Here is a 227,335-nt window from a genome sequence, read left to right as displayed (position 1 = left end):
CAGTCCCGGCCGCCCAGCCGCACCCCGAGCACCACGATCCCCAGCAGCGCCGTGACCACCAGGTTGGCGCTGATGATGGTCTGCGACAGGAACAGCGGGATCAGCCGGGCGGACACGAGGCTGGCCAGGAAGCCCAGACCGTCGAGCACCATGCCGGCGAGGAAGGCCGGGGTGATCGCCGCGCTCACCGTCGAGTGCAGGGTCGGCCCGCCGGTGTGGGCGGGGTCGCGGGAACTCCGCGCCCCATAGGCCTGCAGCACGGATGCGGTTCCGTAGCTGAAGCAGGCGGCCAACGCGGCCAGCAGGCCGATCAGCGGTGGCGAATCGCGTTGGCGGCGAGGTATCCGACGTAGCCCAGCGCGCCGAACTTCGCCAGCTTGCGGGTCTTCGGGATCAGCAGGCCGATACCGAGGGCGGTCTCGATGCTGCCGTTGACCTTGATGTGACGGTCGGTGTCACGCGGGAACGCCGGCTTGGTCATCGGCTCGAACACCTGCGGCGCGACGAAGTGCGTGACACCGGCTCCCGCGAGTGCCAGTCCGGTGAGGACAACGGCCGGGGACTTCTTCTTCTCGGACACGGGACCGACGGTACCGCAGTCAGTTCTTGAGCGATCCGGGTCTCGGACTGTTCGTCGTCGCGATACACGTGACGGCGCGGTCACCGCGCTTCCAGGAGGCCTCGGTCGGGTAGAGCACGAACATACCCACCTCGGGATCCGTCATCGCCTTCGACGAGTAGGTCTGCAGCGCGGGCTGGCACTTGTCCTGATAACCGGAGATCTTGGCCTGGCCCGGGAAGTCGTTGCCCGGCACGGTGATCACGGCGAACACCTCGCCCTTGTGCGGTTCGGTGCAGTCGACCGTCTTCACCGACGCCACCAGGCTGGCATCCGAGGGGATCTCGGTGAGGCAGTCGCCGAGGCCGACGTCGGCGGCGTCGACCACGTCCGAGTTCTTCACCAGCAACACGATTCCGATGACGCCGACGACGGCGAACAGCACGAACGCGACCGCGATCAACCCGATGATCAGGCCCCACCGGGTCTTGCGCGGTGGCGGGAGTGGTGCCTGATACGGATAGCCGTACGAATACGGCTGCGGCGGCGGCGGTGGTGCCCCGTGCGGTGGCGGATATCCCCCGTCGCCTCGCTCGCCCCAGGGCGGCCCGTATGGCGGCTGTGTCATGCAATGACGATAGCCGCGGCCGACACCGCGAGCGCGGGAACGTCCAGGGTCTTCGACCCGAGATCGTGGCGGGCGCCGGTGATCTCGACGACGGTCGCCGGACCCGTCACCAGGTCCGCCGCGGCCCGGATCTCCTCGATGCCGCCGAACGGGTCGGCGGTGCCGTGGGTGAACACCGTCGGGACCGTGATCTGCGGGAGATGCTCGGTGCGGGCGCGTTCCGGTTTACCCGGCGGATGCAGGGGATAGGAGAACAGCGTCAGCACGTCGGGGCCGTCCTGCGAGGCCGTCACCATGGACGTCATCCGCCCGCCGTACGAGTGCCCGCCGGCCACCACCGGCCCGTGACCCAGGCCGCGCGCCCAGGCGATGGCCTCGGCGATGCCGTCCTGATCGATCTTCGCCGAACCCGACGGCGGGCCCTTGGGGCGCCTGCGCCGGTAGGGCAGGTTGTACCGGACCGCGAGGAATCCGCGGCGCGCCCACTCATCACAGAGGCGGATCAGCAGCGGGGAGTCCCGGTTGCCGCCGGCGCCGTGAGTGAGCAGCACCACGCCCTTGGGGCCCGTCGGGCCCACCTCGGGTTCGTGGGCCACCCCGGCCAGGTCCTCAAGACCCATACTGCAACCTGAACAGTGCGTTCACCGGCCCGTGTCCATGACCCAAAGGGTATGCGGCGCGCAGACATTCGGTCACCCAGCGCTTGGCGAAGGCCACCGCGTCGGGCACCGGGTAGCCGTGTGCCAGGGCGCAGGTGGTGGCAGCGGCCAGGGTGTCACCGGCGCCGTGGTCATGGCCGGTGTCGATGCGCTCGGCGTCGAATTCGTAGAAGTCGGTGCCGTCGTAGAGCAGATCGGGGCTGTGCGTCGAGGAGCGCAGGTGCCCACCCTTGACCAGTGCCCAGCGCGGACCCAGCGCATGCAGCGCCTTCGCCGCGTCGCGCTGGGTTGCCGCGTCCACCACCTCGATCCCGGTGATCAGTCGCACCTCGTCGAGATTCGGTGTCACCAGGGTGGCGATCGGGAACAGCTGGTGACGCACCGAATCCAGTGCGGAGGGATGCAGCAGCGGGTCGCCGTGCATGGAGGCGCACACCGGGTCGACCACCAGTGGGGCGTCGGTGTTCAGTCCGCGCCAGGTCTCGGCCACCACGCCGATGATGTCCGCCGAGGCCAGCATCCCGGTCTTGGCGGCCTGGATCCCGATGTCACCGGCGACCACCTCGATCTGGCCCGCGATGACGTCCAGTGGGATCTCGTGAAAACCCTTGACGCCCAGAGAGTTCTGCACCGTCACCGCAGCGACCGCCACGCATCCGTGCAGCCCGAGCATCGCGAAGGTGCGCAGGTCGGCCTGGATGCCGGCACCGCCGCCGGAATCGCTGCCGGCGATCGTCATCACCCGGTGCGGTGTCTGCCCGGGTGGGGTCAGCGGCAGAAAGCTCATGAACTCAAGGGTAGATACACCCGGTTGCCCTGCTCGGCGAACTCCAGGGATTTCTCGTCCATGGCGTCGCGGATGTCCTGCGTGATCCTCATGGAGCAGAACTTCGGTCCGCACATCGAGCAGAAGTGGGCGGTCTTGGCCGGTTCGGCGGGCAGGGTCTGGTCGTGGAATTCGCGGGCGGTGTCGGGGTCCAGGGACAGGGCGAACTGGTCGTGCCAGCGGAATTCGAAGCGTGCCTTGGACAGGGCGTCGTCGCGTTCCTGGGCGCGTGGGTGACCTTTGGCCAGATCCGCGGCGTGCGCGGCGATCTTGTAGGCGATCACCCCGTCCTTGACGTCTTTGCGGTCCGGCAGGCCCAGGTGCTCCTTGGGGGTGACGTAGCAGAGCATCGCCGTGCCGGCCTGGGCGATGATCGCCGCTCCGATCGCGCTGGTGATGTGGTCATAGCCGGGGGCTATATCGGTGGCCAGCGGGCCCAGCGTGTAGAACGGGGCCTCCTCGCAGAGTTCCTCCTCCAGGCGCACGTTCTCCACGATCTTGTGCATGGGGACGTGGCCGGGGCCTTCGATCATCACCTGCACGCCATGGGCTTTGGCGATCTTGGTGAGTTCGCCGAGGGTTTCCAGTTCGGCGAACTGCGCGGCGTCGTTGGCGTCGGCGATCGATCCGGGACGCAACCCGTCACCCAGGGAGAAGGTGACGTCATAGCGGGCCAGGATGTCGCACAGGTCGCCGAAGCGTTCGTAGAGGAAGGATTCCTGGTGGTGTGCCAGCATCCAGGCCGCCATGATCGAGCCGCCGCGCGACACGATGCCGGTGACCCGCTTGACGGTCAGCGGGATGTAGCGCAGCAGCACCCCCGCGTGCACCGTCATGTAGTCGACACCTTGTTCGCACTGCTCGATCACGGTGTCGCGGTAGATCTCCCAGGTGAGTTTGGTCGGGTCGCCGTTGACCTTCTCCAGGGCCTGGTAGATCGGCACGGTGCCGACCGGTACGGGGGAGTTGCGCAGGATCCACTCGCGGGTGGTGTGGATATCGGCACCGGTGGACAGGTCCATGATGGTGTCCGCGCCCCACCGGGTCGCCCACACCATCTTGTCGACCTCTTCGGCGATCGATGAGGTCACCGCCGAGTTGCCGATATTGGCGTTGATCTTCACCGCGAACGCCTTGCCGATGATCATCGGTTCGCATTCGGGGTGGTTGTGGTTGGCCGGGATGACCGCGCGGCCGCGGGCGACCTCGTCGCGCACCAGTTCGGCGGGCATCCCCTCGCGTTCGGCGATGAACGCCATCTCGGCGGTGATCTCCCCGGCGCGGGCGCGCTGCAGCTGGGTGCCCTTGTCGCGCACCACACCGGCCCGCGGGGACAGGCCTTTCTCCAGGTCGATGGTGGCGTTGTCGTCGGTGTAAGGCCCCGACGTGTCGTACAGGTCGAAATGCTCACCGGTGGTCAGATGCACGCGGCGCAACGGCACGCCACGTTCGGTGTACACCTTGGAGCTGCCAGAAATAGAGCCAACGGAAACAGTCATCAACAGATCTCCCTACGCCGGCATTACCCGGTCAGGTTCATACGGTCGACGGCCCGGTCCTTCGCGGTGCGAAGAATTTGGTCTAGCCGTCCTCTCAGCGCACTTGGGTGCACTCCCGTGTTGGACGAGTTCCAAGCTAGCTCACGTCACCGGGAATGTGAATTGCCGGGTGATCGTTTGGATAGCTAATATATGTTTTTCCGATACGCAGAGCTGAAGGCTGATGACGACCGAGATTGAGCTGACCGCCGAGGCCGAAACCGCCCGCCGTCGCACGCGGATGGACCACGATCACCCCTTCTACAAGTGGGTGGTGCTGTCCAACACGACGTTGGGCATCCTGCTGGCGGCCATCAATGCCTCCATCGTGCTGATCTCGCTGCCCGCCATCTTCCGGGGGATCGGGCTGAACCCGCTGGCCCCGGGCAATGTCAGCTACCTGCTGTGGATGCTGATGGGCTACCTCGTGGTGACGGCGGTCCTGGTGGTTCCGTTCGGCAGGCTCGGCGACATGTACGGCCGCGTGAAGATCTACAACCTCGGGTTCGTGGTGTTCACGGTGGCGGCGATCGCGCTGTCCTTCGACCCGTTCCATCTCGGCGGCGGCGCCGTGTGGCTGATCGCCTGGCGGGTGATCCAAGGCATCGGCGGCGCCATGCTGATGGCGTCCTCGTCGGCGATCCTCACCGACGCGTTCCCGGCCAACCAGCGCGGCATGGCGCTCGGCACCAACATGGTGGCTGCCGTCGCCGGATCCTTCCTCGGTCTGCTGATCGGCGGATTCCTCTCCGAATGGCACTGGAAGGCCGTGTTCTGGGTCGGGGTGCCCATCGGGGTGCTCGGCACGATCTGGAGCTACCGCTCATTGCGCGAACTCGGCAGCCGCACATCCGGCCGGCTGGACTGGGCCGGAACCGTGACGTTCGGGCTCGGTCTGACCGTGCTGTTGATCGGTATCACCTACGGCATCCAGCCCTACGGGGACTCCACCACCGGGTGGACCAGCCCGTGGGTGCTCGGCTCGATCGCGGCGGGTCTGGCGCTGCTGGTGGGGTTCTGCTTCATCGAGTTGCACGTCGATTCCCCGATGGTCGACATCCGGCTGTTCAAATCCGCGGCGTTCGGTATGGGCAATCTGGCCGGGCTGATGTCGTCGATGGGCCGCGGTGGGCTGCAGTTCATGCTCATCATCTGGTTACAGGGCATCTGGTTGCCGCTGCACGGCTACACCTTCGAGTCCACCCCGCTGTGGGCCGGTATCTACCTGCTTCCGGTGACGGTCGGATTCCTGGTGGCCGCGCCGATTGCCGGGTGGCTCTCCGATCGTTTCGGCGCGCGCCCACTGACCGTCGGCGGCATGTTGCTGATGGCCGCGACATTTGTGGCCCTGCTGCTCATTCCGGTCAATTTCGACTACTGGATGTTCGCGATCCTGGTGTTCCTCAACGGGCTCGGCGGCGGTATCTTCACCGCTCCCAACACGGCGGCCATCATGTCCAGCGTGCCGGCCGATCAGCGTGGTGCCGCCTCCGGTGTGCGGTCGACGTTCTTCAACGGCGGCAACTCGTTGTCGATCGGCATCTTCTTCTCGCTCATGATCATCGGTCTGGCCAACACTCTGCCTGCCGCGATGTCGAGCGGTCTTGCCGCTCAGGGTGTTTCGCCACAGGTGGCCCACGAGGTGGCGAACCTGCCGCCGGTGGGCAGCCTGTTCGCCGCGTTCCTGGGCTACAACCCGATGGCCGAGCTGCTGGCCCCCTCGGGCGCGCTGCATCAGCCCGGCGTGAACGCCGACGTGCTGACCGGGCAGACCTTCTTCCCGCAGTTGATCACCGCGCCGTTCCACTCCGGTCTGGTGGTGGTGTTCAGCGCCGCCGCGGTGATGATGGTCATCGGTGCGATCGCCTCGTTGTTCAGCGCGGGCCGCTACGGCACGGCGCCGGGCGCGGACAACGCGGCCTGAGATCCGGGTACGGCTTCCTCAGGCGATCAGGAGCCAGGCCAGCAACACCATCAGGGCCATACCCACCAGCACGGCACCGACGATCCACACGATCAAGAAACTGGGCGCATCGTCGGCCAGCGAAGCGCATTCGCATTCGTCGGGATCCTGGCAGTCGCACGTGTATGCAGATCGTCTCATGGCAGCCCCCTGCCTGCGAGAATAGCAAAGATCTAGCGGTGCTCCGGTAGCGGGCAAACCACCTATTTCCTGGGCATCATCTGACTATTCGCGGTACGGCGGAGATCCGAGTGGCAACGGATCGTGCTCGGATAGTCCCTTAGGTCCAGCTCTTTGGATCTAGTCGGTGAGCAGACAGTTCGACCGATTGCCCTCCATGGTCGGGCGCGAGATTCTGCAGAACCGACCTTTGGATTGCGTCATGGCAACCTCAACCGGCTATCGGCTCCTGCGAATCGCGGTTGCCGCTTTCGGCACCGTCGTGATCCTGCTCTACCCGCTCGCGGTGGTTTGGCCGTCGGGAATATGTTCGCGCTAATCCGGGTGCACCTCGGGATAGGCTGCCGTGGCGCGAATTTCGACGAGGAGCCCAGGGCTCGCGAGTGCGCTGACGCCGATGAGTGTCCAGGTCGGATACGGAGGGCGGATCAAGGATGCCTTGGCCTCGATGAAACCGGGCAGGTGCTCGTGGATGTCGACGTGGTAGCTCGTGACGTCGACGAGCGCCGACAGATCGAGGTCTTCGAGCCGGAGGACTTCTTCGATTTTCCGGATGGCGATCTCGGTCTGTTCCGCGATGTCGTTCGGGATGGTGCCGTCGGCGCGTCGACCGATGGTGCCTGCGATGAAGAGATGTCCGTGTGAGCGGACCGCTGCGGAGTAGCCGAAGCTGGCGAAGGCGCCCACGGTTTTTCCGAAGATCTCGGAGTCTTTGGGAACCTCGACGGTATGGATGGGCATGGTGCGGATTCCTTTTCGTGGTCGCCTGAACGCGTTGACTCTCGGCCGTGCGATGGGCCGCTGTGCCGGGGGCCTGCCCTCAAGGATTCTCAAGAGAGCGCCAGACGGGCGATAGGCAGAACCGACGAAGTTCGACAGGATTCTGTCTGCCGCACGCTGTCATCCGGGCCTTCGACTCCACCGACGACCAGGCTGGCCGAATCCTGACGATGTGAGGCAGAACAGCCACTGGTCGTGCCGGTACGGGATAGGCCACCATCACATTCGATGGATACACACCGCATCGCAGTCGTGGCCCTCGACGGCGTCACGGCCCTGGACCTCGCGATCCCGCTGGACGTCTTCACCGTGGAACCCGGCCTTCCGTACGAGGTCAGGATCTGCGGGTTGGCAGAGCGCGTGACGGCCTCGTCCGGCCTGACCATGGCGATCGACCACGGGCTCGACACGATGGATGAGGCCGATACCGTGATCGTGGCTGGGTATCAGCCGGTCCAGCGCCCCGTCCCGGCCGCCGTGTTGGACGGACTGGTAGCCAGCCTGGGGCGCGGCGCCAGAGTGGCGTCGATCTGCACCGGTGCATTCGCGCTGGCAGCTGCCGGCCTTCTCGACGGCCGCCGCGCCACCACACATTGGCAGCACCTCGGGGACCTCGAAGCACAGTTTCCCCTCGTGCAGATCGACCGGGATGTCCTCTATGTCGACAACGGCAGCGTTCTCACCTCGGCCGGCATGTGCTGTGGCATCGATATGTGCTTGCACCTGCTGATGCGCGATCTCGGCGCCGCGACAGCGAATCGGGTAGCTCGCGCGTTGGTCGCCCCACCGCACCGCGAGGGCGGCCAAGCACAGTACGTGCCGGCGGCGGTCGCGATGGTCGGGGAGGCTTCGTTGGCCGCCACCCGGGCATGGGCCTTGAACCGTCTCTCCGAACCGGTCACCGTGCCGGAAATGGCCAAGCACGCGCGGATGTCCGTGCGAACCTTCATGCGACGCTTCGCCGACGAGACGGGCACGACCCCGTTGCAGTGGCTGGTCAACGCGCGCATCACTGCTGCCCGGGAACTGCTTGAAACCACCGACTACTCAATCGACCGGGTTGCCCAGAAGTCAGGGCTGGGATCGGCTGCGAATCTTCGGCTTCACTTCCGTCGCAGCCTGGCCACGACGCCCACCGCGTACCGTCAAACCTTCGCCTGCCACTACGGCACGGCGGCAGCGGTCTGAGGAGTCGGACAAAGACGGCGGTTCCCCCGACACGTGAACGTATCGGCGGAGCCGCCGCCCGAGCTTCTGCTAGTCGCTACCGGATCCGATGATGGCCTCGACTTCGACCTCGATGTTCATCTCAGGTAGCCCAAGCGCTTTCACGCCGATCGCAGTCCACAGCGGCAGGTGCCTTCCGGCCCGCTTTCGGAACTGACCGACGACCGCTGCCAGATGGTCCTCGCCGATCGAGTCGCCCCGGGTGGGGACGTGGTAGGTGCGCACATTGACGACGTCGTGCCATGTCGCCCCCGCTGCGGCCAGGGTTCGTTCCACGTTGTCAAAGGCCTTGTCAATCTCGGCTTCCAGGGAGTCGACCGTGACGGTCTGGTCATCGTCCCAGCCACCCTGGCCGGAGATGTTGACGCGATTCCCGATACGCAGTGCCTGACTGTAGCTGTAGTTTGCGCGCACGAGGTCGCCGTAGCCGGGGGTGTCGAAGAATTCGGGTTTGGACATGCAAGTGCTTCCTTTCATCGTTACTTCCAGTGATCTGAGATGTGGCATCCCACATCGGTCAGCCGACCGACCCGGACCAAATCCGCGTTGACGGAACAGGCCCGCGGCATTCAATTGCCCCAGCGCGAACGGCCTTCGGCGATGAGTTTCTCGGCCGAGGTGGAGCCGAATTCTGCACGCTCACGCAGGATCTCGCCCGGAGGGGTATAGCGCGGCGCATTGTCGGGGCCGCTGGCAGCGTGTTCTGCGACCGCGTCGATGACTGACGTGGCCATGTCGAAACGTGGGTAGGCATCATGAATCACCGCGCCTATCGGTGCGGTGACCGCGGCCAGGTGCGACGCGGGTAAACCGAGAGCTCCACCGAAGTCGATGGCGACACCCTGGTAGGTCAGCGAGGTCAGCGCACCCATGCGCTCGGGAATGACCGCGGTGTTGTGCAGCGCGATCGCTTCCCACACGGCGTCGACCTTCTGGGCTTCCAGTCCTTGACCGCTGAGGAATTCGGCAGCGCGGTCCGCGCCGTCGACCTCGAAACGGGTGTTTCTCTTCGCGAGCGGCGACAGCCCGACATCATGCAGGACGCACGCAAGGTACAGCAGCTCTTCATCGAAGTCTTCACCAGCCACGAGACCGATGTGCGGGGCCAGTAACCGGGCGAAGAGGAAGCTCCGCACGCTGTGATTGGCGATGGCCGGCGACTCGGCAGTCTGCACAAGATCGAGCGCTGCTGCCGACAGCGGCGTGCTCGGCAAAGTCAGGAGCCCAGCGTCGGCGACGAGCGTTTCATATTGGGGTGGAACAAGATTCGGTGATGTCATGTGACGAGTGTGCAGTGATCTCACGGGTGCGGCCAGAGGCGGAATTGCCGGTTGTCAAGAGGTTTCTGCCAGATCTGTCGAACCGGTACCGCCGGCATGTCGGATGGGACGAGCCGACCACCCGTGTATCCCGACAACGGAATGAAACGCCGCTACCAACTGTGCCATTGACAAATGACACAGTTGGTGATGATCTAGTCGGCGTGACGGACACCGAGGTACCGACCCGTGCCACGCCGCGCGCACTGCTGTCCGCCGCGGCCACCCGTGCGACGCTGGGATCGTTGACCAGTGCCATCCCGATGAACCGGGCGGGCGTCGGGTTCGGGCGCACACTGATCGCCGCCATCATGGCGGTGGGCGGGTCCATGCCTGCCGGCAGCACGATCATCCCGGACGAGGGGGGTGAGTGGGTGCTGGGCCCGGGCGTCGAATTCGGCAGGCGGGCAGGCTATTACGTGCACGGCAGCGCCTACGTCATCTGCTCGGCCAAAACCCACCGCAAGCTGGTCGCCCGGCTGTCGGAGGCCACCGGTCTGCCCATGTTCGTGGTGGACTACCGGCTCGCACCCGAGCACCGGTTCCCGGCCGCGGCCCAGGACGTCGAAGCCGGCTATCGCCGACTGCTGGCGCAGGGCTACGCGGCGTCCGACATCGTGATCGGGGCGGATTCCGCGGGCGGGCACCTGACCTGCGACATGCTGCTCGCCCACGCCGGTGACGCGGCCTTCCAGCCTGCCGGTGTGGTGCTGTTCTCACCGCTGATCGACCTCACCCTGGGGCTCGCCGAACGGCAGGAGGCGGTACGCCGCGATCCCGCCATGTCCGCGGGTGCGGCGCGCAGGATGGTGGGCCTCTACACGCGGGGACAGGATCCGGACCATCCACGGCTCAAGCTCGATTTCAGCGCGGCACGGGCACTGCCACCCATGCTGATCCAGGTCGGCGGGTGCGAGATGCTCGCCGCCGATGCCAGATACCTGGACGCCCAACTGCGGGAAGCCGGTGGCGTCAGCACTCTGGAGATCTGGCCCGGCATGGTGCATGTCTTTCAGGCGCTGCCGAAGCTGGCTCCCGAGGCGACGGTCGCGCTGCGCCGGGCGGCGAACTTCATCGCCGACCGGTTCTCCGACGAACTGCAGGAGATCTGCTGATGTTCACTCTGTTCGGACTTTTCGGTGGGCCCGCCCGCACCGCCGACGCGAAGGCCGTGGTGACCGGTGCGGGCAGCGGTATCGGAAGGTCGTTCGCCCTCGAGCTCGCCCGGCGGGGTGGCGAGGTGATCTGCGCGGATATCGATGCCGCCCGAGCGGCCGACACCGTCGAGCTGATCGACCAGCTGCCGACCGGCAAGGGCCACGCCGTGCAGTGCGACGTGTCCGATCGCGGCGCGATCGAACTACTGGCCAAGCAGGCACAGGAGATCTTCGCCGGTGCACCCACGCTGGTGATCAACAACGCCGGCGTCGGTATCGGCGGAAAACCGGTCGGGGACATCGGGTTCGACGACTGGGACTGGGCACTGGGCATCAACCTGTGGGGCGTGGTGTACGGATGCGAGGTGTTCACTCCCATCCTGCGCGAGGCGGGCCGGGGCGGCATCATCAACGTGGCCTCCGCGGCCGGTTTCGCCGCGGCTCCGTCGATGGCCGCCTACAACGTGTCCAAGGCCGGGGTGATGTCACTGTCGGAGACCCTGGCCGCGGAACTGAACGGCACCGATATCGCCGTCACCGTGCTGTGTCCGACGTTCGTGAAAACCAACGTCTTCACCGATGGCCGCATCACCCCGGCATCGATGAACCTGAGCCAGCAGCTGGCGCGCTGGACCGGCCTGTCCGCCGACAATGTCGCCGCGCGCACCCTCGACGCCCACGACGGTGGCCGGCTCTACGTCGTCCCGCAGTTGGACGCGACCGTCATCTGGCATCTCAAGCGGCACTTCCCAGCCCTCTACGTCCGCGGCGCCGGGCTGCTCGGCCGCCTCCTCCCCGACAACTGAAAGGACCGGCAATCATGGCGATGAACCTCGACGACATGCTGCAGAAGATCAAGGACAAGCAGTGGGCCCTGGTCGATATCGACTGGGACGCACCGGGAGCCGAACTGATCGACCCCGAGCTGTGGGCCAAGCTCAAGCCGTTCATGACCGATCTGATGTGGATCGAGAACGTCGGCGCCCGGGGCTTCGCGGCCCTGGCCAAGAAGGCCGCGACCCCGACGCTGAAGAGCATCTACGAGCACTTCCACGCCGAGGAGCAGAAGCACGCCAACGCCGAGCTCGCGCTGATGCGGCGCTGGGGCATGCTGGAGAATGACGAGATCCCGCCGCCGAGCGTCAACGTGCAACTGGTGATCACCTGGCTGGACAAGTTCTCCGACGGCATGTCCCTGTCCATCCTGGGCACCGTCATCCCGATGCTGGAGGTCGCACTCGATGGTGCGTTGATCAAGTTCATCACCGACGAGGTGAAAGATCCGGTGGCGCAAGAGGTGTTCAAGCGGATCAACTCCGACGAATCCCGGCACCTGGCGGTGGACTTCGAGGTCATAGACATCCTGGGCCACGCCGGAATGCGCAAGTTGGCGGTCGAATTCGTCGGCAGCTGGATGAATCCCGCGCTGGTGATCGGCACGCTCAGTTACTTCCCGCTGCTGAACAAGATGCGCGACAACATCGTGGCCATGGGCGTCAACGAGGAACGGCTGTACCAGGCCATGCGCCGCTTCCGGAGTGTCGGTGAGCGAAGTGAATTCGTGCACCGGGTACCGATGTACCGGTTCATCTCGTGGCACAGCAAGAAGGTCATCGACCGTAGCTCCAAGTATCACTGGCTGGCCGATTCGCTGGTGAAGGTCACCGGCGCCATCCCGATCTCGATGGTGCGCAACACCCCGACCTGGTCGCAGGAACTGACCTACGAGCCCGTGGCGTAAAGGAACCAGACCGTGACCATCTCTGTAGCCATCATCGGCGCCGGCTTCGCCGGTATCGGCGCGGCCATCCGGCTCAAAGACCAGGGCATCACCGATTTCGTGATCTACGAACGTGACAGCCGGGTCGGGGGCACCTGGCGCGACAACACCTATCCCGGTGCGGCCTGCGACATCCCGTCGCGGCTGTACTCCTACAGTTTCGCGCTCAACCCGGACTGGTCACACACCTACTCCGGCAGTGCCGAGATCCTGCAGTACATCGACGGCATGGTCGAATCCTCTGGCATCGCACCGCAGATCCGCTTCGGGCACAACGTCACCGGTGTGGTCTACGACCAGGCCGCGGGGGAGTGGACGGTGAAGTTCAGGGGCCGTAAACCGGTGCGCGCCCGTGCCGTGATCGTCGCCTCCGGCCCGCTGGCGAACGCGAGCCTGCCGGACCTACCGGGCATCGACTCCTACGAGGGTAAGAAGATCCACAGCGCCCGTTGGGATCACGACTACGATTTCGCGGGCAAGAAGGTCGCCGTCGTCGGCACCGGCGCCAGCGGGGTGCAGATCGTCCCGGAACTGGTGAAGGTCGCCGAGTCGGTGAAGGTCTTCCAGCGCACGGCCGGCTGGGTGCTGCCGCGCGTCAACACTCCCACCGCGGACTGGGCCAAGAGGATCTACCAGAAGGCACCGCTGGCCGAGAAGCTCATGCGCGCCGCATGGTTCTGGGGCCACGAGTCGGTGGCGCTCGGCGTGGTGTGGGACACCCCGTTCACCCGCCTGGTGGAGGCCGTCAGCCTCGCGAATCTCCGTATTCAGGTGAAAGATTCGTGGCTACGCCGGCAGTTGAAGCCGGACTTCTCCGCAGGCTGCAAGCGGCTGCTGATGACCAGCGAGTACTACCCTGCGCTGCAGGCAGATAACTGCAAGCTGGTGACGTGGCCGATCGCGCGGTTGTCCCCGAAGGGAATTCGCACCGTGGAGGGTATCGAGCACCAGTTCGACGCCATCGTCTTCGCGACCGGTTTCGACGTGTCCAAGGCGGGCACGCCGTTTCCGGTCACCGGTATCGACGGGCGGGATCTGGCCTCGGAATGGAGCAACGGCGCCTACGCCTACCGCAGCGTCGCGGTATCGGGTTACCCCAACCTGTACTTCACCTTCGGGCCGAACTCCGGGCCCGGCCACAGCTCGGCTCTGGTGTACATGGAAGCGCAGATCGACTACATCACCGGAGCGATCGCCAAGCTGCTGCAGTTCGGCTGGAAGGCGCTCGACGTCCGGCCGGAGGTGCAGGCCCGCTACAACGAGGACATCCAGCGCAGGCTGGCTTCCACCACCTGGAACTCGGGCTGCCAGAGCTGGTACCTGACCGAGGACGGCTTCAACGCGACCATGTTCCCCGGGTTCGCCACCCAGTACGTCAACCAGCTGAAGACGGTGGACCTGGCCGACTACCGGATCACCGTGGCGGATACCAGCAGTGCCCCCGTGCTGACCGCATAGAATTCGCTGGTGACCGAGTACCGGATCGACGACCTCGCACGCGTTGCGGGGACGACCACCCGGAACGTGCGCGTCTACCAGGAGAGCGGCCTGCTGCCCCGCCCCCAGCGTCGGGGCCGGGTCGCCATCTACACCGACAGGCATCTCAGTCAGCTGCAGGCGATCATCCGGTTGCTCAGCGAAGGGTTCACGGTCAAGCACATCCTGAAATTCCTCACCGGGCTGCAGCGCGGGGAGGGGCTGGTCGAGGTGCTCGATCTGGCGGACCTGGGCGAGCTGGTGACCGAACCGTGGTCACACCCCGTGCCCGAGACGATGACGCGCGAACAACTGGAAGCCCAGCTCGGCCCGCTCAACGCCGCGACCCTGCGGCGGCTGACCGCCAACGGGATCATCGAGGTGGGCGGACCGACGGGTTCGGCCGCGGAGTCCACCGAGTCCGCCGAGGATGCCGATACGTACCTGGTGCGGGACCGCCGGGTCATCGACGACTTCGGGAAGCTGATCTCCCGCGGGATGCCGTTGTCGGCGATCCTCAAGACGACCGCGGCGGTGGACAAGAAGCTCGACGAGGCGGCGCAGGCACTGTCCGGCGCCGGGCACAGCGAGGTGGTCCGCCAACGTGGCACCGGCTGGTATCCCGGAAACGACGCGGAACTCGCCTGGGCCGCGGATCTCATCGATGTCATGCGCCGGGTGGCACGGCGTTCGGCGCACGCCAGCCTGGACCGCGCGCTGGACGCGGCCGTGCGCGCCGAGTTGCGGCGCTACCAGCAGGGAGAGCGGAAGTCATGAGAAGGCCGGGAATCCTCAGAAGAATCAAGGTCCTCGAGGACATCGCCGAGCTGCGGCGGTCGGCACAGTTCATCGCCGAGAACATCGCCGCGCTGAGTGAGAGCGCGGCGGGTATCAACCGGCACGCGGAGATGATCGCCAAGGAGATCACGACGTTGACCGAAGCGGCGGCCGGGATCGACGCCTCGGCGGAGAAGATCGCCGAGGGGGCCCATGCGATCGCCGCGACGCTGCCCCGGATCCAGCGGCTGGCCGAAGTGGTGGACCCGTTGGAGAGCACCGTGGCCCGGTTGGGCTGGGTGGTGGACCGGATTCCCGGCGGAAAGCGTAATCAGTCATGACGACCACCCCGCGCAGAGGCTTCAACGACGCCGTCACCCGGTTCTGGAGTTTCGCCGCCCCGGTGTACAACCAGCAGTGCCTGCAGCGCTGGGTGTACCAGCCCGCCCAGGATGAGGTGATCGCCCAGCTGCGGCAGCACGGGTCCCACCAGATCGCCGATATCGCCTGCGGGACGGGCATTCTCGCCGACCGCATCCAGCGCGAACTGCAGCCCGACGAGGTGTACGGGATCGACATGTCCGACGGGATGCTCGCCCAGGCCCGCAAACGGTCCGACCGGGTGCGTTGGATGTCGGCGCCCGCCGAGGAACTGCCCTTCGAGGACGGTTTCCTGGACGCCGTGGTGACGACGTCGGCGTTTCACTTCTTCGATCAACCGGCGGCGCTGCGGGAGTTCCACCGGGTGCTGGCGCCGGGCGGCCTGGTGGCGGTGACGACCATCAGCCCACGCCAGGCGCTGCCGCTACATGCGCTCTCGGCGGCCCTGTGGAATCCCGCGCACAACCCCAGCGAGCAGGAGATGCGGGCACTGTTCCAGGCCGCCGGTTTCACGATCGCCGATCAGCACCGGGTGCGCCGGCCCATCTGGACGCCCATCTCGGACCTCATCACAGTCGGTGTGAAGCCGCCGCAGACGTAGCCACGGCGGCCAACAGCAGCGTGGCCAGCCCCAGCGCCCAGGCGTGATACCCGTGCACCACCAGCGCGGCCCCGGCCAGCGCACCGAGGAACATGGCCAGCACCGGCACCAGCCTGCGGCCCGCCTTGCTGCCATGCCCCGACGCGGCGTCCGCGGCGATCCCGGTGAGGGTCAGGGTGAGCACCGTGGTGGTCAGGTCGGGCACCGCCAGCGCCCGCGCCGTCGCGTTCTGCAGACCCATGCCGATGCCCAGTAAGACGATCAGCGTACTCAGAATCCAGCTTCGGTACGGTGCCGGCGCGGCGATGACCACGGCCAGAGCGGCTGCGACGCAGATCAATTCGATGACCGTCGAGGTCAGCAGGTGCTTTCGCCGGTCCTCGCCCAGGCGTTTGCGCAGCGACCCGCCGAACGCGGCGCCGATCAGAAAGGTGACGACGGCGAGCAGCAGGGCCCACCACACGAAACCCGGCGCCCCCGCCAGCGCGAACCCGCTGAACACCACGTTGCCGGTCATATTGGCCACCAGGACGTGCCCGAGGGCCAGGTAGCTGAACGCGTCCACCACGCCGGTGACGACCGTCAGGAGCAGCAGCAGCCTGGGAAGCGGGGCGCTCAGTCCCTCGGTCATGTGAGTTCGACCAGCACGGGCGCGTGATCGCTGGGCTGCTTGCCTTTGCGCTCCTCGCGGACGATCTCGGCGTGCGTGACGCGGGAGGCGAACTCCGGCGAGCCCAGGATGAAGTCGATCCGCATGCCCTGCTTCTTCGGGAAGCGCAGCTGCGTGTAGTCCCAGTAGGTGTACACGCCGGGGCCCGGGGTGTACGGCCGCACCACGTCGGCGAACCCGGCGTCGTTGAACGCGCGGAACGCGGCCCGCTCCGGCTCGGAGACATGGGTGGCGCCTTCGAAGAACGCAGGATCCCAGACGTCCTCGTCGGTGGGTGCGATGTTCCAGTCGCCCATCAGCGCCACCGGGCCCGGCCACATGGCAGAAGAAACACGCAGCGCCTCAAGCCATTCCAGCTTGTAGGTGTAGTGCTTGTCGGCCAGCGTGCGGCCGTTGGGGATGTACAGACTCCACAACCGCACCCCGCCGCAGGTCGCCCCGATGGCCCGCGCCTCGGCCAGGCCATCCCACAGCGGCTGGCCCGGGAAGCCGATCTCGATGTCGTCGAGCCCGATCCGAGAGGCGATGGCCACACCGTTCCACTGGTTCAGCCCGATATGGGCCACCTCATAACCCAACGCCGCGAAGGGCATCGACGGGAACTGCGCGTCGGTGCACTTGGTCTCCTGCATGGCCAGCACATCGACATCGGCACGCGCGAGCCAGTCGGTGACGCGGTCGACACGGGTGCGGATGGAGTTGACGTTCCAGGTGGCTACACGCATGCGAGATCCTTACGCAGGGCGGTGAAATCGGTGATGGTCTTGGTGGCGACGGAGGCCACGGGGCGGGCGTTGCGCCCGGTCGCCTCGGTCTTGGACACCATGACCACACCGTCGATATAGGGCTGGATGGTGGTGGCGTTCTGCACGGTGGCCACGATGACCAGCTGGAAACCGAACTTGCGGAACGCCTCCAGAGCCTGCGAGGCGAACTGCGGGTCGGACTTGGAGAACGCCTCGTCCAGCATCAACTGGGCGAAAACCGGTGTGTTGTCCCCACTCTCGGGGTTGGCCAGGTTGAAGCTCAGCGCCCCGGCCAGGCAGAACGCCATCAACTTCTCCTGCTCGCCGCCGGAGTTGTCGCCGGCATTGCTGTGGGTGCGGATCAGCTCATCGCTGCGCACATCCCATTCGGCGCAGTCGAAGGTGAACCGGTTACGCACATCCAGCGCGTCGCGGGTCCAGGTGCGATCCTCGGGTGCGGTGCTGGCCAAGCGGTTACGCAGCCGCAGAATATCCGCGTACTGGTCCAGGATGGCCTTCTTGTCACCCATGCTCACCTCGGTGACACGGCGGGAGATGGCCTTCACGATCTCGGTGAGCTCGGAGACCGCGGCCAGGCTGCGCGGGGTGGCCCGCAGTGTCAGCCGGGTGCCGCGGTTGAACTCCACCGCACTCAGTCCGCCGTTGACCCGGTCGATCTGCTCGCTGATGCGCCGGGTCTCCTGTTCGGCCACCCGGTGCAGGGTCAGGATGGCATCCGGGGCCTGCTCGGTGATCAGTCGCATCATCCGCTCGTAGGCGTCCGGGAGTTCGCGTTCGTCGATGTGCCGGCACACCGCCACGTAGTCGTGCACGCGTTCGTCGAGGTCGTCGGAGTCGTTGGGGATGGCATCCGGGAAGGACGTGTCGAACGTGGCGATGATGCGGGACAGTTCTTCGTAAGAGCGCCTTCGGCTTTCGGTCAGCTGATCGCGTTCCCGGCGGATCGCGGCGAACAGCGCGTCACGATGCGGCTCGGGGTTGAGCAGTTCCAGGGTGACGGGTACCTCGGCCGCGTACCGGCGCAACAGATCGGTGGCGGGCTCGGACACCGCCGCCGGGGAGAGCCGATCGGCCAGGTCCATCAGCCGGGTGCGGCGGCCGTCCAGATCGTCGCGACGGGTCTGGATCGCCCCGCGTTTGGTCATCAGTGCCTGGATATCGGCCCAGCACTCCTCGGCGCGGGCGCTCAAAGCCTCGATGTCCGGGTGGTCGGCCAGCAGCAGTTCGTACTGGTCGCGCAGCCGGTCGGCGTGCCCGTCCGCGGTGTCGATGTCGATCTGGCTCCACTGCGGGAACTGTTCGTAGATGGCCTTGCAGGCGCCGGCCCGGTCCCGCCACTGCTGACGCTGCGCGGCGATGTCGTCGGCGGCCTTGCGGGCCCGCGTGAAGGTCTCCTCCGCCTCGGCCAGTTCGGTGTGCAACGCCTCCAGCTTGGCGCTGATATCGCCCTGGTAGATGAACTCGGACGGTTTGAGCGGGCGCCGGTCATCCTTGATCGACAGCCGATCGGAGTCCTTGTACAGACCCGCGTCGGTGACCGCGCGGCGGAACCGGGCGAACACGTCCGGGGTGTCGACGCAGATGTGGTCACCGGCGGCCGCGATGACGTCGAGCGCCTCGGCCGCGCACACGTGGTCCGGATTGACCAGGAAGAGCTTGCCCGCCAAGGTGTTCGGCTCGGGCTGGGTTCCGGTTGCGCTGGTGCGCACATGATGCAGGGCCAGCCGGCCACGCATATTGGTCTCGTTGACGAACCGCAGCACCTTGGCGTGGTGGCGGTCGGGCACCAGCAACCGCAGACCGACACCCCGCAGCACCTTCTCCACCGCGACGCGCCAGCGCTGCTGGTCGGGCCGCAAGTCGAAAAGCTCTGCCACATACGGTAGCTCGCCGGGGTCGACGCCGATCGCGGTGCAGATGTGATCGCGCATCGTGACGGCGAACTCGGGGAGTGCCGAGCCCACCTGCTCCACCCGTTTGAGTTCCTTGGCGGCATTGTCGCGCAGGATGCGGGCCGACTTCTGGGCGTACTCGGCATCGGTGGACGCTTCGCGGCCCCACTCCAGCTTGCCGAGCATCTCGGTGGCCTGTCGGGTCAGGTCCTCCCGCAGATTCCAGAATTCGTCGGCGCTGTCCGGGATCTCGATGCCCTGGGCGGTGACGAGTTCCTCGAAGGCGGCGCGCCGGCGGGACACCTCCTCGGCCTGGGACTCGGCGGCGGCCACCTGAGCCTGCAGCGGGCCGACGTTGGCGCTGGCGCCGCTGATCTGTGCGTTGAGCGAATCACCTTCGGCTTTCGCGAGATTGAGCTGACGGGTCAGGTCGGCGTACTCGTTGTCCAGCTGGGTGATGGTGGTATCCAGTGCGGCCACCTGGGCCGGACACTCCCGCAGCCGCACGTGGTCGGTGTAGGCCCGCACCATCGGCAGGTCGACCAGATCGATGATGCCCAGATCACTGGACTCCGACGCATAACGCACCTGGATGGCCTCGATATCGCCGAGGATCTTGCGTTTGCGCTGCGCGACCGCCAGCAGCTCGCGGGCCTCCACCAGCGGGTCGATCTGCTTGAGTGCCTCGGGCAGCCGGGCCAGGCTGTCCGGTTCGTCGAGCATGAAGTCCCGGACGAACTGCTCCAGTCCGCCCACGCTTTTCAGCGACTTTGCCTTGCCGAGCAGCTGTTGGGCGGCGTCGGAGGCGCGGATGCCGATGGACGAATAGAGCTGGGCCAGATACTGGGACTCGACCTTGGTGGAGAACCTCCATCCTCCATATTCCCCGTCGCTTCGCTCGCCCCGGGTGTCCTTGAACACGCTCGCATCGAAACGTCCCGCCGCCCAACGGTTACAGACATCCTCGATATCGAGGTCGCCGTCGCCGAGCACGTAGCGGCTGGAGGAATCCGACCGCGATTCACCGGTGAGCCATTTGAGCACCAGGCCGGTGATGGTGCGCCCGGTGTTACTGGCATAGGTGACCGCGATCGCCGACCAGGTGGTGCCGTCGCCGCGCAGGTACATCACCTGGCTGCTGCCGGCATCGCTGCGCTGGCCCCACGCCCCGCGCACATACTTGTCCACGGTGCGCCGGCCCGCGCTGGACCCGGCGGCGGTGTTGTCGCCGGAGGCGTTGAAGTTGCGCCGGTTGAACGGCAGGAAGCCCAACGAGATCGCGTCCAGCAGTGAGGATTTGCCGCTCCCGGAGGCGCCGGCGATGAGCGCCCCGCCGGGGCCGAACCCGATGCTGTGGTAACCGTCGAACACGCCCCAGTTGATGACCTGGAGCCGGGACAGATGGAATTGTTCACTCATCGGTGCTGCCTCCCTTGCGCAGCTCTTCGAACTGCTGCTGCAGCTCGGTGATCACCGAGGCCGTCATGATGGCGCTGATCACCGGGCTCACGGTGTAACTGTCCTCGTCGTCGCGCGTCTTGCGCAGGATCTCCAGCCCGGCCAGCCGGGCGACGGCGGCGTCGACGCGCGCGGTGAAGGTGACGGCATCGCGGTCGGTGTCGTTGAGCACCCCGGAGAACAGGCCGTGGATCTCGTCGCGGCTGATGACGAAGCTCGCGTCACCGCCGGCACGCATCATCTGGGCCAGATGCAGCGCCAGGATGGAGTCGTAGGTGCCCAGCGGTTCGCGACGCAGAAGTTTGACACCCCGCGCCGATTCGTACCGGGCCTGTTCGATGAACGCGATCTCGACACCCTCGGCGATCTGCAGTTGCAGGTCGAGTTCGGACAACCGCACCGCCAGGTCCGCGCGATACTCCTTGATCCAGCTGTAGATGTCGGCATCGGACTCGTTGCTGACGAAGCGGCGCGTCAGCAGGTGCTGCAGCGCCCAGCACGCCCGGTCGGGCAGCGCACTGACATCCCCGTCGAACCGGGGCCGGCGTTGCTGCGGCTGTGTCGGGCGACCGGTGCGGTCGACCTCGGGCAAGGAGGCGAAATCAACTGGTGTATCTGTCATGACGCCACTCCAACAATCGGTTCGGTGAACATCAGCCGCGGAACCTCCATCTCACGGTCGCGGCCGTCGAGCGAATGGAACCGGATGCGTACCGGTTCGGTGTCGGTCTGGCCCGGCTGCTTGAGCGCCCACGACCACAGCACGATGACATGCCCGAGATACGCGGTGTCCAACATCGACACCGCGTCCGGCAGCGACAGCGGTGCGTCGCGCAGTGCGGTGTTGATCATCGCCGACATCGCCGGTGCGTCGACCTGGGTGGTCAGCGCGGCGAAGGTGGACAGATCGACATCGCCGTCGGCGACGGCCGCCGGCTTGGGAGCGGACAAGTCGTTGATCCGGAAACTCAGGGCGCCGATGGAACTGATGGTGTGCCGGGCCAGCGGCACGTCGAGGTCCAGCCGCGAATCCGTCAGCGACACCTTCAACAACGCGCGGGCCGCGCCGATCGCCTCGTTCAACTGCCGGGCGACCCCGCGGCTCTGCTCCAGCGTGCCGAACGCGGTGAACCGCTTGACCCGCTGCGCGCAGCGCTGCTGGATGCGTTCCACCTCGTCGATCTGATGGCCGACCAGTTCGAAGAACCCGGCCATCACCTTGCGCAGCGCCGGGTCCAGCTCGGGCAGGGCCCCGGCGACGGCGGCGATATCGCCCTCGAACGCGGTGCGCTGGTCCGGGTCGTTGATCATCCGCAGGAACGCCCGGTGCGAATCGCGGCCCGCCGACTCCCACGCCTGTTGATAGTCGGCGTACATCTGGCGCTGCCGGTCGCGGTACTCGGTGTTGGTGTCGATCGGATCATCGAGCGCCTGGGTGGCCTGTTCGATCATGGTGCCGTACAACCCGATATCGGTGATCAGCCGTTCCATCTGCAGGGCGATCGCGCGAGCCTCGTCGTACATCGAGGTGACGTCGGGCTCGGGGCGCAACCCGGCGTCCAGCTCGTCGAGCTCACGGTGCAGCTCGGCGATCTCGGCCTCGATGCCGGCCCGGATGCGGGCCGGGTCGTTGTCGACGCGCACCGCGACCTGTTTGAGCCGGGACGCGATGCCGTTGATCGAACCGCCGGTGGCGATGGTGTCGTTGCGGCGCATCCCGCGCACGAAGTCCAGGGCCCGGCGGGCGTCCTGGGTCAGGTAGCAGACGTTGCGTTCACTCCCGGATCGGACGTCGAGCACGCGGTGCAACCAGCCCTGGCTGGCCCATGTCTTGATCAGCGCCAGGCCGGACTGCTCGATCTCGTCGAGGGTTTCGAGGTCGCGGTCCAGGCGCACCACCAGATCGGTCTCGGCCACCACCCCGTCGAGCAGATGACGCTCCATCAGCGTGGCGTAGATCCCCAGGTTCTGGGTGGCGAGCAGCCGGACCGCACGCGAGGACTGCACATCGCGGTTGAGTTGGAGTAACTCATGCATGGGGTAGAAGGCTTTCTGCGCGCAGGTACCGCAGCGTGTGGTGCAGGCGGAAACCCATCGAGTGGTACAGCGTGGCGGCGGGGGAGTTGTCGGCGAGCACCTGCACGTAGGCGCGGGTGGCGCCGCGGGTGGCCGCCCAGCCGAGCAGTGCCGAACATACCGCGCGGGCGTGACCTCGGCGCCGGGAATCCTCGGTGACCCGCACCGCCGACAGCCCGGCCCAACGGGTGCCCCCGGGTGCGGTCGTCACCGCGGCGCGGCCGACGGCGGCGCCCGCGACGGTGGCGAACGTCACCTCGCCGGCCTCCTCCCCGGTGCCGACGGCGGTCAGCACCTCGACGGGGACGGCGCGTTCGTAGATGCGCAGCCACTCGGCGTCCGGGGTGGGGCGCAAGGTGCCGTCGCCCGGGACATCCTCGGGGGTGATGTCGGGAGTGATATCGCGCACCAGGACGCGGGTCGGTTTGGTGCCCGGCGTCTTGACGGGCAGCAGCCGCTCGGGCAGCGCCAGCCACGCGGGCAGACCGCGGCGGGCATACCAGTCCACGATCGTCGGCAGCGCGTGCAGGTTCGCCTCGAACAACAGGGGCACCGCCGAATTGGCGCGGCTGGTATGGCCCTCCCCGATCCCCGGGCCGGCGCGCAGCAGCCAGCCGTCGCACCAGTGTTGCTCGGTGCCGGGCCAGGCCAGCGCCGCGGCGTGCTCAAGCTCACGGATCTCCGAATTGCGCACGGTGACGTGGGAGAGTTCGCGCATCGAAACCACATCGGCGGGCGCGATGTGGACCATCTCGCCGGATTTGGTCCGCACCGAGATCAGCGGGCTCAGGGCTGCCAGCTCACCGACGACATCGGTCAGGCCGTCGGGCAGCCGGTAACGCAGCGACACCCGGTCACCGACGCTCGTCATCTAGCGGGCACTAGTGGCCGAACGGGTCGGGATCCTCGCCGGGCATCCAGCTCAACCCCGGCACACCCCACTTGTTGGACTTGACCATGCGCTTGGCCGCGCGGGCGTGCCGGCCGATCAACCCGTCCAGATAGGTGAAACCGTCGAGGTGGCCGGTCTCGTGCTGGAGCATCCGCGCGAACAGCCCGGTGCCCTCCAGGGTGATCGCGGTGCCGTCGGCGTCCAGGCCGGTGACGCGGGCCCACTCGGCCCGGCCCCGCGGGAACGACTCGCCCGGCACCGACAGGCAACCTTCGTCGTCGTTGTCCGGGTCGGGCATGGTCTCGGGCAGCTCGGAGGTCTCCAACACGGGGTTCACCACCACGCCGCGACGGCGCGCGGTCTTGCCGCGCTCGTCGGCGCAGTCGTAGACGAAGACCCGCGCGGTCATGCCAATCTGGTTGGCGGCCAGGCCAACCCCGTTGGCAGCGTCCATGGTGTCGTACATGTCGGCGATCAGATCCGCGAGATCGGCAGGAAGCGAACCGTCGGCTCCCACGGGAACCGGGGTGGTCGGGGTGTGCAGGACGGGATCGCCCACGATACGAATAGGTACAACAGCCACGGTTGGCAAGCTTAAGTCAGCCGACTCGCGGGTAACGATCACGCCCGCACTACCGCAGCCGTGATTGAATGAGCGCCGAACAACAGTCGTGTAATTCTCAGATCTGTCGGAAGGGCCCAAGGAGCGATATGGACGGCGCTATCGCGCGGACTGAGCGATCCGGGGATGATTCCGAGCCCGCCGACGGCCTGAGTCGGCGCGAACACGACATCCTGGCCTTCGAACGCCAGTGGTGGAAGTACGCGGGGTCCAAAGAGGAAGCCATCAAGGAACTGTTCGGGTTGTCGCCGTCGCGGTACTACCAGGTGCTCAACGCACTGGTGGAGCGACCGGAAGCACTCGCCGCCGACCCGATGCTGGTCAAGCGGCTGCGCCGGGTACGCGCCAGCCGACAGAAAGCCAAGGCCGCGCGGCGGCTGGGCTTCGAGGTCACCTAGACCGCTAGTCTGGGCTCCGATGAATCAGCGAGACTCTTCCGGGCTGCCCCTGCGCGCCATGGTCATGGTGCTGTTGTTCCTCGGTGTGGTGTTCCTGCTGATCGCATTCCAGTACCTGGGACCCAACGACGACAGCGACAGCAGCGCCTCGACCTCGGCGACCGCGGCCACCAGCTCCACCGTCACCAAGACATCGGCCGCACCCGCGCCGGCCAAGGTCGATGTGCGGGTGTTCAACATCTCCGAGGTGGCCGGCGCCGCCGAGAACACCGCGACCAAACTGCGCGACGCGCAGTGGAACGTCACCGAGACCGGGAACCTCACGCTGGAGGGTGTCACCGCCACGACGGTGTACTTCGGGGAGGCTCCCGGCGAGAAGGAAGCCGCCGATGAGGTGGGCAAACTGCTCGCCGCACCGGTCGAACCACGGGTGCCCGCACTGGCAGACCAACCGCCGGGCGTCATCGTGGCGGTCACCGGCTAGGCTCTCGGATATGCCGATCTCAGCCTCGCTTCGTCTGCTCGCCGCGGCCGCGGTCATCGCGCCGATCGCCAGCGCCTGCTCGCCCTATGAGCCGGTCGCTACCCAGCCCGGAACCACGCCCGCCATCTGGACCGGTTCGCCCGCCCCGTCGGCCGAAGCCGGACACGGATCACCGCAGGCGCCCGCCGCGGCCGGCGAGAAGCTGAACGCGGTCCTGAAGCTGGCCGACGGCACCGCCGTGGCCACCGCCGATTTCGAGTTCGCCGACGGCGTCGCCACCGTCACCGTCGAGACCACCGCCCCGGGCAAGTTGGCGCCGGGCTTCCACGGGCTGCACATCCATTCGGTGGGTAAGTGCGAGGGCGACTTCACCAGCGCCGGTGCACATCTGCAGGTGCCCGGACATACCGCACACCCGGCCAGCGGTGACCTGAGCTCGCTGCAGGTACGCAGTGACGGCTCCGGCAAGGTGGTGACGACGACGGACGCGTTCACCGCCGAGCAGCTGCTCGCCGGGACCCAGACGGCGATCATCATTCACGAGAAGGCCGACAACTTCGCCAACATCCCCGCCGAGCGCTACCAGCAGGTCAACGGCACCCCGGGTCCGGACGAGACCACCATGGCGACCGGCGATGCCGGCAAGCGGGTAGCTTGCGGTGTCATCGGCGCCGAATAGAACCCGGATCGATTTCGCCGGGTCTCCCCGGCCGACCCTCGGTGTCGAATGGGAGTTCGCTCTCATCGATCCGGTGACCCGCGATCTGGCCAACGAGGCCGCCGCGGTGATCGCCGAACTCGGCGAAACCCCGCACGTGCACAAGGAATTGCTGCGCAACACCGTCGAGGTGGTCACCGGGATCTGTGACACCGTCCCGCAGGCCATGGACGATCTGCACGAGACGCTGGTCACCGTGCAGCGCATTGTGCGCACCCGCGGAATGGAGCTGTTCTGCGCCGGCACCCACCCGTTCGCGCAGTGGGAGATGCAGGAGCTGACCGAGGGGCCGCGGTACGCCGAACTGATCAAGCGCACCCAGTGGTGGGGCCGGCAGATGCTGATCTGGGGTGTGCACGTGCACGTCGGCATCTCGTCGGCGCACAAGGTGATGCCGATCATCACCTCACTGTTGAATCAGTACCCGCATCTGCTGGCGCTGTCCGCATCCTCGCCGTACTGGGACGGTGAGGACACCGGGTACGCGAGCAACCGGGCGATGATGTTCCAGCAGCTGCCGACCGCCGGGCTGCCGTTCCAGTTCCAGAAGTGGTCGGAATTCGAGGAGTTCGTCGCCGATCAGAAGAAGACCGGCATCATCGACCACATGAACGAGATCCGTTGGGACATCCGCCCATCGGCGCACCTGGGCACCATCGAGGTGCGGATCTTCGACGGTGTCTCCAATCTCGCCGAGCTGGGTGCGCTGGTCGCGCTGACCCACAGCCTGATCGTCGACCTGGATCGTCGCCTCGACGCCGGCGAGCAGCTGCCCACCATGCCGCCGTGGCATGTGCAGGAGAACAAATGGCGCGCGGCCCGGTACGGGCTGGATGCCGAGATCATCCTGGACGCCGACAGCAATGAGCGACTGGTCACCGACGACCTCGACGATCTGCTGACGCGGCTGGAACCGGTGGCGGCCTCGCTGGGATGCGCGCCGGAGCTGGCCCGGGTCGAGTCGATCTACCGGCTGGGCGGGTCCTATCAGCGGCAGCGCCGGGTGGCCGAGGAGCATGACGGTGATCTGCGGGCCGTCGTCGACGGACTCATCGGGGAGTTGGTGTTGTGAAGGTTCTCGCCGTGGGATTGCTGGTGGTCGCGTTGGGGTTGGCGGGCTGTAGCAAGGAGATCGTGGGCACGCCGGTGGCCGATCCCGCGGCGACCGCGATCCAGACCCCGCAGACCCGCGCTCCCAGAACGATTCAGATCCCGATCCCGTCTTTTCCCAATCTGCCGATCCCGAGCCTGCCCAACCTTCCGGGTCCGGGTCCGTCAGGCCCGCCGCCGACCGGGCTGGCCGCCACCACCTGTGGTGACTACCAGACCATGGACAAGACCCAGCAGCGGCAAGTCATCGATGCCATCGGCAAGGACAATGAGCTGGTCCAGATGAATCCGGAACTGTGGCTCGGGTTGGCCGGCGCCATGTGTGCGTTCACCCCGAAAACCACCCTCGTCAAAGATGCGGTGGCGGGCCAGGGTTTTCGGTGACACCGACACCGATGTTCCCGCTCGAGGTGGCGATGCTGCCCGGCGAGCAGCTGCCGTTGCGGATCTTCGAACCACGCTATTCGGCAATGATCTCCGACTGCCTGGCCGGGGACCGGGAATTCGGGGTGGTCTTGATCGCGGCGGGCCGTGAGGTGGGCGGCGGTGACATGCGCAGTGACGTCGGCGCGATGGCCCGGATTGTCGAGCACGCATCGCAAGGCGGTGGCCGGTACCGGCTGCGCTGCGAACTGGGGGACCGGTTCCGGGTGACACAGTGGCTCGACGACGCCCCGTATCCACGCGCCGAGGTGCGGGCGTGGCCCGATGAGCCCGGCACTCCGGTGACCGGTTCCGATATCGCCGACGTGGAAGACGCTGTGCTGAGCGTGTTCTCGCTCGTGGCATCGGCGCGCGACGAGGAATTGCCTTCTCGGGAAGAACTTCTCGGCAGTGCCGAGCCCGGGCAGCAGGCCGGTGAGCGGTTGTACGCGCTGGCCGCCCGCATCCCGATCGGCCAGGCCGACCGCTACGCGGTGCTGGCCGCGCCGTCGGCGTCAGCACGGCTGGCGGTGCTTCAGGAGGCGGTCGAGACGCTGCGGGCGATGGTGGAGTTCCAGCTGTCGGAGTAGTCAGTCCGACAGTTCGCCCAGCTCATCGGTGGCCAGCTGGTCCTTCACATTCTGCTCGCGGTACGCCAGCTGACCGACCCGGTTGGCTACCACGGGCGCGGTGATCAGGGTGAACAGCCCGGCCAGGATGACCATGCCGACATCGGCATTGCCGCGCAACCGGATCGCCGCGCCGGCCAGCACCAGCAGCAGCCCCAGCACCTGTGGCTTGGATGCCGCGTGCATGCGCGACAAGGTGTCCGGGAAGCGCACCACGCCGATGGCGGCGGTCAACGCCAGCGCCGAGCCACCCAGCACCAGCACGGCGGCGAGCACGTCGAGGATCATGAGCGGTTCCCCGCATCGTGTGCGGCGTCGGACGGCACATCGTCTCGGACCCGGAACCGGGCCACACTCACCGATCCGACGAAACTGATCAGCGCCAGTGCGGTCAGGCTGTAGGTGACCGTGGTGTCCAGGCTGAAGGCCGCCCAGGTGCCGATCGCGCACATCGACACGGCCACAAAGGTATCCAGTGCCACCAGCCGGTCCAGGGTGCTGGGGCCGGCCAGCAGCCGGAACATCGTGATCATCGCCGCGGCAGTCAGCATCACCGCGGCGACCACCCATACCCAGATCATGCGCGATCCCGCTTCGCTTCTCGCTGGACGATCATGCGCGATCCCGCTTCGCTTCTCGCTGGACGATCATGCGCGCACCCCCTGCCAATCGGCGTCGCGCTCGAACGCCGCCACCATCAACCGTTCCACCGTGGCGGTCTGGCGGTAGAACCGGTCCACGGCGCGCTGTGAGCCGACGTCGATCACGTGCACATAGATCAGCCGGCGGGTCTGGTCGATCTCCAGCACGATCGACCCCGGGATCAGGTTGATCACGTTGACCGCCAGGGCGAGCACGAGATCGGACTTGATGTTCAGATGCGCCCGCAGCACCGCGGTCGGCGGAAGTGGGCCCGGTTTGACCGCGAGCCACGCCACCTGTGTGGAGGACACCACCAGCGACCAGCTTACGTAGGCCGCCAACACCACGAACGACCACGGGCGCAGCCGCCCCTCGACGGGCACCGCGGGCAGGGGCAGCAGCACGGTGATCAGCAAGGCGATCGCCAGACCGCTGAGGATGTTGGCCACGGACACCGTGCCCCACAACAGAATCCACACCAACGCCAGCCAGAGCAGCGTCCAGCCGCGAAGAGTCCACCTTCTCACGTCAGCACCGCCCTCACTTCAGCACCGCGGCGATGTACTGGCTGCGGTCGAGCACCTGCGCCGCCGCCCGCTCGCTGTAGGCGAAGATCGGCCCGGCCGCGACCGTGAGCACCAGGCCGACGACGATCAGCGCACCGGTGGGAATCAACATCCCCACCGGCATCCGGCCGACATCGTCACGGTCGGCGAAGTCGATATCGTCGGCATCGTCGATCAGGGCGACCGGTACCGCCGCGGCCAGGTAGCCCTCGGGGGCGTCGGCGCGCGCCCGCCAGAACGCCTTGGTCCACACCCGCGCCACGGCGTACAGCGTCAGCAGGCTGGTGACCACGCTGCCGGCGACCAGCACCCAGGCCAGAACGGAACCCGCAGCTCCGCCGGCCTCCAGCAGCGCCACCTTGCCGATGAAGCCGGAAAAGGGCGGGATACCGCCGAGATTCAGCGCCGGGATGACGAAGACGAAGGCCAGCACCGGGCTCGCCGCGGCCAGGCCGCCGAGGCGCTGCAGGGTCGACGCCCCGGCTTGGCGCTCGATCAGTCCGACCACCAGGAACAGCGTGGTCTGCACGACGATGTGGTGCGCCACGTAGTAGATGGCGCCGGACATCCCGAGTTGGTTGGACAGCGCGATCCCGAACACCATGTAGCCGATATGGCTGACCAGGGTGAAGGACAGCAGTCGTTTGATGTCGTTCTGGGCCAGCGCGCCGAGGATGCCGACCACCATGGTCAGCAGCGCAGCCACCAGCAGCACATTGTCCAGAGCGCCACCGGGGAAGAGCAGTGAATGCGCCCGGATGATGGCGTACACACCGACTTTGGTGAGCAGGCCGGCGAACACCGCAGTCACCGGGGCCGGCGCGGTCGGATAGGACTCGGGCAGCCACGCCGACAGCGGGAACACCGCCGCCTTGATCCCGAAGGCCACCAGCAGCACCGCGAACAACGCGGTGCGGGTACCGGCCGGCACATGCTCCAGCCGGACCGCGAGCTCGGCCATGTTCAGGGTGCCGGCCGCGGCGTACACCATGGCCAGGCCGATCAGGAACACCAGCGACGACACCATCGACACCATCACGTAGGCGATGCCGGCGCGCACCCGATCGGCACTGCCGCCGATGGTCAGCAGCACGAAGCTCGCCGACAGCAGCACCTCGAACCCGACGAACAGGTTGAACAGGTCGCCGGCCAGGAATGCCGTGCACACACCGGCCGACAGGATCAGATAGGTGGGCAAGAAGATCGACACCGGCTGACGGTCGTTGCCGTCGCGGATACCCTGCCCGATGGCGTAGAAGACGACCGCCAGCAACACGATCGACGAAACCACCAGCATCAGCGTCGACAACCGGTCGGCCACCAAGGTGATGCCCAGTGGACCCATCCCCGGTTGGCTCTGGCCCCAGCCGCCGACCTGCACGGCGGTGGTGCCGTCGCGGTCCACGAGGTACAGCAGCGTCGCACATACCGTGACCACGGAGGTCAGCGACGCCAGGGCCACCAACTGCTGCAGCCGCGGGGTGCGGCCGGCGAACAGCGTCACCGCCGCGGCGATCGTGGGAATCAAGACCGGCAGTGGGGTCAGGACCTGGGAGAGGGTCATCGTGACCCCTCCGCACCCGGCAGGGCGTCGAGCTCGTCGGCCGCGTCGGTGTCGCGGGACGGCACCACATCGGGGATGTCGTCGGCATCCATCTCGGTACCCTCGGCGACCCGTGCGGTTTCGGGATCGGTCTCCACATCTTCGGCGGTGGTCAACTGATACGACCGATACGCCAGCGCCAGGACGAACGCCGCGATGCCCATGCTGATGACGATGGCGGTCAGGATCATGCCCTGGGCCAAGGGATCTGCGGTGGTGGTGTGCCCGTCGCTGGTGCGTCCGCGGATCGGCGGGTTACCGGCGTCGCCGCCGACGGTGAGGATGAGCAGATTGACCGCGTTGCCGATCAGCAGCAGCCCCAACAGCATTCGGGTCAGGTTGCGTTCGAGCAGCAGATAGACACCGGCGCTGGTGAGTCCGCCGATCATGACAAGGGGGGCGACGTGCACGACGAGGGGATTCATGTCCGGGCCATCTCCACGTCGACGCGGGCACCCAGGCTGCGCAGGATATCGAGCACAAGGCCCACCACGATCAGGTAGACCCCCAGGTCGAAGAACAGTGCCGTCACCAGCTTGACCGGGCCCAGCACCGGGATGTCGAGATGGACCACCGCCGAGGACAGCACGGGTGCGCCGAGGAACAGGGAGGTGACCGCGGTGCCCGCCGAGAGCGCGAGGCCGGTACCCAGAATCTTGCCGGCGTCCAGGGGCAGGGTCTCACCGAGTTCGTAGCGGCCCCCGGCCAGATAGCGCAGTACCAGCGCCAGCCCGGCGGTCAACCCGCCGGCGAAACCGCCGCCGGGGGTGTTGTGCCCGGCGAAGAAGAAGTACGCCGACAGCACCATGATGAGCGGGAAGATGAGGCGGGTGGCCACCTCGAGCACCAGCGAGCGGTGCTTGGGATCGCGCAGATCGCTGCCGCGCAACCAGGTGATATCGCCGACGGCGGGACTGTAGGCGGTGACCGGGCCGATATCGGGCTGGCCGGCCGCGCTCCCGCCGGCCTGCGGCACCCGCGGCGCGGCCCCGAAACGCCGGTGCCGGAACACCAGTGATGCCACACCCGTCGCGGCGACCAGCAGCACCGAGATCTCGCCCATGGTGTCCCAGGCCCGGATGTCGACGAGGAGGACGTTGACGGTGTTGGCGCCGTGCCCGCGGTAGTACGCGGCGTCGGGCAGCAGGGTGGCGATCGGCGTGGTGCGCCGGGCCGCCATCGCGAACACCGCGAGCCCCGTGACGGACGCGCCGACCGTCAGCGCCAGGGCGGCGCGCGGAAGCCGGTTGCGCTTGATGTTGGAGCTGTTCGCCTCGGCGGGCAAGGTGCGTAACACGAGCACGAAGATCACCAGCACCAGCGTTTCCACCAGGAACTGCGTCAGCGCCAGGTCGGGTGCGCCGTGGAAGGCGAAGATCACGCCGCAGCCGTACCCCGTCACCCCGACCAGCAGGACGGCCGCCAGCCGATTGCGCATGACGGTCGCGCCGACGGCCGCCGCCAGCATCAGCAGACCCACCACCACCTGCAGCGGGGAATCCCACAACCGCAGTTCGGGCCGGTCCCTGGCACCGGACAGCAGGGCGCCGACGGGAAGCACGACCAGCGTGCACAGGATGACGGCCTGGGTGGCCGGGATGGAACCGCGCTGGGTCTGGCCGGTCAACCGGACGGCCACGATGTCGAGTCCGCGCATCACCGCGTCGTAGATCCGGTCGGCATTACCGAGTGGCAGGTAGGCGCCCCGGGCGCGGGGCAGCCGGTTGCGCCCGAAGAACAGCGCGGCGCCGGCGGCCAGGACCAGGGCCGACAACAGCAGCGGCAGGCCCAGACCGTGCCACAGCGCCAGGTAGTAGTCGGATTCGCCGGGAATCGTCTCGGAGTAGTCGTCGAGTTTGTCGTCGAGGGTGCCCGGGAACAGGCCGAACACCAGGCCCGCCGCGGCCAGGATGGCGGGGGAGGCCAGGAAGCTCGGTGACGGCCGGTGCATCTCGGCGACCCGCACACTGGGGGTGACCGCACCCTTTCCCGAACCCTTGGCCGCGAACGCGCCCCACAGGAACCGCAGGCTGTAGACGGTGGTGAACACCGACCCGATCACGATGCCGGCCAACACGAACGGCGCGGCCGAGCCCAGCGAGGCGCTGTGCAAGACGGTCTCCAGGTCCGCCTCCTTGGCGACGAAACCGAAGAACGGCGGCAGCGCGGCCATGCTCGCGGTGGCCCCCACGGCGATGACGAACAGCGGTGGGTACTTCCGGCCGAGCCCCGCCAACTTGCGGATGTCGCGGGTACCGGTGGCGTGGTCGATGACGCCGACCACCATGAACAGCGCGGCCTTGAACATGGCGTGCGCACACAACATGGCCAGTCCGGCCAGCATCATGTCCGGCCCGCCCGCCCCGACCATGACCGTGATGAGGCCCAACTGGCTGACGGTGCCGAAGGCCAGAATCAGCTTGAGGTCGTATTCGCGGACCGCGCGCCAGCCGGCCATCAGCATGGTCAGCAGGCCGAGGCCGACCACCATGGGCCGCCACAGCGGGTTGTCGGCGAAACCCGGGGTCAGCCGCGCCACCAGATAGACACCCGCCTTGACCATCGCCGCGGCGTGCAGATAGGCGCTGACGGGTGTGGGCGCGGCCATGGCGCCGGGCAGCCAGAAGTGCAGGGGCACGATTGCGGACTTGGACAGCGCGCCGACGAGGATCAGCACGATGGCGATCGAGGCCGCGGTCCCGGTGGGCGGCGCCGCGATCAGCTCGGAGAGCAGATAGGTACCGGCCAGCTGGCCGAGCACGATGATGCCCACCAGCATCGCCAGCCCGCCCAGGGTCGTCACCAGCAGCGCCTGGGTGGCGGCGCGGCGGCTGGTGGCGCGCTCCGCGTAGTGGCCGACCAGCAGGAAGGACAGCACGGTGGTGGTTTCCCAGAAGATGTAGAGCACCAGCATGTTGTCGCTGGCGACCAGCCCGAACATGGCGCCGGAGAAGGCCACGAGTTCGGCGGCGAAACTGGGCAGCCGCTTCTCGGTGTGCCCGTCGTGATGCTGGAAGTATCCGGCGCAGTAGAACAGCACGAGCGCGCCGATACCCAGGACGAGGACGCTCATGATCGCGGCCAGCGAATCGAAGCGCAGCGTGATGTCCATCGAGAGTTCGGGAACCCACGGGATGTCCAGGGTGGGCACCCGGTCGGCGCTCGGCCAGTTCTGTGCCACCCAGATCAGCGAGCCGAGCGGGACGAGTGCCAGTGCATAGAACGCCGCTCGGCCCCACCTGGCCACCAGAAGTGGCGCCAGCGCGGTCGCGACCGCGTGGGCGAGCAGGACGGTGAGCATGGCACTCCGATCGGGTTGGGGTCGGGGTGTCCCTCTATGACTTTGTCTTAACACGCATTCTACGTGGGTCGCGATGGCTAACATCGGCCCGAGCAGCGAAGGAGCGAAAGTCCTTGGCAAGTAACGGGGTTGTGGTGGTCGGCGCTGGCCCGACCGGCTTGATGCTGGCCTGCGAGCTGGCGCTGGGCGGGGTACCCGTGCAACTCGTGGAGGAACGCACCTCGACGCCGAACGTCACCCGCGCCTTCGCCGTGCACGCCCGCACCCTCGAACTGCTCGACGCGCGCGGCCTCGCCGACCGGCTGCTGCCCGAGGGTTTGCCGGTGTACGAGCTGACCCCGCCGGGCGGGGCGACCCTGGATCTGCGGGACCTGCCCACCCGGTTCGGGATGGTGCTGATCGTGCCGCAGAGCGGGACCGAGCACCTGCTGGAGACCCGTGCCGGCGAACTCGGCGTCACGGTGCGCCGCGGGGCCGAGGTGGTGGGCCTGGCGCAACACCCGGGTGAGGTGACGGTCGAGTTGGCGGGCGGCGAGACCGTCGCGGCCGACTACGTGGTGGGCTGCGACGGGGCGCACAGCACGGTACGCCGGCTGGCCGGTATCGACTTCGTCGGCAAGCAGTACCAGACGCATATCCTGCTGGCCGATGTCCGGCTCGCGGCGCCGCCGGGCGAGACGCTGTTCGCCGCCACCGGCCCCCAGGGTGTGGAGCTGTTCGTCCCGTTCGGTGACGGCTGGTTCCGGGCCATCGTCTGGGACCGGCTGCGGGAGCAGGCGCCGTTGTCCGAACCGGTGACCCTGCAGGAGATGCGCGGCGCCTTCGACCGGATCGCCGGTCATGACTTCGGGATGGGTGAGATGCGCTGGAGCTCGCGGTTCCTCAGCGAGCGCCGCCAGGCGCGGCAGTACCGGTCCGGCCGGGTATTTCTCGCCGGGGATGCCGCTCACGTGCATTCCCCGCTGGGCGGTCAGGGGATGAACACCGGCCTCGGTGACGCGGTCAACCTGGGCTGGAAGCTGGCCGCCGCGGTCCGCGGGCAGGCGCCGGCATGGTTACTCGACAGCTACGAGAAGGAACGTCATCCGGTCGGCGCTCAGGTGCTCCAACTCACCGATGCGTTCAACCAGCTGGTGCTCGGCTCGTGGGCGACGCGGCGGATCCGGGCGCTGGCCGTCGCGACGGCGATCCGGATTCCGCGCAGCCGGCGGTTCCTGACCGGGCGGCTCAGCGGTATCGGTATCGCGTATCCACGGGAGCGTTCGGATCATCAGCTGGTGGGCCGGCGCGTGCCCGATGTGGACTTACGGGACGGCGGGTTCGCGGTGGTCGAGGACCGTCCCGGGCTACCCGCGGCGGTGCTGGTCCGTCCCGACGGCTACGCCGCGTGGGCGGGTGAGAGGTCAGAGCTGGCGGGGGCGGTCGAGCACTGGCATGCCTGGATCGATCGCTGACGTCGAGAAGGCCGGCGAATTCGACGCGCGGACCGTGACGGGCACGATGTGCGAGGCGACGCCGATGCCCCAGCCGAGGATCGGCCACACCGGCCAGAAGTACCACTGGTCCGCGGTCAGCCCGACGATCAGCCACGTCGCGAGCATGAGGACGGACCCGGCGAGGTAGGCGCCGAGGTGGATCTGCACACCCAGCCGGGCGGCCCGCCGCTGGGCGGCCCGGCGGCGCGGATCGTGGCGGCGTAACCGGGACGTCGGCAGGTCGGCGGTCAGTGCGCACAACTCGTCGGTGGTGTGGGCGGCGAAGGCCCGGTTCAGCCGTTCCTCGTATTCGGTGAGCTGCAGGTAGCCCTGCGTCAACGCCAGACCCAGGTCGCCGGCGGTGCGTTCCCGTTCCCGATCTCCTACCAAGGTGGCCATGGCGCCCCTCCCGAATCTAGTCAGTGACTAGTTCACTATCGCACCCCGAACTTGGCACCGTCAAGATGTGGGTGCGGCGACCATCCGTAAGCTCTTCGGCGTGAGCACCATTGTCTCGGTCAGCCGGACCATCGACGCCCCCGCCGACACGATTTTCGAGTTGATCGCCGACCCCGCTCAGCAGCCGCGCTGGGATGGCAACGACAACCTCGCCGAAGCTCCCGCCGGTCAGCGGGTGCATGCCGTCGGCGACGTGTTCCGTATGCGCCTCATCCAGGGTCCGGTCCGGGAGAACCACGTCGTGGAGTTCGCCGAGGGCCGACTCATCGCCTGGCAGCCCGCTCCGGAAGGCGAGCCCGCGCCCGGGCACCTGTGGCGCTGGGAGCTCGAGCCGGTCGACGAGCGGACGACCCGCGTCACACACACCTACGACTGGACCCGCCTGACCGACGAGAAACGGATGGCGCGGGCGCAGGCCACCACGGCCGACAAACTCATGGCGTCGATCGACCGATTGGCCGCGCTCAGCGAAAGCTGAATTCAGGTAGTCCACTACGCGTTCCTCATCGGCGCTTGTCGAGCAGTCTGTACTGCAATCAAAACGAGGGGAACGACGACGGTAGTCATTCGGTGAAATCGAATTGGTTCTCCAAGATTTCGCCAAGTCTGATCGTGTTCGCTCTGTTCGCGATTGACTTGTTGTGCCGACCGATTCCCCTACCGTCTCACGAGGGCTCCGATGACATTTCTCATCACCGACCAGGCGCCGCGCGGTGATCTGCGCGCACGGGTGGGCGGCAAGGCGCACAACCTCTTTGAGCTCACCAATGCCGGCTTTCCCGTCCCGCGCTGGGCCGTGTTGGGAACCGAAGCGTTCGATATCGCCCTGGCCGCCGCCGATGTACAGGTGAGTGATACCCAGATGACGTTATCGGAGCGACTGGCCGAGGCCGCATACGCCGAGGCGGCGCTCCAAGAATTGCTGATTCCGCAGCAGGTCAGGGAGGCGATTTCGGCCGCCCTGGAATATGTGGGCGACGGCAATGTCGCGATCCGGTCCTCGGCAAAACATGAGGACGGCGCCGCGAATTCCTTTGCTGGATTATTGGACACATTTCTCAACATTGCGGGAATCGAGGCGGTCGAGGACGCGGTACGCCGTTGCTGGGCATCGACGTTCTCGCCGCGCGCCACGCGGTACCGGCAGATACGCGGGCTGGATTTCGGCGACGTCGCCGTCGCCGTCATCGTGCAGCAGCTGATTCAACCGGTGAGCAGCGGCGTGATGTTCACGGCCGACCCGGTCACCGGTGCACGGGACAGGATCGTCATCAACGCCGTGCTCGGGCTCGGTGAGGGACTGGTATCGGGTGCCGTCGATGCGGACTCCGTCGTTGTGGCCAAACACGGCGGGGCCGTCATCGAAGAGACGGTCGGCGCCAAAGGGCAGATGATCGTCGCCGGGGACCAGGGCGGTGTCCGCACCGCCGAGGTGCCCGGACCCCGACAGCAGGTGTGCAGTATCGGCGCCGACCTGCGCTCGGGCCTCGCAGAGCTGGGCGCGCGGCTGGAGCGGCACTTCGGGGCGCCGCAGGACATCGAGTGGGCGTACACCGACGACGCGCAGATCTGGCTACTGCAGACGCGCCCCATCACCACCCTGGAAGACGAATCGGGTTTCGAGGCAGAACATTTCGGTGAAGCCGTGGCGCCCGACGCGCTGCGCATCTGGGACAACTCGAACATCATCGAGAGTTTCGCCGGCGTGACCTCGCCACTGACCTTCACCACGGCCCGTGCCCTGTACACCGACGTCTACCGAGAGTATGCGCGCAGCCTGAAAGTGGCTCCCGCACAACTGGACCAGATGGAAGCGTGGCTGCCGGTCATGCTCGGTCAGTTCAACGGCCATGTCTACTACAACCTGCTGCACTGGTACCGCATGGTCGGCATCGCCCCCGGCTATCCGCTCAACCGCCGGGTGCTCGAAGTCGCGCTCGGTGTCGGCGAACCCCTGGACAACACGACGGCGCGACAACTCAAGCCGTTCACCTACGCCGGCCCCGTGCTGAAGGCGTTTCACCGGTCCCGCAGCACCCTGACCTACGCGCGCCGGTTCCGCGGCATCGATGCGCTGGTGCAGGATTTCGACGCCGCGTTCGAGGAGTTCGTCGAACGCCACGGCCTGTCCGACGTCTCCACGCTGGACGGCCCGCAGGCGTACCGGAAGTTCCGCCAGATCCACGCCGAGGTGGCCCGGATCTGGGGGCCGATGATGGTGCTCGACGCCGTCCTGCTGACCTCGGTGGGCGTGCTCGCCGCGATGACGAAGGCCTTCCTGCCGCACGCACCCGAATGGTTCGGCTTCGCGATAGTCAACCCCGGCTCCGGGGCGGTGTCCCTCGAGCCCGCGCGGGCCCTGACCGATATCGCCGCATTCGCGCGCAGCAGCCCGGAGCTGTGGGCCTTCATCGACTCGGCGGATCCGGCGACCGCGTACCCGCAACTGGTGGAGTACGCCGAGGACGGCGGCCGCAGCTGGCAGGAACTGCGCCGCAAGGTCGACGACTATATCGACCGGTTCGGCTACCGCTGCCTCGACGAACTCAAGCTCGAGGCGCCCGATCTGCGGCAGGACCCGTCGGGCATCTTCCACATGCTGCGGATGGCCGCACCGGAGGACGCCGCTCGCCCGAACGACTCCGCGCAGGCCTATCTCGACGCGCACCTGCACGGCTTACGCCGGACGATCTACGATGCGTTACGCGCCAAGATCCAGCGCGCGGCAACCCACCGCGAGCACCTCCGATTCGCCCGCACGCAGGGTTTCGGGATCTTGAAATCCCTTGTCGCGGTGATGGCGCGGGATCTGCAGCGGCGCGAGCTCATCGATGACGCGGCCGAGATGTACCTGCTCACCCGTGATGAACTGTTCGGCCTCTACGACGGGTCGACAGGCCGCGCCGAGGCCCGTGCTGCCGTCACCCGCCGCCGGACCCTGCAACGGTACTACCACGAGTTGAAGGCGCCCCCACGGTTCACCACCATCGGATCCTCCTATACCGCAACGGAATTGACCGCAGCCGGCTGGAGTCGTGCCGGCGCCGCAGCCGAGGCGCCCGCCGGGACGGTGCTGACCGGAACGCCGTCCTGCCCCGGAGCGGTCACCGGACGTGCCGTGGTGGTGCAACGGCCGGAGGACTTCTCCAGCGGCATCCTGGTGGCCTACCGCACCGATCCGGGCTGGGTGGCCGCTCTGCCGTTCGCCTCGGCCCTGCTCATCGAACGTGCCTCCCCGCTGACCCACGTGGCGATCATCGCCCGCGAACTCGGCGTGCCCACCGTCGTGCAGATCGGCGGCCTGACCGACGCCGTGCGGACCGGCATGACGATCCATGTCGACGGCGGGACGGGTACCGTCACCCTTCTCGAGGAACAACCCGATGCGTGACGTCGAAAGCATCCGCGGCTGGCTGAGTGCACCCGCCGCCGACACCGGGATCCATCTGGCCGGCGACGACGGCGGCTGGGATTTCGTGCCGTATGTGGCGCTGGCCGACCAGGTGCTGCGGATCGCCCGGCTGCTCACCGACCGGGGTATCGGGGCGGGCGACGCGGTGGGTGTCCTGATGCCGACCTCGCATCTGTGCCTGGCGGCGATGTTCGCGGTACCGGCGGCCGGCGCGACCCTGACACCGATCGCCCCGCCGCTGTTCCACGACCCCGAGCAGTACCTGCGCCACCTCGGGGGTGTGCTCGACGGCGCACAGGCCCGCGTCGTGATCACCACGTCCGCCTTGGCCGGGCTGGTCACCGCCGCGGGTGGCCGGGCACAGCTGGTGCTCGACGAGGTGCCGGCCGCAGAACCGCTACACGATCTGGGCGAACCCGGGCCGGATGTGCTGCTGCAGATGACATCCGGGTCGACCGGCCGTCCGCGTGGGGCCCGGATCAGCTGGCGCAACCTGGCGGTCAACCTGGACGCCATCGATGCGGCCTGCCACCTGACCCCGGCGGATGCCACCGCGTCCTGGCTGCCGCTCTATCACGACATGGGCTTGATCGGCGCCGTCTTCCAGACCGTCACCCGGCAGCGCGGGCTGTACCTGATGCGCCCCGATCAGTTCGTCCGCGATCCGGCCCGCTGGCTGCGCGCCGCCGCCGACACCCGGCACACCGTCGCCCCGCCGTTCGGGCTGGCCTACACCGCGCGGCGGTTGACACCGGCTGATATCGAGGGCATCGACCTGTCCCGGCTGCGCACCATCGTGGTCGGCGCCGAGCCGATCAACCCCGACCACCTTCGGGCGTTCACCGAACTGACCGCCCGGCAGGGCTTCTCACCGACCGCATTCCTGCCGTCCTACGGGCTGGCCGAGGCCACCCTGATCGCCACCGCACATCCGATGGGTGACCCCCTGCAGGTGGTCGGCATCGACAAGGCCGCACTGCGCCACGGCCGACCGGTGACCTTCGTGCCGGGCGCGGCGACGGGGGTCGTATCGGTGGGTGTGCCGATGCCCGGGCATCAGGTGCGTATCGACGGTGCGGCGGCCGACGGCGTGCTCGGCGAGATCGTGGTGTCCGGGGACTCGGTGTTCGGCGGCTACCGCGGTGACCCGGACGGTGCGACCCGCCTGGCCGGCGGTGCACTGCACACCGGTGACGCCGGATTCCTGCTCGACGGGCGACTTTATGTCCTCGGCCGGATGGGGACGAGCCTGAAGGTCAACGGCCGCACCGTCTTCGCCGAGGACCTCGACGTCGCCGCGAAGGTGATGGCGGTGGCGGTCAACGAAGGCAACCGGCCGGGCGTCGCGCTGTTCATCGAACAGCCCTGCAAGACACCGCTGTCCGAACTGCGCACCGCGCTGGTCGCCCACGTCGGCGAGGACAATCCGCTGTGGTTCATCGGGGTGCCCCGCGGTGGGCTGGCCCGCACCTCCAGCGGCAAGCCACGCCGCGCGCACATGTGGGAGCAGTGGCGTTCGGGGCGTCTTGTCGGGGCCGAGCTGTTGTCGGTCCCCAGTTCGGGCCTGCTGGACACGGTGCGCGCACTGTTCGCCGAAGCACGCCGGCTCGCGGTGATTCCCGAGGACGCCACCGTGCATTTCGAGGGCTCGCTGGCCGAAGGCTTCGGCAACGACGGGTCCGATATCGACCTGCTGCTGCTGGTGCCCGGGGCCGGAGCCGAGGCCGTCATGCCGACGGTGCTGTTCATCGATGGGCACCGCGTCGAGATCCGCACCCAGTCACACGCGCAGGTGCGCACCCGCCTGCAACGGGTGCGCGACGCGGTGGACCGGGGGAGCAGTGCGGTCACCGAGGACACCCTCAACCGGGTGCAACGGTTCCTGCGGGGCACCGTGCTGCGCATCGGACCGGGCTACGGTGAGCTGCGCGATATCGTGTCCTACCCGGAACTCACCGGCCTGCTGGCGCGGTGGTGGCAGCGGCGGGCCGACCAGTGCCTGCGCCAGTCCGCCGCACTGGCCCTGCTGGGGCAGGAGCCCGAGGCCGTCAGCTGGGCCCGGGAAGGGCTGACCCAGACCATGAAGGCGTTCCTGGCCGCGCACGGCGAAGGCTACGTCGAGGTGAAATGGCTACCGCTGCAGATGGATCGGCTACACCGGTCCGGTGTGGCCACCGAACTGCTGGAGGAGTACCGCAGGCTGGACAGTGCCCCGACCGTCGCGGGCGTACTGGCGCTCGCCACCCGGCTGGGCGCGCCCACCCTCACCCTGGACCCGCGCAACGTGACCCTGAAGAGGGTCCCCGGCGTGACCACCTGGCCGATCCGATCCACCACCCACGTGGTCCGCGGCAAGTCCGACCTGTTCGTGCTGTCACCCGAATGCGCCGAATCCTGGCGGCACGTGGTGTTCGAGCAGACGCTCGCACAGACCCGAGCCGAGGCCGCGCACCTGCGGTTGTTCGCCCGGTACGGGCTGATCGCGCTGGCCTGGCGAGGCGCGGGAATCATCAAACCCGTTGCCACGATGTGTGATCCGGTGCGTCCGCTGACACCGCCACCATCGCGCGCACGGCCCGTACTCACCATCGAGGGCGCGCCCTCCGACGGGGCGATCGCGCGGTCACCGCTGCCGGCAAAGGCTTTCGCCGAAGCGGCGAGCGCGCTGATCCTGGCCAACATGGTGGTGGAGAACGCCCGCGAGGATTTCGACGGCTCGGTCAAGGACGGACAGTGGCAGGTGAGCACCCTGTGCGGGCGCCGCATCGCCACCATGGCCGTGCGGATCCTGGCCAGCGCATGGGGGGTCACGCCGCTGCCCGGTGACCAGGTGCTGCTCCACGATCTGGACACGCTGGTCCCGGAGTACCCCGAGTTGGCCCGCCAGGCACGCCGGCTCGCCGGGCTGACCATCGGCGACCACGACGAGGCGTTACGCGTTCAAGCCGATCTGGACCGGTTCGTCGCGGACGTCCAGACGGTGACCGGCGGCCAGATGTTCCCGTCGTCGTTCGCCTCACGCGAGCAGTGGCAGGAGACCCTCAGATACGGCTACCAATGGCTGCGGATGGGCGGATACCTGGACGCGTACGTGGAACTGGACGAGGCCAGGGACCTGCTGTCCACCGGCGGTGCCCAACCCTCGGTGCGGGGGCAGGCATGACCACCCTCACGCGTGAGGTGCTCACCCTGGTCGCGGCCATGGCGCCGGACGGCACCGCCCGACCCCACCTGGACAGCGCCCTGGTCGCCGATCTCGGGTACAGCTCGCTGCGACTGCTCGAACTGTCCATCGCGGTGGAGCGGGCCTTCGCCCTGGCGCCGCTGAGCCAGGACAAGCTGGCCGGGATCACGACGGTCGGCGATCTGGTGGAACTCGTACGCGATCAACGGGATCCGTCATGAACGTGCTGTTCACCGGCGCGGCCGGACACGTGGGTGCCGATGCGGTGGCCCGGCTGGTCGGTCGGGGTGCCCACGTGATCGCGCTGGTGCACTCCCGATCCGAGATCATCGCGAACAACGGCCGGCGGGTGCGTCCCGCCGAGGTGGTGCACGGTGACGTCCGGGCCGCCGGTCTGGGCTTGGACACCGACACCGTGCGTCGCCTCGCCGGTCAGGTCGACCTGATCGTGCACTGCGCCGCGGTCACCGACTTCGGCCTGCCCGAACACCGGTACACCGAATTGAACGTCGGCGGCACCGCCCACGCCCTGGCCCTGGCCCGCACATGGGGCTGCGGTTTCCTGTACGTGAGCACCGCGTACGTGTGCGGCGAGTATGACGGCACCTTCGCCGAGGACCAGCTCGACATCGGCCAGCGCTTCGGTAACGACTACGAGCGCAGCAAGTTCCGGGCCGAACACCTGGTGCGCGACTCCGGACTGCGCTGGGCGATCGTTCGCCCCGGCATCGTCTCCGGCGAATACCGCACCGGTCACAGCCGCGAACACAAGCACATCTACCAGGTGCTCAAACTCATCGTCGAGGGCAAACTGCGCACCCTGCCAGGGCACTACGGTGCCACCCTGGGGCTGTCACCGATCGGCCATGTCGCCGACACCATCGCCGCGGCGGCCTCGCGGTTCGCCGACCACGTCGGTCAAACCTTCCACGCCGTCGGCGCGACCCCGCTGTCCTTGCGGGCGATATCGGACGTCCTGGCCGAGTATCCGTCGTTCCGGGTGGCGGATTTCGTGCCACCGAGCACGTTTCGCCCCGACGATCTCGACGATATCGAGCGGAGCTACTACCAGAAGGTCGGGCGCCTGTACGCGAGCTACCTGTCCCGGCGCCTGGACTTCGACTGCACCAACACCCGGGACCGGCTCGGCCTCCCGGCGCCGGCGACCGGCGCGGGCTATCTGCGGCGGATCCTCGATTCCTGTGTGCGCACAGGCTATCTGGGCCGCCCCGAACCCTCGGTCGCCGAGGTGCTGGCCGCATTGCAGCGAGAGGGGAGTCGCATATGACCGATGTCGTCACCAGTAGGTACGAGACCGACACCTACTTCGTGCAGACCCGGGACGCCCTGGCCCGGCTCAGGATCGATGCGGACGAATTCTCCTTCCACCGGGCGGTGTTGCTGCTCAAACCCGATGCCGCCGTCACCGGGGGAATGAGTCGGGCGGTGGCCTGGCTGAGGGAGCACCGGTACGGCATCGTCGGGGCCCACCCGGTGGCGCTGACCCCGCTGCACCTGCGCGCCCTGTGGTATTTCAACTGGCACCGGGCCACCGCGGAACGCCGCATGCTCGCCGATCAGCTGGCGCAGCTGTCCCCGTCCCTGGTCCTCATCGTCACCCATCCCGACCGGGATCGACCGGTGTCGGTGCGGCTGACGGCGGACAAGGGGCCCGCGGATCCGGACCAGCGGGTGCCCGGGCAGCTCCGGCACGCCCTGTCGTCGGGCACCTATCTGCTCAACCAGGTGCACTCCCCGGATGACCCGGATGACGTGCTGCGTGAGCTGAGCATCTACTTCTCCGAAGCCGTTCTCGGCGATGTCATCTCGGCAGCAGCGCTGGGAGACGACGCGTCGGCGGACGCGCTGCGGATCGCCGCCGAGATCGAATCCGGGGTACCGCGGCGCAGCGGTGACCTGGCCGCCGCGCACGCGGACACCTGGAACCGCCTCCAGGGATCGGGCGCCGTGCCGCAGCCGGAGACCGGCCGGCACTGGATCGCGGCCATCGAGGCCGCGGACCGCCACCGTATACCGCTCGACACGTGGTATCGCATCGTCCTTCAGTCGGCCTATCTGCCCATGCACAGGGCACAACCGGAACGGTGAATCATGAACTCCTGCACCTTTTCTCAGACCATCGCCAGGGAGCTGGTACACAAGCGTGCGGTATCGGAGGTGCTGGTCACCTCTCTCGCTGGAGCCGCCGAGTCGACTGATCCGTGGCTGTGCCACGCGCAGCTGCCGCGCAGGCACAGCTTCCACACGGACCTGACCGGTGAACAGGGCGGCTACCATGACGCGCTGTTGGTCATGGAGGCCTTCCGGCAGGCCTGCATCGCGGCCAGCCACCTGTTCTACGACGTACCGTTGGATGCCCGGCACACGGTGCGCTATTACGAGTTGACCGTCGTGGATCCTGCCGCGCTCAGACAGGGCCCGGGCCCGATGGATCTGGAGTTCGCCATCGCGGTGCGCAAGGAGTTCCGGCGCGGTGACGGGGGTCCGGTGCAGGGGCTCGACGTCGCGGCGGTGGCCACCCACGACGGCACCAAGCTGATGGAGCTCTCGGGCGCCTTCGGCTGGATGTCCGCCGCCACCTGGACGGCCTTCCGGGCCGGCGCGAGCTGGGACCCGGGACCGCAGCCGGCACCGGTGGATCCGGCCCGGGTCGGCCGCGGCCGCCGGGAGAACGTGGTGATCGGGCATCCGGTGCCGTTGGCCGACGGCGCGAGCGCGCCGGTACTGGTGGACATCGCCCACCCGATCATCTTCGATCACCCACTGGATCACCTGCCGGGCGGTCTGATCATCGAGGCGGGCCGCCAGCTCGCGTGGGCGCTGCTCGGCCCCCGCGCCGCAACGGTCACCGGCCCGGCCCGGGTGCGGTGTGACTTCCGGTCCTTCACCGAACTGGACGCGCCGAGCACCGTCACCATGGCCCCCGACGGCGACGATGCGCTGACCTTCCGCGGCGCGGTGACCCAGTCCGGGCAGACCAGGGCGACCGTCGAACTGGCCTTCGCCTCCGATGACCGTATCTAGGTATCTGGCCGAACGATATCTGCCGGTCTACCCGGTCTATCTGACCCTGTGGGTGGTGGCCGTCGAGTCCATGGCCCATGTGCTGGGCGGTGCCGGACCGTGGCGCCCGACGTGGGACACCGCGCTGAAGGCGTTGGCGCTGATCGCCGCCGGGGCGTTCCTTCGGATGGTGGACGATCAGAAGGACCTCGACTACGACCGGCGCTACAACCCGTCGCGCCCGCTGGTGCAGGGCCGGATCACCACGCGGGAGCTGCAGGTGGCGATGGCGCCTGCCGCCACGGTGGCGCTGCTACTGGCGGCGGCGGTGTCGCTGCCGTCGGCCGCGATGCTGGCCGCAGCGCTGGGATACGGCCTGGCACTGTGGTGGGCCGAACCCCGGGTGGCCCGGATCCGCGACGATCCACTGGTCAACCTCGCGGTGGTGTGCCCGGCCCAGTTCCTGGTGACGGGATTCATCATGGTCGGCCAGCCAGGTCTCGGTGTGTCCGCGCTGGCGGCTCCGCTGGTGTTCACCGCCGCGTTCCTGCACCTGGAGTTCGCCCGGAAGACGTCGCGGATCTCCGATCCTGATGACCCGCACTGCTATTCGCGTGTTCTCGGTGCCACCGGGAGCGCACTGGCGTCATGGGCGTTCGGGGTGTCGGCGGTGCTCCTGGAGGTCGGGGTGACCGGGAATCCGCTGCCGCTGCCGATGGTGCTGCTGCCCTGCGTGTCGGCCTGGATCTTCCTCGCCCGCAAGGCCGATGAGCATCCCCGAAGCTGGCCGACGGCCTTCGTGATCGCGTTCTACCTCTGCATCGTCGTCCAGGGCCTGGCCCACACCTAGAAAGGTCCCTCGTGCATATCCTCATCCCTCTCGTCGGCAGCCGCGGCGATGTCCAACCCGGTATCGCGCTGGGTCTGGAACTGCAGCGCCGCGGACATACCGTGGTCGTCGGTGCGCCCCCCAACTTCGTCGATTTCGTCGGGAAGACGGGACTGACGGCCCGCCCGTTCGGGCCGGATGTGCACGCCCTGTATTCGTCACCCGAGGGTCAGCGTGCGCTGGCGGCGGGAAATTCGTTCAAGCTCATGAAGATGGTCAGCGGCCAGATGGCCGACTACGCCGACCGGATGGACGACGAGCTCATCGACATCTCCCGCGACGCCGAGATGATCGTGTGCACCACGTTCAGCGAGGACAGATCGGTGATCCTGGCGCAGGCCCGCGATATCCCGGTGGTCACCCTGCACACCTATCCCAGCCGCAAGAACAGCACCTACGCCCCGCCGGGCGCGCTCCCGCACCAGTGGCCGATCCCCGGTGTGGTGAACCGCGGCGCGTGGTCGGCGGTGGAGCGCCTGCGCACCGTGGTCTTCGGCAAGTACCTCGACAACCTGCGCAGGAAACTGGATCTGCCGCCGTCGCGGGCCAGTACCGAATCGTTGCTCGCCGCGCGCCAGGTGCCCGAGTTGCAGATGTATGACTCGGCGCTGGTGCCCGGGCTGGCCGAGGAGTGGGGCGACACCAAGCCGTTCGTCGGGTTCCTGTGGCTGCCGCGGTCGGCCCGGGAGGCCATCGGTGAGCTGGCCGAACAGCACACCGAGGTGGTGGACTGGGCCGATGCCGGGACCCCGCCCATCTTCTTCGGTTTCGGCAGCCTGCCGATCCAGGACTTCACCTCGGTGATCGGGCTCATCCAGCAGATCTGCGACCGCACCGGTCAACGGGCCCTGATCAGTGTCGGCGGTGCGGATCTGAGTGGGGCCGTGTCCACCGGGGCGAACGTGAAGATCGTGGATGCGCTGGCGCACGACCTGATCTTCCCGCACTGCGCTGCGGCGGTGCACCACGGCGGCATCGGCACCCTGTTCGAGAGCCTGCGTGCGGGTCTGCCGACCTTGGTGTGCTCGGTGTCCTTCGATCAACCGCTGTGGGGTAGTCAGGTGCACCGCCTCGGTGTCGGGGCGCACGTGCCGTTCACCAAACTGGGCGCCGATACCCTCAGTCGGGCGATCGGCACCCTGATGGACGACGGAACACGTTCCCGGGCAGCCGCTTTGGGCTCGCGTCTGCGGGACACCGGGGACGGCGTGCCGCGTGTGTGCGATATCGCGGAGAAGGTGGCAGCGGGCTAGCGGGGCACGAGTGTCACGGGTAGGGCGGCCGGTGACAGCACGAAATCCTTGCCCTGCGCCTTGACCTCGAAATCGGCGGGAAGCGTCACGCGCCAGCGCGAGAACAGCGCGACGGCCTGCACGGTGAGGGACAGCAGCGCGAACTGACTTCCGGGGCAGTGCCGTTGCCCCACGCCGAACGGCATCATCGCCTGGCGGTCGCCGCCGTCCCCGTCCCACCGGTCCGGGTCGAACACCGCCGCGTCCGGGAAGTAGGTGTCCCGGTGATGGATCAGATACGGGCTGAACAGGATATTGGTCCCGTCCGGGAAGTCGACCGGGCCTATCCGTCCCGGACCGTCGGAGGTGACGAGGCTGATCCAGGGCGCCCACACCCGCAGCGTCTCGGTGAGCACATTGCGCAGGAACGGCCGTTGCGTGCCTGTGGCGGAATCTGATTCGGCGTACACCCGCTCGGCGATCTCGGGTGCACGGGCCACCTCGTAGATGAGCCAGGAGAAGATCGACGATTGGGAACCGATCCCGGCCGCGAGCGCCAGCAGCAGCTCGTCGGCCGTCTCGTCATCGGAGAGCGTCGCGCCGGTCTCGGCGTCCACGTGGTGCAGCAGCGCCGAGAGCATGTCGCCGCGATCGGGGTGGTCGCGACGCTGCCGGATCAGGGTCTTCATGGCAGCACGGACCTCGCGGGACTGGCCGGCGAATCGCCGGTCGGCCCGGAATCGCAACCGGCGCAGCGGTGCGGGCAACGCACCCCGGATGATGACCTCGGACAGCAACCACGGGACCCGTTCCCGGATGAAGCCGATCTCACCGCCGCCGGTATCGGACTGGAACAAGGTGGCGAACATGGTGCGGGTCACCAGGTCGTGGACCCGGATACGGAGCTCGCCGCAGGGGCCCGGGCACAAGGACGCCGACCATTCGTCGGCGATCGTCGCCACCGTCTGCGCGTATTCGGTCAGCCGGCCCTGCCGGAACACCGGGGCGATCATCCGCCGGCGCAGATCGTGCTCGTCGCCGCTGAGCACATTGGTGGCCCCGCTGACCAGATCGCTGATGGCTTCCCGCAGCGCCTCCCGGTGGAAGCTGCCCGCGCGGCCCAGGCTGACATCGCGGATCAATTCGGGTGTGGTCAGCAGATAGGACGGCTTGGGGCCGAGATACACCCGCACGATCGGTTCGTCGGCGGGCAGCTTCAGCAGGAAGGTGCGCGGGTCGCCGGTGACCAGGTGCGCATGCCCGAGCACGGGCAATCGGCCAGGGGCGGTGGGTATCTCAGGCATCTCGCATCGCCAGCAGCAGCGTCCTGATCCGGTCGGCGAAGGCACGGGCGCGCTCGGCAGTGAGAACTGCGGCCGGATAGGTGGTCTGCAGGTTCAGCCTGCCGTCGTAGCTGAACACGGCGTGGTGACGTCCGGTGGACAGCGGCAGATTCTCCGGTGGCCCGCCTGCGGCGAGCACGCCGTAGTTCGCATTGCCGCGGATCCGGAAGTCCGTGACGGGGATCGGCAGGGATCCGAAGTCACCCATGTTGGACACCGAGATCGGTTCGAGGTTGTCGCTGCTGGCCCACCTGGCGACGATCTCGGGGATGTGCAGGCAGGTCTGCTGTACCACGCCGTCGGCCAGATCGGTGTGCAGCTGGGCCAAGATCTCCTCGCCGACGGCGCGCGGGTCGTCGGTGGGGCCCACGCTCACCTGCGCGCAGGAATAGCCCAGCACGTTGGTGCCGTCCGCATCCTCGGCCGCTGGGCTCAGCCACTTGCGGATGTTCACATGCGAGATCAGCCCGATCGGCAGTGCGCCGTCGGGTTCCAGCAGCTCACGCTCGGCCGAAAGGACTGCCCCGCAGATCAACCCGTGCAAGGTCTCATGGTGGGCTTTGGCCGAGGCGCGCAGCGCGGCGGTCTCCTCGCGGCTGAACACGGTGATCAGCCGGTGCAGGGCGAACGGGTCGGTGCCCGGGGTGCGGCCGACCGGATCGCGAAACGGGTACACCACCACGCCGTCCAGGCGCTCCGCCCCGGTGCGGGTGCCCTTGACGACACCGCGGTCGGCCAGCAGTGTCTCGGTGGCGGCCGGGACGGGGACCGGGGCCGGCTCCGGAACCGTTGCACCGGAAAGTATCTGTGCGTAGTTCTGCCACAGCGTGCTGAACCAGTGGTACAGCAGGATGCCGTCGGCGACGGCGTGGTGGGTCAGCAGTGTGACCCAGTCCTCGGTGACGTCGAGCCCGGCGACCGGTTGGCCGAAGCCGATCGGGGTGGTGGTGTTGTGCACGGGATCGACCCGACCGGTGCTGACGGGTTCGGGTGCGTCGCCCGGTACGACGAGTTCCAGGCCCGCCGCACCGAATTCGATCCGGCCGGTCAGCACGGGGTGCTGCCGCACCAGCCGTTCCCACGCCGCTGTCAGCGCGGCCAGGTCGAGCGGCGCCGCCACCCGGGCGGTCATGACCGTCGTCTCGGACACCAGCGCATGAATCGACTCGAACGGGGAAAGCGGCCGTCCTTGCGGGCTCACGGGGCCAATCTAGCCCGATATCGACGCCTTGGTCGGCGGATGACGCTAGCGGTTCTCGCTGAACGCCCGCAACGACGCCACCTGCTCGGGATCCAGGGACGGGCGCACATTGTCGCGGGCCTTGGCCACATCGTCGGTGGTCACATCGGCCGCATCGATCGACCGGCGCATCGCGGTCAGGGCCGCCTCGCGCAGCAGGGCCACGCAGTCGGCGGCGCTGTAGCCGTCCAATTCGTCGGCCAGGCTGTCCAGGTCGACATCGGGTGCCAACGGGATCGACTTCCCGGCGGTCCGCAGGATGTCCCGGCGCGCCTGCGCATCCGGCGGTTCGACGAACACCAGCTTCTCCAGCCGGCCGGGCCGCAGCAAGGCCGGGTCGATCAGGTCCGGCCGGTTGGTGGCTCCGACCACCACCACGTCACGCAACGGGTCGATACCGTCCAACTCGGTCAGCAGGGCGGCCACCACCCGATCGGTGACACCGGAGTCGTGGCTCTGCCCGCGCCGCGGCGCCAACGCGTCGATCTCGTCGAGGAAGACCATCGACGGGGCGGAATCGCGTGCGCGGCGGAACAATTCACGAACCGCCTTCTCCGATGCGCCGACCCACTTGTCCATCAGCTCGGCACCCTTGACGGCGTGCACGGACAGCCGGCCCGAACTGGCCAGGGCGCGCACCACGAACGTCTTACCGCAGCCGGGCGGTCCGTAGAGCAACACCCCACGCGGGGGCTGCACCCCGAGGCGGGCGAAGGTATCCGGGTGCTGCAGCGGCCACAGCACCGCCTCGGTGAGGGCTTGTTTGGTCTCGACCATATCGCCGACGTCGTCGAGGGTGACCGAACCGACAGCCACCTCTTCGGTGGCCGAACGGGACAGCGGGCGGATCACCGACAGCGCGCCGGTGAGGTCGTCCTGGCTCAGGGTGGGCGTCTGCCCGTCGGTGCTGGCCCGTGCCGCCGCGCGCAGCGCAGCTTCCCGGACCAGGGCGGCCAAGTCGGCCACGACGAAACCCGGTGTGCGTTCGGCGATCTCGTCGAGCTGCAGATCGGCCACGGGTACTCCCCGCAGCAACACCTCGAGCAGGGCCTTGCGGGTGCCGGCGTCGGGGAGCGACAGCCCCAGTTCCCGGTCGCACAGATCGGGTGCGCGCAGCCGGGTGTCGAGGTTGTCGGGCACCGCCGAGGTGGCGACGAACGCGACGCCCCTGGTGGCGATGGCATTGCGCAGCTCGGTGAGGATCAGCGTGGCCACGGGTTCCGGCGGCGCGGGCAGCAGCGCATCGATATCGGTGATGAGCAGCACCCCGCCGTCGCGAACCTTGGCGACCGCCGCGGCCACCGCGGACAGCCGGTCCTCGGCGCGCAACGCCCCGATCTCGGGGCCGTCGAGTTCGACCAGCGTGCGCTGGGCGCACACCGCCCGCACCAGCGTCGCCTTGCCGACACCGGCCGGACCGGAGACCAGCACGCCGAGATTGGCGGTGGCGCCCAGGGACTCCAGCAGCTGTGGTTCGTCGAGTGCGAGCTTGAGCCACTCGGTGAGCTTGCCCGCCTGCAGATGGGCGCCCTTGAGATCGTCGAACGGCACCGCCGAGGGTTCCGCGGCGGTGGTCCGCACCGGCCGGGACTCGGAGATCCCGTCACCCCAGGACACCATCGAGTTGGGTTGCACGCTCACCGTTCCGGCCGGGTCGACGCCGGTGACCGTGAGCAGCTCCGAAGTCCAGGTGATGCCGACCGAGGTGGTCAGTGCGGTCGTCGCATCCGAGGTGGAGGTGCCCGGACCCAGATCGCGCGGCAGCAGCGACACGGTGTCGCCGACGGACAACACCTTGCCCAGCAAGGCCATGCGCAGGGTGGCCGGGGACACCGACTGGGTGGCCAGCCGCGACCCGGTCAACGTCACCGATTTCGCGCCGTACACCGTCACCGGCGCCACCACCACCGTGGCGTTCTCGCGCAATCCGGCGTTGGACAGCGTGACATCGTCGAGCAGTGCCGCCCCGGCGGGCGTGCCGGCCGGGGCCACGCCGACGACTGCTGCGGTCGTGCGCGACCCCAGCAGCGAGACCGCATCCCATTCCCGGATGCCGAGTGCGGCGATGGCCTCCGGGTGCAGGCGCACCACACCGCGACGTGAGTCCAGGGCGGACGTGTTGAGCCGTGCGGTCAACGACAGCGTCATTGGCGGCCGGGCGGCTTGCGCAGGCCGAGACGGGATACCGAGCGACGGTGCGGCTGGGTGCGGCGGATGGCCCGCCGGGCCGCGCGCTGCTGACGCGGTTTGTCGTTCCAGGCCTCCGGATGCGCGGCCACCCAGCGCTTGCTGCGCACCGCGAAGGGGATGTGGATGACGTAGGCGAGGATGATCAGCATGATCACCACGTAGCCGTACAGCACCGAGGCGGCCACGCCGAGGGCCAGCAGGGCCAGCAGCGGGGCGACCATGTTGGGTGGGACGGAGAAGGTGTGCACCTTGCGCATCGGGATGGCGCTGACCACCAGCAGTGAGACGCCGATCATCCAGGCGATCACCAGGAACTCGGCGGCCGGGGTGTTCCACCATTCACCGGGGAACTGCAACTTCGCGGCGATCGGGCCGATGGCTCCGATCGCGCCGGCCGGGGCCGGCATGCCCATGAAGTACTCCTTCTCGTACGCCGGCAGATCGGCGTCGAGCATGGCGTTGAACCGGGCCAGCCGCAGCACGATGCACACGGAGAAGAACAGCACCACGATCCAGCCGATCTGCGAATGCGACAGCAGCGTGGCATAGACGATGAAGGCCGGTGCCACACCGAAGTTCACGGCATCGGCCAGCGAGTCGATCTCCTCGCCCATCTTCGAGGTGGCGTTGAGCATCCGGGCGGTGCGACCGTCGAGGGCATCCAGGATCGCGGCGACGGCCAGCAGCGCCATCGCCTCGGTGGGCCTGCCGTCCAGCGCGAACTTCACCCCGGACAACGCCAGGCAGATGGCCGCCACCGTCATGGCGCTGGGCAGGAACCGCAGACTCACCGTCGGCGATTTGATCCGGGCCTTGATCATTCTTCTCCGGCGATCATCGCAACTCAGCCAACACGGTTTCGCCGCCGATCGCACGCTGACCGATCTCGACGGCCACCTTGGCCGACTCGGGCAGGTACGTGTCCAGGCGCGAGCCGAACCGGATCAGCCCGTAGGTCTCACCGAGAGCGAGTTTGTCACCGGCGCGGGCGCTGCACACGATGCGCCGCGCCAGCAGGCCGGCGATCTGGACCGCGACCACGTCGACTCCGTCCGGCGTGCGGATCAGCAGGCTGTTGCGTTCGTTGGCCTCGCTGGCGGTGTCCTTGTCCGCGGACTGGAACCGGCCGGGCCGGTGTTGCACGGCCACCACTTCACCGGCCGCGGGTGCGCGCTGCACGTGCGCGTCGAACAGCGACAGGAAGATGCTGATCCGCAGCATCGGGGTGGCGGGCAGGCCGAGTTCGGCAGGCGGCAACGCCTGGTCGATCAGCGTCACCCGGCCGTCGGCGGGCGCCACCACGACGCCGGGCCGGGTCGGGGGTACGCGGGAGGGGTGCCGGAAGAACAGCGCGGAGAGGCTCGCGGCGCTCAGCCCGGCGTTGCGCAACCAGCGGCGGTGCCGGCCGAGTGCGGCGATTCCCAGCCCACCCGCGATGAACGGCAGGCCGGCCGGATGAACCGGAGGGACGGTGGAACGGACGAGTTCGGCGAAGCGTTGCGCTTCGGACGCGTTGTCGTCGGAGGGGCGGGCAGGTCTGGCCATGGCGGCTCCCGATTCTACGTGGACTCAGCCGGTTGACAGGTCCCAGACCAGAACCGGCGATCCGGCTGCCAGATGGTCGACATCTTCGGGGATGTCGAGCAGACAGTTCGACGACGCCAGCCAGCGCAGATGGTGGGAGGCGGGCGGCCCGTAGCCGGTGACGGTGGTTCCGGCGAGCACACCGCGACGGAACTGCCGCTTACCTCGCGGCGAGGTCAGGTCTTCGGTCAGGGTTGCGGTCACCCGTGGGCGGTCGGCCGGTAGGCCCATGGCCGCGCGCAGCGGGGCGCGGACGAACACTTCGAAGGAGACCAGCGAGCTCACCGGGTTGCCGGGCAGCGTGACGACGGGCGTGCCGGTATCGGATGCCGCCGGCAGTCCGGCTCCGGAAATCCGGCCGCTGCCCTGCGGCATCCCCGGCTGCATCGCCACCTTCACGAACTCGACCTCATCGGCCAGCGCGTCCTTGACCACCTCGTAGGCGCCCGCGCTGACCCCACCGGTGGTGATGATCAGATCGGCGTCGCCGGTGTGGGTGACCAGCGCGTCCCGGAAGGCGTGCACATCGTCGCTCACCACGGGGGAGAAGAGCACCTCGCCGCCGGCGTCGCGGACGGCGGCGGCCAGCATCACGGCGTTGGATTCGTAGATCTGGCCGGGCAGCAGCGGGGTCCCCGGCGCCACCAGCTCCGAACCCGTCGACATCACCAGCACGCGCTGGCGCGGCAGCACCGTCAGCTCGCCGAAACCCAGGGCGGCGGCCAGGCCCAGCGCCGCCGGCGTGAGCACCTGGCCCCTGCGCAACACCGTCGTACCGGCGGCCACGTCCTCACCGGCGCGTCGGATGTGCTGGCCGGTCCGGGCGGCGGTGCGGATGGCCACCGTGGTCGCGGTGGTCGAGAAGTCTGCGTCGGTGGCCTCCACCGGAACGACGGCAGTCGCCCCGGCGGGGAGCGGTGCGCCGGTCATGATCCGTTGTGCGGTACCGGGTTTCAGTGCGCCGGTGTCGGTCCGTCCGGCCGGGATGTCGTCGGCGACCGGCAGCCTGACGGGATGTTCGGCGGTGGCCGCGGCGATATCGTCGGCGTACACCGCGAACCCGTCCATCGCCGAGTTGTCGAACCCCGGCAGGGGGAGCGGGGCCACCACGTCAGCGGCCAGCACCAGTCCGAGCGCATCGGTCAGCGGCACCGCGACCGGGTCGCGTGGCGCGATCAGACTCGCGACGACGCGTTGATGTTCCTCGACGGATCGCATCAGACCGGGAACGTCACGCCGGTCAGCTCTTCGGATACCGCCCACAGTCGGCGCTGCAGGTCCGCGTCGTGGGACTGCGCCGAGGAGGTGACCAGTTCGGGGTAGCCGACCAGTCCGAAAGAGGCGACCGGGAGGGACGGGCCGTAGTACTGGGCGCCACGTACGGCCGGATCGGTGGCGGCGCGCAGGGTGGCCAGCGCGCCGACTGCGGGGCTGTTGGTGACCAGACCGGACAGCGTGCTGAATCCGGGCAGGCCGTTGCCCGGGGTGTGGCGCATCAACTCGGTGTTGGAGATACCCGGATGCGCGGCCACCGCGATGGTCGGGTTGTGATGGGAGGAGAGACGCCGTTGCAGCTCATAGGTGAACAGCAGATTGGCCAGTTTGGACTGCCCGTAGGCGGCGACCCGGTTGTAGCTCCGTTCCCACTGCAGATCGTCGAAGTGGATGCCGGCCTGGATGCGGTGCGCGATGCTGGCGACCGCCACCACCCGCGAACCGGCAACCGGCAGAAGGCGATCCAGCAACAGTCCGGTCAGTGCGAAGGCACCCAGGTGGTTGGTGCCGAACTGCAACTCGAAACCGTCGGCGGTGGTCTGCTTGGGCGGGTACATCACCCCGGCGTTGTTGATCAGCAGGTCGATCTTCTCGAACCGGGTCCCCAGCTGTTCGGCGGCTTCCCGCACGGAGGCCAGCGAACCCAGGTCCAGTTTCTGGACCGTCACATCGCCGGTGATCCTGGCTGCGGCGGCCTCACCTTTGGCGGTGTCGCGGACCGCGATGACCACGCGCGCGCCGCGGCCGGCGAGCACCCGGGCCGTCTCGAAACCGAGCCCGGTGTTGGCGCCGGTGACGATCGCGATCCTGCCGGTCTGGTCCGGAACATCTCTCTCGGTCCAGCGTTCTCCAAAAAGCGCGAGTGGCCCCATGACGCGCAACACTACTGGGCGGCCCGAGTTGCGCAGAAAGGTTGGCCGTTTACTGTCGGCACATGGCGATCGGTGGCGTGCTGTTCGATATCGACGGTGTCCTGGTGACATCGTGGCAACCGATTCCGGGCGCGGCTCAGGCGTTGCGCACCCTGTCCGAACACCAGATCGCCCGCAGCTACCTGACGAACACCACCACCCGTACCCGCACCCAGATCGCCGACCTGCTGAGCACCGCGGGCATGACCGTCGCGCCGGACGAGGTCGTGACCTCGGCCCTGCTCACCGCCGAATACGTGCGCGACCGGTATCCGGGGGCGCGATGTTTCCTGGTGAACAGTGGCGATATCGCCGAGGATATGGCGGGTGTGGACATCGTCTACTCGCACGAGTTCACCGGGCCCACCGCACCGGAGACCCCGGATGTGGTGCTGCTCGGCGGGGCCGGGCCGGAGTACACCCACCTGACCCTGAGCTGGGTCTACGACTGGATGGCCCAGGGCGTGCCGGTGGTGGCGATGCACCGCAGCACCGCGTGGACCACCAGTCACGGCCTGCGGGTGGACACCGGGATGTATCTGATCGGGATGGAGGAGACGTCGGGGCGCAAGGCCACCGCCGTCGGTAAGCCCGCGCCGCAGGGTTTCCTGGCGGCCGCGAACCGGCTCGGGGTGGATCCCGAGGAGATGTACATGGTCGGTGACGACCTCAACAACGATGTGCTCGCCGCCCAGGTGGTCGGCATGACCGGGGTGCTGGTGCGCACCGGAAAGTTCCGGCAGGCCACCTTGGACCGTTGGGCCACAGACGAATTCGCGATGCAGCCGAACCACGTCATCGACTCGGTGGCCGATCTGCCGGCGCTGTTGGGGCTCTAGCCGCCGGCGACCTCGCGCTGCATCTCGCGCACCGCGTCGATGCGTTCCTGCAACTGCTCACGGGTGGCCGCGGCGACCGGCGGCCCGCCCCGGCGGCGGCGCAGCTCGTTGTGGATCCAGCCGTGCGGCCGGCCGGTGCGGTGGTGGAACGCCGACACCAGCACGTTGAGCTCGCGGCGCAGATCGCGCAGCTGGTTATGGGTGGTGGGGGGCGGCACTGCACCGGACGCCGTGCGCTTCTGCAGCTGCGCGTCCTGGCGGCGGTTCAGCAGGTCGCGCATCTGGGTGGTGTCCAGCAGGCCGGGGATACCGAGATAGTCGGCCTCCTCGTCGCTGCCCGCGGGAGTGGCGGTGCCGAAGGACGACCCCTCGAAGATCACCTGGTCCAGTTCGGCCTCGGCGCCGAGGTATTCGAAACCCCGGTCCATATCGGACTTCTCGTCCTTGCGCTTCTCGGCGTCGGCGAGCAGCTCGTCGTCGAGCCCGTCGGATTCCCGGTGCGGTTTGCCCAGCACGTGATTGCGCTGCGCCTCCATCTCCGAGGCCAGCTGCAGCAGGTTGGGCACCGAGGGCAGGAAGATGCTGGCCGTCTCGCCGGGCCGGCGGCTGCGCACGAACCGGCCGATGGCCTGGGCGAAGAACAGCGGGGTGGACGCACTAGTGGCGTACACGCCGACGGCCAGGCGGGGTACGTCGACGCCCTCGGACACCATGCGGACCGCGACCATCCAGCGGCTGCTGGAGTCGGAGAACTGCGAGATCTTGTTCGAGGCCGTCGGGTCGTCGGACAACACGACGGTCGGTTCCTCACCGGTGAGGGTGGTGAGCAGTTTCGCGTAGGCGCGGGCCGCGGTCTGGTCGGAGGCGATGACCATGGCGCCGGCGTCCGGGACGTGCTGGCGCTTCTGCTGCAGCCGGGTGTCGGCGGCCGCGAGCACCGCGGGCATCCATTCGCCCGCCGGGTTGAGTGCGGTGCGCCAGGCGCGCGCGGTCTGCTCGGCGGTGAGCGGCTCGCCCAGGCGCGCGGCGTGTTCTTCGCCGGCGCTGTCACGCCAGCGGGCCTCACCGGAGTAGGCCATGAAGATCACCGGGCGGACCACGCCGTCGGCGAGCGCATCGGCGTAGCCGTAGACGTGGTCGGCCTGCGAGCGCTGGAATCCGGCGCCGTCGGTCTCGTAGTTGACGAACGGGATGGGGCTGTCATCGCTGCGGAACGGGGTACCGGTCAGGGCCAGCCGGTGGGTGGCGTCGCCGTACGCCTCGCGGATGCCGTCACCCCAGCTCTTCGCGTCTCCGCCGTGGTGGATCTCGTCGAAGATGACGAGCGTCTTGTGGTTCTCGGTGCGCACCCGGTGCCGGGTGGGGTGGCTGGCCACCTGGGCGTAGGTGACGGCGATGCCGTGGTAGTCGCTGGAGGTGTGGCCGGCGGAGTTGCTGAATTTGGGGTCGATCGCGATGCCGAGCCGGGCCGCGGCCTGTGACCACTGGGTCTTGAGGTGTTCGGTGGGCACCACCACGACGACCTGCTCGACGGTGCGGTCGCTCAGCAACTCTCCGGCGATGCGCAGGGCGAAGGTGGTCTTGCCGGCGCCCGGGGTCGCGACAGCCAGGAAGTCCTTGGGCTTGGCAGACAGATACTTCACCAATGCCCGGCGTTGCCAGCCCCGCAAAGCCTGGGTGCTGGGTCCCCCGGCGCCGGAATTCGGCACTTCGTACGGCCGCACCCGAGACTCCTATCTGGTCGAAGGGCAGTCTAGGGCAAGGGGTTCCGGGTGCGCATACCCGCAGCACGTGTCGCGGGTGGGCGCGCCGGTCAGACGAAGAAGTTGTCGTTCTTGACGAACCATTCCGCGCATTCGGCATCGGTCATGTCGGCGAGCGCGCCCATGTTCTCGAAGTAGTGCTCGCGGGGCGCGCCGGGAGCAAAGAGCATCAGCAGCGACGCGGGCGCGTCGGCGGTGTTGCGGAAGCCGTGGATACCGCCCGGCGGTACATAGAGGAAGTCGTTGACCCCGGCGGTCGACCAGTCGGTGCCGTCGTGGATCTCCACTTGGCCGCCCAGGACGAAGAACGCCTCGCTCATCGCGCGGTGGTAATGCGGGGCGGGGCCGCCGCCGCGGGGGCTGATCTCGACCCGGTACAGGCCGTAGTCGCCGTCGGTCTGCTGTTGATTCGCCAGGTAGTGATACTTGACCAGACCGAAGGCGTCGTAGTCGGCGGGCTGGTCGCCGCGGCGCACCCAGGCGCTCACCTCGGGATCGTCCGCGGTGTAGCGGGGCGGCGGGTAGGGCGGCACGATCAGCGACATCCGGTTCACCCTACGTCGGCCGCGCCCCAGCAAACCCACAGTTGCGCGACACAGTCCGTTCAGAGTCGGTGCCTAGCCTCCGGACAGGTGATGACCAGGCGGATGTTCCTGGCGGCCGGGTCCGCCACCGTCGTGGCCTGTGTGTCGGCGCCGCGGGCGTCGGCGGCGCTGGACCCGGCGGCGGTGGTGGGGCAGAACGGCCGGCGGGTGCCCACCCAGTGGGGGATGGCGCTGCCGGGGATCGCCACGTCGTTCGAGCCGAACGGCAGGGAGCTCGCCCTGACCTTCGACGCCTGCCGGGGCGGCTGCGATGACGCACTGCTGGACACCTTGAGGCGCAACCAGGTTCCTGCCGTGCTGTTCTTCAACGCCAAATGGATCGACCAGCACCCCGACCGGGCCGCTGCGCTGGCCGCCGACCCGTTGTTCGAGATCGGCAACCACGGCACCAGACATGTGCCGCTGTCAGTGACCGGCCGTTCCGCCTACGGCATCGCAGGCACCCGCTCGGCGGCCGAGGTGGTCGACGAGGTGTGGGCCAGCCATCAGAAGATCGCCGCGCTGACCGGAAAGCCCCCGACCTGGTTCCGGCCCGGCACGGCGCATTACGACGATGTCGCGGTGGCGATCGTGTCGGAACTCGGTGAGCGGCCGCTGGGGTTCACGGTCAACGGTGACGCCGGGGCGACGCTGCCGGCGGCGAAGGTGCGTGCCACCGTGCTGGGCGCCGCCCCGGGGGCGATCGTCATCTCGCATATGAACCACCCGGAGGGCGGGACGGCCGCCGGGTATGCCGCCGCGATCCCGCAGTTACGCGCGGCCGGATGGGAGTTCGTCCCACTGCGTGACCGGGTGGTCCAGTGAATCGGGGTAGGTCACGCCGGTGAGCTCCTCGGACACCGCCCACAGCCGGCGCTGCACCTCGACGTCATAGGAGTATTCGCTGGACGTCACCACCTTGGGGTGGCCCTTCTGTTCGGCGAAGCCGTCGGGCCCGTAGTACTGACCGCCCAGCGCACCGGGATCGGTGGCGGCCCGCAGTGTCGGCAGCGCGCCCATCGCGGCTTCCTGGAACAGCGCCCGTGCGACCGGGAGGGCCAGCTGGAAGGCGCGCGGCAGGTGTCGCGCGAGTTCGGTGTCGGAGCCGCCCGGGTGCGCGGCCAGCGCTATGGTGCGCTGTCCGGACAGCCGGCGCTGGAGCTCATAGGTGAACATCAGATTGGCCAGCTTGGACTGGCCGTACGCAACGAGCCGGTTGTAGTCGCGCTCCCATTGCAGATCCTCGAACCGGATGGCGCGGGCGAAGCGGTGCCCGATACTGCTGACCGTCACCACGCGGGAACCGGGCACCGGCAACAGCCGGTCGAGCAGCAGGCCGGTAAGGGCGAAGTGGCCGAGGTGATTGGTGCCGAACTGCAGCTCGAACCCGTCGGCGGTGGTCTGCTTGGGTGGGGTCATCACCCCGGCGTTGTTGATCAACAGGTCGATGGTGTCGTACGTGCTCTTGAGTTCGTCGGCGGCCTCCCGGACCGAGGCGAGCGAGCCGAGGTCCAGTCGCTGCACCACGACATCGCCGCCGATCCGCTCGGCGGCCGCGCGGCCCTTGTCCAGATCGCGGACGGCGAGTACGACGTGTGCACCCTTGGCGGCGAGCGCCGTCGCGGTTTCGTACCCGAGGCCGGTGTTGGCGCCGGTGACGACGGCGGTGCGGCCGGTCTGATCGGGAATGTTGGCGGCGGTCCAGTTCGGCATGAGAAACTCCTTGAGAGGGTTAAGCGGAGTGTGTCCTCCGGTTGGTTCCGACTATACGGAACGCACGCCCCGCTTGTTTGTTCCCGGAGGTGGTGTTGATGCGCGCCGATGCGGCCCGTAACCGTGCGCGGGTGCTCGAGGTCGCCTACGAGACCTTCGCGTCCGACGGCCTCGGTGTGCCGATCGATGAGATCGCGCGCCGGGCCGGCGTCGGCGCAGGCACGGTCTACCGGCACTTTCCCGCCAAGGAGGACCTCTACCGGGCCGTGGTCGCCGAACGGATCCGCACCATCGTCGACGAGGCCCGAAGCCTGCTGGGCTCGGGGGATCCGGGCGCCGGGTTGTTCGACTTCCTGCGGTCGATGGTGCTGCAGTGGGGTGCCGCCGACCGGGGCCTGGTGGACGCACTGGCCGGTGTGGGCATCGACATCAACTGCGTCGTCCCGGAATCCGAAGGGGAGTTCCTGGCGATCCTGGGCGAGCTGCTGGCCGCCGCGCAACGGGCCGGGTCCGTGCGCGCGGACGTCACCGTGCCCGAGGTGAAGGCGTTGCTGGTGGGCTGCCAGGCCATCCAGGCCTACAACCCCGCGGTTGCCGAACATGCCACCGACGTGGTGCTCGACGGGCTTCGCGCTCAGTGAAGCACCTTGCACTCGCCATGGTCGAGTGCTAAGAACGTAGTTGGCACTCTCGATACGTGAGTGCTAGGTCGGGACGGTGAGGCTAGGGAGCACACCCCAGCCGTCCGTCGCGGGCACTGCGCCCGACCAACAGACGTGCAATTCCCAACCGGAGGAATCACTTCGCAATGGCCAAGACAATTGCGTATGACGAAGAGGCCCGTCGCGGCCTCGAGCGGGGCCTCAACGCCCTCGCCGACGCCGTAAAGGTGACGCTCGGCCCCAAGGGTCGCAACGTCGTCCTGGAGAAGAAGTGGGGCGCCCCCACGATCACCAACGATGGTGTGTCCATCGCCAAGGAGATCGAGCTGGAGGACCCGTACGAGAAGATCGGCGCCGAGCTGGTCAAAGAGGTCGCCAAGAAGACCGATGACGTCGCCGGCGACGGCACCACCACCGCCACCGTGCTGGCCCAGGCCCTGGTTCGCGAAGGTCTGCGCAACGTCGCAGCCGGCGCCAACCCGCTCGGCCTGAAGCGCGGTATCGAGAAGGCTGTCGAGGCTGTCACCGCTCGCCTGCTCTCGACCGCCAAAGAGGTCGAGACCAAGGAGCAGATCGCTGCCACCGCCGGCATCTCCGCCGGTGACCAGTCCATCGGTGACCTGATCGCCGAGGCTCTGGACAAGGTCGGCAACGAGGGTGTCATCACCGTCGAGGAGTCCAACACCTTCGGCCTGCAGCTGGAGCTCACCGAGGGCATGCGCTTCGACAAGGGCTACATCTCGGGTTACTTCGTGACCGACGCCGAGCGTCAGGAAGCGGTCCTCGAGGATCCCTACATCCTGCTGGTCTCCGGCAAGGTGTCGACGGTCAAGGATCTGCTCCCGCTGCTGGAGAAGGTCATCCAGTCCGGCAAGCCGCTGCTGATCATCGCCGAGGACGTCGAGGGCGAGGCCCTGTCGACCCTGGTCGTGAACAAGATCCGTGGCACCTTCAAGTCCGTCGCCGTCAAGGCCCCGGGCTTCGGTGACCGCCGCAAGGCCATGCTGCAGGACATCGCCATCCTCACCGGTGGCCAGGTCATCAGCGAAGAGGTCGGCCTCTCGCTGGAGACCGCCGATGTCGCGCTGCTGGGCACCGCCCGCAAGGTCGTCATCACCAAGGACGAGACCACCATCGTCGAGGGCTCGGGCGACTCCGACGCCATCGCCGGCCGGGTGGCCCAGATCCGCGCCGAGATCGAGAACAGCGACTCCGACTACGACCGCGAGAAGCTGCAGGAGCGCCTGGCCAAGCTGGCCGGCGGTGTTGCGGTGATCAAGGCCGGAGCTGCCACCGAGGTGGAGCTCAAGGAGCGCAAGCACCGCATCGAGGACGCCGTCCGCAACGCGAAGGCTGCCGTCGAAGAGGGCATCGTCGCCGGTGGTGGCGTGGCTCTGCTGCAGTCGGCTCCGGCGCTCGACGAGCTCAAGCTCGAGGGTGACGAGGCCACCGGCGCCAACATCGTGCGCGTCGCGCTGTCGGCTCCGCTGAAGCAGATCGCCTTCAACGGTGGTCTGGAGCCGGGCGTCGTCGCCGAGAAGGTGTCGAACCTGCCCGACGGTCACGGCCTGAACGCCGCGACCAACGTGTACGAGGACCTGCTGGCCGCCGGCGTTGCCGACCCGGTCAAGGTCACCCGCTCGGCGCTGCAGAACGCGGCGTCCATCGCGGCGCTGTTCCTCACCACCGAGGCCGTCGTCGCCGACAAGCCGGAGAAGGCCGCCGCACCTGCGGGCGACCCGACCGGTGGCATGGGCGGTATGGACTTCTAAGTCCTTTCACGAGAAAAGCCCCGGTGCGCTCTGCGCACCGGGGCTTTTTCGTTTCTGGGGGTTATCCCCGGCGAGAAAGTCGTCAATGCTCGCCTAGCGTCGGACTGTGACCGTTGCATGGACCCCCTGGCAGAAGCTCGCGTTCCGGCTGTTGTTCACCGTCGGCGGCGGGATCCTCATCCTGTCCGTGTACGGCAATCTCGGGCTGTCGGTGGTGTTTCACCCGCTGCTGCAAGCGCTCGCCAACCTCGGTAGCTTCGTCGTCCGCGGCGAAGGTGCGCACCTGGACATCGCCGGTGCGGCCGACTCGCTGGCGGCGTGGTGCTATCACCTGGGCTGGATCCTGGTGGCGCTGTTCATCACCGCGGTGTGGACCGTGCTGGATCGGCGGCGGCCCGACTATCGCGGGCTGGCCGCGCTGCTGCACGTGTTCGCCCGCTTCGGTCTGGCGATCTCGATGCTGGTGTACGGATTGGCCAAGTTCATTCCGGCGCAGATGGCCTACATGAGGCTGCCCGGCTATCAGATCCAGATGGTCGGCGATGTCAGCTCGATGAACGTGCTGTGGGGGTTCATGGGTGCCTCCGACCCATACACCATGGCGGCCGGCGCGGTCGAACTCGCTTCCGGCGCACTGCTTCTGTGGCGCAGGACGTGGCTGCTGGGTGCGCTGCTGGCAGTCTTCGCGATGGGGCAGGTCTTCCTGCTCAACCTGTGTTACGACGTTCCGGTCAAACTCGTGTCCGGACAACTGCTGATCGTCGCGATCGCCATCACCGCACCCTACTGGCGCAGCCTGGCCGGGGTGGTGCTGCGCGGCGAAACGCCCCAGCCGGTTACGGCCCGGCTGCGGCGCACCGGCACCGCGGTCAAGTTCGTCATCGCGGCAGCGGCCGTCGTACTGGCGGCGACGGGCGGGGCCATCACCTTGCGCCAGATCAATGATCGACAATCCGATGTCGACGGTGTGTGGAGCGCAACATCTTTCACCGTCGACGGCAGACCGGCAACGTTGGATCAGGTCTCGCCCGCGCCGTGGACCAACATTGCGATCACCGACCGCGACGGTGACTACACCAGCGTCGTCACCCAGGTCCCGGCCGGCTATGTCACCGTCTACGACTACGAGATGCAGGACGATCGGCTGCAGCTCAAGCAGACCGAGACGGACACGGCGATCGTGCTGAGATTCCGGCAGGACGAGCCCGATCGGCTCATCCTGACCGGCACCGTGGACGGGAAAGAGATCGAAGGTCATTACCAACGGAGATACCTGCAGCGCAGTGAATCACATTTCCGGCTGATCCAGCCGGAGGTCGAGCAGAACCCGGCGGCCCGGCTGCCGTAGCTCTATTTCTCCAGCGGTCGGCAATCGTTGCGGGCGGCCGCCTTACGGTGCAGCACGGCGTGCGCTGGACGCATCCGCACGTGATCGCCGGCGAGTTCGGCCCGGCCGTCGACGATGAGGGTGAACCCGCCCGGCTCGCGGGGCGGCCAGAGGACGGTGACGTCCGGGTGCGCCGCGACGTTACGACCGGTGGTGGTCCCCGCCGGGCCGGTATCCAGCACGCCCTCGGTGAGAACAGGTTCGACGGCGATGATGTGGGCGCAGAAGTCTTCACCGACGGTGATCAGATAGCCGGATCCGAACTCGGTCAGTGTGCCGGCGAGCTTGTCGAGATCCACGGGCACGCTCATGACGGTGACGATACGCCTGACTTGTCGTACCCCTCTGCGAGAATGGTGTCATGTCCAGTACCGCAACATCTTTGGCCGCAGGGGAGCGGCTGGAGGTGTTGTTCGACGAGATCGCCGAGTTGTGCGGGCAGCGCAATGCGATCGACGGGCGGCTGGTGCAGATCGTGGCCGAGTTGGAGCGCGAGGAGCTCGCCGGTTTGACCGGCGTGCGCTCCATGTCCGCTCTGGTGGCCTGGAAAACCGGGGTCGCCCCGCGCAACGCCGAGACCGTCGTGGCGATCGCACGGCGGCTGCAGGAGTTTCCGCGCTGCACCGAAGCCCTGCGGGAGGGCCGGTTGTCGCTGGATCAGGTCGGGGTGATCGCCGAACGCGCGGCCGAGGGCTCCGATGAGCACTACGCCGAACTCGCTGCGGTGGCCACGGTCAGCCAATTACGTACCGCGGTCAAGATGGAACCGCGACCCGATCCCGAGACACCGCCCGAATCCGGACCCGAGGTCACCACAACCTCCACCGGGGAGCGGTACACCACCTACCGGATCCGGCTACCGCGGCTCGAAGCCGCGAAATTCGATGCCGCGCTGCAGTCCCACCACGACGCACTGATCGCCGAACACCCCACCGACACCGAGGAAGCATTCCCGACGCGGATCGATGCGTTCATGAGCCTGGTCGAGGCCGGCTGGGACACCGACGTGGCCCGCCGCCCGCACGGCCAGCACACCACCGTCGTCGTACACCTCGACATCGACAAGCCGGTCGCATCACTGCACCTGGGCCCGATCCTGTCCGACGATGAACGCCGCTACCTGCTCTGCGATACCACCTGCGAGGTGTGGTTCGAACGCCACGGCCAACCGATCGGCTCCGGCCGGACCACCCGCACCATCAGCCGCCGCCTGCGCCGCGCCCTGGAGCACCGCGACCGCTGCTGCGTCGTGCCGGGCTGCGCCGCCACCCGAGGACTGCACGCCCACCACCTTGAGCATTGGGAAGACGGCGGGCACACCAACCTCGACAACCTGGTCTTGCTCTGCCCGTTCCACCACCGCATGCATCACCGCGGCGGCCTCACCCTCACCGGACCCGCAGACCGGCTGGCCATCACCGACAGCGACGGCCGAAAACTCGACCGCGGATCCTTGGCCCGCCCACCCACCACACCGGCACCCGAGGTCCCGCCCTACCCCGGACCGACCGGGGAACGCGCCCAATGGTGGTGGTACCACCCCTTCGAACCCCAGCCGCCGCCGAGCGACAACTAGATATCGGCCAACGGCGTCGGCTTGAGCGCCAGCGTGGCGGCCACACTGATCACCGCAGTGCCGGCCAGGTACGCGCACGCGATCCACGGTGCACCGCCCGCGGCACCGATCAGCGCGGTGAGGATCAGCGGGGTCAGGCCCGACGCGTACACCCCGGACAGCTGATACACCGTCGACAATCCGGTGTAGCGGATCCGGGCCGGGAACAAGGACGCGTACAGCGTTCCCTGCGCCCCGTAGAACAGGGCGTGGATGACCCCGAACACCACCAGCATGGCCACCGCGTACAGCGCGATGTCCTTGGTACCGAACAAGGCGAACACCGGGAACACGGCCACCCCATAGGCCGCGATGCCGGTGGCGTAGACGCGTTTGGCGCCGTACCTGTCGGTCAGTAGCCCCGAGACCGGAAGCAACGCGGCCATCAACAGTGCGGCCACCGTGACCGACACCAGCACCGGCACCTTCTCCAGCTTCAGCGTGCCGGTGGCGTAGGAGATGGCGAAGACGCCCCAGGTGTTGAAGGCCGCACCCTCGCCCCAACGCGACAGCATGCCCAGCACCGTCGAGCGCAGCACCGGCGGCTTGAACACCTCGCGCAGCGGCACGGCGGCGCGCTCGTCGCTGTCGCGCACCTTCTCGAAAGCCGGTGTCTCACTGGCGCGTAGCCGCACCACGACACCGAACACCACCAACGCGATGCTGAGCAGGAACGCGATGCGCCAACCGTAGGCCAGGAACGCCGCATCCGAGAGCGTGGCCTGCAGAACGGCGAACACCCCGGTTCCCAGCGCCAACCCGAGGGCCAGCCCGATCTGAGGGACGCTGCCGAACAGGCCCCGCTTCTGGGTGGGACTGTGCTCGACGGCCAGCAGCACCGCGCCGGCCCATTCACCGCCGAGTGCGAAACCCTGCACGATGCGCAACAACAGCAGCAGGATCGGCGCCGCGATACCGATCTGCGCCGCCGTGGGCAGCAGACCCATCAGCGCGGTGGCCCCGCCCATCAGGAACATCGTCAGCGCGAGTGTCTTCTTGCGGCCGATGCGGTCCCCGACGTGGCCGAACACGAACCCGCCGATGGGGCGCACCACGAAGCCGACCGCGAACGTCGCGAACGACAGCAGCGTGCCGACGAACGTCGTCTGGTCCGGGAAGAACGCATGGCTGAACACCAGGCTTGCCGCGGTGGCGTAGAGGAAGAAGTCGTACCACTCGATGGTGGTGCCGACCAGGCTCGCCCACAGCGCGGTGCGCGCCTGAGGAGAGAGGGTCCGGCCCTGGTCGCCGGGGGCCGGTGCGGTCACAGTCACGGAGATCAATCAACCCACATGGCTGCGTCGGGTGACCAGATTTGGACACAGCGTGATTCGAAATGGCGCCGCGGCTCACGAGGCGGCGCGCAGCCATATCTCCGTGCAGGTCTTGCGTGCCTGTGTCAGGCGGGCGGGCGACACCCGGGAGGCTTGATAGAAATTGCGTTCGATCATCCAGCACAGTGCCTCGGCGATCGCCGACGACTGGTCGGGCCCCTTGCCGGCGGGCACGCCCATGTGCTCGAGGATGGCGGTGATCGCCGCGATGAAGATATCGGCGGTCGCCTTCCACAGCTCGTCGAGTTGCGGGATGGTGGTGGCAAGGTCGATCGCGGTACGCATGACGACACCGTGCTCGCGCCACAGATCCTCGGTCCGCCTCATGGCGGTGTCGATCGCCTGCGCCCCGCTGGCGGCGTCTTCGGTTGCGGCGCGCGACTTCTCGTGCAGTACCGCGACGGTGCGAGCGAACAGGGCGGTGATGACCTCTTGTTTCGATCCGAAATAGAAGTAGAGCGCGCCTCGGGTGATGCCGGCACCTTCGGCGACGTCGGCGATCGTCATCGCGTCGTACCCGATGGTGCTCAGCAACTGTTCGGCCGCGTCCAGGATCGCGGCCTCGCGGAGGTCGCCCTTGCGTGGTTCGCCGGATCGCCGCCTGGTCAACTGGCCACGATCTGGTGTCCGTCGGCGAAATCGGTGCTGCGCGACAACGAGTCCCAGGCCGCGATATCGGCGTCGACGGCATCCCGTCCGGCACGCACCAGTCGCAGCGCGTCGGATCCAAGCACGAGATGGCGGGGCGGCTCGGCGGCATCGACGATGGTCAGCATGGCCGCGGCCGCCTTTGCCGGATCGCCGAGCTGATTGCCGCTGGCTTGTTGCCGCGCGCGGCGGATCGGCTCGAACACCGCGTCGTAGTCGTCGATGGCGCGCTCGGCGCGGACCATCGACCGACCCGCCCAATCCGTCCGGAACGATCCGGGTTCGATTGCGGTCACGTGGATCCCGAACCCCGCGACCTCCTTGCCGATGCTCTCCAGCAGGCCTTCGAGTGCGTACTTGCTGGCGCAGTATGCCGAAAGTCCCGGCACCGTCATCAGTCCACCCATCGAGGTGACGGCCATGATGTGCCCGGCCCGGCGCTTGCGCATGTACGGCAGGACCGCCTGCACGGTGGCGGCGGCACCGAAGACGTTGGTCTCGAACTGCGCGCGCAGCTCCGACAGTGGCGTCTCCTCGAAGACGCCCTCCAATCCGTAACCCGCGTTGGCGATCACGACATCGATCGGGCCGATCGACGCCTCTGCCTCCGCGACGGTGTCGACGACCGCCCCGTGGTCGGTGACATCGACGATCTGGCCATGCGCGCCGGGGTGCAGGCTCTCGAAAGCGGCCAGGTCGGCGGATTTGCGCACCGTGCCGATCACGGTATGTCCGGCGTCCAGCGCCCCTTGCGCAAACGCGCGGCCGAGCCCGGTGCTGACTCCGGTGATGAAGAACGTCTTGGTCATGACACCACGGTACGCGCTAATCGACACTGTGTCGATTATTGTATTCGTTGTGCAGATCAGGCGGGTGCGGGTTGCCGCCCGCGGATGAGCTTGCCCGGCAACGCATCGGTGGGCACCCCCCGCTCGGCGATGATCTCTCCGGACACGATCGTGGCGACGTAGCCTTCCGCGGTCTGGTCGAGGCGGCGCCCGCCGGCAGGCAGGTCGTAGGCCACCGTCGGCTTGTGCAACCGCAGTGCGCCGTGGTCGATGACGTTGAGGTCGGCCTTGTAGCCCACGGCGATGCGGCCGCGGTCGGCCAGCCCGGCCACCCGGGCCGGCACGGTGGTCAGCTCCCGCACCGCGTCGGCGACACCGAGTCGGCCGGCGGCCCGGTCCCGCGCCCAGTGCGTCAGCATGTAGGTGGGAAAGCTTGCATCGCAGATCATTCCGTAATGCGCTCCGCCGTCGCCGAGGCCCAGCACCACATCGTCGCGGCGCACCAGCTCCGCGACGGTGTCCAGCGAACCGTCGCGGAAGTTGGCCAGCGTGATCAGCAGCATGGCGTGGCCGTCATCGTCGAGCAGCCGGTCGTATGCCTCCTCGGCGGGAGTGACCCCGCGGGCGGCGGCGCGCGCGGCGATACTGTCCGACCGGCTCGGTTCGTAGTTCGGCGGGTCGCCCAGCGGGAAGATCCAGTCGAACGCCTGCACGGCGAACATCAACGGATGGCCGTCGCTGGCCGGGGAGTCGTTCAGGATGCGTTCCCGCACTTCGGGTTTGCGCATCTCGGCGACACGTTCGGCCAATGGCAGATGGGCGATCTCGCGGTAACTCGGATACGTGATGAACGGATTGCCGGACAACTCGAGCCCGATCACCAGGCCGATGGGTCGCGGGAAGATCTGCGCGGTGATCTCACCGCCGTTCGCATTCGCCTTCTCCACCATGCGTAGCGCATCCAGATGCAGTGCGGGTCCGGCATTGCCGATCGCCAGCGTGAACGTGACGGGCAGGCCGACATCGGCCGCCACGTCGAACACCGATTGCAGCGCCTGTTCGTAGTCGGCGGCCAACAGGTCGGGCACGAACTGGATCAGTCCGCCACCGGCGTCGTCCACACCCCGCGCGATGGCCTCGATCTCGGCCTGGGCCGCGTCATAACTCGGAATCGGCTGCCCGCTCTCGGTTTTGTGGATGGTCAGCCGCGACGAGGCGAAACCGAGGGCGCCGACGTGCACCGCCTCGGCCGCGAGCTTGCGCATCTGGGACAGGTCTTCCGCGGTGGCGGGTTCACGGTCGACGCCGCGCTGACCCATCACGTACACCCGCAGCGGGGAGTGCGGCAGGAACGCGGCGACGTCGATGTCGCGTTGTCGCGACGCCACCGCGTCGAGGAATTCCGGGAAGGTCTCCCAGGTCCACGGCAGGCCGTCGACCATCACCACGCCGGGGATGTCCTCGACACCGGCCATCACGTCCACCAGCGTCTCGTGGTCCGCGGGCCGGCAGGGCGCGAAACCGACCCCGCAGTTGCCCATGACGGCCGTGGTGACGCCGTGCGAAGAGGACGGGGTCATCCGGTCCGACCAGATGGCCTGCCCGTCGTAGTGGGTGTGCAGGTCGACGAATCCTGGGGTGACCAGCAGGCCGGTGGCGTCGATCTCCCGGGTGCCGCGGCCGGTGACGGATCCCACCGCGGTGATCACACCGGCGGTGACGGCGACATCACCGGCGTACGGCTGCCCGCCCGATCCGTCGACGATGGTGCCGTTGCGGATCACGAGGTCGTGCAGATCCTCGTCGCTTCGCTTTGTCATACGTCGAACCTACGATGCCAGGATGATCGATCACCTGGGAATCAACTGTGCCGACTTCGCCAAGTCGCGGGAGTTCTACGACACCGTCCTCGGTGTCCTCGGCGTCACCCGGCAGATGGACGTCGAGGTGGCCATCGGCTACGGCCGCAACGGCAAACCCGATTTCTGGATCGCCGATATCAACGCCGGCGACGCCACCGGGCCCAACCGTGAGGTGCACGTGGCCTTCCAGGCCGCCGACGCCGAGGCCGTGCAGAAGTTCTACGACGCGGCCGTCGGCCTGGGCGCCGAATCGCTGCACGCGCCCCGGCTGTGGCCGGAGTACCACCCGGGTTACTTCGGTGCGTTCGTGCGCGACCCCGATGGCAACAATGTGGAAGCCGTGTTCCACGGGGCCTGACGGGAATCATTCCGCCGGGCGGCCGTTGGTACCGGGTATGAGCACACCGACCGTTGAAGCGCGCCTCACGACACCCTTCGGCTTCGACTCCACCGCGGCCGACGTGATCGCCGGGGCCGATCTGTCCGGTAAGACCGCGATCGTCACCGGCGCCTCGTCCGGCATCGGTGTGGAGACGGCGCGCGCCCTGGCCGGTGCCGGGGCCGCCGTCACCCTGGCGGTACGGGACGCGGACGCCACCGAGTCCATCGCCGAGGAGATCCGCCACAGCACGGGCAACGACGCGGTCTCGGTCTCGACGCTCGATCTGAGCCGGCCGGACAGTGTCGTGGCCTTCGCGACCGCCTGGACCGGGCCGTTGCACATCCTGGTCAACAACGCCGGGGTGATGGCCGTCCAGCATCTGACCCGCACCGAAGGTGGCCACGAGCTTCAGTTCGCGACCAACCACCTCGGGCATTTCGCCCTCGCGATCGGCCTGTACGACGCGCTGCGGCAGGCGGGCGGGGCGCGCATCGTCTCGGTGAGTTCGGCGGGGCATCTGCGTTCGCCGGTGGTGTTCGACGATATCGACTACGCGTTTCGCGAGTACGACCCGTTCGGCGCGTACGGGCAGAGCAAGACCGCGAACGTGCTGTTCGCCGTCGAAGCGAGCCGGCGCTGGGCCGGGGACGGGATCACCGCCAACGCGCTGATGCCCGGCGGGATCGCCACCGCACTGCAGCGGCACCTCCCACTCGGCTACAACGACGCGGCCCGGGAGCAGTTCCGCCAGGCGGGCTCCCGGTTCAAGAGCGTCGAACAGGGCGCGGCCACCTCGGTGCTGCTGGCCGCCTCGCCGTTGCTCGACGGTGTCGGTGGCCGGTACTTCGAAGACTGCAATGAGGCCGTCGTCGTCGAGTCTCGCGACGGGGGGATCGGCGGAGTGGCGCCCTACGCGCTGGATCCGGAGAACGCCGAGCGGCTGTGGGACGTGTCGTTGGCGATGTTGTGATCGGGAGCCGTGATCGGGTGCCGTGATCGGGGTGGTCGTCGGTGGGCGCGGGTAGCGTCGGGACCGTGGTCGAATCCGATATCACCGCCGCCCGTGAACTGCTGAGAGACTCCTTCACCCGACTCATCGAGCATGTCGATGAGCTGACCGGTGACCTCACCGAGGAGCTGTCCTCGTGGCGCCCGACGCCCGAGGCCAACAGCATCGCCTGGCTCATCTGGCACAGTGCGCGCTGCCAGGATCTGCAGCTGTGCGATATCGCCGGTGCCGAGCAGGTGTGGACACGCGACGGATGGCGTGAGCGGTTCGCGCTCGACCTGCCGGCCAACGACATCGGTTACGGGCATACGCCCGACGAGGTCGGGAAGGTGCGGGCGCCCACCGCACTGCTGGCGGGCTACTACCACGCGGTGCACAAGGTCACCCTGGAGTACATCGCCTCGGTCACCGATTCGGAGCTGGCCCGCATCGTCGACCAGCGCTGGACCCCGCCGGTCACCGCGAGCGCGCGGTTGGTCAGCATCATCGACGACTGCGCCCAGCACCTCGGGCAGGCGGCATATGTGCGAGGTATCGCGCCTCGAAGTTGACAGGTGTCAACCCCGGTGCGAGCTACGTCACACGTGCGGTTTAGCATGGCTCTATGACTGCCACTGCAGACCGTTCTGATATCGCGACCATCGTCAGTCCCGCCACCGGTGCCGTGGCCGGCGAGGTGCGCTGGACCGCTCCCGCTGATGTCCCGCGGATCGCTGCCGGGCTCCGCGAGGCGCAGCGCGAATGGGAGGCCCGGGGCGCGAAAGGCCGCGCCAAGGTGCTGGCCCGCTATGCCGTCTGGCTGGGCGACCACCGTGACGAGATCGAGAAGCTGCTGATCGCCGAGACCGGCAAGTCGGCAACGGACGCCGCTCAGGAGGTGCCGCTGCTGATCATGATCCTGTCGTACTACATCAAGGCGGTGGAGAAGGCGATGGCGCCGGAGACCCGGCCGGCCCCGCTGCCCTTCCTGTCGATCAAGAAGATCGAGGTGCACTACCGGCCCCGGGCGGTCGTCGGCATCATCGCCCCGTGGAACTACCCGGTGGCCAACGCCTTGATGGACGCCATCGGCGCGCTCGCCGCCGGCTGCTCGGTACTGCTCAAACCGTCCGAGCGCACCCCGCTGACCGCCGAGGTGCTGCTGCGCGGCTGGTTGGATTGCGGGGCTCCGGAAGTGTTGGCCCTGGCCCAGGGTGCGCGTGAGGTGTCCGAGGCCGTCATCGACAACTCCGACTACATCCAGTTCACCGGTTCCAGCGCCACCGGCGTCAAGGTCATGGAGCGGGCCGCGCGCCGGCTCACCCCGGTCAGCCTGGAACTCGGCGGCAAAGACCCGATGCTGGTACTCGAGGACGCCGATATCGAGTTGGCGGCCAACGCCGCGGTCTGGGGCGCGATGTTCAACGCCGGCCAGACCTGTGTGTCGGTCGAGCGGGTGTACGTCCTGGAGCCGGCCTACGACCAGTTCGTCGCGGCCGTGGTGAAGGCGGTCGAGAACCTGAAGATGGGTGCGGGTGAGGGCTATGACTTCGGCGCGCTGATCGACGAGGCACAGGTCGCGGTGACCGCGCGGCACGTCGATGACGCCTTGGCCAAGGGCGCGAAGGCACTGACCGGTGGCAAGCGCACTGAAGGTGCGGGCAGCTTCTACCCGCCGACCGTGCTGGTCGACGTCGACCACTCGATGGCGTGTATGACCGAGGAGACCTTCGGCCCGACGCTGCCCATCATGAAGGTGTCCTCGGTGGGTGAGGCGGTCCGACTGGCCAACGACAGCCCCTACGGGCTGAGCGCGGCGGTGTTCTCCAAGGATGTGGACCGAGCCAAGGATGTTGCGCTGCAACTGGATTGCGGTGCCGTCAACATCAACGACGTCATCTCCAACCTCATGTGCACGACGGCCCCGATGGGCGGCTGGAAGACCTCGGGGATCGGTGCGCGGTTCGGCGGTGTCGACGGGGTGCGCAAGTTCTGCCGGCAGGAGACGGTGGTGGCGCCGCGGCTGAGCGTGGGTGCCGGCGGCAACTACTACAACAACTCGCTCAAGGCGCTGGCCCGGATGAACAAGATGATGACCAAGCTGGCGCTGGCGCGTCCGAAGCGCGAGGCCAAGTAGCTCACCTTCTGTTCACCTGGGCGACACCGGCTGGTACGTCCGGCTCGATAACTTCGTCCGGTGACTGTGGACCTGTCCTGCTACGCCGTCCGTGACGATGACGACGACGATCCCGAATTGTTGCTGATGCCCGGTGGCGATGTCGTCGACACCTGGCGTGAGGGCTACCCGTACGACGAGCGGATGAAGCGCAGCGAGTACGAGGAGCAGAAGCGGCTGCTGCAGATCGAACTGCTCAAGCTGCAGAAGTGGAGCCAGGCCAACGGCCTTCGGCACGTCATCGTGTTCGAGGGCCGCGACGCCGCAGGCAAGGGTGGCACCATCAAGCGGTTCATGGAGCACCTCAACCCCCGCGGCGCCCGGGTGGTGGCACTGGAGAAGCCGACCGAGAAGGAACGCACCCAGTGGTATTTCCAGCGCTACGTCAACCACCTGCCCGCAGCCGGTGAGATCGTGCTGTTCGACCGGTCCTGGTACAACCGGGCCGGGGTCGAACGGGTGATGGGCTACTGCACGCCCAAGCAGCACGCCGAGTTCATCCGGCAGGCCCCGCTGTTCGAGCAGATGCTGGCCAATGACGGCATCAGCCTGACCAAACTGTGGTTCTCGGTGACCCAGAACGAACAGCGCACCAGGTTCACCATCCGTCAGGTCGATCCGGTCCGCCAGTGGAAACTCTCGCCCACCGACTTGGCATCGCTGGACAAATGGGACGGCTACACGGCGGCCAAGGAAGACATGTTCGCCTGGACCGACACCGAGATCGCGCCGTGGACCGTCGTGAAAAGCAACGACAAGAAACGCGCCAGGATCAACGCGATGCGCTACGTCCTGGGTAAGTTCAACTACGACAACAAGGACCATGAGGTGGTCGGCCAGGCCGACCCGTTGATCGTGGGGCGCGCACTCAGCGACTAGCGCTGATGAGGCGTCCCTCGTGAGGAGGACGCCGTGCGGTTTCTGCTGGCGGCCTTGCTGTGGCTGATCACCACGGCGCTGCTGGTGGTGACGGTGCCGGCGTTGTGGGCGCAGCACACGATCGTGGACCGGGACGGGTACACGGCGTTTGCCGCGGCGGCGGCCAAGGATCCGGCGTTGCAACAGGCAATGGCGTCGGAACTGGGCAGCCAGCTCAAGAATCTGGCCAGCGGTACCGGCTACGACGTGGGAACCGACGTGCTCAGTCGCGGTGCCGGCATCTACACCGCAAGCTCGGCGTTCCCCGGCCAGTTCGCCCAGGTCAACGGCCTCGCGCACGACTGGTTGTTCACCGACCGGGTTTCGCGTTCGGATGCGACGGGCCGGTGGGTGGTCGACATATCGCCGATGTTGGCGGACAGCTCCTTCCGCGAGACGCTGACCTCGTTCGGTATCGCGCCGCCCTCGAAGCTGGAGGTGCCGCTCACCGAACAGGTGTCGGAGCATCTGCGGCCCGGGCAGTTGCGGCTGGTCGCGGTCTGGGGCCCGTGGGCGAGTGTCGGGGCGGCGGTGCTGACCGGCGTATTCGCCCTGTTGACGCTGGCGGCGGCCCGCGCGCGTGGCAAAGCCTTTGCTGCACTGGGGATTTCGGCCCTGTTGGTGGGTGCTGCGGGGTGGGTGGGTATCGAGATCGGCCGGCGCTACGTCGATGACGCGCTGAACCGCGCCTCCGGGGATGTGCACGCGATCGCCGATGTGATGGTCGACCACGCGGTGGGCAGTATGCACATGTGGCTCAACCTCACGCTGACCGTGGGCGGCGGCCTGGTGATCATCGGGGTGATCGTGGCGCTGCTGAGCGGATTGGGTTCACGGCGTGATGAGGTGTGACCGGTCCGAGCGCCGTTTCTGCGCCAATCGTTCTTGATTGACCCAGTTCTGGGTGAGCCCCAGCGCGATGAGAACGTCTGCGGCGGTGATGAACAGGCCGATGAAGTACATCCACTTCATGCCGGGATCCCGCGGGACGGTGAAGAAGATGACCAGAAAGATCGGCCCGACGATGCCGAAGACGAACGTCATGCCCTGAAACACCAGATAGCGGCGGAGCACGGTGAGCGGTGTCATCGGCGTCAGCATAACCGGGCGACGCGCCGGGTGTCCGGACAGCCGAGTGGCTCCGGCGGACTGAGGCAAAGCGCCGCCTGGCGGTACGCACGGCTCTTTGCTGGGCTGCATCTGCAGTTCGGTTCCCCGTAGCCGGCGAATCCGGAATCAACCGAACGGCAGAGCAAATCCGGGAGATGGCTTAGAGTCCGCTGTTAATTGACGTCGATGTCAGGGGGCTCCGTGGGCGCTGGGCGGTTTGTCGGTCGGGTTGGCGGTTTGGCTGTGGCGCTGGGGGTGGGTGCCGCGGTGTCACTCGGCGCGGGGATCGCCTGGGCTGAAGATGGAAGCGGCAGCAGGGCCGAATCCGGAGGGGCTACCTCAGCCGGCGACACTTCCGGCGGCAGCGGCTCGCCGTCGGGTACGCCGTCGCCGTCCACCTCAACCGGCACCCCGAACCCGGCGGGTGGTTCCGGCGCCGAGCCCGGTACGCACGCCGACGGCGACGACGAGGGGGTTTCACCGGGGGCCTCATCCGAACACGAGGTGAAGCCGACCGGCGGCTCGGGTTCGTCACGCAAGCGCAAGTCACCTTCGTCTTCGGCGAGCAAGCGTGAGACGCGTGAGACATCGGGGGCGCCGAAGTCCTCGGTGACATCGCGGCCCGCCCGCCACGAGGAGAACGACGAGGCGCCTCGTGCGGTGACAGCGGCTCCGGTCGCGGTGGCGACGTCGGTGACCGCGGCGACCGTGCCGGCGGCCGAGGTGCGACCGGCTGCTCCGGTGGTGACGCAGGCCAGGGGTGTGGCCTCCGGCGCCGTTGCCGAGTCGTCATTGCTGGGCGGCGTGCCCAGTAGCCCGTTGGTGAACTCGCCGCTGCTGTGGGTGGCGGCGGCGGCCTCGCGGCGTGAGTTCGGTGGGGGCAGTGGCGATTCCGGGGAAGGCGCGAGCCTGGCCGCCGCGGCGACGGCGAACGCCGCGGGAGCCGGCGCGGTGCCGAACTCCGCTCCGACGGCGACGGTGACGGTGGGCAAGCCGAACACCACCAGTGGGGTCGTGACGGGAACGGTCAAGGGCAGTGATGTCGACAAGGACCCGTTGACCTATTCGGCGCCGGCGAGCACCACCAAGGGGTCGGTGGTCATCAACGCGACCACCGGCAAGTTCACCTATACCCCGACGGTGCAGGCCCGGGCTGCGGCCGCATCGAATGACGCTGCGGATAAGCAGGATTCGTTCGTGGTGACGGTGACCGATGTGCATGGCGCCAGCGGGACGGTGATCGTGCCGGTGGCCATCGATCCCAACAGTGTCCCCACCGCGGCGGCGCCGACGGTGAATGCGCCGAATCCGACCACAGGTGTGGTGACGGGAACGGTCAAGGGCGCCGATGCGGACAAGGACAAGCTGACCTACAGCACCCCTGCCGTGACGGCCAAGGGCAAGGTCACGATCAACGCAACCACGGGGGCGTTCACCTACACCCCGACGCAGGCCGCCCGGGAGGCGGCCGCGGGCTCGGACATTGCGGACACGCAGGATTCGTTCACCGTCACGATCAAGGACGCGCAGGGCGCATCGACCACGGCCATGGTCACGGTGGACATCTCCCCGAACAAGGCGCCCGCCGGGGTGACGGTGTCTCTGGGAGGGGCGAATTCGGCCACCGGCGCCATCCTGGGCGCGGTGAACGCGACCGATCCAGAAGGCGGGCCGGTGAAGTACACCGTCGGTGCCACCGCGACCAAGAGCAAGGTCACCATCGACGCGAACAGCGGGGCACTGACCTATACCCCGACCGCGGCGGCGCGGCACGCGGCCGGCCTGACCGTGGGCGCGGTGACCGAGGACAGTTTCACCGTCAGCATCGCCGACACCAAGGGTGCGGTGACGACCCAGCTCGTCACGGTGACCATCTTGCCGTTCAACACGGCCCCGACCGCGAATCCGGCTCCGGGTAAGCCGAATACGACCACCGGTGTGGTGACCGGCAGCATCAACGGCGCCGACGCCGACAAGGACAAGCTGACCTACAGCGTGGCCACATCCGCCACCAAGGGCGACCTGACCCTCGATTCGGAGACCGGCAAGTTCACCTACACCCCGGCCCAGGCCGCGCGACTGGCCGCAGGCGCGGCCCCCGCGATCGACGACCCGGCCAAGTCCGATTCGTTCACGGTGACCATCTCCGATGCCTACGGCGGCACGATCACCAAGACGGTGAATCTGGTCGTCGATCCGAACAACGCACCCACCGGTGCGATATCGACGGTCGGTACCCCGAATCCGACCACGGGTGTGGTGACCGGGACGGTGAAGGCCACCGATCCCGACAAGGACACATTGACCTACACGACCGTGGCGACCACGGACAAGGGCAAGATCACCCTGAATACGTCGACGGGGGCGTTCAGCTACACCCCGACGCAGGCCGCGCGGGAAGCCGCCGCGGGCACAGATGCTGCGGCCACCCAGGATTCGTTCACCGTCACCATCAAGGACGCCCAGGGGGCGTCGATCACCACGACGGTGACCGTGAACATCTCCCCGAACAAGGCCCCGATCAACGCGGTCGTCGGCAACGTCACCACGAATCCGGGCACCGGAGTGGTCACCGGCACGGTGAACGGGATCGATCCGGATGGTGTGGCCTTGCCGAAGTACTCGGTTCCGGCGACGACGCCCCGCGGCAAGGTCACCATCAATGCCGCGACCGGTCTGTTCACCTACACCCCGACCGCGGCGTCCCGGCATGCGGCCGGCCTGACCGTGGGTGCGATCACCGGCGACAGTTTCACCGTCAGCATCACCGATGAGAAGGGCGCGGTCACCACCAAGGTCGTCAACGTCACCATCGTCGCGGCCAATGCCGTTCCGACCGCGACGGTTTCGGTGAACAAGCCCAATGCGACGACGGGCGTGGTGACCGGCACCGTCAAGGGTGCTGATGCGGACAAGGACACGTTGACGTACTCCGGTCCGGCATCCACGACGAAGGGCGCGGTGACCCTCAACTCCACCACGGGCGCGTTCGTCTACACCCCGTCGGCGACAGCCCGCGACGCGGCCGCCGGCGGTGTCACCGCCGACAAGATAGACACGTTCACGGTGACGATCACCGACGGGCACACCGGCGGCGTCATCACCAAGGCTGTCCAGGTCACCATCTCGCCGAAGACGGTCGTGGGTGTTGTCGGCTCGGTCGACGTGCCGGGCGAGAACTACGAAGCCGTGATGAACGGCGCCGGCACCAGGGCGGTGATCACCACCGTGACCGGCGACGACACCAAGGGTTACTCGACCTTGGTCACGGTCATCAACGTCGCGACCGGAACCAAGATCGGTTCCACCGTCAAACTCACCGGCCAGTCCGATGGGGTGGTGTTCACCGATGACGGCACGCGTGCGTTGGTGGCCACCTCCGTGACAGCTACCGACACCGCAAGCACCCGGCTGGTGGTCATCAACGCCGGCACGGGCAAGCAGGTCGGCAGCACCCTCACCTTGGACGGCAACACCTACCTTCCCGATGCGCTGCAGTTCAACTCCGATGGCAGCCGCGCCATCCTGACCATCGACGGCTACGACGCGGACACCGGAGCCGCCGTCACGCGGCTGACCCTGGTCAATACCGCGACCGGTGCGAGGGTGGGAGTCACCCGCGAATACGCCAACGACGAGTCCGAGGACGACTTCCGTTTCGTCGACCCCGTCACCATCGACCTCAACCCCGGGGGCAGCCGACTGATCGTCACCACGTCCAGCACCGACCCGAACTCCAATGTCGAATCGACCCAGGTGACGATCATCAACACCGCCGACGGCGCGCAGGTGGGCACCACGACGACCGTCACCGGCGCGGTGTACAACCCGGTGTCCTACAGCGCCGATTACTCGCGCGCGATCCTCGCGTACACCACGATCGTCGATGCCGAGAACTCCACCACCCATGTGATCGTGCTGAACGTGGCCACCGGGGTGCAGATCGGTGACACCGTGTCCTATCCAGGAGCAGGCGCAGCGCATTTGAGTGACGACGGCAGCCTGTTCGTCGTCAACACCATGATCTACACGGACGGAGTCGGGACCTACACGTCCATCGCGGTGTTCAACACGGCTGCCGGCACCCAGATCGGTACCCCCGTCACCGTCGGCGGCGTGACGGTCTTGCCCGCACGGTTCAACGCGGCGGGCACCCGCGCCGTCGTTGCCGTGTACACGCTGAATCCAGGCGTTCCGGGTGGCCTGAGCGCTGTGCGGGTGGTGGTCGTCGACACAGCCACCGGGGCGCAGGTCGGCACCACGGTCGACATCGCGGGGACCACGCTCGGCTACGCCGCGAACGATCCGCGGACGCTGCAACCATTCCAGTTCAACACCGCGGGCACCCGCGCGCTGGTCACCACGGTGGGCGGCGATGTCACCAACGTCGCGGTGATCAACACACTCACCGGGGCGCAGGTCGGGACGACGCTGACGATGCCGGGTGCGGCCACCTTCCCCGCCCAGGACGGAACGTCGTTCCTGCCGCCGCTCTACAACGACGACGAGAGCCGTGCCTTCGTCACCTCCGTCAGTGGCGACGAAACCACCGGCTACCTCACCCACGTCACGCTGCTGAACACGGCGACCGGTGCCGAGGTCGGTAGCACCATCACGCTCGTCGGCGCGCCGGGGGTGTACGCCGACGACACCAACATCCTCTCCAGCGGCAATCGGGCGGTGTACCTCACCTACACCGGAGACGACACCAGCGGATACACCACTCGTATCGCGATCATCGACACCGACAACGGGACTCAGCTCGGCGCCACCGGAACCTTCGTCGGGAGCTGGTCGTCCTACGTTCAGTTCAATGCGGCAGGCAACCGCATCACCGTCATCACCGACACAGCGAGCACCGATACCGACCCGGCGACCACCGAGCTTTCGGTGTACGACGCAGCGACCGGCGCACAGGTGGGAAGCACGTTGACCTTCACCGGTGACACCTGGACCGGGGCCACCGTCGACGATGATCCCTCCCGCGTGATCGTCTACACCGCGTCCGCGACCAGCAGTACGGTGACCGCCGTCGATCTGCTGACCGCCACCCGCATGGGTTCCACCTTGACGCTCCCGGGCGAGGCGTGGTCGACGTACCGCAGCGACGACAGCTCCCGCGTGGTCGTGGCCAGTCTGACCGGGAACGGCACCACCACGAAGGTCGCGACGCTGCAGATCGGTGATGCCACGGGAGCGCCCTTCAACGGCAGTGTCACGGTCGACGACGTGTAAGGAGATCCGCTGGGTACAGCGGAACCCGGGTGCATCTGCTGTTTTGGCAAAGTTCTGCCGTGTGGGCCGGTAGTGAGATGTTCTTTGCCCACCGAAGGTATCGGCCGGTCCGTAGCTGGTGGGGCCCGTTCGCCACGGTGTGCGCGGGCCGGCGAGTCGTGTCGGGGCCTGGTAATTCCAGCAATTTGACGCTAGAGATATTTTCAGGCATTACCCTGTAGCGACATAGCTAGCTGTGCCCTGGTGCCCGCTGCGATCTGGACGTTGGGAGTTGTGGTGGGTGCTGGGCGATTCGTGGGCCGCGTCGGCGGTCTCGCGGTGGCGCTGGGCGTCGGTGCGGCGGTATCCCTGGGCCAGGGGACCGCGTGGGCAGATGACGCGGCCACGGGCGGCACCGAATCCAGCGGCACAGCCGAGCCCTCGGAGTCTTCCGGTGGCACGGTCAAAAATCCCGACACCAGCACGAACGCCCCGGCCGCAGGCTCCACCACCGACCCCAAGACCAGCGACGAGCCCGCGACGAAGGCCGCGACGGGTACATCGCACAAGCGCAAGAAACCGGTCGCCGCGGAGCCCAAGCGGGAGACCGCCGACGCGCCCAGATCGTCGGTGACGTCGCGGCCGGTCCGCCACGAAGTCGACGATGATGCCACCCCGGCGAAGAGTGTGCAGGCGACGCCGGTCGCGGTGAGCGCGACAGCCCTGTCGACCGCCGCGCCGGCGGCGGCGCAGGTGGCACCGGCCGCTGCGGTGGTGGCGGAGTCGGTCGGGGTGGTCTCGGGTGCGAGCCCGGTCTTGGGGGTGGATTCGTCGCTGTTGGGCGGCGTCCCGGCGGGCCCCCTGGTCAACTCGCCGTTGCTGTGGGTGGCGGCGGCGGCCTCCCGGCGTGAGTTCGGTGCCGACGACGGTGCGGACGCCGAGGCCGAAGCCGAGACCACGGCGAAAGCCGCCCTGGCACTGGCGACCGCCGCGACCGACAACCACAGTCCGACGCTGGGCACGCCCACCGTGGGAACGCCGAATGCCACCACCGGGGTCGTCACCGGTTCGGTCAAAGGCGCCGATGCCGACAAGGACACGTTGACCTATTCGGCGCCGGCGATCAGCACCAAGGGCGGCACCGTGGTGGTCAACGCGACGACGGGCGCCTTCACCTACACCCCGACGGTCGCCATCCGGCATGCCGCCGCGGTGACCGGGGCGACGACGGCGGACAAGACCGACACGTTCACCATCACGGTGTCCGACGGGTTCGGCGGGACGGCGGACAAACTCGTCACCGTCGCGGTGAAGCCGATCAACGCGGCGCCGACGGCATCGCCGACGGTGAACGCCCCGGACGGTTCGGGTGTGGTGACGGGCAGCCTCGGTGTGGCCGATGGTGATTCGGATGGCTTGACGTTCAAGGCGGCCCCGAAGAAGGGGACGGTGACGTTCGCCCAAGATGGGTCGTTCACGTACACGGCGTCGGATGCGGCGCGGCACGCTGCGGCCGTGCCCGGCGCGAACGGATGGGTGACGACCGAGACGTTTGCGGTGACGGTCACCGACGGTCACGGTGGGACGGTGACCAGGAATGTGAAGGTCACGATCGCGCCGGCCGATGCGAATCCGGAGATCTCCACCGTGTCCGCGGGGTCGCCGAACACCAAAGGTGTGGTGTCGGGCCAGATCTCGGCCACCGATGCCGATAACGACACCTTGACCTACAAAGGGACCTCCACGGTCAACGGCAAGGTGGTGGTGAACGCCAAGACCGGCACCTTCACCTACACCCCGACCGCGGCAGCCCGGCACGCCGCCGCAGGGGGCGGCGCCACCTCGGAGGCCATCACGCTGACGGTCACCGATGGCCATGGCGGCACCGCGTCACACACCGTTGTGGTGGACATTCTTCCGTCCAACGCTGCCCCCACGGCCACGGTGTCGGTGGGCAAACCGAATACCACCACCGGAATCGTCACCGGCACCGTCAAGGGCGCTGACGCCGAAAAGGACCCGCTGTCCTATTCCGTGGCGTCGGGGACGTCCAAGGGCACGGTCACCCTGAACGCGAGCACCGGTGCGTTCACCTACACCCCGACCGACGCGGCGCGGCACGCGGCCGCCACTGGTGTCACCGCGGACAAGTCCGACTCGTTCCTCGTGACCATCACCGACACCCACGGTGGGGTCGCCACCTTGACGGTGACGGTATCGGTATCACCGACCAACGCCGTGCCGACGGCGAACGCGTCACCGACGGTGAACGCACCCGACGGTTCGGGTGTGGTGACCGGCACTCTTGGTGTGGCCGATGGTGATTCGGATGCAGTGACCTTCACGGCCACCCCGAAGAAGGGGGCGGTGACCTTCGCGCAGGACGGGTCGTTCACGTACACGGCGTCGGATGCGGCACGGCATGCGGCGGCCGCCACCGGGGCGCTCGCAGCGGTCAAGTCCGAGACGTTCACCGTGACGGTCACCGACGGGCACGGCGGGACGGTGACCAAGAGTGTGAAGGTCGCGATCGCACCGGCCAATGCCAACCCGGTGATCTCCACCGTGTCCGCGGGGGCGCCGAACACCAAAGGCGTGGTGTCGGGCCAGATCTCGGCCACCGATGCCGATAACGACACGCTGACCTACAGCGGTGCGTCCACGGCCAACGGCAAGGTGGTGGTGAACGCCAAGACCGGCGCCTTCACCTACACCCCGACCGCCGCGGCCCGCCATGCTGCGGTGGGTAACCCGGCGGCGAGCGACACCGTCACGGTGACCGTGACCGACGGCTACGGGGGTACCGCCACCAAAAACGTTGTGGTGAGCATCCTTGCGGACAATCTGCCACCCACCGTCGGCGTGTCGGTGAACCAGCCGGACAGCGCGACGGGTGTCGTCACCGGCAAGGTGACCGGCACGGATCCCGACAACGATGTGCTGACCTACAGCGCTCCCGGGAACACCGTCAAAGGCGCGGTGAGCGTCAATGCGACGACGGGGGCATTCACCTACACCCCGACCGATGACGCGCGGCATGCCGCGGCCGTCGTCGGGGCACCGGCCGCGGACAAGTCGGACACCTTCAACGTCATGGTCAGTGACGGCAAAGGCAACGTCGTCGCGGTGGCCGTCACCGTGGCGATCGCGCCGGACACTGTCAACTCCGCGCCGACGAATGTCACTGCCACTGTCACAGAACAGAATCCGAGCTCGGGAGCGGTGTCGGGCACGCTCTCGGCCACCGATGCCGACGGCGATACGCTGACCTACACCGGCCCGGCGACCACACCCAAGGGCACGCTGACCATCGTGGGCGGCACCTTCACCTACACCCCGACGGCGGCAGCCCGGCATGCGGCGGCATCGCCGACGGCGACGGACGCCGACAAAACCGACAGCTTCACCGTGACGGTGACCGACGAACTCGGCGCCAGCACATCGACCACGGTCACCGTGGCAATCCTGCCCGCCGACACCGCGCCGACGCTGTCGGTGACGACGGGTTCCCCGGACTCCTCGACCGGTGTGGTCACCGGGACGGTCTCGGGGGTCGATGCCGATGGTGACGTACTCCAATACTCGGCTCCGGCAAGCACTTCCAAGGGCACCATCACGATCAATGCCAGCACCGGTGCCTTCACCTACACCCCGACGGCGGCGGCCCGGCATGCGGCGGCATCGGTTTCCGGAACCGACGCGACCGACAGCTTCACGGTCACGGTCACCGATGGTTACGGAGCCAGCGTGCCGGTCACGGTGACGGTCAACATCGTGGCCACCAATACCGCGCCGACGCTGTCGGTGACGACGGGCTCGCCCAATCCCACCACCGGGGTGGTCACCGGCAAGGTCACCGGCACTGACGCCAACGGTGACACGCTGACCTACTCGGCGCCCGCGTCAACCGGCAAGGGCACCATCACGATCGACCCGTCGACCGGGGCGTACATCTACACCCCGACGGCGGCGGCCCGGCACGCCGCGGCCTCGCCCACCGCGACCACCGCCGTCAAGTCGGACAGTTTCACGATCACCGTCACCGACGGGTACGGGGCCAGTGTGCCGACGACGGTCACCGTGTCGATTCAGCCGGTCAACACCGCACCGACCTTGTCGGTGACGACGGGTGCACCCGACACCTCCACGGGTGTGGTCACCGGGACCGTCGCCGGAACGGACGCCGACGGCGACACGCTCAAATACTCCGCACCCACCAGCACTTCCAAGGGCGCCATCACCATCAATGCCGGCACCGGTGCCTTCACCTACACCCCGACGGCGGCCGCCCGGCACAAGGCGAGCGCACTGACCGCGACCGACGCGGACAAGGCCGACAGCTTCACCGTGACGGCGACCGACGGCTTCGGGGCGAGTGTCACCACCACCGTGTCGGTGAGCGTTCAGCCCGCCAACGCCGCACCGACGGTGACCGCGACGGTGGGCACGGCGAACACCACGACCGGCGTGGTGACCGGCAAGGTCACCGGCACCGACGCCAACGGTGACACGCTGAGCTACTCCGCACCCGCGTCAACGAGCAAGGGCACCATCACGATCAATGCGTCGACGGGTGCGTACACCTACACCCCGACGGCGGCGGCCCGGCACGCGGCGGCCTCGACGACGGCGACCGCAGCCGATAAGGCCGACAGCTTCACGGTCACGGTGACCGACGGGTACGGCGCGAGCGTCCCGATCACCCTCTCGGTGACCGTGCGGCCGGCCAACACCGCGCCGACGCTGTCGGTGACGACGGGCTCACCCGATACCTCGACAGGTGTGGTGGCCGGCACTGTCACCGGCACGGATGCCGACACCGACACGCTGACCTACGCCGCGCCCGCATCAACCACCAAGGGCGCCATCATCATTGACGCCACCACGGGTGCGTTCACCTACACCCCGACCGCGGCGGCCCGCCATGCCGCATCGTCGACGACGGCGACCGCCGCCGCCAAGGCCGACAGCTTCACCGTGACGGTGACCGACGGCTTCGGGGCCACCGTCACCACCACGGTGTCGGTGAGCATCGCGCCCGCCAATACCGCGCCCACGGCGACGGTGACGACGAATACGCCGAACGCCACCACCGGTGCGGTGACCGGCACGGTGTCGGGCACCGACCCCAACGGGGACACCCTGAAGTACGCCGCCGCAGGTGCCTCCAAGGGCACCGTCACGATCAACGCCACCACGGGTGCGTTCACCTTCACCCCGACCGCGGCGGCCCGGCACGCGGCGGCGTCGGTCACGGCGACCACCGAGAAGACCGACACCTTCACCGTGACCGTCACCGACGGGTACGGCGCCAGTGTGCCGGTCACGGTGACGGTGAACATCCTGCCGGCCAACACCGCGCCGACGGTGACGGTGACCAAGGGCGCCCCGGACACCTCGACCGGCGTGGTCACCGGTAAGGCGACCGGCACCGACGCCAACGGCGACGTACTTCAATACTCTTCTCCGGCAAGCACTTCCAAGGGCACCGTCACCATCGATGCGTCGACCGGCACCTTCACCTACACCCCGACGGCGGCGGCGCGACACGCGGCGGCCGCGCTGACGGCGACCACGGCCGACAAGGCCGACAGCTTCACCGTCACCGTGACCGACGGATTCGGCGGCACCGCCACCACCACGGTGTCGGTGAGCATCCAGCCCGCCAACAGCGCACCGGCCCTGTCGGTGACCACCGGGTCCCCCAACGCGACCACCGGCGTGGTGACCGGGACGGTGTCGGGCGCCGACCCCGACGGCGACCCGCTGACCTACACCGCGCCGGCATCCACCAGCAAGGGCGCCGTCACGGTCAATGCCTCGACCGGTGCGTTCACCTACACCCCGACCGAGGCGGCGCGACTCCTGGCGGCGGCGGGCAGTGCCACGGCCGCGGACAAACAAGACACCCTGACGGTCACCGTCAAGGACGGATACGGCGGCACCACGGCCATCAGCGTCACCGTCGACATCGCGCCGGTGACACGGACCGCGACGACCGTGGGCACCCTCACCGTCAACGGCATCGCCCACGACGCGTACTTCAGCGCCGACGGCAGCCGTGCCGTCGTGGTCACCAAGGCGGCCGCCGGTGGTGTCGTCGCCTTCTCGGTCGTCAACACCGTCACCGGTGCGAAGGTCGGGAACTTCATCACCCTCTCGGGTACCGCGCCGAGCTTCGTGGCGTTCAGCGCCGACGGCACCCGCGCGGTCATCGCCACCAGCGACGACTACTCCAAGAACGTGCGGGTCGCGATCCTCGACGTCGCGACCGGTGCACAGGTCGGCACCACCTACACCTCCTCGAACTACTTGGGGGACAAGGCGGTCGGCCCGGCAGTCCAGACGAATGCCGACGGTAGTCGCGTGGCCGTGGCGACCACCGGACTGTCCGGTGACGCCAAACCGTCCGGCCGGCTGGTCCTGATCAACACCGCGACGGGCGCGCTCGTCTACGACACCGGTCAGGTCGTGGGTACCGCGGCCGCGTCGTTCAGCGCCGACGGATCCCGGGCCGCCGTCGTCACCGGCGGGCAGATCGGCGGCGTCAGCGCGGCCACGACCATCACCGTCGTGAACGCGGCGACGGGCGCCACGATCGGTGCGCCGCTCACCCGGGCCGCTGCGTCCGCGGCGACCTACAACAGCTCCACCCTGGCCAGTCTCAACGCCGATGGTTCCAAGATCGTCGTCACCGATTTCGTGCAGACCAGCGACACCGGCCTGAGCTTCAAGGTCTCGGTGTACAACGCCGGCGGCAGCCAGATCGGGGCCGGTTTCACGGTCTCGTCCTACGCGCCGGTCGTACGGGCCCAGTTCAGCGCCGACGGCAGCCGGGCGGTGCTGACCTCGCAGGGAATCGACGGCAGCTCGCAGACCGACGTCTTCCGGGCCGGCCTGGTGGTGGTCAACATGACCACCGGTGCGCAGGTGGGTTCGGTGATCCAGACCAGCGGATGGCCTTCCGGTTCAGGGGATTCGAAGAGTTCCTACGACCGACTGGTACTGAACCCGGCCGGCACCCGGGCGGTGCTGGTGGCTCAGGCGGCCGACCAGTCGACGACCAGGGTGATGGTGATCGACCTCATCACGGGCACCCAGGTGGGCAGCACGCTGAGCCTCGACGGCGGCTGGGTCGCCGGCTCCGGCTTGGTGTCGACGGCGCAGTCGAGTAGCGACGGGGCACGCGTGCTGATCGTCGCCAACACCGACAACGGTGACGGCCAGTTCACCACGAGCGCCGTGGTCATCGACACAGCCACGGGGACACAGGTATCCGCCCTCGGCAGTACGGCCGACCAACCCGCCGGGATGCAGTTGAACTCCGACGGGACCAGGGTGGTGGTGACCTCGGTGACCGCCGGCGTGACGACGGTGTCGGTGCGCGACGCACTCACCGGCGCACCGGTCGGCGACAGCCTCACGCTGGCCGGCAGCGCCGCCGGGCAGCCTCAGCTCAGCGCGGACGGCACCCGGGTGGTCGTGACCGCGGCCGCGGGCGGCACCACCGCGGTGGCGATCCTCAACACCGTCACCGGCGCGCAGATCGGTACCACGGCCGTGCTGGCCGGCACGCCGGTGAACCCCGCGCGGATCAGCGCCGACGGCAGCTATGTCGTCGCGTCCGCCTCGACGAGTGCGGGACCCACCAAGGTGACCGTGATCCAGATCAGCTGAGCGTCCGCCACAGGTAGGAGTAGATCAGCGCCGCCCGGAACGCCGCCTGCGAGTTGTCGGCCGCGCCGCCGTGCCCGCCCTCGATGTTCTCGTAGTAGCTCACCGGGTGGCCCGCTGCCTCCAGCGCGGCGGTCATCTTCCGGGCATGCCCGGGGTGCACCCGGTCATCGCGGGTGGAGGTGGTGATCAGAATCGGCGGATAGCTGCGGTCTGCCGAAATATTCTGGTACGGAGAGTATTTGGAGATGAACTCCCAGTCACCAGGGTCGTCCGGGTTGCCGTACTCGGCGACCCACGATGCGCCGGCCAGCAGCAGATGGAAGCGCTTCATGTCCAGCAGCGGAACGCTGCACACCAGCGCGCCGAACAGCTCGGGGTAGCGCGTCAGCATGATGCCCATCAGCAGTCCGCCGTTGCTGCCGCCCTGCGCGCCCAGGTGGGGCACCGTGGTGATCCCGCGGGCGACCAGGTCGCGCGCCACGGCCGCGAAGTCTTCGTCGACGAGATGGCGGCCGGCCCGCATCGCCTGGGTGTGCCAGCCCGGCCCGTATTCGCCACCGCCGCGAATGTTGGCCAGCACGTAGGTGCCACCGCGGGCCAGCCACAGCCGGCCCAGCACACCGTCGTAGGCGGGGGTGCGCGACACCTCGAATCCGCCGTACCCGCCCAGCAGGGTCGGGCCGGCGGCGCCCGGCCGCCCCACCACGAAGTAGGGGACCCGGGTGCCGTCGGCGGACACCGCGAAATGCTGGCTCACCTCGATTCCGTCGGCGTCGAAGAAGGCGGGCGCACGTTTGATCTCGCCGAACGCGCCATCGTGGGATCCGAGCAGCAACCGCGAGGGGGTGGTGAATCCGCTTGAGTCCAGGAAGATCTCGTCACCGTACGGATCGGCTCCGGCGATCACGATATTGGTGTTGTCCGGAAGTCCGGGGACGTCGGCGGCTTTCCAGTCGCCCGGGGTGAGGATCTGCACGCGGCTGGCGACATCGGCGAGCGTGACCACGACGAGTTTGTCGCGGGTCCAGGAGTACTGGTGCAGGCAGGTGTGCTGGTCGGGTGTGAACACCACTGCGATATCCGCTGTGCCGTCGAGGAATTCGCGATAATCGGCGGCCAGCAGCGAGCCGGCGGCATACCCTTTCCAGTCGGTGCGCAGTTCGATCAGCAGCCAGTCCCGGTGCACGGACACCGTCGCGTCGGTGGGCGCGTCGATCGGGATCAGCTCGGCGCCGCGAAGCTCATAGATCTCGTCGTTGAAGAAATCCACCGCCCGGCTGATCAGTGTCCGCTCGAACCCCGGTGTCCGGTCCACCGATGCGACGACGATCACGTCGGAGCGCTCTCCGGCGTGTACCGTCGGGGCGTCGGCCAGATCCTGGCCACGCTGCCACCGTTTGACCAGCCGGGCGTAGCCGGAGTCGGTCAGCGAGCCTTCGCCGAAATCCGTGCCGACCAGCACCGTATCCGGGTCCGCCCAGGAGATATGGGTCTTGGCCTCGGGTAGTTCGAAGCCGCCGAGTTCAGCGCTGACGAATTCCCTTGTGGTCATGTCGAATTCACGCACCACCACGGCGTCGGCGCCACCGCGGGACAAGCTGATCAGCGCGCGTGAATGGTCGGGCTCGATCACCTCGGCGCCGGCCCACACCCAGTTCTCGTCGTCGGCGCGCGCAAGTTCGTCCAGGTCGATGACGACATCCCACACCGGCGCCTCGGTGCGGTAGGACTCCAATGTGGTGCGCCGCCACAGTCCGCGCGGGTTGGCCTCATCGCGCCAGAAGTTGTAGAGGTGCTCACCACGGCGGCGCACGTACGGGATACGGGCGTCGGTGTCGAGGACTTCCAGCGCCTCGGCTCGCATCGTCTCGAACTGCTCACCGGACAGCGCGGCCAGCGTCGGCTCGTTGTGGGCGCGCACCCAGGCCAGAGCGTCGTCGCCGGTGATGTCCTCTAGCCAAAGGTTGAGGTCCGGGGCGAGCGAAGCGACGGGATCTGTTCCAGAACTCATGTGACCTTTCTACCGTGGGCGTAGCGTGGGTACATGACCAGCCGAGCGTTGATCACCACCGAGGCCGCCGATCTGCTCGCCACACTGCAGAAACGCCACGGCGCGTTGATGTTTCACCAGTCCGGCGGCTGTTGCGACGGCTCGTCGCCGATGTGTTACCCGGCCGGTGATTTCATCGTGGGCGATCGCGACATCCTGCTGGGCGTGCTGGACGTCGGGGACGGCGTGCCGGTGTGGATCTCCGGGCCGCAGTTCGAGGCCTGGCAGCACACCCAGCTGATCATCGATGTGGTGCCCGGCCGCGGCGGCGGGTTCAGCCTGGAATCCCCCGAAGGGATGCGTTTCCTGTCCCGCGGCCGGGTCTTCACCGACGAGGAGAACACCGAGCTGGACCGGCAGGCGCCGATCACCGGCGCGCGATACGCCGAGGGGGCGCGCCCCGCCGATGACCGGACCCGGATCGTGGCCGAAGCCGCCGACGCCTGTCCGATGCCGGGAGCTACTTCTCCAGCGTGAACTGATCCACGTCGACCTGGCGGTTGCGGAACAGATTCGCACAGCCGGTCAGGTACTTCATGTAGCGGTCGTAGACCTCTTGAGACTGGATGGCGATGGCCTCGTCCCGGTTCGCCTCCAGATTCGCGGCCCAGATGTCGAGCGTCTTGGCGTAGTGCGGCTGCAGCGACTGCACCCGGGTGACCTTGTACCCGGCGGCGGTGGCGTGCTCCTCGACCATCGGCACCGACGGCAACCGGCCACCGGGGAAGATCTCGGTGAGGATGAACTTGATGAACCGGGCCAGCTCGAAGGTGAGCGAGATGCCCAGCTTCTTCGCGTCGGCGGGGTGGATACCGCAGATGGAGTGCAGCATCATCACGCCGTCGGACGGCAGGATCCGGTAGGTCTTCGCGAAGAACTCCGCGTACCGGTCGTGTCCGAAGTGCTCGAAGGCGCCGATGGAGACGATCCGGTCCACGGGTTCGTCGAACTGCTCCCAGCCCTGCAGCAGCACCCGCCGGGTCCGGTCGGTGTCCATGGCGTCGAAACCGCGCTGGACGTGCGCGGCCTGGTTCTTCGACAACGTCAGTCCGATGACGTTGACGTCGTATTTCTCCACTGCGCGCCGCGCCGTGGCGCCCCACCCGCAGCCGATGTCCAGCAGCGTCATACCGGGCTGGAGCCCCAGCTTGCCCAGCGACAGGTCGATCTTGGCCAGCTGGGCTTCTTCCAGGGTCATATCGTCGCGCTCGAAATAAGCACAGCTATACGTTTGGGTAGGGTCCTGGAAAAGACGGAAGAAGTCGTCGGACAGGTCGTAATGTGCCTGTACGTCTTCGAAGTGAGGTTTGAGTTGTTCGGGCATTGGCCGATGGCCTTTCGCTTGAGTGCGTGGTGGGATACCCGCCGATCACCTCTTTGAACCAGATAAGCATCCCCCGGAAGATCCCCTCCCGCAGCATTCGTAGCCGGTTCGGGCGCGGATGGGAGCGACTTCGCAGAACCGGGGTCGGTCTCGTGCCGACCAGGACGGCGCCCCGATAGGGTGATGGCGTGACCCACTATGACGTCGTCGTACTCGGAGCTGGCCCCGGCGGATACGTCGCGGCCATCCGCGCTGCCCAACTCGGCCTGAACACCGCCATCGTCGAACCGAAGTACTGGGGTGGCGTGTGCCTGAACGTCGGGTGCATTCCGTCCAAGGCGCTACTGCGCAATGCCGAACTGGCGCACATCTTCAGCAAGGAAGCCAAAACCTTCGGTATCAGCGGGGAGGCGAGCTTCGACTACGGCGCCGCCTTCGACCGCAGCCGTAAGGTCGCCGACGGCCGCGTCGCCGGTGTGCACTTCCTGATGAAGAAGAACAAGATCACCGAGATCCACGGTTACGGCAAGTTCACCGACGCGAACACCCTGGCTGTCGACCTCAACGAGGGCGGGACCGAGACGGTCACCTTCGACAACGCGATCATCGCGACCGGGTCGTCCACCCGGCTGGTCCCGGGGACCTCGCTGAGCAAGAACGTCGTCACCTACGAGAGCCAGATCCTTTCGCGGGAGCTGCCCGGCTCGATCATCATCGCCGGCGCCGGTGCCATCGGCATGGAGTTCGCCTACGTCTTGAAGAACTACGGCGTCGACGTCACCATCGTCGAATTCCTGCCGCGGGCGCTGCCCAACGAGGATGCCGAGGTGTCCAAGGAGATCGAGAAGCAGTACAAGAAGCTCGGCGTCAAGATCCTCACCGGCACCAAGGTCGAGTCGATCACCGATGACGGCTCGACGGTCACCGTCGCGGTCAGCAAGGACGGCAAGAGCGAGGAGCTCAAGGCCGACAAGGTGCTGCAGGCCATCGGTTTCGGGCCGAATGTCGAGGGTTTCGGCCTGGAGAACACCGGTGTCGCGCTGACCGAGCGCAAGGCCATCGCCATCGACGACTACATGCGCACCAACGTGGGCCACATCTACGCCATCGGTGACGTGACCGCGAAGTTGCAGCTGGCCCATGTCGCCGAGGCGATGGGTGTGGTCGCCGCCGAGACGATCGCGGGTGCCGAGACGCTGGCGCTGGGGGACTACCGGATGATGCCGCGGGCCACCTTCTGCCAGCCGCAGGTGGCCAGCTTCGGGCTCACCGAGCAGCAGGCCCGTGACGAGGGCTACGACGTCGTTGTCGCGAAGTTCCCGTTCACCGCCAACGGCAAGGCGCACGGCCTGGCCGACCCGACCGGCTTCGTCAAACTGGTCGCCGACAAGAAACACCTCGAGCTGCTCGGTGGCCACCTCATCGGCCCCGATGCCTCCGAGCTGCTGCCCGAGCTGACGCTGGCGCAGAAGTGGGATCTGACCGCCAACGAGCTGGCCCGCAACGTGCACACGCATCCGACCCTGTCGGAGGCGCTGCAGGAGTGCTTCCACGGCCTCACCGGCCACATGATCAACTTCTGATCGCCGGTGCGCGAGAGGGTAGTCGCCGCCATCGGCGGGCTGGTGATCGGCCACGTCCTGTGGCTGCTCGCCATCACCGCGGCGATCAACACCAGTGACGTGAGTTTCTGGGTGCTGATCGTCTCGGTGGTGATCATCGGCCTGTCGGCCGGCGTCGCCCTGCTGGGCTGGCGTTCGTATCAGCGCAAGCAGCAGGTGCGGACGGCGTTCCTCTGGGCGCTGCCGATCGCCCCGGTGCTGATGACGATCGCGGTGCTCGGGGTTACGTATCTCTAGGCAGGAAGGGCTCGCGCAGTTGTACGCAGCATGCGCTGCGTACCGTGCACCGGCGCCGATACGGGTCTGCGCGCAATGCGCCCCGGACCTCACGGCGGCGGGATTGGCTGCGACGCCGTTGGATGCGCTGAGCTTGGAACATCTGACGGCCCTGCACGTGATGGAGCTCGACGACGATGCGCTGCGGTACTACTTGCCGCGGATGATGGAGCTACTACTGCTCACGTCCGCGCCGGTGTTCGACTTCCAGGTGTGGGACGTGAAGATCCGGATGGTGACGTGGACCGGTCCGGAACGGTCGGCGCTGCAGGGGTTCGCCGCGGCCGTGTGGGCGGAACTGCTCGCCGTATACCCGGCAGACCTCGGGTATTTTTCGGACTCCCCATCGGCACTGGACCTTGTGGATTGGTGCGGACTGCCACTCGGAGATCACCTTGATGCGTTGCTCACCGGGCCGGTGGCGGCGGCCCGACATCTGGCCGATCTCGTCGACGCGATGTTCACCCGCACCACGCCGTTCAAGACGGTCAACAAGGCAGCGGTGCTGAACTGGATCGCGGCACCGGCGGTGGGGGAGCGCCTACAGGACGCGTTCTTCGCGACCTCCGGAAGTGCTGCGCAGGAATTATCGGCGGCTCACCAGTTGTGGGCTGTCTGCGCCGGCCGCTAGTCCGGGAAGTCCAGCGGGATCCGCAGCGTCGCCATGGTCGCCGCCAGCGCATCGTATTGCCCTGCGAGCGTGCAGAATTCGATGATCTGGGCGCGGTTGTACAGCTTGGCCAACGCGGTCCACGTCTCGGTGGACATGGACCGGGTGATCACGAACTCGTCGGTTGCGGTGACCAGCACCCGCTGCCGGGCGGTGAGCACCTCGGCGTCCGGGCCCTCGAAGATCGCGGCTTGGGTGGCGGCATCCAGACCGCGGCTGCGCGCCAGCCTGCGGTGCTGCTGCAACTCGTACTCGCTGTCGCGTAGATGTCCCACCCGCAGGATGACCACCTCGGCGTCCTGGCGGGACAACTTGCCGGCGTAGAGCAGATACCCGGAGAACGGCAGCCAGGCCAGGAACAGCAACCGGTGCTGGCCGAGCACGTTGAACAGGTGGAATTTCGGTGCCCGGATTCCGCGTGCACCGGCCTTGGCGATCACCCAGTTGACCGGGCCGAGTTCCCGGAATCCGCCGGGCGGGATTCGGGCGGGCATCGGAGTGGGGGAGGACTCGGGCGGTGTCAGCTCGGAACCGGTCATGTCTGCTTCACCAGGTAAGGAGACACCGTGCTGCGGTGCTCGTCGAGGTCGAGGGCGCGACCGAGTGCGGGGAACGCGCGCTGGGGGCAGTTGTCACGCTCGCACACCCGGCACCCGGCGCCAATCGGAATCGCTGCGACGTTGGGGTCACCGGTCAGTTCCAGCCCTTCGGAGTAGACCAGTCGGTGCGCATGACGGAGTTCACAGCCCAAACCGATCGCGAACGTCTTACCCGGCTGACCATAGCGCGACGCGCGGCGCTCGACCGTGCGCGCCACCCACATGTACTGCCGGCCATCGGGCATCTGGGCGATCTGCACCAGGATCTTGCCCGGGTTGGCGAACGTCTCGTACACGTTCCATAGCGGGCAGGTGCCACCCGAGGACGAGAAATGAAAACCGGTCGCGGACTGGCGTTTCGACATGTTCCCGGCCCGGTCGACGCGCACGAACGACAACGGCACGCCGCGCATGGACGGCCGCTGCAAGGTGGACAGCCGGTGCGCGATGGTCTCGTAGGACACCGCGTAGTACGCCGACAACCGCTCGACGTCGTAGCGGAACTCCTCGGCCACGGCGTGGAACTGCTGGTACGGCAGCACGGTGGCCGCCGCGAAATAGTTGGCCAGGCCCAGCCGGGCCAGCGTGCGGGACTCGTCGCTGGTGAACTTGCCCTCGTCGACGAGCTTGTCGATGAGGTCGCCGAACTCCAGGTAACCCAGTTCGGCGGCGAGCTTGAAGACGTACTGCCCACTGGCCAGGTGGCTGCCGATCTCCAGCGTGCGGGTGGCGGGATCGAAGCGGTGCAGCACCGTATCGCCCATGTTCTGCCGTTTGACGATGTGCACCCCGTGCACGGCGGTCAGCCGTGCCGACAGCTCACCGGCCAGATCGGCCCGGTTCATCCGCATCCGGATGGTCAGGTCCTCTGCGGCGGTATCGAGCTCGTGCAGATAGTTCTGTCGCTGGTAGAAGTAGTCGCGCACCTCTTCGTGAGGCATGGTGATGGACCCCGACCCGGAGCCGCTGCCTCCGACATTCGCACCGAACCTGTCCTCGGTGGCCGCGGCCAGCTGCGTCGTCGTCAACCGGTAGCGCTGGTGCAGGTTGACCATGGCGCGGGCGATCGCGGGATGGGTGGCCACCAGATCGGCGATCTCGGCGGCGTCGATGTCGATGTCGACATCGCGGTCCATCGTGACCTCACGCAGTTCGGCGACCAGCCGGGTGTCGTCCTGGGACGCGAAGAAGGTGGCGTCCACCCCGAACACCTCGGTGATACGCAGCAGCACGGCGACCGTGAGGGGCCGCACGTCGTGTTCGATCTGGTTGAGGTAACTCGGCGAGATCTCCAGCATCTGGGCCAGCGATGCCTGGCTGAAACCGCGTTCGTTTCGTAGTTGGCGGACCCTTGATCCGACGAACGTCTTGGCCACTCGTCCAGGGTAATCACGCTTGCAAAGATTGGCTTTGCATTGTTCGCAGACCAATATGGAAGACATGAGTGGTTTGGCCAAGACGATGATGCCCGTGCCCGACGGCCACCCCGACGTGTTCGACACCTCGTGGTCGCTGCGAATGGCCGATGTGGACCGCGACGGCCGGTTGCGTTTCGACGGTGCCACCCGCCACATCCAGGACGTCGGCCAGGACCAGCTGCGGCAGATGGGTTATGAGGACGTGCACCCGGCGTGGATCGTGCGCCGCACCATGATCGACATCGTCGAGCCCATCGAGTTCCCCGACATCCTGCGGTTACGGCGGTGGTGTTCGGGGACGTCGACGCGCTGGTGCGAGATGCGGGTGCGCATCGATGGCCGTAAGGGTGGCCTGGTGGAATCCGAGGCGTTCTGGATCTGCTTCAGCCGCGAGACCCAGGGCCCGGGCCGCATCTCCGATGACTTCCTCGCCGGGCTGCGGCGGACGACAGACGTGGACCGGCTGCGGTGGAAGGGGTACCTCAAGGGGGGAGCCCGCGAGGACGCGGTCGCCATCCGGCGCTACCCGGTGCGCGTCACCGATATCGACCTGTTCGACCACATGAACAACTCGGTCTATTGGAGCGTGGTCGAGGACTACCTGGAGACCACCCCGGAACTCCTCTCCGCGCCGCTACGGGTGACCATCGAGCACGACTCGGCGGTGGCACTGGGCGACGACCTGGACATCATGGTGCACGTGTACCCGCCCGGATCGACGGACAAATTCGGCCCGGAGCTGACGGACCGGACTGTTACAACGCTCACATATGCGGTGGGCGAGGAGACCAAAGCTGTCGCCGCGTTGTTCGCTCGCTGATGGTCCGCCGTTTAACAGTACGGGCGTACTGACCAGCGGCAATTGGCTACCGGTGGGTAGATTCTGAACCGGTTCAGCCGTTCGCGATCTTCGCAATCTTCGCAACTTAACGCGGGGCGTTAGCCAAAATTGGCAACTGAAACGGGTGGACCTGCGCATATGCGGTAGGGCATCCTCGGATTAGCACACCCGCGAGGCCGCGGTGGCATTAACAACCTGAGGGTTGATAGGCCGCAGCGACAGTCGCAACCTGTTAACCCGTTAAGGAGAGCCATGTCCACCGTTGGCACGCCGAAGAGCCCGGAACAGATCCAGCACGATTGGGACCACAACCCCCGCTGGAAGGGCATCACCCGTACCTACACCCCGGCCGACGTCGTCGCGCTGCAGGGCCACGTCGTCGAGGAGAACACCCTCGCCCGCCGCGGCGCCGAGGTGCTGTGGGACCAGCTGCACAACATGGACTTCGTCAACGCCCTCGGTGCGCTGACCGGTAACCAGGCTGTCCAGCAGGTCCGCGCGGGCCTCAAGGCCATCTACCTGTCGGGCTGGCAGGTCGCCGGTGACGCCAACCTCTCCGGCCACACCTACCCCGACCAGAGCCTCTACCCGGCCAACTCGGTGCCGCAGGTGGTGCGCCGCATCAACAACGCGCTGCTGCGCGCCGACCAGATCGCCAAGGTCGAGGGTGACACCTCGGTCGAGAACTGGCTCGCCCCGATCGTCGCCGACGGCGAGGCCGGCTTCGGTGGCGCGCTGAACGTCTACGAGCTGCAGAAGGCGATGATCGCCGCCGGTGTGGCCGGTTCGCACTGGGAAGACCAGCTGGCCTCGGAGAAGAAGTGCGGCCACCTCGGTGGCAAGGTGCTCATCCCGACCCAGCAGCACATCCGCACCCTGACCTCGGCGCGCCTGGCCGCCGACGTCGCCGATGTGCCGACCCTGGTCATCGCGCGCACCGACGCCGAGGCCGCCACCCTGATCACCTCCGACGTGGACGAGCGCGACCGCCCGTTCATCACCGGTGAGCGCACCAACGAAGGCTTCTACCGGGTGCAGAACGGCCTGGAGCCGTGCATCGCCCGCGCCAAGGCCTACGCGCCGTACGCCGACCTGATCTGGATGGAGACCGGTACCCCGGATCTGGAGCTGGCCAAGAAGTTCGCCGAGGGCGTCAAGAGCGAGTTCCCGGACCAGATGCTGTCCTACAACTGCTCGCCGTCGTTCAACTGGAAGCAGCACCTGGACGACTCGACGATCGCGAAGTTCCAGAAGGAGCTCGGCGCGATGGGCTTCAAGTTCCAGTTCATCACGCTGGCCGGCTTCCACGCCCTGAACTACTCGATGTTCGATCTGGCCCACGGCTACGCCCGCAACCAGATGAGCGCCTACGTCGAGCTGCAGGAGCGCGAGTTCGCCGCCGAGGAGCGTGGCTACACCGCCACCAAGCACCAGCGCGAGGTCGGCGCCGGCTACTTCGACCGGATCGCCACCACGGTCGACCCGACCAGCTCGACCACCGCGCTGGCCGGTTCCACCGAAGAGGGTCAGTTCCACTGATCCTTCGGTGCCACTCGGCGCCGAGTTACTGAGTTGATAGCGTCAGGCCCCGTCCGCCACCGCGGGCGGGGCCTGACGCCGTATCGGGAGTCTGAGGAGAGCAAGTTGAGTATCGAACGCGTGGGTGTGATCGGCGCCGGGCAGATGGGCGGCGGCATCGCCGAGGTATGCGCCAAGGCCGGCGCGCAGGTCGTCGTCTACGAACCTGCTGCCGAATTCCTGGACGCGGGCAAGGCCCGCATCACCGCGTCGCTGGACCGCGCCGCCGCCAAGGGCAAGCTCAGCGCGGAGGACCGCGACGCCGCGCTCGGCCGGTTGACCTTCACCACGAACCTGGCGGCTTTCGCCGATCGGCAGCTGGTGATCGAGGCGATCGTCGAGGACGACAAGGTCAAGGCGAAGGTCTTCGCCGAGGTCGACGAGATCGTGACCGACCCGGACGCGGTCCTGGCGTCGAACACCTCCAGCATTCCGATCATGAAGATCGCAGCGGCGACCAAGAATCCGCAGCGGGTGCTGGGCTTGCACTTCTTCAACCCGGTGCCGGTGCTGCCCCTGGTCGAGCTCATCTCGACCCTGGTCACCTCGGACGACGCGCTCAAGCGCACCGAAGAATTCGCTGGCAAAGTGCTGGGTAAGCAGGTCGTGCGCTGCTCGGACCGGTCCGGCTTCGTGGTCAACGCGCTGCTGGTGCCGTATCTGCTCGCCGCCATCCGGATGGTGGAGGCCGGATTCGCCACCATCGAAGACGTCGACAAGGCCGTGGTCGCGGGGTTGTCGCACCCCATGGGTCCGCTGCGGCTCTCGGACCTGGTCGGCCTCGACACGCTGAAGCTCATCGCCGACAAGATGTACGAGGAGTTCAAGGAGCCGCTCTACGGTCCGCCGCCGCTGCTGCTACGCATGGTGGAGGCGGGGCAGTTGGGGAAGAAATCCGGTCAGGGCTTCTACACGTACTAGCGCTGGGAAACATTTAGCCTAGCTAACATGGGGTACCATCGTCGCGTACGGTTCGAAAATGCCTTCGGGGGGTATCCGGGCCGCGGCCGCCAAATCAACAAACGAGGTTATTTTTCGCATGTCAAACGTCGAGTCCGATCTTGCGCCGTACTACGAGGAGTCGCAGTCGATCTACGACATCTCGAATGAGTTCTATGCCCTCTTCCTCGGACCGACCATGGGCTACACCTGTGGTTACTACGAGCGCGAGGATATGAACCTCGAGGAATCGCAGAACGCGAAGTTCGACCTGGCGCTGGGCAAGCTGGGCTTGGAGCCCGGCATGACCCTGCTCGACGTCGGCTGTGGCTGGGGCGGCGCGCTGGAGCGGGCGCTGACCAACTACGACGTCAACGTCATCGGCATCACCCTGAGCAAGGAACAGTCCGACTACGCCCGCAAGCGGCTGGCGAAGATCGAGACCAAGCGCAACGTCGAGATCCGGCTGCAGGGCTGGGAAGAGTTCAACGAGCCCGTCGACCGCATCGTGTCGATCGGCGCGTTCGAGGCCTTCAAGCAGGAGCGCTACCCGGTGTTCTTCGAGCGGGCCTACAGCATCCTGCCCGACGACGGCGTCATGCTGCTGCACACCATCCTCGCCCACACGCAGCAGTTCTTCCGCGAGAACAACATCAAGCTGACCATCAGCGATCTGAAGTTCATGCGGTTCATCGCCGCGGAGATCTTCCCGGGTGGGCAGCTGCCTGCCGTCGAGGATATCGAGAAGCTGGCCGCCGACTCCGGGTTCGAGCTCAAGCGCACCCACCTGCTGCAGCCGCACTACGCCCGCACGCTGGACATGTGGGCCGCCAACCTGGAAGCCAAGAAGGACGAGGCCATCGCCCTGCAGGGCCAGGAGGTCTACGACCGCTTCATGAAGTACCTGACCGGTTGCGCGGACTTCTTCCGCCGCGGGATCACCAACATCGGCCAGTTCACGCTGGCCAAGTAGGGCCGCTCACCAGAAGGCGCCGAGACCACGGTTTCTGACGAGAATCGACACGAACCTCGTCAGAAACCGTAGTCTCGGCGCCTTTTGAGTGCGTCGTGGGTACGCGTGATGACGGCGTCGGGCAGGTAACGCAGATGTCTGGCGCTGACGCGCACGATGGTCCATCCCGCGTCCGCCAGGAATTCCAGCCGGTCGATGTCCGAACTGTGGATCGCCGGGTCCCTCCAGTGCTGTTCGCCGTCGTACTCGACGCCCACCATCCACTGCGGCCAACCCATATCGATCCGGCGTACCACGCGACCCCGGTCGTTGCGCACGGGTATCTGGGTGACCGGTCGGGGGAGCCCGGCGCGCACCAGCAAAAGGCGCAGCCGCGTTTCCTGCGGAGATTCAGCTCCGGGATCACAGAGGTCGAGTACCTGGCGCAGGCGCCGGATTCTGCGCGCGCCCGGGTAGCGCTCGGCAATCGCGGCGACCACAGCCACCCGCTCGCCCGCGTGGTTGAGCAGCGCGTCGATGCGGATGATGCCGGTGTCCACCGGCAGTCGTCGTCCCATGTCATAGCAAGTACGCGCCGCCGTTGTGCAACGGATGTCGCCGATCGTGGTGAGTTCGTCGTCGGCGATCTCACCGGAGTGCACCACGATGCCGGGCGGGCTGGGTTGGCGGAGGCGAGCCAGTTCGGCCGGGGCGTCGGCGGGTAGCCATCTACTGCCGAGCATCGCGGCCGCCGAGTAGCCGGCCAGCGTCGCCCTCCGACCCGACCACAGCCAGGCAGCGGTTGCGCGGGTAGCGGCATCCAGCGCCATGTCGCGCGGAGCGTAGACGTTGTGATGCAGCTTCCGGTACTTCGTCCGCAGTCCGTGGCGCGTCGTCAGGCCGGTGGCCAGCGCTTCGGTGCCCAGCACGATGTGTCCCACACCCCTTACCGGACGCAGCGCGGCCGCATTCGGTTCCCGCGCACGCCGAGACTACGGATGTTGACGGCGTAGCCGGAAGATCACGCCACAAACCGTGGTCTCGGCGAACCTAGGCCCTCGCCAACCGCTTCTTCTCGGCCTTCACGTCGAAATCCGGTGGCGGCCAGGCGAAGTTGAACTCCTTGAGCGCCTCGATGAGCAGCTCCAGGATGGCCAGCCGGCTGTACCACTTGCGGTTGCACGGAATCACATGCCAGGGCGCGTAGTCGGTCGACGTGCGGTCCAGCATCACCTGATAGGCCTCCTGGTATTTGGGCCACAGCAGCCGCTCGTCGATATCGGCAGGGTTGTACTTCCAGAACTTGTCGGGCCGTTCCAGTCGCTCGGCCAGGCGCTTCTTCTGTTCGTCCAGCGAGACGAACATCGCCACCTTCACGATCTTCGTGCCGCCCTCGACGAGTTCCTTCTCGAATGCGTTGATCTCGTCGTAGCGCGCACCCCACACCTCGGGCGGAACCAGGTTGTGCACGCGCACGATCAGCACGTCCTCGTAGTGTGAACGGTCGAACACCCCGATGTGGCCGGCCGCGGGCAGGGCGTTGCGGATCCGCCACAGATAGTGGTGGGCCAGCTCCTCCTCCGTGGGTTTACCGAAGCTGGCGTAGTCGATTCCCTGCGGATTGCCTGCTCCTACAACATGTTTGACGATGCCGCCCTTGCCCGCGGTATCCATGCCCTGCAGCACCAGCAGCAGTGATCGGGTATCGCCGGCGCGGCTGTTGGCGTACAGCATCTCCTGCAACTCGGCGAACCGGATATTGCGCTCGGCCTGCAGCACGGGGGCGTCGCGTTTGGAGCCGACGAATCCCGGTGTGGCGTCCGGGTCGATCCCGGTGACCGAGGAGCCGGGCTTGAATTCCAGATGGGTGTGCGGCTCGTGGGTCCACAGCGCCGGGAGGTCGGTGTCACTGGTCGTCACGGCCGGGCTCCCGCTCGTTGCGGTCCTCGCCCGTGCCTGCCTCGCGTTCGCCCTCGGAAAGTCACCCGGCCAGTCAAACAGCTACGCGGGCAATGTGGGCGACGGATGCGCCTGCGAGTTGAACTTCTCCAACGATCCGCCGACCTCGACGATCCCGCACAGCGCGCTCCAGGACAGCATCGTCAGATAGTCGATCAGTTCATCGGTGGTGATCCGCGGGTTGGACATCCAGGAGTGGGTGGACAGCTGGACGCCGCCGACGATCATGAACGCCCACGATTCCACGCCCTGGGTGTCCATACCGTTCAACTGCATGCGACGGCGCAGCATCACCGCCAGCATGCGGGCGATGATCTGCTCGGAGTCGGCGATGGCCTTCGTCCGGCTGGCCGAATTGTTCGACATGACGAACCGGTAGGTCTCCGGTTCGGCGGCGACGGTGTCGACGTAGACCCGGATGATCTCGCGCACCAGCGCATAGCCGTCGGACGTCGAGGACAGGGCGGCCGCCATGTTCGGGATCAGCGTGGTCTGGGCGAACCGCATCATCACCGCGGTGGTGAGGTCGTTCTTGTCCACGAAGTAGCGGTAGAGCACGGTTTTGGACACGCCGATCTCGGCAGCGATCTCGTCCATGCTGACGTTGCTGCCCCGCTGGCGAATCGCTTCCAGGGTGCCGTCCACGAGCTCATTCCGACGGTCAACCTTGTGCTGATGCCAGCGTCGTTTGCGGCCATCGGTTTTTACCGCTGCCGCCGAGCTCTGCTGTGGCACTGTCGTGAATATCCGTTCACTAGGTCATCTTGATAATACGGTGATTCGGCGCCCCCGGTCGATCGCCGCGGCGCGTCGGCGGCGCGTTAGCGGATGATGGAGGCGTGGCGCACAGACCAGCCCCGGGCCCGCCGTCGCTGACGGCCAGTTTTGCTGCGGCGATGACGGCGGCAGACGCCGGACCGGATTCGAAGGCCGACCGTGAACGCCGCCGCGGATTGCGACGGATGAAGGCCGTCGCACTCGGGTTTCTGATCGGCGCGACGGTGATCTTCCTCGCATGTGCGTGGGCCCAATCTCGCGGCGCCGGCAACTGGGTGGGTTACGTCCGGGCCGCCGCAGAAGCCGGGATGGTCGGCGCGCTGGCCGACTGGTTCGCGGTGACCGCGCTGTTCAAGCATCCGCTGGGCATCCCCATCCCGCACACCGCGATCATCAAGCGCAAGAAGGACCAGCTCGGCGAGGGGTTGGGCACCTTCGTCCGGGAGAACTTCATGTCCGCCGAGGTGGTGGCGACGAAGCTGCGCGATGCCGAGATCGCCGGCCGGGTGGGCAAATGGCTGTGCGAGTACAGCCACGCCGAGCGGGTGGCCGCGGAGGCGTCGACCGTGCTGCGGGTGCTGGTCGAGATGCTGCGCGACGAGGACGTCCAGCACGTCCTGGACCGAATGATCGTCAAACGCATCGCCGAGCCGCAGTGGGGACCGCCGGTGGGCCGGGTGCTGTCCGGCCTACTCGCCGAGCAGCGCCAGGAAGCGCTGCTGCAACTGCTGGCCGACCGGGCGTTTCAGTGGTCGCTGAACGCCGGCGAGGTGATCGAGCGGGTCATCGAGCGCGATTCGCCCACCTGGTCGCCGCGCTGGGTGGACCACCTGGTGGGCGACCGCATCCACCGCGAGCTCATGGACTTCACCGACAAGGTGCGCCGCGACCCCAACCACGAGCTGCGCCGCTCGGCCACGAAGTTCCTGTTCGAATTCGCCGACGACCTGCAGTACGACCAGGCCACCATCGCGCGCGCCGAGAAGGTCAAAGAGCAGATCATGGCGCGCGACGAGGTCACCAAGGCGGCCGAGACGGCGTGGAGTGCCGCCAAGCGCATCGTGCTGGAGTCGGTGGACGACCCGTCGTCGGCGCTGCGCACCCGGATCGCGGACTCCGTGGTGCGGATCGGGGAGTCGTTGCGTGACGACGCCGACCTGCGCGACAAGGTGGATGGCTGGATCATCCGCGCTGCTCAACACTTGGTTTCGCAGTATGGGACGGAGATCACAGCGATCATCACCGAGACGATCGAGCGCTGGGACGCGGACGAGGCCAGCCGTCGTATCGAACTGCACGTGGGCCGTGACCTGCAGTTCATCCGGATCAACGGCACGGTGGTCGGATCGCTGGCCGGCCTCGTCATCTATTCGGTGGCCCAACTGATTTTCTGAGCACTGCTAGCAAGTGCTTGCAATAGTTAGCACTCGCTCGTACCGTGGGTTGTGTCAGTGGAACCCGGCGGATGGAGGCTCAGATGTCGCCCGACGACAAAATCGCTTCCGTGGTGAACAACGACAAGATCGCGGAAGTCGTGAGCAGCGCGGCATNCGATATCGGCAGCTTCATCCGTGCTCAGCGGGAGGCGGCCCAGGTGTCGGTGCGCCAGCTCGCGGAGAAGGCCGGCGTCAGCAATCCCTACCTCAGCCAGATCGAACGGGGATTGCGCAAACCGTCGGCCGATGTGCTCAACCAGATTGCCAAGGCGCTGCGGGTCTCGGCTGAGGTCCTCTACGTGCAGGCCGGGATGCTCGAGCCATCCGAGGGTAGTCAGGTCCGTGACGCGATCATCGGAGATAACGCGATCACCGAGCGGCAGAAGCAGGTGCTGCTCGACATCTACACGTCGTTCTGTCAGCAGAACGAGGCCGAAGCGGAAGCCGAATCCGGCGCGCAGGGGGAAGCGGAAGGGGTGACGACCACGCCTGAATCCAAGTTTCACGCCATCACATCAGAACCACACACATCACACAGCTGACCTGAAAGGAACAATCATGACCGAGAAGACCGAGAAGACCATCGAGGATCTCAAGACTCCGCTGCTCGCCGCCGTGGGTGCCGCCGACCTGGCCCTGGCCACCGTGAACGAGATCGTCGCCACCCTGCGTGAGCGTGCCGAGGATGCGCGCACCGACGCCCAGGGCCGCGTCGAGGAGGGTCGCGCCCGCCTGACCAAACTGCAGGAGGAGCTGCCGACCCAGTTCGACGAGCTGCGCGACAAGCTCACCACCGAGGAGCTGCGCAAGGCGGCCGAGAAGTACGCCGACGAGGCGCAGACCCGGTACAACAAGCTCGTCGAGCGCGGCGAGGCCGCCCTGGAGCGGCTGCGCAACCAGCCGGCGCTGGAGGAAGCCGCCGCTCGTGTCGAAGAGGTCACCGACCAGGCCGTCGAGCTGACCCAGGATGCGCTGGGCACCGTGGCGTCGCAGACCCGTGCCGTCGGCGAGCGTGCCGCCAAGCTGGTCGGCGTGGAACTGCCGAAGAAGGTCGAGAAGGCTGCCGCTCCGGTCACCGCCGCGCCCGCCAAGAAGGCCGCGCCCGCCAAGAAGGCCCCGGCCAAGAAGGCTGCGCCCGCCGCCTCGACGGCCGCCCCGGCCGCCAAGAAGGCTCCGGCCAAGAAGGTCACTCAGAAGTAAGTTCGACGTTCTGATGGCACCCGCCTAGGCTGCACGTGTGATGCTTGCAGACCTGGCGGGTGCCATTATGTTTGTGCTGGTCGGGATCGTCGCCCTGGTCGGCGTGTATTCATTCGTCCACGCGGCCATCCAGCGGCCCGACGCGTATACGGCCACCGGCAAGCTCACGAAGCCGGTGTGGTTGCTCATCCTCGGTGCGGGCGTGCTGCTCGCGCTGCTGATGCGCGATGCGTTCGGCGCCGCGATCTGCGCGTGCGCGGCGGGTGTGTACCTCGTGGACGTCCGGCCGAAAATTCTTGAGATCCAGGGAAAGTCGCGCTGACTCCCGACGGTCCAGCGGTGCGGAGTGCGGCAGCCCGGCACCGCGCGATGCGCACCCTGATCGCCGCGCTCGGCACGGCGTCACTCCTCGTGGGGACGGCACCCGTTGCCGCGGCCGGCGGCCACTATGTCGACCACACCACGTGGGTGAAATGGGGCGACCTGTCCAGCCTGCGGGTCTATCCCACGGCGGCCGCCCGGGCCGAGTCCGCCCGCCCGAACACCCTCGCCCAGGCCGACCAGGCGTGGGCCGAGGTGCTGACCGATGCGCCCGACGCCGACCTGCCCGGGATGCGCGCCCAGTTCCTCTGCCACTGGCAGTTCGCCGAGATCGCCGAGCCCGGCAAGACCAGCTGGAACCTCGAGCCGTGGCGGCCCGAGGTCAGCGATACCGCCATGTTCACCGCCGGCTGCAATCCCGGTGGCACCGAGGAACCGTTCTAGTCCAGCCCCGCGAAGCACGGATCGCCGCCGCTACCGCTGCGGCCCGGAGGCATCGTTGCGTTGCGGGTCCCGTACTTGGCCGTCACCCCGGTATCGGTCACCTGCACGCTCTCGGCGTGGATGCCCAGGGGGATGTTCTTGGTGATCTGCTCGAGGAACGCATCGAGTGCGGGCTGCACCGTCTCCCGGGGCAGCATGAAGCCCAGCCCGGACAGGCTCTGCACGGTCAGCGTCAGATTGTTGTTCTGCACTTCCGGCTTCACCACGATGCTGCCCAGTGCGGCCTGCAGTTCGATGGTGCCGTCGCTGGGGTGGGTGGACACGCTGCTGACGAAGCTGCCCACCAGGGGGATCTGGTTCTGGATGGTGTTCTTGATGCCGTCGGCGGTCCAGGTGATGTTGGCGTCCAGCGCGCCGATGGTCCCGGGTGCGCTCTGGTTCCCGGTCAGCCGGATGTCGTTGATGACGATCTCGGCCTTCATCCCGTCGGCCTCGCGGACGCGGTGGCCCGCGGTGGTCACGGTGACGTCGTTGTAGTGGTCGGCGAAATACTGCAGGAGGACCGGGGTCTTGCCGAAGGACACCTCGACATCGTCCTGCACCACGCAGGACGTGATCTGGGTGACCGTCTTGTCCGCGATATGGCGCGCCACCAGCTCCGACCCGACCGCCCCCGCGACGACCAGCGCCAGGACGATGACCACCACGAGCACGATCGACAACGGATCGCGGAACAGGCCGCCGATCTTGGCGCCCAGCGATTTCGCCGGCTCGGGAGCCGCCGGAGGCGGAGGCACGGGCGCGCCTGCGGGCGCAGGAGACCCGGCGGGCGCTGCGTCGGTGGGTTGAGGAGCCCAGGGATCGGTCACGCAGTCGATTGTGCCTTAGCGAACTGCGTGCGATTGCGCAGCACCGCGATCGTCTCCCGGATGCGGGCGGCCGCGTCGAGGTCGACATCGGTCACGACCAGCTGCGGTTCCTCCCCGGCGGCCTGCAGAATCTCGCCCGCCGCGGAGGCGACGAGGCTGCCGCCGACCCCGGTCGGCCCCAGTGCGGCGATCTCGTCACCGGGGTAGGCCTGGTCGACCGCGGCCACCACGCCCGTGGTGTCGATGGCGCGTGCCCGGGCCAACAGCGTCCACTGGTCGAGCTTGCCCGGACCGGTGCCCCACGAGGCGTGCACCGTGATGAGCTGGGCGCCGCGGTCCGCGAGGTCGAGATACAGCTCGGGGAACCGGACGTCGTAGCAGAGGGTCAAACCCACCCTCACGTCGTCGACGCTGATCACCACCGGCTGGTGGCCGGGGGCGACGGTCTTGGATTCGGCGAAACCGAACGCGTCGTAGAGGTGGATCTTGTCGTAGTGCGCGTCGACGTCCGGCCCGGACGCCATCAAGGTGTTGGTCACCCGGCCGTCTCCGGACGGGCAGAACATTCCGGCCACGACGGTGATCCCGGACCGCTGCGCGGCGGCCCGCACCCCGTCGGCCCACCGGCCGTCCAGCGGTTCGGCCACCGGCGCCAGCGGCACACCGAACCGGCACATCGTCGCCTCGGGGAACAGCACCAGTCGCGCCCCGGCCTCGGCGGCATCCCGGGTGTACTGCGCGACGAGGTCCAGGTTCGCGGCCGGGTCGGTGCCCGACCGGATCTGTGCCAGGGCGATCCGCATAAGCCCAGCCTAGACGGGTGCGACGGTCGGCCACGGCACGGTCAGCACACCGTCGCGCATCCGGCGGCGCGAGGTCTGCACGGGCAGCCCCTGGGCGCGCAGATCGTCGAGCATGGCCCGCCAGCGCACTCGCGGACCGAACACGCCGTGACCGGCCGCGCCGGCCCACGCCCGGTCGGCCGCGGTCAACAGCTCGTGGATCGGCTGGCCCGCCACGTTGTGGTGGATGAGGACTTTCGGCAGCCGCTCGGCCAGGTCCGAGGGCCGCTCGATGGCGAACGGATCGCATGCCAGCGTCAGGCTGACCGGGCCCGCCGCGTCCAGCAGCACCCAGCAGCAGCGCCGGCCCAGCTCATCGCAGGTGCCGTCGATGATCAGCCCGCCGGTCGCCAACCGGGTGCGCAGCCGCTCCCACGAGGCGTCGACCTCGTGCACCGGGTACTGGCGCAGCACGTTGAAGGCTCGTACCAGCACGGGCCGCAGTCCGGCCAGCTCGAAGCCACCGAGGGCGAATTCGACGTCGGTGCCCGCGGCGCGGGCGGTGGCCACCCGCTGCGGGTCGATCTCCAGGCCGACGACGCGGACATCGGAGCGGACCGTGCGCAGCCGCGAGGCCAGCTCGACCGTGGTGACCGGCAGAGCCCCGTAACCGAGGTCGACCACCAGTGGTTCCGGCGCGGTCAGCAGTGCCTCGCGCACGACCGGGGAATGCACCAGCCAGCGGTCGCTGCGGCGCAGCCGGTTGTACCCCGTGGTGCCTCGCGTCGGTGAGCCGACAGGTTTACCCTGCGCGTGACCGATGGGCTCGTTCAGCCGTGGTCCCTGATCCACTCGCTGGTGAAGACCTGTTCAAGACGCAGCATCTCGACCAGGTGCCCGCCGATGAAGCTCTCCAGCTTGCCGCCGACCAGCGGGATCTTCACCTCGACCGTGACGCGTATCTGGGCGTGCGCTCCGGTGCCGGTGTCGGACAGTGCCGCGCTGGCGGTGACCAGTGCCGGTGTGCCGGTCAGATCGCCCGTGATGGCGGCGCTGGATCTGCCACCGGTCAGCGGGCTCCAGCGTTCCTCCCGGATGAGGGTGAGATCGCCACGGTGGAACTGCGTCACGACGGCGGGCAGTTTGGCCGGCCGGACGGTCTGGGTGGTGACCACTTCGATGGTGCCGTCGGCAGCCTTCTCCAGGACATCCAGTGAGGTTTCATCGCAGCCGGACTTCTCCAACCGAGTCAGCCAGTACGGCTTCTCGGAGAACGCCGCGAGGACCTGGGCGGCGGGGCATTCGTAGGTGGCTGCCATGTCGAATGAACGTGGCATGACAGCCACGCTACCGTTATGACCCGTGGTCAGTGAGTTTTTCGAAGGCGCCTCGGTCGCCGGGGATGTCGCGCTGGCACCGCTGACCACGCTGCGAGTCGGTCCCGTCGCCCACCGTGTCATCACCTGCGATACCACCGACAAGCTCGTCGACGTGTTGCGCGCCCTGCCCCTCGGTCCGGACGTGCTGGTGCTCGCGGGCGGCTCGAACGTGGTCCTGGCCGACGACCTCACCGGCCTGACCGTGGTGGCGGTGGCCAACACCGAGATCACCGTGCACGAATCCACCGTGCGTGCCGAGGCCGGTGCGCTGTGGGACGACGTGGTGGTGACCTCGCTGGCGCACGGGCTGGGCGGGCTGGAGTGCCTGTCCGGTATCCCCGGCTCGGCGGGTGCGACGCCGGTGCAGAATGTGGGCGCCTACGGTGCCGAGGTCGCCGACACGCTGGCCCGGGTGCGTCTGCTGGACCGCCGCACCGGGGAGGACCGCTGGGCAGACCCGGCGGATCTGGGATTCGGGTACCGGCACAGTGTGTTGAAGAACTCGCCGGACGTGGTGGTGCTCGAAGTCGAGTTCGGCCTGGACCCGGCGGGACAGAGCGCGCCGCTGCGTTACGGCGAGCTGGCCACGGCACTGGGCGTGGCGCCGGGGGAGCGCACCGATCCGCTGCGGGTCCGAGAGACCGTGCTGAAGCTGCGCGCCGCCAAGGGCATGGTGCTCGACGCCGACGATCACGACACCTGGAGTGCCGGGTCGTTCTTCACCAATCCGGTGGTCCCGGCCGAGACTTTCGAGCGTATCCAGGCCGCGTGTGAGGGCAGGGTGCCGAACTATCCGGCCCCGGACGGGGTGAAACTGGCGGCTGGTTGGCTGGTTGAGCAGGCCGGATTCGGTAAAGGATTCCCCGGTCCGGGCGCGGCCGCGACATTGTCGACCAAACACGCGCTGGCGCTCACCAACCGTGGCCGGGCCACCTCCGCCGACGTGATCGCCTTGGCCAGAACGGTGCGGGACGGCGTGCGCAACCGATTCGGGATCGATCTCACACCCGAACCGGTTCTGTTTGGCTGCCGACTCTAGGTACCGTTGATTCACGTGAGCCCCGCAGGTGAGACGTCCCCGCTAGTGAATCGGCGGCGTGCCCTCACCGTGCTTGCAGCCGGCGGTGCCGGCCTGCTGGCCGCGTGTGCGGGCAAATCGAGCCAACCCCACGCCGAATCCGCGGCCCCGGCGCCGGCCCCGGTGATCACCTACACGCCCGAGGACAACTCCGACGGCGTCGTGCCCACCTCGCCGATCGGCGTCGCCGTCAGCGACGGCTGGTTCCAGCATGTGAGCCTGACCAACGCCGAGGGCAAGCCCGTCGCCGGCGCGCTCAACCCCGACCGCACCGGGTTCAGCGTCACCGAACCGCTCGGGTACGGCGTGCAGTACACCTGGGCGGGGTCGGTGGTCGGCAAGGACGGCAAGGCCGTCAAGCTGACCGGCAGCTTCACCACCGTCAACCCGACGACCATGGTCAACGGCCAGTTCCAGCTGGCCGACGGACAGGTCGTGGGTGTCGCGGCGCCGATCATCTTGCAGTTCGACGCGGCCATCGACACCAAATACCGGGCCGAGGTCGAGAAGGCGCTGAAAGTCACCACCACCCCACCCGTCGAGGGCAGCTGGGCGTGGCTACCCGACGAGGTCGGTGGGTCCCGCGTGCACTACCGGACCAAGGAGTACTACCCGGCCGGTACCACCGTCCACGTGAAGGCCGGCCTGTACGGCGTGCCATTCGCCGAAGATGCCTTCGGCGCAACGGATTCCACGCTGGATATCAGCATCGGCCGCCGTCAGGTGGTCAAGGCGGAGGCCTCCAGTCACCGGATCCAGGTGATCACCGACGAGGGCGTGCTCTTCGATTTCCCGTGCAGTTACGGCGAAGGGGACCTGCCGCGCAACATCACCCGCAGCGGGGTGCACGTGGTGACGGAGAAGTACGAGGACTTCTACATGTCCAACCCGGCCGCCGGGTACACCAACGCGCACGAGCGGTATGCGGTGCGGATCTCCAACAACGGTGAGTTCATCCACGCCAACCCGTCGAGCGCCGGAGCGCAGGGCAACACCAACGTCACCAACGGCTGTATCAACCTGTCCACCGAGGACGCGCAGCAGTATTTCAACACCGCGATCTACGGCGACCCGGTCGAGGTCACCGGCACCTCGATCGAACTGTCCTACGCCGACGGCGACATCTGGGACTGGGCGGTGCCGTGGGACGAGTGGAAGTCGATGTCCGCGCTGACCTCGCAGAAGCCGCCGGCGGGCATCCCGGCCTCGGCGCCGGCGACGCCCAGCGGTGCCCCGACGCCGACCGCGACGCCGGAGCCGGTCGCCACGTCGAGGCCCGCGCCGACGGCTACACCCGGCGGTTGAACCGTCCGTGCGGCGCCTGGTCGCGCGGCCGGATGACGATCTGATCCAGGTTGACGTGTGACGGTCGGGATGCGACGAACCCGATGACCTCGGCGACATCGTCGGCCACCAGCGGGGTGATGCCTTCGTACACCTTGTCGGCGCGGTCCTGATCGCCCTTGAAACGCACCAGGGAGAACTCCGTCTCGACCGCCCCTGGCGCAATCTCGGTGAGCCGCACCGGTTTTCCGAGCAGCTCGCCGCGCAGCGTGCGATGCAGGGCGCCCTGGGCGTGTTTGGCGGAGGTGTAGCCGGCGCCGCCGTCGTAGGTTTCCAAGGCCGCGATCGATGTGATGGTGACGATCAGGCCGTCGCCGGAGTCGACCAGTTTGGGTAGCAGGGCCCGGGTGACCCGCAGCGTGCCCAGCACGTTGGTCTCCCACATCCAGCGCCAATGCTCGAGGTCCGCGTCGGCGACCGGTTCAAGGCCCATGGCCCCGCCGGCGTTGTTCACCAGCACGCAGACGCTGTCCAGCGTGTCGGCCAGCCGTGCCACATCCGCGTCGGAAGTGACGTCCGCCACAATCGCCGACCCGCCGATCTGGGCTGCCAGCGCCTCGATGCGGTCGGCTCGGCGGGCCACGCAGACCACGTGAAAACCAAGTGCGGCAAGGGTTTTGGCGGTCGCCTCGCCGATGCCGGAACTGGCGCCGGTGACCACGGCGACGCGGGGGGTGGCTGATGTCGAAGTCATATCCCGAACTTTAGTTGGCGTGCTAAGTTCACCGTGTGTTGCAGACCAGTCCGGTGAACCGCGTTCTCTCGCGGCGTGCGTGTTGTTGTTGCGCATCCCGCCGCGCCCGACTGATCTAGCGGACCTTACGTCCTCGCTGAAGTCGACGGTGTGGCAGAAGCCCCCACCCTCGAAACTTCACCAAAAGGACACCCCCTGTGCGTACCGCCACCGCTTCCGCTTCTGTTTCCTCCGCGACCGCTGCTGCTTCGGTAGCCCACGCCAAGCGCGCCCTGCTCTCCCGTCATCACATCGTCGCCCCGTCGCTGAAGGTCGCCGACGCGGCCGCGGCGGCCGTCTTCGGGGCGGCGCGTCAGCGCGGCCCGATCGCCCGCGACGCCATCGCCCGGGTCACCGGCCTGAGTATCGCCACGGTGAACCGCCAGGTCACGGCCCTGCTCGACGCCGGCGTGCTGCGTGAGCGTGCCGACCTCGCCGTCTCCGGCGCGATCGGCCGGCCGCGGGTGCCGGTCGAGGTCAACCACGAACCGTTCCTCACACTGGGCCTGCACATCGGTGCCCGCACCACCAGCATCGTCGCGACCGATCTGTTCGGCCGCACGCTCGACGTCGTCGAGACGCCCACGCCGCGCGGCGCGCAGAACGCCGCGCTGGCCTCGCTGGCCGGCAGCGCCCGGCGCTACCTGAGCCGTTGGCACCGCAGGCGCCCGCTGTGGGTCGGCGTCGCCAGCGGTGGCGTGGTCGACAGCGTGTCGGGCTACCTCGACCACCCGCGGCTGGGCTGGTCGGAAGCACCCGTCGGCCCCGTGCTGGCCGAGACGCTGGGCCTGCCGGTGTCGGTGGCCTCACACGTCGACGCGATGGCCGGTGCCGAACTACTGCTCGGCGTGCGCCGGCCGGGCACCCAGACCGGAACCAGCCTCTATGTCTACGCGCGCGAGACCGTCGGCTACGCGCTGTCGATCGGCGGCCGGGTGCACTCACCCGCCAGCGGCCCCGGCACCATTGCCGCACTGCCAGTGCACTCCGAATTGCTCGGCGGCACAGGACAACTGGAGTCGACCGTCAGCGACGAAGCGGTGCTGACGGCGGCCCGCGCGCAGCGCATCATCCCGGCCGAAGGGCCGGCGTCGACGCTGACCGCCGTGTTGCGCGCCGCGCGCGCAGGTCATGACGGCGCCCGCGCCCTGCTCGCCGAACGTGCCCGCGTGCTGGGTGAGGCCGTGGCGCTGCTGCGCGACATGCTCAACCCGGACGACCTGGTGGTCGGCGGGCAGGCCTTCACCGAATACCCGGAGGGCATGGAGGTGCTGGAACGGGCCTTTACCGCGCGCTCGGTCCTGCCCGCGCGCGATATCCGGGTGACCGCCTTCGGCAACCGGGTCCAGGAGGCCGGTGCGGGCGTGGTGTCCCTCGGCGGGCTCTACGCCGATCCGATCGCCGCGATGCGCCGGGCCCAGCTGCGCCGCGGCGAGCTCGTGACGCCCGGGGTGTAGACATGTCAGTGTGCGTCCTTCAAGCGATCTGAGCACCGCAGGTCCGTCGGCCAAACGAGTGGCGGTGCTGTCGGTGCACACCTCACCGCTGGCCCAACCGGGCACCGGGGATGCCGGCGGGATGAACGTCTACGTGCTGCAGACCGCCCTGGAGATGGCGCGGCGCGGTGTCGAGGTGGAGATCTTCACCCGGGCCACCTCGTCGACGGACGAACCCGTCGTGCGGGTGGCCCCCGGGGTGCTGGTGCGCAACGTGGTCGCCGGACCGTTCGAAGGTCTGGACAAGACGGATCTGCCGACGCAGCTGTGCGCGTTCACCGCCGGAGTGCTGCGGGCCGAGGCCAACCACGAACCCGGCTACTACGACATCGTGCACTCGCACTATTGGCTGTCCGGGCAGGTCGGCTGGCTCGCCAGGGATCGCTGGGCCGTGCCGCTGGTGCACACCGCGCACACGCTGGCCGCGGTGAAGAATGCGGCGCTGGCGCGCGGGGACGTCCCCGAGCCGGCGATGCGGGCGATCGGCGAACAACAGGTGGTCGACGAGGCTGACCGTCTCATCGTCAACACCGAAATCGAAGCACAACAACTGGTTTCGTTGCATCACGCGGATCGGGCGCAGATCGACGTCGTGCACCCCGGCGTCGATCTCGGCGTCTTCACCCCGGGGGACAAGGCCGCCGCGCGGGCCGCGGTCGGGCTGGACCCGGCCGAACGGATCGTGGCGTTCGTGGGCCGGATCCAGCCGTTGAAGGCGCCCGACGTGCTGCTGCGTGCGGCGGCGAAGGTGGCGGAGGGCAGGAGCGAAGCGACCGGGGAATGTGGACGCCTGCGCGTGGTGGTGGCCGGCGGGCCGTCCGGATCCGGTCTGGCGACGCCCGACGGTTTGATCCGGCTGGCCGACGAACTCGGCATCGCCGACCGGGTGACCTTCCTGCCGCCGCAATCCCGCGAACAGCTCGTCGATGTCTACCGGGCGGCCGACGTGGTCGCGGTGCCGAGCTATTCCGAATCCTTCGGGCTGGTCGCGGTCGAGGCGCAGGCCTGCGGCACGCCGGTGGTGGCCGCGGCGGTCGGCGGTCTGCCCGTGGTGGTCCGTGACGGTGTCACCGGCACGCTGGTCGACGGGCACGACCCGCAGGACTGGGCAACCGCCATCGACGCACTGTTGGCAGGCGGGCCGGAGCGGATGCGGGCCGCCGCGATCGCCCATGCCGCCACATTCTCGTGGGCGCATTCCGTCGACGCCCTGCTGGCCAGTTATGGGCGGGCGATCGGCGACTACCGCGCGCGGCACCCGCGCCGCGATGCGACGGCACGGCGCAGCGGCCGGCGGTTCACGATGCGCAGGGGGGTGCGGGCATGACCGAAGTCGAGCGCGCGCGAGGACCGGAGCGAGTGGGAGACGAGTATTGAGTAGCGTGCAACAGCTCATCGAGGCGACGCTGCAGGAGCACGAGCTCGAATACACCCACCACAAGGGCAGCCACGGTGGGCTGCCCGGCCTGGTGGTCGCGCTGCCGGGCGAACGGCGGCTCAAGACGAACACCATCCTGAGCATCGGTGAGCACTCGGTGCGGGTCGAGGCGTTCGTCTGCCGCAAGCCGGACGAGAACTTCGAAGCCGTGTACCGGTTCCTGCTCAAGCGCAACCGCCGCCTCTACGGCGTGGCCTACACCCTGGACAACCTCGGCGATATCTACCTGGTGGGCCGGATGGCACTGGAATCCGTCAGCGCCGATGAGCTCGACCGGGTGCTGGGTCAGGTCCTCGAAGCCGTCGACTCGGACTTCAACACCTTGCTGGAGTTGGGTTTTCGCTCGTCCATCGAGAAGGAATGGGAATGGCGGGTGGCCCGCGGCGAGTCCCTGAAGAATCTGCAGGCTTTCGCTCATCTCATCGACGACGACGGTGACTGACGCGCTGTGACAGGATGAGCGCCATGGCGAACCTGATCCTGCTGCGCCACGGCGAGAGCCAGTGGAACGAGAAGAACCTGTTCACCGGATGGGTCGATGTCGACCTCACCGACAAGGGCCGTGCCCAGGCGGTACGTGGCGGCGAGCTCCTCGCCGAACAGGGCGTGCTGCCGGATGTGCTGTACACCTCGCTGCTGCGCCGGGCCATCATCACCGCCAACCTCGCGCTGGAGGCCGCCGACCGGCTCTGGATCCCCGTGCACCGCGACTGGCGCCTCAACGAGCGGCACTACGGCGCATTGCAGGGTCTGGACAAGGCCGAGACGCTGGCCAAGTACGGCGAAGAGCAGTTCATGGCCTGGCGGCGCAGCTACGACACGCCGCCGCCGCCCATCGAGAAGGGCAGCGAGTTCAGCCAGGATGCCGACCCGCGCTACGCCGATATCGGCGGCGGCCCGCTGACCGAATGCCTGGCCGATGTGGTGGCCCGGTTCGTCCCGTACTACGAACAGGCCATCGTGCCCGACCTCAAGGCCGGTAAGACCGTGCTGATCGTCGCGCACGGTAATTCACTTCGCGCCCTGGTCAAGTACCTGGACGGGATGTCCGACGCCGATATCGTCAGCCTGAACATCCCGACCGGCATCCCGCTGCTCTACGAGCTGGACGCGGACCTCAAGCCGACGGTCGCGGGCGGTCGATACCTGGACCCGGAGGCGGCCGCGGCGGGTGCCGCCGCGGTGGCTGCACAGGGTGCCAAGAAGTAATCCGGCAAATAGCCGGTTAACTCAGGTGAACGCGGGCCGAACTCCTGTGTTTGCCTATGTGACTTGTCCCGATTTGGCCTCACGCTGCTGGGATGACGTTCACCGGATGCGTACGATTTCCGCGTGAGTGTGGCCTCCGTGCTGCTGTTGACGGCAGCCGTGTCGCTGCTCGCGCTCGGAGTCGGCGTGGCGGCGGGCGCCGTCATCTCCCGGGTGCGGCAGCAGCGACGAGCGCGTCGTGATGCGGAGCAGGGCGGCATCACCGTCTCGCAGATGCTCAGTCACGTGGTGGGGCTTTCGCCGATGGGGATCGTCGTGGTCGACGCGTTCCGCGATGTCGTCTACATGAACGAGCAGGCGGCCGAACTGGGCCTGGTACGTGACCGGCTGCTCGACGAGCGCGCCTGGCAGGCCGTGCAACGCTGCCTGTCCAGCGGCGACGATGTCGATATCGACCTCTCGCCCCGTAAACGCACCCCCACGGGACGATCCGGCCTGTCGGTCCGTGGTCACGTGCGTCTGCTCACCGAGGAAGATCGGCGCTTCGCCGTCGTGTTCGTCGGCGATCAGTCCGAGCAGGCGCGGATGGAGGCGACCCGGCGAGACTTCGTCGCCAACGTCAGCCATGAACTCAAGACCCCGGTGGGTGCCATGGGGGTGCTCGCCGAGGCGCTGCTGGCGTCCGCCGACGACCCCGAGACCGTGCGCCGGTTCGCCGACAAGATGCTCGTCGAATCCCACCGGCTGGCCAGCATGGTGGGCGAACTGATCGAACTGTCCCGGCTGCAGGGCGCCGAACCCCTGCCCGACCTGGAGGTCGTCGAAGTCGACACCGTCGTCTCGGAGGCGCTGTCCCGGCACAAGGTGTCCGCCGATATGGCCGATATCGCCATCACCACCGACGCGCCGACCGGTTACCGCGTCCTGGGCGACCAGGGTCTGCTGGTGACCGCCATCGCGAACCTGGTGTCGAACGCGATCGCGTACTCCCCGCACGGCTCGGGTGTGTCGATCAGCCGGCGCAGGCGCGGTAACGATATCGAGATCGCCGTCACCGATCGCGGTATCGGCATCGCCCGCGCCGATCAGGAGCGGGTCTTCGAACGGTTCTTCCGGGTGGACAAGGCGCGATCGCGGGCCACCGGAGGCACCGGTCTGGGGCTGGCGATCGTCAAGCATGTCGCCGCCAACCACAACGGCACCATCCGGCTGTGGAGTCAGCCGGGCACCGGCTCGACGTTCACCCTGTCGATTCCCGCATACCCCGACACCGACGACGACTCGTACGAACGAGACGACCGAGAGGATTAGCAATACCGATGACCAGTGTCCTGATCGTAGAAGACGAAGAATCCCTGGCCGATCCGTTGGCCTTTCTGCTGCGCAAGGAGGGGTTCGAGGCCACGGTGGTGTCCGACGGCCCGTCGGCTCTGGCGGAGTTCGAGCGGGTGGGCGCGGATATCGTCCTGCTGGACCTGATGCTGCCGGGGATGAGTGGCACCGATGTCTGTAAGCAGCTGCGCTCCCGGTCCAGCGTGCCGGTCATCATGGTGACCGCGCGGGACAGTGAGATCGACAAGGTGGTCGGGCTCGAGCTGGGTGCCGACGATTACGTCACCAAGCCGTACTCGGCCCGTGAGCTCATCGCCCGCATCCGCGCGGTGCTGCGGCGCGGTGCCGACAACGAAGAGGCCGGGTCCGGTGACGGTGTGCTGGAGGCGGGCCCCGTCCGGATGGACGTGGAGCGCCATGTGGTCAGCGTGAACGGTGAGGCGATCACGCTTCCGCTCAAGGAGTTCGACCTGCTGGAGTACCTGATGCGCAACAGTGGCCGGGTGCTGACCCGTGGCCAGCTGATCGACCGGGTCTGGGGTGCGGACTACGTCGGTGACACCAAGACCCTCGATGTGCACGTGAAGCGGCTGCGCAGCAAGATCGAGGCCGACCCGGCGAACCCGGTGCACCTGGTGACGGTGCGTGGGCTGGGCTACAAGCTCGAAGGGTAACCGGTCCAGCAAAGTGTGGACCGGCCGCGGGGCTACTCCGCGGCGCGGGTCGCGGGGTGCACCGCGATGAGCCCGAGCATGCCCCGCCGCTTGCACATGGCGGCGAGTTCCGCGTACGCCTTCTCGCCCAGCAGTTCGGTGAGTTCGGGGGCGTAGGACTGCCACACCGGTCGGGCCCCGACATGTGCCGCGGGATCGCCGGTGCAGTACCAGTGCAGGTCGGCGCCGCCTTCGCCCCAGCCCCGCCGGTCGTACTCGGTGATCGTGGTCTTGAGGATGTCGGTGCCGTCCGGCCGGGTCACCCATTCCTGGGTGCGCCGGATCGGCAGCTGCCAGCAAACCTCCGGCTTCATCGTCAGCGGTTCCACACCCAGCTTCAGCGCCTTGCTGTGCAACGCGCAACCGATACCACCGGCGAAGCCGGGACGATTCAGGAAGATGCAGGCGCCCTTGTACTTGCGGGTGCGCAGATTGGGTTTGCCGTCGTACTCGTCCATTTCCAGGTAGCCCTTACGGCCCAGACCTTTGTCCCGGAACTGCCAGTCGTCGTCGGTGAGGGTCTTCACCGCGTCGTCGAGACCGGCCCGGTCGTCGTCATCGGACAGGAACGCCCCGTGCGAGCAGCAACCGTCGTCGGGCCGGCCGGCCACCGTGCCCTGGCATGCCGGGGTGCCGAAGACGCAGGTCCATCGCGACAGCAGCCATGTCAGGTCCGCGGCGATGACGTGTTGGGGATTGTCGGGGTCGAAGAACTCCACCCATTCGCGGGCAAAGTCGAGTTCGACTTCGCCTCCCAAACCGCCGACGTGCGATGTGCTCACGGAAGTAAACGGTAAACCCACTAACGTGGTCCGCGTGCGATTGGGCGTGCTGGACGTAGGCAGCAATACGGTTCACCTGTTGGTGGTGGATGCGCGCCGTGGCGGGCACCCCACGCCGATGAGTTCCACCAAGGCGGCATTGCGGCTTGCCGAGTCGATCGACTCGTCGGGCAAGCTGACCCGTAAGGGCGCGGACAAGCTGGTGGACACCGTCACCGAGTTCGCGAGCATCGCCACCAGCTCCGGCTGCGCCGAGCTGATGGCCTTCGCCACCTCGGCGGTTCGGGATGCCACCAACTCCGAGGACGTGCTGGCCCGGGTGCAGACCGAAGCCGGGGTGTCGCTGCGGGTGCTCAGCGGCGTCGACGAGTCCCGGCTGACCTTCCTGGCGGTGCGCCGCTGGTACGGCTGGAGTGCGGGCCGGATCATCAACATCGATATCGGCGGGGGCTCACTGGAGTTGTCCACCGGCGTGGACGAAGAGCCCGAGGTGGCGCTGTCCCTTCCGCTGGGCGCCGGACGGCTGACCCGGGAGTGGCTGGCCGACGATCCACCGGGCCGGCGCAAGGTTGCGGCGCTGCGCGACTGGCTGGCCACCGAGATGTCGGAGGCCGGGTCGACGATCCAGGCGGCGGGCAGCCCCGACCTGGCCGTCGCCACGTCGAAAACGTTCCGTTCGCTGGCGCGACTGACCGGTGCGGCGCCGTCCGCGGCGGGGCCGCGGGCCAAACGTACGTTGACCGCGGCGGGATTGCGGCAGCTCATAGCGTTCATCTCTAGGATGACAACGGCCGACCGAGCCGAGCTTGAGGGGGTGAGTGCCGAACGGGCGCCACAGATCGTGGCCGGCGCGCTGGTAGCTGAGGCGAGTATGCGCGCGCTGGGTATCGAGACGGTGGAGATCTGTCCCTGGGCGTTGCGAGAAGGGTTGATTCTGCGGAAACTCGACAGTGAGGCCGACGGCACAGCCTTGGTGGAGACCGCATTGTCACCAGCGTCAGGATCGGTATCCCGCGCTTCCCGGCCCAAAGGCAACACACGATGACTGAACCGAACGACACCACCAGCACCCGCCCCATCTCGGTGGCGGAGCTGCTGGCCAAGAATGGCAGCATCGGCGCTCCGTCGCCGGGCGGCCGCCGGCGTCGACGCCGCGGCAATGCCGATGCCGTCACGGTTGCCGAGCTCACCGGTGAGATCCCGATCGTCAACTTCCGGACCGATGAGCACCAGGCGATCGACGCCGAGCAGGAGGCGATCGACGCGGACGTCGCGGCCGAGGCGCAGTCCGCGCTCGAACAACCCCAGGTCACCGAGGACACAACCGAGGACACAGCGGGGGACATAGCGGGGGCTCCCGCAACTCCCGAGACGGCAGAGACGGCCGAAGAGGCCGAGGGCGCAGAAGAGCCCGTCGAGCCGCACGAGGAAGCTCCGGAAAAAGCGGCCGAAGCCGACTACGAGGCGCACGTGCAGCAGCGCGACGCCGAGTTCGAGCCGCTGGTGTTCGATCCGCGAGCCCATCGAACCCACCACGGCCTGCGGCGATCCGCGGCGCTGCCCGCGGGCGGGGCCGAGGAGATGAGCCCGGATCCGCTGATCGACGACGAGGATGTCGCGGTCGAGTCCCGCGCCGACACCGACGCCACGGCCGCGCTGCCGTCCTACCTGCGCTCGTCGGCGGACACGCTCTTCGGCGGGGACACCGTCGCCGACGATGTGGCCCGCCGGCCGCGGACCCCGGGGCCGGAGAACATCGATCTGGACGGGCCCGACGGAGCCGCGACGCTGGCGGATACGGCCGTCGTCACCGGCGACCTCGACGAGGATCTGGACGAGGAACCGGCCAAGGCCCGATCGCCGTTCCTGAGCGGGCTGTGGATCGTCGCGCAGAGCATCTTCGCCGTGGCGTTCGGCGCCGGTTTGTTCGTGGCCTTCGACCAGCTGTGGAAGTGGAACAACATCGTCGCTCTGGTGCTGTCCGTTCTGGTCATCCTCGGTCTGGTGGTCGGTGTGCGCGTGGTGCGCAGGACCGAGGACATCGCCAGCACGCTGATCGCGGTGGCGGTCGGGGCATTGGTGACGCTCGGACCGCTGGCCCTGCTCCAGTCCACCTGACCGGATTCCAGAAGACACAGTGCGCCCTGCCATCAAGGTCGGTCTTTCGACTGCCTCGGTGTACCCGTTGCGGACCGAGGCGGCCTTCGACTACGCCGCACGCCTGGGTTACGACGGCGTCGAGCTGATGGTGTGGGCCGAGCCGGTCAGCCAAGATATCGACGCCATCGCTGCGCTGTCGAAGCGATACGGCATCCCGGTGCTGTCCGTGCACGCCCCCTGCCTGTTGATCTCGCAGCGTGTGTGGGGGGCCAACCCGATCTCCAAACTGGAACGCAGCGTGCGGTCCGCCGAGCAGCTGGGCGCCCAGACCGTGGTGGTACATCCGCCCTTCCGTTGGCAGCGCCGGTACGCGGAAGGCTTCTCCGAGCAGGTCGCGGAGCTGGAGAGCAGCAGCGATGTGCTGGTCGCCGTGGAGAACATGTTCCCGTTCCGCGCCGACCGGTTCTGGGGCACCGGGGCGCCGTCGATCGAGCGGATGCGCAAACGCGGCGGCCACCCCGGACCCGGCATCTCGGCCTTCGCGCCGTCGTATGACCCCCTCGACGGTGGCCATGCGCACTACACGCTCGACCTGTCGCACAGCGCCACCGCGGGCACCGACGCGGTGGAGATGGCACAGCGGATGGGCATCGGCGGTCAGGGGGGCCTGGCGCATCTGCACCTGTGCGACGGCAGCGGCGCCTCGACCGACGAGCATCTGGTGCCGGGACGTGGAACCCAGCCGGCGGCGGAGATCTGCCGGATGCTGGCCGCCAGCGATTTCACCGGGCACGTCATCCTTGAGGTCACGACCTCGCAGGCCCGCACCGCCGCCGACCGCGAGGCGCTGCTGGTCGAATCGTTGACCTTCGCCAGGGAGCACCTGCTGCGATGACGGTGTCGTTCAGCGAGGCGATGTCGCTGACGTCGGCGGGTGCCGGCGTGTACCACGGCGTGCTCGACGAGAACTGGACCATCGGGCCCAAGGTGCATGGTGGGGCGATGCTCGCGCTGTGCGCCAATGCGGCGCGGGCGGAGCTCGGCCTCGATACGGGCGTGGAACCGATTGCGGTATCGGGCAATTTTCTCTGGGCCCCGGATCCGGGCCCGCTGCAGGTGCACACCCTGGTGCGCAAGCGGGGGCGCCGGATCAGCCTGGTCGATGTGGAGCTGACACAGGGGGAGCGGGTGGCCGTGCGGGCGGCGATCACCCTCGGTGTGCCCGAACACGCTGTGCCACCGCTGCTTTCGGTGAACCCGGTGGTACCGCTGATGACACCGGAGCCGCCGCCCGGGCTCGAGCCCATCGGGCCGGGACATCCGATGGCCGATATCGTGCATCTCGCCCGGGGCTGTGACATCCGGCCGTCGCTGACGACCATGGCGCCGCGGGCCGACGGTGGACCGCCGGTCATCGAGTACTGGGTGCGGCCCCGGGGTGCGGCGCCGGACGTGCTGTTCGCCCTCCTGTGCGGCGATGTGTCGGCCCCGGTCACCTACGGGGTCAACCGGCGCGGTTGGGCGCCCACGGTGCAGCTGACGGCCTTTGTGCGGGCACTGCCGGCCGACGGCTGGCTGCGGGTGCTGTGCACCACCACCCAGATCGGCCAGGAGTGGTTCGACGAGGACCACATCGTGGTCGACTGCGAAGGCCGCATCGTGGTGCAGACGCGGCAACTCGCGTTGGTGCCCAGCCCGAGCTGACGGGGGCGCCATGTCTTCTGCGCCCCGGCGGGGGCGCCACGTCTTCTACGCCCTGGCGGGCGCCATGTCCTACGCGCCGTGACCGCGGTGCCGTGCAATGCTTTGACCCGTGCCAAGGATTGCAATCATCGGCGGGGGCAGCATCGGCGAAGCGCTGCTCTCGGGTCTGCTGCGAGCCGGCCGCCAGGTCAAGGATCTGGTCGTCGCGGAGAAGTTCCCTGAACGGGCCAAATATCTGGCCGACACCTATTCGGTGCTGGTCACCTCGGTGGCGGACGCCGCCGAGAACGCCACCTACGTGATCGTCGCGGTCAAGCCCGCCGACGTGGACGCGGCCATCGGCGAGATCGCCGGGGCGGTCGCCAAGGCCGATGACAACAGCGAGGAACAGGTCGTCGTGAGTGTCGCGGCGGGCGTCAGCACCTCGTTCTACGAGTCCAAACTGCCGGCGGGTGCGCCGGTGATCCGGGTGATGCCCAACGCGCCGATGGTGGTCGGTGGCGGGGTGAGCGCGCTCTCGCGTGGCCGGTTCGCCACCGACGAGCACCTCAAGGAGGTGTCGGCGATCTTCGACACTGTCGGCGGGGTGCTGACGGTGCCGGAGGTCCAACTCGACGCCGTCACCGCGGTATCGGGATCCGGTCCGGCGTATTTCTTCCTGATGGTCGAGGCCCTCGTCGACGCGGCAGTCGCGTCGGGTCTGTCGCGCGGGGTCGCCACCGATCTGGTGTCACAGACGATGGCGGGCTCGGCAGCGATGCTGCTGGACCGTCTGGACAGCGCACCAGATACCGCATTGGACACCACTGCGGCCCAGTTGCGGGCTATCGTGACCTCACCGGGTGGTACCACCGCGGCTGGGCTGCGCGAACTCGAACGCGGAGGCCTGCGGGCTGCGGTGGCCGACGCGGTCGCAGCTGCGAAAACACGCTCTGAGCAGCTAGGAATTACATCAGAGTAATTCAAGAATTTCGGACGGATTACCCCACACCCGTCGCAATAACCCCAATGGCCACGCTATTCTCCTCGTTGTATGCACGCGTTCGTGCCAACGGTGGGGAAGCCGCTGGAACTGGCCGTGCCTTAAGGATTGGGTAGCGATGACGTCAATGAACGGGCCATCGGCGCGGGATTCGGCTGGCGATGGCCAGCCTAAAGCTCAATTTTTGACCGTTGCCGAGGTGGCCAGCCTGATGCGGGTCAGCAAGATGACGGTCTACCGACTGGTGCACAACGGCGAGTTGCCGGCGGTGCGGGTCGGGCGGTCGTTCCGTGTGCACGCAAAGGCGGTTCACGACCTTCTGGAGACGTCGTACTTCAGCGCAGGCTGAGGTCTCCCTGCCCATCGGGCGGGATGCGTTTTCATCATCACGGGCCTGCCCGGGTAAAGTAACCCGGTCAGTCCTTCATTCGTAGGTAGCGGAGTTCATGGGTTCAGTCATCAAGAAGCGGCGTAAGCGCATGTCGAAGAAGAAGCACCGCAAGCTGCTTCGCCGTACACGGGTTCAGCGCAGAAAACTCGGTAAGTAGCCTTCCAGCTTCTCGGTAGGCTCGCCTGAATGGATAGCCAGGGATCCGGTGATAACCGGGACGCCACCACTGACCGCTCAGACCACCCCAAGGTGGTCCTGGTCACGGGTGCGTGCCGGTTTCTCGGTGGCTACCTGACGGCGCGCCTGGCCCAGAACCCGGCGATCGACCACGTCATCGCGGTCGACGCCATCGCTCCCAGCAAGGATCTGTTGCGCCGGATGGGGCGCGCGGAGTTCGTCCGCGCCGACATCCGGAACCCGTTCATCGCCAAGGTCATCCGAAACGGCAATGTCGACACCGTCGTGCATGCCGCGGCGGCGTCCTATGCACCGCGGGCCGGTGGCCGGGCCACTCTCAAAGAGCTCAACGTGATGGGCGCGATCCAGCTGTTCGCGGCCTGCCAGAAGGCTCCGACCGTGCGGCGGGTGGTGCTCAAGTCCACCTCTGAGGTGTACGGGGCGAGTGCGCGGGATCCGGTGCTGTTCACCGAGGATGGCAGTGCGCGGCGTCCCCTCGGCGAGGGGTTCGCCCGGGACAGCATCGATATCGAGGGGTACGCGCGTGGCCTGGCCAGGCGTCGACCCGATATCGCGCTGACGATCCTGCGGCTGGCGAACATGATCGGCCCGGCGATGGACACCGCGCTGTCGCGGTATCTCGCCGGTCCGGTGGTGCCCTCGGTGCTCGGTCATGACGCACGACTGCAGCTCCTGCACGAGCAGGATGCCCTCGGTGTGCTGGAGCGCGCCACCATGGCGGGCCGGGCCGGCACCTTCAACGTGGGCGGTTCGGGCATCATCATGATGAGCCAGGCGATCCGCCGGTCAGGGCGGGTGGCGCTGCCGGTCCCGCGTTCGGCGCTTCAAGTCGTCGATTCACTGAGGCGCGCAACCAGTTACACTGAGCTCGATCGCGAACAGTTGAACTACTTGAGCTACGGCCGGGTCATGGACACCGCGCGGATGCGCAACGACTTAGGTTACAGCCCCAAGTGGACCACTGTGGAGGCATTCGACGACTACGTGCGTGGCCGTGGATTGACGCCGATCATCGACCCGAAATGGGTACGCTCAATGGAGAGCCGAGCCACTGCAGTCGCGCAGCGATGGGGACGTTAGCGGCGGTCGGGTCTGACACTCCAACAGGGGCGGGGAGAAGGTAACGACGTGGCGGGTGAATCAAAAGCCAAAGTGATTCCGCTGCATTCGAATTCGGGTCGCTCCGCGGCTGCGCAGCGCCGGGCCGCCCAGCGTGCGGACAGCGCCCGCCGCCATCCGTCGCTGCTGACCGATCCGGGTACCCGCGCCTCGGCCGAACAGATCGCCGCGGTCGTGCGGGAGATCGACCAGCATCGCGGCGTCATGCCCGGCGACGAGCAGGACGCTCCCAACGAACTATCCAGAGCCATCACCGCTGTCGCGGATTTCGTCACCAAGCGGATGACCGGCGACTACACCGTCGACGAGTTCGGGTTCGACCCGCATCTGACCAACGCCGTCGTAATGCCTTTACTGCGAGTGTTTTTCAAGTCGTGGTTCCGTGTTGAGGTCAGCGGGATCGAAAACCTTCCGCTCGACGGCGCCGCCCTGATCGTGGCCAACCACGCCGGCGTGCTGCCGTTCGACGGTCTGATGGCCTCGGTCGCCGTCCACGACCATCACCCGCTGCGCCGCGATCTGCGGCTGCTGGCCGCCGACCTGGTGTTCGACCTCCCGGTGGTCGGCCAGGCGGCACGCAAGGCCGGCCACACCGTCGCGTGCGCCTCGGACGCGCACCGGCTGCTGGCCGCCGGTGAACTGACGGCGGTGTTCCCGGAGGGTTTCAAGGGACTCGGCAAGCCGTTCAAGGACCGCTACAAACTGCAGCGGTTCGGCCGCGGCGGATTCGTGTCGGCGGCGCTGCGCGCGCAGGTGCCGATCGTGCCGTGCTCGATCGTCGGTTCCGAGGAGATCTATCCCAAGATCGGCGATATCAAGCTGCTCGCCCGGCTGTTCGGCCTGCCGTACTTCCCGGTGACGCCGTTGTTCCCGCTGGCCGGCCCGCTCGGAGTGGTGCCGCTGCCGTCGAAATGGCATATCCAGTTCGGTGAGCCCATCTCCACCGAGGGCTATGACGAGACGGCCGCCGAGGATCCGATGGTGACCTTCGAACTCACCGACCATGTCCGCGAGACCATCCAGCACACCCTCTACCAGCTGCTGGCCGGCCGCCGGAACACGTTCCTGGGCTGATCAGCCTTTCTGGCCGGCCACCATCTTGGCGATCGCGGCGTCGCGGGCGGCGGCGATCTGCGCGCTCATCTCGTTGGCCTCGTCGATCTGGGCCTCGCCGAGCATCGTGACGATGCTGGTGGCCACGGGCGCGCCGTCGTTATCGGTCACCTCGGCCCGGACCTCGCAGATGACGGTGCCGTGCGACTCGATCACCGAGTCGAGGTAGGAGTCGAACCACAGCTTGTCGCCGACCTTGATGGGACGGTGGAAGATCAGCTTCTGGTCGCGATGCAGCACCCGTTCCAGGTTGACCGGCACGTCGAAGTTCTCGAACAACTCGAGCTGCACCCGCCGCCCGGCCACGGCCAGGAAGGTCAGCGAGGCGACGATGGTGTCGTGGCCCGCTTCGGCCGCGGCTTCCTCGGAATGGTGCGCCGGGTGGAAGTCCTGCACGGCAGTGGCGAACTCCCGGACCTTTTCCCGGCCGACCTCGAAAAAATCGGGGGAGCGGTAGTGGGTTCCGATGATGTTCTCCGCAATGCCCATGGCGGAAGAGCCTATCAGCGGCGCCGGGACGCAACCGCTGCCAGCGCCCCGCCCACCGCACCCAGGGCCAGCGCAGATGGCACGCCGATCCGGGCGGCCTTGCGTGCGGTGCGGAAGTCGCGGATCTCCCAACCGCGTTCCCGAGCAACGTCGCGCAGTGCCGCGTCGGGATTGATCGCCACCGCGGTACCCACCAGGGACAGCATCGGCACATCGTTGAAGCTGTCCGAATACGCGGTGCAGCGCCGCAGGTTGAGGCCTTCCCGGATGGCCAGCGAGCGGACCGCGTGCGCCTTGCCCGGGCCGTGCAGGATGTCCCCGACCAGCCGGCCGGTGAACACCCCGTCGACCGATTCGGCGACGGTGCCCAAGGCGCCGGTCAGGCCCAGCCGGCTGGCGATGGTCGCGGCCAACTCGTAGGGCGTGGCGGTGACCAGCCACACCTGTTGGCCGGCGTCGAGGTGCATCTGCGCCAGCTCACGGGTGCCGGGCCAGATCTTGTCGACGATGATCTCGTCGTAGATCTGTTCGCCGAGGGCGGCCAGTTCGGCGGTGGACCGGCCTTCGATGAAGGCCAGGGCTTTGCGCCGCCCGGCCGCGACATCGTCGCTGTTCTCTTTGCCGGTGAACTGGAACTTGGCCTGCGCGTAGACGATTCCGAGGATGTCCTGGTAGGTGAAGTATTTGCGTGCGGCCAGCCCGCGGGCGAAGTGCACCAGCGAGGAGCCGTGCACCAGGGTGTTGTCCACATCGAAGAACGCGGCCGCGGTGAGATCCGGCGGCGGCGGTGGGGGCGGGGTGAGGGCAGCTTCGGCGCTGGCTTCCCCGGCCAGCGCCTCGGCACTCTCGAACGCGCTCTCTGCGGCGCTCTCGACCCCGTCGATATCGGCGGCACCGGACTCGGACACGACACAACCCTAAGTCACGCCGGTCCAGACCCGCCGCCGATACTGGTGGCGTGGAGCATGAGGTGGTGTTGCTCACCCGGTCGGGGTGCAGCATTTGCGAACGCGCGGCGCAGACGCTGGCTGCACTGGCCGGCGAGTTGGGCTTCACCTGGACGGCCACCGATGTGGACCAGGCTGCCGCCGCCGGCGATCCTTCGCTGCGCAGCGAGTTCGGGGATCGGGTGCCGGTGGTGCTGCTCGACGGAGTCGAGCACAGCTACTGGGAAGTGGATGAGGAGCGGCTGCGTGCGGATCTGGAGTCCGGCCGGTAGGAGCGCAGCGGCGGGGGTAGACCCGAGCTGAACCGGTACAGCAAATTTGGTAGGTGGGCTGGTAAACGGCTACTTTGGACCTGGTCCGGGCGAGCGAGGCGACGGGGAGAAACCTAGGTGATGATGCCGTGAGCGTGCTGCTATTCGGGGTCTCGCACCGAAGTGCGCCGGTATCCGTACTCGAGCAGTTGAGTACCGATGAGTCCGATCAGGCCAAGATCATCGATCAGGTGCTGCAATCCTCCCTGGTGACCGAGGCCATGGTGCTCTCGACGTGCAACCGGGTCGAGGTCTACGCGGTCGTCGAGGCGTTCCACGGTGGCTTGTCGGTGATCGGCCAGGTGCTCTCGGAGCACTCCGGGATGGGTCTGAACGACCTGACCAAATACGCCTACGTGCGGTACGCCGAGGCCGCCGTCGAGCACCTCTTCGCGGTGACGAGCGGCCTGGACTCGCTGGTGATGGGTGAGCAGCAGGTGCTGGGCCAGGTGCGCCGGGCCTACGCCTCCGCCGAGGCCAACCACACCGTCGGCCGCACCTTGCACGAACTGTCCCAGCGCGCCCTGTCCGTCGGAAAACGGGTGCACTCGGAGACCGGCATCGACAGCGCGGGCGCCTCGGTGGTGTCGGTATCGCTGGACATGGCCGAGAAGCGGATCGGTACCGGCGGGTTGGTCGGCGCGACGGCCGTCGTGATCGGTGCCGGCTCGATGGGCGCCCTGGCCGCCAAACACCTGGTTCGGGCCGGTGTGTCACGCATCGACGTGGTCAACCGCTCGCTGCCGCGAGCCCGGCGCCTCGCCAACAACATCAAGGAACTCGGCGTCGAGGCGCACGCGCACGTGCTCGATGACATCTCGTCGGTCCTGGTCGACGCCGATGTGGTGATGAGCAGCACCGGCGCGGTGCGTCCGGTGGTCTCACTGGCCGATGTGCACCACGCCCTGACCCAGCGGAACACGGGAGCCACCGGCGACCGGCCGTTGGTGATCTGCGATCTGGGTATGCCGCGCGATGTCGACCTCGCCGTTGCCGGCCTGCCGGGTGTGCATGTCATCGACATGGACCGCATCCAGCGCGAACCCGCGTCCCGGGGCGCCGCCTCCGATGCCGAGGCGGCCCGTGTCATCGTGGCCAACGAGGTTGCCCAGTACCTGGCCAGCCAGCGCATGGCCGAGGTCACCCCGACGGTGACCGCGCTGCGCCAGCGCGCCGCCGACGTGGTCGAGGCCGAACTGCTGAGGCTGGACAATCGGTTGCCCGGCCTCGATTCGGCCCACCGCGACGAGGTCGCCCGCACGGTCCGGCGCGTCGTCGACAAGCTCCTGCACGCCCCCACCGTGCGCGTCAAGCAACTGGCCGGTGCGCCCGGTGGCGACAGCTACGCCGAGGCGCTACGCGAGCTCTTCGAGCTCGATCCACAAGCTGTCGATGCGGTGTCGGGCGGCGAATTGCCTTTGATCGCAACCGAGAACGACAAGCCTGAGTTGTAGATTGGCCATTCGCGAAGACGCTGAGACCGTGATCCGGATCGGCACCCGGGGTAGCCTGCTGGCGACCACCCAGGCCGGCGTCATCCGCGACGCACTGATCGCGCTGGGACACCCCGCAGAGTTGGTCATCATCAGCACCGACGGCGACCGGTCGGATGCCCCCATCGCCGAGATCGGTGTCGGGGTGTTCACAGCCGCGCTGCGCGAGGCCATCCACGACGGCCGAGTCGACATGGCGGTGCACTCCTACAAGGATTTGCCGACCGCGCCCGATGAACGTTTCACGATCGCGGCCATCCCGCGCCGCGAGGACCCCAGGGATGCCCTGGTGGCCCGCGACGGACTGGTGCTGGGGGAGTTGCCGGCCGGCTCGGTGATCGGCACGTCGAGCCCGCGCCGGGCCGCGCAGCTTAGAGCACTGGGTCTCGGTTTGGAAATCCGCCCCCTACGAGGCAACCTAGACACCAGGTTGAACAGGGTAAGTAGCGGTGATCTCGACGGCGTCGTCGTCGCCCGGGCGGGTCTGGCCCGCATCGGACGGCTGGCTGATGTCTCCGAGTCCCTGGAACCGGTGCAGATGTTGCCGGCACCGGCTCAGGGCGCGCTCGCGGTGGAATGCCGCGCACGTGACACCGACCTTGCCGCGGTGCTGGCGGAGTTGGACGACGCCGACACTCGCGCAGCGGTCACCGCTGAACGAGCCCTGCTCGCCGAGCTGGAGGCGGGGTGTTCCGCGCCGGTGGGTGCGATCGCGGAAGTGGTCGAGTCCATCGATGAGGAAGGCCGGGTCTTCGAGGAGCTGTCGCTACGCGGATGCGTGGCGGCGCTGGACGGATCCGACGTGATCCGTGCGTCCGGTATCGGGTCCCCCGAGCGGGCACGAGAGCTGGGGCTCTCGGTGGCCGCGGAGCTGTTCGAACTGGGTGCACGAGACGTGTTGGCAATTGAGCGGAGTGACAGATGACTGGGCACGCAGGGACCCGAGGCCGCAAGATCAAGCCCGGCCGCATCACCTTTGTGGGGTCCGGTCCGGGTGATCCCGGCCTGCTGACCAGCCGGGCGCGCGCGGTACTGACCAACGCCGCACTGGTGTTCACCGACCCCGATGTACCCGATGCAGTGCTGGCGCTGGTGGGTGCCGAGCTGCCGCCGCCGTCGGGACCGCAGCCCGAGGCCGCGGCCGTGACTGCTGACGGCGCCGCCGAGTCGGCGCCCCCGGTCATCCCGGGTGGCCCGGATGTCCGGCCCGCGCTGGGGGATCCCGCCGAGGTCGCCAAGACCCTGGCCAACGAGGCCCGGCACGGCATGGACGTCGTGCGCCTGGTGGCCGGTGATCCGCTGTCGGTGGATTCGGTCATCACCGAGGTAAACACGCTGGCCCGGACCCACCTGAACTTCGAGATCGTGCCGGGTCTGCCGGACACCACTGCGGTGCCGACCTACGCCGGTCTGCCGCTGGGCTCGTCACACACCGTCGCCGATGTGCGTGGTGACGTGGACTGGGCGGCGCTGGCCGCCGCGCCCGGCCCGCTGATCCTGCACGCCACGGCGTCGCACCTGCCCGACGCCGCGCGCACGCTCATCGAGTACGGCCTGTCCGAGGGCACGCCCGCCGTTGTCACCGCGCATGGCACCACCTGCCAGCAGCATTCCGTCGAGACCACGCTTTCGGGCTTGGGGGACAAGGCAATTCAGCAGGCCGCCGAGATCAGCGGGGGAACCCCGGGTCCGCTGTCGGGGCCGCTGGTGGTCACCATCGGCAAGACCGTGGCCAACCGCGCCAAGCTGAACTGGTGGGAGAGCCGGGCCCTGTACGGCTGGACCGTGCTGGTGCCGCGGACCAAGGACCAGGCCGGCGAGATGAGCGACAAGCTGGTCGGCCACGGCGCACTTCCGGTCGAGGTGCCCACCATCGCCGTCGAGCCGCCGCGCAGCCCGGCTCAAATGGAAAGGGCCGTCAAGGGTTTGGTGGACGGCCGGTTCCAGTGGGTGGTGTTCACCTCCACCAACGCCGTGCGCGCCGTGTGGGAGAAGTTCAACGAATTCGGTCTGGACGCTCGCGCGTTCTCCGGGGTGAAGATCGCGTGTGTCGGTCAGGCCACCGCCGACCGGGTGCGTGCCTTCGGTATCAACCCCGAACTGGTGCCCGTCGGTGAGCAGTCGTCTCTCGGTCTGCTCGACGAGTTCCCGGAGTACGACGACATCTTCGACCCGGTGAACCGGGTGCTGCTGCCGCGCGCCGATATCGCCACCGAGACGCTGGCCGAGGGCCTGCGCGAGCGGGGCTGGGAGATCGAGGACGTCACCGCCTACCGGACGGTGCGAGCCGCTCCGCCGCCGGCGCACACTCGCGAGATGATCAAGACCGGTGGTTTCGACGCGGTCTGCTTCACCTCCAGCTCCACCGTGCGCAACCTGGTCGGTATCGCGGGTAAGCCGCATGCCCGCACCATCGTGGCCTGCATCGGTCCCAAGACGGCCGAAACCGCTGCCGAATTCGGTCTGCGGGTGGACGTGCAGCCGGAGACGGCCGCGGTCGGTCCGCTCGTCGAGGCGCTCGCCGAACACGCCGCCCGGCTGCGCGCCGAGGGTGCGCTACCGCCGCCGCGCAAGAAGAGCCGCCGGCGCTAACCGGCGGGATCCCGACTGTGTTTCCACGGCATAGGCCTCGCCGGCTGCGCTCCACGCCGGCGATGCGCCGACTCGTTGCGCAGACCTCCTTGGAGCCACGGCACCTGGTGCTGCCGATGTTCGTCGCCGACGGTATCGCCGAGCCACGACCCATTTCCTCCATGCCGGGAGTGGTTCAGCACAGCCGTGATTCGCTGCGCCGAGCGGCCGCCGACGCGGTCTCGGCGGGCGTCGGTGGCCTGATGCTGTTCGGGGTGCCGCGGGACGAGGACAAAGATGCCAAGGGGTCGGTGGGTATCGACCCCGACGGTGTGCTCAATGCCGCCCTGCGCGATCTGTCCGCCGACCTGGGTGATGCCACCGTGCTGATGGCCGACACCTGCCTGGACGAGTTCACCGACCACGGTCATTGCGGTGTGCTGGACGCCGCCGGCCGGGTCGACAATGACGCCACCAATGAGCAGTACGTGAAACTGGCTGTCGCCCAGGCGCATTCGGGTGCGCACGTGGTCGGTCCGAGCGGCATGATGGATGGTCAGGTGGCCGCGATCCGGGACGGGCTGGATGCCGCCGGGCACGAGGATGTCGCGATCCTGGCCTACGCCGCGAAGTTCGCGTCCGCCTTCTACGGGCCGTTCCGGGAGGCGGTGTCCTCCAGTCTGGTCGGCGACCGCCGCACCTACCAGCAGGACCCGGGCAACATCAGGGAAGCCGTGCACGAGATCGAGCTCGATATCGATGAGGGCGCCGACATGGTGATGGTCAAGCCCGCCATGAGCTATCTAGACGTGGTGCGCGCCGCCGCGGATATCTCACCGGTGCCGGTGGCGGCGTATCAGATCTCCGGCGAGTACGCGATGATCAGCGCCGCCGCGGCCAACGGCTGGATCGACCTGCAAGCCTCCGCGTTGGAGTCGCTGATCGGTATCAGGCGGGCCGGCGCCGATATCGTGCTGACCTACTGGGCGGCCGACGTCGCCGGCTGGCTGGCGTGACTCCGCCCGACCAGCCCGCCGAGCCTCCGCAAGGCCGCCAGGATGGCCGCCCGGAAGACGTGATCACGGGATTCTGGCTCTGGATGACGGCCCTGCCGTTGATGGTGATCACCAACATCATCGACACGGTGACGGCGCCGACACCCAAGACGGCGGGGCTCGCCTACGCTTTGACCGCGTTGTTCCTCGTGATCGTCACCGCGTTGGTGGTCACCTTCGCCCTGTTGATGCGCGCGGGCTACCGGTGGGCACGCACCCTGCTCACCGCGGGCGGCATCACCGCGGTGATGTATTCACTCACCAGTCTGTTCACGGTGGACCGCGGCACGGGAGCGGCGGTGGCCTATGCGGTCTGCGCGATCACGGGTTCGGTGCTGATCGTCGGCGGGGTGTTCTTGCTGCACCGTCGGGACAGTCACGAATATCTCACCCGCTAGGCTGGCCCGACCATGTCAACAGCACCGCGTCCACGGATCATCACCATTGCTTTCTGGCTGACGATGGTGGGTGCGGTCCTGCTACTGGCCGGCGGAATCCTGGGTATCACCACGTCGTTGACCACACCGGTGAGCGCGTTCCCGGCCTCGATGGACCAGGGGCAGGCGCACCGCATTCTGCTCATGCACGGCGGTGTCGGTGCCGTCCTGGCGCTCGCGGGTCTCGGCCTGAGCTTCCTGGCCGGACGGACCCGCAACGGCGACAAGCGGTTCCGCCGGGCGCTGGCGGCGCTGGCCGGCGTGGTGGTCTTCCTCGTGTTCGTGATCGCCCTGTTCGCGCCCTACAACCTCGAACTGCTCACCCTCATCGGCGTGGTTCCCGTGGCGATCGGTGCGACGCTGTTCACCCGTCCGCCGGCCGCGGACTGGTTCGAGGACGCATCGTGACCTCTGCGGATCCGCAGGACGAGCCGGAGGTGCTGTTCTACGAGCCGGGCGCCAGCTGGTGGTGGCTTCTGGTGGGTCCGCTGTCGGCACTGGCGATGGCGTCGATTCAGCTGACCGGCGGTGCCGGCGTGCAGTTCGGTGTGCCGGCGGTGTTCCTGGTACTGGTGAGTGGTTTCCTGGCGATCCAGATCAAGGCGGCCCGCATCCACACCTCCGTGGAGCTGACGCCGCACACCCTGCGCCAGGGCACCGAGACGATCGACACCGCGGACATCGTGCGGATCTTCCCCGAGGCGAAGGGGGCCCAAGCCGAGAAGTGGCAGTCCTACCGCGCGCTCGGTGAGCTGACCGGGGTGCCGCGCGGCCGGACCGGAATCGGGCTCAAGCTGTCCGGTGACCGCTCCGCGCAGGCCTGGGCGCGGCGGCACCGCACCCTGCGGGCCGCGCTGCACAGCGTGGTGGAGGAACCGGCCCTGTGAACCGCCGTGCCCTCGTCGAACTCGTGCTGGCGTTCGTCGCGCTGGTGGGATGTGTGCTGAGCTGGCAGTCCGCCGGCGAGACCGCGCAGGCCGCCCCCATCACCGACGGCGAGCCGTCGACCACGTCGGTGGTCTACTACCCGCCGTTGATCGTGCTGGCGCTGGTGCTGGCGACGGCGGCGGGGGTGCTTGCGGTGCTGGGTATCGCGCGCCTTCGTCGGCGCTGATCTGCGCCGCACTCCTTTGTCCGTGGACCTCTGTGGACGTTCCACCCCCCTGAACGTGAGCTCCGCCACACCCGCTTGGAACAAAGTTCAAAAGTTGTAACACTGTACCCATGACCGAACTGGCCGAGCAGCCGCAGCAAGCCGACTCCCTCCCGCTGGGCCCCGAATCGCTGGTGTGGAAGTACTTCGGTGACAACCGGATGTATCTGATCGGGCCGCGCCCCGCCGTCCTGCAGAACATGCTGGCCGAGTTGGGCCAGGGCGTGCTGGATCACTCGGTGTTCTTCGCCGACACCGCCGCGCGCGTCAAGCGGTCGATTCCGCCGATCATGATGACGGTGTACGGCTCCGACGACGACAACCCCGGCCAGAAGGTGCGCGACTTCCACAAGAACATCAAGGGCGAGATGCCCAGCCAGGACGGACAACCGGCGGCCCGCTACCACGCACTGGATCCGGAAACCTACTACTGGGCGCACGCCACCTTCGTCGAGCAGGTGCTCTACTTCGCCGATACGTTCGTCAAGCGGCTGAGCGACGACGAGAAGGAGCGGATCTACCTGGAGTCCAAGGCCTGGTACCGCCGTTACGGCGTGAGTGACCGCGCCATGCCCGCCACCTACGCGGAGTTCGTCCAGTACTGGGACCGGATGATGGACGAGATCGTGGTCGGCCACAAGACCGCCCAGTACGGCGTCGGTTATGTCACCAAGGGATTCCCCAAGCCCAAGGGCGTCTCGCCGCTGGCGTGGAAATTGATTGCGCCGGTGTTCAACCCGATGGCGGCGTTCCTCACCACCGGCGGGCTGCCGCCGCGGGCCCGGGTGCTGCTGGACCTGCCGTGGACGGAGCGCCAGGAGCGCAACTATCAGCGTTTCGCCGCGTTTTGGCGGTCCAGGCCGGTGAACTGGATCTGGGATCGGCTGCCGATGTCGGTGCGCTACAACACGTTCGCACAGCGGGGTTATGCCAGCCAACACGCCGGCCAGCATGCCGGCGCCTGACGCGACGCAACTGATCCTCGACGCCGCGCTCGTCGAGTTCGAACGGCACGGGTTTCGCCGCGTCGCGCTTGACGATGTCGCAAAACGGGCCGGCGTCAGCCGCACCACCATCTACCGCCGGTTCGTCAACCGTGACGAACTGGTGGGTGCGGTCATCGAGCGCGAGAACGTGGCACTGTTCGCCGATATCGCGCACGAGCTGAAAGCCGCAGGCCCGCAATCGAATTACTATGTCGAGGCGTTCACCCTGTCGATCCTGCGGTTCCGCAGGCACCGGGTGCTCAACCAGATGGTCATCGACGAACCCGCACTGGTGATGGAGCTGATGCACCGGCACTACGGGGCGGCGGTCGGGCGGATGGCCGACGCGCTGCGGGTGATCTTCCCGCCGGGTTTTGCCGACCGGATCGGTGAGCGGGCCGTCAACGACCTGGCCGACACGATCCTTCGTTATGCGGCAATGGCGTTGCTGCTGCCGAGCGTGGAACCGTTGCAGACCGCCGACGACATCCGGGCGTTCGCCGTCACGCATTTCCTGCCGAGTCTGCCGGCGGCGCTGCGCACCATCTCGGCGTGATCGCGCCGTGCGGTGTTTGGTGGGTCACAGTTGCGGGCAGCCTGACATATGAGTAACGAAGGCCAGCTGCCCGCGCAAGAGCCACTGGAAGTCACCGAGGAACACCACAAGAAGGCCGAAGACGTCATGAAGTCCTATGACGACTCCCGGCCGACCGTCACGCTGCCCGGCAGCGACGGCACCGTGTCCGGGACTGCCATCAACGATTGGCTGGATGGCGACGGCAAACCCCGCTACGGTGAGGTCGACAAGACATAACCTGACCGGTGTGACCCCGCTGGAGCAAATCGCACCTGCCTTCATCGAGATGGCCCATTCGATCGTGTGGGCCTCGGTGGCCACCGTCGACGCCGACGGCCGGCCGCGCAGCCGGATTCTGCATCCCATCTGGGAGTGGGACGGGACCGATCTGCTGGGCTGGATCGCGACCGCGCCCACCCCGGTCAAGAAGGCGCACCTGGCGGTGCACCCGTACGTGTCGGTGAGCTACTGGACGCCCAGCCACGACACCTGCAGCGCCGAGTGTCTGGTCGAGTGGTACACCGACGATGAGACCCGCACCCAGGTGTGGGACAAATTCGCCACCGGCCCGGCCCCGGTCGGCTACGACCCGAGCATCATCCCCGGCTGGGACAGCCCGACCTCACCGTCGTTCGCGGCGCTGCGACTGACGCCCCAACGCCTGCGGGTGATGCCAGGTTCGGCGATGATCACCGGCGCCGGGGTGCTCAACTGGCACGCGTGAGCAGCAGGGTGAATTCGACACCCGTCGCCTGGAGAAGTCTGCGCCACGGGGTCCGGGCGACCGCCAGCGCATCGAGGGTCGGCACCACCCGGGGGTCGGTCACGGCGAACGTTCGGCCGAGCATCTGAACCCGGCCGCCGCCGGCGGCGAGCAGGTTGCGCACCCAGTCGGTATCCGTCCCGTAGGGCAGCAGCACCGCGACGCCGTCGGTGGTGGAGAAGGCGGTCACCGGGGTGCGGTACGCCTTGCCGGATCGGCGGCCGACGTGTTCGACGGCCGACCACAGTGGTAGCCAGCCCGACAGCGGTGCCACCACCCGGTTGGTGTACTTCCGGTTGAACTCCGCCCGCCCCCGTGCGGTCACGAGCCCGTCCTGGTCAAGAGCACGGCCTGCTCGAAGGGGATGTGCGGGAAGATGAATCGGGCCGGCCCCGTCACGGTCTGTGCCGCTTCGGCTTTGGTGACCACCCGGGGATCGGCGTAGCCGGCGGTCCGGCCGCCCCGCTTGATGGTGGCCGTGCCGGTCGCGGTGATGTTCTTCAGCCAGTCCCGGTTCGGGCCGTAGCTGAGCAGGATTGCGACGCCGTCGTGGGTGCTGAACACCGACAGCGGTGTGCGGTAGGGCCGTCCGGACTTACGGCCGACGTGCTCGAGGATGCCCATGGTGGGCAGCCAGCCCGCCCACAGCCGTTGGATCGGGTTGGTGACATGCCGGTTGAACCGGGCCAGCCATTGCGGTAGCTGCATGGTGTCGATCCAAGTCCGATGAGGGGGGTTACCACAAGGGCTGTTGCCGCCGCCGCGACCGATTCCGGGGCATTATTATGACTGAGGTATCATCCATATAATTGTCAGGTCGGCGGGTGAGGGGTGTATGCGGTGCTCAAGCGTGGTGCAGTGGTGATCGATACGGCCCTGCGCCGTCGGCCGCGGACGCGCGTGTCCGCGGCAGATCTGGACAGTTTTGCCGCCCGTCTGAATCGGCTGTTCGACACGGTCTACCCGCCGGGGCGCGGTCCCTACTGCAGTCGTGAACTGGTGACTGCATTGGAGAACCGCGGGTTGGCGCTGTCCGCGCCGTACCTGTCTCAGCTGCGCCTTGGCCGGCGCGGTAACCCATCGCTGGAGACGATGGAGCTGATTGCCGAGTTCTTCGGTATCCGAAGTGACTACTTCACCGGACGCGACGAGAGCTACCGTCGGCGGCTCGACGACGAGCTGTATTGGCTTGCGCTGTCGCGCAATTCGGGCATCCGCCGCGTCACCACCGCGCTGATCCAGTTGCCGCCCAAACGTCGGGAGAAGATCCTTGCTGACGCAGGGGTCTGACCGCCGGTGGCGATCATGAGTCGGCTATTCCGAGCGCTCGCAGGGCGTTGTCCTTCAGCACGCGATCGACGGTTGCTGCAGGGAGGCCCAACGTGGCGAAGTCATCGCGCCAGAGGTCGACATCATGACCGGGATAACCGGAGCCGAAGAGGACCTTCGTCGACAACGTGGTCCTGATCGCGTCGACGAGCTGTGGTGGGAAGTCTTTGGGGGACGTTCCGGACAGATCGATGTAGACGTTGGCCTTGTGGGTCGCGATGGCGATCTGCTCGCCGAGCCACGGCACCGCGGGGTGGGCCATCACGATGGTCAGCTCCGGAAAGTCGGCAGCGATATCGTCGAGCATCATCGGGTTGGAGTAGCGGAGCTTGATCCCGCGTCCGCCGGGCCGGCCGGCGCCGATGCCGGTCTGGCCGGTGTGGAAGAGCAGGGGCAGCGAATGCTCGGCGATGGCTTCGTAGATGGGGTAGAACTGCCGATCGTTGGGTTCGAATGCCTGAACACTCGGATGGAATTTGAACCCTCGTACCCCGTATTCGCCGGCGAGGCGGTGCGCGCGATGCACGGACGCGGTGCCTTGCCAGGGGTCGACCGACCCGAACGGGATCAGCACGTCTGCGTTCAGCGCGGCTCGTTCGGCTATCTCCTCGACGGAATTGGGCGCGCGCCCGGTCGCTGCAGTGGCGTCGACGGTGAAGACCACGGCGGCCATATTGCGTTCGCGATAGTACTGGGCCACCGCGTCGATGGTCGGGATCGCTCCGGTCAGTGGCGAGACAGCGCTCTGAATCGAGAGCGCGGGCTCGTCGGTACGCCAGCGCCGGCCGTCCCAGTCGATGGATACATGAGCGTGGACGTCCAGCGCATCGATGGCGTCGAAATCGATGCCGCACGCATAAAAGGTCATGACCGGCCGGGGCCGATCGATCCTGCCTGCGCTCTGACGGAAAGGAGGGCGACGCGTCCCGAACATGTCTGCATGCTCAGTTAGTCGCTGGCCGCGCCTCAAACCGAATGGCGATGCGTGCCACATATTTGTGAGGTAGGTCACGGTCGGGTCGTCGAGGGGTGCGTCGCCGGCCACCCGGCGACGCCGATCACCCGCTGTTCGCGCTGAGCCCGCGCTGACCGAACAGCTCCAGCATCGCGTGCAGCACGGGCTCATGTGCCGAGCGTCGGGTGTAGGCGCCGATGATCAGGGCGGGATCGCCCTCGATGTCACGGATGGCGGTGCCGGTGGATTCAAGGCCCACGGTGAAGGCGCGCGGAACGACGGCGATGCCCAGACCATTTGCCGCGCAACGGGTCACATCCGCGATCTGACCGAGTTCGAAGATGATCTCGCGGTGCAGGCCGGCATCGCGGAACAGCGTGTCGACCATGGTGCGCAGCCGTGAACCCGGATGGAATTCGATGAAGGGCCCCGCGGCGGCCAGCTGGGACAGCGGTATCGGTCCGTGCGGCGTGGTCGCTGAAGTGGCAGGAACGACGGCCACCAACGGCTCCGCGGCGGCCAGCGGAAGAAACGTGAGTCGGGGATCCGGCAGCGGTGACACCGAACCCGCCAACGCGATGTCGAGCGAGCCGTCCGCGACCGCGCCGATCAGTTCCGTGCTCGGGCCGGCGGTCATGGTGATCCGAACCTGTGGATGCCGGCCGCGCAATCGCCCGAGCGCGGCCGGCACATCGAGGACGCGAGTCGCGGTCTGTGTACTGCCGACACGCAACGTGCTCAGCGACTCCGCCGTGTAGGCGCTCATCTTGGCCCGCAGCTCGTCGGCCAGCTCCACCATGCGGCCGGCCGTGGGCATGAAGAGCTCGCCGGCCTCGGTCAGGTTCACCTGCCGGGTGGTCCGCTGAAAGAGCCGGACGCCGAGTTCGCCCTCCAGCTGCGCGATCTGCGTGCTCAGCGCGGATTGTGAGATGTGGCAGCGACGGGCCGCGGCGGTGAAGGAGCCGGTGTCGGCCACCGCGAGCGCATAGGTGAGCTGCCGCAATTCCATATGTCAGAGAGATTAATGTTCTCCGATCTATCCATCAATCAGATATCGGGGATGTGCCAGACTCGTGCGGTCATGTCTAGACAAATGGGAGTGTCATGTCCGTGAATCTTGCCGCCGCGCCGGTGGCGGTCCTCGGTGCCACCGGCGCCCAGGGTGGTGCCGTGGCGGATGCGCTGCAGGCCAGAGGGGTGCGGGTGCGGGCGGTGGTGCGTAATCCGGATTCGTCGCGGGCGCGAGCCCTCGTGGCCGGGGGAGCCGAGGTCGTCGTCGCCGACCTGGCCGACGAGAGCGCGCTCACCGCGGCGTTCGCCGGAGCCGCGGGCGTCTTCGCGGTGACGACCCCGTTCGAGGAGGGGCCCCACGTCGAGGTCGAGCAGGGCCTACATGTGCTGGCGGCTGCCGAGCGAGCCGGCGTCGGGCACCTGGTCTATTCGTCGGTGGCCAGCGCGGACAAGGGCTCCGGAGTGCCGCATTTCGACAGCAAGGCCGCCATCGAACAGGCACTGGCGGCGACCACCGTGCCGCACACGATCGTCGGACCCACCTTCTTCTTCGACAACCTGCTCGGTGCGATCAGCGAACTCGGTTCCGGGGTGCTGGAGTTGGCGCTGCCAGTCGATCTGCCGCTACAACAACTCGACCGCCGCGACCTGGGCAATTTCGTGGCGCAGGTGTTCGACGAGCGGGACCGGTTCCTGGGGCGGCGTATCGACATCGCCTCCGATGCGATCACACCCCGCCAGATGGCCGCGGCGTTGCAACGCGCCTCCGGCCGGCCGGTCCGGGCGGTCAGCTTCGACCCTGCCGATATCGAGTCGCCGGATATGCGCGCCATGTACACATTCCTCACCGACCGTGGCTACGCGGTGGACACCACCTGGTTGCACCGCGAGTTCTCCGGCGTCGGCTGGCACAGGTACGACGACTGGCTCGACGACACGCTGTCCGCGAACCGGGCGGGCTGACCATGCGCGCACTCGCAGTCGTGGCGGTGGCGCTGACCCTGGCGTTCGGTGTCGCGCCGTCGGCGGCGGCCGTCCCGACGGATGCCGTTGGCCCGCAATACGACTCCGTCCACGTCTATGTCGACCCTGCTGACTTCGACACGTTCGTGCACAGCTGGGTGTCCACCTTCGGCGGAACGACGAGCGCGGCGGCGACCACGCACGTCACCCCGACACCGAGCACCACCCGGTCCCAACTCATCCTGTCGCCGGTGGGCACCCTGTCGGTCTTCGGATTCACCACGCCCGTGCCGTATCCCTTCGGCACCGAACGCGGCGGCTGGCTGATGCCCGATCTCGACGCCGGATTGGCCCATGCGCAGGCTGCCGGCGCCACCACGGTGGTGGCGCCGTTCGACGACCCCATCGGCCGTGACGCGATCATCCAGTTCCCCGGCGGCGTGCGCACCCAGCTCTATTGGCACACCACGGCGCCCTCGTATCCGGCGCTGCGCACCGTCCCGGACAACCGGATCTATCTGTCGCCCGGTGACGTCGAGCCCTTCCTGCGGTCCTATGGCGAATTCACCGGTGCCACTGTGGATTCGGACGAGCCGGCTGCTGACGGCGGCCTCCTCGGTGCGCCGGGTACGACGTTTCGGCAGATCCATCTGTCCGGGCCGTTCGGTAACACCATGGTGTCGGTGACCGACGGGCATCTGCGGTATCCGTTCGGCCACGAACTCGCCGGCTACGCCGTCGACGATGTCGAGGCGACTCTGGTGAAGGCGAAATCCGCAGGTGCGCAGGTGCTCTCGCCGCCCGCCGGGGCAGCGCAAAGCGCCGTCCTGCGATTCCCCGGCGGCTATCTCGCCGAAGTTCACACGATCTGCAAGGAGTGCCGGTGATCACCGTCGGACTGGTCGGAGTCGGAGACATGGGCGCGCAGATGCTGCCGCGTCTGCTGGACGCCGGATTCGAGGTGACCGCCTTCGACACCGACCCGGACCGGTTGCGCTCGGCGGCTCAGGCCGGGGCGCGCCCGGCCGATTCGGCGGCACAGGCAGCGGCGGCGAGCGATGTGGTGCTCAGTGTGGTGATGTCGCAGGACATCCCGGCTGCGCACTACGGTGCGCACGGTGTGTTGGCCGGGTTGGGGCCGGCGAGTGTGCTCGTGGTGTGCTCGACCACGACGCCCGGGATCGTTCAGGACGTACAGGCGCAGGCAGGTGCGCACGCACTCCTGGTCGATGCGCCCATCGTCGGCGGTGTCCGGTACGCGCGGGAGGGGGCGGTGACCTTCCTCGCCGGAGGCAGTACCGACGCCGTAGACCGGGCCGATCCGGTGCTGTCGGTGCTGGGCAAGGTGGAGCGGGTCGGGCCCTACGGCTCAGGTGTGGCCTACAAGCTGATCACCAACGCATTCGTGATGGCCGCCGAGGTCGGACTGCGGGAAGCACTCGATCTCACCGACATCCTCGGCGGTGACTATGGCACCGCGCTGCGCCTGTTCGGTCTGGGCCCGATGGCCGCGGTGACGGCCCGGGCGCTGGATCCCTCGAACCCCCGCCCGCTGCGGGCGTCGGCCGAGGATTTCGACACGTTGCTGTCCGTCGTCGAGGATCCCGACCTGCTGCCGATATCTGCCGCCGGGCGGGGCCGGCTGTGGGCCGCGGTCGACGCCGAGACCGGATTCGAACCGGAGTTCATCGATCTCACCCGCAGAACCACCGCCCGGCCCCCGTACCGGGCAACCTGACCAGGTAGGAGCCTTTCCACTACACCCTGTAGTTGGGGTGGTGTGCGGAACTGGGACACTGGACACCATGACAAGCACGGCCGCCTCCGCTGCATTGTTCGCCGACGCCTGCGCAGTCATCCCCGGCGGCGTGAATTCGCCGGTCCGGGCGTTCAGCGCGGTCGGCGGCACCCCGAGGTTCATCACCAAGGCCGATGGGTACTGGTTGACCGACGCGGACGGCAACCGCTACGTCGACCTGGTGTGCTCGTGGGGTCCGATGATCCTCGGTCACGCGCACCCCGACGTCGTGCAGGCCGTTCAGGAAGCCGCGGTCAACGGGCTGTCCTTCGGCGCACCGACGCCGTCGGAGACCGAACTGGGCCGCGCCATCATCGAGCGGGTCGCGCCGGTGCAGCGCATCCGCTTCGTCAACTCCGGCACCGAGGCCACCATGAGCGCCATCCGGTTGGCCCGCGGCTACACCGGCCGGCCGAAGATCATCAAATTCTCCGGCTGCTATCACGGGCACAGTGACGCGCTGCTCGCCGACGCCGGTTCCGGGGTCGCGACGCTGGGGCTGCCATCCTCACCTGGCGTCACGGGGGCAGCCGCCGCGGACACCATCGTGCTGCCGTACAACGACGTCGCCGCCGTGGAGGAGGCCTTCGCCGCGCACGGCGAACACATCGCCTGTGTCATCAGCGAGGCCAGTCCGGGCAATATGGGCACCGTCGCGCCGCTGCCCGGCTTCAACGCCGCGCTGCGGCGGATCACCGCCGAACACGGCGCCCTGCTGATCCTGGACGAGGTGATGACCGGGTTCCGGGTCAGCCGATCCGGCTGGTACGGCATCGACCCGGTGGACGCCGATCTGTTCACCTTCGGGAAGGTGATGAGCGGTGGGCTGCCCGCCGCCGCCTTCGGTGGCCGCACCGAGGTGATGGAGCGGCTGGCCCCGCTGGGGCCGGTCTATCAGGCCGGAACCCTCTCCGGGAACCCGGTGGCGATGGCCGCCGGACTGGCCACCCTGGCGGCCGCCGATGACACCGTCTACGCCACTCTGGACGCCCACGCCGACCGGCTGCACGCACTGCTCACTGCCGCGCTCACCGAAGCCTCGGTGGCCCACCATGTTTCGCGCGCAGGGAACTTCCTGACGGTGTTCTTCGGGGATGTCCAGCCCACCAACTTCGCCACCGCGAAAGCCACCGAGACCTGGCGCTATCCGGCTTTCTTCCACGCGCTGCTGGACGCCGGTGTCTACCCGCCGTGCAGCGCGTTCGAAACCTGGTTCGTGTCAACGGCTCTCGATGATGCCGCGTTCGACAAGATCGCCGAAGCGCTGCCGCACGCGGCCCGGGCCGCCGCCGAGGCCACCCCGTGAGAACTACCGTGCACGTCATGCGCCACGGCGAGGTGTTCAATCCGGAGAAGGTGCTCTACGGCCGGCTGCCCGGCTACCACCTCTCCGATCGTGGCCGGGCCCAGGCTCAAGCCGCAGCCGATTGGCTGACACCTCGCGACATCACCCACATCGTGGCCTCCCCGCTGGAGCGGGCGCAGGAGACCGCCGCGCCGATCGCCGAGGCGCACGGGCTCGCCATACATACCGATGCCGACTTGATCGAATCCTGGAACCAGTTCGAGGGCGAGCGGGTGGCCCCCGGCGACGGCGCGCTGCGCGACCCCCGCAACTGGCCGCGGCTGCGCAACCCGATGAAACCGTCCTGGGGCGAACCGTATGACGAGATAGCCCCACGGATGATGGCCGCCCTGCACCGGGCGCGCGTGAATGCCGAAGGCCATGAGGCGGTGTGCGTCAGCCATCAGCTGCCGGTGGAGACGCTGCGCCGGGCCATGACCGGACGCAAGCTCGCTCACCTGCCGTTACCGCACAGCCGACTGTGCAACCTCTCGTCGATCACGTCCTTCGTGTTCGACGATGACCGCCTCGTCCGGTGGGCTTATACGGAGCCCTGGGGTCTGTAGTGAAGTGGTTGGTTGCGCTGGCGACGGCGCTTGTGGTTCTCACCGGTTGTTCCACCGGTGACGACGCCGTCGCTCAGGGTGGCACCTTCGAGTTCGTCGCTCCGGGCGGCAAGACCGATATCTTCTACGATCCGCCCGAGAAGCGCGGCACCCCAGGAAAACTGGCCGGCCCGGACCTGATGGACCCCAACCGCACGCTCTCCCTGGACGACTTCGCGGGCAAGGTCGTCGTCATCAACGTCTGGGGCCAGTGGTGCGGGCCCTGTCGTTCGGAGATCCCGCAGCTGGAGCAGGTGTTCGAAAAGACCCGCGATCTCGGGGTCGCCTTTCTCGGCATCGACGTGCGGGACTACAACCGGGATGCGGCAAAGGATTTCGTCATCGACCGCAAGGTCAGCTTCCCGTCGATCTATGACCCGCCGATGCGCACCATGATCGCGTTCGGCGGTAAATACCCGACCACCGTCATCCCGTCCACGGTGGTGCTGGACCGGCATCACCGTGTCGCCGCCGTGTTCCTGCGTGAGCTGCTGGCCGCCGACCTGCTGCCGGTCGTTGAGCGCTTGGCCGCGGAAAAGTGACGGCGACGTGAACCCCACCGAGCTCGTATCCAACGGTCCGGTCCTGCTGGCCCTCGGCGTCAGCGTGCTGGCCGGACTGGTGTCGTTCGCGTCGCCGTGCGTGGTGCCGCTGGTTCCGGGCTATCTGTCGTATCTGGCCGGCGTCGTCGGGGTGAGCGAGTCCGATGACCGCGGCAGGTGGCGGGTGGTCGGTGCGGCCGCGCTGTTCGTCGCCGGCTTCACGGTGGTGTTCCTGCTCGGCAGCGTCGCGGTGCTCGGCATGACGACATCGGTGATCACCAATGAGGCACTGCTGCAACGTATCGGCGGTGTCGTCACCATCGTGATGGGCCTGATCTTCGTGGGCGTCATCCCGCTGCTGCAACGGGAGGCCCGGTTCGCGCCGCGCCAGCTGTCGACCCTCGGGGGCGCACCCCTGCTCGGCGCGGTATTCGCGCTCGGCTGGACGCCGTGCCTGGGTCCGACGCTGACGGCGGTGATCGCCGTGGCGTCGGCCACCGAAGGGTCGGCGGTCGCGCGCGGTATCGCGCTGGTGATCGCCTACTGCCTCGGCCTCGGTGTGCCGTTCCTGCTGCTGGCGTTCGGCTCGGCGCGGGCCGTGCGCGGGCTGGCCTGGTTGCGCGCGCACACCCGCGGCATCCAGATCTTCGGCGGGGTGCTGATGATCGCGGTCGGTATCGCCCTGGTCACCGGGCTGTGGGGGGACTTCGTGGCGTGGGTGCGGGATGCGTTCGTCAGTGACGTGAGGCTGCCGATATGAGCTCCATTCAGCGAGTGTGGGCGCTGATCCGCAACACCTGGCGCACCCTGACCTCCATGGGCACCGCACTGGTGCTGCTGTTCCTTTTGGCGCTCGGCGCCATTCCCGGTGCGTTGCTCCCGCAGCGCAGTCTCAACGCCGGCAAGGTCGACGAATACCTGGCCCAACATTCGACCATCGGGCCGTGGCTGGACAAGGTCCAGGCCTTCGATGTGTTCTCCAGCTTCTGGTTCACCTCGATCTACGTGCTGCTGTTCGTCTCGCTGGTGGGCTGCCTGACCCCGCGGCTGGCCGAGCACATGCGCAGCCTGCGCGCCGTGCCGGTGGCCGCTCCGCGCAACCTGGCGCGGCTACCCAAACATCACGCCGCCGTGCTCGATGGGAAGGCCGACGACGACGCCGCGCAGCTGGCCGCCGCCATGAGCGACCGGCTGAAAGGCTGGCGGCGCACCACCCGGACCGAAGACGGCAGCACGGAAATCTCGGCGGAGAAGGGCTACCTGCGCGAGTTCGGCAACATCGTCTTCCACTTCTCGCTGCTGGGTCTGCTGGTCGCTGTCGCCGCGGGCAAGCTGTTCGGTTACGAGGGCAACGTCATCGTCATCGCCGACGGCGGACCCGGATTCTGCTCGGCCTCGCCGGCCGCGTTCGATTCGTTCCGGGCCGGCAATACCGTCGACGGCACCTCGCTGTACCCGATCTGCCTGAAGGTCGACGACTTCGACGCCGAGTACCTGCCCAGCGGGCAGGCGGTCAGCTTCGCCGCCAACATTCAGTACCAAGACGGCCACGACCTGAATACCGACACCTGGCGGCCCTACCGGCTGGAGGTCAACCATCCGCTGCGGATCGGCGGCGACCGGGTGTACCTGCAGGGCCACGGCTACGCGCCGACGTTCACGGTGACCTTCCCGGACGGGCAGAAACGCACCACCACGGTGCAGTGGCGTCCCGACGATCCGTTGACGCTGCTGTCCTCCGGGGTGATCCGGGTGGATCCGCCCGGCGGCACCTATCCCGACCCCGACGAGCGCCGTAAGCATCAGATCGCGGTGCAGGGGCTGCTGGCCCCGACCGAACGGCTCGACGGCACCCTGCTGTCGTCGAGCTTCCCGGCGCTCAACGATCCCGCGGTGGCCATCGACATCTACCGCGGTGACGCCGGCTTGGACACCGGGCGCCCGCAGTCGTTGTTCACCCTGGACCCGCGGCTGATCGGGCAGGGCCGGCTGACCAAGCAGGCCCGGGTCAACCTCAAGGCCGGTGAACAGACCCGGTTGAACGACGGCACGACGATCCGGTTCGACGGCGCGGTGCCGTTCATCAACCTGCAGGTCTCCCATGACCCGGCGCAGGTGTGGGTGCTGGTGTTCGCCATGTCGATGATGGGTGGGCTGCTCGTCTCCCTGGTGGTGCGGCGGCGCCGTGTGTGGGTTCGGCTTACCCCAGGCGCGGCAGGTACGGTAAGCGTCGAGCTGGGGGGTCTGGCCCGAACCGACAATTCCGGGTGGGGTGACGAGTTCGAGCGGCTCACCGTGAAGCTGCTGGGAGAAGAGTGACGCGCGCATGAATACAACGCACATCGATATCGGGCTGGCCCGCTATTCGGACTGGGCCTTCACATCGTCTGTGGTCGTGCTGGTCGTCGCCTTGATCCTGCTGGCGGTCGAGTTGGCGTACGCGCGGGGCCGCAAGGTCGAAGCCCGTGAACTCGTCGGGGCGACATCGGGCAGGGGCGCCGCGGTGGGCGCGGACAGCTCGACCCCCGGCGTCATCGCCGACACCCCGACCCGGTCCGCCGATGAACGCATCGGCCGCGCCGGCCTGGCGCTGGTGTACGTCGGCATTGCTCTGCTGGCCACGTGCATCGTGCTGCGCGGTCTGGCCACGGCACGGGTGCCGTGGGGCAACATGTACGAGTTCATCAACCTCACGTGCTTCTCCGGGCTGATCGCCGGGGCGATCGTGCTGCGCAAACCGCAGTTCCGCGCGCTGTGGGTGTTCGTGCTGGTGCCGGTGCTGATCCTGCTGACGGTCTCCGGCCGCTGGCTGTACACCAATGCCGCTCCGGTGATGCCCGCGCTGCAGTCCTACTGGCTGCCGATCCACGTGTCGGTGGTCAGCCTGGGCTCCGGGGTGTTCCTGGTCGGCGGCGTGGCCAGCATTCTGTTCCTGCTCAAGATGTCCCCGCTGGCCGATCGCGACAACGGGTTCGGCCGGATGATCCAGCGGTTGCCCGACGGACAGACGCTGGACCGGATCGCCTACCGCACCACCATCTTCGCGTTCCCGATCTTCGGTTTCGGTGTCATCTTCGGGGCCATCTGGGCCGAGGAGGCGTGGGGCCGCTACTGGGGCTGGGATCCCAAGGAGACGGTGTCGTTCATCGCGTGGGTGGTGTACGCGGCGTATCTGCATGCGCGGTCCACCGCAGGCTGGCGCGATCGCAGGGCCGCGTGGATCAACGTCATCGGCTTCGTGGCGATGGTGTTCAACCTGTTCTTCATCAACCTGGTCACCGTCGGCCTGCACTCGTATGCGGGGGTGGGCTGACAGTGCCGCTCGGTCCGGATCAGCCCGTGAACTTCCGAGGGCAGCAGCGGTTCAGTGTTCCCGGCCAAGGTCCGGTGCAGGAGGTGCCGCCGGAATGGACGGCCCCGACGCCGCCGCACGGGATACCCGAAGTCGTCGTCCAGACGAGCGCAGCGACGGGAGATCTTGCGGCGCAGCCGCCGGCCGATCAGACCAGTCCGTTCCCGTTGCCCGCGCCCTACCTGGACCTGTCCACGGTCGCCCTGCTCGGCCAGCCCAAGCAGGCGCCGTCGAGGGGTTGGCGGCGCTGGCTGTATCTGGCGACGTTCAAGACCGTCAATCTCGGTGAGAGCCCGAAGGTCACCGACTACAACAATCTGCTCGGTGAGGTGGGTCGGCCGCTGCGCGGCTGCTATCGGATCGCGCTGTTGTCCTTGAAGGGCGGTGTCGGCAAGACGACGATCACTGCCACCCTCGGGGCGACGTTCGCCTCCACCCGTGGTGACCGCGTCATCGCGGTGGACGCCAATCCCGATCGCGGCACCCTGAGCCAGAAGGTCCCGCTGGAGACCCCGGCCACCGTGCGGCACCTGCTGCGCGATGCCGAGGGCATCAACGCCTACAGCGATGTCCGCCGCTACACCAATCAGGGACCCAGCCGGCTGGAGGTGCTGGCCTCCGAAAGTGATCCGGCGGTGTCGGAGGCGTTCAGTTCGCAGGATTACTCCCGAACTCTTGAGGTGCTGGAGCGGTACTACAGCCTGGTGCTCACCGACTGCGGCACCGGCATGCTGCATTCGGCGATGGCCGCGGTGCTGTCCCATGCCGATGTGCTGATCGTCGTCAGCTCAGGTTCGGTGGACGGTGCGCGTTCGGCATCGGCCACGCTGGACTGGCTCGACGCCCATGGTCATCAGGACATGGTGCGCAATGCGATCGCCGTGGTGAACGCGGTTCGCCCCCGGTCGGGCAAGGTGGACTTGCAGAAGGTGACGGATCACTTCGCGCGGCGCTGCCGCGCGGTGCTGCAGGTGCCCTTCGACCCGCATCTGGAAGAGGGCGCCGAGATCAGCCTGGAGCGGCTGAAACCGCAGACGCGAGAGGCGTTGATCAAGCTGGCCGCCGTGGTGGCAGCGGGATTCCCGAGCACGACCTGAGCGGTCGCGCCCGGCTAACTGCGGGGGTTGTTGTCCCCGTGGCCGAGGCGCCGCAGGAAATCCGGGTCGTCGTCGGGACCGATCACCCGTGTGCGTGGTCGATCTGCCGATGCCCGAACCACTCGCAACACCGCATAGGCAAGCCCGGCCACGATCAGGACCAGGAGTAAGTACTGCAACGAAAACCTCCTTGATCCGAATATACGCGCCGTGGGTAGGCTCAGGCCCGTGTCTGAAGGTCGGCCGGGTACCCGGATGTTGCGTGATGTCGGAGCTTATCTGTTGGCCCGGCTCGCCCTTGCCGCTGTACTCACCGTGCTGATCGTCGGGGCGGGCCATCTGGTCGGGATACGCGACTTCCCGTTGATCGTGGCGGCGCTCTTCGCCATCGTGTTGGCGTTGCCACTGGGGATCTGGGTTTTCGCGCCGCTGCGCCGGCGCGCCACCGCCAGCATCGCGGCGTTCGACGAACGCCGCCGTAAGGACCGGGAGTCGTTGCAGGCCCGGCTCCGTGGTGACGACGGGCCGGAGCAGAGCTAGTCCCGAGCTAGGCCCGAGCTAGGCCCGAGCTAGGCCCGAGCTAGGCCCGAGCTAGGCCTGAGCTAGTCCAAGGCCGCCCGCACGACGCCACGCAACCACGCGTGGCGGTGATCGGTGTCGAAGACGCGGTTCCAGATCATCAGATACGGCAGGGTCGCGACCTCGGCGGGCGCGGGTACGGCACACAGCGTGGCGTCGCCATCCCAGCCCGCGCGTAGTCGAGCGGGAAGCGTTGCGATCAAATCGGTTCCGGGTAGCAGGGCCAGTGCCGACGAGTGATACGGCACCGTGACGGCGGCATCGCGGGGTCGGCCCAGCGACGCCAGGGGACGGTCGACGGCGGTCTGCCGGCCGTCGGCGGTGTCGATGACGATGTGCGGATAGCGCAGATAGTCGTCGAGCGTGACGGGAGCGGCACCGGTCAGCGGGTGGTCATGGGCCAGCACGCAGACGAAGTCCTCGACGAAGAGCGATTCGGCCTGCAGGTCGGGTGGCAGGTCCCCGCCGTAGAGTCCGATATCGACTGCGCCGCTGCGGATTTGCTCGATGATTCCGTCCAGTCGCAAGTTGTGGAACCGGACGGCCGTGGCGGGGGACTGCGTACGCACCTGTCGGCATATCGCGGGACCGAAGGTCTGCACGGCGTAGTCGCTGCCGGCCAGGTTGACCGGAGCGCTGGACTGACTCGGGTCGAAGTCGTTGGGGGACAAAAGATGCTGCAACAGCGGGACCACGGTGGTGAGCTGGTCGTAGATGTCCTGCGCCCGGGCCGTGAGCCGGAATCCGTCCGGGTCGCGCACCAGCAGCGGGTCATCGAGGACCCGGCGCAGCCGCTGCAGCGCCCGGCTCATCGCGGGCTGGCTCAGGCCCACGCGCGCGGCGGCCCGGGAAACCTGACGTTCCTCGAGGAGGGCGACCAGCGGCGTGAGCAGATTCAGATCCACCCGATCGATATGCGTGGTGAGCATATAGACCATCATAGATATGCATGTGACAGATGGTTGCTGGTCAGGCAGGCTCGATCACATGGACCACAGCGTCGTCTTGATCACCGGAGCCTCCAGCGGTTTCGGCCAACTCATCGCCGAAGCACTCGCCAGGGCCGGGCACACCGTGTACGCGTCCATGCGCGATATCGTCGGCCGTAACGCGACCCGCGCTCAGGCCTACGCCGAGTTGGCCCGGACCGAGGGCATCGACCTGCGCACCGTCGAGATGGATGTGCAGTCCCAGGAGTCCGTCGACGCCGCGGCCGCGGCGGTGCTGGCGGCCGGCGGGCACATCGACGTCGTGATCCACAATGCCGGTCATATGGTCTATGGTCCCGCCGAGGCCTTCACACCAGAGCAGCTCGCGGCGCTCTACGACGTCAACGTGCTCGGCACGCAGCGCGTGAACCGGGCAGTGCTGCCGCATCTACGCGCGCGCCGCCGTGGCCTGCTGGTGTGGGTGTCCAGCAGCAGCTGCGCCGGGGGCACGCCGCCGTACCTGGCGCCGTACTTCGCCGCCAAGAACGCCATGGATGCGCTCGCCGTCTCCTACGCCAGGGAACTGAGCCTGTGGGGTATCGAGACGACGATCATCGTGCCCGGCGCATTCACTTCGGGTACCAATCATTTCGCGCACGCGGGGAACCCGGCCGATCATGCCGTGGCCGCCGCCTACGAGGACGGACCCTATGCGGGCTTCGAGGCCCGGGTCCAGGAGGCGTTCAACTCCATCGTGCCGCCGGATGCCGACCCGGGCGCCGTCGCGACGGCCGTGGCCGAGGTGGTCGCCGCACCGTCGGGCGCCCGGCCGTTCCGGGTGCACATCGATCCCAGCCAGGACGGTGCCGATGTCGGCTTCGCCGTGCTGGACCGGCTGAAGGCCGAGATGCTGCATCGCGTCGGCCTGGCCGAGCTGCTCACCCCGGCGGCAGCGGGAGTCGACTGATGTCGCACCATCTCGATTCACCGTTGGCGCGTCAGGACATCCGGCTCGATATCACCGACCTGTACGTGTTCGCCGGCCAGACCGGCACCGCCCTGGTGATCAACGTGTGCCATTCGTTCGGCGGTGACGTCCCCGTCCCCGGGTTCCACCCGGAGGGCCGGTATGAGTTCAAGATCGACCTGGACGGCGATGCGGTCGAGGACCTCACCTATCGGGTGACCTTCGACGCCGCGGACGAACAAGGGCACCAACGGTTCTCGGTGCATCGGCTGTCCGGCGCCGCGGCCACCGATCCGCAGGTGACGGGAACCAAGCTGCTGTGCGGGCGCACCGGGGTCACGGTCACCACCGCGGCCGGGGTGCGGGCGTGGGCGGGCCGGGCCGGCGATCCGTTCTGGATCGACGCCGACATTCTGCATGCCGTCGGGCACGCGCTGCAGGACGGCACCACCATCGACGTCGGGACGTGGGCGCCGGAGCGGGCCGCCAACCTGTTCGCCGGCGCGACGGTGCATTCGCTCGTCCTCGAGCTGCCCGATGCCGAGCTCACCCCGCGCCGCGCGGACAACCGGATCGCGGTGTGGGCGGTGGCCACCCTGGCCACCGACGCCGGGGGCTGGCGCTCGATCAACCGGGTGGGGCTGCCGATGATCCACCCGCTGTTCACCCAGTACGACGAGCATCTCGGGGACGCGCTCAACGCGGGCGTCCCGCGCGACGACTACGCCACCTACGGTGAATCGGTGGCGGCCCGCGTCGCCGCGTGCGTCGGAGCGTACGGCACCGCATCCGACCCTGATCGGTACGGTGAAACCGTTGCGCACCTGGTGTTTCCGAATGTGCTGCCATACACGGTGGGGACCGCCGCGGTATTCGGTTTCGCGGGATTCAACGGTCGCTCGCTGATCGACAACGCTCCCGAGGTGATGTTCAGCCTCGCCTTCGACACCCCGGTCACCATCGGGGTGGGCGCCGAATCGGTCACGGTAAAGCCGTCGTCGGTCTTTCCCTACGTCCCAACCCTCTGAGGAGAACACCATCATGAAAATTTCCGGCAACACCATTTTCATCCCCGGCGCCACCAGCGGTATCGGCCTGGCCCTGGCACTCGCATTGCGGGACAAGGGGAACAAGGTCATCGTCGGCGGACGCCGGCAGGAGCTGCTGGACCAGATCGTGGCCGAACACCCGGATGTGGATGCCGTCCGGATCGACACCGCCGATCCGGACCGCATCACCGCCGTCGCCGCGCAGGTGCTGACCGCGCATCCCGACCTGAACGTGTTGATCACCATGGCCGGGGTGATGAGCATCGAGGACTGGCACCACCCCGAGACCTTCCTGGCGTCGGCCGAATCGACCATCACCACCAACGTGCTCGGCCCGATCCGGCTGATCGCCGCGTTCATCGAGCACCTGCAGAACCAGCCGGCGGCCACGGTGATGACCGTCTCCTCGGGGCTGGGGTTCACGCCGCTGCGGGTCACCCCCAGCTACAACGCCTCCAAGGCGGCCATCCACCTGTTGACCGAGACGCTGCGCCTGCAGTTCGCCGGGTCGTCGGTGGAGTTCAAGGAACTCGTGCCGCCCGCGGTCAAGACCGACCTGGTCCCTGGGCAGCGGGACAGCGAATGGGCCATGCCGCTGGAGGATTTCGTCCGTGAGGTCGTCGACATTCTGCAGAATCAGCCCGAGGCCACCGAGATTCAGGTGGAGAACGTCAAATTCCTGCGGTACGCGGAGGTGCGAGGGGAGTACGAGCACGCGATCGCGGTGCTCAATTCAGCCGACCCGCACGCGAGCTGATCAGCCGAAGGCCAGCGCCGCCGCCACCGCGACCGACCACACCAGCATGGTCAGTCCGGTATCGCGCAGCACCGGGATCAGGTCGCGCCCACCGAGACCGCGCCGGACGGGGGTGGCGGCGCGCACTGCCAGCGGTGCGGCCGCGAGCCCTGCGGCGCACCACGGGGTGGCCAACATGAGCACCAGCGTCAGCGCGAAGGCCACCACCACCAGCACCTGATAAAGCACCCGGGTGCGGGTATCGCCGAGCCGCACGGCCAGGGTGATCTTGCCGGATTCGACGTCGGTGGGGATATCGCGCAGGTTGTTGGCCACCAGCACCGCCGAGGACAGGCAGCCCATCGCCACCGCGGCGGCCAGGCCCACCCAGTCCACGCGCAACGCCTGGGTGTATTGCGTGCCCAGCACCGCGACCAGGCCGAAGAAGACGAACACCGCGATCTCACCGAGTCCGCGGTAGCCATAGGGCGTCGAGCCGCCCGTGTACAGCCAGGCCCCGGCGATGCATGCGGCGCCGACGGCGATCAGCCAGGGCTGGCTGAGGATCGCCAGAGCCAGACCGGCGGTGGCGCCGATCAGCAGGCTGACGACCGCCGCGGTCAGCACCGCGCGCGGCGAGGCCACCTTCGAGCCGACCAGTCGCAGCGGACCGGACCGCACGTCGTCGGTGCCGCGGATGCCGTCGGAATAGTCATTGGCGTAGTTCACCCCGACGATCAGGGCCAGCGAGACCAGCAGTGCCAGCAGCGCCTTCCACCACACGGCCCCGCCCAGCCAGGCGGCCGCGCCGGTGCCGGCGAGGACGGGTGCCACGGCGTTGGGCAGGGTGCGAGGGCGCGCACCTTCCACCCACTGCGCAAAGGTAGCCATGCGGGTCATCGTCGCATGCTGCGACATCGGGCTTGTGTCGCATGCTGCGACATTTGGGCCTGTGTCACATGTTGCGACATCAGGCCTGGGTCGCAATCGCATGCGTCGTCGGGCAGGCGTGACGAGCGGCACCTTGTCACGCCGTGGGCCCGGCGTGACACTTGTCTCATGACGGACCGCCTGAGCAAGACTGAAATCGCCAAAGATGCCTTGCAGGAAGGTGTCGAGTCGGTGGCGTCGACGGTGGGTGAGGTGGCCACCATCATCACCACCGCGGTCAAGGATGTGGCGAACGCGATCGGCGGCCTGGCCACCGACGCCTTCGCCATCCGGGACGCCGCCAAGCAGGCCGCCGAAAAGGCCGACCTGAACGCAGAGGTGTCGGAGCCCGCCCAGGACTGATCCACCACAATGGGCGGATGCTCGGAGTAATCGGCGGCAGCGGCTTCTATTCGTTCTTCGGAACGGATGCGCGCAGCATCAACCTCGACACCCCCTACGGCGCGCCCAGCGCCGCGATCACCGTCGGTGCCGTCGGCGAGCATGAGGTCGCCTTCCTGCCGCGGCACGGCGTGGCCCACGAATTCTCCCCGCACACCGTGCCGTACCGCGCGAACATGTGGGCGCTGCGAGCACTGGGGGTGCGGCGCATCTTCGCGCCGTGCGCCGTCGGCAGCCTGGCGCCAGGGCTCGGACCGGGTGCCATGGTGGTGCCCGATCAGCTGGTGGACCGCACCAGCGGGCGCGCGGACACCTACTTCGACTCCGGCGGTATTCACGTCGGATTCGCCGACCCGTACTGCCCGACGCTGCGGTCCGCGGCGGCGGACCTGCCGGGCGTCGTCGACGGCGGCACCATGGTGGTGATCCAGGGCCCGCGGTTCTCCACCCGCGCCGAGAGCCGGTGGTTCGCCGATCAGGGGTTCACCCTGGTCAACATGACCGGCTACCCCGAGGCGGTGCTCGCTCGGGAACTGGAGATGTGTTACGCGGCAATCGCTTTGGTGACCGATCTGGATGCCGGAGTGGAAGCGGGTGCGGGAGTGCGGGCGGTGGACGTCTTCGCCGAGTTCGAACGCAACATGGTCGGCTTCAAGAAGCTGGTCCGCGAGGCGATCGCGGGAGTGCCCCCCGAACGCACCTGTACGCACTGCCTGGCCCACGACGGTGTGACGCTGCCGTTCGCGCTGCCGTAGGACCCCCATTCCGGACAAACTTGACGGGTGTCGATAATGGGCGGATGACATCGGCCCTGTGCACGCAATACGGTATCGACTTCCCGCTGTTCGCCTTCAGTCACTGCCGCGACGTGGTGGCAGCGGTCACCAATGCCGGCGGCTTCGGCGTGCTCGGCGGTGCGGCGTTCACCCCTGACCAGCTCGAGCAGGAGCTGACCTGGATCGACCAGCATGTGAATGGCAAGCCCTACGGCGTCGACATCATCGTCCCGGCCAAGTTCGAGGGCAAGGGCGAGGCACTCAGCAAGGCCGATCTGGCCGCGCGGATCCCGCAGGGGCACCGCGAGTTCATCGACAACCTGCTGCGTGAGCACGGTATCGAACCCGACCCCAAACCCCGCACCGGCGCTCCCGTGCTGGCCGGAGGCACCGGCTCCGATCTGCTGGAGGTTGCGCTGAGTCACCCGATCAAGCTGATGGCCAACGCGCTCGGGGTGCCGCCGGACTACATGATCGAGGCGGGTCGCGAGCACGGGATTCCGGTCGCCGCCCTGGTCGGGGCCAAGGAGCATGCCGTCAAGCAGGTCGCCGCCGGTGTGGACCTGATCGTCGCGCAGGGCACCGAAGCCGGCGGGCACTGCGGTGAGGTGTCCACCCTGGTGGTGGTCCCCGAGGTCATCGAAGCCATCGAGGCCGCCGGCAGTTCGGTACCGGTGCTCGCCGCCGGCGGCATCGTCACCGGACGGCAGATGGCCGCATCGGTGGCGCTCGGCGCGGCCGGGGCGTGGACGGGATCGGTGTGGCTGACCACCGAAGAGGCCGAGACCGAACCGCACACCGTGGCCAAGATGCTGGCCGCGACCTCGCGGGACACGGTGCGCTCGGCCGGCCGCACCGGCAAGCCGTCGCGCCAGCTGGTGTCGGACTGGACCGACGCCTGGGCGCCCAAGGGTGGCCAGCAACCGCTGCCGTTGCCGCTGCAGAACATGCTCAGTGAGCCGGTGCTGCGCCGCATCGATGCGCTGGCGGCGCAGGGGCACGAGGGCGCGCAGGCCTTGGCGACGTACTTCGTCGGCCAAGGTGTCGGGTTGATGAACAAGGTCAAGCCGGCGCGCGATGTGGTGCTGGAATTCATCGAGGACTATGTCGCCGCCACGGAGCGGCTGAGTGGCTCACTGCCGGACTAGGCCCGCCGGCGCCGGCATTGAGCTCCCGAGCTGGGCAGATATGTGTCCGCTGTGCGTGAATGTCTTTGTCTCACAGCGGGCGTAAAGATTACGGCGCCATGATGAGCATGTGACGACGCTGCTCGCCGATGCCGCCGCGGCGGATCCGTATCACCACGGTCTTTCCCTGTTGCGGGGCTGGCTGCCGATCGTGATCCAGCTGGTGACCGCCGCGATCCTGCTCGCCGCGGTCGGCTGGCGCACCCGGCGCTGGCGGCTGCTGTGGCTACCCCTGGCCGTGATGATCGGGGTCGCCGCGGCGGCGTGGGCGAATTGGTTCATCGATTCGCAGGGGATGGCCGACGACCCGGCCCCGGATGAGTTGTGGGTGTGGATCGGGCTGAGCGGGCTGGCCATCGGCGTCGCCGTGTTCGGTTTCGCCTCGGCCGCATGGTGGCGGCGCGGGGTATCCGTCCTCGCGGTGGCCGCCTGCCTGCTCAGCACCGCGCTGGCGGTCAACTTCTGGGTCGGCTACTTCCCGACGGTGCAGACCGCATGGAACCAGCTGACCGCCGGGCCGCTGCCCGACGAAACGGATCTGGCCACCGTGCAGGCGCAGAAGGCGAGCCACACCGTGCCCGCGCATGGCGCGGTGGTGCCGGTGACCATCCCGGCCGATGCCTCGGGATTCACACACCGCGAAGAACTGGTGTATCTGCCGCCGGCGTGGTTCGCCGGTGACGCCACGTTGCCGACGGTGATGATGATCGGTGGCGAGTTCAACACCCCTGCCGACTGGTTGCGCACCGGCGATGCCGCCGCCACCATGGACGGCTTCGCGGCCGCGCATGGCGGCAACGCCCCGGTGTTCGTCTTCATCGACAGCGGCGGATCGTTCAACAACGACACCGAATGCGTCAACGGGCCGCGTGGAGATGTCGCCGACCATCTCACCAAAGATGTTGTGCCGTACATGAACTCCACGTTCGGGGTCAGTCCGGCCGCGGCCAACTGGGGTATCGTCGGCTGGTCGATGGGTGGCACCTGCGCGGTGGACCTGACCGTGATGCATCCCGAGCTGTTCAGCGCGTTCGTCGACATCGCCGGTGACCTCGGCCCCACCGCCGGTACCAAGGAGCAGACCGTCGCGCGCCTGTTCGGTGGCAGCGAGGCCGCCTGGGCGCAGTTCGACCCCAGCACGGTCATGAATGCGCGGCCCAGCTACCAGGGGGTGTCGGGCTGGTTCCAGATCTCCAGTGATGCCCCGACCCAGCACAAGGGCAATCAGGCCGCGGCGAGTGACGCCGTCGGGCTGGGCGGCCGCGACGCGGGTGGCAACCCGGGCGACCAGACGGCGGCCGCCCAGACCCTGTGCCACCTCGGTGCCGCGAAAGGCATGGACTGCGCGGTGATCTCCGCGCCCGGTAAGCACGACTGGCCGTTTGCGAAGGCCGCCTTCACGGCGTCGCTGCCGTGGCTGGCGGGAAAACTGGGTACCCCCGGCGTCCCTCGGGTCGGTTTCCCTGCCGTGGCCGCCGCGGCGCCGATCAGCGTGGCGGAGCCGGCTACCGGTAGGTGATACGGACCGAGATGGGGTCGCTCTCCATGGCGCGCATCGTCAGCGCGGTCGCCGAGCCGCCGAAGGTGCGGGCTCTGGTCCGGACGTCGTCTTCGGGTTCGAAGGTGGCTGTGCCGCTTCGCCACTGATCATTCACGCGGACCCGGACCTCGGGATGCGCGGCGATGTTGTGCGCCCAGCCTGCGCGGCGGCCGTGCTGCGAGATGACCCAGACCCCGTCCTCGTCGGCACGGCCGGCGAGTGGGACGCGCCGCGGCAGGCCCGATTTGGCCCCGGTGGTTTCCAGCTCGACGATCAGGCGTGAGCGCACGCCCACCTTCTCCAAGGCCGCGACCACCGGGTTCATCACCAGGCGGCCGAGTTGACGTTCGAACCTGAACTTGCGCAACCCGTCACTCATGGTTAACGACGTTAATAGAACGATCACCCAAAAACAAGTGAGCTCAGTCGGGCGGTTCTTGAGTCGGTGTGTCGGTATCGACGTCCGGGGTGTCCTTCTTCAGGTCGCCGTCCTCGGTCGTCTTCGGTGTCGGCTGCGCTGCCGGCTCGTCCTGATAGATACCTTTTCCGCGGGGCATGGTCACTCCTTGGGGCAGTGCGGCGAGGTGATCACGACGGTGCGCCGGTATCGGTTCGCTCGGTGGGTGTGGGTGTCATGGTGTCGCCGGGCGCGACGGTGAGGCGGCCCAGGTGTGGCATGGGAGCGTTCCCTGTCTCAGATCGGGGACATGCTGATGTGGGGGAGCCGCCCGGAAGCCTGAAAGACCACCCGGCGGGCGATGCCGACCGCGTGATCGGCGAACCGTTCGTAGAACCGGCCGAGCAGCATGACGTTCGCCGCCGCCCTCGGCCCATGCTCCCAACGGTCGCCGAGCACCATGCCGAACAGCCGGCGGTGCAGCTGGTTCATCACTTCGTCGCCGTCGGTGATCCGTTGTGCCGCAGCGGGATCGTTGACCAGCACCGCGGATTGCGCGCTGTGGGCCAGCGCCACGGCGTGGCGGCCCATCTCGGCGAAGACCGTCAGTGCGGTGGGCGGTGTGGGCACCGCCTCGCGGCTGCGGTTCACCTTGGCGATGTTCACGGAGAGCCCGCCCATCCGGTGGGCGTCGGCGGAGATCGGAAACGCCGACATGACCACCCGAAGGTCATGTGCCACCGGAGCGTGCAGGGCCAGGATCGCGAAGGCCTGCTCATCCGCCCGGTGATGCAGCTGGCTGAGGCGAGCGGCTTCGGCGCGACAGCGCTGGGCTGCCTCCCGGTCCGCTCGGACCAACGCGTTCGTCGCGCACTCCATGGTGTGAGCTGCGACCGCGCACATCTCGCCCAGCGCCGCTGTCAAGCGGTCGATCTCGGCGTGATGGTCGGTGCGCATATCCGCGGATACCCGCTGCCGGGGCGATGCCAAACTCATCGCCCGGTTCGCCGGCCGAGGGGTGGACGTGATTGGTGCGGCGCGGCCTGGGGTACTCGCAGCCGGTAGTCACCCGCGTAAAGGAGCGAATTGATGACTGAATTCACCATTCCCGGTCTGTCCGACAAGGACGGCCGCAAGATCGCCGACCTGCTGCAGAAGCAGCTCAGCACCTACAACGACCTGCACCTCACCCTCAAGCATGTGCACTGGAATGTGGTGGGCCCGAACTTCATTGGCGTGCACGAGATGATCGACCCGCAGGTCGAGCTGGTGCGCGGCTTCGCCGATGACGTTGCCGAGCGCATCGCCGCGCTCGGATCCTCGCCGCAGGGCACGCCCGGCGCCATCCTCAAGGATCGCGTGTGGGACGACTACTCGGTGGGCCGCGACACCGTGCAGGCGCACCTGGCGGCACTGGATCTGGTGTACGACGGCGTGATCAGCGACATTCGCAAGGCCATCGAGACGCTGGACGACCTCGACCTGGTGTCCCAGGACCTGCTGATCGGTCAGGCCGGCGCGCTGGAGAAGTTCCAGTGGTTCGTCCGTGCGCATCTGGAGAGCGCGGGCGGAAAGCTCGCCAACAAGGGCAAGACGACGGAGAAGGGCGCAGCCAAAGCCGCGAGGTGATGACGCCGGATACCGTGCGGTGAAAATCGGTTGTCACCGCCCGCGCGGCTCGGCCAGAGTGACCGCCATGGACTTGTTCGCCGGTACCGAACTGGCCGCCCGTATCGAGGCCGCCGAGACGGCGTTGATGAGCGCCGGCGCCACCCGGACCCGGCCGCTGGCCGGCGGTGCCGCATGTTTCGCCGGGCCGGAGTCGCCGTTGACGAAGGTCGTCGGTCTCGGCTTCGCCGGTGTGCCCGGCGACGCCGAGCTCGACGAGATCGAGCAGGAGTACGCCCGTCTGGGTGCACCGGTTCAGGTCGAGTTGTCGAACCTGGCTGACCCGCGGATCGGCGCGCTGCTGACCGGTCGCGGCTACCGGTTGGTGTCCTTTGAGAACGTGCTCGGCGCCCGGCCGGCGGTGCACCCCGCGGCTGCGGGCGTCGACATCCAGATCGCCGGTGCCGATGAGCTTTCCGCCTGGGTCGATGTGGTGGTCGACGGATTCGCCCAGCCCGATACCGACGGTGTGCCGAGTCACGAGGACTTCGCCCGGGACGTGATCGCCTGTGCCATCAGGGATATGGTCGCGGCCGGGGCGGTGACCTATCTGGCCAGGTGCGGCGGCTCGATCGCGGGCGGAGCCAGCATGCGTCTCACCGGCGGCGTCGCACAGCTCACCGGGGCGGCCACCGCACCCGCCTTCCGCCGCCGAGGTGTGCAGAGTGCGCTGCTGGCGGCCCGCCTGTCCGACGCGTACGCGGCCGGTGCCGATATCGCCGTCGTCACCACCTCGCCCGGTTCGAAGAGTCAGCAGAACGTGCAGCGCAAGGGCTTTGCGCTGCTCTACACCCGGACGATCCTGGTGCGCTAATAGAGAAGCGTGCGCAGGTGCTCTTCGCTGTAGTACTTCTGCAGCTGTTCCAGGCTCTCGTCGGGTTTGAACGATCTGGCCAGCTGGGCCGTGCTCGGCATCGCCTCCGGATTCCAGGTCTCGGGCTTCCAGGTGTCTGAACGGAGAAAAGCCTTGGCGCAGTGGAAGAACACTTCCTCCACGGTGATCTCCATAGCCAGGATCGGCCGCTTGCCGGCGATCGCCATGGCATCGAAATAGGGTGCATCGGAGAGGATCCGGGCGCGACCGTTGATACGCACGGTGTCCCCACGGCCGGGGATGACGAACAACGTGCCGACCTGCGGACGTGCCAGCACGTTGAGGTAACCGTCGACACGCTTGTTGCCGGGGCGTTCCGGGATGGCGATGGTGTGCGGATCGAGCACGTGCACGAATCCCGGCGGATCACCCTTGGGCGAGACGTCGATCCGGCCGTCGGCGTCGGAGGTGGCCACGAAACACAACGGCGAGTGCGAGATCCAGTCCTGATGGATATCGGACAGCCGATCGGTCACCTTGTTGGCGACGGCGGCGGTGGGTTGTCCGACGATGGCCCGGAGCGCTTCGACAGTCGTGACTTCGGTTCGCATGCGTCCATCATCCGTCGCCACCGAACCGTTGGGAAAGCGCTTTTCGGTCCAGCTTCCCGATACCGCGGCGGGGCAGGGCGTCGACGATGTGGATCTCCCGCGGTGCGGCGGTGCCGTCCAGCGTCTTCTCGACATGGGCGCGCACCTCCGCCACGGCAGGCGCCGCGGCGCCGGGCGCCGGCACGATGGCGGCGACCACCCGCTGTCCCAGCCGTTCGTCGGGAACCGCGAAGACGGCGCACTCGGCCACCCCGGGATGGCTCGCCAGCGCGTTCTCCACCAACTGCGGCAGCACCGTCAGCCCGCCGGTACTGATCGCGTCATCGACCCGGCCGAGGATCGACAGCACACCCGCCTCGTCGACTGCGCCGAGGTCGTCGGTGCGGAACCAGCCCGGCTCGGCGAACGGGTCGGGTGTCGCCGGGTTGCGGTAGCCGTCGGCCACCATGGCCCCGCCGAGGACCACGCGCCCGTCGTCGATGCGCACCGTGACGCCGGGCAGCGCACGCCCGTCGTACACGCAGCCGCCTGCGGTCTCGCTCATCCCATAGGTGCGCACCACCGGTACCCCGGCCTCGGCGGCTCGTTCGCCGACCCCGACGGGCATCGGACCGCCGCCGATCAACACGGCGTCCAGGTCGGCCAGCGCCGCCGCGGCGCGCGGATCGTCGAGTGCCTTGGTCAGCTGGGCGGCCACGAGTGAGACATAGCGTCGCCCCGGTCCCATGGCCGCCACCGCGGAGACGAGTTCGGTGGCGGCGAAACTCGCCGGCAGCGCGACGGGTGTGGTGCCGGCCAGTGCGCTGCGCACCAACACCTGCAGTCCGGCGATGTGGTGTGCGGGCAACGCCAGCAGCCAGCGGCCCGGACCGCCGAGCCGCTGGTGGGTGGCCACCGCACTGGCGGTCAGCGCGGCCGCCGAGAGCATGGCGCCCTTCGGCGTCCCGGTGGTGCCCGAGGTCGGCACCACCACCGCGATGTGATCGTCGATGGGCTCATCGGCCCGGAGCGCGCCGATGAGCAGCTCGGTCTGGCGGGGATCGTCGGTGGGCACCGGAAGCAACGCCGGGTGTCCGTCACCGGGATGGCCACCGAGCAGGTCCTTGATGGCCGGCAGCACCGACAGTGCCGACGCGCCGGGGCCGACGGGCAGCGGGCGCAGGACGGCTATGGGGTCTCCTCGTTATCGCGCGGATCATCGAGGGGCCAGCCCTTGGCGGCCAGCCGGGCCCGGACCCGCTCCACGTCTTCGTCGCGAGGTAGCTCGTCGGTGACCTGAGTGATCAGCACACCGATGTCGATATGGTCGAATTCGCCCCGATCCATCAGGTCCTGGGCGACGGCCTTCACCTCGTCATTGCTGAGCCGACGGGTGAGCAGTGCCATCAGAGGCACGCGGTCGGGCCCCGGAATTCCGTCCGGGTAGCCGGCATTGAGCCACGCCACGATCTTTGCGAGAAAAGCGTTCACCGCTCGTCCTCCTCCCTACAATTCGCCTCGATGGTAGTGCCCGTGCTCACGGGTCGCTGCGGACAAACGAGCAGCCATGTCCGCCCCCAGGCGAACGCCCCGGGGCACAAAGATGAACACTGGGTGAACTCCTGTCGGGCAGTTGAGAATCGCCTGGTCAGACCATATTCATAGCCGCCCTACCCGCTGGTCAAACCGGATGTGATTACCCCAGAATTAGCGCCATGAGCGCAGAGATGATCATCCTGGTGCTGCTGATAGGCACAGCACTGGCATTCGACTTCACCAACGGATTTCACGACACCGGAAATGCGATGGCGACGTCGATCGCCACGGGTGCTCTGAAGCCCAAGACCGCGGTGATCCTGGCCGGTTTCCTGAACCTGGTCGGCGCCTTCCTCTCCGTCGAGGTGGCCGTCACGGTCACCACGTCGGTACTCAAGGTGCAGGACGGGAAAACCGGGCACCTGCTGTCGGGTATCGACGCCTCGATGGGCTTGACCATCATCTTCGCCGGCCTTATCGGCGGCATCCTGTGGAACCTGCTCACCTGGCTCTTCGGTATCCCGTCCAGCTCGTCGCACGCGCTCTTCGGCGGACTGATCGGTGCCGGCCTGGCCGCGCTCGGCCTGGCCGGAGTCAACTGGCCCGGTGTGTTCCAGAAGGTGATCATCCCCGCGCTCGCCGCCCCGTTCATCGCCGGCCTGGTCGCCGCGGTCGGCACCTGGCTGGTCTACCGGATCACCCGCAACGTCCAGAAGAAGCGCCGCGAGGACGGCTTCCGCTGGGGCCAGATCGCCACTGCCTCGCTGGTGGCGCTGTCACACGGCACCAACGACGCGCAGAAGACGATGGGTGTCATCGCGCTGGCGCTCATCACCACCGGCCACCTGACCGGCGACGTGAAGAAGGACGGCCTGCCGTTCTGGATCATCGCCTCCTGCGCCCTGGCCATCGGACTGGGCACCTACATCGGCGGCTGGCGGGTCATCCGCACGCTGGGCAAGGGCCTCGTCGAGATCGAGTCCCCGCAGGGCCTGGCCGCCGAGGCATCGTCGGCCGCCATCATCCTGAGTTCCTCGGCCGCCGGTATGGCGCTGTCCACCACCCACGTCGCCACCGGCTCGATCCTCGGTAGCGGTGTCGGCAAGCCGGGCGCCGAGGTGCGCTGGGCCGTGGCGGGCCGGATGGCCATGGCCTGGCTGATCACGCTGCCCGCCGCCGCTCTGGTGGGCGCCCTGTCCTACTGGCTGTCCTACGGCCTGAAGTCCGCCACCGGTTCGCAGCTGGTCGGCGACGGTGTCATCTTCGTCATCCTGGTCGCGCTGTCGGGCTACATGTACTGGCGCGCGCAGCAGCAGAAGGTCGACCACAACAACGTCAACGCCGACTGGGACGAGTCCACCAACTCGGTGGTGCCCGCAGAGGTCCGCGAGACCAGCACGTCCGGCAGCGCCGACAAAGCCGCCGTCTGAGCGCGTGTCTCCGAGACCTCGAAACTGCTGAGATAGGAAATGTGACGCAATGACTTACGTGGAATCCATCCTCAAGGTGCTCGTCGTGGGACTCGTCCTCGGCGCCGGGCTGCCCGCGCTGTTCGCCACCGGGCTGGTGGCCTTCTCCAGCGGCTCCGGTGGCACCAACAACGACGGCACCGTGCAGGCACCCAACCCGGCGATCAAGGCCTTCGGTCTGCTGCTGTTCGCGTTGGTCTCGGCAGTGATCCTGATCGCGATCCTGTGGATCACCAAGGCCACGATCATCCACCACTTCGGTTTCAACCCGGTCCCGTTCATCCCGGGCAAGTGAGCTGACGATATGACTGAGAACAGCAATGTCATCGACAACGTGCTCGGCTGGCTGCACGAGGGCTACCCCGAGGGCGTCCCGCCCAAGGACTATTTCCCGCTGCTGGCCCTGCTGAAGCGTTCGCTCACCGAGGACGAGGTCGTCAAGGCTGCGCAGTCGATCCTGCGCACCAGCGACGGCGACGACCCGGTGACCGATGCGGACATCCACGCCGCCATCGCGCAGGTCATCGAGAAGGAGCCCAACCCCGAGGAGATCCATCAGGTCGCCTCGCGGCTGGCCTCGGTCGGCTGGCCGTTGGCGACGTCGGCACGCTGAACCCGTTCACCAGAACACCCCCGGTCCGATTGGGCCGGGGGTGTTTTGGTTGGTCAGTGGCTCATCGCTGCGGTATCTCGATCTCGGAGAACAGCACCCGCACGCCGCCGGTGGACAGCCGGGCCATCGCGGCGAAGAACTCGCCGGCTTCCGGTGTGGTGACGGCGGCGCTGGCCGCGTCGTAGTCGGCGTAGTAGAGGTCGAGGGACCGGTAGGCGGGCGTCGGGCTGCCGTCTTCCTTGGGCCAGACCTTGGACGCCTCGAACCTCAGATAGCCCGGGATGCGCCGGGCCGCCTCCAATTGCTCGGCGGGATAAGCACTCTCGAATGCGGCGGGATCGGTCGGGTTGTCGTAGATGACGGTGATCTTGGTCTCGGCCATGGGAGTGCCTTTCAGTTGCGGATGTCGTGGCGCAGGGGATGGGTGGCGGGCACCTCGACGAAGATCAGAAGTATGCCGTCCGGATCGGTGACGTGCATTTCGTGCAGACCCCAGGGTTCTTCCCGGGCGGTCCTGGCGATGTGCACCCCGCGGCCCGCCAGTTCTGCTTGTGCGGCACGGACATCGCGGACCTGTAGCCACAGCGCCATACCCCGTCGCTCCGCTCGCCCCACCTGTGTCCCAGCGGCCGACGGCTCGCCGTGGCCGGCCAGCTCGATCAGCGACTGGCCGGCGTAGAACACCGTGCCCGCCCCGTACTCGCGGGCGACGGCCAGGCCGATCAGATCCCGGTAGAACGCGACGGATTTCGGATAGTCCGCCGGCCTGATGAGCATCCGGCTGGCCAGGATTTCCATCTTCCGTGTCTATCACGGATTTTCGGCGGCCAGCCGGTAGCCGCGCACCGCGATCGGACCGAACACCGCGACGAGCCCGACGACCCAGGCCGCCGACTGCAGTACCGGCCACAGGATCGGGCCACCGGCCGCCAGTCCCCGCATGGCCTCGATGGCCGGTGACATCGGCTGGGCCTGCACGATCGGCTGCACCCAGCCGGGGAAGACCTCGACGGGCACCATGCCGGAATTGAAGAACAACAACAGGAAGCACACCGTGGACAGCCCGGTGATGATGTTCTTGCCGCCGGCCTGTACCGCCACCGCCACGACGACGGTCGAGAACCCGACCACCATCAGCACCGGGACCAGGATGAATCCGATCACGCCCGGCCAGCCCGCCACGAACCGCAGTCCCATCGCCACACCCACGACGGTGATGACCACCGCGCCGATCAAGGCGCGGGCGCTCTCGGCGAGCAGCCGGCCGGCCAGTGCGCTGGCCCGATGGACGGGCAGGGCCCACAGCCGGCTGAGCAGGCCGGCCTCGCGTTCGTCGGGGATGGCCGCACCGGTCCCCATGGCGCCGAACAATGCCCCGGCCACCGCGCACATCGGCACCAGGCCGTACAGGCTGCTGGAGCCGGTCAGGTGCAACACCGACCTGCCGACCACCAGGGAGTACACGATGAGCAGGAAGGTGGGGAAGAGCAGGGATTGGATCAATACGACCGGGGCGCGCCGCCAGCCCAGCAGCAGCCGCCGGGCGTGCAGCCGAGATTGCCGAATCATGCCGGTGCCCTTCGTTGCATCCGGAGGGCGATCGTGCCGAACACCACCAACAGCCCCAGACACCAGGCCATGCTGGCGCCGACGCGCACGGAGTGGCCCATCGCCAGGCCGCGCAGCGTCTCGGCGATGACCGATACCGGCTGATTTCGCACGAAGGGGCCCAGCCAGGACGGAAACGATTGGGCCGGAGCGATTCCCGTGGACAGCATGACCAGCAGCAGTTGCGGGATCAGCAGGGTCTGCCCGGCGGCCTCGGTGCTGTTGGCCACCGAACCCATCGCGTCCGCGCCGAGGGACAGGGCCAGCGACAACAGCAGTGCGATACCCACAAAGGCGAGCAGGTCGGCGACGGTGCCGTGGAACCGGAACCCGAATCCGTAACCCACCGCCAGCGCCGCGGCCAACGCCGCTGCCGCGCGCACCAGCGCGGACAGCATCCGGGCGGTGACGGGTGCCAGCGCGGTGATCGGCAGGGATCGCATCCGGATTCCCATGCCGCTCAGGTGATCCCGGGCGGCGCGGTCGGCGGTCGTCATCGCGGTGAAGATCATCGCCTGCACCACGATGACCGCGACGATGTACTGCGGGTAGGTCATATCGCCGGTGTCGATCACCTTGCGCAGGGTGAGGGTGAAGCACACGAAGAACGCGACGGGCCCGCCGATCGCGAAGAGCAGGTCACCGTCACGCAGGGTGCCCCGTACCGAGCGGCGGGACAGGGCGCTCAGTGCGGTCATGCCGGCGCCCCGGTCAGTTCGAAGAACACCTCATCCAGTGACGGTTTGCGCAGGGCGATATCGGAGATCGCGATATCGAGGGTCTCGACACGGCGGAACACCTCCGACAGGGTGGACAGACCGTGCGGCGCCGGCAGCGACAGTGTCCCGGTGTCGGGATCTGCGGTGAGATCGGCTGGAGCGCCCGCGATATCGGCCAGGGCGGCCGCGATCCGGGGGCCGTCGACGGGATGCACCGGGGTGACCTGACAGACGGTGGCGCCCACCCGGTGCTTGAGTTCGTCGGCGGTGCCCTCGGCGATCACCCGGCCGTGGTCGATGACGACGATCGAATCCGACAGGGCATCGGCCTCGTCCAGGTACTGGGTGGTCAGCAGCACGCTGGTGCCCTGACCTGTCAGTGCGCCGACCAGATCCCACACCTCGCGCCGGCTGCGCGGGTCCAGGCCGGTGGTCGGTTCGTCGAGGAACACCACGGCGGGCGCGGCGACCAGGCCGCATGCGATATCGGCACGCCTGCGCATCCCGCCGGAATAGGTGGACACCCGTCGGCCCGCGGCGTCGGTGAGGCTGAACGCGGCCAGCAACTCCTCTGCGCGGGCATGGGCCCTGGCGCGGGACAGGCCGTTGAGTTCGCCGAACAGGATGAGGTTCTCCCGGCCGGTCAGCATCTCGTCGATCGCGGCGTACTGGCCCGTCAGGCCGATGTTCTTGCGCACCGCCGCGGCCTGTTTCACGACGTCGAATCCGGCCACCGTCGCCCGGCCCGAGGTGGGCCGGATCAACGTGGACAGCACGTTGATGGTGGTGGTCTTGCCGGCTCCGTTGGGTCCGAGCACGCCCAGCACGGTGCCCGCCGGCATGCCGAACGTCACGCCGCGCAGGGCCTGCTTGTCCCCGAACTGCTTGGTGACGTCTTCCAGCTGGATCGCATACTCGGACACGCGGTCGAGTATGGCATGGCTAACCTAAGATTCCGTCAGTCTGGTCGCCGGCGGGAGCGGTCGCTGGCCTGGATCCCGATGGCGAACGCGGCGAGATCGCCGAGGCTCATCGGGTCACGTCCGGTCAGCTCGTGGATGCGTCCCAGCCGGTGCCGCACGGTGTTGGTGTGCAGGAACAACTCGCGTGCGGTGTCGATGACGGATCCGTTGGTCGCCAGGAAGGTCCGCAGTGTCCGCACGTGCTGGGTGCCGCGCTCGCGGTCGATCTCCTCGAGCGGATCGATGAGCTGATTCTTGAACGGCGCCAAGCGATTCGCCGGGAGCCCCTCGAGCAGGCTGCCGAATGTGCTGAGCTGGTCGGGCCCGACGCTGCCACCGTGCTGGCGGGCCATGTCCAGGGCGATCCGCGCCTGGGTGATGGCCGCGGCCAGCTCGACCAGCGCGGAAGCCGCCGAGTGCCCGGACGGCAGGGACAGCTCGGCCGCCAGGCGCCGGAACTCGGTGTCGCCGGCGGTCAGCACCAGGCACACGTCGGGGGCGTCGCCCACCAGCGCAGCGGGGAAGGCCATCGACAGCACCGCACCGGCCCCCGCGGGCCACGCCGAACAGGCCAATTCGGGTGCCGACAGACCGGGCCAGTCGAGCAACTGGCCCAACGCGTCCGGCAGCAGCATCCGGCGCTCCACCAGGGAGAGCAGCTGACCGACACGTTCCCGGGACAGGGCGGCCTCGATATCGCGATCACTCTGCGCGGCCTGGGCGAACCGGGCGATGACCTCCAGCAGGGCCGGCTCCGGCGGGCCGTCGCGCCCCACCCACACGAGGGCTCCCACCCCCTCCACGTCGATGGCGCCGCCGGAACCCTCCGGCTCCAGCACGAAGTAGCCGCCCAGCACCTGCCCGGCCCGGTCCAGCAGCTGACGCACCGTCTCGCCCCGACGCTGCGATGAAAGCAGTTCCGGCACAAGGCTGTTGGTGGCCCGGGCGGCGGCGATCTCACCACCCATCCGGAAGTCGGCGACGAACCGGCTGAGCGCGGCGAACGGCACCTCGGGTGGGGCGATGAGCAGCGCGAGCCCGTCGTGCCGGCACGCCGCGATCAATGCCTCGGGGACGTCGTCGTGCACATCGCCGGTGCCGAAGCACACCGCCGAGGCGTCGGCCCTGCGCAGCGAGGCGACGAAATCCCGGCACTCCTGCGGATTCTGCAGGCTGATACCCACCGTGCAGACCAGCTCCCCGCCGCGCAGGTAAGGGGAGGGGTCGCGCAGCTCGGTGGTGTGCGCCCAGCTGATCGGCCGGTCCAGGTCGCCGGTGGCCGGCTCCGGTCCCGTCAGCCCCAGGCCGGCGGCCAGCAGGTCACGCGAGGTCGGGTCCGGCACCCGCCGAGCGTAACGCCGCCGTCACACGGATACCCGGGCAACGTTGTGCGATCGACCAATGCGGTGGCGCGTCCGTCGTGCGGTTGCAGCGTCTTCGCCTGCAACGCTGGTGCACATGCGGGCGCCGGTTGATAGTTCGTCCAACACGTCCTGAGGAGCAGCACCATGTCAGCACCTGATACCGACGGGTCGCACGTCCTGCGGCGCGAATTCTCGCTGTGGTCGGCGTTCGCGTTCGCCTTCGCGTTCATCTCACCGATCGTGGCGCTCTACGGCATCTTCGGCCTGGCGCTGGCCGCCGCCGGGCCGAGCTTCTGGTGGGGTTTCGCGCTGGTGTTCGGCGGACAGTTACTGGTCGCGCTGGTGTTCGCGATGCTGGTGTCGCGCTGGCCCCTGGAAGGGTCCATCTACCAGTGGTCGCGGCGGCTGCTGGGCACCACCTACGGCTGGCTCGCGGGGTGGGTCTACATGTGGACGTTGGTGATCGCGATGGCCACCGTCGCCCTGGGCGCGGCCGGGTTCGTGGCCAACATCGCCGGTGTCGACGCACCGTCGGGTGGGTTGCGGGCCGTGATCGCCTTGGTGATCCTGGTCGGTGGGACCGCCATCAACCTGATCGGGCGGGGCGCGCTCAAGGTGTTCATGACCGCCAGCATCGTGGCCGAGGTGATCGGTTCGATCGGCCTGGGCACGTGGCTGCTGCTGTTCCACCGGCAGAATTCGATCTCGGTGCTGTTCGAGGGTGGCGGCGCGGACACCAGCACCTGGACCTATCTCAGCGGCCCGTTCCTGATCGCGGTGGCGTTCATCGGGTTCTCCTTCGTGGGGTTCGAGAGCGCGGGCGCGATCGCCGAGGAGGTGCACGAACCGCGCCGCTATCTGCCCAAGGCCGTGCTGTTCTCGCTGACGTTCATCGCGCTGGTGGTGGCCTACTCCAGCCTGGCGATCATCCTGGCCATTCCCGACCTCGACGCGGTGCTCGCCGGTTCGGTGGCCGACCCGGTGTACGAAACCCTCACCACCGCACTGGGTCGCGGCATCGCCAAGCCGGTCGAGGTGCTCTTCGTCATCGGCTTCATTGCGAGCTTCCTGGCCCTGCAGACGTCGGCGTCGCGGGTGATCTGGGCCTACGCCCGCGACGGTGCGCTGCCCGGTGCCACCGCGCTGGCCCGGCTGAGCGGCACCGCGCGGATCCCGGTGCTGGCCATCCTGGTGACCACCGTCGTGGGCGGCGCGCTGTTCCTGCTCAGCATCGTGGCCGGAGACATCTATTCGCTGATGGTCAACTTCACCACCGGCGGTTTCTACCTGGCATTCCTGTTCCCGCTGATCGGGTTCGTGGTGGTGCTGGCCCGGCGGAAGTGGACCGATGGCGCGTTCTCCCTGGGGCGGGCCACCACCCCGGTGGCCGTGGTCGCCGCGGTCTGGGCGGTGCTGCAGATGCTCAACATCTCCTGGCCGCGTGCGGTGTATGACGAGCGGTATCTGGACTGGTCGGTGTGGATCGGGGTGGCGGTCGTGCTGATCGTCGGGTGCGTGGTCCTGTTCGGCGTGCGCCGCCGCATCGTCGGCGCCGAGGTGATCGACGAACTCGAGACCGCGGATGCCTGACGCGCCCGTCGCCGTGGTGACCGGCGGTGCTAGCGGGATCGGCGCCGCCGTCGTCTCCGCGCTGCGGCACCGCGGATATCTGGTCGGCACCCTGGATCTCAGTGACCGCGCCGATGCCGATCACGTGGTGGCCGTGGATGTCTGCGACGGGCCCGCGGTCACCGGTGCGATCGCCGAGATCGGCCGCCGACTCGGCCCGATCACCGCGCTGGTGACATCGGCCGGCTACTACGAGATGGCGCCGGTGGCCGAGATCGACGCACAAGCGTGGCGGCGCATGCTGCGGGTACACCTCGGCGGCTTGTTCCACGCGACGCGGGCGTGCCTACCCGGGATGCTGCAACGGAACTCGGGAGCCGTGGTGGCGGTGGCCAGTGAACTCGCCGTCGGCGGCGGCGAGCACGATGCGCATTACGCGGCGGCCAAGGGGGCGATCCTCGGACTGGTCCGCAGCCTGGCGGCCGAAGTGGCCGGCGGTGGCGTGCGGGTGAACGCCGTCGCCCCCGGCCCCACCGACACCCCACTGCTGGCCGCGGATTCACCCTGGCGCGCACCGGAATACCTGGCCACCCTGCCGCTGCGCCGGCTCACCGCACCGGCCGAGGTGGCGCGCTGCGTCGAATACCTGGTGTGCGATGCCACCTTCAGCACCGGCGATGTGGTGAACGTGAACTCGGGGGCGGTCATATGAACTCGCTGACAGGTCGTGTCGTCCTGGTCACCGGGGCCGCGCAGGGCATGGGTGCCGCCCATGCGCGACGGCTCGCTGCCGCGGGAGCAACCGTGGCGGTCAACGATATTCGCCCCAGCGACGCCCTGGCCGCACTGGCCACCGAGATCGGCGGACTCGCGGTACCCGGCGATGTGTCCGACCCGCAGGTGTGCGCGCAGCTCGCCGACGCGGTCGCGGCGGCCGCCGGGCGCCTCGACGTCCTGGTCGCCAACCACGCCTACATGACCATGGCGCCCCTGCTTGAGCACGACGAACGCGACTGGTGGCGGGTCGTCGACACCAATCTCGGCGGCACGTTCCATCTGGTGCGGGCCGTGCTGCCGCATATGCGCCGGCTGGGGGAGGGCCGCATCGTGGTGATCACCAGTGAGTGGGGCGTGACCGGCTGGCCCGACGCCACCGCTTACGCGGCATCGAAAGCCGGGCTCATCTCGCTGGTCAAGACGCTGGGCCGGGAGCTCGCCCCGGAGCGGATCATCGTGAACGCGGTGGCACCCGGGGTGATCGACACCCCGCAGCTGCAGGTCGACGCCGACGCGGCCGGAGTCGGTCTGGCCGCGGTTGCGGCCCGGTACGCGGAGTCGATCCCGTTGGGCCGCATCGGAACTGCGGACGAGATCGCCGCCGCGGTCCTGCTGCTGAGTGACTTCGGAATGGAAGCGGTTGTCGGACAGGTGATCTCCTGCAATGGGGGATCCACAAGGAGCAGGGTATGACGCAGCGGTACGTACGGTCACCGGCGGGCAAGGTCGGGCAGGTCGATGCCCAGGTTGTCCCGCGCTACGCGGGGTTGGCGACTTTCGCGCGCCTACCCCAGCGCCACGAGGTGACCGACCACGACATCGCGGTGGTGGGCGTGCCGTTCGACAGCGGCGTCACCTACCGGCCGGGCGCCCGATTCGGGCCCGCCGCGATCCGGCAGGCGTCCCGGCTGCTCAAGCCCTACCACCCCGCACTCGACATCAGCCCGTTCGCGCAGGCTCAGGTGGTCGACGCCGGCGACATCTCGGCCAACCCGTTCGACATCACCGAAGCGGTGGATCAGATCCGCGACGGTGTGGCCGAACTGCTGGGGCGCCCGGAGCAGCGCGTCGTCCTGCTCGGCGGCGATCACACCATCGCGCTGCCTGCGCTGCAGGCGGTCAACCAGGTGCACGGGCCGGTGGCGCTGGTGCATTTCGACGCCCACCTGGACACCTGGGACACCTATTTCGGGGCGCCGTGCACGCACGGCACACCGTTCCGCCGTGCCGCCGAGCAGGGTCTGCTGGTCAAAGACCACTCGGCACACGTGGGTATCCGCGGGTCGTTGTACGACCGGGCCGATCTGCTCGACGACGAATCGCTGGGGTTCACCATCGTGCACTGCCGCGATATCGACAGGATCGGGATCGACGGTGTCATCGAGCGCATCAGGACCCGGGTCGGCGAGCACCCGGTCTACGTGTCGATCGATATCGACGTGCTCGACCCGGCGTTCGCCCCCGGCACCGGGACCCCGGAGATCGGCGGCATGACCAGCCGCGAACTGGTCGCCGTGCTGCGCGCCATGCGCGGGATGCGGATCGTCGGCGCCGATGTCGTCGAGGTCGCCCCCGCCTACGACAACGGTGAGGTGACCGCCGTCGCGGCGGCCAATCTCGCCTATGAACTGGTTAGCCTGATGGCCGATGACTTCTAGCCCCTTCCCGAGCGACGGGACATTCCGCTGGCCCGCCGGTAAGTCCGCGGCGGCGGCGTTCACGTTCGATGTGGACGCCGAGTCGGCGGTGCTGTGGGGGAACGAGGCCGTCGCGGCGCGGATGAGCGTGATCTCCCATCAGGCGTACGGGCCGCTCGTCGGGATCCCGCGCATCCTCGATCTGCTGGACCGCCACCAGATCCCGGCGACCTTCTTCGTGCCGGGTCACACCGCGCACCGGTATCCCGACGCCGTGCGCAGCATCGTCGCCGCCGGACACGAGATCGCCCATCATGGCTATCTGCACGAGCAGCCCACGGCGCTGACGCTGGAGCAGGAGAACGAGGCGCTCGACCGCGGGCTGCAAGCGCTGGCCGAGGTGGCCGGTGTCCGCCCGGTCGGCTACCGCGCACCGATGTGGGATCTGTCCTGGCACACGCCGGGACTGCTGGCCGAGCGCGGGTTCCTCTATGACTCCAGCCTGATGGACGCCGATCATCCGTATGAGCTGGCGGTGGGCGACGGCTCGCTGGTGGAGATCCCCATCCAGTGGGCGCTCGACGACTGGGAGCAGTACTGCTACCTGCCCGACATCTCGGGCAGCGGGCTGATCGAGAGCCCGCGTAAGGCGCGAGAACTGTGGCAGCTGGAGTTCGACGCGCTGCGTGACGCCGGCGCGTGCTGGGTGCTCACCAACCACCCGTTCCTGTCGGGGCGGGCATCGCGTGCGGTGGAACTCGGCGACCTGATGCGCTACGTCGTCGAACACGACCAGGTGTGGACGACGAACCTGGGCGCCATCGCCGAGCACGTCCGGTCGCTGGGACTGGAGCCGCGCAGCATCACGAGGCCGTAGTCGAGTCCCCGGTCGCCGCGACTCAGATCCCGCGCTTCATGATCGCGTCCAGCAGGCTGGGGGCGATGCTGTCGAGCGCCTTGGCCGACACCGCCATCCGGGGAGCGATGCGCACCGGTCGGGTCCGTGCCGCCGTCAGCATCCAGTCCGCGGCCTCCTCGGCCGACAGGCCCGGCATGCCCCGGAAAGCCTCGGTGGGTTCGATCATCGGTGTCTTCACCAGCGGGTAGAACAGCGTCGTGGAATGCACACCCTTGCCCGACCACTCGGTCTCGGCGACCCGGCTGATCGCGGTCAGCGCGGCCTTCGACGCCTGATACGCCCCGAACAGCGGTGACGACTCGTTCATCACACCCCACGTCGAGACGTTGATGACGTGCCCGTCGCCGCGGTCGATCATCCCCGGCACCAGGGCCCGCATCAGCCGCAGCGGCGAGTAGTAGTTCAGCGCCATGGTGCGCTCCAGGTCATGCCAGCGCTCCAGCGATTCGATCAGTGGGCGCCGGATGGAGCGCCCGGCGTTGTTGATCAGGATGTCGATGCCGCCGTGGCTTTCGAGCACCTGCGCGGTGAGGGCGTCGACGGCATCCAGATCGGACAGGTCGGCCGGGATCGCCTCGGCGATACCGCCGCCGTCGCGGATGCTCTCGGTGAGGGTCTGCAGCAGGTCGGCCCGGCGGGCCACCACGATGAGGCTCGCGCCGCACGCGGCGAGCTTGCGCGCGGAGGCCTCGCCGATACCGGAGGAGGCGCCGGTGATCAGGATGCGCTTACCGCGCAACTCGACCTCGGGCCCGCGGCTGAGGTATTCCGTCAGCGGCGGGCGCATGCTGGTGAGCAGCACGGCTTCGGACAGTCGGCGCAACGGGTTCAAGCTCACCCAGCGAGTCTAGGAAGGCCGCCGCGATGAGTTCGCGCCGCCCGCGTGGTCACCATGACATGGCGATCACCGCAACCCTGGACACCCGCTTCAGCGAGGCCACCACACCCGTCGACTGGGGTTCGGTGGCGGACCTGCTGACCGGCGCCGAGCTGTACTGGCTCAGCACCGTGCGCGCCGACGGCCGCCCGCACGTCACCCCGCTGGTCGGGCTGTGGACGGGGCAGGCGTTCGTGTTCTGCACCGGACCGACCGAGCAGAAGGCACACAACCTCGCCCACGGCGCGGCCGTCGCCGTCACGACGGGGACCAACACCTGGAACGCCGGACTCGACGCGGTGGTCGAGGGCACCGCGCAGCGGGTGCGAGGCCGCGACCGGTTGACCGCGCTGGCGGCGGCCTATCGCGCCAAGTACGGCGAGGACTGGACCTTCGACTGCGATGACGAGACGTTCAGCCCGGGCGAGAACGCCGCGTACGTGTTCGAGGTGGCGCCGGCTAAGGTGCTGGCCTTCGCGAAGGCGCCGCACGGGCAGACGTCGTTTCGGTTCTGACGTCAGGTTCTAGAAGTAGCGCGGAAACCCGCTCCAGTCCGGGTCGCGCTTCTCCAGGAAGGCGTCGCGGCCCTCTACGGCCTCATCGGTCATATACGCCAAACGTGTTGCCTCACCGGCGAACACCTGCTGTCCCACCAGGCCGTCGTCGATCAGGTTGAAACCGAACTTCAGCATCCGGATGGCCTGGGGCGATTTGCCGTTGATCTCGGCGGCCCACTGCAGACCGGTGGTCTCCAGATCGGCGTGATCGACGACGTCGTTCACCGCACCCATCTGGTACATGGTCTGCGCGTCGTAGGTGCGGCCCAGGAAGAAGATCTCGCGGGCGAACTTCTGGCCGGTCTGGCGGGCCAGGTAGGCACTGCCGAACCCGCCGTCGAAGCTGCCGACGTCGGCATCGGTCTGCTTGAACCGGGCGTGCTCGCGGCTGGCCAAGGTCAGGTCGCAGGTCACGTGCAGGCTGTGTCCGCCACCGGCGGCCCATCCGTTGACCAGGCAGATGACCACCTTCGGCATGAACCGGATGAGCCGCTGCACCTCCAGGATGTGCAACCGCCCGGCCCGCGCCGGATCCACCGTCTCGGCAGTCTCGCCCTCGGCGTACTGGTAGCCGCTGCGCCCGCGGATGCGCTGATCGCCGCCGGAGCAGAACGCCCAGCCGCCGTCCTTGGCCGACGGGCCGTTGCCGGTCAGCAGGATCACCCCGACGTCGGGCGACATCCGGGCATGGTCGAGTACCCGGTACAGCTCATCAACGGTGTGCGGCCGGAACGCGTTGCGCACCTCGGGCCGGTCGAAAGCCACCCGCACCGTCGGCTGCGCGACACCGTCGAGGACATGCCGGTGGTAGGTGATGTCGGTCAGCTCGAAACCGGGTACGGGCTGCCAGAGCGCCGGGTCAAAGGTCATGCCCCGACTGTATTCAGGATGTTTGGCCGGGTGGGTAGTCGGGTATCAGTGAGCCGCCACAGTGCGTCCCACGCACCGAGACACAGGAGGGTGACGATGAAGTTCACTACCGGTTTGCTGACGGCTTTCGCAGCAGCAGGGCTGCTCATGGGGTGCTCGGCCCCGTCGATCACGGGTGGTGACACATCGTGCAAGGACTTCCTCAACGCGGACGAGAAGACCCAGACCGACGCGGTCGCCAAGATGCTCAAGGACGAAAAGGGCCAGGACGCAGCGCAATTGGAGATCACCGGCACCCGTCTCTCGGTGCAGACGTTCTGTCAGACCGCCGGTAAGCAGGACAGCAAGATCAAAGAGGCCCCGCACCTCTAGGGGCTAGACGGGGTCGAACCGGAACACCGGTATCCGGCCCGCCAGCGCCTCGAACTCGTCCGGGTTCGGGCCGGTCACCAGGCCGGCATTGCGGATGAAGCTCACCCCGGTGGGCACCAGCACGGGAAACTGCCGGAGCAGCGGCCCGGCTTCCTCGGCGGCCATCTCGACCATCCGCACCCGCGTGGTGGTGCGTCCCTGGCTCAGGGTGGCCGCGCCGGCGGCGCGGACATTGGCGACCCAGTCCGCGCCGGGCAGGCCGCCGACGACATAGCGGTGCCCGTCCACCGTCATGGGGGTGACCGGTGTCGACCGCAGCTTGCCGGATTTGCGGCCGGGCACGGTGAGCACCAACGGGCCCTTGTCGCCGCCGACGCCGAGCTTCGACAGCCCGATCATGACCTTGTTGACGTACTTGAGCCACCAGGGCGGTCGGATACGTTCCTGCGCCATGTGTTCAGCCTAGAGGTCGAACCCGTGCTCGCGGAGTGCGTGCAACAGGCCGTCCGGGCGTTGCGCGGTGGGCAGCGGGTCGACTAGTGCGAAAGCGCATCCCAGGGCGCGCGCTCCGCCGTCGGCCTCCTCGCTGTCACCGATCATCAGCGTCTCGGCCGCATCGACACCCAGGCGTGCCAGGGCGATGCGGAAGATCGCGGCATCCGGTTTGATGGCGCCGACCTCGAAGCTCAGCACGTATTCGTCGGCCGCGGTGCCGACGGCCGCGAACGCGGGCCGGAGATCGAAGGCGATATTCGACACCACCGCCGTCGCGACGCCGGCGGCGCGCAGGCCGTTCAGCGCCGCTGCGGTGTCCGGGTAGGGCGTCCAGGACGCCGGGTCGACCAGCTTGGGGTACAGGCTCCTCGCGTGTTGGTCGGTGAGGCCGGATTCGCGCAGCACATGCAGGTAGGCCTCGCGGTGCAGGTGCGGTTCCAGGTCCCGGTTCGCCCAGTTGTGGTGCTGTTCTTCGTCCATCGGCACGGAGTTGCCGGTGGGTGCGGTCACCCGGCGCATCAGTTCGGCCTGCACATGGCCCTCGACCGCTTGCTCGTCCACGGTGATGCCGGCGAACCAGCTGTCGTCCTCCTCGAGTCGGAACAGCGTGCCGGAGTAGTCGAAGAGGACCGCGCGTAGGTGAGTCACCGTTCCATCTTGGCTCAGAAGTGATCGGGCATGCTCGGCGCCACCGGCCAGCCGAACGCGGTCGCTGTCGCGGGTACCGCACCCGAGGTCAGTTCACCGGCCAGGCCCGCGGTGGTCAGCGCCTGCAGGCTCACCCCACCCAGGTAGATGGCCCCGAGATCGCGCGCGGTGATCGCGATATCGGATGGGGCGTCGGTGTTTTCGCACTCGGCGCCGTCGCGGCCGGCCCGCAGCCGAAACCGTCCGGTGTTCCACGGGCAGAACTCGTCGTTGACCTGCAGCACCACGTCGACATCGCCGGCGTACCGCCGCAGTGTCAGGGCGCGCGGCACATCGACCAGTCGGGTGAAGATGGCGTCGTTCACCTGGCATTGCAGCGCCCGCTGGTCGGCGACCAGATAACGCAGCCGTTCGTCCACCGCGGCACCGTCGTACTGCACGGTCCTGATCAGGTCGATATCGAGCAGGTAGCGCCAAATATGTGCGTAGGCACGAGGATTGGTGGCGCGTACCTCCTGGACGTGCAGTTCGCCGTTGGGCCCGGCCGGCGCCCAATCCGACTTGGGCCGGTAGATCGCGTAGGCGCTGGCGGATCCGTCGGGCTCGTGATGCAGGGCGAACCGGATACTGCCGGTACCTTTGCGCCGTTCCGCACTGTCGTGCAGCCAGTAGTCCCACCAGGGGCCGGGGCGGTCCATCCGGCCGGGCAGGTTCGCCAGCGCCCGGTCGTAGATCGCCGGGGCGGCCCCCAGCAGGGTCTCGCGGTCGGTCTCGGACACCGTCCCCGCGCCCAGATCGACGTCGGCGCGGAACCCGAGGTCGCGGACCCTGCCGGAGAGCACCGCATTGGAGCTGGCCAGCCCGTATCCGAACCGGCCGTAGATCAGCGTCTCGGAGGCGAACAGCATGGCCAGGGCTTCGGTGCCGCGGGAGCGGACGTCGTCGAGCTGGTGGCGCATCATCGCCGTGAGCAGACCCTTGCGCCGATGGCTGGGCGACACCGTCACTCCGGTGACGGCGGCGACCGGCACCAGCGCACCGCCGGGCAGGCTCACCTTCTTGCTGAAGGCGCCCGCGGTGGCGGCCCAGCGGGTTCCGTCGTGGAAACCGAACATGCGGTCCAGCTCGGTGAACTTGCGGCCCAGCTCGATCTCGTCGGGCTGGGGATCCTGCAGGAACACCGAATACATGGTGGCCATGAAGCTCTGGAAGTCGTCATCGTCGGTAACAGCGCGCAATCTCAGTTCGGGCACACGTTCATGCGTACCGCACCGCGGTCCGGTCAGTCACGTGAATATCTGGCGGCCTTGCGCAGCAACACGTCGCGTTCCCGGTCATTGCCGACCAGTTCGGCCGCGGCGTGAAACGCAGCCGCCGCCTCGGCGTGGCGGTTCAGCCGGGCCAGCAGTTCGCCGCGCACGCTGGGCAGCAGATAGGAGTCCTGCAGCCCGGTGATGCCGTCGGCGATCCGCAGGCCGGTGGCGGGTCCCTGCGCCATCGCCACCGCGACGGCGCGGTTCAGCTCGATCACCGGCGACGGCGAGATCTGCAGCAGGGCATCGTAGATCGTCACGATGCGGGACCAGTCGGTGTCGGCACTCGTGGGCGCCACCGCGTGGCATTCGGCCAGTGCGGCCTGCAGCCCGTAAGGGCCCCAACCGCGCCCGGCCCGCGCGTCCTCGGCGCGCTGCAGGGCCACGGTGGCACGCCGGATCTGAGCCCGGTCCCAACGGGTGCGGTCCTGGTCTTCCAACAGGATGGCGTTACCGTCGGCGTCGGTGCGCGCGGCGAACCGCGAGGACTGGAACTCCATCAGGGCCAGCAACCCGTGGACTTCGGGTTCAGCGGGCACCAGTGCCGCCAGCACACGGGCCAGTCGGATTGCCTCACTGCACAATTCGTCGCGAATCCAGCGGCTGCCGAACGACGCCGAGTAGCCCTCGTTGTAGATCAGATAGAGGACACCGAGCACCGCGGACAGCCGGGCTCGGAACTCGTCGCGCTCGGGCACCTCGAACGCGCACCCCGCCAGGGCTTTCTTGGCGCGGGTGATCCGGGCCGCCGCAGTTGCTTTCGGGATCAGGAACGCCCGCGCGATCTCGTCGGTGGTCAGCCCGGCCACCACGCGCAGCGTCAGCGCGATCTGGGCTTCGCGGGACAACACCGGATGCGCGGCGGTGAAGATGAGCCGCAACACGTCATCGTCGATGCGATCGGGATCCCACGCCTGGTCGGCGTGGTCGTCCAGCTCGCGGGCCAGCGCCGCGTACTTGGCGTCCAGGTTCTCCTGGCGGCGCCATTGGTCGACGGCCTTGCGCTTGGCGACGGTGGTCAACCAGGCGCCCGCGTTGCGGGGCACCCCGGATTGCGGCCACTGGGTCAGCGCGTCGACCAGGGCATCGGATGCCAGGTCCTCGGCCATGCCGAGATCACCCACCCAGCGGGTCAGCGTCGCGATGATCTTCGCGGCCTCCATCCGCCACACCGCATCCACGGTCTGGCGTATGTCCTCCGGCACGTTGCCATTGTGCGCGCGGGAGGGCTCAGCCCACGGATCGGGCCGCACCGGCCCAGAACTGGGCGCGCACCGCCTTCTTGTCCGGCTTGCCCAGCGCGGTCACCGGCACCGCGTCGACGACGATGACCTGCTTGGGAGACTGCACCGACCCTTTACGGTCCTTGACCGCGGACTGGATCTCCACCGTCATCGCCGACACCGCGGCTTCGTCGGACGGGGCGCCCGGACGCAGCACGACCACCGCCGTCACCGCCTCGCCCCACTTCTCGTCGGGCGTTCCGATGACGCAGACCTGGGCGATCGCCGGGTGTTCGGCGATGACGTCCTCCACCTCGCGGGGGAACACGTTGAACCCGCCGGTGACGATCATGTCCTTGGTGCGGTCGACGATGAAGTAGAAGCCGTCCTCGTCCTCGCGGGCCAGGTCGCCGGTGTGCATCCAGCCGTCCTTGAAGGTGTCGGCGGTGGCCTCCGGCAGATTCCAGTACCCGCCCGACAGCAACGGACCGGACACGCAGATCTCGCCGACCTCGCCCTGGGGCACCGGGTTGCCGTCGTCGCCGAGCAGGGCCACCCGGGCGAACAGGGTGGGCCTACCGCACGAGGTCAGCCGCTTCTCGTCGTGGTCGTCCTTGGCGAGGTAGGTGATCACCATCGGTGCTTCGGACTGGCCGTAGTACTGCGCGAAGATCGGGCCGAACCGGTCGATGGCCTCCTTGAGCCGCACCGGGTTCATCGCCGAGGCGCCGTAGTAGACGGTTTCCAGCGACGACAGGTCCCGGGTGTGCGAATCCGGGTGATCCATCAGTGCGTAGATCATCGACGGCACCAGCATGGTGGCGGTGATCTTCTGTTCCTCGATCACCCGCAGCACCTCGGCCGGGTCGAACTTGGTCAGCACGACCAGCTCACCGCCCTTGATGATGGTGGGTACGAAGAACGCCGCCCCCGCGTGCGACAGCGGGGTGCACATCAGGAACTTCGGATGCTGGGGCCACTCCCACTCGGCGAGCTGGATCGTCGTCATCGTGGTGATCGATTGCACGGTGCCGATGACGCCTTTGGGCTTGCCGGTCGTGCCTCCGGTGTAGGTGAGCCCACCGACATGATCGGGGGCCAGGTCGGCGGCGACCAGGGGCTGCGGATCGTACGTGGCGGCCTCGGCGGCCAGATCCGTGGCGACCCCGGCCAGTGCTTGCGGGACGGGACCGATCGTCAGCACCTGGCGCAACGAGGGCACCTTCTCCAGCAGGCCGAGCGCCCGCTCGACGAAAGCCGGGGTGGGGTCGATGACCAGCGTGCTGACCCCGGCGTCGGTCAATACGTAGGCGTGATCGTCCAGTGAGCCTAGAGGGTGTAGTGCCGTGCGGCGGTAGCCCTGGGTCTGCCCGGCGCCGATGATCATCAGCACCTCGGGGCGGTTCAGCGAGAGCAGTCCGACGGCCGCGCCGGTGCCGGCGCCGAGCGCCTCGAAGGCCTGAATGTACTGGCTGATCCGTTCGGCGAGCTGACCACCGGTCAGCGTGGTGTCGCCGAGGAACAGCACCGGCTTGTTCTTGTTGCGCTTGAGGGCGCCCACGGTGAGGTGTCCGGAATGGATGGGGTGCCTCAGCAGGTCGCCTGACGAGCGCTCGCGCGAGGAAGCAACAGCTTGGGTCATACAGACAGACTAGAACGTGTTTCAGAAATGAAGCCAGGGGATGCCCCGAAAAGCAGGTAGTCAACTACGCATGCGCGTCCGCGCAGGCCGTCGGAGACTGGTGTGCAACGGAGACGAGGGGTTTGCCGGCGCGGCCATCGGGGGAGGGCCGGCGTGGTCCCCGGCGGTGTGACGCACCGTCGGGGACCGCGTTCACGCGTCGGCGGCCGATCAGCGGCCCGCGGCCTTGCGGGCGTCGGCCGCCAGCTTCTCGGCCATATCGGCCTTCCACTGGATCTCCTTCTGGATCCACTCGTTGTCCTGCGGGAACTCGTCGGTCTCGCTGACCCGGCGCACCTCCAGCTTCACGCCCGGCCCGAGCGGGCACTTGCGCGCCCACTGTTTGGCCTCCTCCACCGACGACACGTCCAGGATCCAGAAGCCGTTGAACAGCTCCTTGGTCTCGGTGTACGGGCCGTCGGTGATCACGGGCGGGTCGGCGTCGAAGTCGACCACGAAGCCCTCCTCGGGTGGGGTCAGCCCCTCACCGGCCAGCATCACACCGGCCTTGATGAGCTCCTCGTTGTAGCGGCCCATCGCGGCGATGATCTCGGTGAAATCGATATTTTCCGCCACGAACTCTTCGGCCGCCGGGGTGGACCGCATGATCAGCATGTAGCGCGACATCGTGTTCTCTCCTGTCGTCTCGGGGCTCCGCTTATCGTGCCCTCGAGATGACGTCGAACGACACCCGGCCAAATCGACACGGCTCGGCAAAAAAGTTTGAAGAATCATCGTCATGCCCGCCGACCTGGTCATCACCGGAAACATCCGCACCATCGACGACTCCCGACCGACCGCACGATCGCTCGCGGTCAGCGACGGCCGCATCGTCGCCATCGGGGCTGATCCGGCCGACACCCAGGAGTGGGTCGGGCCGGACACCGCGGTGGTCGACGTCGGGGACGGCTGCGTGCTGCCCGGGTTCGTCGAGGCACACGGCCATCCGCTGATGGAGGCCGTCGCGCTGTCGGACCGGATGGCCGACATCCGGCCCGTCACGCTGCGCTCGGCCGATGAGGTGGTCGCCGCCGTCCGCGCCGAGGTTGCCAAGCGTGGCGCGGACGGCGCGTACCTGAACGGCTGGGATCCGCTGCTGCAGCGCGGTCTGCCCGAACCCACGTTGTCCTGGTTGAACGAGATGGCGGACACCCCGCTGGTGATCATCCACAACTCGGGCCACAAGGCCTTCTTCAATGCCGCGGCGGCCCGCGCCGCCGGGCTCTCGCGGGAGACCCCGGACCCCAAGGGGGCGCGCTACGGACGCGGGGCCGACGGTGAACTCGACGGTACCGCCGAAGAATCCGCGGCGGTGTTCCCGCTGCTCGGTGGGGCCGTCAAGGTCAGCGACTATCCGGCGATGCTGATGGCCGAATGCGAGCGGCTGAACCGGGCCGGACTCACGACATGTTCGGAGATGGCGTTCGACCCGATGTTGCGGCCGGTGCTCACCGCACTGCACGACCGGTTGACGGTGCGGTTGCGCACCTACGAGATGTCCACGGCCGCGCTGCACACCGACGCGAGCCCCGGTGACGGCGACGACCTGGTGCGTCAGGTGGGCATCAAGATCTGGGTGGACGGCTCACCGTGGATCGGCAACGTCGACCTGACGTTCCCGTACCTGGACACCGAGGACACCCGCATCATCGGTGTCGTCCCGGGCTCGTGCGGACATGCCAACTACACCCGCGAGCAGCTCACCGAGATCGTCGGCACGTTCTATCCCCAGGGCTGGCAGATGTCCTGCCACGTGCATGGCGATCACGGCGTCGACACCATCCTCGATGTGTATGAGCATGCGCTGCAAGCCAATCCACGCGCAGACCACCGGCTGCGGCTGGAGCACGTCGGCGCCATCACGCCGGCTCAGCTGCAGCGCGCGCACGACCTCGGCGTCACCTGCAGCCTGTTCGTCGATCAACTGCACTACTGGGGTGACGTCATCGTCGACGGGCTGTTCGGGCCGGAACACGGGGAGCAGTGGATGCCGTGCGGGTCGGCGGTGGCCACCGGTATGCGGATCTCGCTGCACAACGATCCGCCGGTCACGCCCGAGGAGCCGCTGCGCAATATCAGCGTGGCCGCGACCCGCACCGCACCGAGCGGGCGGGTGCTGGCACCGCAGGAGCGGCTGACGGTGGAACAGGGGCTCAAGGCGCAGACCATCGACGCCGCCTACCAGCTGTTCGCCGATGACATCGTCGGGTCCATCGAGGTCGGTAAGTATGCCGATCTTGTTGTGCTGTCGGCGGATCCGTCCGCGGTGGGGCCCGAGGAGGTGGCGAATCTGACGGTCCGCGCCACCTATCTGGCGGGGCGACAGGTTTATCCCAAACCGGCCTGATGTCCAGGCAGAAGTGGCAGGCTGTGGGCATGTCTGAGGCCACTCCCGTCGCTGCGCTCGGCCCAGTCCTGCCCGAGCCGCGGTTTCTCGATGAACGTGTCGCCCACTGGGCGGCAACCAAACCCGACGAGGAGGCGGTGACCTACCTCAGCCGGAGCTGGACCTGGTCCCAGTGGGATGACCGGATCCGGCGGGCGGCCGGGGCGTTGGCGGCCCGGGGTGTCGGCCACGGTGACGTCGTCGCCTTCCTGGACAAGAACCATCCGGCGTGCGTGGAGGTGACGTTGGCGGCAGCGTCGCTGGGCGCGGCCAACGCCATCATCAATTTCCGGCTGGCCGCCGAGGAATTGGACTATGTGGTCAACGATTCCGGCGCCAAGCTGCTCTTCGTCGGCACCGATCTCAAGCCGGCCGTCGAGGCGATCCGCGACAAGTTGCCCGCCGTCACGCAGATCATCGAGGTCAAACCCGAGGGCGACGACGAGTACGAAGCCATGCTGGCTGCCGCCACCCCGACCGGCCGCTCGCCCGAGGTGAGCCCCGATGACACCTGCATCATCATGTATTCGTCGGGCACCACCGGCCGGCCCAAGGGTGTGGCGCTGTCGCAGGCCAATGTCATCGCCCACACGATCAACGCCTTCGAGGGCTGGACCGCCGAACCCGGGGACAAGAACCTGGTGGCCATGCCGCTGTTCCACGTCGGGGGCACCTCCTACATGCAGTACGGACTGCACCACGGCGTACCCAGCTACATGACCCGCGACGTCGACGGCGCGGCGCTGGCCGGCGGCATCCTGGCCGGCGCCAACCGGACCTTCCTGGTGCCCGCGGTGCTGGCCAAGGTGCTCGACACCGGCCCGGAGGCAGTACAGCTGTTCGGCGCGCTGAAGACCTACGCCTACGGCGCCTCCCCGATGCCGCTGCCGCTGCTGCGTCAGGCGCTGGAGGCCTGGCCGGACACCGAGTTCATCCAGGTGTACGGGCTGACCGAGGTGTGCGGGGTGGTGACCCGGCTGATGCCCGAGGATCACCGCGCGGACAACGAGGAGCGCCTGGTCAGTGCGGGCACCCTGATCTCCGGTACCGAGCTGCGGGTCGTCGATCCCAACACCGGGCAGGACGTGCCCGAGGGCGAGCAGGGTGAATTGTGGTTCCGCACACCGCAGTTGATGAAGGGGTACCTGAACAAACCGGAGGCCACCGCCGAGGCCATCACCCCCGACGGCTGGTTCCGCACCGGCGATATCGGCCGGATCGACGCCGAGGGCTACGTGTTCGTCGAGGACCGACTCAAGGACATGATCATCACCGGCGGCGAGAATGTGTACTCCATCGAGGTGGAACGGATACTCGCCGAGCATCCGGCCGTGGCCGAGGTCGCGGTGTTCGGGGTGCCGGACGAGAAGTGGGGCGAGGCGGTCAAAGCCGTCGTGGCCTTGGAGGGTGACGCGAGCGAGGCCGACCTCATCGCGTGGGCGCGTCAGCACCTGGCGGCGTACAAGTGCCCGAAGACCGTCGACTTCACCGATGCGCTGCCGCGCAACCCTACTGGCAAGATCATGAAGAAGGATCTACGCAAGCCGCATTGGGAGGGTCGCGATCGCGCCACCGTTTGACGTACCGCTGACCGATCTGCTGGAACGGCTGCATGTGGTCGCGCTGCCGATGCGGGTCCGGTTCCGCGGGATCACCGTCCGCGAGGTGGCGCTGATCGACGGGCCCGCCGGCTGGGGTGAATTCGGGGCGTTCCTGGAGTACCCGCCGGCCGAGGCCGCGCTGTGGTTGGCGTCGGGAATCGAAGCGGCGTACGGCGTTTCGCCCGTTCCACGGCGCGACCGGATCCCGATCAACGCGACCGTACCCGCGGTGCCCGCCGCGCAGGTGCCCGAGGTGCTGGCCCGGTTTCCCGGCGCCGCCACCGCGAAGGTGAAGGTCGCCGAACCGGGGCAGACCCTTGCCGACGACATCGCCCGGGTGGCCGCGGTCCGCGCCCTGGTGCCCGTGGTCCGGGTCGACGCCAACGGTGGGTGGACGGTGGATCAGGCGGTGCGGGCGGCCGACAGTCTCGGGCCCCTGGAGTATCTCGAACAGCCTTGTGCCACGGTCGAAGAGCTCGCACAGCTGCGCCGCCTGATCGATGTGCCGGTGGCGGCCGACGAGTCGATCCGCAAGGCGGACGATCCGTTCCGGGTGGTCGCCCTGGCGGCCGCCGATATCGCGGTGGTCAAGGTGGCCCCGCTGGGCGGGGTGAGCCGGCTGCTGGAGATCGCCACCGCGATCGGCATCCCGCTGGTGGTGTCGAGCGCGCTGGACTCCGCGGTCGGCATGTCCCGCGGCCTGCTGGCCGCAGCCTGCCTGCCCGACCTGCCGCACGCCTGCGGGCTGGGCACCGGGGGACTCTTCGTCGAGGACGTGGTGGACGCGGCGCCGCCGGTCGACGGCTACCTTCCGGTCGGGCCGGTGACGCCCGACCCGGCCCGCTTGGCCGGACTGGCCGTGGGGCCGGACCGGCGGCAGTGGTGGATCGAGCGGGTGCGGGAATGCCATGCACTGGTGTGAGTCGCGCAGCCGGCGCGGATCGTCGTCCAGTGACGCCGGGCGATTGCGTATCCGCCTACGCTATGCGGGCCTGACCAGCGGATAGACACTGGCCCCATGCAGGTCGGACTGCTCGACACCATCGTCGCGGGAAAGCCCCGGGTGGACACGTTCACCCGGGCGAACTACCTCGGTGCGGTGGCCGCACGTGCCGACTCGTTCTGGGTTCCCGACCACTTGAACGGACTGTTCCCCCGGTCGCTGTGGAAACCCGAGTACACCGGGCTGGCCAGGGTGAGCCCCTCGGTCGACGCCTTCCTCGAGCCGTGGACGATGCTCGGACACCTCGCGGCCCGCAACAGGATCGGTCGGCTCGGTCTCGGTGTGTGCGTCACCGACACCGGGCGGCGCAACCCCGCGGTGACGGCGCAGGCCGCGGTGACGATGAGTCAGCTGACGCGGGGCCGGTTCATCCTCGGTATCGGCACCGGCGAGCGCGAGGGTAACGAGCCGTACGGGGTGGACTGGTCCAAGCCGGTGGGACGGTTCGAGGAGGCCATGGCGACCATCCGGGCGCTGTGGGACTCCGGCGGTGAGTTGGTGAATCGGGATTCGCCGTATTTCCCTTTGCACAACGCGCTTTTCGATCTGCCGGCTTATCGCGGGAAGTGGCCGCCGGTCTGGATCGCCGCGCACGGCCCGCGGATGCTGCGCATCGCCGGGCGCTACGCCGACGGCTACTTCCCGGCGTTCCCGCACATGCCCGAGGCGTACGCCCAGCGGCTGGACGCGGTGCGGTCGGCGGCGTCGGACGCCGGCCGCGACCCGATGGCGATCACCCCGGCGCTGTGCGTCTCGGTGGTCACCGGCCGCACCAACGGTGAAGTGGAGGCGGCGATGGACTCGGAGGTGATGCGGGCGGCCTGCCTGACCGCATCCGACGAGATGTTCGCCAAGCACGGTCTGCAGCATCCGCTCGGGGTCGGGTTCAGTGGTGCGCAGGATCTGGTGCCCCAGGGATGGGACGAACAGACCGCGCTGTCCTACGCCAAGGGCGTCACTCCGGAACTGATGCGGGAGCTGGGACTGGTCGGGACCCCGGACGAGGTGCTGGACAAGGCCGTGCAGTGGCGCGATGCCGGGGTGCGGCAAATGGTGCTGATCAACGGGTGTGCGCTGCAGCGCAGCGCCGTGCGGGGATTCACGTCTCTGCTGCCGTTCGCCCAGATCGTGCGCAGACTGAAGCGGCTGTAGCGCCGTGTCCTGATCTGTGGGGACCATGTCCTGGACGCCACGGCCTGGGCCCGCCACGATGAGATCGTGATGCGATCGGTGGTGATCCTCGGCTACGGCGGTGTCCAGGGACTCGATGTCGTCGGGCCGTTCGACGTGTTCACCGGCGCGACGATGCACCTGGCCGCGCAGGAGCGCCCCGGCGGATACGACGTGCGCCTGATCTCCATGGACGGCCGGCCGATCGCCACCATGACCGGACTGGAGTTCGTCGCCGCCGCACCACCGGATCCGCAGCAGGCCGTCGACACCGTGGTCATCCCCGGCGGGTTCGGCGTCGAGGAGGCGCGCCGCAACCCCGCGATCGTCGCGTGGATCCGCGCTGCCGCGCCGCGCGCACGGCGGATCGTGACCGTCTGCTCGGGCGCCATCCTGGCGGCCGAGGCCGGGCTGCTCGACGGCTGCACCGCCACCACGCACTGGGCGTTCGCGCCACGGCTGGCCGGCGAATTCCCGTCCATCACCGTCGATCCGGAACCGATCTTCGTGCGTAGCTCCGAGCAGGTGTGGACCGCGGCGGGCGTCACCGCCGGTATCGACCTGGCCCTGCACCTCGTCGAGGAGGACCACGGCACCGAGATCGCGCAGACCGTCGCCCGGTGGCTGGTGCTCTACCTGCGTCGCCCGGGCGGGCAGACGCAGTTCGCCGCCCCGGTGTGGATGCCGCGGGCCCGGCGCGCGCCCATCCGCGATGTGCAGGAGGCCATCGAATCCGAACCCGGAGGCGCGCACAGCATTTCGGCCCTGGCTCAGCGCGCGGCGATGAGCCCGCGACACTTCACCCGATTGTTCACCGAGGAAGTCGGCGAGGCGCCCGGTGCCTACGTCGAACGAATCCGTACCGACGCCGCCCGCCGGCAACTGGAGGAGACCGATGACACCGTCACCGTCATCGCCACCCGTTGCGGGTTCGGCAGCGCCGAAACCCTGCGCCGCAACTTCGTCCGGCGCGTGGGTGTTTCACCCGATCAGTACCGCAAGTCCTTCGCCTAGAGGAGATCGTCATGCAGACCGCCATCGTCCTGTACCCGGGATTCACCGCACTCGATTTCATCGGTCCCTACGAGTCGTTGCGGTGGCTGCCCGACGCGGAGGTGCGCTTCGTCTGGCACCAGCCCGGGCCCGTCGCCGCGGATTCCGGGGTGCTGGTGGTCGGCGCGACCCATTCGTTCGACGAGACTCCGTCACCCGACGTGATCCTCATCCCCGGCGGCTTCAGCACCATGGAGCATGCGCGCGACGAAAAGGTGCTCGACTGGGTGCGCCGCGCCCACCGCACCGCCACCTGGACGACATCGGTGTGTTCGGGCTCGGTCATCCTGGCCGCCTCGGGCGTGCTGGACGGCAAACGCGCCACCTCGCACTGGGCGGCGCTGCCGGTGCTCAAGACGTTCGGGGTGACGCCGGTCGGTGACGAGCGCGTGGTGTGTCAAGGCGATGTGGTGACGGCCGCGGGCGTGTCCGCCGGGATCGACCTCGGGTTGTGGCTGGCCGCGCAGATCGGCGGGGAGGACCGGGCCAAGGCGATCCAGCTGTCGATGGAGTACGACCCGCAGCCGCCGTTCGACTCCGGGCACTTCTCGAAGGCCTCGGCGGCCACCAAGGCCTCGGCGACGGCCCTGATGTCGCGCGAGCTGTTGAAACCCGCCGCGCTCAAGGCCAGCACCCTGCTGCTGTGGGACCAGGCGATCAAGAAGGTCCGCGCCCGCAAGTAGGGTCGGCCGGGTGAACCTGGCTTATGACGACCGCGGTAGCGGCGATCCCGTCCTGTTCATCGCCGGTCGTGGCGGCGCGGGCCGCACCTGGCACCTGCATCAGACGCCCGCGTTCCGGCGAGCGGGCTACCGCGTCATCACCTTCGACAACCGGGGTATCGGCGCCACCGAGAACGCCAGCGGCTTCACCACCGAACAGGTGGTCGCCGATACCGCCAAGCTGATCGAGGACCTGGTCGGTGGCCCGGTGCGCGTCGTGGGCGTGTCGATGGGGTCGTTCATCGCGCAGGAACTGATGCTGGCCCGGCCCGACCTGGTCACGCAGGGCGTGCTGATGGCCACCCGCGGCAGACACGACAAGGCGCGGGACTTCTTCAGCAATGCCGAACGTGAGCTCGCCGCCGCCGGTATCACCCTGCCGCCGGCCTACGACGCCAAGATCCGGTTGCTGGAGAGCTTCTCGCCCAAGACGCTCAACGACGACCGCGCGGTGACGGACTGGGCGGAGATGTTCACCATGTGGCCGACCAAATACACCCCGGGGCTGCGCACCCAACTCGATGTCTCCCCGCAGACCAACCGGCTGCCCGCCTACCGCAGCATCACGGCATCGGTGTTGGTGATCGGGTTCACCGACGACATCGTGATGCCCCCGCACCTGGGCCGTGAGGTGGCCGATGCCATCCCGCGCGGCCGCTACCTGGAGATCGCCGACGCCGGGCACCTCGGCTTCATCGAACAGCCCGACACCGTCAACGACGCCGTCCTGCAGTTCTTCGGCGAAGAGCGCATGCAGTTGCCCATCGAGCCCCGGGCATAGGCTGACGTGGTGAACCCCTCGACGACACAGGCGCGTGTCGTCGTCGACGAACTGATTCGCGGCGGCGTACGCGACGTGGTGTTATGCCCCGGCTCACGCAACGCGCCGCTGGCCTTCGCGCTGCACGACGCCGACCGCGCGGGACGTATCCGGCTGCACGTGCGGATCGACGAACGCACCGCCGGGTATCTGGCGATCGGGCTGGCGGTCAGCGCCAAGGCGCCGGTGTGCATCGCCATGACCTCGGGTACCGCCGTGGCCAACCTCGGCCCCGCGGTGGTCGAGGCGAACTACGCCCGGGTGCCGCTGATCGTGCTGAGCGCCAACCGGCCCTACGAGATGCTGGGCACCGGCGCCAACCAGACGATGGAGCAGCTCGGCTATTTCGGCAGCCAGGTCCGCGAGAACATCAGCCTCGGCCTGGCCGTCCACGAGGACCTGGCCGCGCTCAACGCCCAGTGGCGGTCGGCCACCTGCCGGGTGCTGGTGGCCGCCACCGGAGCACGCAGCGCCAACGCCGGCCCGGTGCAGTTCGACATCCCGCTGCGTGAGCCGCTGGTGCCCGACCGTGATGATCACGACGAGACCCCGCCCGGCCGCCCGGACGGCAAACCGTGGACCTACACACCACCGGTCGATTTCGATCAGCCGCTGGACATCGACCTGAGCCCGGACACCGTCGTCATCGCCGGGCACGGCGCGGGCATCCACCCCAACCTGGCCGGGCTGCCGACCGTCGCCGAACCCACCGCGCCGATGTCCGGACTCACCAATCCACTGCATCCGCTGGCGCTGCCGCTGTTGCGCCCGCAGCAGGTCATCATGCTGGGCCGGCCCACCCTGCACCGCGCGGTCTCCGCGCTGCTCGCCGACCCCGCGGTGCCGGTCTTCGCCCTGACCACCGGCCCGCGCTGGCCCGACGTCTCGGGCAACTCGCAGGCCACCGGTACCCGTGCCGTCACCACCGGTGCCGCCGACCCGGGTTGGCTGCGCCGCTGTGCCGAGCTCCACCGGCGCACCCTGGCCGCGGTGCACACCCAGTTGGCCCAGCACCCGCTGACCACCGGCCTGCACGTGGCCGCGGCGGTGTCCGCCGCGCTGAGCGACGGCGACCAGCTGGTGCTCGGTGCCTCCAACCCGGTCCGCGACGTGGCGCTCGTGGGGCTGGCCGCCCCCGGTGTCTCGGTGCGGTCCAATCGCGGGGTCGCCGGTATCGACGGCACCGTGTCCACGGCCATCGGCGCAGCATTGGCCCATGAGCGCGCGGGCGGCGGTCCGCCGCGCAAGACCATCGCGCTGATCGGTGACCTGACCTTCGTGCACGACAGTTCCGGGCTGCTGATCGGGCCCACCGAGCCCACTCCGAAGAACCTGACCATCGTGGTGTCCAACGACAACGGCGGCGGCATCTTCGAACTGCTGGAGCAGGGCGACCCGCGCTTCTCCGACGTGTCCTCACGGATCTTCGGCACACCGCATGATGTCGACGTGGGTGCACTGTGCCGCGCCTACCACGTCGACTGCGCGCAGATCGACGTGGACGACGTGACCGGCGTCCTCAAGCAGCCGTACGACGGGATGCGGGTGCTGGAGGTGAAGGCCGACCGGTCGTCGCTGCGGGCGCTGCACGCGTCGATCAGGGCGGCGCTGTAGTGGGTGCACTCGCCGAGCGGCTGAAAGCCCTCTGGCGCATCGTGATTCCGCACATCGTCGGGGACGGGGCGCAGACCCGGCCGCAGCGGGTGCTGCGCCGGATCCGGGTCGGCGTCGTGCTGGTCGCAGCCCTGGTGACATTCCAGTCGGTGTTGCTGGTGGTGGGCGCCTGGGTGAACGACGGTCAGATCGAACGCAATATGGGAGTGGCCGCAGCCGAGGTGCTCGACGCGGGCCCGCGCCGTTCCACCATCGAATTCGTGACACCCGACCGCGTCACCTACCGGCCCGAGCTCGGGGTGCTCTACCCGTCGGAGTTGGAGAACGGGATGCGCATCTACGTCGAATACGACAAGACCAATCCCGATCTGGTGCGCGTCCAGCACCGCAACGCCTCGCTGGCGATCATCCCGGCGGGTTCCATCGCGGTGCTGGCCTGGCTGATCGCCGGCGCGGTGCTGATCGTGGCCGAGGTGGTGGACCGGCGTCTCACGCCGATTCGACCAGCTTCTTGAGCCAGTCGTTGTCGTAGATGTCGACCTTGCGGTCCTTGTTGAGGTCGTAGACGGTCGGCGTGCCGGTGGCGGTCGGGTCGATGTCGTAGAGAAACCCGAAGTTCAGGTCCTCCATGCCCGAGACGTCCACCACTGCCTCACCGTCGGCGATCTGGGTGGCCTGGGCGGCGGGCACGCCGGCGGTGCGGGCCATCCCGGCCATCTCGTCGTCGGTGGGTCCCTTACCGCCGGGGTCCTGGTTGGCCCACAGCTCCTCGACGAACGACTGGAACGCGGTGGCCGGGGTGTGTTTTCCCGTGCCCGCCAGGAACAACGCGTTGGCGACCCGCTCCGAATGGTGATTGCCGTCGGTGTCCAGGAACGTCATCGGCCGGTAGGTCACCTGCAGGGCCCCGATACCGAGGTAATAGCGGATCTGATCGCCGAAATCGTGTTGCAGATCGGCGCAGTGGGTGCACTGCGGTTCGGTGTAGATCTCGATACGCACCGGTGCCTCGGCGAATCCCGCGACGATGCCGAAACCGTCTTTGCTCACCTCGGTCATCGGTTTCACCGGATCGGGCTGTGCGCTGCCGGGAATCTGGCGCGCGCACCCGACCCCGGTCAGCAGGGTGAATGAGGCCAGCACCACCAACCATCGACGCACAAGGGCAACCGTACCGCTGTCGTGGTGTTCGCACGCCATATGCCGGCACGCAACCGCGTTGTTAACCAGCGCTGCGACAGTGGGGACGTGCGCGTTGCAATCGTTGCCGAGTCCTTCCTCCCGAACGTCAACGGCGTCACCAACTCGGTGCTTCGGGTGATCGAGCATCTCCGCCGCACCGGTCACGAGGTCATCGTCATCGCCCCCGACACCCCGCGCGGCCAGCCGCCGGCCGACCGGGTGTACGACGGTGTTCGGGTCCACCGGGTGCCGTCCAAGATGTTCCCCAAGGTCACCTCGCTGCCGCTCGGGGTGCCGATGCCGCGAATGGTCAACGTACTACGCGGTTTCGACCCCGATGTCGTCCACCTGGCGTCTCCCGCGCTGCTCGGGTGGGGTGGGCTGCATGCGGCCCGCCGACTCGGTGTGCCGACGGTGGCCGTATTCCAGACCGATGTGGCCGGGTTCGCCGAGAGCTACGGGGTCGGCATGCTGTCCCGGGTGTCGTGGGCGTGGACGCGGCGGCTGCACAGCAAGGCCGACCGCACCCTGGCGCCGTCCACCGCCGCAATCGAAGACCTTGAGGCGCACCGCATTCCGCGGATCCACAAGTGGGGCCGCGGTGTCGATATCACCGGGTTCGTGCCCTCGGCCCGGGACGAGGCGCTGCGCCGCCGGCTCTCACCGCAGGGTAAGCCGATTGTCGGGTTCGTGGGCCGGCTGGCCCCGGAGAAGCACGTGGAGCGCCTGGCGGTGCTGGCCGCCCGCGACGATCTACAGGTGGTCGTCGTCGGTGAGGGTGTCGACCGGCCGAAGCTGGCCGCCCTCATGCCCGGCGCGGTGTTCACCGGGGCGCTCTACGGCGCCGAACTGGCCACCGCCTACGCGAGCATGGACGTGTTCGTACATCCGGGTGAACACGAAACCTTCTGTCAGACCGTGCAAGAGGCGATGGCCTCCGGGGTGCCGGTGGTCGCGCCGAACGCGGGCGGGCCTCGAGACCTGGTCACCCCGATGCACACCGGACTGCTGCTCGGTGTCGACGAGTTCGAGCAACGGCTGCCCGGAGCCGTCGACCACCTGATCGCCGAACGGGCCCGCTATTCGGCGGCCGCCCGGCGCAGCGTGCTCGCCCGGACCTGGCCGGCGGTGTGCGAGGAACTGTTCGGCCACTACGAAGCCGTCATCGGCCTGCGCCGGCGCAAGGCAGCCTGAGCTCCTCGGTCAGCCCTGCGCTTGCACCGAAACGGGTTGCCACTCTTCCCAGGTGGCGAGCCGGGACTGGTAGTCGGCCTTGGCCAACTGCAGCGGCAGCTCCCCGAAGAACACCCGCAGCGGCGGTTTCTCGGCATCGACGAGCTTGAGCACGGCGGCGGCGGAGGCCTTCGGGTCGCCGGACTTGGCGACGCGCTTGGCGCGGGCCTCCTGCGCCTGTCGGTGCGCCTCGGCGTAGTCGGGCAGCGGAGTCGCGTGCTTGGCCGACGAGCCGGCCCAGTCGGTGTCGAACCCACCCGGCTCGATCAGCGTCACGTGGATACCGAACGACGCCACCTCCTGGGCGAGCGCCTGCGAGAAGCCCTCCAGCGCCCACTTCGAGGCGTGGTAGATCCCGACGTTCGGGAACGCGGTGATCCCGCCGATCGAGGACACCTGGATGATGTGCCCGCTGCGCTGCGCTGCGCCCGCAGGTAGGGCAGCGCGGCCTGGGTGACCCAGAGCGCGCCGAACACGTTGGTCTCGATCTGATCCCTGGCCTCGGCCTCGGAGAGCTCCTCGATGAAACCGAACTGGCCGTAGCCGGCGTTGTTGACCACGACGTCCAGCCGGCCGAAGTGGTCGTGGGCCTGCGCGACGGCGGCGAAGTCGGCCGCGCGGTCGTCGACGTCCAGGCGCAGCGGCAGCACCGCCTCGCCGTACTTCTGGGTGAGGTCCTCCAGCGTGGCGGTATCGCGCGCGGTCGCGGCGACCTTGTCACCGCGTTCCAGGGCGGCGATGGCCCATTCCCGGCCGAAGCCCCGGGATGCGCCGGTGATGAACCAGATCTTCTCAGCCATGAGTAGCCCTCCTCAGGTGCCTGCGATCGATACCAACGTCACCACGGGCCGCCCATTCCCGGAAGTACGGGACTCACAGGTAGTTTTAGTGCGGTGAGTCGAGCGACGCTGGAGAAAGACCCCCATGAGGTGGCGTCGATGTTCGACGCCGTGGCCCGCCGCTATGACCTCACCAATACGGTGATGTCGCTGGGCCAGGACCGGTTCTGGCGCCGTCAGACGCGCGCTGCGCTGCAGATCGGCCCGGGCGACAAGGTGCTGGACCTGGCGGCCGGGACGGCGGTGTCCACGGTGGAGCTGACGGCCTCCGGTGCGTGGTGTGTGGCGGCCGACTTCTCGGTGGGCATGCTCGGTGCGGGCGCGTCCCGCGCGGTGCCGAAGGTGGGTGCCGATGCGACCAGGCTGCCGTTCGCCGACGGCGTGTTCGATGCGGTGACCATCAGCTTCGGGTTGCGCAATGTGGTCGACCATGTGGCGGGCCTGCGCGAGATGGCCCGGGTGACCCGTCCGGGTGGCCGTCTGGTGGTGTGCGAGTTCTCCACGCCCACCAATCGGCCGTTCGCGACGGTGTACAAGGAGTACCTGATGAAGGCACTGCCCGCGATGGCGTCGGCGGTGTCCAGCAATCCGGATGCCTATGTGTACCTGGCCGAATCGATCCGCGCGTGGCCCGACCAGGCCGCACTCGCGGGCCGGATCGCCGATGCCGGCTGGGGCTCGGTGCGTTGGCGCAATCTCACCGGCGGCATCGTCGCATTGCATGCGGCGGTGAAACCGCCCGTCGACTGAGGCGCCGCGGCGTGAGCATCCCCGTACTCGCGGTCGCCGGGCACCTCGGTGCCGGTAAGACCACGTTGCTCAACCACCTGCTGCGCAACAGCTCCGGTGCCCGAATAGGGGCTCTGGTCAACGATTTCGGTGCCGTCAACATCGATGCCATGCTGGTCGCCGGTCAGGTGGACGCGATGGCCTCGCTCTCGAACGGGTGCATCTGTTGTGTCACCGAGGACGGTGAGGTGGCCGAGATGCTCGGCAAGCTGGCGGCGGTCAAGCCCCGGCTGGACCTCATCGTGGTGGAGGCCAGCGGCGTTGCGGAGCCTCCGGCTCTGGCCCGCACCATCATGGCGGTGGACGACAAGCGCTTCCACTACGCCGGGCTGGTCTTGGTGGTCGACGCGACCGCACCGGCCGACCTCGGGCACGGGGTACGGGTGGCCGACCTGGTGGTGCTGAACAAGGCCTCCGCTGCAGGGGATCTGGCCGCGGTCACTGCGCAGGTGCGGGCGCTGCACCCCGCAGTGCCGTTGTTGCCCACCGATTTCGCCACCATCGACCCCCGGTTGCTGATCGATCCCGCGCCCCGTCCACTGCGCGCCCAGATGTCGTTCGACGAGCTGCTGCACGAGTCTCATGACCATGACCATCCCGCGTACCAGAGCGTGGAGTTCCGTGCCGACAGCACGCTGAACCCCCGCCAGTTCATGACACTGCTGCGCGATCGGCCCCAAGGGCTGTACCGGGCAAAGGGTTTCGTGGACTTCGGCCCGGGGCACCGGTATCTGCTGCAGTTGGTGGGCGGATCGGTCCGATTCGAGAGGCAGCGGCGAGCCGGTACCGAACTGGTGTTCATCGGCACCGATATCGACACCACCGCACTCCGGTCCGCGTTGGACGCGTGCCTCACCGAGCCCGCCGACGAGGCGGCCATCCTCGGCGTGCTCAAGTACGTGGTCTAGGTATGCTGACCGCTCACCCGAGTGCGAGGAGCTGTGTTGTTCAAGGTCAACGAGTACTTCGACGGCGATGTCGCCTCGATCGCGTTCGCCACGGCCGACGGGCCGGCGACCGTGGGTGTCATGGCCGTCGGGGAATACGAGTTCGGCACATCCACCGAGGAGATCATGCACGTCGTCTCCGGTGCGCTGACGGTCAAGCTGCCCGGTCGCGATGACTGGGAAACCTTCGCTGCCGGAACACAGTTCACCGTGCCGACGGACAGCACATTCGGGGTGCGCGCCGAGGTCGAGACGGCCTACCTGTGCGAGTACCGCTGACGCTCAGCTGAACGGCTTGCGCTGATCGAGCCGTCGTGACGCCATTCCGGCCGACCGCCACATCCGGGCGGTCCAGTCCTCGTCTTCGTCGGTGACCAGGTTGCCCATCATGCGTACCGCGACCTTCATCAGGAACTCCGACCGCATGGCCACCGGACCGGCCATCGGCAGGAATCGCGGATAGGTGAGCAACAGGGCCAGCCGCCGTGCGGCCGAGAAGCCGCGTGCGTAGTGCTCGGTGAGCACGGCGGGCCAGGCCTGGGTGAGATCGCGATGGTCCAGGAGTTCGGCGGCCAGCCGTCCGGTCTCCAGGCCGTAGTCGATACCTTCGCCGTTGAGCGGGTTCACGCACGCCGCGGCGTCGCCGATGAGTACCCAGTTGGGTCCGGCCACACCGGATACCGCCCCGCCCATAGGGAGCAGTGCGGACAACCCGGCCCGCGGTGCGCCCGTGAAGCCCCATTCCTCGCGGCGCAACCCGGCGTAGTAGGCCATCAGCCGCGGCAGCCGGACGTCGGCGGGCCGCTTGGCGGTGGCCAGTGCCCCGACCCCGATGTTCACCTCGCCGTTGCCCAGCGGGAAGATCCAGCCGTACCCGGGCAGGACTTCGCCTTCGGGGGAACGCAATTCGAGATGTGAGGTGAGCCACGGTTCGTCGGCGCGCGCGGAGGCAAGGTACCCACGGATCGCGACCGCGTAGACGGTCTCCTGATGCCAGGTGCGGCCGAGGGCCCGGCCCAGCGTCGAGCGGGCGCCGTCGGCGACGATCAGCGTGCCCACGCCGATCTCGGTGCCGTCATCCAGGGTCAGTGTCGACACTCGACCGTGCGAGTCATGTTGCACACCAACCGCTTTGGAACCCAGGAGCATCTTCGCGCCGTCGTCGGCGGCGACCATCCGGACCCGGTCGTCGAGTTCGGTGCGGGGCACGGCACTGCTGGTCGACGGGAACGACGGGCCCGGCCAGCCGATCTCGACGTCGGCGCCGAACCCGGACATCCGCAGACCGTGGTGCCGGATTCTGCCGTCCAGCCAGGTACCCAGGCCGAGCCGCTCCAGCTCGGCGACCGCCCGCGGGGTCAGTCCGTCACCGCACGCCTTGTCCCGGGGGAACTGCGCCGAGTCGATCACCAGCACGTCCCGACCGGCGCGCGCCGCCCAGGCCGCGGCCGACGAACCCGCGGGCCCGGCGCCGACGACCACCACATCTGCCTTCATTGCTCCCCGGGGCGCTCCGCTCCTGCCCGCCGTATCCAGCATGACTCACAGTATGTTGGAACCATGAGGACACCGGGGAGTGTGGTGGCGGGGGTGGACTTCGGGGACCCGGAGTTTGCCGCACGGGTGCGCGACGGTGTCGCCCGCGTCGAGGACCTGATGTCCACCGAACTGGGCAAAGCCGATGAGCTGATGGCCGAGGCCGTCCAGCATCTGTTCCAGGCCGGTGGCAAGCGCTTCCGGCCGCTGTTCACCGTGCTGTCCGCCTCCCTGGGCCCGCAGCCTGATCATCCCGACGTCGCGATCGCGGGCGCGGTGATCGAGCTGGTACATCTGGCCACGCTGTACCACGACGACGTGATGGACGAGGCCCAGGTGCGCCGCGGCGCCGACAGCGCCAACGCACGCTGGGGCAACAACATCGCGATCCTCGCCGGCGACTACCTGTTCGCGACCGCGTCGCGGCTGGTGTCGAGGCTGGGACCCGAAGCGGTGCGGGTGATCGCCGACACCTTCGCCCAGCTGGTGACGGGGCAGATGCGCGAGACCCGGGGCGCGGTCACCGGCGCCGACGAGGTCGAGCACTACCTGAAGGTGGTGTACGAGAAGACCGCCTGCCTGATCGTGGCCTCCGGCCGGTTCGGTGCCACGTTCTCCGGCGCCGACCAGGAGCAGATCGAGCGGCTGGCCCGGCTCGGCGGGATCGTCGGTACGGCTTTCCAGATCTCCGACGACATCATCGACATCGACAGCGATCCTGACGAGTCGGGCAAGCTGCCGGGCACCGACCTGCGGGAAGGGGTGCACACGCTGCCCGTGCTGTACGCCCTGCGGGAGCAGGGGGCCGACGGCGACCGGCTGCGGGCCCTGCTGGACGGTCCGGTCACCGACGACGCCGAGGTGGCCGAGGCGCTCGTCCTGCTGCGCCGCTCGCCCGGGATGACGCGGGCCAAGGAGGCGGTGGCCGACTACGCGCGCCAGGCCCGCGCCGAATTGGACCAGTTGCCGGCGGGGCCGGGGAGGGCCGCGCTGGCGACGCTGGTGGACTACACCGTCAACCGGCACGGATAACGGGCGCAGGAACCTGCGGGGGGTGGCTCGGCGTTACAGGGAGCGGGGACTTTCGTAGGAAGGGAAGCAGATGACCTGGCATCCACACGCCAACCGGATGAAGACGTTCGTGCTGTTGGTCGGCATGTCGGCTTTGATCGTGTTCATCGGCTCGCTGTTCCGTAACCCGTCCATCCTGTGGCTGTCGGTGCTGTTCGCGGTGGGCATGAACGCCTACGTCTACTTCAACAGCGACAAGATGGCGCTGCGGGCCATGCACGCCCAGCCCGTCACCGAGATGCAGGCGCCGGCGATGTACCGCATTGTCCGGGAGCTCGCGACCACGGCGCGTCAACCCATGCCCCGGCTCTACATCAGCGATACCGACGCCCCCAATGCCTTCGCCACCGGGCGCAACCCGCGCAATGCCGCGGTGTGCTGCACCACCGGGATTCTGCGGATCCTCGATGAGCGTGAGCTGCGGGCCGTGCTGGGCCATGAGCTGTCCCATGTGTACAACCGCGACATTCTGATCTCCTGTGTGGCCGGCGCGCTCGCGTCGGTGATCACCGCACTGGCCAATATCGCGATGTTCGCCGGCATGTTCGGCGGGAACCGCGAAGGGGGCGCGAATCCGTTTGCGTTGCTCCTGGTTTCGCTGTTGGGTCCGATCGCCGCGACGGTGGTGAAGCTGGCCGTGTCGCGGTCGCGCGAGTACCAGGCCGACCAGTCCGGTGCCGAGCTGACCGGCGACCCGCTGGGGTTGGCGAGCGCGCTGCGCAAGATCGCCTACGGCGTGCAGGCCGCGCCGCTGCCGCCCGAGCCGCAGCTGGCCGACCAGGCGCACCTGATGATCGCCAACCCGTTCCGGGCGGGGGAGAAGATCGGCAAGCTGTTCTCCACCCACCCGCCGATGGAGGACCGTATCCGTCGCCTGGAGGATATGGCCGGCCGCCGCCTCTGAGCTGAGCGATTTCGGCGCGCTTTCCCGCGTGGAGCGCGTGTCAGCGCGCCGAAATCGCCGAGCGGATGGTCCCGATGACACGTTCGGGGTATGCGGTGATATCCAGCCAGGTGAACCGCAGCACCTGCCAGCCGTTCACGATCAGGTGGTTCTGCCGGCGCCGGTCACTGCGGAATTTCTCCGGATCGCTGTGGAAGGCCCAGCCGTCGATCTCGATGGCCACGCCCAGGTCGGGGAACGCGACGTCGATCAGATAGGGACCGGCCGGATGATTGGTCCGCCAGCCGGTGATACCGGCCACCCTGAGCGCCTTGACCAACAGCCGCTCGGCTTCCGACCGTGCGCCGTCTTGTGCGGCGAACAGCAATCGCCTGGCCGACGGCGAGCCGTACCTGCCCTTGTTGCGTAGATGCGCCTGCCAGAGCTCGCGCAGTTGCGAACCCCCTTGTAGTGCAGCGTCCATGATGGCGGCCCCGCCGCCCGGCCGGGCGGCTGCCTCCACGACGGTCAGCGGCCGCGCCGTCACTCGGAGCCCGCGGCAGGACGCCAGGTCGGTCGGGGCGAGATCGCGTCTGCGTACCCGGCACCCGGCCCGTCGTCTGCCGTGGCTGTTCCGCGGGACGGTGATCTCGGTGACCTCGGGTGCGAAGCGTGTCAGGCCGTGCCACCAGGCCGCCGCGAGTCCGGAGGCCGCGGCCTGCTTGCCGTATCCCCAGACGGCGGACCGGATTCGGGCCGCGTCGGTGAAGGGGCGGTCGTCGACGAAATAGACGCCGCGTGCGCACCGCCGCCAGTGTCCCGACGCCACGAGCCGCTGGACGCTGTCCGCGCTGAGTCCGCTTGCCTTGGCCTGGTCGAGGGTGATGACGCCGTCATGTCTTCGGAGAAGATCGTCGAGCACATCGGTTCTGACGCCGCCCGGGCGGCCACGGTTCCCTCAACAGCGATTTCGGCGCGCTTACCCGCGGTCACCGCGGGTAAGCGCGCCGAAATCACCGGGTCAGGCGGCGCCGACCAGGGTCTCGACGTAGGTCGGGGTGACCCGCAGGACATCGGCGCTGGCGATGTCGTAGAACAACCCGATCACCTCGATGCCGGGGTGCGCCGCCAACACCGGGTGCCGGGACAGTGTCTGCACCTGCACCGCGATGTTCACCATCGACAGCTGATCCTCGGTGCTGAACCCGGCCACCGCGGCCGACCGTGCCACCGGGTGGGCGCCGCCCTGGAACGCCTCCAGCGTCGGGTCGCCATGCGCCAGCCAGGATTTCAGGTGCGCGTCATCCGGAGCGCCGTGCAACAGGGCCTTCATCGCACCGCAGCTGGAGTGACCGCACACCACGATCGAGGACACGCCCAGCTGGTTCACCGCGAACGCGATGGCCGCCTCGACCGAGGCATCCTTCTGGCCCGCCGGGATCATATTGCCGACATTGCGAACGGTGAACAGATCGCCCGGGCCACTGCTGGTGATGACGTTGGGCACCACGCGCGAGTCGGCGCAGGTGAGGAACAACGTCTCGGGCTGCTGCTCATCGGCCAGTTCCTTGAGGTGGGGCCGCAGTACCGGGGCCGTCCGGCGTTGGTAGTTGGCCAGGCCGTGCAGCACCGACGGCATGTGGTTCTTCTGCCAGGTGCTCCACGGCGCCACCCCGGAGCGCTTGTCGAACGGGGTGAACCCGCGCTCGGGGGGCCCGTCGACGGCGCTGCCCATCTCGACGGCGCCGAGATCGTGCAGATGCACACTGCCCCCGGTGGCCTCGTGCTGACGGCGCCATTCCTCGATGGCCTCGTGTGCGGCGTGGTCCAGGAAGTCCACCGACAACTCGATCGTGACGTCGGTGCCGGCCGGGACGGTGGCCAGCACGCTGGTGAGCCGCGGCAGCGACAGGAAGGTGCACGAACCTTCGATGTCCACGCGCCAGTGGTTCTCCGAGACCTCTTCGGCTGCGACCTTGGCACGGACCACCCGCCACACCGTCATGGCGACGGCCAGGGCCAGTCCGATCAGCACACCTTCGAGCAGGTTGAGGAACACCACACACAGCACGGTGACGACGTAGACCGCGAGATCGCCGGTGCGGCGGGCGGTTTCGATATGAGCGATCTTGACCAACTGCATACCGATGACGATCAGCAGGCCGGCCAGCGCCGCGGACGGGATCAGCTGGGCCAGCCCGGCGAACGGCACCGCGAACACCAGGATCCAGACACCGTGCAGGATGCCCGAGGCGCGGGTCTTGGCGCCGGCGGTGACGTTGGTGGAACTCCGCACGATGACGCCCGTGACGGGCAGACCGCCGACCGCACCGGAGGCGATGTTGGCGGCACCCTGCCCGATCAGCTCCCGGTCGAAATCGGTGCGCGGCCCGGAGTGCATCCGGTCCACCGACACCGCCGACAGCAGGCTCTCCACGCTGGCGATGAGGGCCACCGTCAGCACGCCGGTGGCGAACGCACCCCAGTTGCCGTCGGGCAGGCTGGGCAGCGCGAACGCGTCGAGCAGGGAACCGTCGAGCTGGATCCGGGGTACGTCGAAGGGCGCGAGGACGCTCAGCGCGGTGACCCCGACGATGGCGACCAGCGGTCCGGGCACCTTGCGGAGTGTGGCGGGCACCCAGCGCCAACCCACCAGGATCGCGATGACCAGCGCCCCGAGGAACAGCCCCGGTCCGTGCGCGGCGAGCAGCTGACCGGGCAGTGCGGTGACATTGGCCCACGCCGAGCTGTGCGAATTCCCGCCCAGCAGCACGTGCACCTGCTGCAGCGCGATGGTGATGCCGATACCCGCGAGCATCGCGTGGACGACCACCGGCGAGATCGCCAAGGCCGCCCGTGCGATGCGGCTGAGCCCGAACAGCACCTGCAGGATGCCGGCGCACACGGTGATCGCGCAGGTGACCTTCCAGCCGAACTCGGCCACCAAGCCGGCCACGATGACCGTCAGGCCGGCCGCCGGACCGCTCACCTGCAACGGGGATCCGCCGATCGCGCCGGCGATGATCCCGCCGACCGCGGCCGCGATGAGCCCGGCCAGTACCGGTGCCCCGGAGGCGACGGCGATACCGAGGGATAGAGGCAGTGCGACCAGGAACACCACCAGTGAGGCGGGGAGGTCGTACCGCAGAATTGTTTGCCGCATGTGAAAAGCTCCCATCACGGGATTGTGGGTACAAACGACATCTTTGTCGCAGCTGGATCTCGAATACGTCGAAACAAGTTGCAATGCAGTCGGTTACGTGTCCTGCGGGGCAATTGCTATGAGCGAGCGTATTTATCGCGTTGACAAGCGGTCAAGGAAGATCCGAGGTTGCATATCGAACCCAAATCTTCTGCTGTGTGGTGTCTTTCATTGTGCTGTGAAAAGTGATGTACCGCAGATTGTTTCGTTGCGTGTCACTTGACAAGGTGAAAGGTGATGCGGGTCATACCGTTGTAACGTCTAAGAACTCGCTATGAACTCCGTGACAGTGCCCTGCGAGGTCAGCAGAATGGGTGTATGGCCACGATGTCGTTACCCTCTCGTACCCAACACCCCCGTCAAGCCATCCTCGGCCAGCTACCCAAGATTCACCGAGCCGACGGATCGCCCATCCGGGTGTTGCTGGTGGACGACGAGCCCGCCCTGACCAACCTGGTCAAGATGGCCCTGCACTACGAGGGCTGGGTGGTCGACGTGGCCCACAACGGTCACGACGGCGTGGCCAAATTCGACGAGACCGAGCCCGACGTGGTGGTGCTCGACATCATGCTGCCCGATATCGACGGGATGCAGATTCTGCAGCGGGTCCGTGAGGCGCAGGGGTACACCCCGACGTTGTTCCTCACCGCCAGGGACTCCGTGCTGGACCGGGTGTCCGGGCTGACCGCCGGTGCCGACGACTACATGACCAAGCCGTTCAGCCTGGAGGAGTTGGTGGCCCGGCTGCGTGGGCTGCTGCGCCGGTCCAGCCACACCACCCCGCCGGCCGACGAGGTGCTCACGGTCGGCGACCTCAAACTCGACGGCGCCAGTCGCGACGTCACCCGGGCCGGTACGCCGATCGCGCTGACCGGCACCGAATTCGAACTGCTGCGATACCTGATGCGCAATCCGGGCCGGGCGATCAGCCGCGCCGAGATTCTGGACCGGGTGTGGAACTACGGTTTCGGCGGCAAGTCCAGCATCGTCGATCTCTACATTTCCTATCTGCGCAAGAAGGTCGACACCGACCGGGCGCCGATGATCCAGACCGTGCGCGGGGTGGGCTACATGCTGCGGCCGTCGACCGGGCCGGCGTGATCTGGTGGCCCCGGTCGCTGCGCCGGCAGCTGGTGCTCGGCGTCACCGCCATTGTGACCGTCGTGCTGCTCGCGGTGGGCGTGCTGTCGGTCTACAGCCTGCGTACCTACGTGGGCACGATGGGCGATACGGAACTGTCCCGGTCGCTGGCCGCTTTCAGCCATTCGTTCCACAAGTTGCAGCTCAAGAAGGATGAGGCCGAGGATGCGGTCGATGCCGACGCATTGTCGGCGTTCGTCGGGCAGGCCCCGGGCAACCTGATCGCGGTGCTGCACGACGGGGAAGTGGTGCAGTCGGCGGTGTTCTCCGACGGTGAGCCACACCCGGCGCCGCGTGCGGTTGTCGACGCACTCGACAGCCTGGACTGGACGGGGGCCGGCCCCCGCACGGTGAAGCTGCCCGAGTTGGGCGCCTACCGGTTGGCGGCAGAGCCCGCCGGTGGTGTCGGCGACGGACACGTGCTGCTGTGCGGGGTATCGCTGGACAGCGCAAATCAGGTGATCGCCCGCAAGACGGTGACCCTCGCGGTGATCATCGTCGTCGCGCTGGTGGTGACGGCGCTGGGTACGGTCGCGGTGGTCCGATATGCGCTGCGGCCGCTGCGCCGAGTCGCCTCGACCGCGGCCAAGGTGGCCACCCTGCGCCTGGATGCCGACGATCCGCGTATCCATGCCCGCGTGCAGGAGCGCTATACCGACCCCGACAGCGAGGTCGGCGTGGTGGGTGAAGCCCTCAACCAGCTGTTGGCCAACGTGGACAGCGCGCTGGCCGAGCTTGCCGCCTCCGACCGGCGCACCAGGCAGTTCCTGATGGATGCCAGCCATGAGCTGCGGACGCCGTTGGCGGCGATCCAGGGGTACGCCGAGCTGACCCGCCAGGACAGCGCCGAGCTTCCACCCACCACCGAGTACGCGCTGGCCCGCATCGAGGCCGAGGCCCGCCGGATGACCGGACTGGTGGGGGATCTGCTGCTGCTGACCAGGCTCGGCGAGGGACAGGACCTGGAAAGCGACGATGTCGACCTGGCCGACCTGGTCGTCGACGCCGTGAACGACATCGCGGTGTCGGCGCCGGAGCACCACTGGGTGACGCGACTGCCCGAGGACCCGGTCTGGGTGCGCGGAGACCGCGCGCGGCTGCATCAGGTGCTCGGCAATCTGCTGACCAACGCCCGGATGCACACGCCACCCGGGGTGACCGTGACGATCGGATTGGACATCCGGCGTGACCGTGCGCTTTTGACGGTCACAGATGACGGTCCGGGAATTGATGCGGAATTGTTGCCGAATTTGTTCGGAAGATTTGTGCGCGCCGACAAATCCCGGTCGCGGGAGTTGGGCAGCACCGGCCTGGGTCTGGCTATTGTCGCGTCGATCGTAGAGGCTCACAAGGGCGCAGTGACGGTCCAGTCATCCTCTGAAGAAACAACTTTCACGGTTGACCTGCCGCTGGCGCCGGCTTCGCAATTGGTATGAATTCGGCCTGAATCACCATTGTTTGCATTTGATATGCATTGGTGGGAATTGGTGCATATCTCCAATAGCCTGGACGTGTATTCAGAAATACGCAGAAAGGTGTATCGCATGCTCAGATCGCTCACTCTCATCCCCGTCGGACTTGCCGCGGCCGGACTGGTGCTGGCCGCTCCCGCCGGTGCCGCCCCGACCGGGCCGTCGAACGCGCAGCAGACCATCGATCAGCTGCAGTCCGAGGGCTACCGCGTCATCACCACCAAGGTGGGCGCCGGTTCGATCGACCAGTGCAGCGTCAGCGGGGTCCGCCCGGGGCGCGATATCACCGAGCTGAGGGCCTTCCCGCGCGGAAACACGCAGGAAGTCGTCCGGTACACGACCGTCTACGTTGACCTGGCCTGCGCGAGGTGACCAGGTTAGGGTGTGGCCATGCTGAGCAAGATGCTGATCGCGCTGGCGAGCGCCGCCGTCGCTATGCCCGGCATGGCCCTTCCGGTTGCGGCGGCCGACCCCGCGCCGCCGCCACCGCCCCCGCCGAACATCGGTGGCTATGAGCTGGCCAAGCCCTCGCAGTTCATGGTGATGGACGGGTCGATGTACGCCTTCGCCGCCCCCGGCGGGTTGGTCTGCATCATGATGCGGACCACCGGTGATTACGGCTGCAGCGGTCCGATCCCGGCCCCGCCGGAGGAGGCGAATGCGATCACCGGCGGTCAGGTCGGACCGCCCGCGTTCGCCGTATCCCACGCCCCGATCTGGGGTTCGCTCACCGGGCACGTCTACCCGCTGCTGCCGAACAACAAGCTCAGCTACAAGAACATCACCTGCGGCACGGACGGTGTGATGACCACCTGTCAGAACTCGTTCGACCAGTCCGGGTTCGTGCTCAGCCCGTCGGGCAGCTACATCGTCAACCAGACCAACCCGCTGGTGGACCGACCCGACGGCGCCGCCCGGAACCCGTACTTCAACTGACTCTGTCGCGACTGCGCAACGGTCAGAAGCCGGAACCGTAGACCTCGTGGCCGGGCTTCTCGACCATCAGTCCGTGGTAGGCATCCTCCACCGTGGCGCCGTGGTTGATCACCCCGTCGACCTCCCGGGCGATGGGCATGGTGATCCCGCAGTCCTTGGCGAACTCCATGATCACCGAGGCCGCCTTGACGCCCTCGGCCACCTGATTCATCGAGGTGATGATCTCCTCGACGGTTTTGCCCCGCCCGAGTTGCTCGCCGACGTGACGGTTGCGGCTGCGCTGCGAGGTGCACGTCACGATCAGGTCGCCCATCCCGGCCAGGCCGGCGAAGGTGTCGCGGTGTCCGCCCATGGCCACCCCGAGCTTGGACATCTCGGCGACCGCGCGCGCCATCACCATGGCCCGGGTGTTCTCCCCGATGCCCAGGGAATAGCCCATGCCCACCGCGATCGCATAGACGTTCTTCAGCGCTCCGGCCATCTCGACACCCACCACGTCGTCGGTGGTGTATGTGCGAAATCGCCTGGTGCGGAACAGTTGTCCCAAGTTGGCGGCCAGATGCTGATCCGGCATGGCCAGCACGGCCGCCGCCGCGTAACCCTCCGCGACCTCGCGCGCGATGTTGGGCCCGGCCAGGATCCCGGCCGGATGCCCGGGCAGCACCTCGTCGACGATCTGGCTCATCCGCATGTTGGTGCCCTGCTCCAGGCCTTTCACCAGTGAGACCACCGGGACCCACGGTCGCAGTTCCTTCGCAAGCTCCTGCAGCACGCCGCGGAACCCGTGCGAGGGCACGCCCATCACGATCACATCGGCGCAGTTGGCCGCCTCGGAGAAATCGGTGGTGGCCCGCAGACCGTCGGGCAGCTCCACCTCATCGCCGAGATACCGGGAGTTACGGTGGTTGTCGTTGATGTCCTTGGCGGTCTCCTCGGACCGCACCCACTGCAGGGTCGGTCCACGGCGCGCGCAGATCGACGCGACGGTGGTGCCCCACGATCCACCACCCAGGACGACGACATTCGGTACACGTTGCGCGGCTGCCATGCGGCCAGGTTAGTTTTGCCGTCCCCGCGTTCGTGGCCGATTCGATTGTTGCGCGGAAACCCTTCTGGGCTGTGCGACGATCGAAGGGGTCGGTTTGGGGGTGTGTTTTTCGTTGACTTCGATCTCGCTGGTGGAGGCATCGCATCCGGAGAGCCTGCTGACCGCCGCCGCCCAGCTCGGCGGCAAGATCGCTCAACTCGACTCCGCCATCGCCGGTGAACGCCAGGTCATCGCCGCGCTGCGCGGGGCGTGGTCGGGTTCGGCCGCCGACGCCGCGGTCGCCCGGGCCGAACGTCACCTCGCCGAGATGCAGGGTCTGCGCGGCCGGATGCTGGCCTGCCAGGCGGCACTGCAGCGGGGCGGGGCTCAGCTGTCCTCGACGCGCACCGGACTGCTGTCGGTGGTGTCGGCCCTGCGCGCGCTGGGCTGGCAGGTTGCCGACGACGGCACCTGCACCGCGCCGCCGTTCCTGCCGCCGGCGTTCACCGGGCTGGCGCTGGCCTGGACTGCGCTCATCAAGAGACTGCTGGAGCTGTTCGACGAGATCGACCGGGAGACCGCCGAGTCGGTGCGGGCCGCGGTAGGCGCTTCGCCGTCGCAGCAGCCGCCGGGCGCGCCGCCGCCACCGCAGATCCCGGCGGCCGGCACCGCACCCGAGGACGTGAAGAAGTGGTGGGATTCGCTGCCACAGGAACAGAAGGACCGCTACGTCGCTGAACACCCCGCCGAGCTGGGCAACCTGAACGGCATTCCCGCCGAGATCCGCGACAAGGTGAATCAGGCGGTGATGCACGACGACCTGAACCGCGTGCGCGAGGTCGCCGGTCGTCACGGCGTCTCCGAGGACGAGGTCATCAAGGACCCGGCCAAGTACGGGTTGACCCAAGACGATGCCACTCGCTTCTACAACGCCCGGCGCACCGATGAGGGGTTGACGCACCAGCGGGGCTCCGACCCGAAGAACCCGCGGCCGGTGATGCTGTGGGGGTACCAGCCGATGGCCGACAACGGGCAGGGCCGGGCCGCCATCGCGATCGGCAATCCGGACAAGGCCCGCAACACCGCCGTCATCGTCCCCGGCACCGGCAGCAGCGTGCGCGACGGCTGGCTGGCCGACGGCCACAACGACGCCATCAACCTCTACGACCAGTCAGCGCTGGCCGATCCTGACGATCCGACGGCCGTCATCATGTGGATGGGCTACGACGCGCCGGACGGTTTCACCGATCTCCGGATCGCCAATCCGGATCTGGCGCGCCAAGGTGGCGCGCTGCTGGCCGCCGATGTCAACGGTCTGTCGGCCACCCACGAGGGTTCCTCGCATGTCACGGTGATCGGTCATTCGTACGGCTCGACCACGGTGGCCGATGCCTTCGCCGGGAGCGGGATGCGGGCCAATGATGCGGTGCTGATCGGTTGTCCGGGAACCGATTTGGCCAAGAGTGCGGCGGACTTCCACCTCGATGGGGGAAAGGTGTACGTCGGTTCGGCGTCCACCGATCCGGTCAGCTGGTTGGGTACCCCGGGTGCGATTCCGGCGAATGTGCTCAACCAGCAGTTGGGGTATCCGGTGGGGCCCTACGCCGGTCTGGGAACCGACCCGGCCGGGGACGCGTACGGCTCGGTGCGTTTCGACGCCGAGGTGGCCGGGCACGGTGGCCTGAGCACCCACGACCATTCGCACTACTACGACATGGGGAGTGAGTCTTTGCGTGCGATGACCGATATCGCCAGCGGGAACGCCGACCGATTGGAGGGCGACGGGCTGCTGGCCGAGGGTCGCCGACAGCCGCATATCAGCACACCCGACCATGTCGATCTACCGTTCGGGATCGACATTCCGTTGCCGCACATCGATTCCGACATCCCCGGTTCCCCGGCCTTCATCGACCCGCAAGCAGAGCGTTCAGGAAGTTCGGTGACCACAGATCATGAATACAAGTAGGGTCGCGGCGACCGTCGCCGTCATGTTGACGTTAGGAGGGTGTGCGATGAATCCCACACATCCCGATGCCGGTCAACCGGCGAATCCGCTGACGCCCGAGCAGTCGACCCAGCAGGTGGTCGACGTCGGCAGGCAACTGCGGAGGGTCGCCGGCCTGCGGGACGTCTCGGGCGGCTTCTCGTTCGAGTCGTGCAACGACCAGGGCGAGCCGCCGTACCGCGGCAGGGTGGAGATGAGCTCGGAGTTGCCCGCCGATATCGCGCCCGACGTGTACGCGCGGCAGGTGGCCGCCGCGATGGTGGCCGCCGGCTGGACCGACGGACCGCCGCCGGGCAAGAAGCCGTACGGCACCGTCATCAACAAGGACGGCGTGATGGTGGTGATGGGGCGGGCACATGCGCCGGGCCGACTCGCCTTCACGGTATTCGGTGAGTGCCGGGATGGCACCGACCATCGCGACGATGGGGCGACGGTCGGCCGTCCGATTACTGAGGACCTTCTCAGCGACAGCTGAACGAGGCTCCGGAGTTCTTCCCGCATAACGAATTCACGGCTGCGTTTCGGCCGGTTCCTTGGCGAACCTGTTTTGTCGCCCAGTCGGCGTACACGAGATGTCATTCATCTGACCGACAAAGTTCTCGCATAGGCGCTACTCTGAGCCTACTCATCTTTGCGTCTGCAACAACATCTCGATCCCTGGGAGAATTCAGTGAAGAGCACCCTCATCGTCGCCGGCATGATCGGCGCCGCCGGCCTCGGCGGTTTTGCCTTTGCGTCCGCTGCGCCCGCGCAGGCGGCGTGCGCGCCGTCATTCACCTCGATCCCGTGCACGATCGTGACGAACGTGGCCGCGGCGCCCGGGCAGCTCGCGGGTGGCCTCGCCGCGGCGCCCCTGCAGCTCGCCTACAGTGTGGCGACCCTGCCGACACAGGCTGCTGCCGGCGCGCAGACGGTCGTCAACGCGCCGACGACGATCGCTGCCAATGTGCTCCAGGCGCCGCAGAATATCGCCAACAGCCTGGGGAATGCGCCGGGGCAGCTTGCCGGTGGCCTTGCGGCCGCCCCGGGCCAGTTCGTCCGCGCCATCACTCACGGCGGTACGGACCCCGAGTCGCAGTAGTACGGCTGTACCAAAGCAAGGAGCCCGGAGACGATAGTCTCCGGGCTCCTTGCTTTGGTGCTCGAGCTCGTCGGGCGAGAGGCTTCGGCGGTGGCTGGACGAAGCGCGATCTAGGGGGTCGTCCGCTCACGCACCTGGCCGGTCTGGACTGAATTTATTTGATATCGCAAGTTAGTTGCAGCAACTTTTCTTGCATTCGCAAATAACCGCCGCTGAGGGATAGTTGATATCGCAATGTTTTTCACCGCGATTGCGCGACAAACTTGCAGGTCCGTCAGTATCGGCGATAAACCAACAGCTCACGGGATTTCTGGCAGCTTTTTCATCGTTGCTGTCGCGGCCACAACATAAGCGCGCTATGGATAGAGTTGGGCTACGCTGAGCACAATTCGTTCGCGCCCTGGCAATTCGCCATCCCATATAGGAGTAGCAGTGAAGAGAATTCTCATCTTCGTCGCCGCGGTACTCGGAGCCGCCGGTATCGCCGGCCTGGGTGGCTTCGCGACCGCGGCACCCGCGCAGGCGAGCTGTGCGCCCGGGTTCACCTCGATCCCGTGCACCATCGCCGACAATGTGGCCAAGGCGCCGGCGCAACTCGCCGGCGTGGGTTGTGATCAGCCCACCGACGGTTCGGGGTACAAGAGCTCCTGTGGTTTGGCGGGTGCGCCGGGTCAGCTGCTCAGCCAGGGCTGCCCTCCGGATGGAGATGGAAACACGGTGACGAGCTGTGGTCTGCCGGCAGTGCCCGGACAGCTCTTGGGTAGCATCGCGACATTGCCCGCTCAGGCTGTTGTGGGCTCCGGACAGATTGTCACCGCGCCGCAGAACATCGCCAACGGTTTGGCGAACGCGCCGAGGCAGATCGCCGGTGGCCTTGCGGCCGCACCGGGCCAGTTCGTTCGCGCCATTCTCAACGGTGGCACGGATCCCGAGTCGTAGCAGAACCAACGCAGAGAGCCCGGAGACAGTGGTCTCCGGGCTCTCTGCGTATCGGGATGGTGTATCTGGACTCAGCGGTAGTTGACGAACTGAAGGGCGACATCGAGGTCGGCGCCTTTCAGGAGCGAGATGACGGCCTGCAGGTCGTCGCGCTTCTTGGAGCTGACTCGGACCTCGTCGCCCTGGATCTGCGCCTTGACGCCCTTGGGTCCTTCGTCGCGGATGATCTTGGTGATCTTCTTGGCCTGCTCGCTGGTGATGCCCTGCTTGAGCGTGCCGGTCACCTTGTAGGTCTTGCCCGAGGCCTGCGGCTCGCCGGCCTCGAACGCCTTCATCGAGATGTCGCGGCGCACCAACTTCTCGATGAAGACATCGATCGCGGCCTTCACGCGCTCTTCAGTGGAGCTGACGATCTCGATGGCCTCCTCACCTTTCCACTCGATGGTGGTGTCGGTGCCGCGGAAGTCGAAGCGGGTCGACAGCTCCTTGGCTGCCTGGTTGAGCGCGTTGTCGACCTCCTGGCGGTCGAACTTGCTCACGATGTCAAAGCTGGAATCCGCCATTGGATCCTCCCTCTCGGTGTGCTCTCGGTATGGGCCGTTTTCGTCTTCGGTACATCCTCGTTGTACCCTTCTCTTCGCACCAAACCGGAGTCCCGGAGTGCGACACCCGGCAGGTTGCCCGAGCGGCCAATGGGAGCGGACTGTAAATCCGTCGGCTAACGCCTACACAGGTTCGAATCCTGTACCTGCCACGCCTGATCTGGCCCCCTCTACGGAGGGGGCCAGATGCGTATCTGGGGGCGGAACTGTCACGGATTGTCGCAAGGTGCGGGTAACTCTGCGCGTAGAACTCCGCATGTCTGTTCGTGTACGGACAGCCCACCGGCCTGTCTGACCGTGTCTGACGGAGCCCCCCCGCTTAGAGTTCGCACCGCTGTGAACAGTTGCGAGTCGTCGATCTCGCCGACTGGCTCGTGGCGAGATTCACCGCTCCGTCTCGTCCTCGCAAGGATGAGACGGTGATTGTCTGAAGAACAACCCTTTGCCGCGCCAGAACTGAAATCGTGCTCTGTTCAGGTATGAAATTCCGGCGAACAGCAGGGCCAAGATTCCTGCGCTCAGCCACCCTCCTGTACGCAGAACGGCGAGGAAGACCAGTGCCAACGCGACGCAGTAAGTGAAGCTGAAGATGTGTTTGAGCATGTCATTCACTCCCAGGGGGTAAGTAGCTTGGCCCTGGCGTTCTGCAGGAGCATCGACATAGGCAACCAGACGACTGCTCGCATCGCTCGGGTCTGCTGCACGATCAGGTGACAGTTTCGGTCACGCGGCGTAACTGGACCGTGGAGTTGTTGCTCGATCGAGGGAACGGGTCGGTGGGTCGACACTCTTCGGGATAGCGCATGAATTGTTGCTTGACGTGCGGTGATGACAACTGAGTCACGCAAATGCGTTTTGTGTCTTCGCTGTTCATAGCTGTCCTTTCTGGGTTCGTATCCGCCGACGATCGCACCGCTAATCGGCAGGGATTGGTTGCTGTGCGCTAGATCACCGTTCGGTTTTGGGGTTGGTTCCCGACTACACCTTGCAGATGCCCGTCGTAGCTGGCGGGCGATGTTGGGCTAAGTAGGGGGTTGGGGTCGTGGGGGATTTTCTGCCGGGTGACCGGCCGCGGTGGGGTGTCCGGTGGTGGGCGCAATTGGCCGTGACGTTGGTGGCCGCGCTGGCGTTGGTTGTCGGCGGGGTGCACTGGTTGACACCCGCTGGGCCCACTGATGCTGGTGGGCCGCCCCCAGATGCCCAGTCGATAGCGTCTGCCGCGTCTGCGGCGTTCGCCGGGACCGCCTTGGCTTCCGATGACGCGCTGAGCGCTGCGGCGAGGTCGGCGAACATTCCTACTGATCCGGTGGCGGGCTGGGATCTGCCCACCACCGACGGGCGTCGCGTGCAACTGGTGTTGCCCGCCGGTTTGGGGGCCGGCGAGACCACCGCGGACGGCCAGGTCGTCTACCCGGACCGCGGCGCCGGTTTCAGCGTGATCGCCGAAAACAAAGGCGCGGGTGGGCGCACCATCACCCGCATCCCCGGACCCGCCACGAACGCTTCGGGCGCTGCGACCGCCGATGGGCAGGCGTTGCCCACAGTGCCGATGTTCCTGCGCACCCCGGCCGACACGGTGATGCTGGCCCACACCGACGGAACCATCACCGTCAACCAGGCCACCCCAGCGGCAACCACCATCGCCACGATTGCCGCACCGCAGGCCCGTGACAGCCACGGCACTCTTGTGCCGAGTGCTTTTGTGACACAGCGGATCCGGCCCGGACTGTATCTGCTGGCCCAGGTGATCCACCCCGATGCCGCCACGGTGTGGCCGGTGTACGTCGACCCGTGCATCTCGGGGTGTGACGCCTTCACTCACGCCAGTACCAGCGGCGCCAACGGCGCGGCTCTGCAAGCTGCCGGCAGCGCACTGGTCACCGGGATCAAGAACAACCCGGTCGAATCCGCCGAAATCATCGGCGGCGGTGCGCTTGTGGTGACCGGAGTGGGTTCCGGCCTCGGGGCCAGCCTGGTCCTCTCGGGGACGACGGGGCTGGTGCAGAAAGCCGCGGCCGCCGATCCCACCAACCAGCTCCTGGGGGCGGCAGGGGACGCCCTGGAAGTCACCAACTACATCAGCCCCGCCCGCAGCATCCAAAAAGGGGTGACCGCCGCCGTTGAACGCGGGGCGCAGAAATTCGGCGACGACGTCGCCGAAGGTGCTCTACGCGACGCCACAGTGGTGAAGCCCGTCACCCCCACTCCGTCACCGCAGCTGGCCAACGACATCGCCGGCGCGGTAACCCCTAAACCCGGTGTCGGAACGCCCGCCGCGGCGAACGCGCCACCGCACGAGCGACCGAATCCGCCGCTGCGCACAGACCTTCCAGATGCCGGACGTACTGCCTCGACGCCGAAGGATTACGTTCCTGAGACACTGGATCCGGGATGCAAACTGGACTGTGGTTACACGACCAAGGCCCCGGCCGGAGTGTACGACGAGGTCGAGATGCCCGGTCATACCCAGCACAAGTTCGAAACCATCCCAGGACAGCTCACCCACGAATTCCCAAAGAACATTCCGACCAACCGGCGCCTGAACACGCGCAAGATCGAGCCCCAGACGGGCAAGGTTCGCGATGAGTCACCGCCGGCCTCTGTCCAAGAAAGCCGCAACGGCCGGTCTAGCGTCCGCCACTTAGACGAGATCGAAAGCGCCAAAGAGCGCAAACTGCTACAGGCGTTGACACAGCGCCACGGGCTCAAAGGCGGAGACCCCCAGGAATTCGCCTACCGGGGCACCGACGGCAAAACCCGCTGCGGACCCTGCGCACAGGAGCGCTACAACGACCAGCAACAACGCCTATCGTCACCCAGCGACCAGCGCGTCGAGCAGCAGACCCACGCGCAAGACACTGCCAACCTGCACCGCAACAACGCCCTGAACACCGCCCGCCAAGGCAGCAATCAAACCGGTGCTGACCGCGATTCGGACACTAGTGGCAAAAAGAAGACCAACGACAAGAAGAAGAAGAAAAAGAGCAAGATAAACCACAAAAAGCCATAAGGCCGATAGCGGCCGACATGGAGAGCACTGATCTGCGGTCAAATGTCCTCTACCAGTAGGTCTACCAGGGCCGACCGAAGCACCGAAGGAGGGAAACGATGGCGAGTGATAACGAACTGCTCCTCGACGTCGAAGTGGACCCGTGGGGTAGCACGATCAGTATCGAGGATCTCGACACAGACGATCGGCCTGGAGTCCCCGAGGGTTTCAAGACCGAGATCTGGTGCTGGTCAACGATTCACTCGATCGACGTTTACACGATGAGTCAGGACGAATCCGAGATGACTGAGCGGCTTGTCCGTGTGCGGGTCTATCGCGGAACAGATTCTGTGGGCCTCGGAGAGCGGGCCTTCGACGGGGATCTGGAACTGACAACTGGGACCCTTGCAGTCGGCGCCTACCTCGGCACACCTCCCGAAGAGCAGCAACTGCACCTCAGCCCCGGCATCGTGCACTTGCAGATCTTCACGGAGAAAGCCATCCAGACTGTGCATTACGAACTTCCCGAGCCAGGCGAGTACCCGATCTCCGGGCCCACCGACATCAACGTGCTCATACTGCCAACGTGACAGCGACTCGGGTACGTGCGGGTGAGCACCTCAGGTCAGGATCTCCATGCGTGGATTCTGCTCAAGACGTCCGTAGTTGTCACTAACACAGGCGAGTCGGGTGTGGATGCCTAGGTGCCCGTTGAAACTATCGCTGCACTTCACCTACACAGGTTCGAATCCTGTACCTGCCACGCCTGGTCTGGCTCCCTCTACGGAGGGGGCCAGATGCGTGTCTGGGGGGCGACGTCCTCAGAGAATGACGGGTGTGGTGCCCGGGTTCGTCGGCGATGTTGTCCAGAGGCCGTTCAGCGGTTGGGCGTAGGTGTCGTTGTCGGTCAGGGACGGCAGTCCGAGTGAGTCTTCGATGGTGCGCAGCAGGCTGTAGTGGTTGGCGTAGCTGTCGTCGGTGAACGGTCCTGAACGCATCCCGGCGCTGATCGCACCCGGCGAGGGGATCGCGATGGTAAGGACGTGATTTCCGCCGTTGCCGAAGCCCAGTGAAATGTTGTCGGTGTCTTCGTCGAAGGTGATGAAGAGTGCGCTCTTTTGCGTGGGGTCGTTCCACACCGCTGAGTTCAGGATCGCGGGAACGGTGTTCTGCAGGAACTGATCACCCGCCTTCACGTTGTACTGGTGCTTGGTGAACAGACCTCCGATGTAGCTGAGGACACCCGTGAGCGAGTCGATGGGCCCTTCCATGTTGTTCGCCTCGTTTGCCGCGAACCAGGCGAAGTTGGGTGCGGTGGAAGGTGACGAGAGATCGGTCGCCAGCTGGGTGAGCGGAAACAGGTGCGCGGCGGCGCGGGCCGGGTCGTTGTAGATGTCGCGGTAGGCCAGGAAGGGCAGTTGGTCGGGCGCGTAGTCGCTGGTCGCGGTGTAGGGTCCCGCTGCGGACATGCCTTGGGCGTATCCCGCCCACGTCTTGCCGGCCGCTTCGATGTTGTCGGCGAGGTTGCGTGCGTCGATGCAGTTGGTCGCGCAGTTGAAGCTGTAGCCGAAGTCGGCACCACCGAGAATCGGGTAGTAGTTGGGGTCGCTCGGATGGGTCAGCGCGTAGTAGTTGGTCTCGACGCCGTACGCGTTGACAAGGCTGTTGAGGTAGGGCGCGTTGGGGCTGCCGACGATGTCGCCATACCCCTTGTTCTCCATGTAGACCATGAAGACGTGGTCGAGCTGGCCGACCGTCGATGCCGGCGGGGCGGGTGGCGGCGGCGCCGGTAGTGCCGCGCCCACGGTGAAGGCGAGGTCGTCGGCGAATGCGTTGTTGTAGCCGAGGGTCGCGGGGTTTGAATCCCTGAGGGTCACGACCACCTGTGCCGAGCGGGTGCCGACCGGAATGACGGCCGACGTGCTCCGTTCGAGCAGTCCGGTCTGAAACCAACGGTCCAAGGCTGTGACGGGGCCGATCTTCCCGACCCCCAACTGAGCGCCGTTGCCGTCGAGAAAGCGGACGGTGATCGAGGCCGCCGACGGATCGATCGACGCGCCGCCGAGCCATCCGCTGAGCTTGTACGGGGTTGAGCCGGCGTCGATGGTTGACGCTGCGCCGGTCAGATCGACCGTCTGCGACAGCGTCGAGGTTGCGACGTTGCCCCCTCCGATGAACTGCGTGTCTCCGGTGACGGGGCGATCGCTGGGGAAGTTGAAGACGGCTGGCAACGTCGGGCCTGGGATGGACAGACCCAAGGGGATGACACGCGCTGTGCCGTATCTGATGACGGTCGGGGTACCGGTCACGGTCCAGCCGGGGATGGTCACCGAGCTGTTGCCGGTGAGCGACGGGTCGGCGAGTTCTGCACTGCCGTTGACCAGCAGGTTGGGGCTGGTGACCGACCACGGGGAAACCACATGGACGGGAAAGAGATTCGTCTCGATCTCCTTACGGACCCAGGCCAGGACCGTCCACAGCACGGGCGATTGAGCCGGCACGTTCGACGGCAGCGTCGACACGAGCGGACCCAGCGCCTTTTCGATGAGCTGCTTGGCCACGGTGACCACGTGCCCCAGCACATGGGGAGCGGTGGCCACCGCTGTTCGGGTAGCGGCCGCCGGAACGACCGTCGCTGACGCTGTCGGCTGTTCGGAGAGGCGGGTGGCCGTAGCCGCTGCGGTGGTGCTTGGTTTCGGCGAAGGGACTTTTCTTGCCGCAACGGGTGGTTCCTCGGTGGCCTTCGGCGTCGCTGTCGAAGTCGAAGGCGAGGTCAGTGCGGTGTGTGGCGTGCCGCTGCCGTGGTGGGTGCTTTCGTCGGCATTGTGACGAGGCTTTCGCGTTTCTTTCTGGACTGCAGCATCTGACAGCGGCTCGGCATCGGTTGCCGTCGTTGGCGTGGCGGCCGACGGGTCTTGCTTGTGCTTCGGGGCCTGCGTGTGGAGATCAGTACCGCCGGCGGCGGGCTGATCGCCACTGCTTGGCGTTGCAACGGTCGTCGAGGCGGTGGTCGGGGACGGTTCGGCGTACGCGATCCCGTGTGCAGTGGTCAGCGATACGCCGACGCCGAGAAACATCGCCAGAGCGCCGACTCGGCCTACGAAGCGTGAGCTACCCATGTCTGGTCCCCTTCGCCCGCCCGCCGTGGGCGGTAACCGTCACCCTAGGAAGAGTTGGCGTCTGCAATCCAACCTCTGGCTGCGAGAAAGCTGTGAGTATTCGTCGGGCTACCTGTATCGCGTGAATTCGCCGGTGCGTCGACCCGAAGGGACATTCAAACGGGTTGCACGTGTGGACCCTCAGCCCATGGGCATATCGGGCATCGGTGCGTTGCAGCGGTCCCGGAAATCGGCCGCGGGTTGCCGGACGGCCCTGAGTTCGTCGCTCACTTGGGGATTCGCGTCGAAGTAGGCCTTGATCGAGGTGTGCATCTCGTCCCTCGTCTGGCCTTTGAGCCCGGTGAAGAAGGCATTCACATCCGGGTGGGTGAACAGGTAGGTCGATGTTGCCGCGGACACGCCGGACATCACCCCGGCAAGGTCGGCGGCGGTGCAGTTCGGCGGATCGGCCGCTGCGGTTGCCGAGGTGCCGGCGATCATCGCCCCCGCGATCAAGCCGGCGCCAATCAGGTTTCGAATCAACATGTTTGAGGCTCCTCGTCGATGGAAAGGGTCACGGCACGGGATAGGCATTGTTCAGCGACGCGGTCCGATACCGCCGGGGCGGCCGGGACGGCCCGGGTCCCAGATCACGTCCACGTTCCAATCGTCATCGCAGTACCACGGGTCTGCGCAATAGGAGGGGTAGACGACTGACGGCGGGGTCGGGCCACCGCCGCGCACCTCGCCCTGCGCGCACACGGTGGCGTAGCCGGCATTCGTACAGTCGGCCGATGCCGACGGCGCGGCCATACTGCCGACGGTCATGAGTATCAGGGGCACCAGCCCCAGAGTGATGCAGCGTATTTGTGGTCGCATGATGACCCCCTCGGTGGGTTACGCGGCCCACCGCGCGTATTCCTGGATGCCGCGCCTGAGTCGGTATCGCTGGAGAGTAATCCGGTAGGGCGTACGCGGATACAGATTCGCATTTTCCGGTCGATATTTCCGACTACGAAGTACCGAAATATGATTAGCGGTTCTCATCAAATAGCTTTCGTTGTCAACGAAAATTATTGCGACAGACAGTGATCACCACATTCGGGGCGATATGTCGATCTCGTGTGCATGCCGCACCCCCGGTGTTAGTGTTCGCGTCGAATCACTGACCCGAGATGGGTGGTCGAGATGGCGGCTGAAGATCGTGATTGGACGAAACCGGCGGCCTTGGCGCTTCCGCCGGAAGGCTATTTCGAGCTCGAGCGGGGCCGTTACGGTCCGATCTATCCCCGGACACCGGCGTGCCACGGATTCTCCATCATCGCCAAGGTGAAGGCGGGTCGCGAGGCGACGGTTCGAGCGTACGGAAAGACCATCGAGGAGACCATCGCGGCGAGTCCAGAGGCATTGGCGCCGCTCAAATTGCACTACTTGCGGTGGAATCTCTTTGACATCGGCTCCGGCCTGCACTTCCAGTACATGGGCATCTTCGACACCGATTTCGACAAGTACACCGAGGACGCGGTCCAGCTGTTCAGCGCCACCGGTATCACCACCGTCTTCACGAACCTCGAAGGTTTCCCCGAGGACTGGAAGGAGAATCCGGACGCCTTCGTCAAGTTCGTCCGCGATCACCAGGTGCCGAGCTTCTTGGAGTACGGCGAGTATCCCTATGTGACCGCCGATGAGATCAAGAAGGCGCTACGGCTCAAGGCCGCGTTCTCCGACATGCTGGATCAGATGCAGTGAGCGGAGTCGGGCTGGAACTCGACGATATCCAGCACATCCTGCTCACCCGCACCCCGGCGATCACGGGGCGGTACGAGTTCCTGACCTTCGACACCCCGGCCGGTGGACGCACCTGGCTCTCCGAGTTGCTCGACAAGACCCAGTCGGCCGCGGACGCGGTCGCCTCGATGGCCGAGTCTGATCGGTGGGTCACGCTGGCGTTCACCTGGACGGGGCTGCGCGCTCTCGGGGTGCCGGAGGATTCACTGGCGACCTTCCCCGACGAGTTCCGCGAGGGGATGAGCTCCCGAGCCGGCATCCTGGGCGATACCGGAACCAGCGCCCCGGAGTGCTGGGTCGGCGGGCTGGCCGGTGACGATCTGCATGCGATCGCAATCCTCTTCTCCCGCACCGATGAACAGTGTGCGCGATCCATCGCCGAGCACGATAAGTTGCTGGCCCGTACCGACGGGGTGCGCAGCCTGTCGTACCTGGATCTCAATGCGACTCCGCCGTTCAACTATGCCCATGACCATTTCGGCTTTCGGGACCGGTTGTCCCAGCCGGTGATCAAGGGATCCGGTGAGGAGGCGACACCCGGTTCGGGTGACCCACTGGAACCGGGTGAGTTCGTCCTCGGCTATCCGGACGAAGCCGGACCCGTCGCGAACCTGCCGCAGCCGGAGGTGTTGTCACGCAATGGCAGCTTCATGGCCTACCGACGGCTGGAGGAACATGTCGCGGTGTTCCGCGACTATCTGCGGGAGAACGCGGAGACGCCCGAAGGGCAGGATCTGCTCGCGGCCAAGTTCATGGGTCGGTGGCGCAGTGGAGCGCCGCTGGTGCTGGCACCGGATACGGACGATCCCGAACTGGGCGCCGATCCGATGCGCAACAACGACTTCAATTACAAGAAGATGGATCCGTTCGGGTACGCCTGCCCGCTGGGCTCACACGCTCGCCGGCTCAATCCTCGCGACACCGCGCACTACATGAACCGGCGCCGGATGATCCGCCGGGGCGCCACCTATGGTCCGGCGTTGCCCGACGGCGCACCTGATGATGGCCTGGACCGCGGCATCGCGGCGTTCATCATCTGCGCGGATCTGGTGCGCCAGTTCGAGTTCGCGCAAAACGTCTGGATCAACGACAAGCACTTCCACGAACTCGGCAACGAACACGATCCGATCTGTGGCGCCCAGGACGGTACCCTGGACTTCACCGTACCTAAGCGGCCGATCCGTAAGGTACACAAGGGAATCCCCGCGTTCACCACTCTCAAGGGTGGCGCCTACTTCTTCCTGCCCGGCATCTCGGCACTGCGGTACCTGGTGGGGCTCGAGAGCGAGGATCGGCGATGACCGGTGCACGCACCTACAACCAGACCCAGGTGCCCCGCCCGCACAACGGGCGACGCAGGATCAGCATTTACTGGACGTGGAGTTACCCCTGGGAGGCGCAACGGGACCCGGCCGCGATGGAGAATCGCTTCTCCACCATCACCGAGGTCCGCAGTGCATTGTGGCCGGCCTACGAGACACCCGAGTACGACGCCGCACATTTCCTGCAGGGCATCGCAGGAACACTGGAGCTCTTCCACCGTTCCACACTGGCCTTCCAGGAACTGGCCGAGGACGCCACCGGGCACCCCGTAGCGGTGTTCCAGCGCATCGACCAGGCCGGCTACCACCTGCCCATCGATGAGCGCGTCCTGAACGACTGCGACACTCTCATGGTCTTCGGCCTCGACCACGTGCTGGGTCAGGAGGAAGCCTCGGCAGGGGAGATCGAGGCC

General features: G+C 67.8%; 236 protein-coding genes, 1 tRNA gene and 1 pseudogene (2 of these 238 only partly in view). 144 read left to right on the top strand and 94 right to left on the bottom strand.

Going from position 1 to position 227,335, the window contains the following annotated elements:
- The 6 genes in view from H7J86_RS10830 to thiC are tightly spaced (at most 19 nt apart) and all read right to left on the bottom strand, a layout consistent with a single transcriptional unit that may run on beyond the window.
- Positions 1–344, bottom strand: the start of a protein-coding gene (locus H7J86_RS10830; RefSeq protein WP_372517301.1) for a DMT family transporter. The gene continues 532 nt to the left of window position 1, outside the view; 344 of the gene's 876 nt are visible here — the first part of the coding sequence; the start codon lies at positions 342–344; its stop codon lies off the left edge, out of view.
- Positions 311–580: a DoxX-related protein gene (locus H7J86_RS10825; RefSeq protein ID WP_090358868.1), complete on the bottom strand. Its 270-nt coding sequence runs from the start codon at positions 578–580 to the stop codon at positions 311–313. The genes H7J86_RS10830 and H7J86_RS10825 overlap by 34 nt, the downstream gene beginning before the upstream one ends.
- A 19-nt stretch (positions 581–599) precedes the next feature.
- Entirely contained in the window at positions 600–1,187 is a 588-nt protein-coding gene (locus H7J86_RS10820) for a septum formation family protein (protein ID WP_187098160.1), read from the bottom strand.
- Positions 1,184–1,807 carry an alpha/beta hydrolase family protein gene (locus tag H7J86_RS10815; protein WP_187098161.1) on the bottom strand — a complete coding sequence of 208 codons (624 nt, stop codon included), beginning with the start codon at positions 1,805–1,807 and terminating at the stop codon, positions 1,184–1,186. Before H7J86_RS10815 ends, H7J86_RS10820 begins: the two co-directional genes overlap by 4 nt.
- Positions 1,797–2,633 carry a bifunctional hydroxymethylpyrimidine kinase/phosphomethylpyrimidine kinase gene (gene thiD, locus H7J86_RS10810; protein ID WP_187098162.1) on the bottom strand — a complete coding sequence of 279 codons (837 nt, stop codon included), beginning with the start codon at positions 2,631–2,633 and terminating at the stop codon, positions 1,797–1,799. The genes H7J86_RS10815 and thiD overlap by 11 nt, the downstream gene beginning before the upstream one ends.
- A complete protein-coding gene (gene thiC / locus H7J86_RS10805) occupies positions 2,630–4,171 on the bottom strand; it encodes a phosphomethylpyrimidine synthase ThiC (protein ID WP_187098163.1) in 1,542 nt (513 codons plus the stop codon). The genes thiD and thiC overlap by 4 nt, the downstream gene beginning before the upstream one ends.
- A 223-nt stretch (positions 4,172–4,394) precedes the next feature.
- On the opposite strand from thiC, the gene H7J86_RS10800 reads away from it, so the two are divergent.
- On the top strand, positions 4,395–6,134 hold the full coding sequence (locus H7J86_RS10800; RefSeq protein WP_167156440.1) for an MFS transporter: 1,740 nt from the start codon (positions 4,395–4,397) through the stop codon (positions 6,132–6,134).
- Positions 6,135–6,152: 18 nt separating this feature from the next.
- On the opposite strand, the gene H7J86_RS10795 is transcribed toward H7J86_RS10800, so the two are convergent.
- Positions 6,153–6,314 (bottom strand): hypothetical protein, encoded by a 162-nt coding sequence (locus H7J86_RS10795; protein ID WP_170847285.1) that lies wholly within the window; start codon positions 6,312–6,314, stop codon positions 6,153–6,155.
- 196 nt (positions 6,315–6,510) lie between these two features.
- On the opposite strand from H7J86_RS10795, the gene H7J86_RS33585 reads away from it, so the two are divergent.
- On the top strand, positions 6,511–6,672 hold the full coding sequence (locus H7J86_RS33585; protein WP_372517300.1) for a DUF6632 domain-containing protein: 162 nt from the start codon (positions 6,511–6,513) through the stop codon (positions 6,670–6,672).
- Here the strand turns inward: H7J86_RS33585 and H7J86_RS10790 are convergent.
- Positions 6,669–7,094, bottom strand: coding sequence for a Rid family hydrolase (locus H7J86_RS10790; protein ID WP_267290894.1), 426 nt, complete (start codon positions 7,092–7,094; stop codon positions 6,669–6,671). The two genes, H7J86_RS33585 and H7J86_RS10790, sit on opposite strands and share 4 nt — an antisense overlap.
- Positions 7,095–7,361: 267 nt before the next feature.
- Between H7J86_RS10790 and H7J86_RS10785 the strand changes: the two genes are divergently transcribed.
- On the top strand, positions 7,362–8,321 hold the full coding sequence (locus tag H7J86_RS10785; protein WP_267292857.1) for a GlxA family transcriptional regulator: 960 nt from the start codon (positions 7,362–7,364) through the stop codon (positions 8,319–8,321).
- Between the two features lie 69 nt (positions 8,322–8,390).
- Here the strand turns inward: H7J86_RS10785 and H7J86_RS10780 are convergent, their stop codons facing one another.
- Together H7J86_RS10780 and H7J86_RS10775 are read right to left on the bottom strand one after the other, a co-directional pair.
- Positions 8,391–8,819: a Rid family hydrolase gene (locus H7J86_RS10780; RefSeq protein WP_267290892.1), complete on the bottom strand. Its 429-nt coding sequence runs from the start codon at positions 8,817–8,819 to the stop codon at positions 8,391–8,393.
- A gap of 110 nt (positions 8,820–8,929) precedes the next feature.
- Entirely contained in the window at positions 8,930–9,640 is a 711-nt protein-coding gene (locus H7J86_RS10775) for an HD domain-containing protein (RefSeq protein ID WP_267290890.1), read from the bottom strand.
- A 203-nt stretch (positions 9,641–9,843) separates the two neighbouring features.
- Between H7J86_RS10775 and H7J86_RS10770 the strand changes: the two genes are divergently transcribed.
- The 7 genes from H7J86_RS10770 to H7J86_RS10740 are packed head-to-tail and all read left to right on the top strand — an operon-like array spanning position 9,844 to position 15,851.
- Positions 9,844–10,794, top strand: a complete 951-nt coding sequence (locus tag H7J86_RS10770) for an alpha/beta hydrolase (protein WP_267290888.1) — start codon at positions 9,844–9,846, stop codon at positions 10,792–10,794.
- Entirely contained in the window at positions 10,794–11,642 is an 849-nt protein-coding gene (locus tag H7J86_RS10765) for an SDR family NAD(P)-dependent oxidoreductase (protein WP_187098166.1), read from the top strand. Before H7J86_RS10770 ends, H7J86_RS10765 begins: the two co-directional genes overlap by 1 nt.
- 14 nt (positions 11,643–11,656) lie before the next feature.
- On the top strand, positions 11,657–12,577 hold the full coding sequence (locus H7J86_RS10760; protein WP_267290886.1) for a ferritin-like domain-containing protein: 921 nt from the start codon (positions 11,657–11,659) through the stop codon (positions 12,575–12,577).
- A 12-nt stretch (positions 12,578–12,589) separates the two neighbouring features.
- Entirely contained in the window at positions 12,590–14,074 is a 1,485-nt protein-coding gene (locus H7J86_RS10755) for a flavin-containing monooxygenase (protein ID WP_267290884.1), read from the top strand.
- 9 nt (positions 14,075–14,083) lie between these two features.
- Entirely contained in the window at positions 14,084–14,869 is a 786-nt protein-coding gene (locus tag H7J86_RS10750) for a MerR family transcriptional regulator (RefSeq protein ID WP_267290882.1), read from the top strand.
- Positions 14,866–15,210 carry a hypothetical protein gene (locus tag H7J86_RS10745; RefSeq protein ID WP_090358884.1) on the top strand — a complete coding sequence of 115 codons (345 nt, stop codon included), beginning with the start codon at positions 14,866–14,868 and terminating at the stop codon, positions 15,208–15,210. The genes H7J86_RS10750 and H7J86_RS10745 overlap by 4 nt, the downstream gene beginning before the upstream one ends.
- Positions 15,207–15,851, top strand: coding sequence for a class I SAM-dependent methyltransferase (locus H7J86_RS10740; protein ID WP_267290880.1), 645 nt, complete (start codon positions 15,207–15,209; stop codon positions 15,849–15,851). Before H7J86_RS10745 ends, H7J86_RS10740 begins: the two co-directional genes overlap by 4 nt.
- Here the strand turns inward: H7J86_RS10740 and H7J86_RS10735 are convergent.
- From H7J86_RS10735 to H7J86_RS10705, 7 genes are read right to left on the bottom strand one after another with little or no spacing between them, the layout of a single operon-like run.
- Positions 15,820–16,482 carry a YoaK family protein gene (locus tag H7J86_RS10735; RefSeq protein WP_090358888.1) on the bottom strand — a complete coding sequence of 221 codons (663 nt, stop codon included), beginning with the start codon at positions 16,480–16,482 and terminating at the stop codon, positions 15,820–15,822. The genes H7J86_RS10740 and H7J86_RS10735 overlap by 32 nt on opposite strands.
- Complete coding sequence (locus tag H7J86_RS10730) at positions 16,479–17,246, bottom strand: exodeoxyribonuclease III (RefSeq protein WP_267290878.1); 768 nt, start codon at positions 17,244–17,246, stop codon at positions 16,479–16,481. The genes H7J86_RS10735 and H7J86_RS10730 overlap by 4 nt, the downstream gene beginning before the upstream one ends.
- The gene (locus H7J86_RS10725) at positions 17,237–20,599 is read right to left on the bottom strand and encodes an ATP-binding protein (RefSeq protein WP_187098171.1); all 3,363 of its coding nucleotides are present in this window, start codon (positions 20,597–20,599) and stop codon (positions 17,237–17,239) included. Before H7J86_RS10725 ends, H7J86_RS10730 begins: the two co-directional genes overlap by 10 nt.
- Positions 20,592–21,260, bottom strand: a complete 669-nt coding sequence (locus H7J86_RS10720) for a DUF4194 domain-containing protein (RefSeq protein WP_090358894.1) — start codon at positions 21,258–21,260, stop codon at positions 20,592–20,594. The genes H7J86_RS10725 and H7J86_RS10720 overlap by 8 nt, the downstream gene beginning before the upstream one ends.
- Positions 21,257–22,675 carry a DUF3375 domain-containing protein gene (locus tag H7J86_RS10715; RefSeq protein ID WP_090358896.1) on the bottom strand — a complete coding sequence of 473 codons (1,419 nt, stop codon included), beginning with the start codon at positions 22,673–22,675 and terminating at the stop codon, positions 21,257–21,259. Before H7J86_RS10715 ends, H7J86_RS10720 begins: the two co-directional genes overlap by 4 nt.
- Positions 22,668–23,585, bottom strand: coding sequence for an N-acetylglutamate synthase, CG3035 family (locus H7J86_RS10710; protein ID WP_267290876.1), 918 nt, complete (start codon positions 23,583–23,585; stop codon positions 22,668–22,670). Before H7J86_RS10710 ends, H7J86_RS10715 begins: the two co-directional genes overlap by 8 nt.
- Before the next feature lie 10 nt (positions 23,586–23,595).
- Positions 23,596–24,189: a peptide deformylase gene (locus H7J86_RS10705; protein WP_090358901.1), complete on the bottom strand. Its 594-nt coding sequence runs from the start codon at positions 24,187–24,189 to the stop codon at positions 23,596–23,598.
- A 128-nt stretch (positions 24,190–24,317) separates the two neighbouring features.
- Between H7J86_RS10705 and napA the strand changes: the two genes are divergently transcribed.
- From napA to H7J86_RS10675, 6 genes are read left to right on the top strand one after another with little or no spacing between them, the layout of a single operon-like run.
- Complete coding sequence (gene napA / locus H7J86_RS10700) at positions 24,318–24,626, top strand: nucleoid-associated protein NapA (RefSeq protein ID WP_090358903.1); 309 nt, start codon at positions 24,318–24,320, stop codon at positions 24,624–24,626.
- Between the two features lie 19 nt (positions 24,627–24,645).
- Positions 24,646–25,110: a LytR C-terminal domain-containing protein gene (locus H7J86_RS10695; protein ID WP_090358905.1), complete on the top strand. Its 465-nt coding sequence runs from the start codon at positions 24,646–24,648 to the stop codon at positions 25,108–25,110.
- Between the two features lie 10 nt (positions 25,111–25,120).
- Positions 25,121–25,789 carry a superoxide dismutase[Cu-Zn] gene (gene sodC, locus H7J86_RS10690; RefSeq protein ID WP_267290874.1) on the top strand — a complete coding sequence of 223 codons (669 nt, stop codon included), beginning with the start codon at positions 25,121–25,123 and terminating at the stop codon, positions 25,787–25,789.
- Complete coding sequence (locus H7J86_RS10685; RefSeq protein WP_090358908.1) at positions 25,770–26,900, top strand: glutamate--cysteine ligase; 1,131 nt, start codon at positions 25,770–25,772, stop codon at positions 26,898–26,900. The genes sodC and H7J86_RS10685 overlap by 20 nt, the downstream gene beginning before the upstream one ends.
- Positions 26,897–27,322, top strand: coding sequence for a hypothetical protein (locus H7J86_RS10680; protein ID WP_187098174.1), 426 nt, complete (start codon positions 26,897–26,899; stop codon positions 27,320–27,322). The genes H7J86_RS10685 and H7J86_RS10680 overlap by 4 nt, the downstream gene beginning before the upstream one ends.
- Before the next feature lie 11 nt (positions 27,323–27,333).
- Complete coding sequence (locus H7J86_RS10675) at positions 27,334–27,951, top strand: LON peptidase substrate-binding domain-containing protein (RefSeq protein ID WP_090358912.1); 618 nt, start codon at positions 27,334–27,336, stop codon at positions 27,949–27,951.
- Here H7J86_RS10675 and mnhG read toward each other — a convergent pair whose 3' ends face one another.
- From mnhG to H7J86_RS10645, 6 genes are all read right to left on the bottom strand, one after another.
- Entirely contained in the window at positions 27,952–28,278 is a 327-nt protein-coding gene (gene mnhG, locus H7J86_RS10670; RefSeq protein WP_090358914.1) for a monovalent cation/H(+) antiporter subunit G, read from the bottom strand.
- Positions 28,275–28,571 (bottom strand): monovalent cation/H+ antiporter complex subunit F, encoded by a 297-nt coding sequence (locus tag H7J86_RS10665; RefSeq protein WP_090358916.1) that lies wholly within the window; start codon positions 28,569–28,571, stop codon positions 28,275–28,277. Before H7J86_RS10665 ends, mnhG begins: the two co-directional genes overlap by 4 nt.
- Positions 28,572–28,637: 66 nt before the next feature.
- Complete coding sequence (locus tag H7J86_RS10660; RefSeq protein WP_090358917.1) at positions 28,638–29,159, bottom strand: Na+/H+ antiporter subunit E; 522 nt, start codon at positions 29,157–29,159, stop codon at positions 28,638–28,640.
- Between the two features lie 13 nt (positions 29,160–29,172).
- On the bottom strand, positions 29,173–30,762 hold the full coding sequence (locus H7J86_RS10655; protein ID WP_267290872.1) for a Na+/H+ antiporter subunit D: 1,590 nt from the start codon (positions 30,760–30,762) through the stop codon (positions 29,173–29,175).
- Entirely contained in the window at positions 30,759–31,226 is a 468-nt protein-coding gene (locus tag H7J86_RS10650; protein WP_090358921.1) for a Na(+)/H(+) antiporter subunit C, read from the bottom strand. Before H7J86_RS10650 ends, H7J86_RS10655 begins: the two co-directional genes overlap by 4 nt.
- On the bottom strand, positions 31,223–34,102 hold the full coding sequence (locus tag H7J86_RS10645; RefSeq protein ID WP_267290870.1) for a Na+/H+ antiporter subunit A: 2,880 nt from the start codon (positions 34,100–34,102) through the stop codon (positions 31,223–31,225). Before H7J86_RS10645 ends, H7J86_RS10650 begins: the two co-directional genes overlap by 4 nt.
- A 113-nt stretch (positions 34,103–34,215) precedes the next feature.
- Between H7J86_RS10645 and H7J86_RS10640 the strand changes: the two genes are divergently transcribed.
- Complete coding sequence (locus H7J86_RS10640; protein ID WP_267290868.1) at positions 34,216–35,556, top strand: FAD-dependent monooxygenase; 1,341 nt, start codon at positions 34,216–34,218, stop codon at positions 35,554–35,556.
- On the opposite strand, the gene H7J86_RS10635 is transcribed toward H7J86_RS10640, so the two are convergent.
- Positions 35,506–35,976: a DUF1707 domain-containing protein gene (locus H7J86_RS10635; RefSeq protein WP_267290866.1), complete on the bottom strand. Its 471-nt coding sequence runs from the start codon at positions 35,974–35,976 to the stop codon at positions 35,506–35,508. The genes H7J86_RS10640 and H7J86_RS10635 overlap by 51 nt on opposite strands.
- A 100-nt stretch (positions 35,977–36,076) precedes the next feature.
- On the opposite strand from H7J86_RS10635, the gene H7J86_RS10630 reads away from it, so the two are divergent.
- The 9 genes from H7J86_RS10630 (at position 36,077) to H7J86_RS10590 (ending at position 47,798) form a co-directional block, all read left to right on the top strand.
- On the top strand, positions 36,077–36,514 hold the full coding sequence (locus H7J86_RS10630) for an SRPBCC family protein (RefSeq protein ID WP_372517252.1): 438 nt from the start codon (positions 36,077–36,079) through the stop codon (positions 36,512–36,514).
- 201 nt (positions 36,515–36,715) lie between these two features.
- Complete coding sequence (locus H7J86_RS10625) at positions 36,716–39,427, top strand: phosphoenolpyruvate synthase (protein ID WP_267290864.1); 2,712 nt, start codon at positions 36,716–36,718, stop codon at positions 39,425–39,427.
- Positions 39,420–42,611: an AMP-binding protein gene (locus H7J86_RS10620; protein WP_267290862.1), complete on the top strand. Its 3,192-nt coding sequence runs from the start codon at positions 39,420–39,422 to the stop codon at positions 42,609–42,611. Before H7J86_RS10625 ends, H7J86_RS10620 begins: the two co-directional genes overlap by 8 nt.
- Positions 42,608–42,853, top strand: coding sequence for an acyl carrier protein (locus H7J86_RS10615; protein WP_090358930.1), 246 nt, complete (start codon positions 42,608–42,610; stop codon positions 42,851–42,853). Before H7J86_RS10620 ends, H7J86_RS10615 begins: the two co-directional genes overlap by 4 nt.
- Positions 42,850–43,920 carry an SDR family oxidoreductase gene (locus H7J86_RS10610; protein WP_267290860.1) on the top strand — a complete coding sequence of 357 codons (1,071 nt, stop codon included), beginning with the start codon at positions 42,850–42,852 and terminating at the stop codon, positions 43,918–43,920. The genes H7J86_RS10615 and H7J86_RS10610 overlap by 4 nt, the downstream gene beginning before the upstream one ends.
- Complete coding sequence (locus tag H7J86_RS10605; RefSeq protein WP_090358934.1) at positions 43,917–44,741, top strand: nucleoside-diphosphate kinase; 825 nt, start codon at positions 43,917–43,919, stop codon at positions 44,739–44,741. Before H7J86_RS10610 ends, H7J86_RS10605 begins: the two co-directional genes overlap by 4 nt.
- Before the next feature lie 3 nt (positions 44,742–44,744).
- Positions 44,745–45,677, top strand: a complete 933-nt coding sequence (locus H7J86_RS10600) for an AfsA-related hotdog domain-containing protein (protein ID WP_090358936.1) — start codon at positions 44,745–44,747, stop codon at positions 45,675–45,677.
- A complete protein-coding gene (locus H7J86_RS10595) occupies positions 45,664–46,506 on the top strand; it encodes a UbiA family prenyltransferase (RefSeq protein ID WP_267290858.1) in 843 nt (280 codons plus the stop codon). The genes H7J86_RS10600 and H7J86_RS10595 overlap by 14 nt, the downstream gene beginning before the upstream one ends.
- Positions 46,507–46,517: 11 nt before the next feature.
- Entirely contained in the window at positions 46,518–47,798 is a 1,281-nt protein-coding gene (locus tag H7J86_RS10590; RefSeq protein ID WP_090358939.1) for a glycosyltransferase, read from the top strand.
- Here the strand turns inward: H7J86_RS10590 and H7J86_RS10585 are convergent.
- The 7 genes from H7J86_RS10585 to H7J86_RS10555 are packed head-to-tail and all read right to left on the bottom strand — an operon-like array spanning position 47,795 to position 56,281.
- Positions 47,795–49,081 (bottom strand): cytochrome P450, encoded by a 1,287-nt coding sequence (locus H7J86_RS10585; protein ID WP_187098184.1) that lies wholly within the window; start codon positions 49,079–49,081, stop codon positions 47,795–47,797. The two genes, H7J86_RS10590 and H7J86_RS10585, sit on opposite strands and share 4 nt — an antisense overlap.
- On the bottom strand, positions 49,074–50,321 hold the full coding sequence (locus tag H7J86_RS10580; RefSeq protein ID WP_267290856.1) for a phthiocerol/phthiodiolone dimycocerosyl transferase family protein: 1,248 nt from the start codon (positions 50,319–50,321) through the stop codon (positions 49,074–49,076). The genes H7J86_RS10585 and H7J86_RS10580 overlap by 8 nt, the downstream gene beginning before the upstream one ends.
- 45 nt (positions 50,322–50,366) lie before the next feature.
- Positions 50,367–52,508 (bottom strand): AAA family ATPase, encoded by a 2,142-nt coding sequence (locus tag H7J86_RS10575; protein ID WP_187098186.1) that lies wholly within the window; start codon positions 52,506–52,508, stop codon positions 50,367–50,369.
- On the bottom strand, positions 52,505–53,371 hold the full coding sequence (locus H7J86_RS10570) for a CDP-alcohol phosphatidyltransferase family protein (protein WP_090358945.1): 867 nt from the start codon (positions 53,369–53,371) through the stop codon (positions 52,505–52,507). The genes H7J86_RS10575 and H7J86_RS10570 overlap by 4 nt, the downstream gene beginning before the upstream one ends.
- 13 nt (positions 53,372–53,384) lie before the next feature.
- On the bottom strand, positions 53,385–54,095 hold the full coding sequence (locus H7J86_RS10565) for a phosphatidylserine decarboxylase (RefSeq protein WP_267290854.1): 711 nt from the start codon (positions 54,093–54,095) through the stop codon (positions 53,385–53,387).
- Positions 54,096–54,119: 24 nt separating this feature from the next.
- Positions 54,120–55,352, bottom strand: a complete 1,233-nt coding sequence (gene moeA, locus H7J86_RS10560; protein ID WP_090358948.1) for a molybdopterin molybdotransferase MoeA — start codon at positions 55,350–55,352, stop codon at positions 54,120–54,122.
- Positions 55,352–56,281: an SDR family NAD(P)-dependent oxidoreductase gene (locus tag H7J86_RS10555; RefSeq protein WP_267290852.1), complete on the bottom strand. Its 930-nt coding sequence runs from the start codon at positions 56,279–56,281 to the stop codon at positions 55,352–55,354. The genes moeA and H7J86_RS10555 overlap by 1 nt, the downstream gene beginning before the upstream one ends.
- Before the next feature lie 62 nt (positions 56,282–56,343).
- Between H7J86_RS10555 and H7J86_RS10550 the strand changes: the two genes are divergently transcribed.
- Positions 56,344–57,159, top strand: a complete 816-nt coding sequence (locus H7J86_RS10550) for an HAD-IIA family hydrolase (RefSeq protein ID WP_090358950.1) — start codon at positions 56,344–56,346, stop codon at positions 57,157–57,159.
- On the opposite strand, the gene H7J86_RS10545 is transcribed toward H7J86_RS10550, so the two are convergent.
- Entirely contained in the window at positions 57,156–58,883 is a 1,728-nt protein-coding gene (locus H7J86_RS10545) for a DEAD/DEAH box helicase (RefSeq protein WP_235632896.1), read from the bottom strand. The genes H7J86_RS10550 and H7J86_RS10545 overlap by 4 nt on opposite strands.
- 89 nt (positions 58,884–58,972) lie before the next feature.
- Complete coding sequence (locus tag H7J86_RS10540; RefSeq protein WP_267290850.1) at positions 58,973–59,467, bottom strand: cupin domain-containing protein; 495 nt, start codon at positions 59,465–59,467, stop codon at positions 58,973–58,975.
- A gap of 90 nt (positions 59,468–59,557) precedes the next feature.
- Here H7J86_RS10540 and H7J86_RS10535 point away from each other — a divergent pair, with 90 nt between their 5' ends.
- On the top strand, positions 59,558–60,331 hold the full coding sequence (locus tag H7J86_RS10535) for a polysaccharide deacetylase family protein (protein WP_187099220.1): 774 nt from the start codon (positions 59,558–59,560) through the stop codon (positions 60,329–60,331).
- On the opposite strand, the gene H7J86_RS10530 is transcribed toward H7J86_RS10535, so the two are convergent.
- Positions 60,278–61,219 (bottom strand): SDR family NAD(P)-dependent oxidoreductase, encoded by a 942-nt coding sequence (locus H7J86_RS10530; protein WP_267290848.1) that lies wholly within the window; start codon positions 61,217–61,219, stop codon positions 60,278–60,280. The genes H7J86_RS10535 and H7J86_RS10530 overlap by 54 nt on opposite strands.
- 98 nt (positions 61,220–61,317) lie before the next feature.
- On the opposite strand from H7J86_RS10530, the gene H7J86_RS10525 reads away from it, so the two are divergent.
- From H7J86_RS10525 to H7J86_RS10515, 3 genes are all read left to right on the top strand, one after another.
- A complete protein-coding gene (locus H7J86_RS10525) occupies positions 61,318–61,860 on the top strand; it encodes a TetR/AcrR family transcriptional regulator (RefSeq protein WP_090359023.1) in 543 nt (180 codons plus the stop codon).
- A gap of 167 nt (positions 61,861–62,027) precedes the next feature.
- The gene (gene groL / locus H7J86_RS10520) at positions 62,028–63,653 is read left to right on the top strand and encodes a chaperonin GroEL (protein WP_090358955.1); all 1,626 of its coding nucleotides are present in this window, start codon (positions 62,028–62,030) and stop codon (positions 63,651–63,653) included.
- Positions 63,654–63,759: 106 nt separating this feature from the next.
- The gene (locus H7J86_RS10515; RefSeq protein WP_267290847.1) at positions 63,760–65,001 is read left to right on the top strand and encodes a hypothetical protein; all 1,242 of its coding nucleotides are present in this window, start codon (positions 63,760–63,762) and stop codon (positions 64,999–65,001) included.
- 2 nt (positions 65,002–65,003) lie between these two features.
- On the opposite strand, the gene H7J86_RS10510 is transcribed toward H7J86_RS10515, so the two are convergent.
- The gene (locus H7J86_RS10510; RefSeq protein ID WP_267290845.1) at positions 65,004–65,351 is read right to left on the bottom strand and encodes a pyridoxamine 5'-phosphate oxidase family protein; all 348 of its coding nucleotides are present in this window, start codon (positions 65,349–65,351) and stop codon (positions 65,004–65,006) included.
- Positions 65,352–65,401: 50 nt separating this feature from the next.
- On the opposite strand from H7J86_RS10510, the gene H7J86_RS10505 reads away from it, so the two are divergent.
- A complete protein-coding gene (locus H7J86_RS10505) occupies positions 65,402–66,616 on the top strand; it encodes an HNH endonuclease signature motif containing protein (RefSeq protein ID WP_267290843.1) in 1,215 nt (404 codons plus the stop codon).
- Here H7J86_RS10505 and H7J86_RS10500 read toward each other — a convergent pair.
- From H7J86_RS10500 to H7J86_RS10485, 4 genes are all read right to left on the bottom strand, one after another.
- Positions 66,613–67,929, bottom strand: coding sequence for an MFS transporter (locus tag H7J86_RS10500; RefSeq protein WP_090360458.1), 1,317 nt, complete (start codon positions 67,927–67,929; stop codon positions 66,613–66,615). The two genes, H7J86_RS10505 and H7J86_RS10500, sit on opposite strands and share 4 nt — an antisense overlap.
- 75 nt (positions 67,930–68,004) lie before the next feature.
- Complete coding sequence (locus H7J86_RS10495) at positions 68,005–68,598, bottom strand: TetR/AcrR family transcriptional regulator (RefSeq protein ID WP_372517251.1); 594 nt, start codon at positions 68,596–68,598, stop codon at positions 68,005–68,007.
- Positions 68,595–69,446, bottom strand: a complete 852-nt coding sequence (locus H7J86_RS10490; RefSeq protein WP_267290841.1) for an oxidoreductase — start codon at positions 69,444–69,446, stop codon at positions 68,595–68,597. Before H7J86_RS10490 ends, H7J86_RS10495 begins: the two co-directional genes overlap by 4 nt.
- 56 nt (positions 69,447–69,502) lie before the next feature.
- On the bottom strand, positions 69,503–71,245 hold the full coding sequence (locus tag H7J86_RS10485; protein WP_267290839.1) for an N-acyl-D-amino-acid deacylase family protein: 1,743 nt from the start codon (positions 71,243–71,245) through the stop codon (positions 69,503–69,505).
- A 22-nt stretch (positions 71,246–71,267) separates the two neighbouring features.
- Here H7J86_RS10485 and H7J86_RS10480 point away from each other — a divergent pair, with 22 nt between their 5' ends.
- From H7J86_RS10480 to H7J86_RS10455, 6 genes are all read left to right on the top strand, one after another.
- Positions 71,268–71,645 (top strand): VOC family protein, encoded by a 378-nt coding sequence (locus tag H7J86_RS10480; protein ID WP_090360447.1) that lies wholly within the window; start codon positions 71,268–71,270, stop codon positions 71,643–71,645.
- Positions 71,646–71,682: 37 nt separating this feature from the next.
- Positions 71,683–72,639 carry an SDR family NAD(P)-dependent oxidoreductase gene (locus H7J86_RS10475; RefSeq protein ID WP_267290838.1) on the top strand — a complete coding sequence of 319 codons (957 nt, stop codon included), beginning with the start codon at positions 71,683–71,685 and terminating at the stop codon, positions 72,637–72,639.
- Between the two features lie 65 nt (positions 72,640–72,704).
- Positions 72,705–73,229: a mycothiol transferase gene (locus H7J86_RS10470; RefSeq protein ID WP_170847351.1), complete on the top strand. Its 525-nt coding sequence runs from the start codon at positions 72,705–72,707 to the stop codon at positions 73,227–73,229.
- 53 nt (positions 73,230–73,282) lie between these two features.
- Positions 73,283–74,794 (top strand): aldehyde dehydrogenase family protein, encoded by a 1,512-nt coding sequence (locus H7J86_RS10465; RefSeq protein WP_090360439.1) that lies wholly within the window; start codon positions 73,283–73,285, stop codon positions 74,792–74,794.
- A gap of 60 nt (positions 74,795–74,854) precedes the next feature.
- Positions 74,855–75,712: a polyphosphate kinase 2 gene (ppk2, locus tag H7J86_RS10460; RefSeq protein WP_090360436.1), complete on the top strand. Its 858-nt coding sequence runs from the start codon at positions 74,855–74,857 to the stop codon at positions 75,710–75,712.
- Between the two features lie 33 nt (positions 75,713–75,745).
- The gene (locus H7J86_RS10455) at positions 75,746–76,603 is read left to right on the top strand and encodes a hypothetical protein (RefSeq protein ID WP_187098196.1); all 858 of its coding nucleotides are present in this window, start codon (positions 75,746–75,748) and stop codon (positions 76,601–76,603) included.
- Here the strand turns inward: H7J86_RS10455 and H7J86_RS10450 are convergent.
- A complete protein-coding gene (locus H7J86_RS10450; RefSeq protein ID WP_187098197.1) occupies positions 76,583–76,840 on the bottom strand; it encodes a hypothetical protein in 258 nt (85 codons plus the stop codon). The genes H7J86_RS10455 and H7J86_RS10450 overlap by 21 nt on opposite strands.
- A 194-nt stretch (positions 76,841–77,034) precedes the next feature.
- Complete coding sequence (locus tag H7J86_RS10445) at positions 77,035–77,853, bottom strand: hypothetical protein (protein WP_267290837.1); 819 nt, start codon at positions 77,851–77,853, stop codon at positions 77,035–77,037.
- Between H7J86_RS10445 and H7J86_RS10440 the strand changes: the two genes are divergently transcribed.
- Together H7J86_RS10440 and H7J86_RS10435 are read left to right on the top strand one after the other, a co-directional pair.
- Positions 77,813–82,096 (top strand): beta strand repeat-containing protein, encoded by a 4,284-nt coding sequence (locus H7J86_RS10440; RefSeq protein WP_267290836.1) that lies wholly within the window; start codon positions 77,813–77,815, stop codon positions 82,094–82,096. The two genes, H7J86_RS10445 and H7J86_RS10440, sit on opposite strands and share 41 nt — an antisense overlap.
- A 243-nt stretch (positions 82,097–82,339) precedes the next feature.
- Complete coding sequence (locus H7J86_RS10435; RefSeq protein ID WP_267290834.1) at positions 82,340–89,752, top strand: cadherin-like domain-containing protein; 7,413 nt, start codon at positions 82,340–82,342, stop codon at positions 89,750–89,752.
- Here H7J86_RS10435 and H7J86_RS10430 read toward each other — a convergent pair.
- A complete protein-coding gene (locus H7J86_RS10430; protein WP_267290832.1) occupies positions 89,745–91,763 on the bottom strand; it encodes a prolyl oligopeptidase family serine peptidase in 2,019 nt (672 codons plus the stop codon). The two genes, H7J86_RS10435 and H7J86_RS10430, sit on opposite strands and share 8 nt — an antisense overlap.
- A gap of 33 nt (positions 91,764–91,796) precedes the next feature.
- On the opposite strand from H7J86_RS10430, the gene H7J86_RS10425 reads away from it, so the two are divergent.
- The gene (locus tag H7J86_RS10425; protein ID WP_090360424.1) at positions 91,797–92,279 is read left to right on the top strand and encodes a DUF779 domain-containing protein; all 483 of its coding nucleotides are present in this window, start codon (positions 91,797–91,799) and stop codon (positions 92,277–92,279) included.
- On the opposite strand, the gene H7J86_RS10420 is transcribed toward H7J86_RS10425, so the two are convergent.
- On the bottom strand, positions 92,263–93,126 hold the full coding sequence (locus H7J86_RS10420) for a cyclopropane mycolic acid synthase family methyltransferase (RefSeq protein WP_267290830.1): 864 nt from the start codon (positions 93,124–93,126) through the stop codon (positions 92,263–92,265). The two genes, H7J86_RS10425 and H7J86_RS10420, sit on opposite strands and share 17 nt — an antisense overlap.
- Positions 93,127–93,314: 188 nt before the next feature.
- On the opposite strand from H7J86_RS10420, the gene lpdA reads away from it, so the two are divergent.
- The 3 genes from lpdA to H7J86_RS10405 all read left to right on the top strand — a co-directional run bounded on the left by lpdA (position 93,315) and on the right by H7J86_RS10405 (position 95,655).
- Positions 93,315–94,709: a dihydrolipoyl dehydrogenase gene (gene lpdA, locus H7J86_RS10415; protein WP_267290828.1), complete on the top strand. Its 1,395-nt coding sequence runs from the start codon at positions 93,315–93,317 to the stop codon at positions 94,707–94,709.
- Between the two features lie 6 nt (positions 94,710–94,715).
- A complete protein-coding gene (locus tag H7J86_RS10410; RefSeq protein ID WP_167156519.1) occupies positions 94,716–94,985 on the top strand; it encodes a hypothetical protein in 270 nt (89 codons plus the stop codon).
- 133 nt (positions 94,986–95,118) lie between these two features.
- On the top strand, positions 95,119–95,655 hold the full coding sequence (locus H7J86_RS10405; RefSeq protein WP_267290826.1) for a hypothetical protein: 537 nt from the start codon (positions 95,119–95,121) through the stop codon (positions 95,653–95,655).
- Here H7J86_RS10405 and H7J86_RS10400 read toward each other — a convergent pair.
- Together H7J86_RS10400 and ramB are read right to left on the bottom strand one after the other, a co-directional pair.
- Positions 95,652–96,233: a carboxymuconolactone decarboxylase family protein gene (locus H7J86_RS10400; RefSeq protein WP_235632967.1), complete on the bottom strand. Its 582-nt coding sequence runs from the start codon at positions 96,231–96,233 to the stop codon at positions 95,652–95,654. The two genes, H7J86_RS10405 and H7J86_RS10400, sit on opposite strands and share 4 nt — an antisense overlap.
- A complete protein-coding gene (gene ramB, locus H7J86_RS10395) occupies positions 96,230–97,669 on the bottom strand; it encodes an acetate metabolism transcriptional regulator RamB (RefSeq protein ID WP_090360409.1) in 1,440 nt (479 codons plus the stop codon). Before ramB ends, H7J86_RS10400 begins: the two co-directional genes overlap by 4 nt.
- A 64-nt stretch (positions 97,670–97,733) precedes the next feature.
- Here ramB and H7J86_RS10390 point away from each other — a divergent pair, with 64 nt between their 5' ends.
- From H7J86_RS10390 to H7J86_RS10375, 4 genes are all read left to right on the top strand, one after another.
- The gene (locus tag H7J86_RS10390) at positions 97,734–98,531 is read left to right on the top strand and encodes an acyl-[acyl-carrier-protein] thioesterase (RefSeq protein WP_208410146.1); all 798 of its coding nucleotides are present in this window, start codon (positions 97,734–97,736) and stop codon (positions 98,529–98,531) included.
- Between the two features lie 273 nt (positions 98,532–98,804).
- The gene (aceA, locus tag H7J86_RS10385) at positions 98,805–100,091 is read left to right on the top strand and encodes an isocitrate lyase (RefSeq protein ID WP_090360404.1); all 1,287 of its coding nucleotides are present in this window, start codon (positions 98,805–98,807) and stop codon (positions 100,089–100,091) included.
- Between the two features lie 105 nt (positions 100,092–100,196).
- The gene (locus tag H7J86_RS10380; protein WP_267290823.1) at positions 100,197–101,051 is read left to right on the top strand and encodes a 3-hydroxybutyryl-CoA dehydrogenase; all 855 of its coding nucleotides are present in this window, start codon (positions 100,197–100,199) and stop codon (positions 101,049–101,051) included.
- Between the two features lie 118 nt (positions 101,052–101,169).
- Complete coding sequence (locus H7J86_RS10375; protein ID WP_090360400.1) at positions 101,170–102,042, top strand: cyclopropane mycolic acid synthase family methyltransferase; 873 nt, start codon at positions 101,170–101,172, stop codon at positions 102,040–102,042.
- A gap of 59 nt (positions 102,043–102,101) precedes the next feature.
- Here the strand turns inward: H7J86_RS10375 and H7J86_RS10370 are convergent, their stop codons facing one another.
- From H7J86_RS10370 to H7J86_RS10360, 3 genes are all read right to left on the bottom strand, one after another.
- Complete coding sequence (locus tag H7J86_RS10370) at positions 102,102–102,962, bottom strand: endonuclease domain-containing protein (RefSeq protein ID WP_267290821.1); 861 nt, start codon at positions 102,960–102,962, stop codon at positions 102,102–102,104.
- Between the two features lie 109 nt (positions 102,963–103,071).
- Positions 103,072–103,941, bottom strand: coding sequence for a polyphosphate kinase 2 family protein (locus H7J86_RS10365; protein ID WP_090360395.1), 870 nt, complete (start codon positions 103,939–103,941; stop codon positions 103,072–103,074).
- A gap of 81 nt (positions 103,942–104,022) precedes the next feature.
- On the bottom strand, positions 104,023–104,715 hold the full coding sequence (locus H7J86_RS10360; RefSeq protein WP_187098205.1) for a TetR/AcrR family transcriptional regulator: 693 nt from the start codon (positions 104,713–104,715) through the stop codon (positions 104,023–104,025).
- A gap of 161 nt (positions 104,716–104,876) precedes the next feature.
- Between H7J86_RS10360 and H7J86_RS10355 the strand changes: the two genes are divergently transcribed.
- From H7J86_RS10355 to H7J86_RS10335, 5 genes are all read left to right on the top strand, one after another.
- Positions 104,877–106,151 carry a DUF445 domain-containing protein gene (locus H7J86_RS10355; RefSeq protein ID WP_090360390.1) on the top strand — a complete coding sequence of 425 codons (1,275 nt, stop codon included), beginning with the start codon at positions 104,877–104,879 and terminating at the stop codon, positions 106,149–106,151.
- Between the two features lie 83 nt (positions 106,152–106,234).
- Positions 106,235–106,735, top strand: coding sequence for a helix-turn-helix domain-containing protein (locus H7J86_RS10350; RefSeq protein WP_267290819.1), 501 nt, complete (start codon positions 106,235–106,237; stop codon positions 106,733–106,735).
- A gap of 16 nt (positions 106,736–106,751) precedes the next feature.
- Positions 106,752–107,393, top strand: coding sequence for a heparin-binding hemagglutinin (locus tag H7J86_RS10345; RefSeq protein WP_090360388.1), 642 nt, complete (start codon positions 106,752–106,754; stop codon positions 107,391–107,393).
- A 40-nt stretch (positions 107,394–107,433) separates the two neighbouring features.
- A complete protein-coding gene (locus H7J86_RS10340; protein ID WP_181953104.1) occupies positions 107,434–107,715 on the top strand; it encodes a DUF2516 family protein in 282 nt (93 codons plus the stop codon).
- A gap of 47 nt (positions 107,716–107,762) precedes the next feature.
- Positions 107,763–108,158: a DUF2599 domain-containing protein gene (locus tag H7J86_RS10335; protein WP_090360385.1), complete on the top strand. Its 396-nt coding sequence runs from the start codon at positions 107,763–107,765 to the stop codon at positions 108,156–108,158.
- Here H7J86_RS10335 and H7J86_RS10330 read toward each other — a convergent pair.
- Genes H7J86_RS10330 through H7J86_RS10315 form a run of 4 tightly spaced genes read right to left on the bottom strand, consistent with a single transcriptional unit; the run spans position 108,155 to position 111,146 of the window.
- The gene (locus H7J86_RS10330; protein ID WP_267290817.1) at positions 108,155–109,027 is read right to left on the bottom strand and encodes an LmeA family phospholipid-binding protein; all 873 of its coding nucleotides are present in this window, start codon (positions 109,025–109,027) and stop codon (positions 108,155–108,157) included. The genes H7J86_RS10335 and H7J86_RS10330 overlap by 4 nt on opposite strands.
- Complete coding sequence (locus H7J86_RS10325; protein WP_187098208.1) at positions 109,024–109,830, bottom strand: carbon-nitrogen hydrolase family protein; 807 nt, start codon at positions 109,828–109,830, stop codon at positions 109,024–109,026. Before H7J86_RS10325 ends, H7J86_RS10330 begins: the two co-directional genes overlap by 4 nt.
- 9 nt (positions 109,831–109,839) lie before the next feature.
- Complete coding sequence (locus H7J86_RS10320) at positions 109,840–110,661, bottom strand: class I SAM-dependent methyltransferase (protein ID WP_267290815.1); 822 nt, start codon at positions 110,659–110,661, stop codon at positions 109,840–109,842.
- Positions 110,640–111,146: a DUF2505 domain-containing protein gene (locus tag H7J86_RS10315; RefSeq protein ID WP_090360377.1), complete on the bottom strand. Its 507-nt coding sequence runs from the start codon at positions 111,144–111,146 to the stop codon at positions 110,640–110,642. The genes H7J86_RS10320 and H7J86_RS10315 overlap by 22 nt, the downstream gene beginning before the upstream one ends.
- A gap of 25 nt (positions 111,147–111,171) precedes the next feature.
- On the opposite strand from H7J86_RS10315, the gene H7J86_RS10310 reads away from it, so the two are divergent.
- The gene (locus tag H7J86_RS10310) at positions 111,172–112,227 is read left to right on the top strand and encodes a UDP-N-acetylmuramate dehydrogenase (RefSeq protein WP_267290813.1); all 1,056 of its coding nucleotides are present in this window, start codon (positions 111,172–111,174) and stop codon (positions 112,225–112,227) included.
- A 6-nt stretch (positions 112,228–112,233) separates the two neighbouring features.
- On the top strand, positions 112,234–113,571 hold the full coding sequence (locus H7J86_RS10305; protein ID WP_372517250.1) for a L,D-transpeptidase: 1,338 nt from the start codon (positions 112,234–112,236) through the stop codon (positions 113,569–113,571).
- On the opposite strand, the gene H7J86_RS10300 is transcribed toward H7J86_RS10305, so the two are convergent.
- Complete coding sequence (locus H7J86_RS10300) at positions 113,555–114,304, bottom strand: SDR family oxidoreductase (RefSeq protein WP_090360370.1); 750 nt, start codon at positions 114,302–114,304, stop codon at positions 113,555–113,557. The genes H7J86_RS10305 and H7J86_RS10300 overlap by 17 nt on opposite strands.
- Positions 114,305–114,576: 272 nt before the next feature.
- Between H7J86_RS10300 and H7J86_RS10295 the strand changes: the two genes are divergently transcribed.
- The 6 genes from H7J86_RS10295 (at position 114,577) to regX (ending at position 120,492) form a co-directional block, all read left to right on the top strand.
- Positions 114,577–115,800 carry an ROK family protein gene (locus H7J86_RS10295; protein WP_235683658.1) on the top strand — a complete coding sequence of 408 codons (1,224 nt, stop codon included), beginning with the start codon at positions 114,577–114,579 and terminating at the stop codon, positions 115,798–115,800.
- 10 nt (positions 115,801–115,810) lie between these two features.
- Positions 115,811–117,166, top strand: coding sequence for a D-inositol-3-phosphate glycosyltransferase (mshA, locus tag H7J86_RS10290; RefSeq protein WP_267290811.1), 1,356 nt, complete (start codon positions 115,811–115,813; stop codon positions 117,164–117,166).
- Between the two features lie 55 nt (positions 117,167–117,221).
- Positions 117,222–117,719 (top strand): type III secretion system chaperone family protein, encoded by a 498-nt coding sequence (locus H7J86_RS10285; protein WP_372517249.1) that lies wholly within the window; start codon positions 117,222–117,224, stop codon positions 117,717–117,719.
- Between the two features lie 14 nt (positions 117,720–117,733).
- Complete coding sequence (locus H7J86_RS10280; protein WP_267290809.1) at positions 117,734–118,486, top strand: phosphoglyceromutase; 753 nt, start codon at positions 117,734–117,736, stop codon at positions 118,484–118,486.
- Between the two features lie 123 nt (positions 118,487–118,609).
- The gene (locus H7J86_RS10275; protein WP_267290807.1) at positions 118,610–119,797 is read left to right on the top strand and encodes a sensor histidine kinase; all 1,188 of its coding nucleotides are present in this window, start codon (positions 118,610–118,612) and stop codon (positions 119,795–119,797) included.
- Between the two features lie 8 nt (positions 119,798–119,805).
- Positions 119,806–120,492: a two-component sensory transduction protein RegX gene (gene regX / locus H7J86_RS10270; protein ID WP_090360358.1), complete on the top strand. Its 687-nt coding sequence runs from the start codon at positions 119,806–119,808 to the stop codon at positions 120,490–120,492.
- 32 nt (positions 120,493–120,524) lie between these two features.
- Here regX and H7J86_RS10265 read toward each other — a convergent pair whose 3' ends face one another.
- A complete protein-coding gene (locus H7J86_RS10265; protein WP_170847348.1) occupies positions 120,525–121,334 on the bottom strand; it encodes a DUF3109 family protein in 810 nt (269 codons plus the stop codon).
- 13 nt (positions 121,335–121,347) lie between these two features.
- On the opposite strand from H7J86_RS10265, the gene H7J86_RS10260 reads away from it, so the two are divergent.
- From H7J86_RS10260 to H7J86_RS10220, 9 genes are all read left to right on the top strand, one after another.
- On the top strand, positions 121,348–122,358 hold the full coding sequence (locus H7J86_RS10260) for a Ppx/GppA family phosphatase (RefSeq protein WP_167156558.1): 1,011 nt from the start codon (positions 121,348–121,350) through the stop codon (positions 122,356–122,358).
- Entirely contained in the window at positions 122,355–123,431 is a 1,077-nt protein-coding gene (locus tag H7J86_RS10255) for an Rv0497 family membrane protein (RefSeq protein WP_267290805.1), read from the top strand. Before H7J86_RS10260 ends, H7J86_RS10255 begins: the two co-directional genes overlap by 4 nt.
- 19 nt (positions 123,432–123,450) lie before the next feature.
- Positions 123,451–124,308, top strand: coding sequence for a sugar phosphate isomerase/epimerase family protein (locus H7J86_RS10250; RefSeq protein WP_267290803.1), 858 nt, complete (start codon positions 123,451–123,453; stop codon positions 124,306–124,308).
- Positions 124,305–125,117, top strand: coding sequence for a thioesterase family protein (locus H7J86_RS10245; protein WP_267290801.1), 813 nt, complete (start codon positions 124,305–124,307; stop codon positions 125,115–125,117). The genes H7J86_RS10250 and H7J86_RS10245 overlap by 4 nt, the downstream gene beginning before the upstream one ends.
- Before the next feature lie 109 nt (positions 125,118–125,226).
- On the top strand, positions 125,227–126,078 hold the full coding sequence (gene proC, locus H7J86_RS10240; RefSeq protein WP_090360344.1) for a pyrroline-5-carboxylate reductase: 852 nt from the start codon (positions 125,227–125,229) through the stop codon (positions 126,076–126,078).
- A 139-nt stretch (positions 126,079–126,217) separates the two neighbouring features.
- Entirely contained in the window at positions 126,218–126,448 is a 231-nt protein-coding gene (locus H7J86_RS10235; protein WP_167156567.1) for a cell division/environmental response transcriptional regulator, read from the top strand.
- A 97-nt stretch (positions 126,449–126,545) separates the two neighbouring features.
- Positions 126,546–126,647, top strand: a complete 102-nt coding sequence (locus tag H7J86_RS10230; protein WP_003402602.1) for a 30S ribosomal protein bS22 — start codon at positions 126,546–126,548, stop codon at positions 126,645–126,647.
- 29 nt (positions 126,648–126,676) lie between these two features.
- Complete coding sequence (locus H7J86_RS10225; protein WP_170847346.1) at positions 126,677–127,768, top strand: SDR family oxidoreductase; 1,092 nt, start codon at positions 126,677–126,679, stop codon at positions 127,766–127,768.
- A 12-nt stretch (positions 127,769–127,780) separates the two neighbouring features.
- Positions 127,781–128,881 (top strand): lysophospholipid acyltransferase family protein, encoded by a 1,101-nt coding sequence (locus H7J86_RS10220; protein ID WP_372517299.1) that lies wholly within the window; start codon positions 127,781–127,783, stop codon positions 128,879–128,881.
- On the opposite strand, the gene H7J86_RS10215 is transcribed toward H7J86_RS10220, so the two are convergent.
- Both H7J86_RS10215 and H7J86_RS10210 read right to left on the bottom strand, forming a co-directional pair.
- Positions 128,882–129,409 (bottom strand): FAS1-like dehydratase domain-containing protein, encoded by a 528-nt coding sequence (locus tag H7J86_RS10215; RefSeq protein ID WP_090360337.1) that lies wholly within the window; start codon positions 129,407–129,409, stop codon positions 128,882–128,884.
- 14 nt (positions 129,410–129,423) lie between these two features.
- Positions 129,424–130,293, bottom strand: coding sequence for an HAD family hydrolase (locus H7J86_RS10210; RefSeq protein ID WP_372517298.1), 870 nt, complete (start codon positions 130,291–130,293; stop codon positions 129,424–129,426).
- Between the two features lie 74 nt (positions 130,294–130,367).
- Here H7J86_RS10210 and H7J86_RS10205 point away from each other — a divergent pair, with 74 nt between their 5' ends.
- The 13 genes from H7J86_RS10205 (at position 130,368) to H7J86_RS10145 (ending at position 139,663) form a co-directional block, all read left to right on the top strand.
- The gene (locus H7J86_RS10205) at positions 130,368–130,628 is read left to right on the top strand and encodes a glutaredoxin family protein (RefSeq protein WP_090360334.1); all 261 of its coding nucleotides are present in this window, start codon (positions 130,368–130,370) and stop codon (positions 130,626–130,628) included.
- Between the two features lie 128 nt (positions 130,629–130,756).
- Positions 130,757–132,121 (top strand): glutamyl-tRNA reductase, encoded by a 1,365-nt coding sequence (locus tag H7J86_RS10200; protein WP_090360333.1) that lies wholly within the window; start codon positions 130,757–130,759, stop codon positions 132,119–132,121.
- 28 nt (positions 132,122–132,149) lie between these two features.
- Complete coding sequence (gene hemC, locus H7J86_RS10195) at positions 132,150–133,085, top strand: hydroxymethylbilane synthase (RefSeq protein WP_170847345.1); 936 nt, start codon at positions 132,150–132,152, stop codon at positions 133,083–133,085.
- Complete coding sequence (locus tag H7J86_RS10190; RefSeq protein ID WP_090360331.1) at positions 133,082–134,752, top strand: bifunctional uroporphyrinogen-III C-methyltransferase/uroporphyrinogen-III synthase; 1,671 nt, start codon at positions 133,082–133,084, stop codon at positions 134,750–134,752. The genes hemC and H7J86_RS10190 overlap by 4 nt, the downstream gene beginning before the upstream one ends.
- 8 nt (positions 134,753–134,760) lie before the next feature.
- The gene (hemB, locus tag H7J86_RS10185) at positions 134,761–135,747 is read left to right on the top strand and encodes a porphobilinogen synthase (protein WP_090360328.1); all 987 of its coding nucleotides are present in this window, start codon (positions 134,761–134,763) and stop codon (positions 135,745–135,747) included.
- Positions 135,744–136,184, top strand: a complete 441-nt coding sequence (locus tag H7J86_RS10180) for a hypothetical protein (protein ID WP_187098218.1) — start codon at positions 135,744–135,746, stop codon at positions 136,182–136,184. The genes hemB and H7J86_RS10180 overlap by 4 nt, the downstream gene beginning before the upstream one ends.
- Before the next feature lie 12 nt (positions 136,185–136,196).
- Positions 136,197–136,631 carry a hypothetical protein gene (locus tag H7J86_RS10175; protein ID WP_267290799.1) on the top strand — a complete coding sequence of 145 codons (435 nt, stop codon included), beginning with the start codon at positions 136,197–136,199 and terminating at the stop codon, positions 136,629–136,631.
- Positions 136,628–137,110 carry a transport-regulating membrane protein Mce1N gene (mce1N, locus tag H7J86_RS10170; protein ID WP_267290797.1) on the top strand — a complete coding sequence of 161 codons (483 nt, stop codon included), beginning with the start codon at positions 136,628–136,630 and terminating at the stop codon, positions 137,108–137,110. The genes H7J86_RS10175 and mce1N overlap by 4 nt, the downstream gene beginning before the upstream one ends.
- Entirely contained in the window at positions 137,107–137,337 is a 231-nt protein-coding gene (locus tag H7J86_RS10165; protein WP_090360320.1) for a hypothetical protein, read from the top strand. The genes mce1N and H7J86_RS10165 overlap by 4 nt, the downstream gene beginning before the upstream one ends.
- A gap of 110 nt (positions 137,338–137,447) precedes the next feature.
- Positions 137,448–138,341: an oxygenase MpaB family protein gene (locus H7J86_RS10160; RefSeq protein ID WP_090360317.1), complete on the top strand. Its 894-nt coding sequence runs from the start codon at positions 137,448–137,450 to the stop codon at positions 138,339–138,341.
- Positions 138,328–138,918 carry a TetR/AcrR family transcriptional regulator gene (locus H7J86_RS10155; protein ID WP_090360594.1) on the top strand — a complete coding sequence of 197 codons (591 nt, stop codon included), beginning with the start codon at positions 138,328–138,330 and terminating at the stop codon, positions 138,916–138,918. The genes H7J86_RS10160 and H7J86_RS10155 overlap by 14 nt, the downstream gene beginning before the upstream one ends.
- A gap of 48 nt (positions 138,919–138,966) precedes the next feature.
- The gene (locus H7J86_RS10150) at positions 138,967–139,176 is read left to right on the top strand and encodes a hypothetical protein (RefSeq protein ID WP_267290795.1); all 210 of its coding nucleotides are present in this window, start codon (positions 138,967–138,969) and stop codon (positions 139,174–139,176) included.
- Positions 139,177–139,186: 10 nt separating this feature from the next.
- Positions 139,187–139,663, top strand: coding sequence for a pyridoxamine 5'-phosphate oxidase family protein (locus H7J86_RS10145; protein ID WP_267290793.1), 477 nt, complete (start codon positions 139,187–139,189; stop codon positions 139,661–139,663).
- Here H7J86_RS10145 and H7J86_RS10140 read toward each other — a convergent pair.
- Together H7J86_RS10140 and H7J86_RS10135 are read right to left on the bottom strand one after the other, a co-directional pair.
- A complete protein-coding gene (locus H7J86_RS10140) occupies positions 139,647–140,027 on the bottom strand; it encodes a nitroreductase family deazaflavin-dependent oxidoreductase (protein ID WP_090360309.1) in 381 nt (126 codons plus the stop codon). The genes H7J86_RS10145 and H7J86_RS10140 overlap by 17 nt on opposite strands.
- Positions 140,024–140,410, bottom strand: coding sequence for a nitroreductase family deazaflavin-dependent oxidoreductase (locus tag H7J86_RS10135; protein WP_090360307.1), 387 nt, complete (start codon positions 140,408–140,410; stop codon positions 140,024–140,026). The genes H7J86_RS10140 and H7J86_RS10135 overlap by 4 nt, the downstream gene beginning before the upstream one ends.
- 207 nt (positions 140,411–140,617) lie before the next feature.
- Between H7J86_RS10135 and H7J86_RS10130 the strand changes: the two genes are divergently transcribed.
- Positions 140,618–140,992: a helix-turn-helix domain-containing protein gene (locus H7J86_RS10130; RefSeq protein ID WP_181953103.1), complete on the top strand. Its 375-nt coding sequence runs from the start codon at positions 140,618–140,620 to the stop codon at positions 140,990–140,992.
- Between the two features lie 13 nt (positions 140,993–141,005).
- On the opposite strand, the gene H7J86_RS10125 is transcribed toward H7J86_RS10130, so the two are convergent.
- Both H7J86_RS10125 and H7J86_RS10120 read right to left on the bottom strand, forming a co-directional pair.
- Positions 141,006–141,899: an amidohydrolase family protein gene (locus tag H7J86_RS10125; protein ID WP_267290791.1), complete on the bottom strand. Its 894-nt coding sequence runs from the start codon at positions 141,897–141,899 to the stop codon at positions 141,006–141,008.
- A gap of 190 nt (positions 141,900–142,089) precedes the next feature.
- Positions 142,090–142,995: a LysR family transcriptional regulator gene (locus tag H7J86_RS10120; RefSeq protein WP_267290790.1), complete on the bottom strand. Its 906-nt coding sequence runs from the start codon at positions 142,993–142,995 to the stop codon at positions 142,090–142,092.
- A gap of 95 nt (positions 142,996–143,090) precedes the next feature.
- On the opposite strand from H7J86_RS10120, the gene H7J86_RS10115 reads away from it, so the two are divergent.
- The 10 genes from H7J86_RS10115 (at position 143,091) to H7J86_RS10070 (ending at position 152,699) form a co-directional block, all read left to right on the top strand.
- Entirely contained in the window at positions 143,091–143,960 is an 870-nt protein-coding gene (locus tag H7J86_RS10115; RefSeq protein ID WP_267290788.1) for an NmrA/HSCARG family protein, read from the top strand.
- A gap of 2 nt (positions 143,961–143,962) precedes the next feature.
- Complete coding sequence (locus H7J86_RS10110; protein ID WP_267290787.1) at positions 143,963–144,847, top strand: VOC family protein; 885 nt, start codon at positions 143,963–143,965, stop codon at positions 144,845–144,847.
- A complete protein-coding gene (locus H7J86_RS10105) occupies positions 144,844–145,698 on the top strand; it encodes an NAD(P)-dependent oxidoreductase (protein ID WP_267290786.1) in 855 nt (284 codons plus the stop codon). The genes H7J86_RS10110 and H7J86_RS10105 overlap by 4 nt, the downstream gene beginning before the upstream one ends.
- A 67-nt stretch (positions 145,699–145,765) precedes the next feature.
- On the top strand, positions 145,766–147,064 hold the full coding sequence (hemL, locus tag H7J86_RS10100; RefSeq protein WP_090360288.1) for a glutamate-1-semialdehyde 2,1-aminomutase: 1,299 nt from the start codon (positions 145,766–145,768) through the stop codon (positions 147,062–147,064).
- A gap of 17 nt (positions 147,065–147,081) precedes the next feature.
- Positions 147,082–147,669 carry a histidine phosphatase family protein gene (locus H7J86_RS10095; protein WP_267290784.1) on the top strand — a complete coding sequence of 196 codons (588 nt, stop codon included), beginning with the start codon at positions 147,082–147,084 and terminating at the stop codon, positions 147,667–147,669.
- A complete protein-coding gene (locus H7J86_RS10090; RefSeq protein ID WP_267290783.1) occupies positions 147,669–148,250 on the top strand; it encodes a TlpA disulfide reductase family protein in 582 nt (193 codons plus the stop codon). The genes H7J86_RS10095 and H7J86_RS10090 overlap by 1 nt, the downstream gene beginning before the upstream one ends.
- A 7-nt stretch (positions 148,251–148,257) precedes the next feature.
- Positions 148,258–149,010, top strand: coding sequence for a cytochrome c biogenesis CcdA family protein (locus H7J86_RS10085; RefSeq protein WP_090360281.1), 753 nt, complete (start codon positions 148,258–148,260; stop codon positions 149,008–149,010).
- Positions 149,007–150,569, top strand: coding sequence for a cytochrome c biogenesis protein ResB (gene resB / locus H7J86_RS10080; protein WP_267290781.1), 1,563 nt, complete (start codon positions 149,007–149,009; stop codon positions 150,567–150,569). Before H7J86_RS10085 ends, resB begins: the two co-directional genes overlap by 4 nt.
- Before the next feature lie 7 nt (positions 150,570–150,576).
- Positions 150,577–151,563 (top strand): c-type cytochrome biogenesis protein CcsB, encoded by a 987-nt coding sequence (gene ccsB / locus H7J86_RS10075; protein ID WP_267290779.1) that lies wholly within the window; start codon positions 150,577–150,579, stop codon positions 151,561–151,563.
- Entirely contained in the window at positions 151,560–152,699 is a 1,140-nt protein-coding gene (locus tag H7J86_RS10070; protein WP_276065275.1) for a MinD/ParA family ATP-binding protein, read from the top strand. Before ccsB ends, H7J86_RS10070 begins: the two co-directional genes overlap by 4 nt.
- 14 nt (positions 152,700–152,713) lie before the next feature.
- Here the strand turns inward: H7J86_RS10070 and H7J86_RS10065 are convergent, their stop codons facing one another.
- A complete protein-coding gene (locus H7J86_RS10065; protein ID WP_090360272.1) occupies positions 152,714–152,878 on the bottom strand; it encodes a hypothetical protein in 165 nt (54 codons plus the stop codon).
- A 76-nt stretch (positions 152,879–152,954) separates the two neighbouring features.
- Between H7J86_RS10065 and H7J86_RS10060 the strand changes: the two genes are divergently transcribed.
- Complete coding sequence (locus H7J86_RS10060; protein ID WP_170847363.1) at positions 152,955–153,239, top strand: DUF4229 domain-containing protein; 285 nt, start codon at positions 152,955–152,957, stop codon at positions 153,237–153,239.
- Positions 153,240–153,301: 62 nt separating this feature from the next.
- Here H7J86_RS10060 and H7J86_RS10055 read toward each other — a convergent pair whose 3' ends face one another.
- Positions 153,302–154,207: a LysR family transcriptional regulator gene (locus tag H7J86_RS10055; RefSeq protein WP_170847342.1), complete on the bottom strand. Its 906-nt coding sequence runs from the start codon at positions 154,205–154,207 to the stop codon at positions 153,302–153,304.
- 58 nt (positions 154,208–154,265) lie between these two features.
- Between H7J86_RS10055 and H7J86_RS10050 the strand changes: the two genes are divergently transcribed.
- The 3 genes from H7J86_RS10050 to H7J86_RS10040 are packed head-to-tail and all read left to right on the top strand — an operon-like array spanning position 154,266 to position 156,980.
- Entirely contained in the window at positions 154,266–155,174 is a 909-nt protein-coding gene (locus H7J86_RS10050; RefSeq protein ID WP_267290777.1) for an SDR family oxidoreductase, read from the top strand.
- Positions 155,174–156,202 (top strand): DUF4331 family protein, encoded by a 1,029-nt coding sequence (locus tag H7J86_RS10045; protein ID WP_267290775.1) that lies wholly within the window; start codon positions 155,174–155,176, stop codon positions 156,200–156,202. Before H7J86_RS10050 ends, H7J86_RS10045 begins: the two co-directional genes overlap by 1 nt.
- A gap of 13 nt (positions 156,203–156,215) precedes the next feature.
- The gene (locus H7J86_RS10040) at positions 156,216–156,980 is read left to right on the top strand and encodes an SDR family oxidoreductase (RefSeq protein WP_187098229.1); all 765 of its coding nucleotides are present in this window, start codon (positions 156,216–156,218) and stop codon (positions 156,978–156,980) included.
- Here the strand turns inward: H7J86_RS10040 and H7J86_RS10035 are convergent, their stop codons facing one another.
- Positions 156,981–157,850: a 1,4-dihydroxy-2-naphthoate polyprenyltransferase gene (locus H7J86_RS10035; protein WP_267292852.1), complete on the bottom strand. Its 870-nt coding sequence runs from the start codon at positions 157,848–157,850 to the stop codon at positions 156,981–156,983.
- Between the two features lie 168 nt (positions 157,851–158,018).
- On the opposite strand from H7J86_RS10035, the gene H7J86_RS10030 reads away from it, so the two are divergent.
- The 4 genes from H7J86_RS10030 to H7J86_RS10015 all read left to right on the top strand — a co-directional run bounded on the left by H7J86_RS10030 (position 158,019) and on the right by H7J86_RS10015 (position 161,773).
- Positions 158,019–158,252, top strand: a complete 234-nt coding sequence (locus H7J86_RS10030; RefSeq protein WP_090360256.1) for a hypothetical protein — start codon at positions 158,019–158,021, stop codon at positions 158,250–158,252.
- The gene (locus H7J86_RS10025) at positions 158,252–159,046 is read left to right on the top strand and encodes an S-methyl-5'-thioadenosine phosphorylase (protein ID WP_170847362.1); all 795 of its coding nucleotides are present in this window, start codon (positions 158,252–158,254) and stop codon (positions 159,044–159,046) included. The genes H7J86_RS10030 and H7J86_RS10025 overlap by 1 nt, the downstream gene beginning before the upstream one ends.
- 44 nt (positions 159,047–159,090) lie before the next feature.
- Complete coding sequence (locus H7J86_RS10020; protein ID WP_090360251.1) at positions 159,091–160,215, top strand: nitronate monooxygenase; 1,125 nt, start codon at positions 159,091–159,093, stop codon at positions 160,213–160,215.
- A gap of 109 nt (positions 160,216–160,324) precedes the next feature.
- A complete protein-coding gene (locus tag H7J86_RS10015) occupies positions 160,325–161,773 on the top strand; it encodes an alpha/beta hydrolase (protein WP_267290773.1) in 1,449 nt (482 codons plus the stop codon).
- On the opposite strand, the gene H7J86_RS10010 is transcribed toward H7J86_RS10015, so the two are convergent.
- The 3 genes from H7J86_RS10010 to phoU all read right to left on the bottom strand — a co-directional run bounded on the left by H7J86_RS10010 (position 161,760) and on the right by phoU (position 163,187).
- Entirely contained in the window at positions 161,760–162,173 is a 414-nt protein-coding gene (locus tag H7J86_RS10010) for a nitroreductase/quinone reductase family protein (protein ID WP_090360247.1), read from the bottom strand. The two genes, H7J86_RS10015 and H7J86_RS10010, sit on opposite strands and share 14 nt — an antisense overlap.
- Positions 162,174–162,216: 43 nt before the next feature.
- Entirely contained in the window at positions 162,217–162,351 is a 135-nt protein-coding gene (locus tag H7J86_RS10005; protein ID WP_267290771.1) for a hypothetical protein, read from the bottom strand.
- A 137-nt stretch (positions 162,352–162,488) separates the two neighbouring features.
- Positions 162,489–163,187, bottom strand: coding sequence for a phosphate signaling complex protein PhoU (phoU, locus tag H7J86_RS10000; RefSeq protein WP_267290769.1), 699 nt, complete (start codon positions 163,185–163,187; stop codon positions 162,489–162,491).
- Positions 163,188–163,280: 93 nt separating this feature from the next.
- Here phoU and H7J86_RS09995 point away from each other — a divergent pair, with 93 nt between their 5' ends.
- Together H7J86_RS09995 and H7J86_RS09990 are read left to right on the top strand one after the other, a co-directional pair.
- On the top strand, positions 163,281–163,820 hold the full coding sequence (locus H7J86_RS09995; protein ID WP_090360241.1) for a Dps family protein: 540 nt from the start codon (positions 163,281–163,283) through the stop codon (positions 163,818–163,820).
- 67 nt (positions 163,821–163,887) lie between these two features.
- Positions 163,888–164,673: a GNAT family N-acetyltransferase gene (locus H7J86_RS09990; protein ID WP_267290767.1), complete on the top strand. Its 786-nt coding sequence runs from the start codon at positions 163,888–163,890 to the stop codon at positions 164,671–164,673.
- Here the strand turns inward: H7J86_RS09990 and H7J86_RS09985 are convergent.
- Genes H7J86_RS09985 through H7J86_RS09975 form a run of 3 tightly spaced genes read right to left on the bottom strand, consistent with a single transcriptional unit; the run spans position 164,670 to position 166,754 of the window.
- Complete coding sequence (locus tag H7J86_RS09985) at positions 164,670–165,284, bottom strand: pyridoxamine 5'-phosphate oxidase family protein (protein ID WP_267290765.1); 615 nt, start codon at positions 165,282–165,284, stop codon at positions 164,670–164,672. The genes H7J86_RS09990 and H7J86_RS09985 overlap by 4 nt on opposite strands.
- A gap of 7 nt (positions 165,285–165,291) precedes the next feature.
- Positions 165,292–166,455: an o-succinylbenzoate--CoA ligase gene (menE, locus tag H7J86_RS09980; RefSeq protein ID WP_372517297.1), complete on the bottom strand. Its 1,164-nt coding sequence runs from the start codon at positions 166,453–166,455 to the stop codon at positions 165,292–165,294.
- Positions 166,452–166,754 (bottom strand): DUF3349 domain-containing protein, encoded by a 303-nt coding sequence (locus tag H7J86_RS09975; protein ID WP_090360234.1) that lies wholly within the window; start codon positions 166,752–166,754, stop codon positions 166,452–166,454. The genes menE and H7J86_RS09975 overlap by 4 nt, the downstream gene beginning before the upstream one ends.
- 224 nt (positions 166,755–166,978) lie before the next feature.
- Between H7J86_RS09975 and H7J86_RS09970 the strand changes: the two genes are divergently transcribed.
- The 3 genes from H7J86_RS09970 to H7J86_RS09960 are packed head-to-tail and all read left to right on the top strand — an operon-like array spanning position 166,979 to position 168,881.
- On the top strand, positions 166,979–168,229 hold the full coding sequence (locus tag H7J86_RS09970) for an inorganic phosphate transporter (protein ID WP_090360232.1): 1,251 nt from the start codon (positions 166,979–166,981) through the stop codon (positions 168,227–168,229).
- A 49-nt stretch (positions 168,230–168,278) separates the two neighbouring features.
- The gene (locus tag H7J86_RS09965) at positions 168,279–168,563 is read left to right on the top strand and encodes a hypothetical protein (RefSeq protein WP_090360229.1); all 285 of its coding nucleotides are present in this window, start codon (positions 168,279–168,281) and stop codon (positions 168,561–168,563) included.
- Between the two features lie 9 nt (positions 168,564–168,572).
- Entirely contained in the window at positions 168,573–168,881 is a 309-nt protein-coding gene (locus tag H7J86_RS09960) for a DUF3349 domain-containing protein (protein ID WP_167156633.1), read from the top strand.
- 61 nt (positions 168,882–168,942) lie between these two features.
- Here the strand turns inward: H7J86_RS09960 and H7J86_RS09955 are convergent, their stop codons facing one another.
- The 6 genes from H7J86_RS09955 to H7J86_RS09930 are packed head-to-tail and all read right to left on the bottom strand — an operon-like array spanning position 168,943 to position 173,513.
- Positions 168,943–169,263 carry an EthD family reductase gene (locus tag H7J86_RS09955; protein ID WP_187098234.1) on the bottom strand — a complete coding sequence of 107 codons (321 nt, stop codon included), beginning with the start codon at positions 169,261–169,263 and terminating at the stop codon, positions 168,943–168,945.
- 11 nt (positions 169,264–169,274) lie between these two features.
- On the bottom strand, positions 169,275–169,679 hold the full coding sequence (locus H7J86_RS09950) for a VOC family protein (protein WP_267290761.1): 405 nt from the start codon (positions 169,677–169,679) through the stop codon (positions 169,275–169,277).
- Positions 169,680–169,691: 12 nt separating this feature from the next.
- Complete coding sequence (locus H7J86_RS09945) at positions 169,692–170,450, bottom strand: ABC transporter permease (RefSeq protein WP_267290760.1); 759 nt, start codon at positions 170,448–170,450, stop codon at positions 169,692–169,694.
- Complete coding sequence (locus tag H7J86_RS09940) at positions 170,447–171,187, bottom strand: ABC transporter permease (protein ID WP_267290759.1); 741 nt, start codon at positions 171,185–171,187, stop codon at positions 170,447–170,449. The genes H7J86_RS09945 and H7J86_RS09940 overlap by 4 nt, the downstream gene beginning before the upstream one ends.
- Positions 171,184–172,131 (bottom strand): ATP-binding cassette domain-containing protein, encoded by a 948-nt coding sequence (locus tag H7J86_RS09935; RefSeq protein ID WP_267290757.1) that lies wholly within the window; start codon positions 172,129–172,131, stop codon positions 171,184–171,186. The genes H7J86_RS09940 and H7J86_RS09935 overlap by 4 nt, the downstream gene beginning before the upstream one ends.
- A gap of 35 nt (positions 172,132–172,166) precedes the next feature.
- Positions 172,167–173,513, bottom strand: coding sequence for a PucR family transcriptional regulator (locus H7J86_RS09930; protein ID WP_187098236.1), 1,347 nt, complete (start codon positions 173,511–173,513; stop codon positions 172,167–172,169).
- A gap of 165 nt (positions 173,514–173,678) precedes the next feature.
- On the opposite strand from H7J86_RS09930, the gene H7J86_RS09925 reads away from it, so the two are divergent.
- From H7J86_RS09925 to H7J86_RS09905, 5 genes are read left to right on the top strand one after another with little or no spacing between them, the layout of a single operon-like run.
- The gene (locus H7J86_RS09925; RefSeq protein WP_090360215.1) at positions 173,679–175,124 is read left to right on the top strand and encodes an APC family permease; all 1,446 of its coding nucleotides are present in this window, start codon (positions 173,679–173,681) and stop codon (positions 175,122–175,124) included.
- Positions 175,117–175,815: an SDR family NAD(P)-dependent oxidoreductase gene (locus H7J86_RS09920; RefSeq protein WP_090360212.1), complete on the top strand. Its 699-nt coding sequence runs from the start codon at positions 175,117–175,119 to the stop codon at positions 175,813–175,815. The genes H7J86_RS09925 and H7J86_RS09920 overlap by 8 nt, the downstream gene beginning before the upstream one ends.
- Entirely contained in the window at positions 175,812–176,573 is a 762-nt protein-coding gene (locus H7J86_RS09915) for an SDR family NAD(P)-dependent oxidoreductase (RefSeq protein ID WP_267290755.1), read from the top strand. Before H7J86_RS09920 ends, H7J86_RS09915 begins: the two co-directional genes overlap by 4 nt.
- Complete coding sequence (gene speB, locus H7J86_RS09910) at positions 176,570–177,538, top strand: agmatinase (RefSeq protein WP_187098240.1); 969 nt, start codon at positions 176,570–176,572, stop codon at positions 177,536–177,538. The genes H7J86_RS09915 and speB overlap by 4 nt, the downstream gene beginning before the upstream one ends.
- On the top strand, positions 177,528–178,394 hold the full coding sequence (locus tag H7J86_RS09905; protein WP_090360206.1) for a polysaccharide deacetylase family protein: 867 nt from the start codon (positions 177,528–177,530) through the stop codon (positions 178,392–178,394). The genes speB and H7J86_RS09905 overlap by 11 nt, the downstream gene beginning before the upstream one ends.
- Before the next feature lie 22 nt (positions 178,395–178,416).
- Here the strand turns inward: H7J86_RS09905 and H7J86_RS09900 are convergent, their stop codons facing one another.
- Positions 178,417–179,274, bottom strand: coding sequence for an SDR family oxidoreductase (locus H7J86_RS09900; protein ID WP_090360203.1), 858 nt, complete (start codon positions 179,272–179,274; stop codon positions 178,417–178,419).
- 59 nt (positions 179,275–179,333) lie between these two features.
- Here H7J86_RS09900 and H7J86_RS09895 point away from each other — a divergent pair, with 59 nt between their 5' ends.
- Positions 179,334–179,828 carry a pyridoxamine 5'-phosphate oxidase family protein gene (locus tag H7J86_RS09895; protein ID WP_090360201.1) on the top strand — a complete coding sequence of 165 codons (495 nt, stop codon included), beginning with the start codon at positions 179,334–179,336 and terminating at the stop codon, positions 179,826–179,828.
- A gap of 9 nt (positions 179,829–179,837) precedes the next feature.
- On the opposite strand, the gene H7J86_RS09890 is transcribed toward H7J86_RS09895, so the two are convergent.
- Complete coding sequence (locus H7J86_RS09890; RefSeq protein WP_090360199.1) at positions 179,838–180,740, bottom strand: 1,4-dihydroxy-2-naphthoyl-CoA synthase; 903 nt, start codon at positions 180,738–180,740, stop codon at positions 179,838–179,840.
- A 96-nt stretch (positions 180,741–180,836) separates the two neighbouring features.
- Between H7J86_RS09890 and H7J86_RS09885 the strand changes: the two genes are divergently transcribed.
- Positions 180,837–181,112: a hypothetical protein gene (locus tag H7J86_RS09885; protein ID WP_090360198.1), complete on the top strand. Its 276-nt coding sequence runs from the start codon at positions 180,837–180,839 to the stop codon at positions 181,110–181,112.
- A gap of 3 nt (positions 181,113–181,115) precedes the next feature.
- Here the strand turns inward: H7J86_RS09885 and H7J86_RS09880 are convergent, their stop codons facing one another.
- From H7J86_RS09880 to H7J86_RS09855, 6 genes are all read right to left on the bottom strand, one after another.
- Positions 181,116–181,565 (bottom strand): nitroreductase family deazaflavin-dependent oxidoreductase, encoded by a 450-nt coding sequence (locus H7J86_RS09880; RefSeq protein ID WP_090360196.1) that lies wholly within the window; start codon positions 181,563–181,565, stop codon positions 181,116–181,118.
- A gap of 9 nt (positions 181,566–181,574) precedes the next feature.
- Positions 181,575–182,255 (bottom strand): HAD family hydrolase, encoded by a 681-nt coding sequence (locus H7J86_RS09875; RefSeq protein WP_267290753.1) that lies wholly within the window; start codon positions 182,253–182,255, stop codon positions 181,575–181,577.
- Positions 182,256–182,269: 14 nt separating this feature from the next.
- Positions 182,270–183,508 carry a GNAT family N-acetyltransferase gene (locus H7J86_RS09870; protein ID WP_267290751.1) on the bottom strand — a complete coding sequence of 413 codons (1,239 nt, stop codon included), beginning with the start codon at positions 183,506–183,508 and terminating at the stop codon, positions 182,270–182,272.
- Positions 183,509–183,537: 29 nt separating this feature from the next.
- On the bottom strand, positions 183,538–184,731 hold the full coding sequence (locus tag H7J86_RS09865; RefSeq protein WP_276065266.1) for an RNA polymerase sigma factor: 1,194 nt from the start codon (positions 184,729–184,731) through the stop codon (positions 183,538–183,540).
- Between the two features lie 67 nt (positions 184,732–184,798).
- A complete protein-coding gene (fadD8, locus tag H7J86_RS09860) occupies positions 184,799–186,433 on the bottom strand; it encodes a fatty-acid--CoA ligase FadD8 (protein WP_187098245.1) in 1,635 nt (544 codons plus the stop codon).
- Between the two features lie 210 nt (positions 186,434–186,643).
- Positions 186,644–187,099, bottom strand: coding sequence for a YciI family protein (locus H7J86_RS09855; protein ID WP_267290747.1), 456 nt, complete (start codon positions 187,097–187,099; stop codon positions 186,644–186,646).
- Between the two features lie 112 nt (positions 187,100–187,211).
- Between H7J86_RS09855 and H7J86_RS09850 the strand changes: the two genes are divergently transcribed.
- The 9 genes from H7J86_RS09850 (at position 187,212) to H7J86_RS09810 (ending at position 197,356) form a co-directional block, all read left to right on the top strand.
- A complete protein-coding gene (locus H7J86_RS09850) occupies positions 187,212–188,819 on the top strand; it encodes an amidohydrolase (protein ID WP_267290745.1) in 1,608 nt (535 codons plus the stop codon).
- A 29-nt stretch (positions 188,820–188,848) separates the two neighbouring features.
- Positions 188,849–190,438 (top strand): long-chain-fatty-acid--CoA ligase, encoded by a 1,590-nt coding sequence (locus tag H7J86_RS09845; protein ID WP_267290743.1) that lies wholly within the window; start codon positions 188,849–188,851, stop codon positions 190,436–190,438.
- Entirely contained in the window at positions 190,422–191,381 is a 960-nt protein-coding gene (locus H7J86_RS09840) for an o-succinylbenzoate synthase (RefSeq protein WP_267292850.1), read from the top strand. The genes H7J86_RS09845 and H7J86_RS09840 overlap by 17 nt, the downstream gene beginning before the upstream one ends.
- 96 nt (positions 191,382–191,477) lie before the next feature.
- Positions 191,478–192,614: an LLM class flavin-dependent oxidoreductase gene (locus H7J86_RS09835; RefSeq protein WP_267290741.1), complete on the top strand. Its 1,137-nt coding sequence runs from the start codon at positions 191,478–191,480 to the stop codon at positions 192,612–192,614.
- A 69-nt stretch (positions 192,615–192,683) separates the two neighbouring features.
- Positions 192,684–193,646: a GlxA family transcriptional regulator gene (locus H7J86_RS09830; RefSeq protein ID WP_267292849.1), complete on the top strand. Its 963-nt coding sequence runs from the start codon at positions 192,684–192,686 to the stop codon at positions 193,644–193,646.
- Positions 193,647–193,657: 11 nt separating this feature from the next.
- Positions 193,658–194,368 (top strand): DJ-1/PfpI family protein, encoded by a 711-nt coding sequence (locus tag H7J86_RS09825; protein WP_267290739.1) that lies wholly within the window; start codon positions 193,658–193,660, stop codon positions 194,366–194,368.
- Between the two features lie 10 nt (positions 194,369–194,378).
- On the top strand, positions 194,379–195,188 hold the full coding sequence (locus H7J86_RS09820; RefSeq protein WP_267290737.1) for an alpha/beta fold hydrolase: 810 nt from the start codon (positions 194,379–194,381) through the stop codon (positions 195,186–195,188).
- A gap of 9 nt (positions 195,189–195,197) precedes the next feature.
- Positions 195,198–196,841 (top strand): 2-succinyl-5-enolpyruvyl-6-hydroxy-3-cyclohexene-1-carboxylic-acid synthase, encoded by a 1,644-nt coding sequence (gene menD / locus H7J86_RS09815; protein WP_187098251.1) that lies wholly within the window; start codon positions 195,198–195,200, stop codon positions 196,839–196,841.
- Positions 196,841–197,356, top strand: coding sequence for a DUF3592 domain-containing protein (locus H7J86_RS09810; RefSeq protein WP_090360167.1), 516 nt, complete (start codon positions 196,841–196,843; stop codon positions 197,354–197,356). The genes menD and H7J86_RS09810 overlap by 1 nt, the downstream gene beginning before the upstream one ends.
- Here H7J86_RS09810 and H7J86_RS09805 read toward each other — a convergent pair.
- Entirely contained in the window at positions 197,331–198,002 is a 672-nt protein-coding gene (locus H7J86_RS09805; RefSeq protein ID WP_235632960.1) for a DsbA family protein, read from the bottom strand. The two genes, H7J86_RS09810 and H7J86_RS09805, sit on opposite strands and share 26 nt — an antisense overlap.
- A gap of 87 nt (positions 198,003–198,089) precedes the next feature.
- On the opposite strand from H7J86_RS09805, the gene H7J86_RS09800 reads away from it, so the two are divergent.
- Positions 198,090–199,217: a glycosyltransferase family 4 protein gene (locus tag H7J86_RS09800; protein WP_187098252.1), complete on the top strand. Its 1,128-nt coding sequence runs from the start codon at positions 198,090–198,092 to the stop codon at positions 199,215–199,217.
- A 9-nt stretch (positions 199,218–199,226) separates the two neighbouring features.
- Here the strand turns inward: H7J86_RS09800 and H7J86_RS09795 are convergent.
- Positions 199,227–200,056, bottom strand: a pseudogene (locus H7J86_RS09795) (SDR family oxidoreductase).
- Positions 200,057–200,149: 93 nt separating this feature from the next.
- Between H7J86_RS09795 and H7J86_RS09790 the strand changes: the two are divergent.
- The 3 genes from H7J86_RS09790 to ppnP are packed head-to-tail and all read left to right on the top strand — an operon-like array spanning position 200,150 to position 202,110.
- Positions 200,150–200,845: a demethylmenaquinone methyltransferase gene (locus H7J86_RS09790; RefSeq protein ID WP_090360159.1), complete on the top strand. Its 696-nt coding sequence runs from the start codon at positions 200,150–200,152 to the stop codon at positions 200,843–200,845.
- An 11-nt stretch (positions 200,846–200,856) separates the two neighbouring features.
- A complete protein-coding gene (locus H7J86_RS09785) occupies positions 200,857–201,792 on the top strand; it encodes a CobW family GTP-binding protein (RefSeq protein ID WP_267290735.1) in 936 nt (311 codons plus the stop codon).
- A gap of 33 nt (positions 201,793–201,825) precedes the next feature.
- Positions 201,826–202,110, top strand: a complete 285-nt coding sequence (gene ppnP, locus H7J86_RS09780; protein WP_235632958.1) for a pyrimidine/purine nucleoside phosphorylase — start codon at positions 201,826–201,828, stop codon at positions 202,108–202,110.
- 3 nt (positions 202,111–202,113) lie between these two features.
- Here ppnP and menJ read toward each other — a convergent pair whose 3' ends face one another.
- Positions 202,114–203,328, bottom strand: a complete 1,215-nt coding sequence (menJ, locus tag H7J86_RS09775) for a menaquinone reductase MenJ (RefSeq protein ID WP_267290733.1) — start codon at positions 203,326–203,328, stop codon at positions 202,114–202,116.
- Positions 203,329–203,391: 63 nt separating this feature from the next.
- Here menJ and grcC1 point away from each other — a divergent pair, with 63 nt between their 5' ends.
- Together grcC1 and htpX are read left to right on the top strand one after the other, a co-directional pair.
- Complete coding sequence (gene grcC1 / locus H7J86_RS09770; protein WP_170847341.1) at positions 203,392–204,399, top strand: nonaprenyl/(2E,6E)-farnesyl/geranylgeranyl diphosphat synthase; 1,008 nt, start codon at positions 203,392–203,394, stop codon at positions 204,397–204,399.
- Positions 204,400–204,469: 70 nt separating this feature from the next.
- Complete coding sequence (gene htpX / locus H7J86_RS09765) at positions 204,470–205,342, top strand: zinc metalloprotease HtpX (RefSeq protein WP_090360151.1); 873 nt, start codon at positions 204,470–204,472, stop codon at positions 205,340–205,342.
- A 40-nt stretch (positions 205,343–205,382) separates the two neighbouring features.
- Here the strand turns inward: htpX and H7J86_RS09760 are convergent, their stop codons facing one another.
- A complete protein-coding gene (locus tag H7J86_RS09760) occupies positions 205,383–206,243 on the bottom strand; it encodes a type IV toxin-antitoxin system AbiEi family antitoxin domain-containing protein (RefSeq protein WP_267290731.1) in 861 nt (286 codons plus the stop codon).
- 99 nt (positions 206,244–206,342) lie between these two features.
- Entirely contained in the window at positions 206,343–208,484 is a 2,142-nt protein-coding gene (locus tag H7J86_RS09755) for a SulP family inorganic anion transporter (RefSeq protein ID WP_267290729.1), read from the bottom strand.
- Between the two features lie 357 nt (positions 208,485–208,841).
- Between H7J86_RS09755 and H7J86_RS09750 the strand changes: the two genes are divergently transcribed.
- The 4 genes from H7J86_RS09750 to H7J86_RS09735 all read left to right on the top strand — a co-directional run bounded on the left by H7J86_RS09750 (position 208,842) and on the right by H7J86_RS09735 (position 212,071).
- The gene (locus H7J86_RS09750; protein ID WP_267290727.1) at positions 208,842–209,624 is read left to right on the top strand and encodes a response regulator transcription factor; all 783 of its coding nucleotides are present in this window, start codon (positions 208,842–208,844) and stop codon (positions 209,622–209,624) included.
- Complete coding sequence (locus H7J86_RS09745; RefSeq protein WP_267290725.1) at positions 209,621–211,099, top strand: sensor histidine kinase; 1,479 nt, start codon at positions 209,621–209,623, stop codon at positions 211,097–211,099. The genes H7J86_RS09750 and H7J86_RS09745 overlap by 4 nt, the downstream gene beginning before the upstream one ends.
- Positions 211,100–211,207: 108 nt before the next feature.
- Positions 211,208–211,507 carry a hypothetical protein gene (locus H7J86_RS09740; RefSeq protein ID WP_090360572.1) on the top strand — a complete coding sequence of 100 codons (300 nt, stop codon included), beginning with the start codon at positions 211,208–211,210 and terminating at the stop codon, positions 211,505–211,507.
- Positions 211,508–211,525: 18 nt separating this feature from the next.
- The gene (locus H7J86_RS09735) at positions 211,526–212,071 is read left to right on the top strand and encodes a hypothetical protein (protein ID WP_235632955.1); all 546 of its coding nucleotides are present in this window, start codon (positions 211,526–211,528) and stop codon (positions 212,069–212,071) included.
- Between the two features lie 22 nt (positions 212,072–212,093).
- Here H7J86_RS09735 and H7J86_RS09730 read toward each other — a convergent pair whose 3' ends face one another.
- The gene (locus H7J86_RS09730) at positions 212,094–213,119 is read right to left on the bottom strand and encodes an NAD(P)H-dependent glycerol-3-phosphate dehydrogenase (RefSeq protein ID WP_187098257.1); all 1,026 of its coding nucleotides are present in this window, start codon (positions 213,117–213,119) and stop codon (positions 212,094–212,096) included.
- Between the two features lie 112 nt (positions 213,120–213,231).
- On the opposite strand from H7J86_RS09730, the gene H7J86_RS09725 reads away from it, so the two are divergent.
- The 4 genes from H7J86_RS09725 (at position 213,232) to H7J86_RS09710 (ending at position 217,123) form a co-directional block, all read left to right on the top strand.
- The gene (locus H7J86_RS09725) at positions 213,232–215,064 is read left to right on the top strand and encodes an alpha/beta hydrolase (RefSeq protein WP_267290723.1); all 1,833 of its coding nucleotides are present in this window, start codon (positions 213,232–213,234) and stop codon (positions 215,062–215,064) included.
- A 46-nt stretch (positions 215,065–215,110) separates the two neighbouring features.
- A complete protein-coding gene (locus H7J86_RS09720; RefSeq protein WP_090360136.1) occupies positions 215,111–215,578 on the top strand; it encodes a lipoprotein LppJ family protein in 468 nt (155 codons plus the stop codon).
- 195 nt (positions 215,579–215,773) lie between these two features.
- Positions 215,774–216,184 (top strand): hypothetical protein, encoded by a 411-nt coding sequence (locus tag H7J86_RS09715; RefSeq protein WP_090360134.1) that lies wholly within the window; start codon positions 215,774–215,776, stop codon positions 216,182–216,184.
- A 432-nt stretch (positions 216,185–216,616) separates the two neighbouring features.
- The gene (locus H7J86_RS09710; RefSeq protein ID WP_267290721.1) at positions 216,617–217,123 is read left to right on the top strand and encodes a hypothetical protein; all 507 of its coding nucleotides are present in this window, start codon (positions 216,617–216,619) and stop codon (positions 217,121–217,123) included.
- A gap of 71 nt (positions 217,124–217,194) precedes the next feature.
- Here the strand turns inward: H7J86_RS09710 and H7J86_RS09705 are convergent, their stop codons facing one another.
- Positions 217,195–217,686, bottom strand: coding sequence for a YajQ family cyclic di-GMP-binding protein (locus H7J86_RS09705; protein ID WP_090360128.1), 492 nt, complete (start codon positions 217,684–217,686; stop codon positions 217,195–217,197).
- A 108-nt stretch (positions 217,687–217,794) separates the two neighbouring features.
- Here H7J86_RS09705 and H7J86_RS09700 point away from each other — a divergent pair.
- Positions 217,795–217,877: transfer RNA gene (locus H7J86_RS09700), tRNA-Tyr, on the top strand.
- Positions 217,878–218,109: 232 nt separating this feature from the next.
- Here the strand turns inward: H7J86_RS09700 and H7J86_RS09695 are convergent.
- Entirely contained in the window at positions 218,110–218,337 is a 228-nt protein-coding gene (locus H7J86_RS09695) for a hypothetical protein (RefSeq protein WP_267290719.1), read from the bottom strand.
- Positions 218,338–218,971: 634 nt separating this feature from the next.
- Between H7J86_RS09695 and H7J86_RS09690 the strand changes: the two genes are divergently transcribed.
- Positions 218,972–220,735, top strand: a complete 1,764-nt coding sequence (locus tag H7J86_RS09690; RefSeq protein ID WP_267290717.1) for a hypothetical protein — start codon at positions 218,972–218,974, stop codon at positions 220,733–220,735.
- Between the two features lie 98 nt (positions 220,736–220,833).
- The gene (locus tag H7J86_RS09685; protein ID WP_267290715.1) at positions 220,834–221,304 is read left to right on the top strand and encodes a hypothetical protein; all 471 of its coding nucleotides are present in this window, start codon (positions 220,834–220,836) and stop codon (positions 221,302–221,304) included.
- Positions 221,305–221,535: 231 nt separating this feature from the next.
- Here the strand turns inward: H7J86_RS09685 and H7J86_RS33370 are convergent, their stop codons facing one another.
- Positions 221,536–223,314: an alkaline phosphatase family protein gene (locus H7J86_RS33370; RefSeq protein WP_170847340.1), complete on the bottom strand. Its 1,779-nt coding sequence runs from the start codon at positions 223,312–223,314 to the stop codon at positions 221,536–221,538.
- 64 nt (positions 223,315–223,378) lie between these two features.
- Here H7J86_RS33370 and H7J86_RS09675 point away from each other — a divergent pair, with 64 nt between their 5' ends.
- Complete coding sequence (locus tag H7J86_RS09675; RefSeq protein ID WP_170847339.1) at positions 223,379–223,543, top strand: hypothetical protein; 165 nt, start codon at positions 223,379–223,381, stop codon at positions 223,541–223,543.
- Between the two features lie 470 nt (positions 223,544–224,013).
- Here H7J86_RS09675 and H7J86_RS09670 read toward each other — a convergent pair whose 3' ends face one another.
- The gene (locus H7J86_RS09670) at positions 224,014–224,358 is read right to left on the bottom strand and encodes a heme-binding protein (RefSeq protein ID WP_090360115.1); all 345 of its coding nucleotides are present in this window, start codon (positions 224,356–224,358) and stop codon (positions 224,014–224,016) included.
- 51 nt (positions 224,359–224,409) lie between these two features.
- A complete protein-coding gene (locus H7J86_RS09665; RefSeq protein WP_090360112.1) occupies positions 224,410–224,691 on the bottom strand; it encodes a hypothetical protein in 282 nt (93 codons plus the stop codon).
- A gap of 309 nt (positions 224,692–225,000) precedes the next feature.
- Here H7J86_RS09665 and H7J86_RS09660 point away from each other — a divergent pair, with 309 nt between their 5' ends.
- The 3 genes in view from H7J86_RS09660 to H7J86_RS09650 are tightly spaced (each overlapping or abutting the next) and all read left to right on the top strand, a layout consistent with a single transcriptional unit that may run on beyond the window.
- Positions 225,001–225,561 (top strand): hypothetical protein, encoded by a 561-nt coding sequence (locus H7J86_RS09660; RefSeq protein WP_090360567.1) that lies wholly within the window; start codon positions 225,001–225,003, stop codon positions 225,559–225,561.
- Complete coding sequence (locus H7J86_RS09655; RefSeq protein WP_267290713.1) at positions 225,558–226,901, top strand: Dyp-type peroxidase; 1,344 nt, start codon at positions 225,558–225,560, stop codon at positions 226,899–226,901. Before H7J86_RS09660 ends, H7J86_RS09655 begins: the two co-directional genes overlap by 4 nt.
- On the top strand, positions 226,898–227,335 hold the start of the coding sequence (locus H7J86_RS09650; RefSeq protein ID WP_267290711.1) for a hypothetical protein. 567 nt of this gene lie beyond the right edge of the window; only the first 438 of its 1,005 coding nucleotides appear in the window; its start codon is at positions 226,898–226,900; its stop codon lies off the right edge, out of view. Before H7J86_RS09655 ends, H7J86_RS09650 begins: the two co-directional genes overlap by 4 nt.

Source organism: Mycobacterium hackensackense (assembly GCF_025822555.1).
Taxonomy (GTDB): Bacteria; Actinomycetota; Actinomycetes; order Mycobacteriales; family Mycobacteriaceae; genus Mycobacterium; species Mycobacterium fluoranthenivorans.
This window is presented reverse-complemented; position numbering and strand designations above follow the sequence as displayed.

Coding starts and splice junctions, on each gene's coding strand:
- H7J86_RS10760 (WP_267290886.1), top strand. CDS start 11,657: ATGGCGATGAACCTCGACGACATGCTGCAGAAGATCAAGGACAAGCAG.
- H7J86_RS10775 (WP_267290890.1), bottom strand. CDS start 9,640: ATGACATCACCGAATCTTGTTCCACCCCAATATGAAACGCTCGTCGCC.
- H7J86_RS09835 (WP_267290741.1), top strand. CDS start 191,478: ATGCAGGTCGGACTGCTCGACACCATCGTCGCGGGAAAGCCCCGGGTG.
- H7J86_RS10600 (WP_090358936.1), top strand. CDS start 44,745: ATGAACTCCTGCACCTTTTCTCAGACCATCGCCAGGGAGCTGGTACAC.
- H7J86_RS09660 (WP_090360567.1), top strand. CDS start 225,001: ATGGCGGCTGAAGATCGTGATTGGACGAAACCGGCGGCCTTGGCGCTT.
- H7J86_RS09885 (WP_090360198.1), top strand. CDS start 180,837: ATGAAGTTCACTACCGGTTTGCTGACGGCTTTCGCAGCAGCAGGGCTG.
- H7J86_RS10790 (WP_267290894.1), bottom strand. CDS start 7,094: ATGCCCATCCATACCGTCGAGGTTCCCAAAGACTCCGAGATCTTCGGA.
- H7J86_RS10160 (WP_090360317.1), top strand. CDS start 137,448: ATGACCGAACTGGCCGAGCAGCCGCAGCAAGCCGACTCCCTCCCGCTG.
- H7J86_RS10055 (WP_170847342.1), bottom strand. CDS start 154,207: ATGCTCACCACGCATATCGATCGGGTGGATCTGAATCTGCTCACGCCG.
- H7J86_RS09990 (WP_267290767.1), top strand. CDS start 163,888: ATGGACTTGTTCGCCGGTACCGAACTGGCCGCCCGTATCGAGGCCGCC.
- H7J86_RS10645 (WP_267290870.1), bottom strand. CDS start 34,102: ATGCTCACCGTCCTGCTCGCCCACGCGGTCGCGACCGCGCTGGCGCCA.
- H7J86_RS09920 (WP_090360212.1), top strand. CDS start 175,117: ATGCCTGACGCGCCCGTCGCCGTGGTGACCGGCGGTGCTAGCGGGATC.
- H7J86_RS10795 (WP_170847285.1), bottom strand. CDS start 6,314: ATGAGACGATCTGCATACACGTGCGACTGCCAGGATCCCGACGAATGC.
- H7J86_RS09960 (WP_167156633.1), top strand. CDS start 168,573: ATGACTGAGAACAGCAATGTCATCGACAACGTGCTCGGCTGGCTGCAC.
- H7J86_RS10780 (WP_267290892.1), bottom strand. CDS start 8,819: ATGTCCAAACCCGAATTCTTCGACACCCCCGGCTACGGCGACCTCGTG.
- H7J86_RS10730 (WP_267290878.1), bottom strand. CDS start 17,246: ATGCGTGTAGCCACCTGGAACGTCAACTCCATCCGCACCCGTGTCGAC.
- H7J86_RS10215 (WP_090360337.1), bottom strand. CDS start 129,409: ATGGGCATTGCGGAGAACATCATCGGAACCCACTACCGCTCCCCCGAT.
- H7J86_RS10425 (WP_090360424.1), top strand. CDS start 91,797: ATGACCAGCCGAGCGTTGATCACCACCGAGGCCGCCGATCTGCTCGCC.
- H7J86_RS10675 (WP_090358912.1), top strand. CDS start 27,334: ATGTTCCCGCTCGAGGTGGCGATGCTGCCCGGCGAGCAGCTGCCGTTG.
- H7J86_RS10125 (WP_267290791.1), bottom strand. CDS start 141,899: ATGACCTTTTATGCGTGCGGCATCGATTTCGACGCCATCGATGCGCTG.
- H7J86_RS09735 (WP_235632955.1), top strand. CDS start 211,526: ATGCTGAGCAAGATGCTGATCGCGCTGGCGAGCGCCGCCGTCGCTATG.
- H7J86_RS10150 (WP_267290795.1), top strand. CDS start 138,967: ATGAGTAACGAAGGCCAGCTGCCCGCGCAAGAGCCACTGGAAGTCACC.
- H7J86_RS10650 (WP_090358921.1), bottom strand. CDS start 31,226: ATGAATCCCCTCGTCGTGCACGTCGCCCCCCTTGTCATGATCGGCGGA.
- menJ (WP_267290733.1), bottom strand. CDS start 203,328: ATGAAGGCAGATGTGGTGGTCGTCGGCGCCGGGCCCGCGGGTTCGTCG.
- H7J86_RS10815 (WP_187098161.1), bottom strand. CDS start 1,807: ATGGGTCTTGAGGACCTGGCCGGGGTGGCCCACGAACCCGAGGTGGGC.
- H7J86_RS10010 (WP_090360247.1), bottom strand. CDS start 162,173: ATGAGTGACGGGTTGCGCAAGTTCAGGTTCGAACGTCAACTCGGCCGC.
- H7J86_RS09665 (WP_090360112.1), bottom strand. CDS start 224,691: ATGCGACCACAAATACGCTGCATCACTCTGGGGCTGGTGCCCCTGATA.
- H7J86_RS09825 (WP_267290739.1), top strand. CDS start 193,658: ATGCAGACCGCCATCGTCCTGTACCCGGGATTCACCGCACTCGATTTC.
- H7J86_RS10225 (WP_170847346.1), top strand. CDS start 126,677: ATGGATAGCCAGGGATCCGGTGATAACCGGGACGCCACCACTGACCGC.
- H7J86_RS10060 (WP_170847363.1), top strand. CDS start 152,955: ATGTTGCGTGATGTCGGAGCTTATCTGTTGGCCCGGCTCGCCCTTGCC.
- H7J86_RS10325 (WP_187098208.1), bottom strand. CDS start 109,830: ATGCGGATCGCCCTGGCACAGATCCGGTCGGGCACCGACCCGGCCGCG.
- H7J86_RS10035 (WP_267292852.1), bottom strand. CDS start 157,850: ATGGCTACCTTTGCGCAGTGGGTGGAAGGTGCGCGCCCTCGCACCCTG.
- H7J86_RS10555 (WP_267290852.1), bottom strand. CDS start 56,281: ATGGGGCCACTCGCGCTTTTTGGAGAACGCTGGACCGAGAGAGATGTT.
- H7J86_RS10430 (WP_267290832.1), bottom strand. CDS start 91,763: ATGAGTTCTGGAACAGATCCCGTCGCTTCGCTCGCCCCGGACCTCAAC.
- H7J86_RS10510 (WP_267290845.1), bottom strand. CDS start 65,351: ATGAGCGTGCCCGTGGATCTCGACAAGCTCGCCGGCACACTGACCGAG.
- H7J86_RS10110 (WP_267290787.1), top strand. CDS start 143,963: ATGCGCGCACTCGCAGTCGTGGCGGTGGCGCTGACCCTGGCGTTCGGT.
- H7J86_RS10355 (WP_090360390.1), top strand. CDS start 104,877: ATGACGGCGGCAGACGCCGGACCGGATTCGAAGGCCGACCGTGAACGC.
- H7J86_RS10120 (WP_267290790.1), bottom strand. CDS start 142,995: ATGGAATTGCGGCAGCTCACCTATGCGCTCGCGGTGGCCGACACCGGC.
- H7J86_RS10175 (WP_267290799.1), top strand. CDS start 136,197: ATGTCAACAGCACCGCGTCCACGGATCATCACCATTGCTTTCTGGCTG.
- H7J86_RS10490 (WP_267290841.1), bottom strand. CDS start 69,446: ATGACCAAGACGTTCTTCATCACCGGAGTCAGCACCGGGCTCGGCCGC.
- H7J86_RS10740 (WP_267290880.1), top strand. CDS start 15,207: ATGACGACCACCCCGCGCAGAGGCTTCAACGACGCCGTCACCCGGTTC.
- H7J86_RS10625 (WP_267290864.1), top strand. CDS start 36,716: ATGACATTTCTCATCACCGACCAGGCGCCGCGCGGTGATCTGCGCGCA.
- thiD (WP_187098162.1), bottom strand. CDS start 2,633: ATGAGCTTTCTGCCGCTGACCCCACCCGGGCAGACACCGCACCGGGTG.
- H7J86_RS10655 (WP_267290872.1), bottom strand. CDS start 30,762: ATGACCCTCTCCCAGGTCCTGACCCCACTGCCGGTCTTGATTCCCACG.
- H7J86_RS33585 (WP_372517300.1), top strand. CDS start 6,511: ATGGTCGGGCGCGAGATTCTGCAGAACCGACCTTTGGATTGCGTCATG.
- H7J86_RS10535 (WP_187099220.1), top strand. CDS start 59,558: ATGACCAGGCGGATGTTCCTGGCGGCCGGGTCCGCCACCGTCGTGGCC.
- H7J86_RS10050 (WP_267290777.1), top strand. CDS start 154,266: ATGGACCACAGCGTCGTCTTGATCACCGGAGCCTCCAGCGGTTTCGGC.
- H7J86_RS10665 (WP_090358916.1), bottom strand. CDS start 28,571: ATGATCTGGGTATGGGTGGTCGCCGCGGTGATGCTGACTGCCGCGGCG.
- H7J86_RS10530 (WP_267290848.1), bottom strand. CDS start 61,219: ATGCCGAACTGGACCGCCGCCAACATTCCCGATCAGACCGGCCGCACC.
- H7J86_RS10550 (WP_090358950.1), top strand. CDS start 56,344: ATGGCGATCGGTGGCGTGCTGTTCGATATCGACGGTGTCCTGGTGACA.
- H7J86_RS10505 (WP_267290843.1), top strand. CDS start 65,402: ATGTCCAGTACCGCAACATCTTTGGCCGCAGGGGAGCGGCTGGAGGTG.
- H7J86_RS10465 (WP_090360439.1), top strand. CDS start 73,283: ATGACTGCCACTGCAGACCGTTCTGATATCGCGACCATCGTCAGTCCC.
- aceA (WP_090360404.1), top strand. CDS start 98,805: ATGTCCACCGTTGGCACGCCGAAGAGCCCGGAACAGATCCAGCACGAT.
- H7J86_RS10720 (WP_090358894.1), bottom strand. CDS start 21,260: ATGACAGATACACCAGTTGATTTCGCCTCCTTGCCCGAGGTCGACCGC.
- H7J86_RS10135 (WP_090360307.1), bottom strand. CDS start 140,410: ATGCAGCTACCGCAATGGCTGGCCCGGTTCAACCGGCATGTCACCAAC.
- H7J86_RS10765 (WP_187098166.1), top strand. CDS start 10,794: ATGTTCACTCTGTTCGGACTTTTCGGTGGGCCCGCCCGCACCGCCGAC.
- H7J86_RS09865 (WP_276065266.1), bottom strand. CDS start 184,731: ATGGAGGCCGCGAAGATCATCGCGACGCTGACCCGCTGGGTGGGTGAT.
- H7J86_RS09925 (WP_090360215.1), top strand. CDS start 173,679: ATGTCAGCACCTGATACCGACGGGTCGCACGTCCTGCGGCGCGAATTC.
- H7J86_RS10095 (WP_267290784.1), top strand. CDS start 147,082: ATGCGCCACGGCGAGGTGTTCAATCCGGAGAAGGTGCTCTACGGCCGG.
- H7J86_RS10525 (WP_090359023.1), top strand. CDS start 61,318: ATGCGCGCCGATGCGGCCCGTAACCGTGCGCGGGTGCTCGAGGTCGCC.
- H7J86_RS10115 (WP_267290788.1), top strand. CDS start 143,091: ATGTCCGTGAATCTTGCCGCCGCGCCGGTGGCGGTCCTCGGTGCCACC.
- H7J86_RS09955 (WP_187098234.1), bottom strand. CDS start 169,263: ATGGCCGAGACCAAGATCACCGTCATCTACGACAACCCGACCGATCCC.
- H7J86_RS10450 (WP_187098197.1), bottom strand. CDS start 76,840: ATGACACCGCTCACCGTGCTCCGCCGCTATCTGGTGTTTCAGGGCATG.
- H7J86_RS09855 (WP_267290747.1), bottom strand. CDS start 187,099: ATGTCGCGCTACATGCTGATCATGCGGTCCACCCCGGCGGCCGAAGAG.
- H7J86_RS10620 (WP_267290862.1), top strand. CDS start 39,420: ATGCGTGACGTCGAAAGCATCCGCGGCTGGCTGAGTGCACCCGCCGCC.
- H7J86_RS10390 (WP_208410146.1), top strand. CDS start 97,734: ATGAGTGGTTTGGCCAAGACGATGATGCCCGTGCCCGACGGCCACCCC.
- H7J86_RS10280 (WP_267290809.1), top strand. CDS start 117,734: ATGAGCGCCATGGCGAACCTGATCCTGCTGCGCCACGGCGAGAGCCAG.
- sodC (WP_267290874.1), top strand. CDS start 25,121: ATGCCGATCTCAGCCTCGCTTCGTCTGCTCGCCGCGGCCGCGGTCATC.
- H7J86_RS10575 (WP_187098186.1), bottom strand. CDS start 52,508: ATGACGCTGTCGTTGACCGCACGGCTCAACACGTCCGCCCTGGACTCA.
- H7J86_RS10020 (WP_090360251.1), top strand. CDS start 159,091: ATGACATCGGCCCTGTGCACGCAATACGGTATCGACTTCCCGCTGTTC.
- H7J86_RS10820 (WP_187098160.1), bottom strand. CDS start 1,187: ATGACACAGCCGCCATACGGGCCGCCCTGGGGCGAGCGAGGCGACGGG.
- H7J86_RS09730 (WP_187098257.1), bottom strand. CDS start 213,119: ATGGCAGCCGCGCAACGTGTACCGAATGTCGTCGTCCTGGGTGGTGGA.
- H7J86_RS10585 (WP_187098184.1), bottom strand. CDS start 49,081: ATGCCTGAGATACCCACCGCCCCTGGCCGATTGCCCGTGCTCGGGCAT.
- H7J86_RS09880 (WP_090360196.1), bottom strand. CDS start 181,565: ATGGCGCAGGAACGTATCCGACCGCCCTGGTGGCTCAAGTACGTCAAC.
- H7J86_RS10420 (WP_267290830.1), bottom strand. CDS start 93,126: ATGCCCGAACAACTCAAACCTCACTTCGAAGACGTACAGGCACATTAC.
- H7J86_RS10375 (WP_090360400.1), top strand. CDS start 101,170: ATGTCAAACGTCGAGTCCGATCTTGCGCCGTACTACGAGGAGTCGCAG.
- H7J86_RS10230 (WP_003402602.1), top strand. CDS start 126,546: ATGGGTTCAGTCATCAAGAAGCGGCGTAAGCGCATGTCGAAGAAGAAG.
- H7J86_RS09890 (WP_090360199.1), bottom strand. CDS start 180,740: ATGACCTTTGACCCGGCGCTCTGGCAGCCCGTACCCGGTTTCGAGCTG.
- thiC (WP_187098163.1), bottom strand. CDS start 4,171: ATGACTGTTTCCGTTGGCTCTATTTCTGGCAGCTCCAAGGTGTACACC.
- H7J86_RS10695 (WP_090358905.1), top strand. CDS start 24,646: ATGAATCAGCGAGACTCTTCCGGGCTGCCCCTGCGCGCCATGGTCATG.
- mnhG (WP_090358914.1), bottom strand. CDS start 28,278: ATGATCCTCGACGTGCTCGCCGCCGTGCTGGTGCTGGGTGGCTCGGCG.
- H7J86_RS10315 (WP_090360377.1), bottom strand. CDS start 111,146: ATGCCACGTTCATTCGACATGGCAGCCACCTACGAATGCCCCGCCGCC.
- H7J86_RS10005 (WP_267290771.1), bottom strand. CDS start 162,351: ATGCCCCGCGGAAAAGGTATCTATCAGGACGAGCCGGCAGCGCAGCCG.
- H7J86_RS09685 (WP_267290715.1), top strand. CDS start 220,834: ATGGCGAGTGATAACGAACTGCTCCTCGACGTCGAAGTGGACCCGTGG.
- H7J86_RS10485 (WP_267290839.1), bottom strand. CDS start 71,245: ATGACAAAGCGAAGCGACGAGGATCTGCACGACCTCGTGATCCGCAAC.
- H7J86_RS10255 (WP_267290805.1), top strand. CDS start 122,355: ATGACTGAACCGAACGACACCACCAGCACCCGCCCCATCTCGGTGGCG.
- H7J86_RS10540 (WP_267290850.1), bottom strand. CDS start 59,467: ATGTCGCTGATCGTGCCGCCCTACCCGCCGCCCCGCTACACCGCGGAC.
- H7J86_RS10045 (WP_267290775.1), top strand. CDS start 155,174: ATGTCGCACCATCTCGATTCACCGTTGGCGCGTCAGGACATCCGGCTC.
- H7J86_RS10615 (WP_090358930.1), top strand. CDS start 42,608: ATGACCACCCTCACGCGTGAGGTGCTCACCCTGGTCGCGGCCATGGCG.
- hemL (WP_090360288.1), top strand. CDS start 145,766: ATGACAAGCACGGCCGCCTCCGCTGCATTGTTCGCCGACGCCTGCGCA.
- H7J86_RS10785 (WP_267292857.1), top strand. CDS start 7,362: ATGGATACACACCGCATCGCAGTCGTGGCCCTCGACGGCGTCACGGCC.
- H7J86_RS09720 (WP_090360136.1), top strand. CDS start 215,111: ATGAATCCCACACATCCCGATGCCGGTCAACCGGCGAATCCGCTGACG.
- H7J86_RS10725 (WP_187098171.1), bottom strand. CDS start 20,599: ATGAGTGAACAATTCCATCTGTCCCGGCTCCAGGTCATCAACTGGGGC.
- H7J86_RS09985 (WP_267290765.1), bottom strand. CDS start 165,284: ATGCGAACCGAAGTCACGACTGTCGAAGCGCTCCGGGCCATCGTCGGA.
- H7J86_RS09995 (WP_090360241.1), top strand. CDS start 163,281: ATGACTGAATTCACCATTCCCGGTCTGTCCGACAAGGACGGCCGCAAG.
- H7J86_RS10570 (WP_090358945.1), bottom strand. CDS start 53,371: ATGATCAAGGCCCGGATCAAATCGCCGACGGTGAGTCTGCGGTTCCTG.
- H7J86_RS10635 (WP_267290866.1), bottom strand. CDS start 35,976: ATGGCCACCTTGGTAGGAGATCGGGAACGGGAACGCACCGCCGGCGAC.
- H7J86_RS10030 (WP_090360256.1), top strand. CDS start 158,019: ATGACGGACCGCCTGAGCAAGACTGAAATCGCCAAAGATGCCTTGCAG.
- H7J86_RS10565 (WP_267290854.1), bottom strand. CDS start 54,095: ATGGCCAGACCTGCCCGCCCCTCCGACGACAACGCGTCCGAAGCGCAA.
- H7J86_RS10335 (WP_090360385.1), top strand. CDS start 107,763: ATGCGCACCCTGATCGCCGCGCTCGGCACGGCGTCACTCCTCGTGGGG.
- H7J86_RS09750 (WP_267290727.1), top strand. CDS start 208,842: ATGGCCACGATGTCGTTACCCTCTCGTACCCAACACCCCCGTCAAGCC.
- H7J86_RS10040 (WP_187098229.1), top strand. CDS start 156,216: ATGAAAATTTCCGGCAACACCATTTTCATCCCCGGCGCCACCAGCGGT.
- H7J86_RS10595 (WP_267290858.1), top strand. CDS start 45,664: ATGACCGTATCTAGGTATCTGGCCGAACGATATCTGCCGGTCTACCCG.
- phoU (WP_267290769.1), bottom strand. CDS start 163,187: ATGAGTTTGGCATCGCCCCGGCAGCGGGTATCCGCGGATATGCGCACC.
- H7J86_RS10610 (WP_267290860.1), top strand. CDS start 42,850: ATGAACGTGCTGTTCACCGGCGCGGCCGGACACGTGGGTGCCGATGCG.
- H7J86_RS10245 (WP_267290801.1), top strand. CDS start 124,305: ATGACGGTGTCGTTCAGCGAGGCGATGTCGCTGACGTCGGCGGGTGCC.
- H7J86_RS10345 (WP_090360388.1), top strand. CDS start 106,752: ATGACCGAGAAGACCGAGAAGACCATCGAGGATCTCAAGACTCCGCTG.
- H7J86_RS10190 (WP_090360331.1), top strand. CDS start 133,082: ATGACTGGGCACGCAGGGACCCGAGGCCGCAAGATCAAGCCCGGCCGC.
- H7J86_RS10745 (WP_090358884.1), top strand. CDS start 14,866: ATGAGAAGGCCGGGAATCCTCAGAAGAATCAAGGTCCTCGAGGACATC.
- H7J86_RS10710 (WP_267290876.1), bottom strand. CDS start 23,585: ATGACGAGCGTCGGTGACCGGGTGTCGCTGCGTTACCGGCTGCCCGAC.
- htpX (WP_090360151.1), top strand. CDS start 204,470: ATGACCTGGCATCCACACGCCAACCGGATGAAGACGTTCGTGCTGTTG.
- grcC1 (WP_170847341.1), top strand. CDS start 203,392: ATGAGGACACCGGGGAGTGTGGTGGCGGGGGTGGACTTCGGGGACCCG.
- H7J86_RS10715 (WP_090358896.1), bottom strand. CDS start 22,675: ATGCATGAGTTACTCCAACTCAACCGCGATGTGCAGTCCTCGCGTGCG.
- H7J86_RS09965 (WP_090360229.1), top strand. CDS start 168,279: ATGACTTACGTGGAATCCATCCTCAAGGTGCTCGTCGTGGGACTCGTC.
- H7J86_RS10800 (WP_167156440.1), top strand. CDS start 4,395: ATGACGACCGAGATTGAGCTGACCGCCGAGGCCGAAACCGCCCGCCGT.
- H7J86_RS10605 (WP_090358934.1), top strand. CDS start 43,917: ATGACCGATGTCGTCACCAGTAGGTACGAGACCGACACCTACTTCGTG.
- H7J86_RS09830 (WP_267292849.1), top strand. CDS start 192,684: ATGCGATCGGTGGTGATCCTCGGCTACGGCGGTGTCCAGGGACTCGAT.
- regX (WP_090360358.1), top strand. CDS start 119,806: ATGACCAGTGTCCTGATCGTAGAAGACGAAGAATCCCTGGCCGATCCG.
- H7J86_RS10340 (WP_181953104.1), top strand. CDS start 107,434: ATGCTTGCAGACCTGGCGGGTGCCATTATGTTTGTGCTGGTCGGGATC.
- H7J86_RS09705 (WP_090360128.1), bottom strand. CDS start 217,686: ATGGCGGATTCCAGCTTTGACATCGTGAGCAAGTTCGACCGCCAGGAG.
- H7J86_RS10300 (WP_090360370.1), bottom strand. CDS start 114,304: ATGACTTCGACATCAGCCACCCCCCGCGTCGCCGTGGTCACCGGCGCC.
- H7J86_RS09915 (WP_267290755.1), top strand. CDS start 175,812: ATGAACTCGCTGACAGGTCGTGTCGTCCTGGTCACCGGGGCCGCGCAG.
- moeA (WP_090358948.1), bottom strand. CDS start 55,352: ATGCGATCCGTCGAGGAACATCAACGCGTCGTCGCGAGTCTGATCGCG.
- H7J86_RS09755 (WP_267290729.1), bottom strand. CDS start 208,484: ATGCGGCAAACAATTCTGCGGTACGACCTCCCCGCCTCACTGGTGGTG.
- H7J86_RS09670 (WP_090360115.1), bottom strand. CDS start 224,358: ATGTTGATTCGAAACCTGATTGGCGCCGGCTTGATCGCGGGGGCGATG.
- H7J86_RS09905 (WP_090360206.1), top strand. CDS start 177,528: ATGACTTCTAGCCCCTTCCCGAGCGACGGGACATTCCGCTGGCCCGCC.
- H7J86_RS10480 (WP_090360447.1), top strand. CDS start 71,268: ATGATCGATCACCTGGGAATCAACTGTGCCGACTTCGCCAAGTCGCGG.
- H7J86_RS10475 (WP_267290838.1), top strand. CDS start 71,683: ATGAGCACACCGACCGTTGAAGCGCGCCTCACGACACCCTTCGGCTTC.
- speB (WP_187098240.1), top strand. CDS start 176,570: ATGACGCAGCGGTACGTACGGTCACCGGCGGGCAAGGTCGGGCAGGTC.
- H7J86_RS09940 (WP_267290759.1), bottom strand. CDS start 171,187: ATGACCGCACTGAGCGCCCTGTCCCGCCGCTCGGTACGGGGCACCCTG.
- H7J86_RS09895 (WP_090360201.1), top strand. CDS start 179,334: ATGGCGATCACCGCAACCCTGGACACCCGCTTCAGCGAGGCCACCACA.
- H7J86_RS09740 (WP_090360572.1), top strand. CDS start 211,208: ATGCTCAGATCGCTCACTCTCATCCCCGTCGGACTTGCCGCGGCCGGA.
- H7J86_RS10155 (WP_090360594.1), top strand. CDS start 138,328: ATGCCGGCGCCTGACGCGACGCAACTGATCCTCGACGCCGCGCTCGTC.
- H7J86_RS09970 (WP_090360232.1), top strand. CDS start 166,979: ATGAGCGCAGAGATGATCATCCTGGTGCTGCTGATAGGCACAGCACTG.
- groL (WP_090358955.1), top strand. CDS start 62,028: ATGGCCAAGACAATTGCGTATGACGAAGAGGCCCGTCGCGGCCTCGAG.
- resB (WP_267290781.1), top strand. CDS start 149,007: ATGAGCTCCATTCAGCGAGTGTGGGCGCTGATCCGCAACACCTGGCGC.
- H7J86_RS10235 (WP_167156567.1), top strand. CDS start 126,218: ATGACGTCAATGAACGGGCCATCGGCGCGGGATTCGGCTGGCGATGGC.
- H7J86_RS10400 (WP_235632967.1), bottom strand. CDS start 96,233: ATGACCGGTTCCGAGCTGACACCGCCCGAGTCCTCCCCCACTCCGATG.
- ccsB (WP_267290779.1), top strand. CDS start 150,577: ATGAATACAACGCACATCGATATCGGGCTGGCCCGCTATTCGGACTGG.
- napA (WP_090358903.1), top strand. CDS start 24,318: ATGGACGGCGCTATCGCGCGGACTGAGCGATCCGGGGATGATTCCGAG.
- fadD8 (WP_187098245.1), bottom strand. CDS start 186,433: ATGACCCAAGCTGTTGCTTCCTCGCGCGAGCGCTCGTCAGGCGACCTG.
- H7J86_RS09950 (WP_267290761.1), bottom strand. CDS start 169,679: ATGGAAATCCTGGCCAGCCGGATGCTCATCAGGCCGGCGGACTATCCG.
- H7J86_RS09945 (WP_267290760.1), bottom strand. CDS start 170,450: ATGATTCGGCAATCTCGGCTGCACGCCCGGCGGCTGCTGCTGGGCTGG.
- H7J86_RS10735 (WP_090358888.1), bottom strand. CDS start 16,482: ATGACCGAGGGACTGAGCGCCCCGCTTCCCAGGCTGCTGCTGCTCCTG.
- H7J86_RS09845 (WP_267290743.1), top strand. CDS start 188,849: ATGTCTGAGGCCACTCCCGTCGCTGCGCTCGGCCCAGTCCTGCCCGAG.
- H7J86_RS09850 (WP_267290745.1), top strand. CDS start 187,212: ATGCCCGCCGACCTGGTCATCACCGGAAACATCCGCACCATCGACGAC.